This window comes from Symbioplanes lichenis (assembly GCF_030709675.1).
Lineage (GTDB): Bacteria > Actinomycetota > Actinomycetes > Mycobacteriales > Micromonosporaceae > Actinoplanes > Actinoplanes lichenis.
Window position 1 is genome coordinate 288,137 of the sequence record NZ_JAUZQD010000002.1, and the last position, 226,018, is coordinate 514,154.

215 protein-coding genes, 4 pseudogenes and 2 riboswitches (2 of these 221 cut by a window edge) are annotated in these 226,018 nt (G+C 73.0%); of the genes and pseudogenes, 98 read left to right on the forward strand and 121 right to left on the reverse strand.

The genetic code is table 11. The features are described 5' to 3' along the window. From RAN62_RS05175 to RAN62_RS05185, 3 genes are all read left to right on the forward strand, one after another. Positions 1-399, forward strand: the final stretch of a protein-coding gene (locus tag RAN62_RS05175; protein ID WP_305783301.1) for a tyrosine-type recombinase/integrase. It extends 576 nt beyond the left edge of the window; the window shows 399 of its 975 coding nt (coding positions 577-975); its start codon lies off the left edge, out of view; the stop codon is at positions 397-399. Between the two features lie 59 nt (positions 400-458). Then, a complete protein-coding gene (locus RAN62_RS05180; protein ID WP_305783302.1) occupies positions 459-1,295 on the forward strand; it encodes an undecaprenyl-diphosphate phosphatase in 837 nt (278 codons plus the stop codon). A 76-nt stretch (positions 1,296-1,371) separates the two neighbouring features. After that, the gene (locus RAN62_RS05185; RefSeq protein ID WP_305783303.1) at positions 1,372-2,586 is read left to right on the forward strand and encodes a cytochrome P450; all 1,215 of its coding nucleotides are present in this window, start codon (positions 1,372-1,374) and stop codon (positions 2,584-2,586) included. Between the two features lie 8 nt (positions 2,587-2,594). Here the strand turns inward: RAN62_RS05185 and RAN62_RS05190 are convergent, their stop codons facing one another. From RAN62_RS05190 to RAN62_RS05210, 5 genes are all read right to left on the reverse strand, one after another. Next, positions 2,595-3,005: a M15 family metallopeptidase domain-containing protein gene (locus RAN62_RS05190; RefSeq protein WP_305783304.1), complete on the reverse strand. Its 411-nt coding sequence runs from the start codon at positions 3,003-3,005 to the stop codon at positions 2,595-2,597. Between the two features lie 53 nt (positions 3,006-3,058). Then, a complete protein-coding gene (locus tag RAN62_RS05195) occupies positions 3,059-6,070 on the reverse strand; it encodes an AfsR/SARP family transcriptional regulator (RefSeq protein WP_305783305.1) in 3,012 nt (1,003 codons plus the stop codon). A 166-nt stretch (positions 6,071-6,236) separates the two neighbouring features. Further along, complete coding sequence (locus RAN62_RS05200; RefSeq protein ID WP_305783306.1) at positions 6,237-7,211, reverse strand: HEAT repeat domain-containing protein; 975 nt, start codon at positions 7,209-7,211, stop codon at positions 6,237-6,239. Then, positions 7,198-7,737, reverse strand: coding sequence for a HEAT repeat domain-containing protein (locus RAN62_RS05205; protein ID WP_305783307.1), 540 nt, complete (start codon positions 7,735-7,737; stop codon positions 7,198-7,200). Before RAN62_RS05205 ends, RAN62_RS05200 begins: the two co-directional genes overlap by 14 nt. Positions 7,738-7,781: 44 nt before the next feature. After that, a complete protein-coding gene (locus RAN62_RS05210) occupies positions 7,782-8,522 on the reverse strand; it encodes a maleylpyruvate isomerase family mycothiol-dependent enzyme (RefSeq protein WP_305783308.1) in 741 nt (246 codons plus the stop codon). A 176-nt stretch (positions 8,523-8,698) separates the two neighbouring features. Here RAN62_RS05210 and RAN62_RS05215 point away from each other — a divergent pair, with 176 nt between their 5' ends. Further along, positions 8,699-9,211 (forward strand): hypothetical protein, encoded by a 513-nt coding sequence (locus tag RAN62_RS05215; RefSeq protein ID WP_305783309.1) that lies wholly within the window; start codon positions 8,699-8,701, stop codon positions 9,209-9,211. Positions 9,212-9,295: 84 nt separating this feature from the next. Here the strand turns inward: RAN62_RS05215 and RAN62_RS05220 are convergent, their stop codons facing one another. Further along, complete coding sequence (locus RAN62_RS05220; RefSeq protein WP_305783310.1) at positions 9,296-9,505, reverse strand: hypothetical protein; 210 nt, start codon at positions 9,503-9,505, stop codon at positions 9,296-9,298. 87 nt (positions 9,506-9,592) lie between these two features. Between RAN62_RS05220 and RAN62_RS05225 the strand changes: the two genes are divergently transcribed. Then, positions 9,593-10,204: a hypothetical protein gene (locus tag RAN62_RS05225; RefSeq protein ID WP_305783311.1), complete on the forward strand. Its 612-nt coding sequence runs from the start codon at positions 9,593-9,595 to the stop codon at positions 10,202-10,204. A 40-nt stretch (positions 10,205-10,244) separates the two neighbouring features. Here the strand turns inward: RAN62_RS05225 and RAN62_RS05230 are convergent, their stop codons facing one another. Then, positions 10,245-10,445 carry an endonuclease domain-containing protein gene (locus RAN62_RS05230; protein WP_305783312.1) on the reverse strand — a complete coding sequence of 67 codons (201 nt, stop codon included), beginning with the start codon at positions 10,443-10,445 and terminating at the stop codon, positions 10,245-10,247. Positions 10,446-10,601: 156 nt separating this feature from the next. Between RAN62_RS05230 and RAN62_RS05235 the strand changes: the two genes are divergently transcribed. Together RAN62_RS05235 and RAN62_RS05240 are read left to right on the forward strand one after the other, a co-directional pair. Beyond that, entirely contained in the window at positions 10,602-11,327 is a 726-nt protein-coding gene (locus tag RAN62_RS05235; protein WP_305783313.1) for a Stf0 family sulfotransferase, read from the forward strand. After that, positions 11,282-11,941 (forward strand): class I SAM-dependent methyltransferase, encoded by a 660-nt coding sequence (locus tag RAN62_RS05240; RefSeq protein ID WP_438874469.1) that lies wholly within the window; start codon positions 11,282-11,284, stop codon positions 11,939-11,941. Before RAN62_RS05235 ends, RAN62_RS05240 begins: the two co-directional genes overlap by 46 nt. Here the strand turns inward: RAN62_RS05240 and RAN62_RS05245 are convergent. From RAN62_RS05245 to RAN62_RS05255, 3 genes are read right to left on the reverse strand one after another with little or no spacing between them, the layout of a single operon-like run. Then, positions 11,922-12,449 (reverse strand): hypothetical protein, encoded by a 528-nt coding sequence (locus tag RAN62_RS05245; protein ID WP_305783315.1) that lies wholly within the window; start codon positions 12,447-12,449, stop codon positions 11,922-11,924. The two genes, RAN62_RS05240 and RAN62_RS05245, sit on opposite strands and share 20 nt — an antisense overlap. 37 nt (positions 12,450-12,486) lie before the next feature. Continuing rightward, complete coding sequence (locus tag RAN62_RS05250) at positions 12,487-13,224, reverse strand: hypothetical protein (RefSeq protein ID WP_305783316.1); 738 nt, start codon at positions 13,222-13,224, stop codon at positions 12,487-12,489. Next, positions 13,221-13,925: an ABC transporter ATP-binding protein gene (locus RAN62_RS05255; protein ID WP_305783317.1), complete on the reverse strand. Its 705-nt coding sequence runs from the start codon at positions 13,923-13,925 to the stop codon at positions 13,221-13,223. The genes RAN62_RS05250 and RAN62_RS05255 overlap by 4 nt, the downstream gene beginning before the upstream one ends. A 99-nt stretch (positions 13,926-14,024) precedes the next feature. Here RAN62_RS05255 and RAN62_RS05260 point away from each other — a divergent pair. Continuing rightward, positions 14,025-14,801: pseudogene (locus tag RAN62_RS05260) on the forward strand (sensor histidine kinase); the annotation flags it as partial. Between the two features lie 81 nt (positions 14,802-14,882). Continuing rightward, positions 14,883-15,387, forward strand: a pseudogene (locus RAN62_RS05265) (response regulator transcription factor). On the opposite strand, the gene RAN62_RS05270 reads toward RAN62_RS05265, so the two are convergent. Next, the gene (locus tag RAN62_RS05270; RefSeq protein WP_369077140.1) at positions 15,374-16,180 is read right to left on the reverse strand and encodes an AraC family transcriptional regulator; all 807 of its coding nucleotides are present in this window, start codon (positions 16,178-16,180) and stop codon (positions 15,374-15,376) included. The pseudogene RAN62_RS05265 and the gene RAN62_RS05270 overlap by 14 nt on opposite strands. A 17-nt stretch (positions 16,181-16,197) precedes the next feature. Here RAN62_RS05270 and RAN62_RS05275 point away from each other — a divergent pair, with 17 nt between their 5' ends. Further along, positions 16,198-16,692: a VOC family protein gene (locus RAN62_RS05275; RefSeq protein WP_305783318.1), complete on the forward strand. Its 495-nt coding sequence runs from the start codon at positions 16,198-16,200 to the stop codon at positions 16,690-16,692. A 191-nt stretch (positions 16,693-16,883) separates the two neighbouring features. Here RAN62_RS05275 and RAN62_RS05280 read toward each other — a convergent pair whose 3' ends face one another. Further along, the gene (locus RAN62_RS05280; protein ID WP_305783319.1) at positions 16,884-17,684 is read right to left on the reverse strand and encodes a dihydrodipicolinate synthase family protein; all 801 of its coding nucleotides are present in this window, start codon (positions 17,682-17,684) and stop codon (positions 16,884-16,886) included. A gap of 72 nt (positions 17,685-17,756) precedes the next feature. Here RAN62_RS05280 and RAN62_RS05285 point away from each other — a divergent pair, with 72 nt between their 5' ends. Next, on the forward strand, positions 17,757-18,638 hold the full coding sequence (locus tag RAN62_RS05285) for a LysR family transcriptional regulator (protein ID WP_305783320.1): 882 nt from the start codon (positions 17,757-17,759) through the stop codon (positions 18,636-18,638). On the opposite strand, the gene mycP is transcribed toward RAN62_RS05285, so the two are convergent. Further along, a complete protein-coding gene (mycP, locus tag RAN62_RS05290; RefSeq protein ID WP_305783321.1) occupies positions 18,614-19,831 on the reverse strand; it encodes a type VII secretion-associated serine protease mycosin in 1,218 nt (405 codons plus the stop codon). The genes RAN62_RS05285 and mycP overlap by 25 nt on opposite strands. A 14-nt stretch (positions 19,832-19,845) precedes the next feature. Then, positions 19,846-19,993, forward strand: a riboswitch (cobalamin riboswitch). A gap of 37 nt (positions 19,994-20,030) precedes the next feature. Between mycP and RAN62_RS05295 the strand changes: the two genes are divergently transcribed. The 6 genes from RAN62_RS05295 to RAN62_RS05320 all read left to right on the forward strand — a co-directional run bounded on the left by RAN62_RS05295 (position 20,031) and on the right by RAN62_RS05320 (position 25,350). Further along, entirely contained in the window at positions 20,031-20,234 is a 204-nt protein-coding gene (locus tag RAN62_RS05295; protein WP_305783322.1) for a CbtB domain-containing protein, read from the forward strand. Then, positions 20,225-20,998 (forward strand): CbtA family protein, encoded by a 774-nt coding sequence (locus RAN62_RS05300; protein WP_305783323.1) that lies wholly within the window; start codon positions 20,225-20,227, stop codon positions 20,996-20,998. Before RAN62_RS05295 ends, RAN62_RS05300 begins: the two co-directional genes overlap by 10 nt. Further along, positions 20,995-21,549: a histidine phosphatase family protein gene (locus RAN62_RS05305; protein ID WP_305783324.1), complete on the forward strand. Its 555-nt coding sequence runs from the start codon at positions 20,995-20,997 to the stop codon at positions 21,547-21,549. Before RAN62_RS05300 ends, RAN62_RS05305 begins: the two co-directional genes overlap by 4 nt. A 139-nt stretch (positions 21,550-21,688) precedes the next feature. After that, positions 21,689-22,225 (forward strand): hypothetical protein, encoded by a 537-nt coding sequence (locus RAN62_RS05310; protein ID WP_305783325.1) that lies wholly within the window; start codon positions 21,689-21,691, stop codon positions 22,223-22,225. Between the two features lie 152 nt (positions 22,226-22,377). Next, positions 22,378-24,027 carry an LTA synthase family protein gene (locus RAN62_RS05315; RefSeq protein WP_305783326.1) on the forward strand — a complete coding sequence of 550 codons (1,650 nt, stop codon included), beginning with the start codon at positions 22,378-22,380 and terminating at the stop codon, positions 24,025-24,027. 132 nt (positions 24,028-24,159) lie between these two features. Continuing rightward, positions 24,160-25,350 carry a GNAT family N-acetyltransferase gene (locus tag RAN62_RS05320; protein WP_305783327.1) on the forward strand — a complete coding sequence of 397 codons (1,191 nt, stop codon included), beginning with the start codon at positions 24,160-24,162 and terminating at the stop codon, positions 25,348-25,350. 409 nt (positions 25,351-25,759) lie between these two features. Here RAN62_RS05320 and RAN62_RS05325 read toward each other — a convergent pair whose 3' ends face one another. Both RAN62_RS05325 and RAN62_RS05330 read right to left on the reverse strand, forming a co-directional pair. Next, positions 25,760-26,563 carry a lysophospholipid acyltransferase family protein gene (locus tag RAN62_RS05325; protein ID WP_305783703.1) on the reverse strand — a complete coding sequence of 268 codons (804 nt, stop codon included), beginning with the start codon at positions 26,561-26,563 and terminating at the stop codon, positions 25,760-25,762. A 142-nt stretch (positions 26,564-26,705) separates the two neighbouring features. After that, complete coding sequence (locus RAN62_RS05330; protein WP_305783328.1) at positions 26,706-27,491, reverse strand: hypothetical protein; 786 nt, start codon at positions 27,489-27,491, stop codon at positions 26,706-26,708. A gap of 640 nt (positions 27,492-28,131) precedes the next feature. Between RAN62_RS05330 and RAN62_RS05335 the strand changes: the two genes are divergently transcribed. Continuing rightward, positions 28,132-29,085, forward strand: a complete 954-nt coding sequence (locus RAN62_RS05335) for a tyrosine-type recombinase/integrase (protein WP_305783329.1) — start codon at positions 28,132-28,134, stop codon at positions 29,083-29,085. Here the strand turns inward: RAN62_RS05335 and RAN62_RS05340 are convergent. The 3 genes from RAN62_RS05340 to RAN62_RS05350 form a co-directional block, all read right to left on the reverse strand. After that, complete coding sequence (locus RAN62_RS05340; protein ID WP_305783330.1) at positions 29,082-29,903, reverse strand: alpha/beta fold hydrolase; 822 nt, start codon at positions 29,901-29,903, stop codon at positions 29,082-29,084. The two genes, RAN62_RS05335 and RAN62_RS05340, sit on opposite strands and share 4 nt — an antisense overlap. A gap of 68 nt (positions 29,904-29,971) precedes the next feature. Further along, positions 29,972-30,391 (reverse strand): organic hydroperoxide resistance protein, encoded by a 420-nt coding sequence (locus RAN62_RS05345; protein ID WP_305783704.1) that lies wholly within the window; start codon positions 30,389-30,391, stop codon positions 29,972-29,974. Between the two features lie 16 nt (positions 30,392-30,407). Next, positions 30,408-30,836, reverse strand: a complete 429-nt coding sequence (locus tag RAN62_RS05350; protein ID WP_305783331.1) for a MarR family winged helix-turn-helix transcriptional regulator — start codon at positions 30,834-30,836, stop codon at positions 30,408-30,410. An 81-nt stretch (positions 30,837-30,917) separates the two neighbouring features. On the opposite strand from RAN62_RS05350, the gene RAN62_RS05355 reads away from it, so the two are divergent. Beyond that, positions 30,918-31,406 carry a GNAT family N-acetyltransferase gene (locus RAN62_RS05355; protein ID WP_305783332.1) on the forward strand — a complete coding sequence of 163 codons (489 nt, stop codon included), beginning with the start codon at positions 30,918-30,920 and terminating at the stop codon, positions 31,404-31,406. Here RAN62_RS05355 and RAN62_RS05360 read toward each other — a convergent pair. Next, positions 31,388-32,182, reverse strand: a complete 795-nt coding sequence (locus tag RAN62_RS05360; protein ID WP_305783333.1) for an endonuclease/exonuclease/phosphatase family protein — start codon at positions 32,180-32,182, stop codon at positions 31,388-31,390. The two genes, RAN62_RS05355 and RAN62_RS05360, sit on opposite strands and share 19 nt — an antisense overlap. A gap of 130 nt (positions 32,183-32,312) precedes the next feature. Here RAN62_RS05360 and RAN62_RS05365 point away from each other — a divergent pair, with 130 nt between their 5' ends. Beyond that, on the forward strand, positions 32,313-32,783 hold the full coding sequence (locus tag RAN62_RS05365) for a heme-degrading domain-containing protein (RefSeq protein WP_305783334.1): 471 nt from the start codon (positions 32,313-32,315) through the stop codon (positions 32,781-32,783). Positions 32,784-32,864: 81 nt separating this feature from the next. Here RAN62_RS05365 and RAN62_RS05370 read toward each other — a convergent pair whose 3' ends face one another. The 4 genes from RAN62_RS05370 to RAN62_RS05385 are packed head-to-tail and all read right to left on the reverse strand — an operon-like array spanning position 32,865 to position 36,884. Continuing rightward, positions 32,865-33,215, reverse strand: a complete 351-nt coding sequence (locus RAN62_RS05370; RefSeq protein WP_305783335.1) for a DUF6204 family protein — start codon at positions 33,213-33,215, stop codon at positions 32,865-32,867. A 44-nt stretch (positions 33,216-33,259) separates the two neighbouring features. Then, a complete protein-coding gene (locus RAN62_RS05375; RefSeq protein WP_305783336.1) occupies positions 33,260-33,838 on the reverse strand; it encodes a class I SAM-dependent methyltransferase in 579 nt (192 codons plus the stop codon). Continuing rightward, positions 33,835-34,416, reverse strand: a complete 582-nt coding sequence (locus tag RAN62_RS05380; protein WP_305783337.1) for a LuxR family transcriptional regulator — start codon at positions 34,414-34,416, stop codon at positions 33,835-33,837. The genes RAN62_RS05375 and RAN62_RS05380 overlap by 4 nt, the downstream gene beginning before the upstream one ends. Continuing rightward, entirely contained in the window at positions 34,413-36,884 is a 2,472-nt protein-coding gene (locus tag RAN62_RS05385) for a LuxR C-terminal-related transcriptional regulator (RefSeq protein ID WP_305783338.1), read from the reverse strand. Before RAN62_RS05385 ends, RAN62_RS05380 begins: the two co-directional genes overlap by 4 nt. 200 nt (positions 36,885-37,084) lie before the next feature. On the opposite strand from RAN62_RS05385, the gene RAN62_RS05390 reads away from it, so the two are divergent. Genes RAN62_RS05390 through RAN62_RS05410 form a run of 5 tightly spaced genes read left to right on the forward strand, consistent with a single transcriptional unit; the run spans position 37,085 to position 42,769 of the window. Further along, positions 37,085-38,578 (forward strand): dynamin family protein, encoded by a 1,494-nt coding sequence (locus RAN62_RS05390; protein ID WP_305783339.1) that lies wholly within the window; start codon positions 37,085-37,087, stop codon positions 38,576-38,578. 28 nt (positions 38,579-38,606) lie between these two features. Continuing rightward, the gene (locus tag RAN62_RS05395; protein ID WP_305783340.1) at positions 38,607-40,460 is read left to right on the forward strand and encodes a dynamin family protein; all 1,854 of its coding nucleotides are present in this window, start codon (positions 38,607-38,609) and stop codon (positions 40,458-40,460) included. Continuing rightward, the gene (locus tag RAN62_RS05400) at positions 40,457-41,014 is read left to right on the forward strand and encodes a hypothetical protein (RefSeq protein ID WP_305783341.1); all 558 of its coding nucleotides are present in this window, start codon (positions 40,457-40,459) and stop codon (positions 41,012-41,014) included. Before RAN62_RS05395 ends, RAN62_RS05400 begins: the two co-directional genes overlap by 4 nt. 16 nt (positions 41,015-41,030) lie before the next feature. Further along, positions 41,031-42,398 carry an MFS transporter gene (locus RAN62_RS05405; protein WP_305783342.1) on the forward strand — a complete coding sequence of 456 codons (1,368 nt, stop codon included), beginning with the start codon at positions 41,031-41,033 and terminating at the stop codon, positions 42,396-42,398. An 11-nt stretch (positions 42,399-42,409) separates the two neighbouring features. Beyond that, the gene (locus tag RAN62_RS05410) at positions 42,410-42,769 is read left to right on the forward strand and encodes a GntR family transcriptional regulator (RefSeq protein ID WP_305783343.1); all 360 of its coding nucleotides are present in this window, start codon (positions 42,410-42,412) and stop codon (positions 42,767-42,769) included. 6 nt (positions 42,770-42,775) lie between these two features. Here the strand turns inward: RAN62_RS05410 and RAN62_RS05415 are convergent, their stop codons facing one another. Then, entirely contained in the window at positions 42,776-42,910 is a 135-nt protein-coding gene (locus tag RAN62_RS05415; RefSeq protein WP_305783344.1) for a hypothetical protein, read from the reverse strand. 104 nt (positions 42,911-43,014) lie between these two features. On the opposite strand from RAN62_RS05415, the gene RAN62_RS05420 reads away from it, so the two are divergent. Further along, positions 43,015-43,656 (forward strand): GNAT family N-acetyltransferase, encoded by a 642-nt coding sequence (locus RAN62_RS05420; RefSeq protein WP_305783345.1) that lies wholly within the window; start codon positions 43,015-43,017, stop codon positions 43,654-43,656. Here the strand turns inward: RAN62_RS05420 and RAN62_RS05425 are convergent. The 4 genes from RAN62_RS05425 to RAN62_RS05440 form a co-directional block, all read right to left on the reverse strand. Then, a complete protein-coding gene (locus RAN62_RS05425) occupies positions 43,646-44,464 on the reverse strand; it encodes an ABC transporter permease (protein WP_305783346.1) in 819 nt (272 codons plus the stop codon). The two genes, RAN62_RS05420 and RAN62_RS05425, sit on opposite strands and share 11 nt — an antisense overlap. After that, on the reverse strand, positions 44,461-45,252 hold the full coding sequence (locus RAN62_RS05430; RefSeq protein WP_305783347.1) for a class I SAM-dependent methyltransferase: 792 nt from the start codon (positions 45,250-45,252) through the stop codon (positions 44,461-44,463). The genes RAN62_RS05425 and RAN62_RS05430 overlap by 4 nt, the downstream gene beginning before the upstream one ends. Beyond that, positions 45,249-46,262, reverse strand: a complete 1,014-nt coding sequence (locus RAN62_RS05435) for an ABC transporter substrate-binding protein (RefSeq protein WP_305783348.1) — start codon at positions 46,260-46,262, stop codon at positions 45,249-45,251. Before RAN62_RS05435 ends, RAN62_RS05430 begins: the two co-directional genes overlap by 4 nt. Positions 46,263-46,396: 134 nt before the next feature. Next, positions 46,397-47,392: a phosphotransferase gene (locus RAN62_RS05440; protein WP_305783349.1), complete on the reverse strand. Its 996-nt coding sequence runs from the start codon at positions 47,390-47,392 to the stop codon at positions 46,397-46,399. A gap of 54 nt (positions 47,393-47,446) precedes the next feature. Here RAN62_RS05440 and RAN62_RS05445 point away from each other — a divergent pair, with 54 nt between their 5' ends. The 3 genes from RAN62_RS05445 (at position 47,447) to RAN62_RS05455 (ending at position 52,133) form a co-directional block, all read left to right on the forward strand. Further along, positions 47,447-50,152 carry a PAS domain-containing hybrid sensor histidine kinase/response regulator gene (locus RAN62_RS05445; protein WP_305783350.1) on the forward strand — a complete coding sequence of 902 codons (2,706 nt, stop codon included), beginning with the start codon at positions 47,447-47,449 and terminating at the stop codon, positions 50,150-50,152. Between the two features lie 57 nt (positions 50,153-50,209). Continuing rightward, the gene (locus RAN62_RS05450; RefSeq protein WP_369077141.1) at positions 50,210-51,448 is read left to right on the forward strand and encodes a coiled-coil domain-containing protein; all 1,239 of its coding nucleotides are present in this window, start codon (positions 50,210-50,212) and stop codon (positions 51,446-51,448) included. A 346-nt stretch (positions 51,449-51,794) separates the two neighbouring features. Continuing rightward, a complete protein-coding gene (locus RAN62_RS05455; RefSeq protein WP_305783351.1) occupies positions 51,795-52,133 on the forward strand; it encodes an RNA polymerase-binding protein RbpA in 339 nt (112 codons plus the stop codon). A gap of 220 nt (positions 52,134-52,353) precedes the next feature. On the opposite strand, the gene RAN62_RS05460 is transcribed toward RAN62_RS05455, so the two are convergent. The 9 genes from RAN62_RS05460 to kdd form a co-directional block, all read right to left on the reverse strand. Further along, a complete protein-coding gene (locus tag RAN62_RS05460; RefSeq protein WP_305783352.1) occupies positions 52,354-52,884 on the reverse strand; it encodes an FxsA family protein in 531 nt (176 codons plus the stop codon). Positions 52,885-52,963: 79 nt separating this feature from the next. Further along, complete coding sequence (locus tag RAN62_RS05465) at positions 52,964-53,773, reverse strand: polyprenol monophosphomannose synthase (protein WP_305783353.1); 810 nt, start codon at positions 53,771-53,773, stop codon at positions 52,964-52,966. Beyond that, entirely contained in the window at positions 53,770-55,413 is a 1,644-nt protein-coding gene (gene lnt, locus RAN62_RS05470; RefSeq protein ID WP_438874473.1) for an apolipoprotein N-acyltransferase, read from the reverse strand. The genes RAN62_RS05465 and lnt overlap by 4 nt, the downstream gene beginning before the upstream one ends. Positions 55,414-56,233: 820 nt before the next feature. After that, positions 56,234-57,487 (reverse strand): glutamate mutase L, encoded by a 1,254-nt coding sequence (locus RAN62_RS05475; RefSeq protein WP_305783707.1) that lies wholly within the window; start codon positions 57,485-57,487, stop codon positions 56,234-56,236. Positions 57,488-57,701: 214 nt separating this feature from the next. Further along, positions 57,702-58,067 (reverse strand): 3-aminobutyryl-CoA ammonia lyase, encoded by a 366-nt coding sequence (kal, locus tag RAN62_RS05480; RefSeq protein WP_305783354.1) that lies wholly within the window; start codon positions 58,065-58,067, stop codon positions 57,702-57,704. Continuing rightward, positions 58,064-58,801 (reverse strand): lysine 5,6-aminomutase subunit beta, encoded by a 738-nt coding sequence (gene kamE / locus RAN62_RS05485; protein ID WP_305783355.1) that lies wholly within the window; start codon positions 58,799-58,801, stop codon positions 58,064-58,066. Before kamE ends, kal begins: the two co-directional genes overlap by 4 nt. After that, on the reverse strand, positions 58,798-60,333 hold the full coding sequence (gene kamD, locus RAN62_RS05490; protein WP_305783356.1) for a lysine 5,6-aminomutase subunit alpha: 1,536 nt from the start codon (positions 60,331-60,333) through the stop codon (positions 58,798-58,800). Before kamD ends, kamE begins: the two co-directional genes overlap by 4 nt. Positions 60,334-60,339: 6 nt before the next feature. Beyond that, a complete protein-coding gene (locus RAN62_RS05495; protein WP_305783357.1) occupies positions 60,340-61,863 on the reverse strand; it encodes an amidohydrolase in 1,524 nt (507 codons plus the stop codon). 5 nt (positions 61,864-61,868) lie between these two features. Continuing rightward, positions 61,869-62,882, reverse strand: a complete 1,014-nt coding sequence (gene kdd, locus RAN62_RS05500; RefSeq protein WP_305783708.1) for an L-erythro-3,5-diaminohexanoate dehydrogenase — start codon at positions 62,880-62,882, stop codon at positions 61,869-61,871. Between the two features lie 129 nt (positions 62,883-63,011). Here kdd and RAN62_RS05505 point away from each other — a divergent pair, with 129 nt between their 5' ends. After that, positions 63,012-64,379, forward strand: a complete 1,368-nt coding sequence (locus RAN62_RS05505) for a KamA family radical SAM protein (protein WP_305783358.1) — start codon at positions 63,012-63,014, stop codon at positions 64,377-64,379. A gap of 64 nt (positions 64,380-64,443) precedes the next feature. Here RAN62_RS05505 and RAN62_RS05510 read toward each other — a convergent pair whose 3' ends face one another. Both RAN62_RS05510 and RAN62_RS05515 read right to left on the reverse strand, forming a co-directional pair. Beyond that, on the reverse strand, positions 64,444-64,635 hold the full coding sequence (locus tag RAN62_RS05510) for a CsbD family protein (RefSeq protein ID WP_305783359.1): 192 nt from the start codon (positions 64,633-64,635) through the stop codon (positions 64,444-64,446). A gap of 298 nt (positions 64,636-64,933) precedes the next feature. Then, positions 64,934-65,668: an alpha/beta hydrolase family protein gene (locus tag RAN62_RS05515; protein WP_305783360.1), complete on the reverse strand. Its 735-nt coding sequence runs from the start codon at positions 65,666-65,668 to the stop codon at positions 64,934-64,936. A gap of 209 nt (positions 65,669-65,877) precedes the next feature. Between RAN62_RS05515 and RAN62_RS05520 the strand changes: the two genes are divergently transcribed. Together RAN62_RS05520 and RAN62_RS05525 are read left to right on the forward strand one after the other, a co-directional pair. Beyond that, on the forward strand, positions 65,878-66,555 hold the full coding sequence (locus RAN62_RS05520) for a response regulator (RefSeq protein WP_305783361.1): 678 nt from the start codon (positions 65,878-65,880) through the stop codon (positions 66,553-66,555). Positions 66,556-66,697: 142 nt separating this feature from the next. After that, entirely contained in the window at positions 66,698-66,874 is a 177-nt protein-coding gene (locus tag RAN62_RS05525; RefSeq protein ID WP_305783362.1) for a hypothetical protein, read from the forward strand. Between the two features lie 103 nt (positions 66,875-66,977). Here RAN62_RS05525 and RAN62_RS05530 read toward each other — a convergent pair whose 3' ends face one another. The 3 genes from RAN62_RS05530 to RAN62_RS05540 form a co-directional block, all read right to left on the reverse strand. Next, positions 66,978-67,427 (reverse strand): Lrp/AsnC family transcriptional regulator, encoded by a 450-nt coding sequence (locus RAN62_RS05530; RefSeq protein WP_305783363.1) that lies wholly within the window; start codon positions 67,425-67,427, stop codon positions 66,978-66,980. A gap of 117 nt (positions 67,428-67,544) precedes the next feature. Then, positions 67,545-68,681: an acyl-CoA dehydrogenase family protein gene (locus RAN62_RS05535; RefSeq protein WP_305783364.1), complete on the reverse strand. Its 1,137-nt coding sequence runs from the start codon at positions 68,679-68,681 to the stop codon at positions 67,545-67,547. Between the two features lie 31 nt (positions 68,682-68,712). Further along, a complete protein-coding gene (locus tag RAN62_RS05540) occupies positions 68,713-69,645 on the reverse strand; it encodes a 5'-3' exonuclease (protein WP_305783365.1) in 933 nt (310 codons plus the stop codon). Positions 69,646-69,697: 52 nt separating this feature from the next. Between RAN62_RS05540 and RAN62_RS05545 the strand changes: the two genes are divergently transcribed. Then, positions 69,698-70,381, forward strand: coding sequence for a DUF1775 domain-containing protein (locus RAN62_RS05545; protein ID WP_305783366.1), 684 nt, complete (start codon positions 69,698-69,700; stop codon positions 70,379-70,381). A gap of 153 nt (positions 70,382-70,534) precedes the next feature. Continuing rightward, positions 70,535-72,502: a glycerophosphodiester phosphodiesterase family protein gene (locus RAN62_RS05550; protein ID WP_305783367.1), complete on the forward strand. Its 1,968-nt coding sequence runs from the start codon at positions 70,535-70,537 to the stop codon at positions 72,500-72,502. Here the strand turns inward: RAN62_RS05550 and RAN62_RS05555 are convergent. After that, on the reverse strand, positions 72,499-73,167 hold the full coding sequence (locus RAN62_RS05555; RefSeq protein ID WP_305783368.1) for a GNAT family N-acetyltransferase: 669 nt from the start codon (positions 73,165-73,167) through the stop codon (positions 72,499-72,501). The genes RAN62_RS05550 and RAN62_RS05555 overlap by 4 nt on opposite strands. Positions 73,168-73,177: 10 nt before the next feature. After that, entirely contained in the window at positions 73,178-74,044 is an 867-nt protein-coding gene (locus RAN62_RS05560; RefSeq protein ID WP_305783369.1) for a 2-deoxy-5-keto-D-gluconate 6-phosphate aldolase domain-containing protein, read from the reverse strand. Positions 74,045-74,126: 82 nt separating this feature from the next. On the opposite strand from RAN62_RS05560, the pseudogene RAN62_RS05565 reads away from it, so the two are divergent. Beyond that, positions 74,127-74,468: pseudogene (locus tag RAN62_RS05565) on the forward strand (NUDIX domain-containing protein); the annotation flags it as partial. Positions 74,469-74,501: 33 nt separating this feature from the next. On the opposite strand, the gene RAN62_RS05570 reads toward RAN62_RS05565, so the two are convergent. The 5 genes from RAN62_RS05570 to RAN62_RS05590 form a co-directional block, all read right to left on the reverse strand. Then, positions 74,502-75,155 (reverse strand): DedA family protein, encoded by a 654-nt coding sequence (locus RAN62_RS05570; RefSeq protein WP_305783370.1) that lies wholly within the window; start codon positions 75,153-75,155, stop codon positions 74,502-74,504. Positions 75,156-75,203: 48 nt separating this feature from the next. Continuing rightward, positions 75,204-77,606, reverse strand: a complete 2,403-nt coding sequence (locus RAN62_RS05575; protein WP_305783371.1) for a glycogen/starch/alpha-glucan phosphorylase — start codon at positions 77,604-77,606, stop codon at positions 75,204-75,206. 79 nt (positions 77,607-77,685) lie between these two features. After that, positions 77,686-78,144: a DUF5666 domain-containing protein gene (locus RAN62_RS05580; RefSeq protein WP_305783372.1), complete on the reverse strand. Its 459-nt coding sequence runs from the start codon at positions 78,142-78,144 to the stop codon at positions 77,686-77,688. Positions 78,145-78,213: 69 nt separating this feature from the next. Next, positions 78,214-80,136, reverse strand: coding sequence for an ATP-binding protein (locus RAN62_RS05585; RefSeq protein ID WP_305783373.1), 1,923 nt, complete (start codon positions 80,134-80,136; stop codon positions 78,214-78,216). Positions 80,137-80,139: 3 nt separating this feature from the next. Beyond that, on the reverse strand, positions 80,140-81,396 hold the full coding sequence (locus RAN62_RS05590; protein WP_305783374.1) for a sensor histidine kinase: 1,257 nt from the start codon (positions 81,394-81,396) through the stop codon (positions 80,140-80,142). Between the two features lie 290 nt (positions 81,397-81,686). Between RAN62_RS05590 and RAN62_RS05595 the strand changes: the two genes are divergently transcribed. Together RAN62_RS05595 and RAN62_RS05600 are read left to right on the forward strand one after the other, a co-directional pair. Then, complete coding sequence (locus tag RAN62_RS05595; protein ID WP_438874470.1) at positions 81,687-82,313, forward strand: DUF6230 family protein; 627 nt, start codon at positions 81,687-81,689, stop codon at positions 82,311-82,313. 226 nt (positions 82,314-82,539) lie between these two features. Continuing rightward, positions 82,540-84,066 (forward strand): DUF6114 domain-containing protein, encoded by a 1,527-nt coding sequence (locus RAN62_RS05600; RefSeq protein WP_305783375.1) that lies wholly within the window; start codon positions 82,540-82,542, stop codon positions 84,064-84,066. A 120-nt stretch (positions 84,067-84,186) separates the two neighbouring features. Here RAN62_RS05600 and RAN62_RS05605 read toward each other — a convergent pair whose 3' ends face one another. The 4 genes from RAN62_RS05605 to RAN62_RS05620 form a co-directional block, all read right to left on the reverse strand. Then, the gene (locus RAN62_RS05605) at positions 84,187-84,462 is read right to left on the reverse strand and encodes a hypothetical protein (protein WP_305783376.1); all 276 of its coding nucleotides are present in this window, start codon (positions 84,460-84,462) and stop codon (positions 84,187-84,189) included. Between the two features lie 356 nt (positions 84,463-84,818). Beyond that, positions 84,819-85,310, reverse strand: coding sequence for a hypothetical protein (locus RAN62_RS05610; RefSeq protein WP_305783377.1), 492 nt, complete (start codon positions 85,308-85,310; stop codon positions 84,819-84,821). Then, entirely contained in the window at positions 85,307-86,095 is a 789-nt protein-coding gene (locus tag RAN62_RS05615) for a mechanosensitive ion channel family protein (protein ID WP_305783378.1), read from the reverse strand. The genes RAN62_RS05610 and RAN62_RS05615 overlap by 4 nt, the downstream gene beginning before the upstream one ends. 21 nt (positions 86,096-86,116) lie before the next feature. Then, the gene (locus RAN62_RS05620; RefSeq protein ID WP_305783379.1) at positions 86,117-86,941 is read right to left on the reverse strand and encodes a glutamate-cysteine ligase family protein; all 825 of its coding nucleotides are present in this window, start codon (positions 86,939-86,941) and stop codon (positions 86,117-86,119) included. Positions 86,942-87,039: 98 nt separating this feature from the next. Between RAN62_RS05620 and RAN62_RS05625 the strand changes: the two genes are divergently transcribed. From RAN62_RS05625 to RAN62_RS05640, 4 genes are read left to right on the forward strand one after another with little or no spacing between them, the layout of a single operon-like run. Beyond that, complete coding sequence (locus RAN62_RS05625) at positions 87,040-88,731, forward strand: ABC transporter substrate-binding protein (RefSeq protein WP_305783380.1); 1,692 nt, start codon at positions 87,040-87,042, stop codon at positions 88,729-88,731. Further along, entirely contained in the window at positions 88,728-89,618 is an 891-nt protein-coding gene (locus RAN62_RS05630; protein ID WP_305783381.1) for an ABC transporter permease, read from the forward strand. Before RAN62_RS05625 ends, RAN62_RS05630 begins: the two co-directional genes overlap by 4 nt. A 52-nt stretch (positions 89,619-89,670) precedes the next feature. Next, on the forward strand, positions 89,671-90,660 hold the full coding sequence (locus RAN62_RS05635; protein WP_305783382.1) for an ABC transporter permease: 990 nt from the start codon (positions 89,671-89,673) through the stop codon (positions 90,658-90,660). Next, entirely contained in the window at positions 90,657-92,222 is a 1,566-nt protein-coding gene (locus tag RAN62_RS05640; RefSeq protein WP_305783383.1) for a dipeptide ABC transporter ATP-binding protein, read from the forward strand. The genes RAN62_RS05635 and RAN62_RS05640 overlap by 4 nt, the downstream gene beginning before the upstream one ends. Here the strand turns inward: RAN62_RS05640 and RAN62_RS05645 are convergent. Together RAN62_RS05645 and RAN62_RS05650 are read right to left on the reverse strand one after the other, a co-directional pair. Then, positions 92,207-93,766, reverse strand: coding sequence for a serine hydrolase domain-containing protein (locus tag RAN62_RS05645; protein WP_305783384.1), 1,560 nt, complete (start codon positions 93,764-93,766; stop codon positions 92,207-92,209). The genes RAN62_RS05640 and RAN62_RS05645 overlap by 16 nt on opposite strands. A gap of 94 nt (positions 93,767-93,860) precedes the next feature. Continuing rightward, positions 93,861-94,103 (reverse strand): hypothetical protein, encoded by a 243-nt coding sequence (locus tag RAN62_RS05650; RefSeq protein ID WP_305783385.1) that lies wholly within the window; start codon positions 94,101-94,103, stop codon positions 93,861-93,863. 77 nt (positions 94,104-94,180) lie between these two features. Between RAN62_RS05650 and RAN62_RS05655 the strand changes: the two genes are divergently transcribed. Continuing rightward, the gene (locus RAN62_RS05655) at positions 94,181-94,570 is read left to right on the forward strand and encodes a DnaJ family domain-containing protein (protein ID WP_305783386.1); all 390 of its coding nucleotides are present in this window, start codon (positions 94,181-94,183) and stop codon (positions 94,568-94,570) included. Positions 94,571-96,379: 1,809 nt separating this feature from the next. On the opposite strand, the gene RAN62_RS05660 is transcribed toward RAN62_RS05655, so the two are convergent. Genes RAN62_RS05660 through RAN62_RS05685 form a run of 6 tightly spaced genes read right to left on the reverse strand, consistent with a single transcriptional unit; the run spans position 96,380 to position 102,936 of the window. Beyond that, the gene (locus tag RAN62_RS05660; RefSeq protein WP_305783387.1) at positions 96,380-97,003 is read right to left on the reverse strand and encodes an AAA family ATPase; all 624 of its coding nucleotides are present in this window, start codon (positions 97,001-97,003) and stop codon (positions 96,380-96,382) included. A 14-nt stretch (positions 97,004-97,017) separates the two neighbouring features. Beyond that, a complete protein-coding gene (locus RAN62_RS05665; protein WP_305783388.1) occupies positions 97,018-98,664 on the reverse strand; it encodes a serine/threonine-protein kinase in 1,647 nt (548 codons plus the stop codon). Positions 98,665-98,694: 30 nt separating this feature from the next. Then, positions 98,695-99,111 carry a hypothetical protein gene (locus tag RAN62_RS05670; protein WP_305783389.1) on the reverse strand — a complete coding sequence of 139 codons (417 nt, stop codon included), beginning with the start codon at positions 99,109-99,111 and terminating at the stop codon, positions 98,695-98,697. Positions 99,112-99,114: 3 nt separating this feature from the next. Then, positions 99,115-101,367, reverse strand: a complete 2,253-nt coding sequence (locus tag RAN62_RS05675; protein ID WP_305783390.1) for a molybdopterin oxidoreductase family protein — start codon at positions 101,365-101,367, stop codon at positions 99,115-99,117. Positions 101,368-101,377: 10 nt separating this feature from the next. Further along, a complete protein-coding gene (locus RAN62_RS05680; protein WP_305783710.1) occupies positions 101,378-101,989 on the reverse strand; it encodes a TIGR03086 family metal-binding protein in 612 nt (203 codons plus the stop codon). Continuing rightward, the gene (locus RAN62_RS05685; protein ID WP_305783391.1) at positions 101,986-102,936 is read right to left on the reverse strand and encodes a DUF6461 domain-containing protein; all 951 of its coding nucleotides are present in this window, start codon (positions 102,934-102,936) and stop codon (positions 101,986-101,988) included. The genes RAN62_RS05680 and RAN62_RS05685 overlap by 4 nt, the downstream gene beginning before the upstream one ends. Positions 102,937-102,993: 57 nt before the next feature. Here RAN62_RS05685 and RAN62_RS05690 point away from each other — a divergent pair, with 57 nt between their 5' ends. The 3 genes from RAN62_RS05690 (at position 102,994) to RAN62_RS05700 (ending at position 105,014) form a co-directional block, all read left to right on the forward strand. Continuing rightward, the gene (locus RAN62_RS05690; protein WP_305783392.1) at positions 102,994-103,458 is read left to right on the forward strand and encodes a MarR family winged helix-turn-helix transcriptional regulator; all 465 of its coding nucleotides are present in this window, start codon (positions 102,994-102,996) and stop codon (positions 103,456-103,458) included. Beyond that, entirely contained in the window at positions 103,455-104,684 is a 1,230-nt protein-coding gene (locus RAN62_RS05695) for an MFS transporter (RefSeq protein ID WP_305783393.1), read from the forward strand. The genes RAN62_RS05690 and RAN62_RS05695 overlap by 4 nt, the downstream gene beginning before the upstream one ends. Before the next feature lie 105 nt (positions 104,685-104,789). Next, the gene (locus tag RAN62_RS05700) at positions 104,790-105,014 is read left to right on the forward strand and encodes a hypothetical protein (RefSeq protein ID WP_305783394.1); all 225 of its coding nucleotides are present in this window, start codon (positions 104,790-104,792) and stop codon (positions 105,012-105,014) included. A 210-nt stretch (positions 105,015-105,224) separates the two neighbouring features. Here the strand turns inward: RAN62_RS05700 and RAN62_RS05705 are convergent, their stop codons facing one another. The 9 genes from RAN62_RS05705 to RAN62_RS05745 all read right to left on the reverse strand — a co-directional run bounded on the left by RAN62_RS05705 (position 105,225) and on the right by RAN62_RS05745 (position 112,765). Next, entirely contained in the window at positions 105,225-106,139 is a 915-nt protein-coding gene (locus tag RAN62_RS05705) for a sulfite exporter TauE/SafE family protein (protein ID WP_305783395.1), read from the reverse strand. After that, entirely contained in the window at positions 106,132-106,995 is an 864-nt protein-coding gene (locus RAN62_RS05710; RefSeq protein WP_305783396.1) for a TauD/TfdA dioxygenase family protein, read from the reverse strand. Before RAN62_RS05710 ends, RAN62_RS05705 begins: the two co-directional genes overlap by 8 nt. After that, entirely contained in the window at positions 106,992-107,735 is a 744-nt protein-coding gene (locus RAN62_RS05715; RefSeq protein ID WP_305783397.1) for an ABC transporter ATP-binding protein, read from the reverse strand. Before RAN62_RS05715 ends, RAN62_RS05710 begins: the two co-directional genes overlap by 4 nt. Then, positions 107,719-108,741, reverse strand: coding sequence for a taurine ABC transporter substrate-binding protein (locus tag RAN62_RS05720; protein WP_305783398.1), 1,023 nt, complete (start codon positions 108,739-108,741; stop codon positions 107,719-107,721). The genes RAN62_RS05715 and RAN62_RS05720 overlap by 17 nt, the downstream gene beginning before the upstream one ends. Before the next feature lie 9 nt (positions 108,742-108,750). Then, complete coding sequence (locus RAN62_RS05725) at positions 108,751-109,614, reverse strand: ABC transporter permease (protein ID WP_305783399.1); 864 nt, start codon at positions 109,612-109,614, stop codon at positions 108,751-108,753. Between the two features lie 231 nt (positions 109,615-109,845). Then, positions 109,846-110,148, reverse strand: coding sequence for a hypothetical protein (locus RAN62_RS05730; protein WP_305783400.1), 303 nt, complete (start codon positions 110,146-110,148; stop codon positions 109,846-109,848). Positions 110,149-110,290: 142 nt separating this feature from the next. After that, the gene (locus RAN62_RS05735) at positions 110,291-111,121 is read right to left on the reverse strand and encodes a MetQ/NlpA family ABC transporter substrate-binding protein (RefSeq protein WP_305783401.1); all 831 of its coding nucleotides are present in this window, start codon (positions 111,119-111,121) and stop codon (positions 110,291-110,293) included. Between the two features lie 22 nt (positions 111,122-111,143). Further along, positions 111,144-111,800, reverse strand: coding sequence for a methionine ABC transporter permease (locus RAN62_RS05740; RefSeq protein WP_305783402.1), 657 nt, complete (start codon positions 111,798-111,800; stop codon positions 111,144-111,146). Then, positions 111,797-112,765 (reverse strand): methionine ABC transporter ATP-binding protein, encoded by a 969-nt coding sequence (locus RAN62_RS05745; RefSeq protein WP_305783403.1) that lies wholly within the window; start codon positions 112,763-112,765, stop codon positions 111,797-111,799. Before RAN62_RS05745 ends, RAN62_RS05740 begins: the two co-directional genes overlap by 4 nt. 135 nt (positions 112,766-112,900) lie before the next feature. Here RAN62_RS05745 and RAN62_RS05750 point away from each other — a divergent pair, with 135 nt between their 5' ends. Together RAN62_RS05750 and RAN62_RS05755 are read left to right on the forward strand one after the other, a co-directional pair. Beyond that, entirely contained in the window at positions 112,901-114,193 is a 1,293-nt protein-coding gene (locus tag RAN62_RS05750; RefSeq protein WP_305783404.1) for a M20/M25/M40 family metallo-hydrolase, read from the forward strand. Positions 114,194-114,216: 23 nt separating this feature from the next. Continuing rightward, positions 114,217-114,332: riboswitch (SAM riboswitch) on the forward strand. Positions 114,333-114,386: 54 nt separating this feature from the next. Beyond that, positions 114,387-115,589, forward strand: a complete 1,203-nt coding sequence (locus RAN62_RS05755) for an aminotransferase class V-fold PLP-dependent enzyme (RefSeq protein ID WP_438874474.1) — start codon at positions 114,387-114,389, stop codon at positions 115,587-115,589. On the opposite strand, the gene RAN62_RS05760 is transcribed toward RAN62_RS05755, so the two are convergent. Further along, the gene (locus tag RAN62_RS05760) at positions 115,576-116,964 is read right to left on the reverse strand and encodes a S8 family serine peptidase (RefSeq protein ID WP_305783406.1); all 1,389 of its coding nucleotides are present in this window, start codon (positions 116,962-116,964) and stop codon (positions 115,576-115,578) included. The two genes, RAN62_RS05755 and RAN62_RS05760, sit on opposite strands and share 14 nt — an antisense overlap. A gap of 101 nt (positions 116,965-117,065) precedes the next feature. Here RAN62_RS05760 and RAN62_RS05765 point away from each other — a divergent pair, with 101 nt between their 5' ends. The 6 genes and pseudogenes from RAN62_RS05765 (at position 117,066) to RAN62_RS05785 (ending at position 119,511) form a co-directional block, all read left to right on the forward strand. Next, on the forward strand, positions 117,066-117,413 hold the full coding sequence (locus RAN62_RS05765) for a UBP-type zinc finger domain-containing protein (RefSeq protein WP_305783407.1): 348 nt from the start codon (positions 117,066-117,068) through the stop codon (positions 117,411-117,413). Positions 117,414-117,619: 206 nt separating this feature from the next. Then, positions 117,620-117,712, forward strand: a pseudogene (locus tag RAN62_RS41485) (WYL domain-containing protein); the annotation flags it as partial. Continuing rightward, positions 117,707-118,075 (forward strand): WCX domain-containing protein, encoded by a 369-nt coding sequence (locus RAN62_RS05770; RefSeq protein ID WP_498371875.1) that lies wholly within the window; start codon positions 117,707-117,709, stop codon positions 118,073-118,075. The pseudogene RAN62_RS41485 and the gene RAN62_RS05770, both read left to right, overlap by 6 nt. A 97-nt stretch (positions 118,076-118,172) precedes the next feature. Next, positions 118,173-118,397, forward strand: coding sequence for a PspC domain-containing protein (locus tag RAN62_RS05775; RefSeq protein WP_305783409.1), 225 nt, complete (start codon positions 118,173-118,175; stop codon positions 118,395-118,397). A gap of 83 nt (positions 118,398-118,480) precedes the next feature. Further along, complete coding sequence (locus tag RAN62_RS05780) at positions 118,481-118,903, forward strand: MerR family transcriptional regulator (protein ID WP_305783410.1); 423 nt, start codon at positions 118,481-118,483, stop codon at positions 118,901-118,903. Beyond that, positions 118,900-119,511 carry a cation efflux transmembrane domain-containing protein gene (locus RAN62_RS05785; RefSeq protein WP_305783411.1) on the forward strand — a complete coding sequence of 204 codons (612 nt, stop codon included), beginning with the start codon at positions 118,900-118,902 and terminating at the stop codon, positions 119,509-119,511. Before RAN62_RS05780 ends, RAN62_RS05785 begins: the two co-directional genes overlap by 4 nt. Positions 119,512-119,516: 5 nt before the next feature. Here RAN62_RS05785 and RAN62_RS05790 read toward each other — a convergent pair whose 3' ends face one another. Further along, the gene (locus tag RAN62_RS05790) at positions 119,517-120,380 is read right to left on the reverse strand and encodes an SDR family oxidoreductase (RefSeq protein ID WP_369077142.1); all 864 of its coding nucleotides are present in this window, start codon (positions 120,378-120,380) and stop codon (positions 119,517-119,519) included. A 72-nt stretch (positions 120,381-120,452) separates the two neighbouring features. Here RAN62_RS05790 and RAN62_RS05795 point away from each other — a divergent pair, with 72 nt between their 5' ends. Continuing rightward, a complete protein-coding gene (locus RAN62_RS05795; RefSeq protein ID WP_305783413.1) occupies positions 120,453-121,304 on the forward strand; it encodes a LysR family transcriptional regulator in 852 nt (283 codons plus the stop codon). A 13-nt stretch (positions 121,305-121,317) separates the two neighbouring features. Here RAN62_RS05795 and RAN62_RS05800 read toward each other — a convergent pair whose 3' ends face one another. Then, on the reverse strand, positions 121,318-121,650 hold the full coding sequence (locus tag RAN62_RS05800; RefSeq protein WP_305783414.1) for an STAS domain-containing protein: 333 nt from the start codon (positions 121,648-121,650) through the stop codon (positions 121,318-121,320). A gap of 93 nt (positions 121,651-121,743) precedes the next feature. Between RAN62_RS05800 and RAN62_RS05805 the strand changes: the two genes are divergently transcribed. Next, complete coding sequence (locus tag RAN62_RS05805; RefSeq protein ID WP_305783415.1) at positions 121,744-122,724, forward strand: alcohol dehydrogenase catalytic domain-containing protein; 981 nt, start codon at positions 121,744-121,746, stop codon at positions 122,722-122,724. A 38-nt stretch (positions 122,725-122,762) separates the two neighbouring features. Next, entirely contained in the window at positions 122,763-123,182 is a 420-nt protein-coding gene (locus RAN62_RS05810; RefSeq protein WP_305783416.1) for a MarR family winged helix-turn-helix transcriptional regulator, read from the forward strand. Positions 123,183-123,266: 84 nt separating this feature from the next. Here RAN62_RS05810 and ftsH read toward each other — a convergent pair whose 3' ends face one another. The 4 genes from ftsH to RAN62_RS05830 all read right to left on the reverse strand — a co-directional run bounded on the left by ftsH (position 123,267) and on the right by RAN62_RS05830 (position 128,601). Continuing rightward, the gene (gene ftsH / locus RAN62_RS05815; RefSeq protein WP_305783417.1) at positions 123,267-125,252 is read right to left on the reverse strand and encodes an ATP-dependent zinc metalloprotease FtsH; all 1,986 of its coding nucleotides are present in this window, start codon (positions 125,250-125,252) and stop codon (positions 123,267-123,269) included. 60 nt (positions 125,253-125,312) lie between these two features. Beyond that, positions 125,313-126,104 (reverse strand): cyclase family protein, encoded by a 792-nt coding sequence (locus tag RAN62_RS05820; RefSeq protein WP_305783418.1) that lies wholly within the window; start codon positions 126,102-126,104, stop codon positions 125,313-125,315. Between the two features lie 112 nt (positions 126,105-126,216). Continuing rightward, a complete protein-coding gene (locus tag RAN62_RS05825) occupies positions 126,217-127,659 on the reverse strand; it encodes a serine/threonine-protein kinase (RefSeq protein WP_305783419.1) in 1,443 nt (480 codons plus the stop codon). Positions 127,660-127,731: 72 nt separating this feature from the next. After that, a complete protein-coding gene (locus RAN62_RS05830) occupies positions 127,732-128,601 on the reverse strand; it encodes an alpha/beta fold hydrolase (protein WP_305783420.1) in 870 nt (289 codons plus the stop codon). A 117-nt stretch (positions 128,602-128,718) separates the two neighbouring features. Between RAN62_RS05830 and RAN62_RS05835 the strand changes: the two genes are divergently transcribed. Next, complete coding sequence (locus tag RAN62_RS05835) at positions 128,719-130,650, forward strand: S53 family peptidase (RefSeq protein ID WP_305783421.1); 1,932 nt, start codon at positions 128,719-128,721, stop codon at positions 130,648-130,650. A 70-nt stretch (positions 130,651-130,720) separates the two neighbouring features. Then, positions 130,721-131,128, forward strand: coding sequence for a Clp protease N-terminal domain-containing protein (locus RAN62_RS05840; protein WP_305783422.1), 408 nt, complete (start codon positions 130,721-130,723; stop codon positions 131,126-131,128). A gap of 129 nt (positions 131,129-131,257) precedes the next feature. Here RAN62_RS05840 and RAN62_RS05845 read toward each other — a convergent pair whose 3' ends face one another. Next, positions 131,258-131,791, reverse strand: coding sequence for a 2'-5' RNA ligase family protein (locus RAN62_RS05845; protein WP_305783423.1), 534 nt, complete (start codon positions 131,789-131,791; stop codon positions 131,258-131,260). A gap of 1,390 nt (positions 131,792-133,181) precedes the next feature. Between RAN62_RS05845 and RAN62_RS05850 the strand changes: the two genes are divergently transcribed. Further along, complete coding sequence (locus RAN62_RS05850; RefSeq protein ID WP_305783424.1) at positions 133,182-133,622, forward strand: hypothetical protein; 441 nt, start codon at positions 133,182-133,184, stop codon at positions 133,620-133,622. Here the strand turns inward: RAN62_RS05850 and RAN62_RS05855 are convergent. Next, entirely contained in the window at positions 133,572-134,129 is a 558-nt protein-coding gene (locus RAN62_RS05855; RefSeq protein WP_305783425.1) for an HD domain-containing protein, read from the reverse strand. The genes RAN62_RS05850 and RAN62_RS05855 overlap by 51 nt on opposite strands. A gap of 226 nt (positions 134,130-134,355) precedes the next feature. On the opposite strand from RAN62_RS05855, the gene RAN62_RS05860 reads away from it, so the two are divergent. Both RAN62_RS05860 and RAN62_RS05865 read left to right on the forward strand, forming a co-directional pair. After that, positions 134,356-134,607, forward strand: a complete 252-nt coding sequence (locus RAN62_RS05860; RefSeq protein ID WP_305783426.1) for a hypothetical protein — start codon at positions 134,356-134,358, stop codon at positions 134,605-134,607. Positions 134,608-134,625: 18 nt separating this feature from the next. Continuing rightward, positions 134,626-135,507: an LLM class F420-dependent oxidoreductase gene (locus tag RAN62_RS05865; protein WP_305783427.1), complete on the forward strand. Its 882-nt coding sequence runs from the start codon at positions 134,626-134,628 to the stop codon at positions 135,505-135,507. On the opposite strand, the gene RAN62_RS05870 is transcribed toward RAN62_RS05865, so the two are convergent. Then, positions 135,488-136,630, reverse strand: coding sequence for an acyltransferase family protein (locus tag RAN62_RS05870; protein ID WP_369077143.1), 1,143 nt, complete (start codon positions 136,628-136,630; stop codon positions 135,488-135,490). The genes RAN62_RS05865 and RAN62_RS05870 overlap by 20 nt on opposite strands. Positions 136,631-136,750: 120 nt before the next feature. Between RAN62_RS05870 and RAN62_RS05875 the strand changes: the two genes are divergently transcribed. From RAN62_RS05875 to RAN62_RS05885, 3 genes are read left to right on the forward strand one after another with little or no spacing between them, the layout of a single operon-like run. Then, positions 136,751-137,800, forward strand: a complete 1,050-nt coding sequence (locus RAN62_RS05875; RefSeq protein WP_305783428.1) for an ArsR/SmtB family transcription factor — start codon at positions 136,751-136,753, stop codon at positions 137,798-137,800. 11 nt (positions 137,801-137,811) lie between these two features. Further along, the gene (locus RAN62_RS05880; protein WP_305783429.1) at positions 137,812-139,389 is read left to right on the forward strand and encodes an ABC transporter transmembrane domain-containing protein; all 1,578 of its coding nucleotides are present in this window, start codon (positions 137,812-137,814) and stop codon (positions 139,387-139,389) included. Beyond that, the gene (locus RAN62_RS05885; RefSeq protein ID WP_305783430.1) at positions 139,386-141,212 is read left to right on the forward strand and encodes an ABC transporter ATP-binding protein; all 1,827 of its coding nucleotides are present in this window, start codon (positions 139,386-139,388) and stop codon (positions 141,210-141,212) included. Before RAN62_RS05880 ends, RAN62_RS05885 begins: the two co-directional genes overlap by 4 nt. On the opposite strand, the gene RAN62_RS05890 is transcribed toward RAN62_RS05885, so the two are convergent. Further along, positions 141,209-142,099, reverse strand: coding sequence for an ATP-grasp domain-containing protein (locus RAN62_RS05890; RefSeq protein WP_305783431.1), 891 nt, complete (start codon positions 142,097-142,099; stop codon positions 141,209-141,211). The genes RAN62_RS05885 and RAN62_RS05890 overlap by 4 nt on opposite strands. A gap of 64 nt (positions 142,100-142,163) precedes the next feature. Here RAN62_RS05890 and RAN62_RS05895 point away from each other — a divergent pair, with 64 nt between their 5' ends. Next, positions 142,164-142,874, forward strand: a complete 711-nt coding sequence (locus RAN62_RS05895) for an SDR family NAD(P)-dependent oxidoreductase (protein WP_305783432.1) — start codon at positions 142,164-142,166, stop codon at positions 142,872-142,874. A 51-nt stretch (positions 142,875-142,925) separates the two neighbouring features. Next, the gene (locus RAN62_RS05900) at positions 142,926-143,090 is read left to right on the forward strand and encodes a hypothetical protein (protein WP_305783433.1); all 165 of its coding nucleotides are present in this window, start codon (positions 142,926-142,928) and stop codon (positions 143,088-143,090) included. Here RAN62_RS05900 and RAN62_RS05905 read toward each other — a convergent pair. The 3 genes from RAN62_RS05905 to RAN62_RS05915 all read right to left on the reverse strand — a co-directional run bounded on the left by RAN62_RS05905 (position 143,062) and on the right by RAN62_RS05915 (position 147,392). Further along, positions 143,062-144,642: a hypothetical protein gene (locus tag RAN62_RS05905; protein WP_305783434.1), complete on the reverse strand. Its 1,581-nt coding sequence runs from the start codon at positions 144,640-144,642 to the stop codon at positions 143,062-143,064. The two genes, RAN62_RS05900 and RAN62_RS05905, sit on opposite strands and share 29 nt — an antisense overlap. Before the next feature lie 36 nt (positions 144,643-144,678). Next, the gene (locus RAN62_RS05910; RefSeq protein WP_305783435.1) at positions 144,679-146,112 is read right to left on the reverse strand and encodes a S8 family serine peptidase; all 1,434 of its coding nucleotides are present in this window, start codon (positions 146,110-146,112) and stop codon (positions 144,679-144,681) included. A gap of 230 nt (positions 146,113-146,342) precedes the next feature. Further along, positions 146,343-147,392, reverse strand: coding sequence for an aldo/keto reductase (locus RAN62_RS05915; RefSeq protein ID WP_305783436.1), 1,050 nt, complete (start codon positions 147,390-147,392; stop codon positions 146,343-146,345). Between the two features lie 132 nt (positions 147,393-147,524). Between RAN62_RS05915 and RAN62_RS05920 the strand changes: the two genes are divergently transcribed. Further along, the gene (locus tag RAN62_RS05920; RefSeq protein ID WP_305783437.1) at positions 147,525-148,868 is read left to right on the forward strand and encodes a DUF1996 domain-containing protein; all 1,344 of its coding nucleotides are present in this window, start codon (positions 147,525-147,527) and stop codon (positions 148,866-148,868) included. Here RAN62_RS05920 and RAN62_RS05925 read toward each other — a convergent pair. After that, the gene (locus RAN62_RS05925; RefSeq protein ID WP_305783438.1) at positions 148,865-149,761 is read right to left on the reverse strand and encodes a LysR family transcriptional regulator; all 897 of its coding nucleotides are present in this window, start codon (positions 149,759-149,761) and stop codon (positions 148,865-148,867) included. The two genes, RAN62_RS05920 and RAN62_RS05925, sit on opposite strands and share 4 nt — an antisense overlap. A gap of 83 nt (positions 149,762-149,844) precedes the next feature. On the opposite strand from RAN62_RS05925, the gene RAN62_RS05930 reads away from it, so the two are divergent. Together RAN62_RS05930 and RAN62_RS05935 are read left to right on the forward strand one after the other, a co-directional pair. Continuing rightward, a complete protein-coding gene (locus RAN62_RS05930) occupies positions 149,845-150,729 on the forward strand; it encodes a DMT family transporter (protein ID WP_305783439.1) in 885 nt (294 codons plus the stop codon). 105 nt (positions 150,730-150,834) lie between these two features. Then, complete coding sequence (locus tag RAN62_RS05935; protein ID WP_305783440.1) at positions 150,835-151,974, forward strand: hypothetical protein; 1,140 nt, start codon at positions 150,835-150,837, stop codon at positions 151,972-151,974. Positions 151,975-152,329: 355 nt separating this feature from the next. Here the strand turns inward: RAN62_RS05935 and RAN62_RS05940 are convergent, their stop codons facing one another. From RAN62_RS05940 to RAN62_RS05960, 5 genes are all read right to left on the reverse strand, one after another. Further along, positions 152,330-152,833 carry a ricin-type beta-trefoil lectin domain protein gene (locus RAN62_RS05940; protein ID WP_305783441.1) on the reverse strand — a complete coding sequence of 168 codons (504 nt, stop codon included), beginning with the start codon at positions 152,831-152,833 and terminating at the stop codon, positions 152,330-152,332. Between the two features lie 84 nt (positions 152,834-152,917). Then, positions 152,918-153,517 (reverse strand): sugar O-acetyltransferase, encoded by a 600-nt coding sequence (locus tag RAN62_RS05945; protein ID WP_305783442.1) that lies wholly within the window; start codon positions 153,515-153,517, stop codon positions 152,918-152,920. Positions 153,518-153,534: 17 nt separating this feature from the next. Further along, positions 153,535-154,086, reverse strand: a complete 552-nt coding sequence (locus RAN62_RS05950) for a DUF1707 SHOCT-like domain-containing protein (RefSeq protein WP_305783443.1) — start codon at positions 154,084-154,086, stop codon at positions 153,535-153,537. After that, positions 154,083-155,324: a saccharopine dehydrogenase family protein gene (locus RAN62_RS05955; RefSeq protein WP_305783444.1), complete on the reverse strand. Its 1,242-nt coding sequence runs from the start codon at positions 155,322-155,324 to the stop codon at positions 154,083-154,085. The genes RAN62_RS05950 and RAN62_RS05955 overlap by 4 nt, the downstream gene beginning before the upstream one ends. A 658-nt stretch (positions 155,325-155,982) precedes the next feature. Beyond that, a complete protein-coding gene (locus tag RAN62_RS05960; RefSeq protein ID WP_305783445.1) occupies positions 155,983-157,872 on the reverse strand; it encodes an APC family permease in 1,890 nt (629 codons plus the stop codon). A 434-nt stretch (positions 157,873-158,306) separates the two neighbouring features. Here RAN62_RS05960 and RAN62_RS05965 point away from each other — a divergent pair, with 434 nt between their 5' ends. Next, positions 158,307-159,836 carry a diaminopimelate decarboxylase family protein gene (locus RAN62_RS05965; protein ID WP_305783446.1) on the forward strand — a complete coding sequence of 510 codons (1,530 nt, stop codon included), beginning with the start codon at positions 158,307-158,309 and terminating at the stop codon, positions 159,834-159,836. Between the two features lie 197 nt (positions 159,837-160,033). Here the strand turns inward: RAN62_RS05965 and RAN62_RS05970 are convergent, their stop codons facing one another. Further along, positions 160,034-163,129, reverse strand: a complete 3,096-nt coding sequence (locus RAN62_RS05970) for an ATP-binding protein (protein WP_305783447.1) — start codon at positions 163,127-163,129, stop codon at positions 160,034-160,036. A 70-nt stretch (positions 163,130-163,199) separates the two neighbouring features. Here RAN62_RS05970 and RAN62_RS05975 point away from each other — a divergent pair, with 70 nt between their 5' ends. Continuing rightward, the gene (locus RAN62_RS05975; RefSeq protein WP_305783448.1) at positions 163,200-164,075 is read left to right on the forward strand and encodes an alpha/beta fold hydrolase; all 876 of its coding nucleotides are present in this window, start codon (positions 163,200-163,202) and stop codon (positions 164,073-164,075) included. 6 nt (positions 164,076-164,081) lie between these two features. Here RAN62_RS05975 and RAN62_RS05980 read toward each other — a convergent pair whose 3' ends face one another. The 7 genes from RAN62_RS05980 to RAN62_RS06010 all read right to left on the reverse strand — a co-directional run bounded on the left by RAN62_RS05980 (position 164,082) and on the right by RAN62_RS06010 (position 172,387). Continuing rightward, positions 164,082-164,696, reverse strand: coding sequence for a TetR/AcrR family transcriptional regulator (locus RAN62_RS05980; protein WP_369077144.1), 615 nt, complete (start codon positions 164,694-164,696; stop codon positions 164,082-164,084). Between the two features lie 45 nt (positions 164,697-164,741). After that, positions 164,742-166,322: an MFS transporter gene (locus RAN62_RS05985; protein WP_305783449.1), complete on the reverse strand. Its 1,581-nt coding sequence runs from the start codon at positions 166,320-166,322 to the stop codon at positions 164,742-164,744. 635 nt (positions 166,323-166,957) lie between these two features. Beyond that, entirely contained in the window at positions 166,958-167,815 is an 858-nt protein-coding gene (locus RAN62_RS05990; RefSeq protein ID WP_305783450.1) for a carbohydrate ABC transporter permease, read from the reverse strand. Next, on the reverse strand, positions 167,815-168,759 hold the full coding sequence (locus RAN62_RS05995) for a carbohydrate ABC transporter permease (RefSeq protein ID WP_305783451.1): 945 nt from the start codon (positions 168,757-168,759) through the stop codon (positions 167,815-167,817). Before RAN62_RS05995 ends, RAN62_RS05990 begins: the two co-directional genes overlap by 1 nt. Next, positions 168,759-170,072 carry an ABC transporter substrate-binding protein gene (locus RAN62_RS06000; protein WP_305783452.1) on the reverse strand — a complete coding sequence of 438 codons (1,314 nt, stop codon included), beginning with the start codon at positions 170,070-170,072 and terminating at the stop codon, positions 168,759-168,761. The genes RAN62_RS05995 and RAN62_RS06000 overlap by 1 nt, the downstream gene beginning before the upstream one ends. Positions 170,073-170,548: 476 nt before the next feature. Further along, positions 170,549-171,436: an SIS domain-containing protein gene (locus RAN62_RS06005; RefSeq protein WP_305783453.1), complete on the reverse strand. Its 888-nt coding sequence runs from the start codon at positions 171,434-171,436 to the stop codon at positions 170,549-170,551. A 681-nt stretch (positions 171,437-172,117) separates the two neighbouring features. Further along, positions 172,118-172,387 (reverse strand): DUF2277 domain-containing protein, encoded by a 270-nt coding sequence (locus RAN62_RS06010; protein ID WP_305783454.1) that lies wholly within the window; start codon positions 172,385-172,387, stop codon positions 172,118-172,120. Positions 172,388-172,538: 151 nt separating this feature from the next. On the opposite strand from RAN62_RS06010, the gene RAN62_RS06015 reads away from it, so the two are divergent. Next, positions 172,539-174,293, forward strand: a complete 1,755-nt coding sequence (locus RAN62_RS06015; protein WP_438874475.1) for a phospholipid carrier-dependent glycosyltransferase — start codon at positions 172,539-172,541, stop codon at positions 174,291-174,293. A gap of 479 nt (positions 174,294-174,772) precedes the next feature. Next, positions 174,773-175,348, forward strand: coding sequence for a maleylpyruvate isomerase N-terminal domain-containing protein (locus tag RAN62_RS06020; protein WP_438874476.1), 576 nt, complete (start codon positions 174,773-174,775; stop codon positions 175,346-175,348). 152 nt (positions 175,349-175,500) lie between these two features. On the opposite strand, the gene RAN62_RS06025 is transcribed toward RAN62_RS06020, so the two are convergent. From RAN62_RS06025 to RAN62_RS06035, 3 genes are all read right to left on the reverse strand, one after another. Further along, the gene (locus tag RAN62_RS06025; RefSeq protein WP_305783456.1) at positions 175,501-175,806 is read right to left on the reverse strand and encodes a hypothetical protein; all 306 of its coding nucleotides are present in this window, start codon (positions 175,804-175,806) and stop codon (positions 175,501-175,503) included. A 44-nt stretch (positions 175,807-175,850) separates the two neighbouring features. Further along, positions 175,851-176,615 carry an RNA polymerase sigma factor SigF gene (locus tag RAN62_RS06030; protein WP_305783457.1) on the reverse strand — a complete coding sequence of 255 codons (765 nt, stop codon included), beginning with the start codon at positions 176,613-176,615 and terminating at the stop codon, positions 175,851-175,853. Positions 176,616-176,919: 304 nt separating this feature from the next. After that, positions 176,920-177,297 carry a DUF427 domain-containing protein gene (locus RAN62_RS06035; protein WP_305783458.1) on the reverse strand — a complete coding sequence of 126 codons (378 nt, stop codon included), beginning with the start codon at positions 177,295-177,297 and terminating at the stop codon, positions 176,920-176,922. 138 nt (positions 177,298-177,435) lie between these two features. Here RAN62_RS06035 and RAN62_RS06040 point away from each other — a divergent pair, with 138 nt between their 5' ends. Further along, entirely contained in the window at positions 177,436-177,894 is a 459-nt protein-coding gene (locus RAN62_RS06040; protein ID WP_305783459.1) for an aminoacyl-tRNA deacylase, read from the forward strand. A gap of 218 nt (positions 177,895-178,112) precedes the next feature. Here RAN62_RS06040 and RAN62_RS06045 read toward each other — a convergent pair whose 3' ends face one another. Beyond that, on the reverse strand, positions 178,113-178,535 hold the full coding sequence (locus RAN62_RS06045) for a hypothetical protein (RefSeq protein ID WP_305783460.1): 423 nt from the start codon (positions 178,533-178,535) through the stop codon (positions 178,113-178,115). Between the two features lie 28 nt (positions 178,536-178,563). After that, positions 178,564-179,499 carry a DeoR/GlpR family DNA-binding transcription regulator gene (locus RAN62_RS06050; protein WP_305783461.1) on the reverse strand — a complete coding sequence of 312 codons (936 nt, stop codon included), beginning with the start codon at positions 179,497-179,499 and terminating at the stop codon, positions 178,564-178,566. 431 nt (positions 179,500-179,930) lie between these two features. Here RAN62_RS06050 and RAN62_RS06055 point away from each other — a divergent pair, with 431 nt between their 5' ends. The 3 genes from RAN62_RS06055 (at position 179,931) to RAN62_RS06065 (ending at position 185,787) form a co-directional block, all read left to right on the forward strand. Then, complete coding sequence (locus tag RAN62_RS06055) at positions 179,931-181,223, forward strand: alpha-glucosidase/alpha-galactosidase (RefSeq protein ID WP_305783462.1); 1,293 nt, start codon at positions 179,931-179,933, stop codon at positions 181,221-181,223. A gap of 731 nt (positions 181,224-181,954) precedes the next feature. Beyond that, the gene (locus RAN62_RS06060) at positions 181,955-182,971 is read left to right on the forward strand and encodes a glycoside hydrolase family 43 protein (RefSeq protein WP_305783463.1); all 1,017 of its coding nucleotides are present in this window, start codon (positions 181,955-181,957) and stop codon (positions 182,969-182,971) included. Next, the gene (locus tag RAN62_RS06065; RefSeq protein WP_305783464.1) at positions 182,968-185,787 is read left to right on the forward strand and encodes an MGH1-like glycoside hydrolase domain-containing protein; all 2,820 of its coding nucleotides are present in this window, start codon (positions 182,968-182,970) and stop codon (positions 185,785-185,787) included. The genes RAN62_RS06060 and RAN62_RS06065 overlap by 4 nt, the downstream gene beginning before the upstream one ends. On the opposite strand, the gene RAN62_RS06070 is transcribed toward RAN62_RS06065, so the two are convergent. Then, positions 185,765-186,502 carry a hypothetical protein gene (locus RAN62_RS06070; protein WP_305783465.1) on the reverse strand — a complete coding sequence of 246 codons (738 nt, stop codon included), beginning with the start codon at positions 186,500-186,502 and terminating at the stop codon, positions 185,765-185,767. The two genes, RAN62_RS06065 and RAN62_RS06070, sit on opposite strands and share 23 nt — an antisense overlap. Before the next feature lie 84 nt (positions 186,503-186,586). Between RAN62_RS06070 and RAN62_RS06075 the strand changes: the two genes are divergently transcribed. Both RAN62_RS06075 and RAN62_RS06080 read left to right on the forward strand, forming a co-directional pair. Continuing rightward, positions 186,587-186,952, forward strand: coding sequence for an ArsR/SmtB family transcription factor (locus tag RAN62_RS06075; protein ID WP_305783466.1), 366 nt, complete (start codon positions 186,587-186,589; stop codon positions 186,950-186,952). Further along, a complete protein-coding gene (locus RAN62_RS06080) occupies positions 186,949-187,581 on the forward strand; it encodes an SRPBCC family protein (protein WP_305783467.1) in 633 nt (210 codons plus the stop codon). The genes RAN62_RS06075 and RAN62_RS06080 overlap by 4 nt, the downstream gene beginning before the upstream one ends. A 127-nt stretch (positions 187,582-187,708) precedes the next feature. Here RAN62_RS06080 and RAN62_RS06085 read toward each other — a convergent pair whose 3' ends face one another. From RAN62_RS06085 to RAN62_RS06100, 4 genes are all read right to left on the reverse strand, one after another. Further along, positions 187,709-188,452 carry a YcnI family protein gene (locus RAN62_RS06085; protein WP_305783468.1) on the reverse strand — a complete coding sequence of 248 codons (744 nt, stop codon included), beginning with the start codon at positions 188,450-188,452 and terminating at the stop codon, positions 187,709-187,711. 84 nt (positions 188,453-188,536) lie between these two features. Then, the gene (locus RAN62_RS06090; RefSeq protein ID WP_369077147.1) at positions 188,537-189,865 is read right to left on the reverse strand and encodes a sensor histidine kinase; all 1,329 of its coding nucleotides are present in this window, start codon (positions 189,863-189,865) and stop codon (positions 188,537-188,539) included. 40 nt (positions 189,866-189,905) lie between these two features. Beyond that, complete coding sequence (locus tag RAN62_RS06095; RefSeq protein WP_305783470.1) at positions 189,906-190,574, reverse strand: response regulator transcription factor; 669 nt, start codon at positions 190,572-190,574, stop codon at positions 189,906-189,908. A gap of 4 nt (positions 190,575-190,578) precedes the next feature. After that, a complete protein-coding gene (locus RAN62_RS06100) occupies positions 190,579-191,136 on the reverse strand; it encodes a TetR/AcrR family transcriptional regulator (protein ID WP_305783471.1) in 558 nt (185 codons plus the stop codon). Positions 191,137-191,220: 84 nt separating this feature from the next. Here RAN62_RS06100 and RAN62_RS06105 point away from each other — a divergent pair, with 84 nt between their 5' ends. The 4 genes from RAN62_RS06105 to RAN62_RS06120 all read left to right on the forward strand — a co-directional run bounded on the left by RAN62_RS06105 (position 191,221) and on the right by RAN62_RS06120 (position 194,827). Further along, positions 191,221-191,907 (forward strand): SDR family oxidoreductase, encoded by a 687-nt coding sequence (locus tag RAN62_RS06105; RefSeq protein ID WP_305783472.1) that lies wholly within the window; start codon positions 191,221-191,223, stop codon positions 191,905-191,907. Positions 191,908-191,989: 82 nt separating this feature from the next. After that, complete coding sequence (locus tag RAN62_RS06110) at positions 191,990-193,084, forward strand: LolA family protein (RefSeq protein WP_305783473.1); 1,095 nt, start codon at positions 191,990-191,992, stop codon at positions 193,082-193,084. After that, complete coding sequence (locus tag RAN62_RS06115) at positions 193,081-194,007, forward strand: ABC transporter ATP-binding protein (protein WP_305783474.1); 927 nt, start codon at positions 193,081-193,083, stop codon at positions 194,005-194,007. Before RAN62_RS06110 ends, RAN62_RS06115 begins: the two co-directional genes overlap by 4 nt. Further along, on the forward strand, positions 194,000-194,827 hold the full coding sequence (locus RAN62_RS06120) for an ABC transporter permease (protein WP_305783475.1): 828 nt from the start codon (positions 194,000-194,002) through the stop codon (positions 194,825-194,827). Before RAN62_RS06115 ends, RAN62_RS06120 begins: the two co-directional genes overlap by 8 nt. On the opposite strand, the gene RAN62_RS06125 is transcribed toward RAN62_RS06120, so the two are convergent. Both RAN62_RS06125 and RAN62_RS06130 read right to left on the reverse strand, forming a co-directional pair. Beyond that, positions 194,824-195,897, reverse strand: a complete 1,074-nt coding sequence (locus RAN62_RS06125) for an NAD(P)/FAD-dependent oxidoreductase (RefSeq protein ID WP_305783476.1) — start codon at positions 195,895-195,897, stop codon at positions 194,824-194,826. The two genes, RAN62_RS06120 and RAN62_RS06125, sit on opposite strands and share 4 nt — an antisense overlap. Before the next feature lie 207 nt (positions 195,898-196,104). Beyond that, positions 196,105-196,569, reverse strand: coding sequence for a MarR family winged helix-turn-helix transcriptional regulator (locus RAN62_RS06130; protein WP_305783477.1), 465 nt, complete (start codon positions 196,567-196,569; stop codon positions 196,105-196,107). A 146-nt stretch (positions 196,570-196,715) separates the two neighbouring features. On the opposite strand from RAN62_RS06130, the gene RAN62_RS06135 reads away from it, so the two are divergent. The 3 genes from RAN62_RS06135 to RAN62_RS06145 all read left to right on the forward strand — a co-directional run bounded on the left by RAN62_RS06135 (position 196,716) and on the right by RAN62_RS06145 (position 200,141). Then, positions 196,716-197,546, forward strand: a complete 831-nt coding sequence (locus RAN62_RS06135; protein ID WP_305783478.1) for an NAD(P)H-binding protein — start codon at positions 196,716-196,718, stop codon at positions 197,544-197,546. Positions 197,547-198,047: 501 nt separating this feature from the next. Then, entirely contained in the window at positions 198,048-199,283 is a 1,236-nt protein-coding gene (locus RAN62_RS06140) for an EAL and HDOD domain-containing protein (RefSeq protein ID WP_305783479.1), read from the forward strand. A gap of 18 nt (positions 199,284-199,301) precedes the next feature. Next, positions 199,302-200,141: a glutathione S-transferase C-terminal domain-containing protein gene (locus RAN62_RS06145; RefSeq protein WP_305783480.1), complete on the forward strand. Its 840-nt coding sequence runs from the start codon at positions 199,302-199,304 to the stop codon at positions 200,139-200,141. Here RAN62_RS06145 and RAN62_RS06150 read toward each other — a convergent pair. After that, positions 200,089-200,502 carry an RNA polymerase sigma factor gene (locus RAN62_RS06150; RefSeq protein ID WP_305783481.1) on the reverse strand — a complete coding sequence of 138 codons (414 nt, stop codon included), beginning with the start codon at positions 200,500-200,502 and terminating at the stop codon, positions 200,089-200,091. The genes RAN62_RS06145 and RAN62_RS06150 overlap by 53 nt on opposite strands. Before the next feature lie 72 nt (positions 200,503-200,574). On the opposite strand from RAN62_RS06150, the gene RAN62_RS06155 reads away from it, so the two are divergent. The 3 genes from RAN62_RS06155 (at position 200,575) to RAN62_RS06165 (ending at position 206,650) form a co-directional block, all read left to right on the forward strand. Beyond that, a complete protein-coding gene (locus RAN62_RS06155) occupies positions 200,575-201,963 on the forward strand; it encodes an FAD-dependent monooxygenase (protein ID WP_305783482.1) in 1,389 nt (462 codons plus the stop codon). 182 nt (positions 201,964-202,145) lie between these two features. Further along, positions 202,146-204,974: a PQQ-dependent sugar dehydrogenase gene (locus RAN62_RS06160; RefSeq protein ID WP_305783483.1), complete on the forward strand. Its 2,829-nt coding sequence runs from the start codon at positions 202,146-202,148 to the stop codon at positions 204,972-204,974. Then, positions 204,971-206,650, forward strand: coding sequence for a ThuA domain-containing protein (locus RAN62_RS06165; protein WP_305783484.1), 1,680 nt, complete (start codon positions 204,971-204,973; stop codon positions 206,648-206,650). Before RAN62_RS06160 ends, RAN62_RS06165 begins: the two co-directional genes overlap by 4 nt. Positions 206,651-206,763: 113 nt before the next feature. Here RAN62_RS06165 and RAN62_RS06170 read toward each other — a convergent pair whose 3' ends face one another. Next, the gene (locus RAN62_RS06170; protein WP_305783485.1) at positions 206,764-207,771 is read right to left on the reverse strand and encodes a 3-oxoacyl-ACP synthase III family protein; all 1,008 of its coding nucleotides are present in this window, start codon (positions 207,769-207,771) and stop codon (positions 206,764-206,766) included. Between the two features lie 318 nt (positions 207,772-208,089). Here RAN62_RS06170 and RAN62_RS06175 point away from each other — a divergent pair, with 318 nt between their 5' ends. Continuing rightward, the gene (locus tag RAN62_RS06175; protein WP_305783486.1) at positions 208,090-208,353 is read left to right on the forward strand and encodes a hypothetical protein; all 264 of its coding nucleotides are present in this window, start codon (positions 208,090-208,092) and stop codon (positions 208,351-208,353) included. Positions 208,354-208,934: 581 nt separating this feature from the next. On the opposite strand, the gene RAN62_RS06180 is transcribed toward RAN62_RS06175, so the two are convergent. Further along, entirely contained in the window at positions 208,935-209,561 is a 627-nt protein-coding gene (locus RAN62_RS06180; RefSeq protein WP_305783487.1) for a polysaccharide deacetylase family protein, read from the reverse strand. A 385-nt stretch (positions 209,562-209,946) separates the two neighbouring features. Here RAN62_RS06180 and RAN62_RS06185 point away from each other — a divergent pair, with 385 nt between their 5' ends. Beyond that, a complete protein-coding gene (locus RAN62_RS06185) occupies positions 209,947-210,912 on the forward strand; it encodes an alpha/beta fold hydrolase (RefSeq protein ID WP_305783488.1) in 966 nt (321 codons plus the stop codon). Between the two features lie 333 nt (positions 210,913-211,245). Here the strand turns inward: RAN62_RS06185 and infA are convergent, their stop codons facing one another. From infA to RAN62_RS06200, 3 genes are all read right to left on the reverse strand, one after another. Continuing rightward, positions 211,246-211,470: a translation initiation factor IF-1 gene (gene infA, locus RAN62_RS06190; protein WP_305783489.1), complete on the reverse strand. Its 225-nt coding sequence runs from the start codon at positions 211,468-211,470 to the stop codon at positions 211,246-211,248. Then, complete coding sequence (locus tag RAN62_RS06195; protein WP_305783490.1) at positions 211,470-212,204, reverse strand: GNAT family N-acetyltransferase; 735 nt, start codon at positions 212,202-212,204, stop codon at positions 211,470-211,472. The genes infA and RAN62_RS06195 overlap by 1 nt, the downstream gene beginning before the upstream one ends. 552 nt (positions 212,205-212,756) lie before the next feature. Beyond that, positions 212,757-213,590 (reverse strand): glycosyltransferase family 2 protein, encoded by an 834-nt coding sequence (locus RAN62_RS06200; protein ID WP_305783491.1) that lies wholly within the window; start codon positions 213,588-213,590, stop codon positions 212,757-212,759. A 98-nt stretch (positions 213,591-213,688) separates the two neighbouring features. On the opposite strand from RAN62_RS06200, the gene RAN62_RS06205 reads away from it, so the two are divergent. Continuing rightward, a complete protein-coding gene (locus tag RAN62_RS06205; protein ID WP_305783492.1) occupies positions 213,689-213,976 on the forward strand; it encodes a hypothetical protein in 288 nt (95 codons plus the stop codon). Between the two features lie 121 nt (positions 213,977-214,097). Here the strand turns inward: RAN62_RS06205 and RAN62_RS06210 are convergent, their stop codons facing one another. Then, complete coding sequence (locus tag RAN62_RS06210) at positions 214,098-216,965, reverse strand: M36 family metallopeptidase (RefSeq protein WP_305783493.1); 2,868 nt, start codon at positions 216,963-216,965, stop codon at positions 214,098-214,100. 126 nt (positions 216,966-217,091) lie between these two features. Between RAN62_RS06210 and RAN62_RS06215 the strand changes: the two genes are divergently transcribed. Genes RAN62_RS06215 through RAN62_RS06225 form a run of 3 tightly spaced genes read left to right on the forward strand, consistent with a single transcriptional unit; the run spans position 217,092 to position 220,910 of the window. Next, entirely contained in the window at positions 217,092-218,537 is a 1,446-nt protein-coding gene (locus tag RAN62_RS06215) for an FAD-linked oxidase C-terminal domain-containing protein (RefSeq protein WP_305783494.1), read from the forward strand. A 19-nt stretch (positions 218,538-218,556) separates the two neighbouring features. Continuing rightward, a complete protein-coding gene (locus RAN62_RS06220) occupies positions 218,557-219,687 on the forward strand; it encodes an FAD-binding oxidoreductase (RefSeq protein WP_305783495.1) in 1,131 nt (376 codons plus the stop codon). Continuing rightward, on the forward strand, positions 219,687-220,910 hold the full coding sequence (locus RAN62_RS06225) for a (Fe-S)-binding protein (RefSeq protein WP_305783496.1): 1,224 nt from the start codon (positions 219,687-219,689) through the stop codon (positions 220,908-220,910). The genes RAN62_RS06220 and RAN62_RS06225 overlap by 1 nt, the downstream gene beginning before the upstream one ends. Here the strand turns inward: RAN62_RS06225 and RAN62_RS06230 are convergent, their stop codons facing one another. Further along, positions 220,911-221,336 (reverse strand): MarR family winged helix-turn-helix transcriptional regulator, encoded by a 426-nt coding sequence (locus tag RAN62_RS06230; RefSeq protein WP_305783497.1) that lies wholly within the window; start codon positions 221,334-221,336, stop codon positions 220,911-220,913. A 38-nt stretch (positions 221,337-221,374) separates the two neighbouring features. On the opposite strand from RAN62_RS06230, the gene RAN62_RS06235 reads away from it, so the two are divergent. Continuing rightward, positions 221,375-222,238 carry an aldo/keto reductase gene (locus RAN62_RS06235; protein WP_305783498.1) on the forward strand — a complete coding sequence of 288 codons (864 nt, stop codon included), beginning with the start codon at positions 221,375-221,377 and terminating at the stop codon, positions 222,236-222,238. Between the two features lie 7 nt (positions 222,239-222,245). Here the strand turns inward: RAN62_RS06235 and RAN62_RS06240 are convergent, their stop codons facing one another. Then, positions 222,246-223,229, reverse strand: a complete 984-nt coding sequence (locus RAN62_RS06240; protein WP_305783499.1) for an aldo/keto reductase — start codon at positions 223,227-223,229, stop codon at positions 222,246-222,248. 60 nt (positions 223,230-223,289) lie between these two features. After that, entirely contained in the window at positions 223,290-224,174 is an 885-nt protein-coding gene (locus RAN62_RS06245) for an ArsR family transcriptional regulator (RefSeq protein WP_305783500.1), read from the reverse strand. A gap of 31 nt (positions 224,175-224,205) precedes the next feature. Here RAN62_RS06245 and RAN62_RS06250 point away from each other — a divergent pair, with 31 nt between their 5' ends. After that, positions 224,206-225,273 (forward strand): MFS transporter, encoded by a 1,068-nt coding sequence (locus RAN62_RS06250; RefSeq protein WP_305783501.1) that lies wholly within the window; start codon positions 224,206-224,208, stop codon positions 225,271-225,273. On the opposite strand, the gene RAN62_RS06255 is transcribed toward RAN62_RS06250, so the two are convergent. After that, entirely contained in the window at positions 225,225-225,770 is a 546-nt protein-coding gene (locus tag RAN62_RS06255; protein WP_305783502.1) for a hypothetical protein, read from the reverse strand. The genes RAN62_RS06250 and RAN62_RS06255 overlap by 49 nt on opposite strands. 68 nt (positions 225,771-225,838) lie before the next feature. Between RAN62_RS06255 and RAN62_RS06260 the strand changes: the two genes are divergently transcribed. Beyond that, positions 225,839-226,018: the 5' portion of a TetR/AcrR family transcriptional regulator gene (locus RAN62_RS06260; protein WP_305783503.1), read on the forward strand. 396 nt of this gene lie beyond the right edge of the window; the window shows 180 of its 576 coding nt (coding positions 1-180); the start codon lies at positions 225,839-225,841; the stop codon falls past the right edge of the window.

A 226,018-nucleotide genomic window follows, 5' to 3' on the forward strand; every position in this document is an offset into this window, starting at 1 on the left:
GCGCGACGGCGGGCGCTGACCCCGGACGCGGCGGCGGCGCTGGACGCGTACCTGGAGGAGAGAGCCGCCGCCGAGGGCACCCGGCCGGACCGGCTCGACGGACCGCTGCTGGTCACCGCGGGCGGGGGGCGCCTGGACCGGCACGCGGTCTTCCGGCTCGTGCGGCGCCTGGCCCGCGCGGCCGGCATCCCCGGCTGGGAGAAGCTGTCGCCGCACTCGCTGCGCCACGCCTTCGCCACGACCGCGCGCGCCGAGGGGGTCGCCCTGGAGGACGTGCAGGACGCCATGGGCCACGCCGACCCGCGCACCACCCGCCGCTACGACCGTGACCGTTACAACCTGGATCGTGACCCTTCGTACACACTTGCGGCGGCCCGGACCCGGCGCAGCGCGACCTAGGCGACCCCCTATTCTCGACCCGGGTCAGGGCACGACGATCACGGGACGCGAGGCGTGGGTTGAACATCTTCGAAGCGGTACTGCTCGGCGCGGTGGAAGGATTCACCGAGTTCCTGCCGATCTCCAGCACCGGGCACCTGACCATCCTGGAGAAGCTGCTCGGCTATCGGATCGACGACCCGGACATCACCGCGTTCACCGCGATCATCCAGTCCGGCGCCGTCCTGGCCACGCTGATCTTCCTGCGCAAGGACATCGCCCGCATCGTCCCGGCCTGGCTCAAGGGCGTGTTCAACAAGGCGCACCGCGACAACGCCGACTACCGCTTCGGCTGGGCGGTGATCCTCGGCTCGATCCCGATCGGCATCGTCGGCCTGCTCTTCCAGGACGACATCGAGACCACGCTGCGCAGCCTGTGGTTCGTCGCCGGCGCGCTGATCCTCTACAGCTTCGTCATGTGGTTCGCCGACCACGCCGCCACCGGCGTGCGGCACGCCGAGGACGTCACCTGGAAGGACACCCTGATCATCGGTACGGCCCAGTGCCTGGCCCTGATCCCCGGCGTGTCCCGCTCCGGCGCCACCATGACCGCCGGCCTGCTGCGTGACTTCGACCGCGTGACCGTCACCAAGCTGTCGTTCTTCCTCAGCGTCCCGGCCCTGTTCGGCGCGTCGGTGCTGCAGACCGCCACCGAGTACGACAACATCGCCGGCGGCGTCGGCTGGGCCCCCACGATCGTGGCCACCGTGGTCAGCTTCGTCGTCGGCTGGCTCGCCGTCTCGTGGCTGCTCAAGTTCATCGCCAAGCACTCGTACTCGATCTTCATCGGCTACCGCCTCGTGCTCGGCAGCGTGCTCATGGTCCTGCTCGCCACGAACGTCATCGAACCCAAATAAATCGACGTTTGTTGTTCTATGCCCCCTCGGCGGTTAGCGTAGCGTTACGTCGCGCTCACGCCGAGGGGGTTTCTGCATGCTCGACCGCCTCCCGCTGTTCCCGTTCCGCAGCCCCGCCGGCGACCCGTTCACCCCCGTCGGCGCCGAGCAGCTGCGCGCCCTCGACGGGCCGGTGACCCGAGTGCGGCTGCCCGCCGGCGGCTGGACCTGGCTGGTCACCCGGCACGAGGACGTCAAACAGATGCTGCGCTCCGACGCGTTCAGCGCCGACATGTACCGGCCCGGCTTCCCGCTGCTGCGCCCCCTGCCCCCGCAGAGCCCCGAGGGCCGGCGCGGCGGCTTCATCCGCATGGACGGCCCCGCCCACCTGCGGCTGCGCCGCATGCTCACCGCCGAATTCATGATCAAGAACGTGCGGCGCCTCGAACCCCTGATCACCCGGACCGTGGACGACGCCCTCGACCGGCTCGCCGCCGGCCCGCGCCCGGCCGACCTGGTCGCCGAGTACGCCCTGCCGGTCCCGTCGCTGGTCATCTGCCACCTGCTCGGCGTCCCCCACGCCGACCACGACTTCTTCCAGCGCCACAGCCGGATCCTCACCGACCGCGCCGCCGCCCCCGCCCCACTGCGCGACGCCATCACCGCCCTGCGCGTCTACCTGGGCACCCTCATCGAGACCAAGCGCACCAGCGGCCGCCCCGGCGACGACCTGCTCGGCCGGCTGGTCAGCGACCGCGTGCGCACCGGCGAGCTGGAGATCGGCGAACTCATCGGCATGGCCCTGCTCCTGCTGGTCGCGGGGCACGAGACCACCGCCAACATGATCGGCCTGTCGGTGCTGCTCCTGCTGCAACGCCCCGAGCAGTGGCAGCGGCTGCGCACCGCCCGCGAGGCCGGCCTCGACGCGCTGGTCGACGAGCTGCTGCGCTACCTCACCGTCGTGCGCACCGGCATCCCCCGCCAGGCCGTGCGCGACACCACCGTCGGCGGCCGCCGCATCGCCGCCGGCGACCCCGTCACCGCCCTGCTCTCCCTGGCCAACCGCGACCCCGCCGTCTTCGACCACCCGGGCGACTTCGACCCCTACCGCGACGCCCGCCAGCACCTCGCCTTCGGCCACGGCGTCCACCAGTGCATCGGCCAGCCCCTGGCCCGCGCCGAACTGCGCATCGCCCTGTCCCGCCTCGCCCACCGCCTGCCCGGCCTGCGCCTGGCCACCGACCCGGCGAGCCTGCGGACCCGCGACACCGCCATCGTCCACGGCCTCGCGGAGCTGCCCGTCACCTGGTGACCGGGGGGTCACGGGAGCGGGCCGTACTTGGCGTGGGGGGCCCGCACGGCATAGGCCCAGACCTGGTCGCCATAGGACCAGCGCCACCAGCAGGGAGTCCAGGGGACCAGACCGGCTCCGGTCAGAGCCTCGGCGAGCTGGGGCAGGTCGGGCAGGGTGGCGTCGCCGCGGACCGCGGTCAGGTCGACCGTGCCGCCGGTGGCGTGGGTCGCGGCGGTGCTGTGACCGGCCACGACGACCAGGCGTACGTCGCGGGGCAGGGCGCTCTGGGCGACGACGAGGCGTTCGACGACACCGAAGCGGAGCCGGGCCGGGGCGGTCACGCGCAGCGGGGCGGTCGTGGCCACGTCGACGAGGCGGTCGCCGGACTCGCGGACCTCGACGGCGGCGACGCGCGGGTCGGACGGCGGCACGGGCATGCGGGACACCCCGGCAGGGTCACCGGGGCGTCTGCAAAAACCCTGCAGCCCGGCTACAACGCCGGCAGCGGCAGGCCGGTGAGCTCGGTGTACTCGCGGGACCCGTACGCGCGGAAGGTGTCGATCGCCTCGGTGCGCGCCCGGCCGGCGCCCGCGTGATCACCGCGCGCCGCCGCCAGCTCGGCAAGGTCACGCACGGTCCGCGCCCAGAACAGGGTGGCGCCCTGGGCCTGGAAGATCCGCGCCGCCGCGGTCAGGGCGGCGCCGGCCTCGTCCAGGTTACCGACGGCCAGATCGAGCTCGCCGAGGGTGCGCAGAGCCATGGCCTCGGCCCACTTGTCGCGTTCGGCGCGGTGCTCGGCCAGCGCCTGCTCCAAGGGCGGGCGGGCCTCGGCCAGGCGCCCGGAACGCACCCACACCTTGGCCAGCGCCCGGCGGCAGAACGCGGTCAGCTTCGCGTCGCCGAGCTCCGCACAGATCGACAGCGCCTGCCGCAGCACGTCCTCGGCTTCGGCGTACCGGCCCTGCGCGCGGTGGGCGAGCGCGATCGAGCGCAGCGCGAGCGCCTGCCCGCGGACAGCCCCGGCCCGCCGGTACGCGGCCAGCGACGAGGCCAGCGCGGTGTCGGCGGCCGCCACGTCACCGCGCTCGAGATGCACCGAGCCGATGAGCCGGGCGACGTGGCCCACGGCCCGGTCGTCGCCCAGCCGCGCGGCGAGCCCGGCCGCCTGGGCCAGGAAGTGCTCGGCCTCGGGCAGGTAGCCCTGTTCGCGGGCGGCCAGCCCGATCGCCGCGAGGGCGCTGGCCTGGCCGCGTTCGTCGCCGAGGTCGCGGAAGCGTTCCGCCGCCTCGGTCAGGTGCCGGCGCGCGGCCGGATAGTCGTCCTGCTCGTAGCGGACCTGACCCAGGCACGCCAGCAGCACCGCCTCGCCGTGCACGTCCCCGGCCCGCCGGACCGCGCCCAGCGCCGCCCGGTGCGCGCGCTCCCACAGATCAGGGACGCTGTGCAGCACGTACGTAGAACTGCACAGCACCGCGGCCAGAGCCAGCGCGTGCCGGTCGAGCCCGAACTCGGCGGCGCGTTCGACCGCCGGCACGAGCGAGGTCTGCTCCGCGTCGAGCCACCCGCGCGGGTCGGCCAGCGCCTCGGAGAGCGCGCCGGAATCGACATCGGCGGAGGCAAGGAGGAAGGGCGCGACGGGCAGGATCATGCCGGACGTGGCGTGGTCGGTGATGTGCTCGCTGAGCCGGTCGAGCACCGCGGACCACGCCCCCGCCACCCGGGCGGTCGCGGCGACGAGGATGTCGCGCGGCTCGAGCTGCTCGGCCTGCTCACGCGCGTAGATGCGCACGAGATCGTGCAGCCGGTAACGCACGTGCCCGGTCGCGTCGACGTACGTGTAGTCGACCAGGTGCGCGTCGACGAGGCCTTCGAGGATCCGCTCGGCCTCCACCACCGGCACATCGAGGGCGTACGCGAGCACCCACGACCGGAAGTCCGACAGGCCCAGCTGCCCGAGCAGGTGGATCGCCGTGCGGACCCGCGGGTCGAGCCCGGCGAAGCTGAGCCCGATGCTGACCCGCAGCCGCTGGTCGCCGGCGGACAACTCGTCGAGGCGGCGCCGTTCGTCGCGCAGCCGGTCGGCGAGCAGGCCGGCCGTCCACTGCCGCCGGGTGGCCAGGCGCGCACCTGCCACGCGGACGGCCAGGGGCAGGTTGCCGCACGCCGCCACGATCGCCGCGGCGGCCGCCGGGTCGGCGTCGATGCGCTCGGCGCCGGCGACCCGGGCCAGCAGGGCGGTCGCCTCGGCGGTGGGCAGCAGGTCCAGCTCCTGCAGGCGAGCGCCGTCGAGACCGGCGAGCCGGGCGCGCGAGGTCACCAGCACCGACGACGTGCCGCTGCCCGGCAGCAACGGCCGGACCTGCCGCTCGTCCGCGGCGTCGTCGAGCACGATCAGCATGCGCCGGGAGGCGAGCAGCGTGCGGTACGCGTCGACGCGCTCGCCCGTACCGTCGGGAACCGCCGCCTCGGGACGCAGCGCCCGCAGGAAACGCCCCAGGATCTCCGCCGGGGAGGCCGGGGTGTCGGTGTTGCCGCGCAGGTCGGCGTGCAGCTGACCGTCCGGATAGCCGCCGGCGACGCGATGCGCGACGTGCACGGCGAGCGCGGACTTGCCGACCCCGCCCGGCCCGAGCAGCGCCACCACCGCCGGCCCGGGCGCGGCCAGCCGGTCGCCGAGCTGCGCGACCAGGTCCGTACGCCCGGTGAAGTCGGCTGAGTCCGGCGGCAGCTGCGCCGGGATCAGCCCGCCCACCGCCGCCGGGGTGACGGTGTCACCGCGCAGCAGGGCGTCGTGCAGCGCGGTGAGCTCGGCCTCGGGCTCGATGCCCAGCTCCTCGACCAGCGTCTCGCGGCCGCGCCGATAGACCGCCAGAGCCTCCGCCGTACGCCCGGAGCGGTGCAGGGCCAGCATCAGCTGCCGCCGCACCGGCCCCCGCGTGGGGTGCGCGCCGACGAGCACGGTCAGCTCCCCGACCAGTTCCGCGGTGCGCCCCAGGGCCAGGTCGGCCTCCACCCGCGCCTCGGTGACGGCGAGCCGCTGCTCGTCGAGGCGGGCGGCCTCGGCGGCCAGCACCCGGCTGCGGACCCCGCCGAGCGCCGGCCCGTGCCACACCGCGTCGGCGGCCCGGAACGCGTCGGCCGCCTCCTGATGCCGCCCGGCCCCGGCCGCGGCCCGCCCCCGCGCGACCAGCCGCTCGAACTCGTCCCGGTCCAGGCGGGCGGACCCGAGCCGGATCAGGTAGCCGGGCGCGCGGGTCACCACGATCGCCGGCGGATCGTCGTGCAGGGCGCGGCGCAGCGCGGACACGTACGTCTGGATGAGCGCCCGCGCCGTGGCCGGCGGATCGTCGTCCCACAGGATGTCGACCAGCCGGTCGGCGGGCACCACCCGGCCCGCCTCGAGCAGCAGCGCGGCGAGCAGGGTGCGCACCTTGGTGCCCCCGACGCCCAGCGGCGTGCCGTCGTGCGCGACCCCGACCGGCCCGAGCAGCCGGAACTCCATCTACGGCCTCCGTCGGTGCCGGCCCTGTCGTCGCAGCGCACTGTACTGCCGGGCCGGGCCTACGGCGAAATTGCAGAGAAGGTCCAGCGTGGAGGAAGAGGCTGTGCGTTCACGGGGGCGGTGGGGCGGCCCGGCCGCCCCACCGTGGGCTCTCACCGTGACGTGCTCATGACGGCGAGCGGAGCAGGGCCGACGCGAGCGCGGCGACCACCCGGTCGGCGTCGCCGCTCAGCCGGCGCAGGATCCCGGCGGTGAGGTCGCCGGGCAGCTCGGCGAGGGCCTGGACGACCCGGATCCGTACCGGTGGGTCGGCGCTCAGTTCGGCGACGAGGGCGTTCAGGACCGGGTCCGCGTGGGTGCGGGCCAGGACGCCCAGTGTTTCGGCGGCGTCGATGTCGTTGGTGCCGCCGGCCACCATGGCGACCAGCACGGGCACGGCTTGCGGCTCGCCGCGCGCGCCCGCGGCGAGAGCAGCCGAGCAGCGTACGCCCGGATCGCCGTCGTGCAACGCCCGCGTGAGCGCCGCGGTCGCCGCCTCGCCGGGCAGCTCGGCGAGGGCGTGCACCGCGCGGCGGCGTACCCCCGGGTCCTCGGACTGGAGACCGTCCGTCAGGTGGGCGGCGCCGGTGCCCGCGCGGGCGAGGGCCCAGCGCAGGGCGCCCGCGACGTTCGGGTCGGTCTCGGTCAGCACCGCCCCGGCCAGCAGCTCCGCCGGCACGTCGGCGTCCGGGGTGAGGATCGCCTGTTGCCGGCGGGCGGCGTCCGGGGAGTCCAGGCCGTGCAGCAGCGCCACGATGCGCAGCACCTCCTCCCAGTCGCCGGGCGCCGACGCGTCGACAGTGCGCAGCCGATCGAGGAGCTCCTGCTCGCGGTGCAACCGGTCCTGCGTACGCCGGATGAGGTCGGCCACCAGCGTGGCCGGCGCGAACGCGGGGTCCTGCAGCGCGCGGGCGACCTCGCGCAGCGACAGTCCGAGCGAGCGCAGGCTCTCGACGTGGAAGATGCGGCTGATGTCCTCGCCCGTGTACTCGCGGTAGCCGCCGACCGTGCGCCCGGTGGGCCGCACCAGCCCGAGCGCGTCGTAGTGGCGCAGCATGCGGGTGCTCACACCCGAGCGCCGCGCCACTTCACCGATCAGCATGGTCCGGGTCCTCCAGCATCGCCAGGGTGGTCCGGGCATGCTCGGCCACGCGCCGCAGCGGCGTCTCGCTGACGTCGCCGAGTGCGACCAGGGCCTGGCTGAGACTGCGGCGCACGTCGCGGTCGCCGCGCCCGAGCTGGGTGAGCAGCTCCGCGGCGAGGGCGGCGCCCTCGTCGCCGGGGACCAGCACGACGGCCGTACGCCAGGCCGTGCGCGCCACCTCGTCGTCGGGGTCGCGCAGCAGCTCGCGGGTGATGCCGGGCCACGCCGCCCGGTCACCGATCTTGGACAGGGTGTGCAGGGCCTGGCTGCGCGCCTGAGGGTGCGGTGAGCGCAGTTCCGCCCGCAGCCGGGGCACGGTGACCTCGGGCGGCAGGCGGGTCAGCGCCCAGGTGAGCATGTCGCGCACGAAGAAGTCCGGTTCGGTGCCGCTCTGGGCGATCAGGTCGTCGGCCTGGGCGGGGTCGGCCCGGGTCCCGGCGGCCAGCGCCGCTTGCAGCCGGCCCGAGGCCGTGGTCGGTGTCATGCGAACCAGTCAAGACCTTGTCACTGTGTCAAGGTCAAGCCCGGTCAGGCGGGTTCCCAGGCCACCAGCTGCTCGAGTACGCGCCGGTCGCCGGTGAACTGCAGCGCGTCGAGCGGGATCCGGCCGTAGAACCACAGCACCAGCTCGTTCGGGGTGCCCTGCGCGGCGACCGTCGCCGGGGTGTCACCGGGCGAGGTGACCCGGGCCCCGGCGCCGGACAGCTCCAGCCGCCAGGCCCCGCCGTCGCCGGTGCGGTAGTCGACGGTCGCGGGCTCGTGCGGCCAGGCGATCGGCGTGGTGACGCAGGTGAGAAGGAATTCCTCGACCCCGTCGCGGGCCGCGGCGGCGGGCAGCGGCTGCGGGTCGCCGACGGCGAGCTGCGCGTCGTACGTGTGCACGGCCATCTGCTGCAGCTGGTGGCGGGCCACCCCGCCGGCGGTCCGGGGCGACCCGCTCCACCAGGTCCAGCACTCCCGGTCCGGGCCGGCCGCGCGCAGGGCGTCGCGCAGCCGGCGCACCGACTCGTCGAACCACGTCAGCAGCGCCTCCCGTTCGCGCGGCGCGGCCGGGAGGTCCACCGGTGCGGGACCGTCGGCCGGGCCCGCCGCCACGGTCGCCGCCCACCGGCGACGGCCCTCGCCCAGATGCACCACCAGGTCGAACAGTGTCCACTCGGGGCAGGACGGCACCTGGACACCGAGGTCGGGCGCCGCGGCGACGACGGCCCGGAAGACGGCCGCCCGCTCGTCGATCAAGGACACCAGCTCGGAGAAGTCAAGATTCACCCCGGCTGTCTACCAGCCCGGCGGGTGGAGGCGACAGCCGTTTTCCTGTCGCTGATCCGGCTGAACGGCCGGGGCACGCGGGTTTACGGTGAGTGGCCACGGGGGGGACCGCCCGAGCGCCGGGCGCCAGACGCGGAGGCGGCAGCAGTATCCGGTCACCGGCAAAGGAGCCCCTCATGACCGACCGCTTCGATCCGAACATCCCGCCGACCAAGGACCCGACCGACCCCTGCATCGAGGGCGACTTCACCAGCATCGTCGGCATCACCGACCGGCCCACGCTGGGCAAGTCGAATCTCGTCGTCAACCGGGACCAGCCCTTCGACATCACCGTCGAGTGGCACGTCTTCGGCAACCTCGTGCCGCTGTGGCTGACCGCCTTGTCGGCGCGCACACGCAACTGGGTCGTCACCGCCTACGCCGAGTCGCAGGGCCCCGGCGACGAGAAGACCCTCGGCAGCGTCAACGTGCCGATCGGCGGGCCGACGTTCTCGCTCGACGAGAAGTACTCGGCGAAACTGACAGTGCCGGCGAACATGCTGGCCGAGGAGAACCCCGGCGATCCCACGCAGTCCGGCACGTACAAGATCGTCGTGACGACGTTCCTGGACTCCGATCTAGGTGCCGTGGGCTACGACATGATGGGCTACGCCGAGGGCCCGATCATCAAGGTGGAGAGCCCGCTCTGAGCCTCCCGGCCGGCGGCCCGTGCCCCTTCGCGGGCGAGCCGCCGGTTCCCTCAGGCCGCCTACTCCTTCAGCCCGCTTTTTCCTTCAGGCCGCTTCGACGTCGTCCATGACCACGCCGCCGAGCGAGCCGGCGTGGCGGGCGGCGAAGTCCCCGCGGTCGATGACGGTGAGCCGGGGCCGGGCCTTGCCGACCACCACCCGCCGGCCGCACGCCTGCTCGGTGCAGACGAACAACACCTCGGCGGACGTCTCGGTCTCGGCGACCATCTCGTGCGCCGTTTCCTCGAATCGCATGGTCAACCTTCCTGTCGCGTTGACCGCAGGTACCCGCGCCGGTGCCCGCGAACCGCCTTCATCCGACCCATCCGAGGGGAGCCCACGGTGGACGAACCGATCCACACCCCCGCCGCGACCCAGGCCGCCCTGGCCGCGCTGGCCCAGGGGACCTGCGAATATCCCGGCTGCCGTACGCCGGTGACGGTCTTCGTCGGCGACCGCTACGAAGTGAACGTCGAGTACGCTCGCATCCGCGGAACCGACCCGGCCGGGCCACGCCACGACCCCGCCCTGCCGGCCGCCGACCGCGACGCGTTCGACAACCTGCTGCTGCTCTGCAGCCCCCACCGCCGCCTCGTCGACCGCGACGAGCAGGCCTACCCGGCCGGGCTGCTCGAGATCTGGGCGTCGCGCCCGCCCGGCAACAACCTGCGCGGCCTCACCGAGCGGCGCTTGGACTCCTTGCTCACCACGGCGTTCGCCACCGCCCGCGACCACGTCGACGAGGCTCTGGCGCGCCTGGAGAAGACCGACCCCGAGGCGGCGGACCTGCTGCGGCACCTGATGGACGACCAGCGCACCGAGCGCTACCGGTACGGCACCGACCCCCGGCTGGCCGCCACCCTGGCCCGCATCAGCGACCAGCTCGACCTCCTCACCCGACAGCCCCCGCCCGAGCCACGCCCGCCCCGCCCGAACATCGGCTGGCGCTCCTGAGCATCGGCACCCCGCCCACCGCGGCACGCGGCGGGCGGGGTCAGCGCGCGTGCTTCAGCAGATAGGCACGGACGGCCTCCAGCAGTCCGGGGCTTTCCTCAACCGCCCACGTGACTGAATTGCAGCGTCCGCAGAGGAGCTGCCGGACGACGCCGGTGCGGTGATCGTGGTCGACCGTCAGGCGCCGGGACTCGCCTCCGCTGCCGCGCCGCGTCCCCGGCTGCCGGCAGATGGCGCACACGCCATCGCAACATACGACGTCGTGTGGGGTACCACATAACTGTCATTATGGTGTGCGCCGGTTTTGTCCGGTTCCCGGATTACTGGATTACCGTTAATGGCAAACCGGTAATTAATGCGGTTGCGGGACCGGGGGAGGAGCGGTTGCCTTCCGGGCATGCCGTTCGACTCGTACTTCGTGTGCGCCACGCCGCGTACCGGAAGCTCGCTGCTGCTCGGATTGCTCGACTCGACAGGAGTGTGCGGTCGACCGCAGTCGTACTTCCGCGCGCCGGACGAAGCACTGTGGGCCGATCGGTGGCAGCTGACCCGCCCCTACCGCTACCCGGACTTCGTGCGGGCCGCCCGGGCCGCCGGCAGCACACCGAACGGGGTGTTCGGCGCCAAGCTGATGTGGGGCACGGTGGGCGAGGTCGTCGACCGGCTGGGCGACGACCTCGCGGTCGTCGCAGGCGAGTTCGGCCGTACGGGCTTCGTCTACCTGAAGCGGCACGACGTCCTGGCGCAGGCTGTCTCCTGGCTGCGCGCCGAGCAGACCGCTACGTGGTTCGTCGGCGGCCACGGTGAGATCAGTGGCAACGACGGCGGCACCGGGCGGGAACCCACCTTCGACGCGGACGCGATCCGGCGGTTTGTGGACACGATCGAGGAGCACAACGCCGCGTGGGAGCGGTGGTTCGCCGCCTGCGGCATCCGCCCGCACCGGGTGACGTACGAGGATCTCGAGCAGGACATGGTGGCGGTGACGCGCGGGATCGTAGACTTCCTCGGCGTCGGAGGGCCGGCGGCGGCGATTGTGGCCCGGCACCGGCGGCAGGCCGACGAGCTGAACCGCCGATGGATCGCGCGGTACCGGCGCGAAACCTCAGGAGAATCGTTCTGACAGAAGATTGGCTCGACGACACGCGCCGCTCGTACGACACCGTGGCGCAGAATTACGCCGACCTTGTCCGCGACGCCGCCGGCCGGGCGTCGTACCTGCGGGGTGCGCTCGACATGTTCGCGAGCCTGGCCGAGGGGCCGGTGGCCGACGTGGGCTGCGGGCCGGGGCACTTCACGGCGTACCTGGCCCGGGCGGGCGCCGACGCGTTCGGCATCGACCTGTCGCCCGGGATGATCGCGGTGGCGCGGCGGGAGCATCCGGGGCTGCGCTTCGAGGTGGGGTCGATGACGGCGCTCGAGCTGGGTGACGCTTCGGTGGGCGGGCTGCTGTCGTTCTTCGCGCTGATCCACGTGCCGGACGCCGGGGTGCCCGCGGTGCTGGCCGAGTTCCACCGGGTGGTGCGGCCCGGCGGGTTGGTGCTGGTGGGCTTTCACGCCGGGCAGGGCAGCCGGCTGAAGACCGAGGGGTACGGCGGGCATCCGATGCGGGTCCACGTGCACCGGCGTACGCCCGAGGTGGTCGGCGCCTGGCTGGAGGCGGCCGGATTCACCGTGGAGGCGCAATTGCGCGAGGGCACGGCCGCGTACCTCTTCGCTAGGCGTCCCGGCGGCTGAGCACGACGGCCGCCACCGCCAGCACCGCGATCGTCCACACCAGCGCGGGCCCGGTACGCAACGCATCGGGCAGCCAGCCGGCGCTGGCGGGCACGAGGGCGCGCAGCACCGGCCCGGCGATCATGTACCAGCCGGTCAGCAGGCCGGCACTCGCCGCCGGGTGACGGATCAGGCTGCTCACCCCGGTGGCCAGAAGAGCCGTCATGACCAGGTACGCCGCCGCGCCCGCCCGATCCGCGAGCAGTGCCGCCCCGGCGCTGACGGGGGTGGCGGCGAGGGTGACGGCGACAGCCCTGGCGGTCGCCGCGGTGCCCCGGCGGGGAACGGCCAGCAGCGTGGTCCGTACCTCGGTCGTCCCGGCGAGGGTGCCGAGGACGAGCAGGCCGGCCTGGGTGTGGTCGAGTTCGCGCAGCAGCCCGGCCGCGACCAGCGTGACAGCGGCCGTCAGCCACACCGCCGGCAAGGTGAGCAGCCGGCCGGTCTCGGCCCGCACCGCGGCGGTGATCACGCGTCACGCCGCACGAACAGAGCGCCCGCGGTGGCGTTCACGCGTCGCGCCGGACGAACAGGGTGCCCGCGGCGGCGAGGAGCACGGCGACCCAGGCGGTCATGATCAGGCCGGCGACGAGCGGCGGCGGGTGGACCGGGCTGTCCATGCCGTGCAGGAACATGTGCGCCCCGACGATGTCGGGCAGGTAGGCGGCTGCCGGGGTCAGCTTGGTGAGCAGGTAGGACACGGAGACCACCGAGCTGTTCACGAGGAAGAGCACGAGGGGGACGATGCCGCTGCGGGTGACGATCGTGAACGCGTACGCGAGCAAGGCCGTCAGTACCCAGAACAGGACCGCCCCGGCGCAGCGGCCCCAACCGGGAGCGGGGACGGCGGTGCCGTGCACGACGGCGGTGACCGCGAGGGTGAGGATCGTGGCGAGCACGCCCTGCCCCGCGACGACGAGCACCAGCGCGGCGGTTTTGACCCCCAGCAGCCGTACGCGCCGCGGGGTCGCCAGCAGCGTGGCGCTGACCTGCCGGGATCCGGTGTCGTCGCGGGCGCGCGTGTATTCGCTGCTGATCGTCACGACGCCGAGGACGGTGGCGCCGATCAGGGCGAGTCCGAGGTGTTGCAGTCCCAGGTCGGCGCGGTCGGTGACTGTGCCGTCGGCCAGCGCTCGGCGTACGGCGGGGGCGTTGAGCACCACCAGCAGCGGCCCGGCCAGCAGGCCGATGAGCAGGCCGGCCCAGGCGCCGGGCAGCCCGGCGAGCTTGCGCAGTTCGGCGCTCATGCGGCCCTACCGCCGGTGAGGGTGAGGAACGCGGCTTCGAGCGAGGCGTGCCCGGCGGTGACCTCGCCGAGGGTGCCCTGCGCGGCGATCCGGCCGTGGTCGATGACGACGACGTCGTCCACGGTGGCGGACAGCTCGGTCATGAGGTGGCTGGACAGCAGCACGGTGTCGCCCCGGGCGGCGCGGGCGCGCAGCAGTTCGCGCATCCACACGATGCCGGCGGGATCCAGTCCGTTGACCGGCTCGTCCAGGATCAGCGTGCCGGGATCCCCGAGCAGGGCGGCGGCGAGCCCGAGACGCCGGCCCTGCCCGAGTGACAGCCGCCGGGTGCGGGTGCGGGCGGCCGGGGCCAGGCCGGTCAGCTCGAGCACCTCGTCGACGCGGGCGCGGGGCAGGCCGTTGCTGAGCGCCAGCCAGTGCAGGTGCCCGCGGCACGTCCGCGCGGGATGGGCCCCGCTGCCGTCGAGCAGCGCGCCGACCCGGGTGAGCGGGCGCGGCAGGTCGGCGTAGCGGTGGCCGTGGATCCGGGCGTGGCCGGTCGGGGTACGGTCCAGGCCGAGCAGGATCCGCAGGGTGGTGGTCTTGCCGGCGCCGTTGGGGCCGAGGAAGCCGGTGACGCGGCCGGGGCGGGCCGTGAAGCTGACGTCGTGCAGGACCCGGGTGCGGCCCTTGGACTTGCTCAGGTGCTCGATGCTGATCACCCCCGCAGTCAACCGGCGCCCGGGGTGCGTGCGCGTCGGACCGGGATCCCGTTTCGGCGCGCGGTCTAGGACCTGGGTCGTAGCTCTACAGTCGAGGCCATGAATCCGCGGCCGCTGTGGCAGTCCCGCTCGGTTCCGGTCGCGGTCGCGGCGGCGGTGACCGCGGTGCTGCTGCTGTGTGCCACCGGCACGCCCGGATCCGGGGCCCGGTGGGTCGTGCCGCTGCTCGGCGGGGCCGCCGCGGCGGTGGCGGTGTGGGCGCTGCTGCGCCGCCGGGCCGAACGCGCCGCGTACGAGCAGCGCCTCACCGCCTGGGCCGCGACCGAGGCGGTCCTCGGCGAGCGGCTGCGCATCGCCCGGGACCTGCACGACCTGGTGTCGCACGGCCTGGGCCTGATCACCGTGCGGGCGGCGGCCACCCGCGGGCTGCCGCAGTCGCCGCAGGTGCGGGCCGCGTTCACCGACATCGAGGAGGCGAGCCGGCACGCCACCGACGAGCTGCGCCGGATGCTGGCGGTGCTGCGCGAGCGCGACACCGCCGCGCCGCTGGAGCCCCTCGACGATCTGAGCACGCTGCCGGCGATCGTGCGGGCCGCCCGGCGCGGCGGGGTCCGGCCGCGGCTGAGCGCGGTGCCGCCCGGCGTGCAGGTCGCCGTGTGCGCGGTGGTCCGTGAGGGGCTGGCCAACGCCGCCCGGCACGCGGGCCCGGTGCCCGTCGACGTGCGGGTGCACCGCGAGGACGACCAGGTGGTGGTCACGGTCGCCGACGAGGGTCCGGCCCCGGGTCGGCCTGCGGCGGCGCCGGGTACGGGTTCACGGCCTGGCCGGGCTGCGCGAGCGCGTCGGCAGCCTCGGCGGCACAATGGCGGCCGGCCCGACGGGTACGGGCTATCTGCTCACCGCCCGGATCCCGGCGTGAACGTTCCGGGTCCCGGGCGGCCCGGCCCGGATGCCGGCGTGACGCGGGTGCTGCTGGCCGACGATCAGCCGTTGCTGCGCCGCAGCCTGGCCACGATCATCGCCGCGGAGCCGGACCTGGTCGTGCTGGGTGAGGCCGGCGACGGGGCCGAGGCGGTGCTGCACGCGCGGGCGGCGCGGCCGGATGTCGTGCTCATGGACGTGCGGATGCTCGCGGCCCGAGGACCTTCTCGACGCGATCCGGCGTACCGCCCGGGGTGAGGCTTTGTTCGCCCCGGCCATCCTCACCCGCCTGGTGGCGCACTATGTGGCGGCGCCGCGCCCGGCGGTGTCGGTGCGTCTGGCCGGGCTGACGCCGCGTGAGCGGGAGGTGCTGCAGCTGATCGGGGCGGGCCTGTCCAACGACGAGATCGCGGCCGCGCTGGTCATCGCCGCGAAGACGGTGAAGACCCACATCACGCATCTGCTGGCCAAGCTGGCGGCCCGTGACCGGGCCCAGCTGGTGATCGCCGCGTACGACGCCGGTCTGGTCAGGCCCCGCTGACCTGGCCGCGGTAGCCGCCCAGGGTCAGGCCCAGCACGGTGCGGAACTCGTTGGCCAGGTGGGCGTGGTCGCTGTAGCCCAGGTCGGCGGCGATGTCGGCGAGGGTGACGGTGGTGTCGGCGCGCAGCCGGGCGGCCGCTTCCTGCAGCCGGCGGCGGCGGATCATGGCCAGCGGGGGCAGGCCGACGTAGCGGGCGGCGAGGCGTTGCAGTGTGCGCGGGGACATGGCGAGGCGGGTGGCGGCGTCCTCGACCGTGCGGATGCCGGGGTCGGTGTCGATCAGCTCGGCCATCTCGTTGGCCAGCAGCGCCTCCCGCGACGGCGGCGGCACAGTGGTCTCCAGCCAGGCCGTGAAGGCGCCCACCGCCCGGGCGTGCCTGTCTCCGTCGCCGGTCATCGCCTCCGCCACGGCTTTGACCAGGTCCGGCTCGTCCACGGGGGCGGAGGCGTCGCGCAGGGCCGCCGGGTCCGCGGTGACGTGCGGGACCGCGGCCGGGCGCAGCAGGGCGCCGACGGCCCAGCCGGTGCCGGTCAGGTCGCGGTGCGAGGCGCGGGTCGCCGGGCCGGCCAGTGACACCGCCGTGCCCTCGACGACCAGGTTGCAGGCGGGGAACGCGATGAGGTGCTGGCGGGAGGTGCGTCCGGGCTGCAGGCGCCACTCGGGGATCCAGAACCAGCGGACCAGGTGCGCCACGGTGGCCGGGGCGGGCAGCCGGGCGAAGGTCGGCAGCCGCGCCGGATAGAGCACCCCGGCCGGCTGTCGCGAATCTTCAAGCCCGTGCGGTCCGCCCATACCTAGCATCCTTGCTCATGGCAGAGGACATCACGCCCGCCGACGGCGAGCACACCACGAACGGCACTCCGCACGGCGCGTCCAGCATCACCCCGTTCCTGGCGATCCCGGACGCGCGCGGGGCGATCGGCTTCTACCGCGACGTGTTCGGCGCGCGGGTGGTCGACGTGACGGAGATGGGCGGGATCGTGGCGCACGCTGTGCTTGACTTCGGCGCGGGGTTGCTGCAGGTGGGTGAGCCGATGCCCGACTACGGGCTGATTCCGGCGCCGGCGGGGGAGCAGGACTGTTATTCGCTGGGGCTGTACTGCCCGGACGTGGACACGGTGGTCGAGCGGGCGGTGGCGGCGGGCGCGGTGGTGCGCGAGGCGCCGGCGACGTTCGTGTCGGGGGACCGGTTCGCGAGCATCCGCGACCCGTACGGCGTCCGCTGGTCGGTCATGACCCGCGTCGAGGACCTGTCGGAGCAGGAGAGCGCCCGCCGCGTCGCCGAGTGGGCCGCCGCCCAGTGAGCGAACGCGCAACCCGCGCATGAGCGGCCTGTCCGCGACGTGCACCGCCCGCCACCCGCCGCGGTGAGCGAACGCGCAACCCGCGCATGAGCGGCCTGTCCGCGACGTGCACCGCCCGCCACCCGCGGCTGTGAGCGAACGCGCATCGCGCGCATGAGCGATCTGCTCGCCTCGCGCGGCCGGGGTGCTCGTCACGCCGCGGCGGTGAGCAGGGGCAGCCGGACGTGCGGGGACGGGATGCGGCCGTCGGCGTGCAGGGCGGCCTTCACGCCGACGGGGTTCGGGTGCGCGAACAGCTGCAGCGCCAGCCGGGTGAGCCGGTGCCCGAGCCCCCGCGCCCGCGGCACGTCCCCGCGCGCCCACGCGTCGGCGAGCGACACGAACGCGGCGGTCTCCACGTGCGCGGACGCCACGATGCCGCCGGCCGCGCCGAGGGCGAGCATGGCCGGCAGGTACGGGTCGTCGCCGCCGAGGATCGCGAAGCCGGGCGGCGGGTCGGCCAGCAGCGCCACGGTCTCCGCGTCGATGCCGCCCGGGGCGAGCTTCATCCCGGTGACCCCGGGCAGCGCGGCCAGGCGGTGCACGGTCGCGGCGGACAACGGCTGCGCGGTCCGATACGGCACGTGGTAGATCAGCACCGGCACCGGGCTGCGGGCGGCGAGCTGCGCGAAGTACGCGACCACGCCGTCCTCGCCCGGCCGCACGAACGGGGGCACCACACTCAGCACCGCCGCCGATCCGGGCACGGCCTCGCCGGCGCCCACGATCAGCGGGGCGTCGCGGTCGCGGCAGACGCGCGTGAGCACGTCGAGCACCCCGGCGCGTTCGGCCGCGCTCAGCGACGACGGCCCGCCCGTGGTACCCAGGGCGACGAGCCCGCGCGCCCCGCCGTCGAGCACCTCGTGCGCCAGGCGCCGCAGCACCTCGGGCTGCACCGCGCCCGCGTCGTCGAAGGGCGTGATCATCGGCACGTACACACCGTCGAAGGTCATGCCGCCCAGCCTGCGCGCCCGTCCAGCATCAGGTCCAGTTCCGGTTCGTACGCCCGGCCGTAAGCTGACCTGATGCTCGACGCGTCCCGGCTGCGGCTGCTGCACGACCTGTCCCGTCTCGGCACGATCGCCGCCGTGGCGCGCCTGCGCACGTACACCCCGTCGGCGGTGTCGCAGCAGCTGGCCGCCCTGGAACGCGAGGCCGGTGCCGCCCTGCTCACCCGTACCGGCCGCACGGTGACCCTCACCGCCGCCGGACGGGCCCTGGCCGGCCACGCGGCCACGGTCCTGGCCGCCCTGGACGAGGCCGAAGCCGCCCTGGCCGCGCTGCGCGAGGGCCTGACCGGGCCGCTGCGCATCGGGGCGTACCCGTCGGCGGTGCGCACCCTGCTGCCCGCCGCCCTGGTCGACCTCGCCCGCGACCACCCCGGCCTGGACCTGACCGTCACCGAACTGGATCCCGTCGCCGTGCCCGCGGCCCTGGCCGACCGCACCCTGGACGTCGGCCTGATCCAGGACTACGACGTCGCCCCCGGCATCCCCGACCCGGCGCTGGGATCCCGGCCCCTGCTCGACGAGACCATCCACCTGGCCGGCGCCCCCACTTTGGCCGCGGCCGCCGGCGCCCCGTGGATCCTCGCCACGCCCGGCACCCTGTGCCACACCGCGACCCTGCACCTGTGCCGTTCCGCCGGTTTCGAGCCCCGCGCCCGCCACCACGCCGACGACTTCGCCACCGTCCTCGCCCTGGTCGCCGCCGGCCAGGGCGTCTCCGTCGTCCCGCACCTCGCCACCGCCGGCGCCCCGCCCGGCGTGACCCTCACCCCGCTGCCGGCCCGCCGCCGCACCCGCATCGCCTACCGCCGCGGCACCGCCGGCCACCCCGCCGTCGCCGCCTGCGTCACCGCCCTGCAAGCCGCAGCCGCCGCCTACCTTCCCCAGGACCGGCCGTAACCATCGCGCTGCAACGCCGGGTCATCGATCGGCGGGCGCCACTCCCGGCGTCGCCCGTGCCGGACCGCGGCGGCGCCGGCGGCCACGAGCAGCAGCACACCTGCCCCGCCCGCGGCCACGACCAGCGACTGGTCGCGGGCCTGGGTGCGGGCGGCGGCCCCGGCGGCGGGCGGGAAGAGCAGCGCGGGGCGGGGCGCGGGACTTGCTTGCGCGGCGAGGGTTTCGGTGAGGGCCCGGTACGGGTTGAGCACGCCGGTTCCGTACGCGTCGGATCGGGCACCGCCCGGCGCCGGGTCCGCGGTGGCCTGGATGCGACGGGTCACCTGGGCCGGGGTCAGCGTGGGGAACCGCTGCCGGATCAGCGCGGCGGTCGCGGCCACGAACGGGGTCGCGAAGCTCGTGCCCTGACCGGTGGTCTGCCCGCGCCCGGGCACCGCGATCGTGACGCCGACACCGGGCGCGGTCACGTCCACATAGTCACCGCGCTGCGAGAAGCCGGCGAGGACCCCGTCCGGGCCCAGGGCGCCGACACCCAGCACCCCCGGGTACGCGGCCGGGAACGGCGGCGGCCCGTCGGCGCCCTGGTTGCCCGCGGCGGCCACCACGACCACGCCGGCGTTCAGAGCGTCCTGGACGGCGGCGCGGATGCGGGGGTCGTCGCGGGTCGTCACCAGTGAAAGATTGATCACATCGGCATCGCCGCCGCCGGGTGACGCCGCCCATGCGATCGCCGCCGCGAAGGTGCCCGGCCCGGCCGGGTCGCCGCCGTCGCCGGTGCGCTCGCTGACCCGTACGGGCACGATCGTCGCCCCCGGCGCCAGCCCCCGCAGCCCGGCGCCGGCGCGGGCGGCCGCGGCGATGACGCTCGCCACCGCGGTGCCGTGCCCGATGCAGTCCTGCCGGCCGTCGGGGTGCCCGTGCAGGAAGTCGCGGCCGCGGTCGACGTGCCCGGCGAGCTGCGGATTCGCCGCGTCCACGCCGGAGTCGACCACGGCGACGCGCACGCCCGCGCCGGTGGCGAAACCGGCCAGGCGCTCCGGGGCGTACAGCAGATCCTCGGCCGGGCGGGCGGGCAGATCCGCCGCGGCAGCCGGCGGTCGCGGGCAGACGAACGCGTGCGCCGGGGCGACCGGGACCAGCACGCCCGCCGCGGCCACGACGGCCCCTCCCAGCACGGATCGACACACGCGCATACCTGGATGGTAGCGATTGACCGCCCGGGACGCGCCCGGCTAGGTTGAGGGCAACCAACTGCGGCTGGCGAGGGAAACCGGTGCAAGTCCGGTGCGGTCGCGCCACTGTGAACGGGCCCTGGGCCCGTGAGTCAGGACACTCGCCCGTCGCAGGCCTTTCGACCGGGACGCGTCATCCCGCAAGGAGCTCTGATCCGCCGTGGCCAAGATCCAGGCCGTCCGTCCGCTCGACCCGCCCGCCGTCTCCCCGCGCACGCTGGTGATCGCCGCCGCCGTGGTCGCCGGGCTGCTGCTGCTGGCCTACCTGGTGGCCTTCGACCAGGGCGCCGTCTCGCGCAGCGGCATGTTCCTGCACGAGCTCATGCACGACGGCCGGCACCTGCTGGGCGTCCCATGCCACTGACCGCCCGCAAGGTCACCTTCGGGCAGCTGCTGCTGCGCGGGCTGCTGGCGGGCCTGATCGCCGGGCTGTTCGCCGGCACCTTCGCCTACTTCCTCGGTGAGCCCAAGGTCGACGCGGCCATCGCCATCGAGGAGGCCCAGGCCGGCGCGGGCGAGCCCGCCGGGCACAGCCACGACGACGAGGAGGCCCTGGTCTCCCGCGACAGGCAGAAGGGCGGCCTGTTCCTGGCCACCGGCCTCTACGGCGTGGCCATGGGCGGCCTGCTCGCCACCGCCTACACCGTCCTGCGCCGCCGGCTGCGCACCACCGACGACGCCCGGGCCGCGCTCGGGCTCGCCGGGGCCGCCCTGGCCGGGCTGGTGCTGGTGCCCTTCGTCAAATATCCGCCCAACCCGCCCGCGGTCGGCGACCCGTCGACCATCGACCAGCGCACGATCAGCTATCTGTCCATCGTGGTGATCGGCCTGGTCGCCGTGTGGGCAGGCGTGCTCGCCTTCCGCTCGCTGCGCCCCGGCGCCGCCGAAGTGGCCCGCCTGGCCACCGGCGCCGGCGCGTTCCTGCTCGTCGTGCTGGTCGGCTATGTGCTGCTGCCCACCATCGACGAGGTGCCGGAGACGTTCCCGCCGTCGCTGCTCTACAGCTTCCGGCTGACGTCGCTGGGCACCCAGGTCACCCTGTGGCTGACGCTCGGGCTCGCCTTCGCGGCGCTGCTGGCGCGGCTGAGCACCCCGGCCGTGCGGGAACCCGAGCCCGTGGCGGTGTGAGCGGCACCCTTCGCCTGCTGGCCAGCGCACCCACCCGCGCCCTGCGGGAGGCCCGCTTCGGCGGCGACGACGATCTGGACGAGGGCGGTCGCGCGGCCGCCCTCGCCCTGTCCGCCTTCGGCCGCGACGCCCTGTGGGTGTGTGCGCCCTCCCGCGCCGCCCGGGAGACCGCCCAGGCCCTCGGCCGCTCGGCCCTGACCGAGAAGGCCCTGGCCGACCCCGGCTTCGGCGCCTGGACCGGACGCACCCTGACCGAGATCGCCCAGGACGACCCCACCGGCCTGCAGCACTGGCTCAGCGACCCGGCGGCGGCCCCGCACGGCGGCGAGCCGCTTTCCGAGGTACGCGACCGCGCCGCGGCCTGGATGGACGCCATGTCCACCGAGCGGGTCGTCGCCGTGGCCCACCCGATCGTCGTACGCGCGCTGCTCGTCCACGCCCTCGGGCTGCCCGGCGACCGCATGTGGGGACTCGACGTGGCACCGCTGTCGGTGACCCGGCTCACGTACCGGCTCGGGCGCTGGAACCTGCACTTCCCCCCGGCCGCCTGACCCGCCTTTCCCTTCCCTCGCTTCGCCGGCGCCTCCTTCTCCTTCCCTCCCTCGCTTCGCCGGCGCCGCTTTCTCCTCGCGGCGCGGGCGAGCCGGCGGGCCAGGGCCGCGAACCGGCGAATGTGGGAAGCTTTCGCCCATGACGACGCCGCAGCCGCCCGAGCAGCCCGCACCGCTCTTCTCGCCGCAGCAGGCGTGGCCTGCCCCCGCCGCCGGCGCGCCCGCCACCGGCACCGACCCGGTCGTGGCACCCGCGGGCCCCCTCGGTACCCCCGTCACCGACCCGGCCGAGCCCCGGCCCCGCCGCAAACTCAGCCCGCTGCTGCTCGCCGCCACCGCCGGAGCCCTCGCCGGCGCCCTGGTCGTCGGCGCCGTCTGGCTCGGCACCGCCCTCGACGCCGACGGCAGCGCCCCCTCGGCCGACAACGACGCCCGGGCCGCCTGCGACATCTTCGACCGGGTGCCCGACACCTGGCAGCAGGAGACCTTCACCCAGGCCAACACCGCCCGCCTGCAGGCCGGCATCGCCTTGGCCGTCGCCGCCGCCGAGGACGACGCCCGCTACCGCGCCCTCGCCGCCGAGGCCCAGCGCGCCCAGCAGGCCCTCGTCGGCCTGCAGCTCGACGGCATCGCCACCCAGGTCCGCGCCGCCCGCTCCCGGTGCGACGACCTCTGAGCCCACCGGCCGCCTGTTCCCGGCGGCCCCGGGGCGCACCCGCTGTGACGCATCCCTCCGGCCGGACCCGGCGCTGAACCGGCCGGGGCCGACAGGCGTGTACTCCACGTCCGGGGTTACGCTCCGTCCCCGACGTCCGGAAGGCCGCCACCTTGTCCCGTCTGCGCCGCATCACCGCCCGGGCCGCCACCGCCCTCGCCGCCCTGCTCGTGTTCCTCGCACTCGTCGTCCCTGATCAGGTGACCCGGATGCCCCCGGGAACACCCTGGTGGCCGGCGGTCGTGCGAGTGCCGATCGAGGCGATCGCGGTGCTCACGGTCCTGCTCGTCCTGCCCCGCCGGGCACGCACCGTCACCGCCACGGTGCTCGGCGCCCTGCTCGGCGTGCTCACCGTCCTGAAAATCATCGACATCGGCTTCTTCGCCGTGCTGTCCCGCGCCTTCGACCCGGTGCTCGACTGGCCACTGTTCGCCGACGGCTACCGTTTCGTGCGCGACTCGTCCGGCCCCGGCGGGCTCATCGGCGCGCTCGCCGGCGTGATCGTGCTCGCGGTGGGCGTACTCGCAGGCTCGGTCCTCGCCGTCAGGCGCCTCGCGACCGTGACCGCGCGGCACCGCACCGCCGCCCGCGCCGGCCTCGCGTCCGCCGCCGTCGCCTGGCTCCTGCTCGCCCTGGCCGGCACCTCCTTCGCCCCCGGCGTCCACGTCGCCTCCGACAGCATGGCCACCCTCACCCGCGACAGCGTCCTCAGCGTCCCCGCCGCCCTGCGCGACCGCCGCGAGTTCGACCGCGAAGTCGACGACGACGCCTACCAGACCACCCCGCCCACCTCCCTGCTCACCGCCCTGCGCGGCAAGGACGTCGTCTTCGCCGTCGTCGAGAGCTACGGCCGCTCCGCCGTGCAGGACCCCACCCTCTCCGGCCCCGTCACCACCGCGCTGTCCGCCGGCACCAAGTCACTGACGGCCGCCGGCTTCACCGCCCGCAGCGGCTTCCTCACCTCACCGACCGCCGGCGGCGGCAGCTGGCTCGCCCACTCCACCTTCCAGTCCGGCGTCTGGATCGACAACGAACAGCGCTACCGCGGCCTGGTCTCCGGCGACCGCCTCACCCTCACCGGCGCCCTCGCCAAGACCGGCGCCTGGCGCACCGTCGGCGTCGAACCCGGCGTCACCTACGCCTGGCCCGAAGGCTCCTTCTACGGCTACCAGCAGGTCTACGACTCCCACACCCTCGGCTACGCCGGCCCCGTCTTCGGCTGGGCCCCCGTACCCGACCAGTTCACCCTCAAGACCTTCACCGACCGCGAGTACGCCGTCCCCGGCCGCGGCCCCCTCGCCGCCGAGATCACCTTCGTCTCCAGCCACACCCCCTGGGCCCCCCAGCCCGTCCTCGAAGACTGGAACAAACTCGGCGACGGCTCCCTCTACACCCAGCAGCACGCCGCCGGCCGCAGCGCCACCGACGTCTGGAAAGACCCCGCCCAGGTACGCGAGGCCTACTCCCAGTCCATCGTCTACACCCTCGACAGCCTCGTCTCCTGGGTCACCACCTACGGCAACGACAACCTCGTCCTCGTCGTCTACGGCGACCACCAGCCCGCCCCGATCGTCGTCGGCGACAACGCCAGCCGCGACGTGCCCGTCAGCATCATCACCCACGACCAGTCAGTCCTCGACCGCGTCGCCGGCTGGGGCTGGACCGACGGCCTGCAACCCGCCCCGGCCGCACCCGTCTGGCCCATGAACGACTTCCGCGACAAGTTCCTGACCGCCTTCGGCCCCACCGGCACGCACCGCTGAGCCTGCTCCTTCTCCCGCTCCGGTCTTTCCGCGCCTTCTGCGCGGCCTTTCGCGGTCTCCCTCGGCCTCGGGCGTGTCGCGGTTTCCTCGGCGCCCGGGCGTGTCGCGGGCGACGCTGGCAGGATGCTCGGGGTGACCTACCAGGTGCGGCCGCTCGGGCCGGAGGACAAGCAGCAGGCATGGGACCTCGGCAGCCTCACCTTCGGCTACCACCAGCAACCCATGCCCGACGACTGGAGCGCCACCGGCCCCGGCCGCCGCCAGCACGGCGTCTTCGACCCGCACGGCCGCCTGGTCGCCAAGGCCCTCGACCGCGACCAGGCCCACTGGTTCGGCGGCCGCCTCGTCCCCGCCGCCGGCATCGCCGGCGTCGCCACCGCCCCCGACCAGCGCGGCCACGGCCACGGCCGGCGCGTCCTCACCCACCTGCTGGCCGACGCCCGCGACCGCGGCGCCGCCATCAGCACCCTGTTCGACACCACCCCCGCCCCGTACCGGGCCCTCGGCTGGGAAGAGATCGGCGCCCTCACCTACTTCCGCGCCGCCACCCGCACCCTGGCCGCCGTCCGCCCCGACCCCACCACCACCCTGCGCCCGGCCACCGAAGCCGACCTCCCCGCCGTCCACGACCTCTACCACCGCATCGCCCGCGACAGCACCGGCATGATGGACCGCACCGGCCCCACCTTCGACACCGACCCCGCCAAGCAGCTCGCCGACCACCACGGCTACACCGTCGCCACCGACGCCACCGGCACCCTCACCGGCTACGCCACCTGGGACCGCGGCCCCGGCTACGACGCCACCGGCACCCTCACCGTCGACGACCTCACCGGACTCACCGCCGCCGCCACCCGCACCCTGCTCGCCATGCTCGGCACCTGGGCCAGCGTCGCCCCGACCACCCTGCTGCGCCTCGGCCCCGCCGACCCCGCCTGGTCCCTGATCGCCCGCGCCGACGCCCACCCCCACACGAGCCAGCCCTGGATGCTGCGCATCATCGACGCCCCCGCCGCGATCGCCGCCCGCGGCTGGCCCGCCCACCTGACCGCCGAGCTCGACCTCGACCTCGTCGACGACGTCTGCGCATGGCACCACGGCCCCCACCGGCTCACCCTCACCGCCGGCACCGCCCGCCTCGACCCCGGCGGCACCGGCGCCATCCAGCTCACCCCACGCGGCCTCGCCGCCTGGTACGCCGGCGCCACCACCCCCGACCAGCTGCGCCGCGCCGGCTTCCTCACCGGCGGCAACCCCACCACCGACGCTGTCCTCCACGCCGCCACCGCCGGCCCCGCCCCGACCCTGCACGACTACTTCTGACCCACCCGCGAGCGGCTGCTCAACCACGTCTCATGTACGGCCGCTCGACAGCGTCTCTGGGGCGGCCTTACCAGCGCGGCAGAGGCGCAGATCACGACTTCGACAGAGCCGCGCTCGATGACGAGGCCCGAGCAGCCAAGGCGACCGCTCGAGCGCGGACCGCAAGTGGCCGACCGGCCGTGCGCGGACCGCGGATGGCGGCCGGCCGTGGTCGGCTACTCGAACGCCGAATCATCGGGCGCAGCCGTCGGACCGAACGCCATGTCCTCCGGTAACGGCTTGGGGGAGGGCTGCAAGGAAACGCGGCTCACCCACCACCGGCGCAGCCGTCGGGTCGAACGCCGAGTCGTCGCTCCGTGGCCGTCGGGTCGAACGCCGAGCTGTCGCGCGCGGCCGTCGGGTCGAACGTTCAGTTGTCGCGCGTGGCCGTGGGGGAGGGACGCCGCACCCGCGAGATGTCCACCGGGCGGGTGCCGTCGACGAACCGGGGCAGCTCCAGCTCCCCGCCCCGCAACGGCACCAGCGTGTCCGTCACCGCCTGCACGATCCGGTCCGTCGCCCGCATCGCCCGCGCACCCGCCGACCCCTCGAGCCCCGACAAGTCCACCGGCTCACCGAAACACACCCACACCACCGGCCGGCGCCACATCGCGCGCAGCACCGAACGCACCAGGCGGCGCGGCGAGTCGTAGGGGAGCACCGCATGGGCGCCCCACTGCGCCACCGGCACCACCGGCGCACCCGACATCGCCGCCATCCGGGCCACCCCGGTCTTGCCCCGCTCCGGCCACATCCACGGATCCAGCCCGATCCGCCCCTCCGGGTAGACCAGCACCATCGCCCCGCCCCGCAACGCCGCCCCCGCCGCCGGCAACGCCTCCGCCACCCGTGCCGTGTGCCGATCCACCCGCAGATGCCCCGCCGCCCGCATCGCCCACCCGGCCACCGGCGCATCGAACAACCCCGCCGTCGCCATGAACCGCGGCGCGATCCCCACCCGGCTGCACGCGTAGGTCATCACAATCGGATCCACCGGACTCACATGGTTGGCCGCCAGAATCACCGGCCCGCCCCGCAACCCCTCCGGCACCGACCCCGACACCCGCACCCGGCAGATCAACGGCACGATCACCCGCGACACCAGCAGCAGCCACCGCCACACCACCGGCACCCGCCACCGCGTGCTTTCCAGCGTCCCCACCAGCGTCTCCATCGGCCCGCCCGTCTCCCAGGACCCGCCATGATGACACGCCCGATCATGCCCACCGGTCCACGGCCCGGGCCGCACGGTGATCTTCACGACGCACTGTCTGCGCACGATCGGGTCGCCGGCCCGCACCGGCGGGGGAGAGCCGTCACCCGGCGTCGCGCAACTCCTGCAACCGCGCCTCGATCTCCGCCAGCTCCGCCCGCAACTTCTCCGCCTGCTGCTCCGCCTCCGCCCGCTCCGCCGCCACGATCTGCTCCACCGCCTCCTGCACCCCGGGCACGTCCACCAGCGCCACCATGCGCATCGCCTCGGCCGGCCTGATCACATAGGGCTTCGCCAGCGCCTTCGCACCCTGGTTGGCCGCCACCGTCCACTCACCGTCGGTGTAGGCGAGAGTCACCGTCAGCCCGGGCGGAGGCTTCGGCTTCGCCGTCTTGCCCGGAGCCTTGCGCGGCGCGGGCGCCACCTGCCCACCGGCCGCACCCGTCGACCCCGCCGCCCCACCCGACCCACCGGCCGAGCCCGTCGCCCCGCCGGTCGCACCCGTTGCGCCCGTCGCGCGGCCGTCGGCCGGGGCGGGCCTCGGCGGGGCAGCCTTCACAGGGGGAGGGGAGTCCAGCACGAACTCCGGCTCCACCCGGGCCGGCACCTCGGGCGCCGGGGGAGCAGCCACTTTCTTCACCCCGCCCTTCGGCGGCACCCGCAGATCGGCCGGCGCGAACGGCAACTCGTCCTTGCCGAACCGCACCACCACCCACTCGTCCGACTCGGCCGGATCCGTCAGCCCCACCACCTGCCCGATCTGACCCGCGATCTGGCCCGCCGCCTCGGTGAACATCACCCGCGGCTTGCGCCCGGCCGCCAGCTGCTCCTTGATCGCCGCCAGCTCGTCGACGCCCAGACCCCGCACCTCAGTGCCCGCCGCTGCCATCTCCACCCCTCTCGAACACGTGTTCCAACGCCGTCAGTTCTACCAGCAGGCCCCGACAAAAATGCCCCGACCCACCGGCGTCGCGCCGTTCTCATGACAGATGACACGGCCCCGGCATGACGAAGATCCTGCCGCAGACCACACCGGACAGACGAGCCGGACCCCGGGCCGCGCCTCGGTGGCCACGGCGGCGACTGGCATCTCGGCAGCAAGCGAGGAACAGCGAGGCGCAGGGAAGGAGGAGCGAGGACGGGCGCCAGCCGCGGCGCGGGCTGAGGGGCTGGCGGGCGGGGCAAATCCGACCACTTCCGTCTGGTCGATAATCTACATTATGTCAAGTAATGCGCTCAGAAGGCTCCCCGAGCACGGGAAAGGGCACGCGCCGCCGAGGAGCGACCAGAAACGAGCACGCTCAAGCCAAGATCCACCCCGAGCGCCAAGAGCCTCCAGATCGGCCCAGAGCCCCAGAACCACACAACGGCGCGGCAAGACAACGTCAGCACCCGCCGAAAGCAGGAGCCGGCGTGCAAGGCGACACGGAAAGCCGAGGAAGCACCCCGAAGACCAGTCGAGACCGGCCACGATCCCCGACCACGCACACCCCTCGCCCGACCCGGGCAAATGCTGCATAATATCCCTTATGCATGACAAAAGCGATGTCCGCGAGCTGGTCGAGGAGTTCCTGGCCGCCCGAGCGGTGCGCAAGCCGTCCGAGCACACCCTCATGGCGTACCGCAGGGATCTGCAGGCCGTGCTCACCCACCTGGACCCGGACGGCGTCGTAACGCTGAGCAACCTCTCCCCGCGCGCGCTCCGGGCGGCTTTTGCCGGTTTCGCGGCGGGCCGGGCCCCCTCCTCCGTCTCGCGCGCGTGGTCGAGCTGGAACTCGTTCTTCGGCTTCCTGGTGACCGAGGGCATCGTGGCGGGCAATCCGATGCCGGCGGTGGGCAAGCCGCGTTTCCTGCAGCCCTCCCCCAAGCCGTTGCGCGGTGAGGACACCCCTGAGCAGCTGCTCGAAGCGGTGAACCGGGCGGACGAGCGGCAGCGTGACCCGTGGCCGGAGCGCGACGTGGCGGTGCTGGCGCTGGCGTTGTGTGCGGGGCTGCGGCTGTCGGAGATGCTGGCGCTGCGGGCGGGCTCGGTGCTGGGGCGCGCCGGTGAGCGGCGGCTGGAGGTGGCGGGCAAGGGCGGGCGGCCGCGTGCGGTGCCGGTGGAGCCGGAGCTGGATGCGGTGGTGGAGCGTTACTTGCGGTCGCGGCAGGTGCGGTTCGGGCGCGTACGCCCGGATGATGCTTTGCTGGTGGATCGTCAGGGTGCTCCCCTGCGCCGGGGTGGGCTGCAGTATCTGGTGCAGTCGTGTTACCGGCGGGCGGGGGTCAACGATCGGGTGCCGCGGGGTGCGCAGTTGCATGCGTTGCGTCATACGTTTGCGACGCGGCTGGCGGAGGACGGGGCGAACGCGTCGGAGATCATGCGGTTGCTGGGGCATGCGTCGTTGTCGACGTCGCAGGGCTACATCGAGGTGACGGCGGCGCAGCAGCGCGCGGCCGTACAGGCGAACCGTACGAACCGCGCGCTGGGGAAACTGCTCTAGTTGTTGAGGAAGGCGAGCAGGGCTTCGTTGAACTCGACGGGGTGGCTGGCGTTGATGCCGTGGGGTCCGTCCTTGATGACGACGAGCTGGGCGCCGGGGATGGTGTCGGCGGTGCGTTTGCCGCTGTTCTCGAGGGGGACGACGGCGTCGCTGTCGCCGTGGATGACCAGGGTGGGGATGGTGATCTTGGCGAGGTCGCCGCGGAAGTCGGTGAGGGCGAAGGCGGCGACGCAGTCGAGGGTGCCCTTGGGGCTGGCGAGGTGGGCGAGTTCCTGGGCGTAGCGGACCTGGGAGTCGCTGACTTTCGACGACCGGCCGGCCTTGAAGAAGTTCTCGGCGAAGCCGTCGACGAAGGCGATGCGGTCGGCGGTGATGCCTTCCTGGAACTGTTTGACGGTGTCGTCGTCGAGGGCGCCGTCGGGGTTGTCGTCGCTGGAGTAGAGGTAGGGCGGGACGGCGGCGGCGAAGACGGCGCGGCTGATGCGGGTGGTGCCGTAGGTGCCGAGGTAGCGGGCGACCTCTCCCCCGCCCATGGAGAAGCCGACGAGGGTGACGCCGGTGAGGTCGAGATGCTGCAGGAGGGCGTCGAGGTCGGCGGCGAAGGTGTCGTAGTCGTAGCCGTCCCAGGGCTGGCTGCTCTGGCCGAAGCCGCGGCGGTCGTAGGTGATGACGCGTTTGCCGTCGGCGATGAGGGCGGGGACCTGGTTCTCCCAGCTGCGGCCGGAGAGGGGCCAGCCGTGGATGAGGACGACGGGGTCGCCGGTGCCGAAGTCTTCGTAGTGGAGTTCGACGTCGTTGGTCACGCTCAGGGTGGGCATGGGTGTTCCTTTCCCGGCTCTGATCAGGGGAAACGAATGTTGATCAGGGCCGGGAAAGGAATTGGTGCTCAGGCGAGGGTGAGGGTGACGTCGATGTTGCCGCGGGTGGCGTTGCTGTAGGGGCAGACGTGGTGGGCGGCGTCGAGCAGGTCGCGGGCGGTGGCTTCGTCGACGCTGGGGAGCTCGGCCTCGATGGCGACGACGAGGCCGAAGCCGCCCTGGCCGTTGTCGCCGATGCCGACGTCGACGGTGATGGCGGTGTCGGTGAGCTCGATCTTGCGGGAGCGGGCGACGGCCTTGAGGGCGCCGTGGAAGCAGGCGGCGTAGCCGGCGGCGAAGAGCTGCTCGGGGTTGGTGTGGGCGCCGCCGGGTCCGCCCATCTCCTTGGGGACGGACAGGTCGAGGTCGAGGACGCCGTCGCTGGAGCGGCTGTGTCCTGCGCGGCCGTCGCCGGTGGCGGTGGCGGAGGCGGTGTAGGCGGGCGTGATGGCCATGGTGTTCTCCTCAGGTGGTGGCGCTGGTGCGCAGTTTGCCGAGCAGGGTGTGCAGGGTGGTGAATTCGTCCGGGGTGAGGTCGAGGGTGCAGCCGAGGCGGGTGGGGAGGTCGGCGAGGCGGTCGGCGAGGAGCATGCCTTTGGGGCTGAGCTCGGTCCAGACCTTGCGCTGGTCGCTCTCGCCGCGGCCGCGCAGGGTGAGGCCGCGCTGGTCGAGGCGGCGCAGCAGGGGTGAGAGGGTGCCGCTGTCGAGGCCGAGGATCTTGCCGAGGGCGCCGACGGTGAGGGTGCCGTGCTCGGCGATGACGCGCAGGGCGAGGAACTGGGGGTAGGTGAGGTCTTCGGCGTCGAGGGCGGGCCGGTAGAGGGCGGTCATGGCCCGGGAGGCGGCGTAGAGCTCGAAGCAGATCATGCCGTCGAGGCCGGTGGTCTCACGCATGCCGAGAACAGTAGTGCCCAATTTAATTGGGCACAATTGAGTTGCGCACAATGTGGTTGCGGGCACATCTAGGATCGTGCCGTGGTGAGTTTCGTGGTGCTGCCCGTTCCGGCGATGCGGGCGATGATCGACGGTGATCTGGTGAAAGCGAGCGCGGCGGCGGGCTGCCCGCTGTCCCCCTGGCTGATGAGTGAGTCGTGGCTGTGGGCGATCCGCGCCGAGCAGGTCGAGCAGGATCCGGCGGCCGGCGAGTGGGTGGCGCGGGCGGCGGTCGAGGGCGGGCAGGTGGTCGGGCACGCGGGCTTCCATGGGCCGCCGGACGCCGAGGGGCGCGTCGAGGTGGGCTACACGACCGATCCGGCTTTCCGGCGGCGCGGGCTGGGCCGGGCGATGCTGGGCGAGCTGATCCGCCGGGCTTCCGGCGATTCCCGCGTACGCATCGTGCGCGCGAGCATCTCCCCGGACAACGCCGCCTCCCTCGCGACCGTCGCGCCGTTCGGGTTCGAGCGGGTGGGCGAGCAGTGGGACGAGGAGGACGGGCTGGAGACCCTCTACGAGTTGAGGGTGTGAGCCTGGCCGAGGTGCACGACCAGGGGCCGGTGGTCGGAGACGTCGACGGCCGGGGTGCGTACCTGCAGGACGGTGCCCAGGGCGTCGCCGCCGCGCGGGTCGGCGAGGATGTGGTCGAGCTGGGCCTTGGGCGCGGGGCTGGGATAGGTGGGGCTGGCCTTGGCCAGGGCGCGCCAGCCGGTGAAGGCGCGGACGGGTCCGACGGGCATGTTGAGGTCGCCGAGCAGCACGCGCGGGGCGGGCAGGGCGCGCAGGGCGCGGACGGCGTGGCGCAGCTGGCGCAGGTTCCAGCCGGGGACGAACGACAGGTGGGTGTTGGCGACGGTCATGGGCCCGGCCGGGGAGTCGATGACGGCGGCGATCATGACGCGGGGCTCGTCCTTGAGCAGCAGCAGCTTGCGGTCGGGGACCCAGACGGGTGAGCGGATCGGGGCGCCGGGCAGCTGGGTGATCTGCCAGCGCAGCACGGGCCAGCGGCTGACCAGGGCGATGCCGTAGAGGGGGTTGAGGTTGTCGTCCTCGGAGTGCCAGGGTTTCCAGGTCTCCCCCGGCGTGCCGACCACGGCGGCGGCGAAGCGGTGGGCGGGGGCGCCCAGGGCGTCGGCGGCGATGGCGGTCAGGTCGAGCAGGCCGCTGCGGGGCTGGGCGCGGTCGACCTCCTGCAGCCCGAGGACGTCCGCGTCGAGGTCGGCGACGGCGGCGGCGATACGCTCGGCGTGGACGACGCCGTCGGACAGCGAGCGGCCGTGCAGGAGATTGAAGGTACCCAGGCGCACGGCAATGACCTTAGCGCCGTGGGAGGAGGAGGGCTCGTGTTCAAGGCTGTGTGCTGTCTGCTGAGCGTGTTGACGATGATCGGTGCCGCGGGGATCTGGTTGCGGCGCCGGCGTGGTCTATAAAGTTCTCATGACTGAAGATGATCTCGTCGCGCGGCTCGAGGAGCAGGAGCGGCGGCTGACGTTCCGCCGGTTCGACAACGCGGACGCCTGGCATCTGGGCAGCCTGCTGGTGGATCTGGCCACGGGCCGGGACCTGGCGATCGCGGTGGACATCCGGCGGGGCCCGCAGCAGCTGTTCCACGCCGCGCTGCCGGGCAGCACCGCCGACAACGACCATTGGATCGCGCGCAAGGTGCGGGTGGTGGAGCGCTTCGCGGCGTCGTCCTACCTGGTGGGGCGGCGGCTGGCGGCCAAGGGCGAGCAGCTCGACGCGAAGTACGGCGTGGATCCGGCCGACTTCGCCGCGCACGGGGGCGCCTTCCCCGTACGCGTGGAGGGGGTGGGGGTCGTCGGCGTGGTGACCGTGTCGGGTCTCCCCCAGGCCGACGACCACGCGCTGGTCGTCGAGGCGATCGAGAGTTTTCTCAGCGAGAGCTGAGCCGCCGCCGGGCGGCAGCGAAAGCTGAACGCCCGGGCGGCGGCAAAAGGCGGCGGCAAAAGGCGGCAGCGAAAAGGCGGCTCAGCCGGCAGCCAGGCGCCGGCCGCGTTTGCCCAGCGGCACCTCGGACAGGTCGGTGGTCTGGGTGGTGAGGTTCTTGTACGCGTACCCGCGCGCCTCGAGCCACGTCACCGCGGCGGCCCGCGCGGCGGCGGTGACGGCCGGGATGCCCTCCTCGTCGGCGGCGGTCCCCGCGTAGCGGAAGGTGAAGAACGGCCGCGCCGCGATGTCGTAGGTGATGGTGCCGTGCTCGGTGAAGGCGGCGTCGGTCACCTGGTGCTTGTCGGCGTCGGCGAGCAGGGCGGTGCGCTGCTCGGCGGTGAGCGCGTCGAAGGCGCCCTTGACGGTGACTCGGATCGTGCGGCTGCTCATGTGGGCTCACGCTAGGGCCCGCGGGGGCGCCGGGGCCACCGATTTCAGGTGCGTGTGGCGTGCAGCAGCAGCCCGGGCATGGTGAGGTCGCGGGCGACGACCTCGGCGGGCTGCACCCGGGCGCCGGCCCACCACGGTGCGGCGGCACAGCGCTGCAGATATTTCGGGGTGAGTCCCCAGCCCCGGCCCGCGTCGGCGGCGACGGCCAGCACGAGCAGCAGTCCGCCGGGGACGGTCAGCTGCGGCAGCCGGGCCACGTAGTCGCGGGCCGCGGTGTCGTCCGTGCGGGCGAGGTTGTGCAGCAGCCCGCAGTCGATGACCGTGTCGAAGGCGGGCAGGTCGATGCGGGTGGCGTCGCCCACCTCGAACCGGGCGCTGAGCCCGGTGGCCTTGGCGCGGGCGGCCTCGACGGCCACGGGTGAGATGTCGATGCCGGTGACCTGGTGGCCGTGGCGGGCCAGGGCGATCGCGAGCTCGCCGGTGCCGCAGCCGAGGTCCAGGACGCGGGGTCCGCGGACGGTGTTGTCGAGCAGCGCGGCGAGGGCCGGTTGCGGGCCGCCGATCTCCCACGGCGCCTGGCCGCTGCGGTGGAGCTGGTCGAAGTCGTGGCCTGCCGCGGTCATGTGGGCCCGCCGGTGGGCAGGCTGCCGGGGCCGCGCTGGCGCAGGTAGGCCAGGACGGCTTCGCGGGTGGTGCGCACCCCGAACAGGGCGCGGGCCTCGGCGATGCGCCGGTTGGCGGTGCGCAGGGACAGGAACTCGGCGGCCGCGGCGGCGGCGATGGTGTCGCCGGCGGCGAGGCGGTCGAGCAGGGCGCGTTGCTCGGCGACCAGCGGGACGACGGGGGTGTCGCCGTCGTGCAGGGGGGTGGCCGGGGGTGCGGGCGGGGCGGTGGTGCCGGTGTGGACCGGGCCGAGCCGGCTGAGGTCGTCGACCAGGGCCCGGCCGACGGGGGTGGTGGTGTCGCAGACGGCGACGATGCCGGCGCCGCGGGCGGCGGCGAGCATGGCCAGCTGCAGGGTGTCGTGGTCGCCGATGCGCCCGTGCAGGACCAGGCGGTCGCCGGTGACGTCCCAGGCCGGGTCGGGCAGGGCGAAGCCCTCGCGCAGGGTCCAGCCGTCGCGGGCGTAGCGGCGCAGGACGGTGTCGGCGTCGGAGGTGGTGGACACGACGTGGCGGGGGGCGTCAGTCTGTCGGTTCACCGGCGATCCTCACGGTCGTCTCGGGCGGCGGGGACCTCGGCGTCTCCGGATGGGCGGGCCCGGCCCGGCGCGGCCGGGGCCGGGTCGAGCTGGGTGAGGGCCAGGGCGGCGGCCTCGGTGCGGGTGCGGGCGCCGAGCTTACGCATCCCGGCGCGGATGTGCGTGTCGACCGTCTCGGTGGAGATGCCCAGCTGCCCGGCGATGCGGCGGGTGGGTTCCCCGGCGGCGACCAGGCGCAGCACGTCGAGTTCGCGGCGGGTGAGGCTGCTGCCGGAGCGGGGGCTGCGCCGGTCGCGCTGGATGTGGTGGCGGCGCAGCCCGCGGCGGGCCCGGCCGGCCAGCACGACCAGCCCGGCGGTGTCGGCGAGCTGCTCGGCGGCCAGCAGCGCGTCGACGGCCCGCTGGGGGTCGGTGTCGAGCAGGCCGGCGGCCAGCAGGCAGCGGATGCGTTCGCGCAGGACGCTGCCGTCCCAGGTGTCGGCGGCGGCGGTGAAGCCGGTGCCGGTGGCCCAGGCGGTGACGGTGCCGGCGGCGGCCGGGGGCAGGCTCGCGGCGGCGGCGGCGGGGGCGGGTGTCCCGGCGTCGTAGGCGGCCCAGTACGAGGTGATCTCCCCGAGCCCGGCGAGCAGTCCCGCTCCGGGGGCCGGGCCGGGGTCGGCGGCCCGGTCGGGTTGCCCGTCGAGCCAGGCGGCCTCGCGGGCCACCCAGGCGGCGGCGGGATGGGTGGTGGCGCCGGCGAGCCGGGCGCGGGCGGCGGCGAGCAGCCCGGTGTCGGCCTCGGCCAGGGCGGTGGCGGCCAGGGCGTAGCCGCGGGCGTCGTCGGGCAGGGACCGGTCGCTCAGGTTGCCGCTGCGCCGCACCACGTCGTCGGGGGCGGAGGCGTGCAGCAGCTCGGCCCAGTCGGCGACGGCCAGGAAGCGGGTCTGCCAGCTGTACGCGAGGGCCTCGCCGGCGGCCGACGCGGCGGTGCGCGCCACGGCGGCGGCCTCGGCCGGGCGGGCGTCGGCGAGCAGATGTTCCACGAGCAGCCAGGCACTCCACCGCCCGGTCAGCGGGTCGGCCGCACCGGCTGCGGCGGTGAGGGCGGATTCCCAGCCGGGCACCCGGTGGGCGGCGCGGACGGCGGCGAGCGCGGCGGCCACCCCGGGTGGCGGGCTGCCGTGCCGGGCGGCGATCTTCTCCGCGGTGTCCAGGGCCAGGGCCGGGTCGGTGGCCAGGTCGGCGAGCAGCAGGATGCGGTCGCGGGCGGCGGCGACCCCGGCGGCGGCCGCGTCGGGCACCGGCCGCACGGCGTCGCGGGCCCCGGCGGGGTCGCCGGCCTGCAGCAGGGCCTCGCCGCGCAGCACGTCGGCCTCGACCCCGAGCGGTGCGGGGGTGGTGAGCACGCGGGCGGCGGCGTGGGGACGGCCGGCGGCCAGCAGCGCGTCGGCGGCGGCGAGGCGCACCCGCGGGTCCGGGCGTACGCCGGGCAGCTCGCAGGCGAACAGCAGCAGCTCGCCGCGCTCGGTGCCGCCGGCGCGGTCGGCGGCGGCCAGGGCGGCCCGGTAGGCGCCGTCGGTGTCGCCGGCGGCGGCCAGGTGCCGGGCGGCCTCGAAGCCGGTGGTCAGGGTGGCGAGGGCCTTGTGCAGCTCGAGCCGGGAGTCGCCGTCGAGCAGCCCGGCGGCGGTCTCGGCGATGTAGGCCGACACGGGCACGAGGCCGTCGCCGGCGTCGGTGACCAGCCCGGCCTCGCGCAGCACGGCGGCGCCCGCTCCGAGCAGGGCCTCGGGGGCGGGCCGGCCGAGCAGCCCGAGCGCGGCCAGGGCGGTGCGGGCGGCGCGGGGCAGGTCGGCCAGGGCGGTCGCGATCGCGTAGGCCACCTGGTCGATGTCGCCGGCGGGGGCGGCGCCGCGGCCGGTGCCGGCGTCGCGGGCCAGGGCGACCACGGCGAGGGGGTTGCCGCCGGCGCGGGCGGTGACCGCGGCCAGCTCGGCGTCGCCCAGGTGCGCCGCGGTGCGCCGGGCCAGGGCGGTCGCCTCGCCGGGGGTGAGGGCGGGCACGTCGAGCCAGGCGGTGGCGGCCGCGCGCAGCGCCTCGACGGTGGCGCCGGGAAGCCGGTGCGGGGTGCGCAGGGCGGCGACGACGCGGACGTGGGCGGCCAGGTGCGGCAGGGCGGCCAGGGTGGCCGGGTCGGCGTGCTGCAGGTCGTCGAGCACCAGCAGCCCGCCGCGCACCCGCGAGCGCACGGCCTCGGCCAGCAGCGGCACGTCGTGGGCGGGCAGGCGGGCCTTCACCGCCCGCGACAGCGCCAGGGCGGGCACGGTGGCGAGCATGGCCAGGCCGCCGCCGGCGAACACCGGCCCGGCGGCGGCGCCGGCGATCGCCTGCAGCAGCGTGCTGCGCCCGGCGCCGGGCGCGCCGGTGAGCACGACGAGCCCGGGTCGGCGCAGGTGTGCCGCTGCCAGACCGGCCAGGTCCCGCTGTGCCACACACGCCCCCATTCCGCCGCAGCCCCCAGCGGCGTCCGGCTCTGGCACGAACACGGGAGTCGCGCGAGCACCCGGGTCCGTAGTCTTCTCCCTGCGGCGGGCGATCCGGTCTGCCCGCGAACGGGAAGAGGAGCGCCCTTGTCCGGTACGACGGCCGCAGTGGACACATTCTCGCCGAATGTGTGCTCGGCTGACGAGTCATGACCGTCGGTCCCCTGACCGCCCGGGTCGCGACGCTGTGTGACGACGCCCTCGCCCGGGTCGGCCCGCAGGCCGGTGAACAGGTGCGATACGTCCATCGGCGGTTGTCGGAGCCGTTGCGGGTGGCCGTCGCGGGCCGGTTGAAAGCCGGAAAGTCGACACTCGTCAACGCGTTGATCGGGCGGCGGGTGGCCCCGACGGCCGCCGGGGAGTGCACCCGGATCGTCACGCGCTTCCGCTACGGCAGCGCCGACCGGGTCGATGTGGTGCTGCGCGACGGCACCCGCACGAGCCTGCCGCTGGGCGAGGACGGCATGCTCCCGCAACGCCTCGGCGTGCCGGGGGCCCGGATCGCGTACCTGGACGTGTCCCTGACCAGTGAGCAGCTGCGCGACCTGACCGTGGTGGACACCCCGGGCCTGTCCTCGGCCGACGAGCAGGTGTCGGCGCGCGCGTCCGCGGCGATCGCGCACAGCCCGTTCGGCAGCGACATCGACGCCGACTCCTCCGCCGAGGTCGCCGCGGCCGAGGCCGTGGTCTACGTGTTCACCCAGGCGGTGCGGGCCGACGACGTACGCGCCCTGGACGCGTTCCGGCAGTCCTCCGCCCGGCTGGCGTCCAGCCCGATCAACGCGCTCGGCGTGTTCGGCAAGGTCGACACCCTGGTCGCCGGGGCCGGCGACCCGTGGCCGGTGGCCGGGCCACTGGCCGCCGAGCAGGCGCGGCTGCTGGCCCGTACCGTGTCGGAGGTGGTCCCCGTGGTCGGCCTGCTGGCCGAGACCGCCCAGACCGGCCGCCTCACCGCCGCCGACGTCGCCGCGCTGCGCGAGCTCGCCACCCTCGACGCCGCGCAGCTGCGGGTGCTGCTCGCCTCGGTCGACCTGTTCCGCAGCCGGCCCGCCCCGGTCGGCGCCGCTCAGCGCGAACGGCTGCTGAGCCTGCTCGACCTCTACGGCATCGGCTACTGCCTGGCCCAGCTGGCCGCCGAGCCCGGCCTCAGCGGCGGCGAGCTGGTGCGCCGGCTCGTCCCGGCCGCCGGGTTCCCGCGCCTGCAGGCCACCGTGCGTGACGTGCTGCGCTGGCGCGCCGACGCGATCAAGGCCGGCTGGGCCCTGGCCCGCCTCGAACGCGTCGCCGGGCACGCCGGCGACCGCCGCGACCGCGACGAGCTGCGCGACCTGGTCGAGAAGCTGCTGCGCGAGCCCGCCTACCATCGGCTGCGGCTGCTGGAGGCCGCGCAGCGCGTGGCCACCGGCACCGTGCGCCTGCCCGAGCAGTGGGAGACCGAGCTGATGCGCCTGGCCACCTCCGACGACGCCCGCTGGATCCTGCGCCTGCCCGAGGCGGGCCCGGCCGAGCTGCACACCGCCGCCGTCGAGGCCGCCAACCGGTGGCGCGTCTACGCCGTCGCCGGCGCCGGCCCCGCCCAGTCCCGGATCGCCCAGGTCGCCCAGCGCGGCTTCCACCTGCTGGCCCAGGCGGCGGCCCGATGAACCGGCCGACACGCCAGGAGACGGCCCGATGACCGCACCCCGCGATCTGCAGAGCGCCCTGACCCGCACGGTCGACGACGTCCTGGCCTTCGTGCGCACGCACGACCCCGACGCCGGCGCCGAGCTGGCCGAGCTGCGCCGCCGCCGGCTGACCCGCCCGTCGGTCGTGGTCGTCGGCGAGACCAAACGCGGCAAGAGCAGCCTGGTCAACGCCCTGCTCGGCGTGCCTGGCCTGTCCCCGGTCGACGCCGCCGTGGCCACCGCCACCTACCTGCACTTCTCCCCCGGGCCCGCGCTCGGCGCCCGGGCGTACGTGCCGGGCGGCGGCGACCCGGTCGAGCTGGACGCGCGGCAGCTGGCCGCGTGGGCGACCGGCCGGGCGCTGCCCGCCGACGGGCGCGGCCCCCGCCGCATCGAGGTCACCCACCCCGCACCCCTGCTGCAGTACGTGACCCTGCTCGACACCCCCGGCGTCGGCGGCCTGGACCCGGCGCACACCGCCGTCGCCCTCGACGCGGTCGAGCGTGCCACGGCCCTGCTGTTCGTGGCCGACGCGTCGGCGCCGCTGTCGCAGCCCGAGCTGCAGTTCCTGGCCCGCGCCGGGGAACGCGTCGACCTGGTGGTCTTCGCCCTGAGCAAGGTCGACGCCTATCCGGGCTGGCGGCGCATCGCCGAGGACAACCGGGCCCTGCTGCGCGCCCACGCCCCCCGCTTCGCCGCCGCGCCGTGGTTCCCGGTGTCGGCCCGCCTCGCCGAGCAGGCCCTGAGCCTGCCGCCGGCCGAGCAGGCGCCCCTGGTGGAGGCGTCACACATCGCCGCCCTGCAGCACGCCCTGGTCGAGCTGGCCGGGCACGGCCACCAGCTGCAGCTGGCCAACGTGCTGCGCGCCGCCCGCGCCGAGCTGGGCCGCCTCGAGCAGGCCGCCCGCTCCCGGGTCGACGCCGCCGAGGCCGACCCGGCCGGCACCGCCCGCGCCCGCGCCGAGCGCAGCGCCCTGGCCGCCCGCAAGCGCACCGAGTCGCGGCAGTGGGCGCTGCTGCTCAACACCGAGACCCAGCGCGCCCGGGTCGAGGCCGTCGGGCAGCTGCGCACCCGCATCAGTGCCCTGCAGCAGGACTTCGCCGGGCGCATCGAGTCGCGGCGCGGCGCCGAGCTGGCCGCCCTGCCCGACGAGCTCGACACCGAGCTGCACGCCCTGGCCGTCACCGCCTCCGAGGACCTGCGCGACACGTTCCGCCAGATCGGCGAGCGGGTCCTCGCGCAGGTGTTCGACGCCGGCGAGCTCGACGGGCTGCTCACCCGGCTCAACGCCACCCTGCGGCACAGCCTGGACACCCGCGCCCCGCGCGACGGCTCCGGCGATAACATGCTCATCGCCCTGTCCGCCGGCGGGATCGCCGTCATGGCCGGGCGCGGGGTGCTGTTCGGCGCCTCGGTCGCCGGGGTGGGCGGCGCCGTGTTCGGCGGGCTGCTCATCCCCGTCGCCGGGCTCGGGCTCGGCCTGGCCGCCGGCGGCTACGTGCTCTACCGCCGCCGGGTGCAGACCGACCGGCAGCAGGCCCGCACCTGGCTGCGTGACGTGCTCGCCGAGGCCCGGGCCGCGCTGACCGACGAGATTTCCTTCCGCTTCACCGACCTGCAGTACGCCCTCGGTGTCGCCGTCGACGACGCGGTCGAGCGCCGGCTGCGCGACCTCGACGCGCACATCGCCGAGATCGACGCGGCCGCCGCCACCGACGCCGCCGGCCGGCAGAAGCGCCGCGCCGCGGCCACCGCCGAGCTGCAGCGGCTGCGCGACAAGGCCCGGCAGGCCGACGACGTCCTCACCCGGGCCCGCGCACTGGCGCCCGCGTCCGCCCCGATCCCCCAGGAGATGAGATGAGCGACGAACACGGCTGGGCGCACTTCGACCCCGACGACGGCGGCGACGACGGCTTCGCGATCCACCACGACCCGGACCCGGCCGCCGACGACCCCGGGCACCTGGAGCACGACGCGGGCTACGACGACGCCTACGAGCTGCCCGAGCACGACCTCACCCCGGTCGAGCACCACGATCCCGGCGCGTGGGAGGAGCCGGCACCCGAGCCGGAGATCCACCACGACATCGTCGACGTCACCGGCGCGCACAGCCTCGGCCCGGTCGGCGCCGACCCCGACGCCACCGCCGACCCCGACGCCGGCGAGACGGTGTTCCCGCCGCTGGTCGACGTCGGCGCGCTGCCCGAGCCCGTCGACGGCTGGCCGTGGATCGACACCGGCAGCCTCGGCACCGTCACCCCCATCGACGCCGCGCCGGCCCCGGTCGCCGCGCACGAGCTGGCCGAGTACGCCGCCGAGGAGCTGCCCCCGGCCGCCGACCCGTGGGCCGCCCTCACCCAGTCCGAGGACCCCGCCGCCGCGGCACTGGCCCGCTGGTGGCACCCCGAGGCGTGAATGGGATCATGCCGCGGTGACCGCCCCCACGCAGCCGCACAGCACCCGCCGCGAGCGCACCGGCTGGTACTTCTACGACTGGGCCTGCTCCGCCTACTCCACCACCGTGGTGACGGTGTTCCTCGGCCCGTTCCTGACCACCGTCACCGAGCAGGCCGCCGGCTGCGCGCTCGGCGCCGACGAGTGCACCGGCCGGGTCCACCCGCTGGGGCTCAGCATCGCCGCGGGCTCCTTCTTCCCGTACATGGTGTCGCTGTCGGTGCTGCTGACCGTGCTGGTGCTGCCGGTCATGGGCGCGATCGCCGACCGCACGCCCCGGCGCAAGCCGCTGCTGGCCGCCACCGCCTTCACCGGCGCCGCCGCCACCGTGGCGTTCGCGTTCGTCACCGGCGAGCGCTACCTGCTGGGCGGCATCCTGCTGGTGATCTCCAACGTGGCCCTGGGCGCGTCGGTGGTCGTCTACAACTCGTTCCTGCCCCGCCTGGCCGGCCCCGACGAACGCGACAAGGTGTCCAGCCGCGGCTGGGCCCTGGGCTACCTGGGCGGCGGGCTGCTGCTGGCGTTGAACCTTCTCGCCGTCACCCTGTTCAGCGTCGACGGCGACGACCAGCGCACCCTGGACCTGGCCCGCTGGAGCATCGTGTCGGCCGGCGTGTGGTGGGCGCTGTTCACCCTCGTCCCGCTGCGTGCCCTGCGCGAGCACCCGCCGGCCGCGCTGGAGCAGCAGCGCGGCAACGTGCTGACCGACGGGTTCCGCCAGCTCGGGCACACCCTGCGCGGGCTGCGGGCGTACCCGCTGACCTTGTTCTTCCTCGCCGCGTTCCTGGTCTACAACGACGGCATCCAGACCGTCATCAGCCTGGCCAGCCAGTACGGCACCGAGGAGCTGCACCTGGGCCAGTCGGTGCTGATCGTCACGATCCTCATCGTGCAGTTCCTCGCCTTCGCCGGCGCCCTGCTGCTCGGCGCGCTCGCCGGGCGCATCGGCGCGAAGCGGACCGTGCTGCTGGCCCTGGCCGCCTGGCTGGGCGTCATCCTCGCCGCGTTCTGGCTGCCCGAGCGGGCCGCGCTGCCCTTCATGGCCCTGGGCGCCGCGATCGGGCTGGTCATGGGCGGCAGCCAGGCGCTGAGCCGCTCCATGTACGCGCAGCTGATCCCGGCCGGGCGTGAGGGCGAGTACTACGGCTTCTACGAGATCAGCGACAAGGGCACCAGCTGGCTCGGCCCGCTGGCGTTCGGCCTGGTGTACCAGCTGACCAACAGCTACCGCATCGGGCTCGTGTCGCTGGTGGTGTTCTTCGTCGCCGGTGGCATCCTGCTGGCAGCGGTCCCGCTGCGCCGGGCGATCGTGGCCGCCGGGAACACCCCGCCCACGCTGACCTGACGGGACCTGCCATGGACATCAGCATCGACGCCGGTTCGGCCGTGCCCCCGTACGAGCAGGTCCGCCTGCGCATCGCCGAACTCGCCGCCACCGGGCACCTGGCCGCGGGCAGCCGCCTGCCGCCGGTGCGCCGGCTCGCCGCCACGCTCGGGCTGGCTGTCAACACGGTCGCCCGCGCCTACCGCGAGCTCGAGCAGGCCGGCCTGGTCGAGACCCACGGCCGCGCGGGCACGGTGGTCACCGCCGCTGCCGCCGGGGTCCCGGCCGCGGCCCGCACCGCCGCCGACGAGTACGCCCGGAGCACCCGAGCCCTCGGCCTGACCCCCGACGCCGCCCTCGACCTGGTCCGCGCCGCCCTCGACCGGAGCTGAAACGGCTCAGCAGCCCTGCCGGATGCGGCAGACGGTCTGGTCGGTGCGGTGCTCGAACCGCTCGGTGTTGTGGTGCGCCCACAGCAGCAGGAGCACGAGCAGCGGGCCCAGCGTTCCGTACGTCACGATGCGCTTGATCATCCCCGGATTATGCGCTCGCGCCCGGGCGTCGCGGGCCGCAATACTGCCGGCCATGACCGCGTACGAGGATCAGGACGACCTCGACCCCATGCGGGGCCGCTGACATGCTCACCGACCTGTGGCCGCTGTTCGGCCTGACCGTCACCACCGAGCGGCTGCAGTTGCGGCTGCCCCGCGAGCAGGAGCTGGCCGCGCTCGCCGAGCTGGCCGGCGCCGGCGTGCACCACCCGCACGAACGCCCGTTCCTGACCCCGTGGACCGACGGCACCCCCGCCGACCGGGCCCGCGCGGTGCTGCAAGGCCACTGGCACGCCCTGGCCTCGTGGCGTGCGGACGCGTGGGGGCTGCGGCTGGGGGTGTTCCACGACGATCAGCCGCTGGGCCTGGTCAACCTGGGCGCCCGCGACTTCGCCGTGGTGCGCGAGGTGACGACGTGGTCGTGGCTCGGCCTGGCGTACCAGGGGAAGGGTTTCGGCACCGAGGCCCGCGCCGGGCTGCTCACCCTGGCCTTCGACCACCTCGGCGCCACCGCGGCCCGTTCCGAGGTCTTCCGCGACAACCACGCCTCGCAGGCCGTGTCGCGCAAACTCGGCTATGAGCGTGATGGCATCTCCGTCGACGCCCGCCAGGGCGAGGCGCTGGTCTCCGACCGGCTGCGCCTGACCGCCGCCGGGTGGCGGTCCCGTCCCCGCCCCGCCGCGGCCGTCACCGGCCTGGACGCGTGCCGGTCGTGGTTCATCCCGTGATCGCGCGCGCCCAGGGCAGCACGAGGCGTTCGACCGCGGCGATCAGGTAGAACAAGGCGACGCTGAGCAGCGCCAGCAGCACGATCGCCGCGAACGCGAGGGGCGTGTCGGCCGAGGTGCTGGACAGGGCGATCACCGAGCCCAGGCCCACGTCCGGATTGTTGATCTCGGCGACGACCGCGCCGATGACCGACAGGGACACCGCGACTTTCAGGCCGACGAAGATCTGGGGCAGGGCCCAGGGCAGGCGCACCCGCACGTACGTCTGCCAGCGTGACGCCGCGAGCGAGCGCGACAGTTCGGTCAGTTCGACCGGGGTGGCGGTGAGCCCGGCGGCGGAGGCGAGCACGACGGGGAAGAACGAGATCAGCACCACCAGGACGATCTTGGGCTGGGCGCCGAAGCCGAGCCAGACCACCAGCAGCGGGGCGATGGCGACCTTGGGTACGGCGTTGAGGGCGACCAGCAGCGGCAGCAGGGCCCGTTCGACGGCTCGCCACGTGGTGAGCGTGACGGCGAGCAGGATCCCGGCGACGGCGGCGATCGCGAACCCGGCCACCGTCTCGAGCAGGGTCCAGCCCAGCGAGGTCGTCAGGTAGCCGGGCTCGCGCCGGTAGGCGGCGACGATGTCCGGTGGTGAGGGCAGGAAGAACGCCCGGATGCTCAGCGCCTCGGTGGCCCCCCACCAGACGGCGACCACGGCCACGGCGGCCAAAGCCGGGGAGAGCAGGTCCGCCCATCGGGTGCCGGCCGCCTCGGGGGCCGCCACCCGGTCCCGTTCGACGGGCGGGTCCTTGAGGGTGGTCATGGCCGCCGGCCGAGCACCGAGTGCACGACGTGCCCGCGCACGACCACGCGCGGGTCGTGCATGAGGGCGGCGACCCGGTCGAGGTCGGCGTCGCCGAGCCCGGCGGCGCGCAGCCCGGCCCGCTGCTGGGCGATGTTGACCGCGTTGAGCAGCGCCCCGGCCGTGCCGCCGGGCCACGACCGGGCGTGCACCAGCGTGTCGACCCCGGTGAGCCCGGCCTCGAGCATCGCGGCGTGCACGCGCAGCGCCCAGTACGGGTCGTTGCCCAGCGCCGGCAGCACGGTGTCGATCAGCGCGGCGTAGTAGCGGTCGTAGGCCTGCTTGTCGGCCACAGTGGGCGCGGCGAGGACGGCGTCGCGGTAGCTGCCGGTGGCGAACTCCTCCAGCAGCAGCACCCCGCCGGGGGCCAGGGCGGCGGCGAGCCGGGGCAGGATCTCCTCACGCTGCGGCAGGTGGGTGAGCAGGAACCGGGCGTGCACGAGGTCCCAGCCGCCGCCGGGCAGCGCCTCGGTGACCAGGTCGTGGCGCAGCACCCGGTAGCCGGCGTCGCCGCGCAGGTGCCGCACGTTGAGGTCGGTGGCCAGCACGGCGGCGCCGCGGGCGGCCAGCCACGCGGCGATGCTGCCGCCGCCGGCGCCCAGCTCGAGGCAGCGCCGCCCGCTCAGGTCGCCCAGCGCGGCCAGCCGGGCGGTGGTCACCTCGTCGAACATGTCCGCCAGGTGCCGGTGCCGGTCGGTGGCCTCCGGGTCGTCGTTGTCGAACGCGTAGGTGCCCGGCGCCGCGCTCATGCGCCCGGCGCCAGGCTGAAGTCGGCGACCTGCTCGGCGGTCAGCCCGGCGGGGAACAGCCCGCCCTGCACCAGGACCTCGATGGTGCGGGTGACGCGCTGCTTGTCCATCGCGCCGAGCGGCTGCCCGGCCGGCGGGGTCGTGTAGGGGGCCATGAGGGTCACCTCGCCCTTGGCGGCGGCGACGGCGGAGGCCGGGTTGCGCCGGTGCACCAGCTCGGCGGCCTCGTCGGGGTGCGCGGTGGCGTACTCCAGGCCCTTGAGGGCGGCGTCGCGGAACCGCTTGACCAGCTCCGGTTCCTGCGCGGCGCGCTGGGCGGTGGTGATCAGCGCGTTGCCGTAGAGGTCGGGCAGCAGGTCGCCGTAGGGCAGGACGGTCATGGGCTTGCCGGCGGCCTTCTCGATGCCGGGGCGCCCGATGAGGAACGTGCTGAGCGCGTCCACCCGCCCGGCGGCCAGCAGCGCCGGGACCTGCGGGGGTGCGGCGTTGACCCAGCTCACGGTCTTCGGGTCGAGGCCGGCGGCTTTCGCGTACGCGGGGAAGAGCAGCTGGTTGACCGACCCGGTGGCCGCGCCGAGCGTCTTGCCGGCGAGGTCCTTCGGCGTGCGGATCGGCCCGCCCTGCGGAGCGATGATCGACACCAGGGTGCGCTGGTGCAGGATCGCGAAGGCCCGGAAGTCGCGGTACTTGTCCTGCCCGGCCAGGATGATCCCGCCGACCAGGTCGAGGTCGATGAAGTCGGCCTGCCCGGCGGCGAGGGTCTTGAGGTTCTCCCCGGTGGCGGCGCCGAGCTTGATGTCGACGTCGAGTCCCGCGTCGGCGAAGTAGCCCTTCTCCTGGGCGATCCAGGCGAAGGCGTCGCGCCCGGCGGCACCGAACGCGGTCAGGTAGGTGATCTTCGTGGCGCCGCCGGCCGATGCCGCGGTGCCGGGGTCGTCGTCGGTGTCGCCGCAGGCGCTCACGCTCAGCGCGAGGACGAGGATCAGCAGGAAGGTGCGTGCCCGGCCCATGAGGGCCTCCCGTGCGAGTCGGCAAGATCCAGACATCGAAGTCTACCGATCAAACGCCCACTGTGGAGTCCCGTATCCGACACGGCCCCCGGCGCGCCGCACGCCTTCCTCAGCCTGCCCGGGCTGGTTGCTGCTCAGGCGAGGGCCTCGCGGGCCCAGCGGGCGACCACGGCCAGCACCGGCGCCCGCCCGGCGAAGGTCGCCGCGAGATCGCGGCTGTCGTAGGCGCCGCGGCGCGGGGCCAGGCTCGCGGCGCGCAGCATCCGCGGGGCCAGCCACGTGTACTTGGCGGCGCCGGTCAGCTTGACCGCCCGGACCACGGTGCCGGCGTCGACCGTGCCGCCCAGCCCGCGCCGGTACTCGCGCACCACCGTATCGAGGACGTCGTCGAGCAGGCCGATGTCGACCAGCCCGTCGAAGAACGTGTCCAGCGCCAGGTTGGCGACGTCCTCGCCGAGGGCGCCGGGCCCGCAGAACGCCCAGTCCAGCAGCACCGGCCCGCGCGCGGCGCCGATGAGGTTCATGGGCCACAGGTCGTGGTGGCACAGGGTGCGGGGCAGCGTGTCGGCGGCGGCCAGCAGCGCGGTCCGGCTTTCCCAGAGGGTACGCAGCCCCGCACGCAACGGCTCCGGCCACGCGGCCACGGCGACCGGATGCTCCCAGTCCGGCGTCGTCGCGACGCCCTGCGCGCTCGTGTAGTCGCGCAGCCAGTCCCGGGCCAGCCAGGGGTGCCCGGGCGGGCGGCCGAGCCAGCGGGCGTGAGCGAGCCCGGTGCGGTACGCGATGTCGCCCAGCCCGGCCACCCCGAGTGCCGTACCCGGGGTGCCGGTCACGTCCTCCAGCCACAGCGCGACGGTCCCGTCAGCGCGCTCCTCGACCTCCAGCAGGGCCGGGGCGTGGATCCCGGCGCCGGCCCAGGCGGATCCGGCCAGGCCGGTCTCGTACGCGTACCGCTCGCGCAGCCAGTAGTTCCAGTGCCCGGGCTCGACCGACGCCTGGAAGTGCGCGGGTGCCCCGGTGCGGCCCGGGGTGAGCACCTTGAGCACCGCGCTGCCCCCGCCCGGCCCGGTGGTGCGCCAGATCCCGCCGGTGACCCCGTTCGACGTGTTGTGCACCAGCTGTTCGCCCACGGCCGGTGATCGTAGCGGCTAAGCGCCGGGGCGATCGCGGCCGAACAGCACTTCATGGCGCAGCAGTGGGCCCTGGCCGGCAACATCGTCATCGGGTGCGCGTACGCGGCGATCACCATGGCGATCCTGGGGCCGGTGGTCCGCGCGGGACAGCTGCGCACCAACCGGCTCGCCGTCGCCACGTCGATGATCTTCTTCAGTTGCGCGGTGGGGCACGCCCTGCACGCGGCGATGTACTGGCGGGCCGCGTACGAGACCGCCGCCATGCCCGGGATGCGGCACGCCGGCGACGGCTGGCCGTTGTGGCCCAGCGCGGCGTGGGACGTGCTGACCGCCGCGGTCGGCGTCTACTACTGGAGCCTGCGCCGCGGCTACAAGGTGCTGCTGGGCGGGTCGGGGGCGCTGTTCGAGGACACCGCCGAGCGGCGGCGGCGCCTGGACATCGACCTGCGCGAGCAGGCCGAGGCGGAGCGCGACGCGCAGGCGGCGATGGTGCGGGCGGTCATCACCAACAGCCAGTCCGCGATCTACGTGAAGGACCTCGACGGCCGCTATCTGCTGGCCAACGAGACGATCCAGCGGGCGTTCGGGCGTACGGAGGACGAGATCCTGGGCCGCACGGACGCCGACCTGTATCCGGCGATGGCGCCGGTGTGGCAGGCCAACGACCGGCGCGCGCAGGCCGGGCCGATCCACGTCGACGAGCGGCTCGACGTGGGCGGCGAGGTCCGGCTGTACGAGTCGAACAAGTTCCCCCTGTACGACGCCGACGGCACCCTGTACGCGGTGTGCGGCGTGTCGCTGGACGTCACCGACCTGCGCCGGGCGACCGAGACGGCGGAGGCGGCCCGGGACGAGGCCCTCGCCCAGTCGCGGGTCAAGAGCGAGTTCCTGGCCACGATGAGCCACGAGATCCGGACGCCGATGAACGGGGTGCTGGGCCTGGCGTCGCTGCTGATGGGCACCGAGCTGGACGCGTCGCAGCGCCGCTACGCCGCGGGGATCCACTCGGCGGGCAACGCGCTGCTGGGCGTGATCAACGACATCCTCGACTTCTCGAAGGTCGAGGCGGGCAAGATCGTGCTGGATCCGGCCGACTTCGACCCGGGGGCGCTGCTGGCCGAGGTGGCCGCGCTGGTGGCCCCGGCGGCGGAGGGCAAGGACCTGACGGTGGTCACCCGCCGCGGGCCGCGGCTGCCGGCGTCGGTACGCGGTGACGGCGGCCGGGTGCGCCAGGTGCTGCTGAATCTGGCCGGCAACGCGGTCAAGTTCACCGGCCGGGGCAGCGTGACCCTGCGCGCCGACCTGCTCGAGCAGGCGGGCGGCGGGCCGGTGGTGCGTTTCGAGGTCACCGACACGGGCATCGGGATCGCGCCCGGTGACGCCGGGCGGCTGTTCGAGCCGTTCACGCAGGCCGACGCGTCGACCACCCGCACGTACGGGGGCACCGGGCTGGGCCTGGCGATCAGCCGGCAGCTGACCGAGGTGATGGGCGGCTCGATCGGCGTGGACAGCGAGCCGGGCCAGGGCTCGACGTTCTGGTGCGTGATCCCGTTCGAGGCGGCCGCCGGTGACGTGGCGCAGCCGGCGCCGGACCCGGCCGGGCTGCGGGTGCTGCTGGCCTGCGCGGCGGGCGAGCGGCTGCGCCTGGAGGCCGACCTGCGGCGCTGGGGGTTCACCGCGACCGGGGTGGACACGGGCCCGGCGGCGATGCTGGCGCTGCGCGACGCGGCGCTGCTGGGCCGCCCGTACGATCTGCTGCTGCTGGACGCCGACCCGGGTGACGTGGACACCGAGGGCCTGGCCCGGGCGGTGGCCGCCGACGAGGCGATCCCGGCCGTGCACGTGGTGGTGCTCAACGAGGCGCCGCCGCCGGGCGCGCTGTCGCAGGTGACCTATCTGCCCACGCCGGTGCACCGTTCGGCGCTGTTCGACCTGCTCGCCCAGTGCTCGGCGGCGCCGGCCCGCACGCCCGGCGGGGCGCCCGCGGCGGCCGCGCCCGGTTCGCGGGGCACGGTGCTGCTGGTGGAGGACAACGACATCAACCAGATGGTCGCCGTCGGGGTGCTGACCAGCCTCGGGTACGCCGCCGACGTCGCCGGTGACGGGCTGCGCGCGTGCGAGATGGCCGCCGCCGGGCGCTACGACGCGATCCTGATGGACTGCCGGATGCCGCGCATGGACGGGTTCACCGCCACGGCCCGGCTGCGCGAGCGGGAGGCCGCCGGGGCGCCCCGCACGCCGATCATCGCGATGACGGCCAGCGCCCTGATGGCCGACCGGGAGCGGTGCCTGGCGGCGGGCATGGACGACTACCTGTCCAAGCCGGTGAACCCGGGCGAGCTGGAACGCGCCCTGCTCAAGTGGATCCCGGGCGCCCCGGCCCGGATCCGGGAGCCCGCACCCGCCGACGCCGGTGATCCGGTCCGGGCCCGGCTCGACGAGCTGGCCGGGGATCGCACGCCGCCGGAGCTGGCGCTGGTCGACCGGCTGGTGACCTCGTTCCTGTCGCGGGCGCCGCGGCATCTGGCGGCGCTGCGCGCGGCGGCGGCGGAGGGCCGGGCCGGGGCGGTGGAGGAGCAGGCGCACACGTTCAAGGGGGCGGCGGGCAACATCGGCGCCGAGGCGGTGGCGCGGCTGTGCGCGCGGGTGGAGGACGACGCCCGGGCGGGCCGCCTGCCGGAGGCGGTGCTGCTGGACGGTCTCGAAGTGGCGATCGAGCAGGTCGAGCAGCGGCTGCGCGCGGTTCTTGCCCGCTGAATGCCCGGGCGGCGTGCTGGCGTGAGTTCGGGGCCGGGCGCGGCTAGTCTCGGCGCGATGGCTGACGACGATGGTTCCTCTGCTGTGCGCCTGCCCGCCCAGGGCGGTGCGGTGTCCCCCGGCGGGCTCGAGACGGTCGGGGCGGTGGCGGTCGACGAGCACGGCCGGATGGTGGAGACCCGCCCGTGCGCGCATTGCGGGCGTCCGGTGCCGCAGCGGGCGTCGGCGGGCCGGCCGTTCCGCTACTGCCGTGACAACGACGGCGAGTGCCAGCGCGCGTCGCGCAACGTGCGGATGCGGCACCGTTCGTCGCCGGGCCTGGCCGGTGAGGTGGCCCGCACGTGGGAGGTCGTGGACCGCCTCGATCAGCTGGTCGGCACGCTGAGCGAGGCCCTGCACGCGGAGATGTCCCCGGCCGGGGTGGAGCGGCAGGTCGCGGAGGTGCGGGCGGAGACCTCGCGGCTGGTCGCGGCCGCGCACACCGACCGCGACGAGGCGCGCCGCGAGGCCGACCGGGCGCGGGAGACGGCCGCGGCGGCCGGGCAGGACGCGGTGGTGGCCCGCGCGGACCGGGACGAAGCCCGTCAGCAGGCGCAGGCGGCGCACCGGCTGGCCGAGACGGCGGCGGCCGACACCCGGCGGGCGGTGGCGGCCCGCGACGAGGCGCAGGCCGCGGCGAGTGCGGCGGGTGCCCTGCGGGTGCAGGCCGAGACCGACCGCGACGCGGCCCGCCAGGAGAGCGAGGCGCTGCGGCGCGCCCTGGAGACGTCGCGGCAGGAGACGGCTTCCGTACGCGCGGAGCTGGCCGCCGCTGCCCGTGAGCTCGAGCAGTCCCGCGCCGAGGTGCGGCAGGTGCGCTCCGGCGCCGAACGTGACGCGCAGCGGGCGGCCGCCGAGCTGGAGCGCGCCGAGGCCGCCCGGTCGGCAGCCGAGAGCGAGCGCGACACCGCACGCTCTGAACGTGACGAGGCCCGCACCGCCGCCGTCGCCTCCTCCTCCGCCGCGGCCGAGGCGACCAGTGCCGTGCAGGAAGCCCGCGCAGAGCTGGCGCAGGTGCGCGAGAGCGCCCGGGCGGAGGCTGACCGGTCGGCGGCGGCACGGGCCGAGGCGGCGCGCCGGCAGGCCGAGGCGGAACGGGCCGCCGCCGACGCGCAGCGCTTGGCGGCCGAGGTGGAGGCGTTGCGGGCAACTGTGGCGCAGGCCCGATCGGACGCGGACGCCGCGCACACCCGGGTGGCGCAGTTGTCGGCGCAGGTCGGTGATCTGGCGTCGGCGCTGGCGGCCAGGAGCGGCTGACGGGTTCCCCGCACGTCGGCCTTTACGTCACGGGCGGGCCGGGCGCAAGAGGCCGAGGCAGCGGGATCGGGCCGGGCGCGGTAGCGTTGAGCCTGGTGGTGACGGCACGGGCGGGCGGGGGACTTGGGCGTGATGTCGGGCGTCGCGATATCCGAAGATCTCGCAATATCCCGTAAAGTGGACCAAGGTCCACGTCAGGACCGGGCGGAGACGGCCGATAGGGGACCCTGCCGGTTACGCTCGAAGCGTTAACACCGCCGACACACGGCGGTCGCCTGGAATCTCGCGGCCGTCCGTTTCGTTACACCAACGGCAATGAGCACCACGAGCGAGGGGATAGCCGATCATGGGCGAACGCATGCTGCGCGGCAGCCGTCTTGGCGCAGTCAGCTACGAGTCCGACCGCAACACGGAGCTGGCGCCCCGGCAGACCCGCGAGTACCTGTGCGTGAAGGGTCACCAGTTCGAGGTGCCGTTCGCCGTCGACGCCGAGGTGCCGATCACCTGGGAGTGCAAGTTCGACGGCAGCGTCGCGCGACTGGTCGACGGCAGCGAGCCGGAGCAGAAGAAGGCGAAGCCGCCGCGCACCCACTGGGACATGCTGCTGGAGCGCCGCTCGATCTCCGAGCTGGAGGACATCCTCAACGAGCGCCTGCAGGAGGTCCGCACCCGCCGGGGCCGCTGACCGCACGTGCACGACAGCGCCGTCCCGCCCCTCACCGGGCGGGGCGGCGTTTCGCTGTGCCCGGCCCGCTCCCCGCGCGCCGGTAGTCCCCTTGCCCCGGCGCGCGGCACAGCCTCGACCGTGCCGGCCTCCCCGTCCCGTTCACGCGGGGCTCTGACGCCGCAGCCCGCGGGAGGTCAGCGCGCCGAGCCGCGCCGGCCCTCGCGTCCGGCCTGCGGGGTCAGCGGATGATCTCGCCCTCGACGACCTCGCCGGGCGTGATCTCACCGGCCGGGGCGCGGGTGGCCGGGCCCGGGGTGCCGGGAGCCGGATCGTCGACGGGGTCGGCCTGGTGGACGCGGACGTGGCGGGGGCCGAACAGGTCGCCGGCCACGGCGGAGCCGACGCGGCGCTCGGTGTAGCGGGCCACGCCGCGCCGGGCGAGCAGCCGCCCGGGCGGGAGGACGAGCAGCAGGCCGAGGACGGCGGAGACGAAGCCGGGGATCGCCAGCAGCAGGGCGCCGGCGAGGCCGACGAGGGAGTTGCTGACCTGGGCGCCGGGCGGGCGGCCGGCCTGGGCGGCGTCGCGGAAGGCGCGCCAGCCCTTGATGCCCTCGCGGCGCAGCAGGGCCAGGCCGGTGATGCTGGTGGCGAGCAGCAGCAGGATCGCCCAGAAGCCGCCGAGGGCGTGGACGACGCCGACGAACACGGTGATCTCGATGACGGCCAGGGCCAGCAGGGCCACCGGCAGCAGGGCCAGTCCTCGTCGCATGGTTGCTCATCCTCCCCGGGGCGCGGCACACGCCGGGCGTGTCACGCCGTGGCTTCCAGCATGACACGCCCGCGCATGATCACGGCCAGGTGGAGGGCTGCCGCGGCTTGCGGCCGAGCTTGGCCATCAGGGCGTCCTTGCGGGCGGTGGCCCCCCACACGGTGACCCTGAGCAGCTGTTCCTTGAAGATGTTGCCGCTCATCTTGGACACGCCGTGTTCGCGCTCGGTGAACGTGATGGGCACCTCGGCCATGCGGAACCCGCCGCGGTAGGCGCGCCAGGCGAGCTCGACCTGGAACGAATAGCCCTGCGAGGCGACGGTGGCCACGTCGATGGCGTCGAGCACGGCCATCCGGTACGCCCGGTAGCCGCCGGTGGCGTCGCGGAACGGCATGCCGAGGGCCATGCGGATGTAGATGTTGCCGCCGCGTGAGAGCAGCAGCCGGCGCAGCGGCCAGTTGTGCACGCTGCCGCCGGGGATGTAGCGGGTGCCCAGGACCGCGTCGGTGTCCTTGAGGGCGTCGAGCAGCTTGGGCAGCTCCTCGGGGGCGTGCGAGCCGTCGGCGTCCATCTCCACGACGGCGTCGTAGCCCTTGTCCTTGGCCCAGGCGAACCCGGCGACATAGGCGGCGCCGAGGCCTTCCTTGCCGGCGCGGTGCAGCACGAAGATGTGGTCGTCGGCGGCGGACAGCTCGTCGGCGATGGCGCCGGTGCCGTCTGGGGAGTTGTCGTCGGCGATGAGGATGTCGACGTCGGGGGTGGCCGCGCGCACGCGGGCGGTGATCAGCCGGACGTTGTCCGCCTCGTTGTAGGTGGGGACGACCACGAGGACGCGTCCGACCCCCGGGTATCCCTCCGAGCCCGCTGACGTCGGGTTCGCGTCGCTCACCGTTCCTCCGTACCGTTCCCTGAAGTGGCCGTTGCGGCGTGCGGGCGGCTGCCGGGGCTGCGGCGGCGGCGTCGCAGGGGTGCCGCCGCCACGAGGGCGAGCAGGGCGCACGCGACCGCCGCCAGCTCCGGCCAGTGTCCGAGCCGAGTCGCCAGCGTACGCGGTCCCCCCACGCGCATGTCACGCAGGACCACGGCCCCGACATTGAAGCCGGTCGCGGCGTGGACGGTGCCGTCCGTACCGGCAAAAGCGGACACGCCGACCGTCGACACCATCAGCGCCTCGCGGCCGTGCTCGACGGCCCGCAGCTGCACCATGGCCAGCTGCTGGCGCGCCTCGGCCTCGTTGAAGGTGGCGTTGTTGGTCTGCACGGCGAGGATCTGCGCCCCGCCGGTGACCGTGTCACGCACGATGTCGTCGTAGGCGACCTCGAAGCAGATGACATCGCCGACCGTGGCGGCCGGGGTGCGGATGACGCCGGGGTGGTCGCCGGCGAGCATGTTCTGCACCAGGTCGACCTTGTCGGTGACGATCCGCGCGATCGGGCGCAGCGGCATGTACTCGGCGAAGGGCACCGGGTGCCGCTTGTAGTACTTCTGCGCCAGATCCGGCCCGGTCACCGGCTGCCACAGCAGGCCCGCGTTGTAGATCTCGCCCGGCGTGTCGGTGCGCACCACCGTGCCGACCAGGATCGGCACCCCGATCGCGTTCGCCGCCGACGAGATCAGCTGCGCCGCGTCGGCGTTGCGCAGCGGGTCGATGTCGCTGGAGTTCTCCGGCCACACCACCAGCTCCGGCCGCTTCGCCACCCCGGCGGCGACGTCCGCCGCCAGCTTGATCGTGGCGTTGACATGATTCTCGAGTACGGCCGCCCGCTGCGCGTTGAAGTCCAGGCCCAGCCGCGGCACGTTGCCCTGCACGATCGCCACGGTGCTCGTCTCCCGGGCCGGGGCGGCGGTGGGCACCAGGGCCGGCCCGGCGACCAGGACAGCGACCGCCACGGCGAACCCCGCCGCCGCGGGCAGGCTCTCCCGCCGCCGCCAGTCGCGCCACGCCAGCGCCGCCAGCGCACCCCCGGCCGCCCCGACCGCGAAGGTCACCAGCGGCGCGCCCCCGGCCACGGCCAGATGCAGCGCCGGGGCGTCACCCTGGCTGAACGCCAGCCGCCCCCACGGGAACCCGCCGAACGGCGCCCGGTCGCGGGCCGCCTCCTGCGCGGTCCACAGCAGCCCGGCCAGCAGCGGCCACAACGCCCGCCACCGGTCGGTCAGCGGGCTCAGCCACGCCGTGGCCAGCCCCAGCAGCCCCAGATAGGCGGCCTGCGCCACCGACAGCAGGATCCACGGCAGCCAGCCCGCGGCGATGCGTGTCCAGTCCAGCAGCGGCACGAACAGGATCAGCCCGGCCACGAACCCGATCCCGAACCCGGCGCGCAGCCGCCGCCGGTGCGTGGCCGCCGCCAGCAGCGCGACCCCGGCGGGGGCGAGCCACCACAGCCCGTACGGCGGCAGGGCCAGCAGCAGCGCCACCCCGGCCAGCGCCCCCAGCGGCAGCGCCGCCCTCAACGGCAGCGGGCGGGGGCCGGCGGGCCCGGGGCTCGCCGCCACGGGCTCGGGGCCGGCGGCGGGCTCGAGTGTCACGGAACTCACCCGCGCGAGGCTACTCGGCGCCGGTCACGAAACAGTCGCCGCGCCCGCATCGCCCGCCCGCGCCGCCGGGCCATCGGGACGCGGGCCGGTGCGCACGAGGGCAGTGATCCTGCGCGCAGAGGCAGCCCGCTCGCCGGCCCCGGGCGGACAAACCGCCTTGCGTGGGGTACGCGCGTTTCGTGCCCGCGCGGTTTGCGCGTTCGCTCAAGTCGCCCCGCGTGGGGTGCGCGCATCTCGTGCCCGCAAGTCGCTCCGCGTAGGGTGCGCGCATCTCGTGCCTGCGCGGTTTGCGCGTTCGCTCACGAGCTGGCGGTATGGGAGGGCACCCGGGCTGGCCGCGCGGGGACGGGCGCGGCATGCGGCAGGGCCCGGCCGCGCGAAGACGGGCGGGGAAGGTGCCGGGACGGAAATCGGGGCGTGACCGTGGTGGTCACGCCCCGATTGCTCCCAGAGATCCCCTCCGGGCCGGACGGCCAGGCGGGCGGCGCGAGACCTTCGGACCGGCCCGGCACGAGCCGGCTGCCCGTGTCGTGCCGTTGTCTACTGGTCTCGCCGCCCGCTTGGCCGGGCCGGGAAGCACGCGGCCGGTCCGCGCCGCTCCGCCGACCCCCACCCCCTGGACCTGGCGTACGCGGCGGCTCGTTCGGGTCTGCCGTGCGTGGCCAGTGAGCGAAGGAACGAAGCGAACAACAACCGCTTCCCGGAAAAGGACCCGTCGACGGTACGTCCTCACCCTCCCGCCCTGTCAACCGGCGCCCCCGTCCCCGGGCGTGTCGTTTCCCGGGCGTGTCACCCGCACGGCACGCGCGCGTCACCCGGGCGACGCCTGATCCGGGTACAGCCCGCGCACCAGCCCCCGCGCCGCCACCGGATGCTCGGCGGCGAGCAGACCGGCCGCGGCCAGCACATAGTCGGCGTCGATCACCCGCCGCGCCGCGCGGGGCAGCGCCCACCCGCCGGCCGTGTCGCCCAGCACGGCGTCCAGGACCGGGCCGCCGCCGCCGTGGCGCAGCACGCCACCGGATCCCACGATCAGGCGTACGTCGCGCAGGTCGCGTCCCCCCGTGCGGGGCTGTCCCGGCCCGGCCGAGTGCCCCCGCGCGTGCCGCCGCACCGCGATCACCGCGGCCGCCGCCGCCAGCCCCACCGCCGCACCACCCGACGGCGGCGAAATGTCCCATTTCTCGGTGGTGGCGGCGGCCCGGGTGCCGGCCGCGGACGCGTTCACGCCCAGGTCGCCCTCCACGGTCCGCGCCCGCCACCACGCCCCGGCCACGTCGCGGCGCGGCCCGGTCGCCAGCTCCGCGTCCGGCAGCAACGCCGAGTACACGTCCGTCGTCGCCCCGCCCACGTCCACCACCAGAACCCCGCACCCGGCATGATCGGCGAGCAGCTCCACCCCGGCGAGCACCGCGTCGGGGGTCGCCGCGCGCACCAGCGACGCGAACCGCCGCCCCCGCGACAGCTTCTTCCCGCCGATCACATGGGCCAGGAACACCTCCCGGATCGCCGCCCGCGCCGGCCCCGGATCGAGCACCCCGATGCGCGGCAGCACGTTGGCGGTCACCGTCGCCGCAGGCAGCCGCCCGGTGACGTACCCGGCCGCCGCGCTGTTGCCGGCCGCGACGACCGGCACCCGGATCCGGGCGGCGGCCAGCCGGTCCGCGTTGTGCCGCAGGGTGTCCTCGTCCCCGCCGTCGGTGCCCCCGACGAGCAGGATCACGTCCGGGCCCGCCGCCCGCAGCGCCCGCACCCCGGCCCCGTCGAGGCGGCCCGCGTGCACGTGGACCACCTGCGCCCCGGCGGACAGCCCGACCCGGTGCCCGGCCTCGGCGGTCACGAGGGGCTCGTAGCCGACCACGGCCAGCCGCAGCCCGCCGCCCGCCGACGAGCACACGTACACCTGGTCGGTGCCGGAACCGCCGACCGCGGTGACCGCCGCGTCCAGGCCGTGCAGCACGTCGGTCGCGGCCGTGGTCGGCACCTCGGCCCGCGCGAGCAGCCGCCCGTCCCCGGACACCCGGCACGCCTTGGTGTACGTGGACCCGACATCCACGCAGACGATCACCGCGCCCCGCCCCGCCCGCGCGCCGCCGCGCAAGAGCAAACCGCGCGAGAAGAGGGCGCGCGGGAGCAAACCGCGCGAGAGGAGGCCGCGCGGCCGCGAGCTGCGCAAGAGGAAACCAGGCGTGAGGAAGCCGCGCGGGAGGAACAAAAAGCCGCGCGAGAGGAAGTCGCCCGGAACCGAGTCGCGCAAGAGGAAGAAGCGCGGGGGAACGTCATGCCGGCGGGGGCACGACGACGGTCCCGGTCGCGGTCACCGCCACGATCGGCGTCTCCAGGACCGCCGCCCGCGAGCCCTCCCCGCCCCGGCACACCACCGCCGCCGTGAACTCGATCCGCCGCGACCGGGTGCCCATCCGCACCACCCGAGCGGTCACCTCGAGCACGTCCCCGGCCCGCACGGGCGCCCGGAACTGCACGTCGGAGTACGACGCGAACAGCCCCTCGTCCCCGTCCAACTGAATGCACACGTCCGTCGCCACGTCACCGAACAGGCCGAGCGCGTACGCCCCGTCGACCAGATTGCCGGCGTAGTGCGCGTGCGCGTACGGCACGTACCGCCGGTGCGTCACCGTGATCACGATCGGTCTCCTCCGAGCAGGGCGTGCACCAGGTACGAGGCGACCTCGCGGGGCGTGGTGCCGCGCCCGAAGATCCGGTCGACGCCGAGCTCGGCGCTCATCAGCTCGTCGAAACGCGGCCCGCCGACCACCAGCAGCGGCCGCCGGTGCGCCGGCAGCGCCTCCCGGAACGCCGCCGCCATCGCCCGCGTGTTGTGCAGGTGCGCGTCGCGCTGGGTCACCACCTGCGACACCAGCACCGCGTCGGCCTTCTGGTCGACGGCGGTCTGCACCAGATCCGGCACGGACACCTGCGCGCCCATGTTCGTCACCGCCAGCTCCCGGTAGTACTCCAGGCCCTTCTCCCCCGCCACCCCCTTGACGTTGAGGATGGCGTCGATGCCGACGGTGTGCGCGTCGGTGCCGATGCACGCCCCGACCACCGACAACCGGCGCCGCAGTTTGCGTTTGACGATCGCGTTGACGTCCTTGGCGCTCAGCAGCGGGTAGTCGCGCTCGGCCACCTGCACGGTGCTCGTGTCGACCAGGTGACTCACCCGCCCGTACACGACGAAGAACGTGAACGCCTCACCCATCGCCTTGGCGTGCACCAGCATCGCCGGGTCCAGGCCCATCTTCGCGGCCAGCTGGATCGCCGCGCCCTCGGCCCGCTTGTCGTGCGGCAGCGGCAGCGTGAACGACACCTGCACCATGCCGTCGCCGGTGGTGTCGCCGTAGGGGCGCACGATGCTCACGCCGCCTCCACCGGGTTGAAGTAGTCGGGCGCGTGCGCGGCCACCCCGTCCAGGCCCTTGCCCCGGTCGGCGGGCCGTTTCATGATCCCGAACGTGCCGGAGGCGATCGCGTCGAGCAGCGACCTGTCCGCGATCTGCCCGAGCAGCTCGACCGCCTCGCCCAGAACCTGATGCGCGCGCTGCTGGATGAACCCGCCCGGCGCCGGCACGAAGTCCTCGTGCAGCTTCCCGGCCCCCTCCAGCACGTAGCGCACATTTTGCAGGGCGATGTCCCGGTCCGACAGCCACGGCGTCACCACCGCCTCGGTCATCATGCCCACCAGCAGGATCCCCTGACCGGTCAGCACCCCGGCCAGGTTGAAGAACCCGTCGAGCAGATTGCCCCGGAACACGTCCCCGGTCATGTGCTTGGTCGGCGGCATCCACTTCAACGGCGCGTCCGGGAACAACTCGCGCGCCAGCAGCGCGTGCGCCAGCTCCAGCCGGAACGACTCCGGCAGCTCCGGGTTGATCTCGAACGCGTGCCCGAGCCCCAGCTGCCAGTCCGCCAGCCCCGCCTCGTGCGCGAAGAACTCGTTGAGCAGCTGCGACACCGTCACCGTGTGCGCCGCCTCGACCGCGTCGGCCGTGGTCAGATAGTTGTCCTCACCGGTGTTGATGACGATCCCGGCCCGGGCGTGGATCTGCCGCGAGAACCGCTGATCCACGAACGTGCGCACCGGGTTGATGTCCCGGAACAAGATCCCGTACATCGAGTCGTTGAGCATCATGTCCAGGCGCTCCATGCCCGCCAGCACCGCCATCTCCGGCATGCACAACCCCGACGCGTAATTCGTCAGCCGCACATAGCGGCCGAGCTCCCTCGACGTGTCGTCCAGCGCCGCGCGCATCAGCCGGAAATTCTCCTGCGTGGCATACGTGCCGGCGAACCCCTCGGTGGTCGCGCCCTCAGGCACATAGTCCAGCAGCGACTGCCCGGTCGAACGGATCACCGCGATCACATCCGCCCCGGCCCGCGCCGCCGCCTGCGCCTGCGGAATGTCCTCATGGATGTCGCCGGTCGCCACGATCAGATAGATCCACGGCCGGCGCGGCGCGTCCCCCCACCGGCGGATCAGCCGCTCCCGCTCGGCCCGCCGCCGATCCACCAGCCGCAACCCGCCACGCACCGCCCGCGCCGCCGCCCGCCGCGCCGCCGCCGGACGCTCCGGAATCCGGAACGACACCGCCCCGGCCGCCGCCTTCTGCGCCAGCACCGTCACATCGTCCAGGCCCTCACGCAGCAACGCGTCGAACACCGGCACCGCCACCCCGTGCGCCAGCCCCACGTCGGCGACCACCGCGTCGGCCAGCCGGTTCACCCACGGAATGCCGTCGGAATCCGCCCCCGCCACCCCGGCCAGGCGCAGCACCGCCCGCTCCACCGACACCGTCGTGTGCGAGCGGGCCAGGTCCACCACCGGCTGCCCCGCCCGCGCCGCGAGCGCCCGCGCCCGCGCCACCACGGCGGGGTCCAGCCCCAGCTTGCCCATCCACCCCTACCCTTCGAAGATCGTCTCACCGTCGAGAACCGTGCGCCGGCACACCGGCCGCTGCGGCACCACCCCGTCCACGTCCGCCAGCAACGCCGGCAACCCGTCCACCACCCCCGACGGCGTCTCCCACACCGCGAACACCGCCCGCGCCCCCGGAACCAGCACCCCCGCGTCCTCGGCCCGCGCCGCCCGCCACCCGCCGCGCGTCGACGCCCCGAACGCCGAACGCACACTCATCCGGTACGCCGGGTTGCGCGGCGCCGCCGCGGCCACCACCGCCGCCCACGGATCCAGCGGCGTCACCGGCGAGTCCGACCCGAACGCCAGCGGCACCCCGGTCGCGTACATCGCCCCGATCGGATTAGTCGCCCAAGCCCGCTTTACGCCCAGCCGCTGCGCGTACATCCGGTCCTTGCCGCCCCACAACGCGTCGAACACCGGCTGCACCGACGCCACCACCCCGAACTCCACCATCCGGGCGATCATCGCCTTGTCCGCCAGCTCCACGTGCTCGATGCGATGCCGGCCCTGCCGCAACCGGTCCACCCCGATCTGCGCCGCCGCCACCGCGAACCCGTCCAGCACCGCCGCGATCGCCGCGTCCCCGATCGCGTGGAACCCGCCCTGCACCCCCGCCTCGGCACACCCCACCAGATGCGCGCCCACCTGCTCGGCGCTCAGGAACGCCTCCCCACAGCCCGGACCGTCCTCGTACGCGTGACGCACCCACGCCGTCCGCGACCCCAGCGCCCCGTCGGCATACAGGTCACCACCCGCCCCGGCCGCCCCCAGCTCCCGCGCCTTGCCCGCCGCACCCAGCTCACCCCAGTAGCCGTACACCTGCGGCAGCCCCTGCCCCGACAGCGCCAGCACCGACTGGAAATCCGCCTCGCTGGACGTGCCCGGCCCGCCGCACTCGTGCACCGCCGCCACCCCCCGCGACGCGGCCAGCTGCAACGCCGTCCGCTGCGCCCGCGTGCGCTGCGCGGCCGACAACGACCCCAGAGCCACCGCCCGCACGGCGTGATGGTCCTCCTCGCGCACCCAGCCCTGCCCCGCGTCCAGCCGCGGGCACGCCGCCAGCATCGACGACGACACCAGCGCCGAATGCACCGACGCCTGCGACAGATACACCCGCCTGCCCCCGGCCGCCCGCTCCAGCTCCGCCGCCCCCGGCACCGACTGATCCGCCCACGTCGACTCGTCCCAGCCGTGCCCGTGCACCACCGCGTCCACCGGCCGCGACCCCGCGAACCGCGCCACCGCCGCCAGCAACTCCGCCGCCGACCGCACCCCCGACAGATCCAGCCCGCCCGCCACCAGACCCGTGTCCGTGGCATGCACATGCGCGTCCACGAACGCCGGCGTCACCAGCAACCCGCCCAGATCCACCGTGCGATCCGCCGCCGGCGCCCGCGCCGCCTCCCCCAGCCACACGATCCGCCCGCCCGACACCAGCATCGCCGTCGCCCGCGGATCCGCCGCCGAATAGAACCGCCCGTTCGCCCACAGCACCGAGGTAGTCATGACCGTCAGTCTGCCGAAACCCGCGCCTCGAACAACGCCCGCACTCCCGGCGCCGACCGCAGCACCTCCACCGCGAACGCCGCGTGCCCCGGCACGAACCCGTTACCCACCAGCATCGTCACGTCCGCCGCCAATCCTTCCGCCCCCAGCGCCGCAGCCGCGAAACTGGTGGCCATCGAGAAGAAGATCACCGTGCCCTTGTCCTTGGTGGCAAGAATGGCACCGTGCTCGCAGCCCGGCACGTCCACGCAGACAACGGTGACATCTGCTTGGTTCTCGATGACATCTGTCATAGCAACCGCGTCCCGGGCGTCAGCGATCGCGATCCGATCCGCGACACCGGCTCGCGCCAGCGCGTCCCGCTCCGACTCGCTCACCACCACCGCCGTCGTACGCGCCCCCGCCCGCTTCGCCGCCGCCAGCGCCAGTGACCCGCTCTTGCCCGCCCCGCCGAGCACCGTGACATCGGGAGCGTCATAACCCCGCACCACCCGATCCGTCAGCGCCGGCGCCCCGCACACGTCGAACACCGCCAAAGCCAGCTCCGGCGCCAAGTCCTCCGGCAGCACCGCCACCGCCGACCGCCCGAACAGAATCGCGTGCCCGTCCGCCGGCACCTGCTCACTCAAGCCGTCCCAGCCCCGCAACGCATCCGTGATCACCAGCGGCGTCAGCGTCAGCGACACCAGCGTCGCCACCCGATCACCCGGCTTCACCTCCAGCGGCGACGCCGGGCCCACCTCGTCGACCACGCCGATCAGCATCCCGCCCGACCCGGTCACCGGATTGTGCATCTTCCCGCGCGTACCCACGATCTGCAGGACCTCGGCCCGCACCGCCGCACCGTCCCCGCCGTGCTTCTCCCGCAACTGCCGGAAACTCGCCGCGTCCAGGTTCAGGCGCTCCACCCGCACCCGCACCTCGTCCGCCCCCAGCACCGGCGACGCGTCCAGGCGCCACGCCGCCTGCGGCAGCACCCCCACCGGCTCCACCACCCGGCTTAGCCCCACACCCGAGATCTCCACGACAAACAATCTGTCAGACCGCCGTCAAACCGTAAATCCTTTCGACGAACTGTTTTCCCGCCGCAGATCCTCCGCTACCGTCGGACTCGATCACGGCACTCGGTTTCCCAGTGGAGGCACACGGTGACCCAGACGACGGACGCACCCGCCCTCGGCGGCCAGCCCTACGACTACCACCGCCGCCCCCTCACCGAACCCGACTGGACCCGCCTCCCCGGCTGGCGCGACGTCACCCCCGCCGAATGGGAAAACGCCCAATGGCAGCGCGCCCACTGCATCAAGAACATCAAGCAGCTCCACGCCGTCCTCGGCGACCTGCTCGACGACACCTTCTACGCCGACCTGGCCACCGACCAGCAACGCCTGGCAACCATGTCCATGCTGGTCCCACCCCAGATGCTCAACACCATGGCGCCCACCGCCCAGCCCGACACCACGAGCTTCTACGCCGACCCCATCCGCCGCTACATGATCCCCGTCGCCACCGACCGCCACCTCGACTGGCCCAGCCACCCCCACGCCACCCGCGACAGCCTCCACGAACATGACATGTGGGTCGCCGAAGGCCTCACCCACCGCTACCCCACCAAAGTCCTCGCCGAACTCCTCAGCACCTGCCCGCAATACTGCGGCCACTGCACCCGCATGGACCTCGTCGGCAACAGCACACCCCTGATCTCCAAGCTGCGCTTCGTCGAAAAACCCGCCGACCGCTACGCGGCCCACCTCGACTACCTGCGCACCCACCCCGGCGTACGCGACGTCGTCGTCTCCGGCGGCGACGTCGCCAACGTGCCCTGGAAACAACTCGAGACCTACCTCATGGGACTGCTCTCCGTCCCCACCGTCCGCGACATCCGCCTCGCCACCAAAGCCCTCGCCGGACTCCCCCAGCACTGGCTCCAGCCCGACGTCCTCGACGGCATGCGCCGCGTCGCCGGCACCGCCCGCGCCCACGGCGTCAACCTCGCCGTCCACACCCACGTCAACCACGCCAACAGCCTCACCCCGCTCGTCGCGAAAGCCACCAGCGCCCTCCTCGACGCCGGCGTCCGCGACGTCCGCAACCAAGGCGTCCTCATGCGCGGCGTCAACGCCCGCACCGAAGACCTGCTCGACCTCTGCTTCGCCCTCCAAGGAGAAGCCGGCATCACCCCGTACTACTTCTACATGTGCGACATGATCCCCCACGCCGAACACTGGCGAGTCCCCGTCTGGTACGCCCAGCAACTCCAGCACGACATCATGGGCTACCTCCCCGGCTACGCCACCCCGCGCATCGTCTGCGACGTCCCCTACGTCGGCAAACGCTGGGTCCACATGGTCGCCGAGTACGACCGCGAGCACGGCATCTCCTACTGGACCAAGAACTACCGCACCAGCATCGAGGCCACCGACCCCGAAGCCCTCACCAAGCTCTACGCCTACTACGACCCGATCGACACCCTGCCCCGCGCCGGCCAGGACTGGTGGCGCAACCAGGCCGCCTGAGACCCTCGCACAGGCAAAGGCCCCGGACTCCGTACGCGGAATCCGGGGCCTTTGTCGTCAAAGCTCAGCTGAACGCGTCGCGCACGTTGCGGCCCGCGTCCTTCACGTGCTCCCCGGCCTGCCGGGTCTTCGCCGCCGACTCCTGCCGCTGGCCCTCGGCGATCAGCCGCTCGTCGTCCCGCATGTCGCCGACGCTCTGCTTCGCCTTGCCGGCCAGCTCGTCGGCCTTGTTCTTGACCTTGTCGGTGAAGCTCATCGCGTCCTCCTCGGCCCGAAAACAAAATGCCCTTTGTCGGGGAAATTAGTGCCCGAAGGGCGCGTCTTCAAAACAACTCCCACCCGCCGCGCACACCCCCTAAGGCATCCTAGGATCCTGAGATGTAGGTCTGAGCCGCCAGAGATCAATCGAGGACGCGGTCGGTGCACCGCGACTGGTGTTGGCTCGGCTTGCGTGCCGCCTGACCCACGAGGGAGGACAGCCCGGTCACCGTCACTCGGCCGGCGACCGGGCACCGTCACTTGGCCGGCGACCGGGCACAGGAGCGGGGCGGCGTCTACCCCTCGACGAGGTGCCGGCGGAAGAACGCCACGTTGGCGTCCACCTCGAAGCGCGGCAGCTCACCATGCTTGCCCGGGTTGGCGTGCAACGTCTTCTCCGCTGAGCCGAACGCCTCGAACAACGCCAGCCCGTCGGCTCGCGGAATCCGCTCGTCGTCCCACTGCATCAAGAACTGCACCGGCACCGAGATCCGCGCCGCGTGCTCCGTGTTCGCCGCACCACCGCCCAGACCGAGGACCGCCGCCCGCACCCGGGGCTCGGCCGCCACGAACGGCACGCCCAGCCCGCAGCCCAGCGACACCCCGAAGTAGCCGACCGGACCCGTACCGACATGGTCGAGAGCCTGCACCGCGTCCAGGACGGACCGCCACTCCCCCACCGTCCGCGCCGCCACCAGCTCGTGGAAGCCGGCCATCAACAAGGCGAAGTCCTCCCCCGCCTCCACCCTTGCCTGCAGCTCGGTGGCCCGCCGGTCGAAGTGCTCGTCCGTCGGCCGGTCGCCATGCCCGGGCGCGTCCGCCACCACCACCGACCAGCCGGCGTCGAGGACGAACCGCCGCGCCCGCGCGACCATGCCGGGCGCCTTCTTGTGCTGTCCCCCGCCGTGGCCCATGAGAATCAACGGCCCCGCAGCCGGGGTCGCCGGCGTCCACAGGACACACGGGACGTCGCCGAGGGAGAAAAGCTGTTCACGGACACCGCCGGACACGGTGTCATCGGAGAAGTGCATGCTGCGCCTTTCGGGATGCCTCTGCGGGCGCTCCCTCAGACCGTCTGCGGGAGGGAGCCCCGACCTGTCACTGCGTTGATCGGTCTCACCTCCTCGGGTCGTCGCTGCCGCAGGAACGTATCACGCCGCACACCCGCAATGGCTTCCTAGGATCCTGACCTGGAAGGGTCACCGCGTCCAGGGGCGGGAGATGCTGCACAATCGGCGCCGTGAGCCGCATCCTCGTCGTGGACGACGACGACCAGCTACGGCGGGCGCTGCGGATCAACCTGAGCGCCCGCAAGTACGACGTGCAGACCGCCGCGGACGGCACCGAGGCGCTGGCCACCGCCGGGCACACGCCGCCCGACCTGGCCATCGTCGACCTGGGCCTGCCCGACATGGACGGCGTCGACGTCGTCCGCGGCCTGCGCGGCTGGACCGCCGTACCCATCATCGTGCTCTCCGCCCGCGACGCCCAGGCCAGCAAGGTCGAAGCCCTCGACGCCGGCGCCGACGACTACGTCACCAAGCCCTTCGGCATGGACGAGCTCCTCGCCCGCATCCGCGCCGCCCTGCGCCGCGCCACCCCGCAGCCCGAGTCCGCCACCATCACCACGGGCGACTTCACCGTCGACCTCGCCGCCAAGCGCCTCACCACGGCGACCGGCCAGGACGTCCGCCTCACCCCGATCGAATGGCACATGCTCGAGGTCCTCGCCCGCCACCCCGACAAGCTCGTCGCCCAGAAGCAGCTCCTGCGCGAGGTCTGGGGTCCCGCCTACGAGAACGAAACCGGCTACCTCCGCGTCCACCTCGCCAACCTGCGCCGCAAGCTCGAGCCCGACCCCAGCCGCCCGCGCTACCTCATCACCGAGCCCGGCATCGGCTACCGCTTCACCCCATAGTCCTCACGCCCGGGGCCCGCCGGCCGATTGCTCCGCGCATGCACCCCCACGATCGGCCCTCCCCCGCCCTGCACCTGGTACCGCCACCCGCCCCCGCCCCGCGCCGGGTCAGCCCCCGCGCCCGGGCGTGCTGATCCTGGGCGTGGCGTCCGTCGTCTTCAGCTTCCTGGCCGCCGGGCTGGTGCTGGGCCTCGCCGGCTTCCTGATCAGCGCTCCCACCGGCCGCGGCTCCCGGGGCCCGATGCTCACCGGCCGCATCCTGTGCGTCGTCGGCAGCATCATCTCGACAGCCGTCCTGGGCCTCCACCTCGGCACCTGACCTCGCGGCGGGAACGCGACGGACCGGTCACCGTGCCTACGGCATCCTAGGAGGCTAGTTCGGGTCCGTCCGACGGTGGATCAGCCGGGCGGGAAGGCGGCGGCTACTCGGTGGGGATGCGGGGCGGCCTGCCCTCGTACGGAGTGCTGAGCACCACCGTCGTCCGGGTGGTGACGTTGGCGGCGGTGCGGATCTCCTGGAGCAGGCGCTCGAGGTCGGCCGGGCTGGCGACGCGGACCAGCAGCAGGTAGAAGTCCTCGCCGGCCACGGAGTAGCAGGAGTCGATCTCCGACAGGTGGGCCAGGCGCTCGGGCGCGTCGTCGGGCTGCGACGGGTCGAACGGGCGAATAGCCACGAAGGCGGTCAGCGGCAGCTCAAGGGCCTCGTAGGAGACCTTCGCCGTGTAGCCGTTGATCACGCCGCGCTGCTCGAGGCGCCGGACGCGCTGGTGGACGGCGGAGACGCTGAGGCCCACGCGGTCGGCCAGGTCGGTGTAGGACAGGCGGCCGTCCGCGGTGAGGGCCGCCACGATCGCCCTGTCGATCTCTTCCACCGCGCCAAGATACCGGTACGCCCCGCGCCGCACCGAATGCGTTTCCCCGCGTCCGGGTGACGACACCCCGCACAGGCGGAGCGACGCCAACGGGACGCGGGGCGAGATCGGGGACGGTCAGTGCAGGGAGCGGGCGATCACCATCCGCTGGATCTGGTTGGTGCCCTCGACGATCTGCAGCACCTTCGCCTCCCGGAACCACCGCTCCACCGGATGGTCGCTCACGTACCCCGCCCCGCCGAGCACCTGCACCGCGTCCGTCGTCACCTTCATCGCCGTGTCGGTGGCGAAGAGCTTGGCCTTGGCCGCTTCCGCCGAGTACGGCCGGCCGGCATCCTTGAGCCGGGCGGCCGCCAGCGTGAGGGCCCGGGCCGCGGAGACCTGGGTGGCCATGTCGGCGAGCGTGAACCCGAGGCCCTGGAAGTCGCCGATCGGGCGGCCGAACTGCGTGCGCTCCCGGGCGTACGCGGCGGCGTGGTCGAGCGCCGCCTGCGCGAGCCCGACCGCGCACGCGGCGATGCCCAGCCGACCGGCGTCGAGGGCGCGCATGGCGATGCGGAAGCCGGTGCCCTCCTCGCCGACCAGGCAGTCCGCGCTGATCCGGGCGCCGTCGAGCACCACCTGCGCGGGCGCCGACGAGCGGAGACCCATGAGCCGTTCGGGCGGCTGGGGCTGGACGCCGGGGTTGGCCGCGTCGGCGTAGAGGCAGGAGATGCCGGTCGCGCCCGGTCCCCCCGTACGGCAGAAGATGTTGTAGAAGTCGGCCCGGCCCGCGTGCGTGATCCACGCCTTGGTGCCCGTGACGACATAGTCGTCGCCGTCGCGGACCGCGCGCGTGGTCAGGGCCGCCGCGTCGCTGCCGCCCTGCGGCTCGGAGAGGCAGTAGGCGCCCAGCAGGTCGCCGCCGAGCAGGTCGGGCAGGGTCTTGCGCTGGCGCTCGCTGCCGAACTCGGCGATCGGGAAGCACGACAGCGTGTGCACGCTCACCGCTTCGCCGATCGCCAGCCACGAGCCGGCGAGGATCTCGAGGACCTGAAGATAGACCTCGTACGGCTGCCCGGCGCCCCCGTCGGCCTCCGGGTAGGGCAGCCCGAGCAGCCCGGCCCGGCCGAGTGTGCGCAGCACCTCCCTCGGGAACTCGCCGCGTTGCTCGTAGTCGTCGGCCCGGGGCTTCAGCTCCCCGGCCGCGATCTCGCGGGTGAGCTCGAGCAGGTCGCAGGCCTCGTCGGATGGCAGCAGCCGGTGCACTGTCATGCCGCGAGCTTAACGTTCGTTAGGTTTCCAGTCAGCCCCCCGTCGGCCCGCCGAGGCCCGCCAGCGCGTCGACCAGGCGTTTCGCCGACCCGGCGAGGTTCCATCGGTCGGCCAGCGCGAGCAGGGCATCCGGATCGCGCGGCGCGGCCGGCAGCCCAGGGTCGAAGCCGGGCAACGGCACGTCGAGGGCCACCTTGCACACCGGCAGGGCCGCGGCCAGGTAGTCCCGGGCGGCGAGCAGCTTGGTGCGCACCCCGGGCGCGAACCCCGACGCCGGGTCGTCCAGCGCCGCCACGATCTGCTCGACGCCGCCGTAACGCTCGATCAGCCGCGCCGCCGTCTTCTCCCCCACCCCGGGCACCCCGGGGAGGCCGTCGCTGGGGTCGCCGCGCATCGCCGCGAAGTCCGCGTACCACCGGGCGGGCACGCCGTATTTGCTGCGCACCAGGGCGTCGTCGGCGTCCTCGAGCTTGGCCACGCCCCGGCCGCAATAGAGCAGCCGGGTGCCGCGCTCGTCGTCGACCAGCTGGAACAGGTCGCGGTCGCCGGAGACCACCTCGACCGGCGCCGGCTGGGTCGCGGCCAGGGTGCCCAGCACGTCGTCGGCCTCGTAGCCCTTGACCCCGAACGCCGGGATGCCGACCGCCTCGAGGACCTCCAGCAGCACCGGGATCTGCGGCACCAGCGTGGCCGGCACCTCCTCGACGTCGCCGTGGGCCACGCGATGCTTCTTGTAGGAGGGCACGAGCGCCACCCGCCACGCCGGGCGCCAGTCGGCGTCGAGCGCGCACACCAGCCGGCCCGGCCGCCGGGTGCGCACGAGCTGGGCGATCATGTCCAGGAACCCGCGCACGGCATTAACCGGCTCGCCCGCCTTGGTCCGCGCGGCGGACTCGGGGATGCCGTGGAAGGCACGAAAGTAGAGGCTGGGCGCGTCGACGGCCAGCAGAGGTCGCTCGGTCACGCGGATGACCCTAGCGGCCCCCACCGACAAAACCGGGTGAGAGAGTGGGCGCGTGCCGAACAAGCTGAGGATCATCACCATCGGGGTCGTCGCCGGGCTGGGCGTGCTCGCGCTCGCCGGGCCGGCCGCCGCCCACGTCGAGGTCGAGGCGGACAAGGACACGGCGGGCGCCACCGACGTCACGCTCACCTTCCACGGCGAGGCCGAGAGCGGCGACGCCGGCATCAAGAGCGAGCGGGTCGTGCTGCCCGAGGGCATCGCGCCGGGCGACGTCACGCTGGTCAAGGCGCCGGCGGGCTGGACGTTCACGCCGGGCGGCGACGGGTTCACGGTCGGCGGCAAGGCGCTGAAGGTGGGCGCGGACGCCGAGTGGTCGGTGAAGATCGCGAAGCTGCCCGACGGCGAGACGCGGCTGTCGTTCAAGACCCTGGAGACGTACGGCGACGGCGAGGTGTCGCGCTGGATCGAGATCCAGGAGGAGGGCAAGGACGAGCCCGACAACCCCGCCCCGCTAGTAGTCTTGAAACCGGGGGCCCCCACCTCCGCCACGCCGAGCGCAACAGCCAGCCCGGCCCCGAGTGTCGCGCCGAGCCTCGCGCCGAGCTCGCAGGCCGTTGTCGTTGCCGAGCCCAGCGGGGACGAGGACGACGACGGCCCGGCGACATGGTGGATCTGGGTCCTGGTCGCCGTCGTGCTCCTCGGTTTCGTGGCAACCCGCGTCCGCAAGAAGAACTGAGCGGCGACCCGCGTCCCCAAGAAGAACTGAGCGGCGACCCGCGTCCGCAAGAAGAACTGAGCGGCGCGCCGCGGCGGAAGCACGAACCACCGAGTGGAGCGAATTCGCCTCTCGTTCACGTCCGTCGATGCCACGCCCCGCTAGGTTCCGGGCATGGCATCGAGACGTTTCACTGCCGCGCTGGCCACGGCGGCCGTCGTCCTGGCGACGGTGGCCGCCACGCCCGCCGCTGCGGCCGTACCCGGGAAAGAATTTGATCTGCAGGCCCACCGCGGCGGCCTCGCGCTGCGGCCGGAGAACACCCTCGCCTCCTTCGGCAACGCCCTGCGCCTGGGCGTCAGCACGCTCGAGCTCGACGTGCAGATCACCCAGGACGGCGCCGCGGTCGTCACGCACGATCGCAAGGTCGACGCGCGGAAGTGCGGGACCGCGTACGCCGGGCGTTTCGTCAAGGACCTGACCCTCGCGCAGGTCCGGAGCATGGACTGCGGTGCGCAGCTGGCCGGCTTCCCGGCGCAGGTCGCGGTGCCGGGAGCGCGCATGCCGCTGCTGTCCGAGGTCTTCGACCTGATTCACACGTACGCAGCCACCGGCGTCAAGCTGAACGTCGAGACCAAGGTGGAGGCCGGCGCCCCGCAGGAGACCGCGCCGCGCGAGCAGTTCGTGCGTGTCGTCGCCGCCGAGGTGCGCAAGGCCGGGCTGCTGCGCCAGGTCACGATCCAGAGCTTCGACTGGGGCGCCCTGAAACTGATGCGCCGCGTGGAGCCGCGCCTGCCCGTCGTCGCCCTGACCAACCGCGACTTCCTGCAGACCGGGCAGCCCGGCGCCTCTCCGTGGCTCGGCGGGCTCGACATCGACGACTTCGGCGGCGACCCGATCGCGGCGATCCGGTCGTTCGGCGCGGACGCGTTCTCCCCGGTGTACGGGTGGCCGCGTGCGACGGGCGGCTACGACCCGTACGTGACGAAGGCCATGGTCCGCCGCGCCCACCGCGCGGGGATCGAGGTCATCCCGTGGACCGTCGACGACCCGGCCGTGATGCGCGACATGATCGGCCTGGGCGTGGACGGGCTGATCACCGACTGTCCGGACGTGCTGCGCGGCGTGCTCGCGTCTTTGAAGAAGGAACTCCCGAAGGCGTACCCGTCGCCGTTCGACATCCAGGCCCACCGCGGCGGCCGGGCCACCCGCCCCGAGAACACCCTCGCCGCCTTCCGCAACGCCCTCGCCAACCGCGACGTGTCGACCCTCGAGATGGACACCGGCGTGACGAAGGACGGCGTGCTGGTCGTCACGCACGACCGGACCATCGACCCCGGCCACTGCATCGACACGGGCAGCGCCGTCTATGTCGGCCGGCTCATCCACGACCTCACGCTCGCCCAGCTCAAGACGATCGACTGCGGCACGAGGACCGGCCTGCCCGGCCAGGTCCCGGTGCCGGGTGAGCGGATCCCCACGCTGGACGAGGTGTTCGCGGCGGTGCGCGCCTCCGGGCGTACGGACATCAGGCTCAACATCGAGACGAAGCTCAGCCCGCTGACGCCCGCGGACACGGCCGGCTACGCCACGTTCACAAGCAAGCTGACCCGGGCCATCACGGCGGCCGGCTTCGAGCGCCGCGCCACGATCCAGTCCTTCGACTGGCGCACGATCCGCCGGGCCCGCACGATCGCCCCGCGCATCGCGACGGTCGCCCTGATCTGGCAGTACGGCCCGGAGGAGTGCAAGTCCCTCGCCGACGAGTGTTCCCTCGCGGCGGTCTGGGGCGACCCGAGCGTCAAGAGCCCCTGGACCGGCGGCCTCGACTGGTGGAAGTTCCGCGACGTCGGCAAGCTGGTCCGCGCGGCCGGCGCCTCGACCGTCTCGGCCAACTGGCAGGTCCACGACCCCGCGCAACCGGTTGCCCCGGACCCCGACTGGTACCTGCGGCAGAGCCCCGACTACTACTTCGGCCCGCCCGTCCCGGTCCTCCAGCGCCGCGACCACCTGAAGGTCGTCCCCTACACGGTCGACGACGAGCACATCCTGCAACGCGTCATCGACCTGGGCATGGACGGCGTCATCACCGACGACCAGGACCTCGCCGTCCTGGTCGCCCGCCGCAACGGCCTGCGCTAGCGGGGAGTCACCCCGGAGAAATTCACCGGCGTACGCACGGCGAACCCCAGACGCTCGTAGAGCCTGATCGCGGCGGTGTTGTCGCCGGCGACGTGCAGGAACGGCCGCTCGCCGTCCGCCCGGATGCCGTCGGTGACCGCCGCGATCAGGCGCGTCGCCAGCCCCTCGCCCCGGAAGGCCGGGTCGGTGCAGACCGCGCTGATCTCGACCCATCCGGGCACGTGCATCCGGCGTCCCGCCATGGCGGCCAGCACCCCGTCGCGCCGGAAGCCGCGGTAGCCGCCGAGCTCGACCGTGCGGGCCAGCAGCGGGCCGGGCCGGGTGCGTTCGCGCAGGTCGAGCATCTCGGGCACGTCGGCCGCCCCGAGCTCGACCGAGCCGGGCGCGGGCGCCCCGCGACAGTCCGGGCCGACCAGCTGGAAGCCGGGCAGCTCGTCGCCCTCCCAGCCGTCCGGCACCTTGAGCCCGGGCGCGGCCACGATGACCCGCTCGCCGGGCTCGACCAGCTTCCGCAGGTCGTCCCAGGCGGCGGCGTCGCCCGGGTCGTCCAGGGCCGCGAACGGGCTGACCTCCGGGTCGAACCGGGCCGCCCGCCCGTGCCGGCGGCCGAAACGTTCCTGCGGGCCGGTGAGCGCGGCCCAGACCGGGTTGTCGAGAGGATCCACTCCGGAAATCTTAGATGCGCCAGTGCTCGGCGAAGCCGAGGAACCGTGTGGCGATCGCCTCAGCCGACGGCGCCTCGCCGCGCAGGACGTCCTCCCAGATGCTGCGCCCGATCGCGAACCCCACGAAGCCCTCCGTGGCGCTCGCCACCTCCAGCCAGTGGTGGAGCCGGTCGGCCGGCGCGTCGCGCCCGAGCACGACGAGATCGGCCTGCTGCTTGGCGGCCTGCGCCGCGACCTCCCGGGCCGCCTCGCGGGTCTCGAGCCCCTCGACCTTCCAGATCCGGGGCGTCACCCCGTGCTCCTGGTTGTCGGCGATGACCCGCGTCACGAGCTCCGGGCGGACATCACGGTCATAGGCGTACGCGTCCAGGGCCCGCTCGTCGCCGGCGGGCGGGACGAGCAGCTCGTACAGGAGCGGCACTTGGATCTTGCGCAGCTGCTCGGTGACGTCGGCGAGCAGGTCGAACTGCTGCTCCCGCTGCCCGACCGGCAGACCGGGGTTGTCCCGCACGAGCACCTTGGCGTAGTCCGGCCGGATCGCCTCGACGTGCTCGATCCACTGGCTGCCGTACTGCGTGCTGAACCACTCCTGCCCACTGGCCTCGACCGGCACCGCGAGCACGACGCTTCCCCGCGCCGCCTCGATAACCCCTTGCCCGTACTCCTCGTCGACGAGGACTCCGGCCCGCCCGGCCCCGAGCCGCGGCGCGGCCAGCCGCAGCCCCTCGAAGATCAGCCGCTTGGCATCCCGCATGGCCTGCGCCTGCTCGGGGGTCGGCTCGTCGCCCTCCACCCCGAACAGCGTCCGCCCGAACGAGTCCCGGTGATCCATGGCCATGAGGAACAGCGGATCGGTCTGTGTCGGCTCCCACGTCATGACCATGGGATAACCCGCGAGCCCGCCGCTCAGACCGACTCGTGCGTCACACCCCGGCGCCCGTCGTGCCACGATTCCGGCCATGATTCGGATTGTCATCGGGGCACTGGTTCGCGAAGGTCAGGTCCTGCTCGTCCACCGGAGTCCGGACCGCCCTGTCCACCCGGACGTGTGGGACCTGGCCGGCGGCCACATGGAGCCGGGCGAGACCGAGCTCGCCGCGCTCGCCCGGGAGCTGGACGAGGAGCTGGACGTGCGGATCGAGCCCGGGTCGGCGACCCCGCTGTGCCGGCTGCGGGTGGACTCCGTGCGCTTCAGCGCCTGGCTGGTCGAGGACTGGGAGGGGACACCGGTGAACGCCGCCCCCGAGGAGCACGACGAGATCCGCTGGTTCCGGCCCGGGGAGGTGCCTCCGCTCGCCCACGAACCCGTCCGGGCCGCGCTGCGGGAAGCGACCCTAGTCCTCCGGCGTAGGGCGGCGGGTGCCGTAGAGGGTGCCGGCCGGCTCGGGGCGGCGACGGCGGCGGACGCGGCTGACGACGAACCAGGCCGCGGCGATGACGCAGAAGGCGATGACCACGTACTGGTAGGTGCCGACCCAGCCCTCGATGCGCGACCAGTTCTCGCCCAGGCCGTAGCCGAGCAGGATGAAGACGGTATTCCAGATCAGGCTGCCCGCGGCGGTGCAGAGCAGGAACGTGCTCATGCGCATGCGTTCGAGGCCGGCCGGGATGGAGATCAGGCTGCGGAAGACGGGGATGAAGCGGCCGAAGAAGACCGCCTTGACGCCGTGCTTGACGAACCAGGCCTCGGTGCGATCGATGTCGGACACCTTGACCAGCGGCAGCTTGGCGGCGACGGCCCGGATGCGGTCGCGGCCCAGGGCGACGCCCACGTAGTAGAGAGCGACCGCGCCCACCACCGAGCCCAGCGTCGTCCAGAAGATCGCGCTCCCCAGCGACAGCGAGCCCTGGCTGGCCGTGAAGCCGGCCAGCGGCAGGATGACCTCGCTCGGGATCGGCGGGAACAGATTTTCCAGGGCGACGGCCAGGCCTGCCCCGGGCCCGCCGAGCCGTTCGACGAGATCGGTGACGAGGTCGGTGACGGACATGGCCGCGACCGTAGCGGGCGGGCCTGGGACGGCGATGAACGCTTGCGGTCAGTTTGCTGAGAGCGGGTCGACGTGCCAGATCTCGCGGCGGTAGTCGGCGACCGTGCGGTCGGCGGAGAAGAAGCCGCTGCGGGCGGTGGTGAGGATCGAGCGGCGGGTCCAGTCGTCGCGGTGGGTCCAGGCCCGGGCGACCTCGTCCTGGCAGTCCACGTACGCGCGGTAGTCGGCCATCGTCAGGTACTCGTCGTGGTGGAGCAGGTCGTCGGCGATCTCGCGCAGCGACCCGGCCGCCACCGAGGCCACGAAGTCGACGGCGGCGCGCAGTTCCTCGTCCCGGTCGTAGTAGTCGCGGGGCCGGTAGCCCTTCTCGCGCAGCGCCGTCACGCCGGGGACGTCGAGGCCGAACAGGAAGAAGTTGTCCGCCCCGACGCGGTCGCGGATCTCGACGTTGGCGCCGTCGAGGGTGCCGATGGTCAGGGCGCCGTTGAGGGCCAGCTTCATGTTGCTGGTCCCGGAGGCCTCCTTGCCCGCGAGGGAGATCTGCTCGGACAGGTCGGCGGCGGGGATGATCAGCTCGGCGCGCGAGACGTTGTAGTCGGGCAGGAAGACCATTCTCACGTACGCGGACAGGGTCTTGTCGCTGTTGACCACGTCGGCGACGGCGTTGGCGAGCCGCATCACGCGCTTGGCCGCGGTGTAGCTCGGGGCCGCCTTGCCGCCGAAGACGATCGAGCGGGGCACCAGGTCGCCGGTGCGGCCGGCACGGATGCGGTTGATCAGCGTGATGACGTGCAGGACCCGCAGCAGCTGCCGCTTGTACTCGTGGAACCGCTTGATCATGACGTCGGCCATGGCCTCGGGATCCAGCGCGACGCCGGTGGCGGCCCGCGCATAACGGGCCAGGTCACGGCGGTTGGCCCGTTTGATCTCACGCCAGCGGTCCTGGAAGCGGGCGTCCCCGGCGACCTCGGCCAGCCCGGCCAGCCGATCGAGATCGGTCAGCCACTCGTCCCCGCCGAGCTGCTCGCTGATCAGGGCGCTGAGCCGCGGGTTGGCGATGAGCAGGAAGCGCCGCGGCGATACGCCGTTGGTGACGGTGCGGAACCGCTCCGGCCACAGCTCCGCGAACCCGCGCAGCGTCGTCTCGCGCAGCAACCGCGAGTGCAGCTCGGCGACGCCGTTGACCGCGGTGCTGCCGACGACGGCGAGGTGCGCCATGCGGACGCGGCGCTCGGGCTCCTCCTGGATGAGCGAGAGCTCGCGCAACTTGCCCACATCGCCCGGGTAGCGCGTGGCCACCTCGTCGAGGAACTGCTGGTTGATCCGATAGATGATCTCCAGGTGCCGGGGCAGCAGCCGCTCCAGCAGCGCGACCGGCCAGGTCTCGAGGGCCTCCGGCAAGAGCGTGTGACAGGTGTACGCGAACACCTCGCGCGTGATCCGCCACGCCCTGTCCCAGCCGAGCTTCTCCTCGTCGGCCAGCATCCGCATCAGCTCGGGGATCGCCAGCACAGGGTGCGTGTCGTTGAGCTGGATCGCGACCTTGGCACCGAAGTCGTCCCAGCCGGTGTTGCGCAGCCGGTAGCGCCGGACGATGTCGCGCAGCGAGCACGTCACCAGGAAGTGCTGTTGCTTGAGCCGCAGCTCGCGACCCATGGCCGTGCTGTCGTCGGGGTAGAGCACCTTGCTGATGTTCTCGGAGCGGACGATCGTGTCGACGGCCTCGCCGTACTGGCCGGCGCCGAAGCGGGACAGGTCGAACGCGGCCCGGCTGGCCCTGGCCCGCCAGAGCCGGATCAGGTTGACCGTCCCGGTGCCGTAGCCGGGGACCAGCATGTGGCTGGGCTCGCCGAGCACGTACTCGCCGGGCTGCCACACCCCGTCGGTCACGGTGCCGTAGAAGCCGACGCTCACCTGGTCGTCGGGGTTGGGGAACTCCCACGGGTTGCCGTGGAAGGCCCAGTCGTCGGGCCGCTCGACCTGCGCGCCGCCCTGGAACTCCTGCTTGAAGATGCCGAAGTCGTAGCGGATGCCGTAGCCGGCCGCGGGCACGTCGCCGGTGGCCAGGGCGTCCAGGATGCACGCGGCCAGCCGCCCGAGCCCGCCGTTGCCCAGCCCCGGCTCGACGTCCAGCCCCTCCAGCTCGCCCAGGTCGAAGCCGAGCCGTTCGAGCGCCTGCGCGGCGAGGTCCCGCGTACCGGAATAGAGCAGGTTCTGCGGCAGCTGCCGGCCCAGCATGTACTCGGCCGACAAGTAGTAGACGAACCGCGGGTTCGCCGCGTAGTGCCGGGCGGCGGTCGCGGTGAACCGCTCGACGAGCCGGTCGCGCACGGTGATCGCGAGGGCCTGGTAGATGTCCTGGGCGCTCGCCGACTCGCGCGTGGTGCCGCGCTGGTGGCTGAGGTTGCGCAGCAGGTCCCGCTCGAACGCGGCGACGTCGGAGTCCGTCACGCCGCCAGTATCGACCCGCCGGTGAAACGCCGCGCGCCTCGGTCATGAACACGACGTGGCGCCGGGCCCGGTGACCTGATCAGTCGTCGTCGCCCGGCTCGGCCGACGGCGACGGCGAGGGCGAGGGCGAGGGGGCCGGGGCCGGTGTGACCACGGGCGCCGGCTCGGCGGCCTTGCCCTTGGCCGCGAGCACCACGGCGGTCCACGTCGTCCCGTCGCCCCGCCCGGCCACCTCGACGCGGTAGCCCACGGCGATGTCGGCGAGGGTCGCCTTGTGCCCGTTGACGCGCAGCTTGGTCGTCGTCGTGACGGCCACGGTGACGGTCTGGCGGCGGACGTTCTTGGTGCCGCCCTTGGCATAGAGGGTGAGGGTCGTGGCGTCGACCGCGGTGACCGTGCCCGCGGCGGCGAAGACGGTGGTGGCGGCGTGCTTCTTCTTGGCCACGGCCGGCGGCGCGGCGGAGGCGGAGGTGGCCACCGTCACGGTGGGCAGGGCGACACCGGCGGCCAGAACGGCAGCGAGGACGAGACGACGCATGAGCTCTCCTTGATCTTCGGAGTTCCCAGCGTCGGGCCGGCGGAGTGCGAAACGGGTGCGGCGCGGGAGTCAGCCGGTGGCGACGGGGGCCGGCACGGCGGTCAGCGGCAGCGTGATCGTGAACGTGCTGCCCGTACCCAGGGTGGAGGCCGCCCGGACCTCGCCGCCGTGCTCGCTCACGATCGTCCGCACGATCGCCAGCCCCAGGCCCGGGCCCTGCACCGCCTGGTCCATGGCGTTGGCGCCCCGATGGAACGGCGTGAACAGGCCGGCCAGGTCGCCCGCCGGGATCCCGATGCCGGTGTCGGTCACGGTCAGCGTCGCGGTGTCGCCCGTCACCGTGACGCGGTAGCTGACGCTGCCGCCCGGGCCCGTGAACTTGAGCGCGTTGTCGAGCAGGTTGCGCAGCGCCCGTTCGAGGCGGCGGCCATCACCCTTGACCCAGGCGGCTGCGGCTTCACCCGAAAAGCCTATTTCCCGCGTACGCGCCTGAGCGGCGTACTCCGCGTGCAGGCCCCCCGCCACGGCGGCCAGATCCACCGGGGCGGCCGCCTCCCCGGGTGTGCCGGAGGCGTCGAGCAGCAGCAGGTCCGCGACCGTGGCCTGCAGCCGGTGGGCGTTGCGGAGGATCGCCGTGACGCCGCGCTCCTGCAGCGGGCTCAGCGCGCCGCCGTCGCCGTCCGCGAGCATCTCCGTGTAGCCGAGGATGCTGGTCAGCGGCGTGCGCAGCTCGTGGGTGACCGTGGCGACGAAGGCGTCCTTGCGCTCGTCGAGCACGCGCAGGTCGCGGATCAGCCGGTTCTGCCGGTCGTGCAGGCGCTGCAGCCGGGCGGCGTGGTCGATCTCGCGGGCCAGGGCGGCGAGCAGCCGGCGCTCGTCGTCGGCCCAGTGCGGCCGGTCGCGCCGCACCACGTAGAGCAGGCCGGGCGGGCAGTCGGCGTCGCCGGCCAGCGCCACGGCGATCGCGCCCACCTGGTGCGGGACGTCGCGGGGCACGCCCGGCTCGCCCGCGACGACATCCTGGACGGTACGCGCGGACAGCGCCGCCGCCCGCGCCGGCCACGTGACGTCGGCGACCTGGTCGTCGCCGAGCACGATGCGCCCGTGCACGGCGTCCGCGTGCAGGGCCTCGCCGATCATCGCGGCGACCCGGCGGGCGGTGGCGCCGGGGTGCATGTGCTCGCGCAGCTCCAGGGCCACGGCCTGGCGCAGGTCCGTGCGCAGCAGCCGGGCGGCGTCGGCGGCGTGCAGGCGCTCGGTCTCGGCGGCGAGGTGGTTGAGCGTGCCGATCAGCGTCCGGATCTCCGCCGGCCCGGACGGGACGGCCCGCGCGGACAGCTCGCCCCCGGCCAGCCGGCGCAGGGTGAGCCGGACGTGGTCCAGGGGCGCGAGGACGTACCGGTAGCCCCAGAAACCCAGGCCCAGCGCGCCGAGCAGCAGCACGCCGCCGGCGCCCGCGAAGAGCAGCTGGGTCAGGCGGGACTCGCGGCGGTCGGCGGCGGCGGTCGCGTGCTGCCGGGCGCGGATGGCGGCGTCCACGGCGGCGTTGGCCCGCCGGATCCGGTCGAACAGGTCCTTGCCCTGCTGGGGCACCGGGTCGGCGGCGCCCCCGACGACGATCACGTTGCCGTAGGCGGAGAGCCAGCGGGCGGCCGCGGCGCGCTCCTCGTCCAGCAGGCGCAGCACGTCCGGGTCGGTGGTGGCGGCGGCGACGGCGGCGAAGGCCTCGAACGCGCCGGCGCGGCCCTGCTCGTACGGGTCGAGGAAGTCCTGGTGCCCGGTGAGCTGGAAGCCGCGCACGCCGGTCTCCGCGTCCGTCAGGTGCTGCAGCACCGCGATGTTGGCGTCGCGGGCCGCCTCGGCGCGGGCCGCGCGGGCGGTGTGCCGGGTCTGCAGCCGGTCGGTGACGACGCCCTGGGCCACGGCGAACGCCGCGAAGAGCACGAGCAGCAGCACGCACCCGGCCGGAACGCGGCGCTGCAACGTGCCCATCGCTCAGGCCTCCGGGAGGGTGAACGCGACGGTGGTGCCCCCGCCGGGCGCGGCCTCGGCCCAGATCCGGCCGCCGTGCCGCTCGACGATGCGCCGGCAGGTCGACAGGCCCACCCCGAAGCCGGCCGTACGGTTGTCGACCTGGGTGAACATCTCGAACACCCGGTCCCGGTCGGCGCCGGGGATGCCGATGCCGTTGTCGGTGACAGTGATCAGCCACGCGCCGCTGCGACGCTGCGCGGCGACGCGGACGCGGGCGGGCTCGTCCGGGCGCCGGTACTTGACCGCGTTGCCGATCAAATTCTGCATCAGCTGGCGCAGCAGGACCGGGTCGCCGGCCAGGTGCGGCAGGCCCGGGGCGACGGTCACGGCCGTGCCCGAGGACCCGATGACGTCGCGCAGGTCCATCAGCGCCTGCTCCGCGACCTCGCACAGATCGGCTTCCGTACGGCGGCAGGGCGAGCTGCCTGCGCGGGCGTACTGCAGCAGCGCGTCGATCAGCCCCTGCGACCGGGCGACGGCGCGCGCCCCGGCGGTGATCCACTGCTGGGCCTGCTCGTCGAGGACGGCGCCGTACTCGTCGCCGAGCAGCTCGAGGTAGCCCCCGACGACGGCGAGGGGCGCGGCGAGGTCGTGGCTGACGACCCCGGCGAAGTGCTCCAGCTCGGTGTTGGAGCGGAGCAGCTCGGCGTTGGTGGCGGCGAGGTCGGTGTGCGCCTGCTCGAGCGCGTGGTGCTGGGCCTCCGCGGAGACGAGAAGCTCGCCGTTGATCCGGGCCTGCCGGCGGCGCTCGAAGAGGGCGAGGATCACCTGGGCGAGGTCCTGGAGCCGGTCGATCTGCGCCGGCGTGAGGTCGCGCGGCTCGGCGTCGAACACGCACAGGCTGCCCAGCGCGTGGCCCTGCGGCGTGACGAGCGGCGCCGAGGCGTAGAAGCGGACGTCGGCCAGCAGCCCGGTGACCCACGGATTGGTGGCGAACATGGGGTGCTCACGCGCGTCGCGCACCCACACGAAGTCGCCGTGCAGGAAGTGCACCGCGCACATGGAGTCGGTCCGGGCCGAGTCGCCGCCCGCGAAGCCGGTGGTGGTCAGCTGGCACTGCCGGTTCTCGTCGATGAGGTTGAGCGTGGCGGTCGGCACCCCCGCCACGGCGGCCGCGACCCGGACGACGGCTTCGAGCTCGTCGCCGGCGGGCTGGTCGAGCAGCTGGTACTCGTGCAGGGCCCGCAGCCGTGCCCGCTCCCCCACCAGCTCGCTCACATGTTCCGGTTCGGCAGGTTACGCCCCGATCTGAACGTCCGTTCCTGGACGGCAGCTGAAGGTCGTTATCGATTCGTTACCAACGCTGACGGCGCTCACGTGTGGTGACGGTCACACGCCCGGAACCGGTATCGCCGCGCGTGGATGTGACCGTCAGTGAGCGATCTTGGAAATGGCACGTTACCGGCCAGTAGCCGTGCCCCTTGTTCGCTACCGGCGAGTAGGAGCAACATTTCCCGCACGTTACCGGCCGGCCCCCTCGCGCGGCCGATCGCTCACAGGAGGATGCGGTGAAGGAAGCGCAGGGCGGCCAGGAGTACGGTCGCACCAACTGGCGTCGCTTCATGATCTGGACGGCGGTCCCGGGCGCCGCGGTGGCCGCACTGGTCGTCGGCATGGCCAACGGGGCGTTCGCCGCCTCGTTCTCCGTGTCCGGCCAGTCGTTCAAGATCTCGGCCGACGAGCTCGACGGCGAGGGCTTCTCGCAGTACGGCGGCACGGTCAAGAAGGTCGACGGCACCGAGATCCCGGTCGCCATCTCGGGCATCGCGGACGGCAAGCTGACCAACCTCTGCCAGTCGGTCAAGATCCCCGGCGCCCCGGTCAGCCTCACCATCCGGGCCGGCCGCGAGGACGGCAAGCCGGCCAAGGCGACCAACCTGCTCATCGGCGTCAGCGAGCTCAGCGGCGACGCGACGTTCACCGACATCAACATCGGCCAGGACGCCTCCACCCTCAAGGCGGGCGGCCCGGACGCGCACGGCCAGACCGGCATGTTCGGCCAGGAGGCCGAGCACGTGACCATCGCCGGCCTGCGCCAGACCGCCGTGTCCACCACGGCCGGCTCGTTCACCCTCAACGGCCTCAACCTGAAGGTCAACGTCGCCGCCGACGGCAAGCCCGCCGAGTGCTTCTGACCCAGTTCCCCCGGGCCCGCGGACGTCCAAAGGGCCTGTCCTGCCGATCACGACGGCCTGCGGCGGCCCCAGCTTCCGCCTCGCCGCGCGGCGCGAACGGCCGCATACAACACCGGTATGCGACCGCCCGCCCCCCTTGCGACGCGAAACCTGGACCTCGCCTCGGCGACGCCGCGACCGACAGGACAGGCCCTCCGCAGGCCCGTTCCCTGCTCTGGAGGGGCACGTGGCTCCACTGATCACCGCGGCGGGCTTCCGTCACTGGCGGCGCACCCGGCCGTTCTGGGGCGGGCTGCTGCTCCTGCTGGCCGGCCTCGAGATGTTCCTCAGCGCCAACCAGTCGCTGGGCGACCTCGAGGTGCACTTCGGACCGCAGGGCTTCCTGTCCTACCTGCTGCCGGCGCTGCTGCTGCTCTGCGGCATCCTGACCTGGGTCTCCCCCGGCCAGCGCCTCTTCTACGGCATCATCGGCCTGCTCACCGCCGTGTACTCGCTGGTCGGCCTCAACTTCGGCGGGTTCGTCCTCGGCCTGCTGCTCGGCATCACCGGCGGGGCCCTCGTGCTGGCCTGGTCGCCCCCGCGGCGGGTATCGCCCGCACCGCCCTCCACCGCCCCTTCCCCTGCTCCCGACGACACCGTGCCGCTCTCCCCGGCCACGCCTTCGGTCCCGGCGGCCGAGCTGCCCTACGGGGCGCCGCCCGACCCGGACACCGGCATCGTCCCGGGCTTCCGCGACAACGACACCCAGTCCTTCCCCCCGGCCCCCGACGACCCCGGGCCGCGCGGTGACGTGACCAGGAAGGCACTGGTCATCACGCTCGTCCCCCTGGTGGCCGGCGGCCTCGTGGTCGCCGGCGGCCGCGTCCCCGCGCGCGCCGCCGAGTGCCCGGAAGGCCTGCCGTCCCGCTCGACCACCGCCAAGACCACCCAGCCGTCTCCGCCCCCGTCGACGAAGCCGTCGCCGTCCGCGAAGAAGCCGTCCCCGAAGCCCTCCGCCTCCCGCTCCGCACCCGCCTCCGCGTCGCCCACTCCCAGCAAGACCACCAGCGACGACCCCGGCGACCCCCTCGGCAACATAGTCGGCGGCATCGGCGACCTCCTCGACCCCCTCCTGCCCGATCCCCCGTCCCAGTCCCCGTCGTCGTCCGCGTCCCCGTCGCGGTCGCCGTCCCCGTCGTCGTCCCCCACGGCGACCCCGTCCGCCACCCGTCCCCCTACCAGCGCGAGCCCGTCCCCCAGCCGGTCAGCGCAGCGCTCCCCCAGCGCGACACCTTCCCCCTCGGCCGGCGACGACATCCCCTGCCTCGGCCCCCGGGTGCACAAGAAAGCCGCCCCCGGCGACGTCCCCCAGGTCTCACTGCGCGGCGGCACCCTCGAAACGGCGTCGCTGACCATGTACAACTCGACCTACGTCGGCGTCGCCGACCTCCCCACCGCCGAAGGCATCCTCAAGGCACTCCGCTTCGACATGGACAAGGCCGTCAACAAGCCCTTCACGCTGACCATCCCCGAGGCCGGCGGCCGCACCACCCTGATCGAGAGCAACGAGCTCACCACCGACGGCCACGTCCGCTTCTACACCCCGAAGTTCCAGGGCAAGCTCTTCGGCCTGATCCCGGTCACCTTCACCCCGGACCAGCCGCCGCCCCTGACCCTCCCGGTCCTGTGGTTCACCGACGTGACGATCAACCTGGCCTTCGTCCGCTGCGACACCCTGACCGCCGACCCGCTCGAACTTTCCGGAAAGGCTTGAGGCAAGGGACGGACGCACCGCAATCATCCTTCGTGGCTCGCCACATGTACCGGCTTGCCAAGCTTCGACCGGCTGACTGATGGCCTCGGCCTTGCTTCGTTCGCTCTCTTCACCCAGGATTCATCGCTGGGTGTAGTGAGCGATCCCGAGCAGTACGAAAAGCGCGGGTGCGAAAGCTCCCCCGCCGCCAAGGATGGAAGTCGGGATGTCTGCCGCACTGGCGCGCACCAGAAGGCCGGCGATTCCCCCGACGATGATGGCGAACTGCACCATGAGCACCACAGCCGCCCATTTGCCCATCCTCGACATGCCGGAGTTCTCCTCTGACGAGGAGCGGCTCGAGTCCACTGCGGAACTCACCGTTGACGAGTCAACCCCGTCATGCCGTGCGCTCATGCCGCTCCCTTCAACGAGCCGTGGACTTAGAGACGTATGGGATGAGTTCCCGATGACCGCTGGACGCTACTGGCCATCGCGGCACTTACGAGGAGAACTGGCCCTTGGTACGATCCTGATGCTCCGCCCGACGGTTGATGAGCGACATGGCCCGCACGGCCGGGCCGACGGCGGGCCGACGCGGCTCGGCGATTCGACTTCTACGACGCGTGGGAGGCGGCGCAGCAGACCGTTGCCCGGGCGGCGGCTGAGCGGGTCAAGCACGAACAGCCGGTGGCTCTCACCGGCTTCGAGGTGAGGCGAATCGTGGGCGTCCCCGCCGGCCGGCGCCGTCGCGCGACAGATGCCGGCTCGGCTCAGCCGGCCAGGAGGGCGACAGCCTCGTCGAGGGTGGCCACGAACTCGGCCGGGTCCACCGGCGCCACGAACACGTCGGGCTGGGCCGGTTGCCGGATGCGGCCGGTGATCACCAGCTGGTCGCCGAGCCAGGCGTAGGTTTCCACGTTGTCCAGGATTTCGTCCCAGTGACGCAGCAGCCAGAAGCGCTGGGCGAACCCGGTGTCGTTGGCGCTCAGGCAGTCGAACACCTCGGCGGGTGACCGCCCGGGAAACGGGCAGGCCGGGACTGCTCGCTGCCGGACCAGGTCGGCGGCGGAGCGCAGCTGGGGCACCAGCGTCGGCACGTAGGCGGCGTTGTCGTGGCAGGTGAGCCTTCGGCCGTCCGCCCAGACGTCCACCTCGCGCACGCTGGTCGCCTCGGTCGCGCCCGCTTCCACGACGTAGGCGGGCGGGCCGCCCACCTCGATCGCGAAGGTGGCCCGCCGGCCGAAGGCCGCGTGTCCCGTCACTCCTCGTCCTTGGCGGGCGCCGACGTAGGCCGGGTGGTGTCGTCTCCGGAAACCGCGACGGAGGGGCCGGTGGAAGGGGAAGCGGAAGCGACGGCACCGGTCGCCGCCCCGACCTGGTCGGCCAGGTGCAGGTCGGCGTCGTCAGGCGACGACGGGGAGGAAGGGGAGTCAGGAGCCGGGCCCACAGCCGAGGCCAGCAGCACATTGTTCGGGATGTTGAGCGGCCCGTCGTCGGTTTCGAGGACCGTGTAGAGCAGCCCCGCCGACACGACCACCCCCTCCAGCGGCCCGTTGATCGCGCCCGACATGACGCGGATGCGGATGCCCGGCACGTAGGGGCGCGAGAACAGCAGCACCAGCCCGGCGAACAGGTTGCTCAGGACCGGCTGGGCGGCCAGGCCCAGGATCACGCCGGTGACCGCGCCGCCGAGCAGCAGGTTGCGGACGCCCAGGCCGACCAGGTCGAGGACCGAGAACAAGGCGATCAGGTAGCCGCCGAGCAGCACGATCAACCGCAGCGGAGTGGCGGCCACCTCGCCGGCGCGGGCCACGCTGATGCGGTGCACCTCGCGCGACGCGGTGCGGCTGGCGGCGATGCCGAAGAAGGCCACGAGCACAGCGCACCCGTACGCGATCAGCCGCTCGCGCATCGACGCCGAGCTCACGCCGCCGACTTCGAGCCCGGTGATCAGGGCGGCCAGGGCGAGCAGCCCGTAGACGACCGTGCGGCGGAAGTCCGGCCGCACATGATTGTCGAGAGCCCGCCAGTCCCCGCCGCGCCACATGCCCGTGACTGTAGCGAATGATCAAGCGGAGGCGAGCACGTCGTCGGCCGGACAGCGGGCCCGCATCACGTACCGGTCGAGGAAGCCGGCCACCGCGTCGCGGGTGTCGCGGGCCACCCCTTGCCGGGCCAGCCCTTCATACGCGGCGACGAAGCACAGCCGTGCCGCCCGCGCCAGGAGAGGATCGCTGAGCCCGTCGCGCGCGGCCCGCTCCCAGAGCCCCGGCTGATCGCGCAGCGGCTCCACGGCCCCCAGCGCCTGCACGGCGGCCCGCGGCTCGTCGAGCAGTGCGCTGATCACCGCGACCGGGACCTGCCAGCCGTCGCCGGGCTGTGCGTCGGCCACGTCGATCGCCAGGTGCCCGCGCGCGCTGACCGGGAAGTGCGCCGAGCCGAGGTGCGCCGCGACATCGGCGGCGGCGGGCAGGACGCGGGACGCCTGACGCCGGGAACGCCAGCCGGTGGGCCGGCCGTCGCGCAGCGGGGAGTTGGCGAACGCGGCGGCGAGCACCGGGGCGACCGCATGGGCGAGGGCCCACCGGCGGGGCAGCCCGAGCAGGCCGCGCTCGTCGAGCCCCGCTTCCAGGTGCACCCGGACGCCACCGGTGAGAGTGCCCGGGACGAGGGCGAGGTCGGCCGTCATGCGGGTCAGCGCCACGGCGACACCCGGAGACGGCGGTCCGCTGAGGACAACCGGCCCGGACGGGCGTACCTCGAGGAAGCCGTGGCGAAGCGGCACCCGGCCGGCGGCGAGCCGCTGGGCCGGCACGAGGTCGACCTCGGCGCCGATGAATCCCGGCCGGGCGGGGGTGAGCGCACCGGAGGCGACGAGCGCGGAGGTCCTCATGGCGCCACAGCCTACTCAATCGATAGGAATTATGGGTAGCGTCACACCGGTGATCGACAGGCTTGCATTGCCTATCAAGCCTATGGAAAATGTGCGCCATGCGTACCGCTCTTCCTCTCACCCTCTCCGCCGTGCTGCTGGCCGGGGCCCTCGCGGGCTGCCAGGCCGGCAGCGACGACGACACCTCCGCCGGCGCCGCGTTCGACCCGGCGACCTGTCAGGGCGGCACGCTGTCGGTGCTCAACCAGGGCGGCATCACGCACCTGGACCCGGCGCGGCTCTACACCTCCGGCGGCGGCAACATCCCGTCGCTGCTCTTCCGCACGCTGACCACCCGCAACCGCCTCGAGGGCGAGGCCGGCACGAAGCCCGCGCCCGACCTGGCCACCGATCTGGGCAAGCCGTCGGACGGCGCGAAGACGTGGACGTACAAGCTGCGGGACAACATCTTCTTCGAGGACGGCACGCCGATCACGGCGGCCGACGTGAAGTACGGCATCGAGCGCTCGTTCGCGCCCGAACTGCCCGGCGGCGCGCCCTACCTGCGCGACTGGCTGGTCGGCGCGGCCGGTTACCAGGGGCCCTACAAGCAGCCCGGCGGCATCAAGGCCATCGAGACGCCCGACGCCAGGACGATCGTCTTCAAGCTGCGCAAGCCCGAGGGCGACTTCCCCTACCTGGCCACGGCCACGCAGTTCGCGCCCGTGCCCAAGGCCAAGGACACCGGCACGGAGTACGAGAAGCATCCGATCTCCTCCGGCCCGTACCAGGTCGAGAGCTACGACCCCAAGAAGAGCCTCGTGCTCGTCCGCAACCCGCACTGGAAGCGCGACGCCGACGAGCTGCGCTACGCCTGCCCCGACCGCATCGAGGTCACCGCGGGCCTCGACTCGGCCGTCATCAACCAGCGGCTCGTCGCCGGGGCGGGACAGGACGCCGACGCGGTCACCACGGACGCGGTCGTCGGCCCCGAGCAGCTCGCCCAGCTGGGCCCGGGCGGCCAGCTCGAGAAGCGGGTCGCACGCGGCGAGTTCCCGTCGACCACCTATCTCGCCTTCAACACCAAGAAGGCTCCCTTCGACGACGTGAAGGTGCGGCAGGCCCTCTCGTACGCGATCAATCGCACCTCGGTCGTGAACGCCCTCGGCGGCAGTGCCGTCGCCGGCCCCTCGACCACCTTCCTGCCCCCGCAGAAGGCGCTGGGCTATCAGCAGTACGACTATTTCCCGGCGGGCGAGAACGGCGACCCGGCCAAGGCCAAGGAGCTGCTGGGTCAGGGCGGACTGACCATCGAGCTCGCCCACGAGAACGACGACGCCAACGGCCTCGGGCCGAAGGTCGCCGCCGCCGTGCAGGAGGCGTTCAAGCAGGCCGGTGTCACCGTCACGCTCAACGCGATCGACAGTAGTACCTACCGCGACGTCACGGGCAAGCCCAGCACCCAGCCCGGGCTGTCGCTGCAGAGCTGGGGCGCCGACTGGCCGTCCGGCGGGCCGTTCCTCATCCCGATCTTCGACGGCCGCCAGATCATCACCGCGGGCGGCAACTTCAACCTCGCCCAGTACGACGACCCGGCCGTCAACGCCGAGATCGACGCGATCCAGGCCCTGACCGACCCGGCCCAGGCCCAGCAGCGCTGGGGTGCCCTCGACGCCAAGCTCGGACAGCTCGCGCTGACGATCCCGCTGACCCACGAGAAGGACGTCTACCTCTTCGGCAAGAACGTCAAGAACGCCGTGCCGGACGGCTGGCGCGGCACCTACGATCTGGCCCGAATTTCCGTCAAGTGATCACTCTTCGCCGCCTGCTCGGCGACCGCGCCTTCCTCACGGGCGCGGTCGCCGCCGCGGTCATGGTCCTCGTCGCCCTGACCGCGCCCCTGCTCACGGCCCTCGCCGGGCAGGACCCCACGACCTATCACAACGACCTGCTCGACTCGGCCCGCGGCGGCGTCCCCACCGGCGCGCTCGGCGGGCTCAGCGGCGAGCACTGGCTCGGCGTCGAACCGGGCACCGGCCGCGACCTGTTCGCCCGCGTGGTCCACGGCGCCCGCGTCTCGCTCGGCGTCGCCTTCTCCGCCTTGGTGCTGCAACTGCTGCTGGGCGTCGGCATCGGCGTCGCGGCGGGCCTCGGCGGCCGGTACGCCGACGCGGTCCTCAGCCGTCTCACCGACCTGACCCTGGCCTTCCCCGGCCTGGTGCTCGCGATCGCGCTGCTGGCCGTGGTGCCGCAGTCGTGGCCGCGGCCCGTGCTGCTGGCCGTGGTCATCGCCCTGCTGGGCTGGGCCGGCACCGCCCGCATCACGCGCGCCGAGACACTGTCGCTCAAGACCCGGGACTACGTCGCCGCGGCGCGCGTGTCCGGGGCGAGCCCGCTGCGGGTGGCCCGGCGCGAGATCCTGCCCGGCCTGGCCGCGCCCGTGCTCACGTACGCCGCCCTGGTCCTGCCCGGCAACATGATCAGCGAGGCGGGCCTGTCGTTCCTGGGTGTCGGCGTGCGCCCGCCGACTCCGTCCTGGGGGCAGATGCTGTCCACGGCGACGACGTGGTTCCGCGCCGACCCGCTCTACGTCTTCATCCCCGGCGGGCTGCTCTTCGTCACGTTGCTCGCCTTCGTCCTGGTCGCCAACGGCGTGCGCCGCGTGCTCGACCCCCGGCAGAGCGAGGTGCTGCGATGATCGCCCACGGCGTGCGCCGGGTGCTCAATATCCGGCCGAGCGAGGTGCTGCGGTGATCGGCCTGTTGCTGCGCCGCGTCGCCGGGGCCGTGCTGGTGCTGCTCGCCCTCTCCGCCATCGTGTACGCCCTCTTCTACCTCGCCCCGCGCGACCCGGCCGTGCTCACCTGCGGCAAGGGCTGCACCCCCGAGCGCCTCGCCGACGTGCGCGCCGCGATGGGCCTCGACGAGTCGGCACTCACCCAGTACTGGCACTTCCTCGAAGGGCTGGTCACCGGCCGCGACTACCCGGCCGGCCCCGACGTGCGGCACTGCCCGGCGCCCTGCCTCGGCTACTCCTTCGAGACCGACCAGCCCGTGACCGCCCTGCTCGCCGACCGCCTGCCCGTCTCCGCCTCGCTCGCCCTCGGCGCCGAGACCCTGTCGGTGGCTGTGGGCATCGGCGCCGGCTCGCTCGCCGGGCTGCGCCGCTTCCGCTTCCTCGATCCGCTGGTCAACGGCCTGGTCCTCGCGGGCTACGCCGTCCCCGTCTTCCTGGTCGGCCTGTTCCTGCTGCTGCTCTTCTGCGTCCGGCTGCAGTGGCTGCCCTTCCCGCAGTACGTCGCGTTCACCACCGATCCCCTGCAATGGGCGCAGAACCTGATCCTGCCCTGGATCGCGCTGGCCGTGATCCTGTCCGCCACCTACGCCCGGCTCACCCGGGCCGGCCTCGAACAGGCGCTCGGCGAGGACTACGTGCGCACAGCCCGGGCGTACGGCTTCCCGGAGCGCCGCATCCTGCGCAGCCGGGCCCTGCGCGGCGCCCTCGTCCCGCTGGTGACGCTGACCGCCATGGACCTCGCCTCCCTCATGGCCAGCGCCGTGCTGACCGAGACCATGTTCGGCCTGCCCGGGGTCGGCCAGCTCCTGGTCGGGGCGGTCAACCAGATCGACCTTCCGGTGGTCGTCGGCGTCATCCTGCTCACCGGCTTCCTGGTGGTCGTGGCCAACGCCGTCGCCGACCTCCTCTACGCCGCCGTCGACCCGAGAGTGCAGCTCACATGACCCTGTTGTCGGTCCGCGACCTGCGGATCAGGTTCGGCGCCACGACGGCCGTCGACGGGCTCTCCTTCGACCTCGACGAGGGCGGGGCGCTCGGCATCGTCGGCGAGTCGGGCTCGGGCAAGAGCGCCACCGCCCTCGCCCTGCTCGGCCTGCACACCGGGGCGACGGTGGACGGCACGCTGGAGTTCGCGGGCAAGCCGATCACGCCGGCGCTGCGGGGCGCGGAGATCGCCATGGTGTTCCAGGAACCGCTGACCGCCCTGAGCCCGTTCCACACCATCGGGCACCAGATCGCCGAGGTCTACCGGCTGCACACCGGCGCTTCGCGGAAGGCCGCGCGGGCCCGGGCCGTCGAGGTGCTCCGGCAGGTGCACATCGCCGATGCCGAGCGGCGGGCGGACGCGTACCCCCATCAGTTCTCCGGCGGGATGCGCCAGCGCGCGCTGATCGCCATGGCGCTCGCCTGCCGGCCGCGCCTGATCGTCGCGGACGAGCCGACCACGGCCCTCGACGTGACGGTCCAGGCCCAGATCCTCGACCTGCTCGACGAGGTACGCACCACCACCGGTACGGCCCTGCTGCTGATCAGCCACGATCTCGGCGTCGTCGCGGGCGCCACGGACGACGTCGTCGTGATGCGCCGCGGCGTGGCGGTCGAATCCGGGCGTACGGACGACGTGCTCGTGTCCCCGCAGGCCGGCTACACGAAGGCCTTGCTCGCCGCCGTGCCCCGCCCCTCGTCACGACGCGAGATCACGGGCGCGCCGCTGCTCCGGGTGGAGAACGTCCGGCGGCACTTCCGGCAGCGCGGCTTCCGCTCACCGCCCGTCCGCGCGGTCGACGGCATCAGCCTCGACGTGCGCGAGGGCGAGACGCTCGGCATCGTGGGCGAGAGCGGCACGGGCAAGACCACGCTCGCCCGGATGATGGTCGGCCTCGTCCCGCCCTCGTCGGGCCGCATCACGCTCGGCGGCAAGGACATCAAGCAGCGGCGGGGCCGCTCGGTGCAGATGGTGTTCCAGGACCCGATGTCGTCGCTCAACCCGCGGCGGACCGTGGGCGAGAGCATCGCCGACCCGCTGCGGCTGCAGGGCCACGCGACGCCGCGCGAGGAGGCCACGCGGCTGCTCGAACGGGTCGGCCTCGGCGCCGGCCGGTACGACCGCTATCCGCACCAGCTCTCCGGCGGCATGCGGCAGCGGGTCGGCATCGCCCGGGCGCTGGCCCCGGCGCCGCGCCTGATCGTGTGCGACGAGCCGGTCTCCTCGCTGGACGTCACCACGCAGGCGCAGGTGCTGGCGCTGCTCGAGGACGTGCGCCGCGAGCGGGGTCTGACCATGGTCTTCGTGACGCACGACCTGGCGGTGCTGCGGCAGATCGCCGACCGGGTCGCGGTCATGCAGTCCGGCCAGGTGGTGGAGCTGGGCGAGGTCGCCGACGTGTACGAGCAGCCGCAGCACCCGTACACGAAGGAGCTCCTCGCCGCGATCCCCGTGACCGACCCGGTGGAGGCCCGCCGGTTGCGTGCCGACCGGCGGGCCCTCGCTCAGCGCGCGGGGTAGGGCAGGGTGCCGGGCCTCGGGAGCTTGCCGGAGGAGCGGGCCGCCAGAGTCGCCGGGCCGCGCACGTAGAGGCGGCCGCCGTAACGGAACCAGGCGATGCCGCCGTCGGCGTCGCGCCCGAAGATCGCCCGGATGTGCTGCTCGGAGCCGTCCGGGTAGAGCACCAGCACGTGGTCGCGGCGGTAGAACACCAGCCGCAGCGCCTCGACGCCGCCGCTGCTGACCACGAGCTGCCCGTCGCCCGGGGCGATGTCCAGGGTGACGGCGGCCTCCTCGCCCTGGAAGCCGATCTGCCGCGCGGTGTAGCTGCCGGCGTAGGGGGCCAGCTCGCGGGCGGGCAGCGACCGCGGGACGGCCGGCAGGTTGTGCAGGCCCAGGAAGCGGTCCAGCGCCCAGTCGTCGGCGAAGAGGTCGAGCGTCAGCAGCGGGCCGGTCTCCGAGTTGGTCAGCACGGTCAGGGCGAAGTCGCGCTCCGGGACGATCAGGAACCCGGAGTGCTGCCCGTCCCAGTCGCCGCCGTGCTGGAACACCTTGGGACCCTCGGCCGTCGGGCGGATCATCCAGGTCACGCCGAAGCCGTCGATCTCGACATAGAGCGTGCCGCCCGGACCCGGGCGCGAGCGCATCGCCCGCAGCGACCGCTCGGTCAGCAGCCGCCGCCCGCCGCCGGGCACCCGGCCGTCCCCGAGATGGAAGCCGGCCCACCGCAGCTGGTCCCGGGCACTCGAGATCAGGCCGCCGGCCGGGTTGATGCTGCGTGGGATGTCGAACGCCGCCGGTACGGGCACGAGCTCGCCCGTGGCGTCCGGCAGGTGCGGCACGGCCACGGTGGCGCCGGGCAGCTCGCCGAGGGTGAACGCCGACGTGTCCAGGCGCAGCGGGGCGAGGAGCAGATCGTGGACCGCCCGCTCGTACGTGGTGCCGGTGACGGCCTCGATCACGCGCCCGGCCAGGCTGAGCGCGGCGTTGTTGTAGTGCATGACCTGGCCCGGCGGCGTCAGCTGGGGCAGCCGCGCCATGCCCTCGACATAGCGGGCCAGCGCCGCGTCGTCCGAGCCCGTGTCGAGGAAGAAGTCGCCGAGCCAGCCGGCGCTGTGGTTCAGGATCTGGCGTACGGTGACCCGCTCGGACGCCCGCTCGTCGGCGACCCGGAAATCGGGCAGGTAGTGGCGCACCCGGCGATCGAGGTCGATCCTGCCCCGCTCGACGAGCCGCATGACCGCGGTGCCGGTGAAGGTCTTGCTGGTGGACGCGACCCGAAAGACGGTGTCCGCGTCGACCGGCGCCGGGTCGGCGATGTTCGTGACGCCGAGCCCGAAGGCGTGATCGGTGCCGCGGTAACGCACCCCGACGGCCACGCCCGGGATGTCGTAGGCGGCCATGCGGGCCTCGATGAAGGCGACGAGATCGCGGACGGCGGCGGGCCGGCTGAGGCTCTTCCCGCGCGCGGACGCACTGGTGGTGTGGGCGGCGGCGAGTGGGCCGGCGGCCGCCGCGACGGCGGCGGCACGCAGGACGGTGCGACGGGACGTGGTGCCGGACATGGGACCCCCCGAGCTCGTTACGGCCGTGTAACGCGCCCACCCTATCGGCATCGGCCGATCTCTGGGAGGGGCGAGCCGTACGCGCGGGGGGGTGTCAGGCCGCGCGCCGGGCCCGGCGGTAGCCCATCGCCTCGAAGTCGTCCGCCACCCGGCCCAGGGCCTTGTCCCGGTCCGACTGTCGCTCGTAGACCCGCTCCGACGAGCGGATGATCTCCCCGGCCAGCGTGATGACGATGCTGATCCGGGTGTCCCCGCGCGGGGAGATGGTCACGCACTCGACCCGCCGGACGAGCCCGCGCCAGCGGCCCCGGGTGAGTTCAACGACGCGTTCGCTCACGGATATCCCCTCGTAACAACGATCGGCTAGCGAGCACCGTAGGCGTCAAAGCCGATTTCCGAAACTAGACTCGCGGTGTGGCAACCTGGTACGAGTCGCACATCGACCGCAAGATCCGCGAGGCGCAGGAGCAAGGCCAGTTCGACGACCTCCCCGGCGCCGGCAAGCCCCTGAGCGACCACGGCCAGGAGTACGACGAGGACTGGTGGGTGCGCGACTGGCTGCGCCGCGAGGGCGCCACGGCCGGCGCCCTGCCCCCGACCCTCGCCCTGCGCCGCGAGCGCGAGGACCTCCGCGAAACCATCGACCGCCGGCACTCCGAGGCCGAGGTCCGCGAGTACGTCGCCAACCTCAACGAGCAACTCCGCAAGGCCCGCGCCGGCCTCCTCGACGGCCCGCCCGTGCTCCTGCCCCCGCTCGACCCCGACGAGGTCGTCAAGGGCTGGCGCGCCCGCCGCCAGTCGTAGCGGCCCCCTCCTGGTCCCGCGCCTCGCACCATGAACCGTCCCCGCCGGCCGATCTGTCTCCGCATTCTTCGCCGCTCCCAGCGCTTATAAATGACGACTCGCTCCTTGTCCGACGGCGACAGGTCACTGGGTACGCCTTTCGCCTCGCCCGCAGCGAACCAGCGCGTTCGTTTGCGCCACCCACATGCATTCACAGCGCAATAGATATCCACATGGTGACGGCGACCACTTTCACGCGATCGGCACGCCAGATCGTCATTTGGACGCGACTTCCGGGGGCGGACGGGAGCACAATCTTCGGCATGGGACAGCTGGCACTATTCAGCCGGGCGCAGCTGGCCGGGATGCGCGATCGTACCCGGTCGCGGCGCTGGTGCCCGCAGCGTGAGCAGTTCCGCCGCGAGCACCAGGAGCGGCGAGACCGGGGCAAGTTCCGGCTGCACACCCGTCGGCAGGCCGAGCAGCGGGCGCACCACGAGGGCTACTGGGCGCCAGGAGCGAGCGGATCCGGCGCAGTGCTGCCTGCCCCACCGGTGTGCCCTCGACCCCGGCCGGTCCCCGCCCCGCGTCCTGCCGCGCCGCTCGCCCCGGCCACACCCGGGCCCGCCGCGCCGCAGCCCACCACGTCTTTCGCCGCGCCGGCCGCACAGCCCGCCGCGCCGCCCACCCCGGCCACACCCGAGCCGACCGTCCCGCAGCCCACCGCGCCGCATGCCCAAGCAACCTCCCAACCCGCGCCGCCACCTGACCCGGCCGCGGCGCAGCCCACCGCGCGGCTCACCCCGGCCGCGCCGCAGCCCAGAGCGCCTCTCACCCGGGCCGCGCCGAAGCACCACGGCCGTCCACGCTTCGCCGCCAGCCGTTTCTGCCTCATCACCGATCGCTCACGTCTCGCCATCAGCCGCCTCGACCTCGACGCCAATCACTCACGCTTCACAACCGGCCGTTTCCACGTCACCGCAAACCACTCACGCCCGGCACCTGGCGATTTCCACTGTGACGTCGATCGCGCACACCTCATCACCAACAGTCCCCGTTTCACCGGCGGCCATTTCTCTCACTTGCCCGCCACGGTAACAGCGCAACCCGCACATTTGCGCAGCCTGTTACCGGGGTTGCTTCTGCGGGCCTCTTCGGGCTCTGGCGCACACTTCGTGAAGCGTCTTGATCGGTTCGCAGGTACGTCGCCTTGCCGGAGTCTCCGCTTACGTGTCCTGGTTGGCTTCGGCCGGTCCCCACTCGTGCGTGGCAGTGCAGGCAATGGCCAGGCCGGGTCCGGGCGGAAGTCGCACAACGTGCCGTCGAAAGGGAATGCGGCGGCGCCGATGTCTCGGGTGAAGAGCTGCCTCCGCCTATGCCGACGCCCGGTCCCGGCGGATCACCGCCGACTTCGTGCGCTGCTGACGAAGGAGGCGATCTCGACTGGTCGGCCTGCCCCCGGCCATCGGCGTGTCGTTCACCGTCCGCCGACATCGCGAAGGCACTCGGGACGACAACTTCGAGCAGGCAGGGCAGAGGACCACCACCTCACCACGCACGACGGCCGTGAGGAGCACAACGGTGCTGGAGTGCACCTCTTCGATCTCGATGGTGGCGAGGTGAGGAAGGAGTTGCCCGACGGCGTCACACAGCCGGACAACGACTCATCGTCCGACGCCCAACACACGATCCGCGCCGGAGGCCCGTTCAAACGCACGAAGCCACCGAGTGCAGGAGGCGTCCGAAGGGACCTCCTGAGATGTCGTGCCTTCTCCCTCGCATGACGATGGCGTTCTCCGTCGTGGCATGAACGCGTCGTGCCCGGCGGGGTCAGGCGAGGAGGGCTTCGACGGCGTCGGCGAGGGTGGGGAGGGGGTGGCGGGCGTCGAGTTCGAGGGTGGCGCCTCGGCGCAGGAGGGGTTCGACGGTGTGCAGGTTGGCCTCGATCTCGGCGCGGTCGCGGGCGGTTTTGCCGTAGGGGTTGCCGGGGCGGCGAGCGACGCGGGCGAGGATGACGTCGAGGGGGGCGCTCAGCAGGACCACGTGGTCGAAGCGGTCGTAGAAGCGGCCCTGATTGGCGACTGTGCCCGACACGATGAGGTTGGTGCGGTCCGCGGACAGGGCGGCCGGGCGGGGCTCGTCGCCAGCGTCCGCCTCGCCACCGCCACCGTCCGCCCCGCCGCCGCCGACCGCCCCGCCACCGCCATCGTCGCCTCGGTCATCATGCCCATCCGCAGGATGGTCCGCCTCGTCGCCGACACCGTTTGCCACGACACGGACGGCGTGCGCGCGGTCGGCGAGGAGGGCGGTCATGCGGGGTTCGTCCCAGTCGCCGTTCGGGAGGACCCAGCCGCCGTAATCAGTGTCGATGGTGGTGTGGCCGCGGCGGGCGAGTTCGTTAAGCAGGGTGGTCTTCCCTGTGCCAGACATTCCGGTCAGCAGTACGCGGGTCACATCGGCGACTGTAGTCAGGGCTTGGGGCGGAAGCTGGCGAAGATGAGCTGGAGGTCGGCGCGGGCGTCGGACCAGTCGCTGTCGGCGGTTTCGAACCAGAAGCCGTAGGCCTGGTGGTTGCTGGTCACGACGCCGCGGTTGTTGACGTGGCGGCGGCTGGCGGAGCCGTTGAAGGTGAATTCCCAGTCGGCGGCCTTGCGGAAGTACGTGACCTCCTTGATGTGGATCTCCTTGTAGCCCGGGAAGTCGCCGGCGGCGCGGCGGGCGTCGCGTTTGCCCTCCCAGTCGGCGACCGGGTCCCACTGGGGCTTGGTGGTCTGGTCGATGCCGATGGTGCGGCCGTCGCCCCGGAAGTAGACCATGCCGTCCTCGTCGATGGAGTGCTTCCAGCCGGCGGGGACGTAGACCTTGAAGCCGGTCGGGTCGGTCCAGTCGCGCCAGCCGGCCGGCTTCGGGGGCAACGCTCCCGCGGCCGGCGACGACGGAGCCCGGGAGGTGGCAGCCGGGGACGACGGCGCGGCGGAGGAAGGAGCGGCGGACGAGGGAGCCGCGGAGGGGGCAGCGGACGAGGGCGCTGCGGACGGAGTGACCGACGGGGTGGAAGCCTGCGACGGGGCCGAGACGGGCGGCGGCGGGGAGACGACGCGACGCTCGTCGGGGCGGGTGGCCCAGACCGCCACGCCCCCGGCGAGCAGGGCGGCGAGCGTCGCGCCCGTCACCGCGTACCGCCGGCGCAAGCGGTGGGGCCGCGACCCGGCGGCGGCAGGCGGGGTGCCGGCAGCGGCGGCAGGCGGGGTGCCGGCAGCGGCGGCAGGCGGGGTGCCGGCACCGGACGAGGCGGCAGGCGAGGCGGCGTCCAGCAGGCGGCGGCGGGTCTCGGCGGCGCCGATGCGCTGGGCGGGGTCCTTGACCAGCAGGCCGTCGAGGACCGGCTGCAGCACGCCGGCGCGGGTGGCCGGGTCCGGCTCCTCGGTGGCGAGGGCGGTGAGCGTGGCCATGGCGTTGGCCCGCTTGTACGGCGGCCGGCCCTCCACCGCGGCATAGAGCGTCGCGCCCAGCGACCACAGGTCCGACGCCTCGAGCGCCTTGCCGTCCTTGGCGCGTTCGGGCGACATGTAGCTGGGCGAGCCGAGCACGGGCTCGTGGCTCGTGGTGATGACGGAGTCGCCCTCGATCGACGCGATGCCGAAGTCGGTGAGTACCACCCGGCCGTCGTCGCCGAGCAGCACGTTGGCCGGCTTGACGTCGCGGTGCCGGACGCCGGCGCGGTGGGCGGCCTCCAGCGCGTCGAGCACCTCGAGGCCCAGCACGGCGACGTCGTGCGGGTCGAGCGGACCGTCGTCGCGGATCGCCTCCTGCAGCGAGCGCGACGGCACGTATTCCATGACGATCCACGCGCGCCCGTCGTCCTCGATGACGTCGTAGACCTGGGCGACGTTCGGATGGCTGAGCTGCGCGGCGGCGCGCGCCTCCTGCACGGTGCGCCGATGGACCGAGTCCCGCTCCCCCTCGACCAGGTCAGGCGGCAGCAGGATCTCCTTGACGGCGACGTCCCGTTGCAGGATCTCGTCGCGGGCCACCCATACCCGGCCCATGCCACCGGCTCCGAGCGTCTCTCCCAGCCGGTAGCGTCCGGCGACCTCGACGGGTCCCGCAGTCATAGCGGCCGATATACCCCGCCGGCGGCGTTTCTAGTCGGCGACGACGAGCGCTTGCGGGGCGGCCTGTTTCATCCGGGTCCGCAGCCACGCGAGCTGCACCGACGTCTCCCCCTCGGCCCGGGCGACCACCCCGGCGAGCCGTTCGTCACGGGCCCCCTGGGCGGCCTGCCCCACGAGCGTCCAGCACAGATCGCACTCGGCGGCCATCAGATAGAGGTCGTGCAGGTCCCGCAGCAGCTCCTCCCGCGGCCCGCCGAACCGGGCGGCCGGCTCGGCGGCCGTCACCACGGCCAGCATCCCCGCGTGGTTGTCACATACAGCTGCCTGCTGCTCGCACATGAAGAAGACGTCCGGCTCGTCGCGATGCGCGGCCCCGACCTGCCGGAACGCATCGGCCAGCGCCACCTGCGCCCGGTACAGCAGCCCCACATAGCGTTCCAGCTGCACGGCTCAGCCCTCCTTCGTGACCCGGACGGCCGCCACCTTGAACAGCGGCTGCCGCGACACCGGATCCCACGCGGTGATCGTCAGCTCGTTGGCCGCCTGCTCAGCGTAGTGAAACGGCACGAAAACCACTCTCTCCCGTACGCCCGTCAGCCGCGCCACCACCCGCACGGCCCCGCGCGGCGACTCCACGCGCACCTGGTCACCGTCGGCGATGCCCCGCTCCGCCGCGTCGGCCGGATGGAGCTCGACCCACGCGAAAGGTGCCGCGTCGTCGAGCTCCGGCACCCGTCCCGTCTTCGTCCGGGTGTGGAACTGCGTGATCGTCCGCCCGGTGACCAGGTGCAGCGGATACTCGTCGGACGGCACCTCGGGCGCCGGCCGCCAGTGCGCGCCGAGCAGGAACGCCCGCCCGCCGGGGTTCTTGGCGCGGTACTGCTCGGCCGTGTTCTCGGCCCCGGTCGAGAGATCCTGCCCGTACGTCTCGCAGTGATCGGGATCGGTCGCGAACACGCCGTCGGAGTAGAGCCGTTCGCCACCCCACTGGATGCCGCCGCGCTCGAGGTCCGCGTACGTGATGGAGGTGTAGTCGCACGGGCGCCCGGCCGAACACCGTTGCCAGGCCTCGTACGCCTCCTCGGGTCCCTGCCACGGGATCAGCGGCCCGCCGTCGCGGTCCCGGAAGTCCATGCGCCGCGCATAGTCCAAGAAGATGGCGAGGTCGGAGCGCGCCTCCCCGGGCGGTTCGACGGCCTTGCGGGTCAGGTGGACCGTCCGGTCGGCGTTGGTGAACGTGCCCGTCTTCTCGCCCCACGCCGCGGCGGGCAGGACCACGTCGGCGTACTCGGCGGTCTCGGTCCGGAAGATGTCCTGCACGACGACGAAGAGCTCCGGCTTCGCCAGGACGCGCCGGATCCGCGCCAGATCGGGCAGCGAGACGGCCGGATTCGTGGCGCTGATCCACAGCAGCCGGATCGAGCCCTGCTCCGCGTACCGCCAGATCTGCATCGCGTGCGTCGGCGGCGACCAGTGCGGGATCCGCGCGGTGCCGACGTTCCAGAGGCGGGCCAGCTCGGCGACGTGCCGGGGGTTCTCCCAGTTGCGGAAGCCGGGCAGGTCGCCGTCGGCCCCGGCCTCCCGGGTGTTCTCCGCGGTGGGCTGCCCGTTCATCTGCAGCACGCCCGCGCCCGGCCGCCCGATCATGCCGCGCACCAGGTGCAGGTTGTTGACCGCGCACGCCGCCGCCGTCGCTTGGTGCGACTGGTAGAAACCCTGCAGCACGGTCGACAGCAACCGCTGCGACCCCCCGAGCAGATCGGCGGCGCGCTCCAGGTCGGCCGGCTTCAGGCCGCAGATCTCCGCGACCTTCCCCAGCGGGTACGCGTCCACGACCGCCCGCAGCTCGTCGAACCCCAGCGTGTGCGCCGCCACGAACCCCTCGTCGGCCCCGCCCCGCTCGATGATCAGCCGCAGCAGCCCGTTGACCAGGGCGAGGTTGGTCCCCGGCCGGAGCGCCAGGTGCACGTCCGCCTCGCGGGTGACCGGGGTGTCGCGCGGGTCCACGGCCAGCATGGCGGGCGGGTTCACGCCCCGCCGCCGGTCGAGCATCCGCATCCAGAGCACGGCCTGCGTCTCCGCCACGTTGTGCCCCCACAACGCCAGCGCGTCACAGTGGTCCACGTCGGTGTAGGAGCCCGGCTGCCCGTCGGCGCCGAAGCTGAGCTTGAGGGCGGCGGCCGCGGTGGCCGTACACAATCGGGTGTTGCCGTCCATGTGCGGTGTGCCCAGGCCGGCCTTGCCCAGGACGCCGAGCGTGTAGTACTCCTCGAGGAGCAGCTGCCCGCTGGTGTAGAAGCCGAACCGCCCCCATCCGCCGGGCCCGTCGAGCAGCTCCCGCGAGCGCCGGACGATCCGGCCCATCGCCGTCTCCCAGTCGCTCTCCACCAGCCGGTCGCCGCTGCGCACGAGCGGCCGGGTCAGCCGGTCGGAGCTCGCCGTGGCCCGCCAGCCGTAGACGTCCTTGGGATCGAGCCGGCCCCGGTTGACCCGGTCGCCGGCCCGCCCCCGCACCCCGGTGATCCGCCCGTCCCGCACCCCGATGTCGAACGCGTCGCCGTTGGAGTGCAGCACCGACGCCGACGGCACCCAGGAGTCCGCCTCCGGGTCGCCGCCCGTGTCCACCCGGACGGGCCACTGCTCCCCCGGCCCGTAGGGCGTTCTCGCACCCCACGGGTCCCGCACACGCGCCGCATCAGCCACGGACGCGCGCCTACCCCCGCCCGGCCGTCCGAAACTCCCGGCCCGTCAGGCACACGAGCTGCTCGCCCGGGTCGTCACTCGTGGTGGGTACGGGCGGCGCGACGATGCCGAGGCCGTCCCAGCGCCCGACGTTCGCCCTCGCATAGGCCAGCGACCGCTCGACCGCCGCCGGGTCGAACGTCTCGTCCTGACCGGTGGCCCGGGCGAGATCCCAGCCGTGGACGGTCAGGTCGACGAGCATCTGGTCGGCGTACTCGGTCAATGGCGCCTCCCCGAACGAGAACCGCGCCGTCCCCGCCAGGTCCGCCGTCTCCCACGCCGCGCGGGACTTCGCCGCGGCCCGCTCCCAGGCGCCGACGGGATCGGAGCCGACCAGGTCGCCGTCGTAGCGGTCCCCCACCTGTTCCATGCTCTCGCGCGCCAGGATGTGCGGCGCCCACGAATGCTCGCTCACGAGATGATTGACCAGGTCCCGAACCGTCCACTCGCTGCACGGTGTGGGGGCGTCCCACGTGCGCGACGTCCGGCCCGGGACCGCCCTGCCACACCGGCGCCACCAGCGACCGTCCTGAGCCGTGATCCGACCCGCCCCGGCGCCGGCCTGCTGGAGCGGGACAACTATTGGTGGTGACCGGTCAGGGTCGCGAGGACTGCGTCGGGGTCGTGGCCCGGGCGCAGCGCGGCGCGGAGGGCGACCGTCGGGTCGGGGTCGAGGAAGCCGCGCAGGGCGGTGGTGAACGCGCCGTAGCGCGCCGGCTCGGCGAGCCAGGTCAGCACCTGCCGGCCGAGCGGTGAGTCCGGCGTGATCGCGGTGGCGGTGCCGTCGAGGACCGCGTCGAGCCCGGGCGCGCCGGTCAGGCCGAGGTCGGACGCGAGGCGGCGCAGGTGGTCGGCGGCGATCGCGCGGCGGAGCTCCGGGGTGGCCTTGGCGGCGGCCTTGAGCAGCGGGGCCGTGCGCAGGCCCCGGCTCAGCAGGTCGCCGGGGCGCACGCCGCCGACGAACCACGGCTCGAGGCGGGCCGACAGGCGGGGCCGGGTCAGGGCGTCGGCGGGGACGCGGGCGTTGGTGAGGCGCTGCGCGAGGACCAGGGACTTGGCCTCGGGGTCGCGCCATGTCTCGTCGTCCTCGCCGGCCGGCTCGCGCAGCCCGAGGGCCTGCATGAGGTGGCGAAGCAGCTCCGGCTCGGCGCCCCAGGTCAGCTCCGGCGACGGGTAGGACGGGTCGAACGCGACCGTGGTGACACCGTCGCGGGCGTACGTGAACCGGGGCGCCGCCGACGCGTCCCGGAACACCGAGACCGCCTCCGTGCCCGCGGACACCGCTTCGAGGAGCACGTGGTCGCCGCCGGTGCCGCCGTCGGGGTCGACCACGAGCGTCCAGCGGCCGGCGCTCAGCGCGGCGGCGTACCCGGGGGAATTGTCTCTGACCTGGACCGTGCCGGGCAGCGCGCCCATCCGGGTCAGCGCCTCCTCGGCGCTGACGTCCTTGATGAAGGTCACGCCGAAGCGGGCGCCGAGGTCGGCGACGCGGCCGCGGGCGTAGTCGAGGTCGTCCACCACAGGAAGCACGACGGCGATTGTAGGGCCCCCTCGCCGCAAATATATAAGTGCTGTTACTTTCTCGGCATGGACCTCCTCGACAGCAACCACTGGTCCGACGTCCACCGCCTGCTCGCCGATCTCGACCGTGACATCGCCGGGCTCTACACGGAGGCCGGCATCCACGGCATCCGTACGCGGTTCGTCGGCCCGCTGATCGCGATCGGCCGCTTCGGCCCGCTGACCATCCGCGAGCTCGCCGACCGCCGCAACGTCAGCCACTCGGCCATGAGCCAGACCGTCACGGCGATGCGCCAGGCCGGGCTGGTCGAGACCGAGCCGGGGCCCGACGCGCGCACCCGGCTGGTGCAGCTGACCGCCCGCGCCCGCGACGCCGTGCCGTTCATGGAGGCGGAGTGGCGGGCGACCGAGGCGACCACCCGCCAGCTCGACGAGGAGCTGCCCTACTCGCTGACCCAGGTCGTCGCCGACATCCGGGCCGCGCTCGAGCGCAAGTCGTTCGTCGCGCGACTGCAGGACAACTTCGCGTGAGGGCCCTCGTCGATCTGCGCCCGCTGCGCGAGAGCCCGCCGTTCCGCCGGCTGTGGCTGGGCACGACCGCCTCCGGCTTCGGCGGGCAGATGAGCATGTTCGCGGTGCTCTACTACGTCTGGGAGAGCACCCGGGACGCCGCGACCGTCGGGCTCGTGGGGCTCGCGGGGGGCGTACCCGTCATCGTGCTGGCGCTGGCCGGCACCGCCTTCCTGGACCACGTCGACCGCAAGCGCCTGGCCCTGGCCTGCTCCGGGGTCCAGATCGTGGTCACGTCCGCGATGGCTGCGGTGGCGTTCACCGGCCACGGCGGCGTGCCCGCGATGCTCGCCCTCGTCGCCGTCAACGCGGCGTGCGGCGCGCTCGGCGCCCCCGCCCGCCGCACGTTCCTGCCCGCGCTGCTGACCGGCGACCGCCTCGCCGCCGGGCTCGCCCTGCAACACCTGTCGTTCCAGCTCGCGATGCTCACCGGCCCCGCGCTGGCCGGCCTGCTCACCGCGGCGGCCGGGGTGGCCTGGTGCTTCGTCGTCGACGCGGTGACGTTCGTCGCGGCCCTCGCGGGACTCCGCGGCCTGCCCGGCGGGGTCGCGCCCGGCGGCGGCCGTCCCGGTCCGGCGGCGGTCCTGGCCGGCATCAGGTACGCCGTGAGCACGCCCGAAGTCCGCGGCGCCCTCCTCGCCGACCTCGCCGCCACCCTGCTGTCCATGCCGGTCGCGTTGTTCCCGGTCCTCAACGCCGAGCGCTTCGACGGCCGCCCCGACGTCCTCGGGCTGTTCACCTCGGCCCTCGCCGTCGGAGGCGTGGTGGCGTCCGCGTTCTCGGGCCTCGCCAGCCGCGCGGGCCGCGCCGGCATCGTCATGCTGGCCGGCGGCGCGATCTGGGCCGTGACCCTGGGCGCGGCCGGTCTCGTGCCGGCCCTGCCCGCCGTCCTGGCCCTGATCGCCGTCGCCGGAGCGGCCGACACGTGGTCGGTCGTCGCCCGCGGCACCGTGGTCCAGACCGTGACCCCGGAGTCCTTCCGCGGCCGGGTCGCCGCCCTCGAACACGTCGTCGGCGTCGCCGGCCCCGACCTGGGCAACGTCCGCGCCGGCCTGGTCGCCTCGGCCACCTCCGCGGGCGCGTCCCTGGCGATCGGCGGCGCGGCCGCTCTCGTGGCGACGGGCCTGATCGCGCTGGGCACCCCGGCCCTGCGGCGCTTCCGCACGCTCGCGGCCGCCGAACGCTGATCGACCGGCCGGGCGCGTCGGGCATCGGACAGCACAGCGGGAGCGGCGGGGCCATCATGCCGGGATGCGCGCAGTCCTCTCCCGGCTGGGCAGCCGCCCGGGCGGTTGGCCCTGGCCCTGACCGCCGCCGGGATCCGCGCGGCGGTCCTCGACGCTGCCGGGACGGTGTGGACCCTCGAAGTGGTCAGGGACCTGAGCCGCCCGCCGGACGACGGGGCCGCCACCGTGCTCGCCACGCTGAGCCTGCTGAAGTGGGTCGCGGTGGCGGTCGCGGTGGGCGCCGTCCCGCTGCGCCTCGGCGAGAGGTGGCGCCGGCGCTCGCGGCGGTGACGAGGACCAGGGCGGCGATCGGCGGCGGGCCCAGGCGCAGCAGGAGCACCCCTCCGGGCCCGGCCGCGTCGAACAGCGGACGGGCGGTCGCCCCGCCGGTCCGCGCACTCACGACCGAGCCCAGCACGAGCATGGAGGACCGCTCCACACCGGCACCGTACGGGCGCCGGCGTGGCCGGTGGTGCGCGGACGCACCACCGGGATCGCAGGTCAGCGGGCGGCGGGCTCCGCGGCCGCTGCGATGATCCGCTTGTCCTCGTCGCGGTTGCGGCGGTACTGCTGGACGGAGTACGCCAGCGCCGCCGCCCACACGAGGTAGATCACGGCGTAGACGGTGTAGCGGACCGGGTCGGACGCGTCGATCCAGTCGCTGCGGAGCAGGGTGCGGACGTTGGTGAGGATGATGACGCCGCCGACCGCGGCGCCGAGGACGCGGGGCGGGACGTGGCGGACCAGCCAGGCGGCGATCGGGGCGGCGACGATGCCGCCGGCGAGGAGGGCGAGGACCCAGCCGGCGTCGACGCCCTCGCCGCCGAGGCCGACGAGGAAGCCGAGGCTGGCCGCCACGGCGACGAGGAACTCGCTGGTGTCGATCGAGCCGATGGTCTTGCGGGGTTCGAGGCGGCCGCTGGCGAGGATGGCCGGGGTGCCGACCGGGCCCCAGCCTCCGCCGCCGCTGGCGTCCACGAAACCGGCGACGATGCCCAGCGGCGCGAGGAAGCGGGCGTACAGGGGCTTGCCGAGGTTGCCCTTGGGGAGGCCCTGGAAGGTGAAGCGCAGGAAGACGTAGAGGCCCAGGGCGAGCAGGATCAGGGACATCAGCGGGGCCGCGGCCTCGGTGGACAGGCTGGACAGGAAGGTCGCGCCGGCGAAGGCGCCGAGCGCGCCGGGGACGCCGATCTTGAGAACGACGCGCCAGTCGACGTTGCCGAAGCGCCAGTGCGAGAGGCCGCTGACCAGGGTGGTGCCGATCTCGGCCAGGTGCACGGTGGCGGAGGCGGCGGCCGGGTTGGTGCCGATGGCCAGCAGCAGGGTGGTGGAGGTGACGCCGTAGGCCATGCCGAGGCTGCCGTCGACCAGCTGGGCGCCGAGCCCGACCAGGGCCAGCAGAATCAATTTACGCATGGCGGGGCCCCTGGGGGATGTCGCCGCGGAGCGTGATGCGGTGCATGACGCGCCGGTCCGTACCGTAGTCGCGGTTGGCGTAGTGGGCCGTGCTGCGGTTGTCCCACATCGCCACGTCGCCCAGCCGCCACCGGTGCCGCACGATGTGCTCCGGTTTGGTCAGATGCGCGTACAAGAGGCTCAGGATGGCGTCGCTCTCGAAGGCGGAAACCCCCTCGATGTGCGAGGTGAAGCCCGGGTTGACGAAGAGCCCGCGCCGCCCGGTCTCGGGGTGCACCCGGACGACGGGGTGCGACACCGGGTCGAGGCGGGTGACGATCTCGCCGTCCCACTCGTTGCCCTGCCCGCCCCGGCGCTGCGCCAGGTAGTACCCGAACTCGCGGGTCCCGTCGTGCACGGCGGTCAGACCGTCGACCAGCGTACGGACGGCGGGCGCCAGGGACTCGTACGCCAGCTGGCTGTCCGCCCAGTTGGTGTCGCCGCCGGTCGGGGGCAGCGTGACCGCGCGCAGGATCGTCCCGAGCGGGGGCCGGCGCATGAACGTCACATCCGTGTGCCACACGTCGGCGAAGCCGTTGTCGGTGCTGTCGAGGGCGTACACCTCGGGGTGGGCCGCGTCGACGCCGCCGATCACCGGGTGCGAGGCCGTCAGCTCACCGATGCGCCGGCCGAGGTCGACCTGGCTGTCGTCGTCGAGGCGCTGGTCGCGGAAGAACAGCACCTTGCGGTCCACGAGGGCGGCCCGCACGGCGGCGATCTCCGCGTCGGTGGCGGCGGCCAGGTCGAGGCCGTGGACGATCGACCCGAAGTGCCGGCCGAGCGGTTCGAGGGTGAGGCCGACTGCGGTGGACGTCATACCGGGAGCTCCTCAAAGGCGGATCGGACAGTGGCTCGCAACGCGGCGAACTCGGGCAGGGCGCGCAGCCGGGACGGGCTCACGCCGGTCCGGGGCAGGTTCACCGGCAGGTCGAGGGCGACGCGGCCGGGGCGGGCGGTCAGGACCACGACGCGGCTGCCGAGGAAGACGGCCTCCTCGACGCTGTGGGTGACGAAGACGCACGTACGGCCGGTGCGCGCCGACACCTCACGCAGGTCCTCCTGCAGGCGCTCGCGGGTCAGCGCGTCCAGGGCGGCGAACGGCTCGTCGAGCAGGAGCAGCGGGTTGTCGACGGCGAGCGCCCGCGCGATGGCGACCCGCTGCTGCTGGCCGCCGGAGATCTGCCACGTGCGCCGGTGGGCCACGTCGTGCAGCCCCACCGACTCGAGCAGCTCGCCGACGCGGTCGGTGGGCAGGCCCGCGTACTTGAGGGCGAGCGCGACGTTGCCGCCCACCGTGCGCCACGGGAAGAGCCGGGGCTGCTGGAAGACGAGCCCCGCGCCGCGCCCGGGCACGGGAGGCTCCCCCGCCGTCCGGATCGTCCCGCGAGTCGGCTGCTCGAACCCGGCGATCAGGCGCAGCAGCGTGCTCTTGCCGCACCCGGAGGCGCCCACCAGGACCAGGAACTCACCCGGGGGTACGACGAGATCGACGGGACCGACAGCGGTGACGTCGCCGTAGGAGTGCTGGACGCCGGCCAGCTCAATGGCTGAGGACATCGGGCAGCCCCTTGACGTAGACGGACTTCTGCACGGTGGCCAGGTCGGGAACGGCGTCGATCTTCTGCTGGTCCTTCAGGAACTGCGCGGCGCTGACCAGGTTCTCCGCGAGCTTGCCGACCTTGGCCTCGGTGCCGAGCCACTCGTCGGAGGCGAGGTCGGCGGGCTTGAGGAAGACGCCCTGGCTGAGCTGGTGCTCGGCGTCCGCCGGGCTGATGTTGAGCTCCTGGCCGACGGCCTTCGCGGCGGCGGCCCGGTCGGTGGCGATGAGGTCGAGCGCCTGCGCCTCCACCTTGCGCCACGCGTCGACCGCCTCGGGGTGCGCCTGCGCGAAGGCCGTGGACACGACGCCGAGGTCGAGGGTGGGCTTGCCGGCCGTGGCGAGCTGCCGGCTGGCGATGAGGACCTTGCCGGTCTTGCGCAGATCGTCCAGCGAGGGCAGCCACGAGTACGCGGCGTCGAGGTCACCGCGCGTCCACGCCGCCAGGATGTCCTGCGGCTCGAGGTCCACGACGGTGACCTCGGACTCCTTGACGCCGGCCTGATCGAGCGCGGCCAGCAGGCTGTAGTGGGCGGTCGACGCGAACGGCACGCCGATCTTCTTGCCCCGCAGCCCGGCCACGTCGGCGACGCCCGAGCCGTTGCGGGCCACCAGCGCCTCGTTGTCGCCGGCGACGTCGAGGACGAAGGCGACCTGGTACGGAATGTTCAGCGGCGCCGACAACCCGCGCGCCACCGGGCTCGACCCGATCGCCGCGATGTCGACGCTCTTCGCCACGAACGCCGTGTTGATGCTCGCGCCGGAGTCGAACTTGGTCCACGTGATCTTGTAGTCGGGCAGCGCCTTCTCGAGGAGTCCCTGGTTCTTCACGATCAGGTCCCCGCTCGGGAAGGCCTGGTACGCGAGCCGGATCGTCTTGGCCTCCGCTTTGTTCGTGCCGGAGGCGGCGCCGTTCCCGCAGCCCGCGAGGGCGAGCAGCAGGGCGGCGGCAATCAGCTTCTTCATGAACATCCTCTAACTCCGGCCGCGCCACGGGATCAGCCGGTTTTCGGCGGTCCGCAGCAGGGCGTCGATGAGCAGGCCGGACAGGCCGATGGCGAAGAGACCGAGCACGACCACGTCGGTCTGCGAGTAGCGCTGGGCGTCGCGGATCATGCCGCCGATCCCCGGCACGCCGTTGATGGTCTCGGCGGCGACCACCGAGGAGTACGCCACCCCGACCGCCAGCCGCACGCCGGTGCCGATCTCGGGCAGCGCGCTGGGCAGCACCACGTCGCGCACGGTGGCCCAGCGGCTCGCTCCCAGGGCGCGCGCGGCCTCGATCAGCCCGGCGGGCGCGGAGAGCACGGCCGCGGCGGTGGCGACGGCGACGGGCGGCAGCGCGGCGATCGACAGCAGCCACAGCTTGGGCGTCTCGTCGATGCCGAACCAGATGATGAAGAGGCTGAAGTACGCCAGCGGGGGGAGCGCCCGCACGAACGTGACCACCGGCTCGACGACGATCCGCAGCACCGTGACCGTGCCCATGAGCAGGCCCAGCACCAGCCCGCCGGCGACGCCGATCACCGATCCGACGAGGATCCGCCGCAGGCTCACCCCGAGGTGCTCGATCAGCAGATGCCCGCTGTAGCCGCGGATCCCGTCGTGCGTGGTGGAGGTGACGATCAGCTGGTGCCAGACGGCGGCCGGCGAGGGGATGAAGGCCGGATTACGCGTCGTGCGGGCCGCGATCTCCCAGAGCACGTAGAGCACGAGCAGCGCGCCGATCCGCAGCAGCACCCGCCGCCGCCGGCCGCCGGTCGCCCCGGGCCCGCGCGGGCCGGTGGCCGGGGGCGCCGGGGCAACAGCCGGGTCCACGGTGGACAAGGGAACGGTCACGGAACCTCCACGAGAGAGTCACGCTCGGTCCCCATTTCCTACCTTGCCGATAGGTCGCATGGCAACTCCCGGGCGTGGTCCTCCCGCCTGCTGGACCGTGCGCGAAACCGGCAGCTCAGGCGATCCTTCGCATTGACGCCGGGCTCGCCGACCACAGGAGAAGGTCGCCGATCAAGCACGCGGAAACGCCCGCGGCCTCAGGCCACGGGCGTTCCGGTACTTCGGACTACGTCAGTTCTCGCAGTCGGCGTCGCCGCCGTTGCCGCCCTCGCCGCCGTCGCCGCCGGTGACGGCGCTGATCACGCCGCCGAGGAGGCCGCCGTCGTGGTCGCCGAGGCCGAGGGCGTGACCGCCGTTGCCCCCGTCGCCACCGTCGCCGCCGTCGCAGTCGAAGTAGTCGTTGTCCTGGACCACGATGTTGTCGTCACCATAGATGCCGTCGCCGTGGCCGCCGGCCATGGCCGGGGTACCGAAGGCGAAGACGGCCGCGGCCGACGCCGCGGAGAGAACCAGGACGGTCTTCAGAGACTTCATGTGATTGATCGGCCCTTCACGAAACGAGTGTGCTTACTCGGTCATGATCAACCTAGGGCGCGATTCGCGGCTTTCCGGCGATTTGGACGAACTTTTCGACCGTTTCGTCCGGTAATTCGCCCGAGCGGGTCAACTTCTCCGGTCAGAACGCGGCGAGGACGGATCCCTGGTACTTGTCCTCGATGAACTTCTTGACCTCGGGCGAGTGCAGGAGCGTCTCCAGCTTCGTGACCCGCGGGTCGTTCTCGTCGCCGGTGCGGACGACGACCAGGTTGGCGTACGGGTTGTCCTTGCCGTCCTCCAGCGCCAGCGCGTCCTTCGCGGGGCTGAGCCCGGTCTCGATCGCGTAGTTGCCGTTGATCACCGACGCCGCCGTGTCCTCGAGGCTGCGCGGCAGCTGGGCGGCCTCGAGGGCGGAGAACTTGAGGTTCTTCGGGTTGCCCGTGATGTCCTTCTCGGTGGCCTTGACGCCCACGCCCTCCTTGAGCGTGATGAGCCCGTTCTTGGCGAGCAGGTTGAGCGCGCGGCCCGAGTTGGACGGGTCGTTGGGCACCGCGATCGTGCCGCCGTCGGGCACCTCGGCGAGGCTCTTGACCTTCTTGGAGTAGAGGCCGAGCGGCTCGATGTGGACCGGCTTGAGCGGCGTGAACTTGTAGCCCTTGGACGCGACTTCCTCCTCCAGGTACGGGATGTGCTGGAAGTAGTTCGCGTCGAGCTGCTTCTCCTGCAGGGCCACGTTGGGCTGGATGTAGTCGTTGAACTCGACGATGTCCAGCTTCAGGCCCTCCTTCGCCGCGAGGTTGTCGGCGACGTACTTGAGGATCTCGCCGTGCGGCACGGGGCTCACGCCGACCTTGAGGGTGTCGCTCGCGGAGGAGGAGCCCGAGCCGGAGTCGCCCCCGCAGCCGGCGGTGAGCCCGAGCACGAGCCCGGCGGCGGCGACGATGGCGGCGAATGAGGAGCGGCGGCGCATGAGAGGTGCCTTTCTGGACGGATTACCGGTGGGAAAGCCGGCGGACGAGGACGTCGCCGAGCATCTGGACGAGTTGGACGAGGACGACCAGCACGACGACCGTGGCGATCATGACCTCGGTCTCGAAGCGCTGGTAGCCGTAGCGGATGGCCAGGTCGCCGAGCCCGCCGCCGCCGACCACGCCGGCCATGGCGGAGTAGCCGACGAGCGCGATCACGGTGACGGTCAGGCCGGCGACGAGCCCCGAGCGGGCCTCGCGCAGCAGGACCTTGCCGACGATCTGGGCCCGGGACGAGCCCATGGCCACGGCGGCGGCCACCACGTCGGCGGGCACCTCCCGCAGCGCGGTCTCGACCAGCCGGGCGTAGAACGGGATGGCCCCGATGGCCAGCGGCACGATCGCGGCGGTGGTGCCGATGGTCGTGCCGACCAGCGCGCGGGTGAACGGGATGACCGCGACCAGCAGGATGATGAACGGCAGCGACCGGCCGACGTTGACGATCAGGCCGAGCAGCGCGTTGACCGGCCGGGCCGGCAGCAGCCCGCCGCGGTCGGTGAGCACGAGCAGCACGCCGATCAGCAGCCCGCCGACCACGGTGACCAGCGTGGCGACGCCGACCATCCAGAGGGTCTCCTTGAGCCCTTCCCAGAGCAGCTCGGTGAGTTCCCCGAACGTCATGCCGCCACCCCCGCACCCCGGGCGCGCAGGAAGTCGGCGGCCTCGGCGCGCTTGCCGGAGACCGCGAGCCGCAGCCGCCCGGCGCGACCGGTGGCCAGGGTCTCCACGCCGCCGTCGATCAGGCGCACGTCGATGCCGAGTTCACGGGCCAGCGCCGACAGCAGTGGCGCGTCGGCCGCCTCGCCGCTGACCAGCACGTCGAGCACTTCCTCGCCGTCGCGCACCGGCGCCTGCGAGGGCGGGAAGAGGCCGCGGGCCAGCTCGGACTCCGGCCGGGCCAGCAGCTCGGTCACCGGCCCGGACTCGACGAACCGGCCGTCGCGCATCACGGCCGCCGAGTGGCAGATCCGCTTGACGACCTCCATCTCGTGCGTGATGAGCAGGATGGTCAGGCCGAGCCGGCGGTTGAGGTCGAGCAGCAGGTCGAGGACCGAGCGGGTGGTCTCCGGGTCGAGCGCCGAGGTGGCCTCGTCGGAGAGCAGCACCTTGGGGTCCGCGGCGAGCGCGCGGGCGATGCCGACGCGCTGCTTCTGCCCGCCGGACAACTGCGCCGGGTACGCCCCCGCGCGGTCCGCCAGCCCGACCAGCTCCAGCAGCTCGGCGACCCGCCGGGCGCGCTCGGCCCGGGGCACGCCGGCCACCTCGAGGGCGTACGCGACGTTGCCGGCCGCCGTCCGCGAGGCGAGCAGGGCGAAGTGCTGGTGCACCATGCCCAGCCGCCGGCGCTGCTCGCGCAGCCGGCGCTCGCCGAGGCCGGTCAGCTCGACCCCGTCCACCTCGACGGTGCCCGCGTCGGGGCGCTCGAGCAGGTTGACGCAGCGCAGCAGGGTGCTCTTGCCGGCGCCGCTGCGCCCGAGCACGCCGAAGATCTCGCCGGGCCGCACCCGCAGGTCCACCCCGTCGACGGCGACGACCTCCCGCCGCCGCGCGCGGTACGTCTTACGAAGTCCCTCGATCCGTATCACAATTGTTAAAATCCTATTAACTAGGTAGGCATTGCGTGCCCGAGACCGTAACCCGCCGGTCATGCCCACCGCGCGCAGATGTAATCACCGTCACGCGGCGGCTCCACCGGCGACACCGTCTGCTACACGTCGGCGATGGAGCATCCCGAGGACGAAGTGGTCGCGCTGACGAGCGAACTGATCACCATCGACACCACCAACCCCGGCACGTACGGGGGTCCGGGGCCCGAGCGCGCCGCCGCGGAGTGGGTGGCGGCCCGGCTGTCCGAGGCCGGCTACGACCCGGAGTACGTCGAGTCCGGCGCCCCGGGCCGGGGCAACGTGATCGCGCGGCTGCCCGGCGCCGACCCGTCCCGGGGCGCGCTGCTCATCCACGGCCACCTCGACGTCGTGCCCGCCGACCCCGCCGAGTGGACGGTCCACCCGTTCGGCGGGGAGGTCCGCGACGGCTTCGTGTGGGGACGCGGCGCCGTCGACATGAAGGGCATGCTCGCCATGACCCTGGCCGTCGCGCGGCACTTCAAGCGCGCGGGCGTCGTACCGGGAAGGGATCTGATCTTCGCTTTCCTGGCCGACGAGGAAGCCGGCGGGGTCGTCGGCGCCCAGTGGCTCGTCACGCACCGCCCCGGCCTGTTCGCGGGCGCGACCGAGGCGATCAGCGAGGTCGGCGGGTTCTCCGTGCAGCTCGGCGACGGGCCCCGGGCGTACCTGGTGGAGACGGCCGAGAAGGGGTCGATGTGGCTGCGGCTGGCCGCCCGCGGCACGAGCGGGCACGGCTCCCTGCTGCACACCGACAATCCGATCGCGACGCTGGCCCGGGCGCTCGACCGGCTGGACCGGCACCGCTTCCCGGTCGTGCTGACCGATCCGGTGCGCTCGTTCCTGACCCTGTCCGGAGTTCCCTTCGACGAGCGCGATCCCGAGGCGGCGCTGGAGCACCTCGGGCACCTGCGGCGGCTGATCGAGCCGACGCTGCGCGACACCGCGACCGCGACCATCGTCTCGGCGGGCACGAAGTCGAACGTGGTGCCGTCGGTCGCCCGGGCCGAGCTCGACGGGCGGACGCTGCCCGGGCGCGACGAGGAGTTCCGCGCCGAGCTGGGCCGCGTGCTCGGCCCCGGGATCGAGGTCGAGTGGGACAGCCTGCCCGCCGTGGCGACCACGTTCGACGGGGACCTCGTCGCGGCGATCGGCGCCGCCGTGGACGCCGAGGATCCGGGCGCGCGGCTGCTGCCGTACATGCTGGCGGCCGGGACCGACGCCAAGGCGTTCGCGCGGCTCGGGATCCGGCACTTCGGCTTCGCGCCGCTGCGACTGCCACCCGAGCTGGACTTCACCGCGCTGTTCCACGGGGTCGACGAGCGGGTGCCGGTCTCCGCCCTGCGATTCGGGACACGTGTGCTCGATCGCCTCTTGCGCACGGCCTGACGGGTTCTGCTACCGTCGATCCCGGTCATGAGTGCCAGCGCGTAGCCCCGGCTTGCTGGCCGGCAACCCTTCCTCCGCGATGGGGTGCCCCGGGTGAGGACCAGGCTCGTGCCGGACCCGGTGCGGGCAAGCGCGGACCTCCACGGGTGGGGTCCCCTACCCCCGGGAGAAGACTGTGACCTCAGCTCTCACCATCGTCGGCGACGATCTCAAGGCCGAGCTGCCGGACGGTGAAGTCGTCCGCTTCGCGCATCTGGACTACGCGGCGTCGGCGCCCTGTTGTCGCGCCGCCGCCGACGCGGTGGCGGCCGTCCTGCCGCTCTCGGGCAGCGTCCACCGCGGCACCGGAGCCCGCTCGACCGCCTCGACCGCCGCCTACGAGCAGGCCCGGGCCCGGGTCGCCGAGTTCGTCGGCGCCCGCCCCGGCGACCACGTCGTCTTCACCCGCAACACCACCGACGCCCTCAATCTGCTGGCCCGCGCGCTGCCCGAGGGCACCACGACCGTCGTCTTCGCCGGCGAGCACCACGCCAACCTGCTCCCCTGGCCCCAGCAACTGCGCCTGCCCGTGACCGGCGACCCCGTGGCCGCCGCCGAAGCCGCTCTCCGGTCGATCGACGGCCCCGCCGTCCTGACCGTGACCGGCGCGAGCAACGTGACCGGTGAGGTGTGGCCGCTGCGGGAGCTGGCCGCGGTGGCGCACGCGCACGGCGCCCGCTTCGTCGTCGACGCCGCCCAGCTCGCCCCGCACGCGCCGATCGCCCTCGACGACCTCGGCGCCGACTACATCGCCTTCTCCGGGCACAAGCTGTACGCGCCCTTCGGGGCGGGCGTCCTGGCCGGGCGCGGCGACTGGCTCGACGCGGCCGAGCCCTACCTGGCGGGCGGCGGCGCGAGCGCGGCGGTCGGCGACACCGCGGGCGAGGTCGTCTGGACCACCGGCCCGGCCCGGCACGAGGGCGGCACCCCCAACCTGCCCGGCGCGGTCGCCCTCGGCGCGGCCTGCCACGCCCTGCTGCACGCCGACCGCGCCGCCCTGCACGACCGCGAGCAGGAGCTCCTCGCCCGCCTGCGCGCCGGGCTCGCGGCCGTGCCGGGCGTGACCGAGGTCAGCACGTTCGGCCCGGACAGCCCGCGGGTGGGCATCGTCTCGCTGGCCGTGCCCGGCCGCGACCCGGGTGCGATCGCGGCGGCCCTGGACGAGCGCTACGCGATCGGCGTGCGCGCCGGCCAGTTCTGCGCGCACCCGCTGACCCGGCACCTGAGCGGCAGCGCCGCCAGCGCGACGTGCGACGACGTGTCCACCGGCCTGCTGCGGATCAGCTTCGGGCTCGGCACCCGCGACGAGGACGTGGACCGGCTGGTCACCGCCCTGGGCGAGCTCACCCGACCTTGATGGTGCTGGTCACGCGGACCTCGGTGCCGTCGGCGGCGGTCCCCCGCACGGTCAGCTTGCCGGAGGCGGCCGACTGCACCGGGCGGACCAGGCGGATCCCGGCCCCGGCCCGGCTGACCTTGGCCCGGCCGAGCGCCACCGTCTTGCTGATGAAGACGTTCCGGCGCGCGTAGCGGTAGGTCTCGAGCACCGTGACGGTGGTGCCCGGCTTGAACCCGGCCACCCGCACGGTGATCGAGGCCCGCCTGGCCACGGCGAGGGTCGAGAGGGTCACGGTCGGGACCTCGTCCGACACCAGCGCGTACGGGTCCACGACGCCCGCCCCGAAGGCGGCGTCCACGCCCGGGTCGCCCGCGTCGTCGGCCGTCGCGGCGAGCGCCTGCCGGGTCTGCACGACCGTGGCGCCCGCGTGCGACGCCCGGTAGAGCGCCACGGACGCGGAGACCACGGGCGCGGCCATCGAGGTGCCGGACTTGGCGACGTACCCGCCGGTGAGCGCGTCGAGGCCGAGGATGTCACTGCCCGGGGCCGCGATGTCGGCGACGCCGCTGGTGTTGGAGTAGGGCGCCAGGCCGCCGTCGGGCTCGGTGGCGGCCACCGCGATCGTGCCCGGCGAGGAAGCCGGCCACAGCGCCTGGTTGCTCTGGTCGCCGTTGTTGCCCACGGCGGCCACCACGACGACGTTCTTGGCGGTGGCGTAGGCGACGGCCTGGTCGTAGACCGCGTTGTACGCCCCGGCGGCCGACACATTGATCACCGTGGCGCCGTGGTCGGCGGCGTAGACGATGCCGTTGGCGATGGCGGTCGACGTGCCGGTGCCCCGGGCGTCCATCACGCGTACGGGCAGGATCGGCAGCCCCGACGCGATGCTCGCCACACCCTTGCCGTTGTTCGTGGCGGCCGCGGCGATCCCGGCGACGTGCGTGCCGTGGCCCTCGGGGTCGGTGCAGCCGTTCCCGCCGCTCACGAAGTCCCGGCCCAGGTCGCAGCGCACCTGCCCGGGCGCGAAGTCCTCGTGCGCCGCGTCCACGCCGGTGTCGACGATCGCGATCAGCTGCCCGGTCAGGTCGACCGAGGGCAGGCTGTCGGCGCGGAGGCGGTCCAGCGACCATTGGTACGAGCGATCCGGGTCATCCGGCGTCGCGGCCACCGTGGCGGTCGTCTCGACGACGTGGCCGACACTGCCCGGCAGGCTGTCCGCGAGGCGGCGCTCCTCGGCCGCCGTACGCGCGCTGACCTCGACGAACGTCGGCCGCCCGGCCTGGTCCACGACGCGCGCGACAGTGGTGACCGCGGCGCCGTCCGCCGCGCAGGCGGGAGCGCCCCACAGCCCCGAGGCCGCCACCAGCGGCACCAGCCACCACTTGCTCACCATGCGACCCCTCCCCCGGCAATGTGTTCGCAGGGGAACCATCGGCGTCACACCGCGCCTCCCTGAGAGGTCGCCGGAGAGCAAGTCGGGTAAGACTGGGCGGCATGACAGATGAATCGACCGTCCGGACCGAGGTGCCGCCGTCGGGCCCGGGCTGCGCCGAGTGCCTGGAGCTCGGCGGCTGGTGGTTCCACCTGCGGCGCTGCGCGCAGTGCGGGCACATCGGCTGCTGCGACACCTCGCCCGCCCAGCACGCCACCGCCCACTGGAAGGCCACCGGCCACCCGGTGATCCAGTCCTTCGAGCCCGGCGAGGACTGGTACTGGGACTTCGCCACGCAGGAGTCGGGCTCCGGCCCGGAGCTGGCGCCGCCCACGCACCGCCCGCTCGACCAGACCGTGCCCGGCCCCGCCGGCTCCGTCCCCGCCGACTGGAAGACCAAGCTCCACTAGGCGGCGCGTCCCGGGGTCGAAGGCGGGCGTCCGCCTTCGACCCCTTGGCTTCGTGGTGGGCGGCTGCACGACGTCGAGGTCGTCCCCGAACTCGGTGGCGAGCCGTTGATACACGGCTTCGGTGTCGCCGGCGAGGAACTCCACGACGGCGCTGTGATTGGCGCCCCCGCGAGGGGTGTCGACGCTGATGAACGCAGGTACAGCCCCACGGCGTGGTGGCGCATCGCGGCGCGCTCTACCTGACCGGTTTCGACGTCGACCGGCAAGCGCCACGAACGTTCCGCCTGGAGCGGATGACCGGCTTGCACGTGCGGCCGGTCACCTTCGCCGCACCGGCCGGAAGCGATCCTGTCGCGCAGGTCGTCGGCGCCCTTTCCGCAGCACCGGGGCGACATGAGGTGTCCGTGATCGTCGACGCGGACCTGGCGTACGTGCAGACCCGGATACCGGACACCCTGGCCTCGATGACACCGGTCCCCGACGCCGGTGAAGGCGGGGCCTGGCTGCGCATCTTCCTGCGCGCCGAACGCCTCGAGTGGGTCGCCGGCGCCCTGGCCGCCCTGGATCGTCCTTTCGTCATCGAGCAGCCGCCGGCCCTCCGCGACGTGGTGCACGATCGGGGACGGCGCCTCATGGAGAACGCCGCCCGCCGGAACCCTTGACTTAGGGGTCCTTTCCGGGCGACACCTGATGCCCGCCGGGGTCCCGCCGAGCCACTCTTGAACGGTCAGCACGGCACTCCGGCGAAGGGCACCGACCATGGCCACCACGTTCTCCGACTCGATGACCCGCCAGGGCCTCACCCGCCCCCGCCAGGGCCGCGTCCTGGCCGGCGTCTGCGCCGGGCTGGCGCGCCGCTTCGGCATCGACCCCTGGCTCTTCCGGGCGCTGTTCGTCCTCGTCCTGCTGGTGATCCCGGGCAGCCAGCTGCTCGTCTACCCGCTGCTGTGGTTCCTGATGCCGGCCGAGCGCCCGGCCTTCTGACGCCGTCGATCGTCGAGCCCCCGGCCCTCCGCCGGGGGCTCACCCTTGCATCCGATACCGGGGTACGGGCTTACCGTCGAGGCATGACGAGCCTACGAAGCGGCCAGGTCGCCGCGCGGGCGGGCGTGAACCCGCAGACCGTGCGCTACTACGAGCGCCGGGGGCTGCTGGCCGAGCCGGCGCGGACGCTGGGCGGGCACCGGCTCTACCCGGAGTCGGCGGTCACCGTGCTCCGGGTGATCAAGGCGGCGCAGCGGCTCGGCTTCACGCTCGACGAGATCGCCGACCTGCTCGAGACGCACCGCGACGGCATGGCCGGCCGCGCCCGCGCCAAGCTCACCGAGGTCGAGACCACGATCGCCGACCTGGAGGTCATCGCCGCGACCCTGCGCGCGGCCGTGGCGGCGGGCTGCGACGACCTGGTGGCGGGCACCGGCCATTCCGCGTGCCCGATCCCGTTCACCGAATCCGCTCCCACGCCCGACGGGCGGGTCTGCTGCCGATGACCGTCGCGGAGACCCGCCGCGCGGTGCTGACCCGGCGCGTCCGGCTGCTCGTGGCGGCCACCATCGCCTACAACGTCGTCGAGGCCGTCGTCGCGCTGGCCGCCGGGTCGGTCGCCGGCTCCCCCGCGCTGATCGGCTTCGGCCTCGACTCGGTCATCGAGGTCTCGTCGGCCGCCGCGGTCGCCTGGCAGTTCAGCGGCCCGGACCCCGAGGCCCGCGAACGAACCGCGCTCCGCGTCATCGCGCTGTCGTTCTTCGCGCTCGCGGCCTATGTGACCGTCGAGTCCACCCGCGCTCTGCTCACCGGCGCCGAGCCCGGCCACTCCCCGGTGGGCCTGACGCTCGCCGCGGTGTCGCTCGCCGTCATGCCCGTCCTGTCCGGCCTGCAACGCCGCGCCGGCCGCGAGCTGGGCTCCCGCACCGCGGTCGCCGACGCGAAGCAGACGCTTCTGTGCACGTACCTGTCGGCGGTCTTGCTCGTGGGTCTGGCTCTCAACAGCCTGGCCGGCTGGACCTGGGCCGACCCGCTCGCCGCCCTCGTCATCGCCGCCGTCGCCGTCCGCGAGGGCCGCGAGGCCTGGCGCGGCGACGCGTGCGCCTGCCGCTGACCGGGCTATCCGGTGAAGAACTCCCGGCGCCACGCCTCGTAGCCGGTGTCGTCCTGTCCGCGGGCGCGGCCGAGGTTCTCGGAGTCGCGGCCGACGCGCCGGCGCAGGCGGCCGGTGCGGTCGGTGGCGGCGTCGAAGACGGCCGCGGCCACCTCCTCCTCGGTGGCGCGGTAGCCGGGAGGCGGCGTGGTGCTGTAGGAGCCCAGGGTCGCCTGGACGAGCGGCTGGTACGCCTCCGGCGTCGGCAGGCTCTCGAAGCGGGCGTAGGTGGTGGCGAAGAACTCGGTCCCGGGTACGAATCCGGGCTCCACCACCGTGACGCCGACGTTGCGGGCGGCCAGCTCGTGGGTGAGCGCCTCGGAGAGGTTGTAGAGGGCACCCTTGCTGGCGCTGTAGACCGCCTGGAACGGCATGGGCACGGTCGCGGTGCCCGAGGACACGTTGACGATCCGGCCCCCGCCCTGGCGGGTGAAGACGGGCAACGCCGCGCGGATGACGCGCATGGGCCCGTACACGTTGGTGTCGAAGACCTCCTCGATCGCCGCCATGGGTGTGGTCTCGAAGACCGAGAACAATCCGATGCCCGCGTTGTTGACGACGACGTCGAGCCGGCCGAACCGCTCGGTCGCCGTGGCGACGGCCGCGGCGACCGAGTTCTCGTCCCGCACGTCGGCGGCGCACAGCTGCAGCCGCTCGGAGCGTTCGCCGGACCAGCGGGCGGGGTCACGCAGCGTCGCGACCACGTTCCAGCGCTCGGACAAGAACCTGGTCACGGCGCGGCGTCCGAATCCGGACGAACACCCTGTTATGAGAACGGTGGAGGTCATGACATCCTTGTCAGATCGATGGTCCTCGTGCCTTTCCAGCATGGACCCCTCGCCGGGGCGGCGTCCAAGGCCCGTTGATCATGGCGCCATGACCTCGACGCATAGGAAGTTCCGGTGTCCGAACTCGACCTGCGGCTCCTGCGCTACTTCGCCACGGTTGCCGAGGAAGGCAGCTTCACCCGGGCCGCCGCACGACTCATGATCACGCAGCCGGCGTTGTCCCGGGCCGTCCGGTCCCTCGAACGCACCGTCGGCGCCGACCTGCTCCTGCGCCGGCCGCGCTCGCTCGAGCTGACCGCGGCCGGGCTCAGCCTCCTGGCATCGGCCCATGACCTCGAACGACGCGCACACGCCGCCGTCCGCGACGCGCAGGCCGCGGGCCGGCCCCGCCTCGTCGTCAGCGTCCACGTCTGCGACATCGCCCTGGCCGCCGGTCTCTGCGACTTCGACCGGACCGTCGAGTTCGTCACCGACGACACCCGGAACCAGCCCGCCGGATTACGCGCGGCCGACCACAACGTGGCTCTGCTCCGCGACCACGGACCCGAGTCCGGCATCGCGCAGCGCCTGCTGCTGACCGAGCCGCGCACCGTCGTCCTGCCGAGCCACCACCGCCTGGCCCAGCGTGAGGTCATCGCCCTCGACGAGCTGCGCGACGACCCGATCCCCGTCTGGGGGACCATGACCGGCGCGGAGGACGCCCACTGGACCGGCGCCGCCGTCGACGGTCACGCCCGGCGCCGCGGGCCCGTGGTGAGCACCCCGGCCGAGATCCTCACCGTGGTGCGCCTGGGGCGGGCCGTGGCGTACTACCCGGCCTCGGCGGCCCCGCCGGGCACCACCCTGCCCGGCCTCGTCGCCCGCGCTGTCGAGGGCATCTCCCCCTCCCGGCTGACCGTCGCCTGGCGCGAGGCCGACGCCTCGCCCGTGGTGGGCTCGTTCGTCGCGAGGCTGCCGGCCCGGTGACGCCCGCGGCCGGTCAGGGCTCCTTGGGCAACCCGAAGACGTCGGCGAGGCCGGTCACGTGGATCGCCTTGCGGACCGGCTGCGACGGGTTGGTCAGGGTCAGCGTGACCCCGGCGGCCGCGGCCGTGTTGCGCGCGCTGACCAGGGCGCCGAGGGCATAGGAGTCGATGAAGCCCAGGTCGCTGACGTCGACGTGCAGATAGCGGCAGCCGGCGCCCTGGGCGGCGGCGGCGAGGCTGTCCCGCACCTCGTCGGCGCTGTCGAGGTCGAGCTCGCCGGAGAGGGAGGCGAGCAGCAGGCCGTCCGTGGTGACCGGCTCGTAGGCGACGGCGGTTGTACCAGACATCTGACGAGGATAGCCGCGATCTTCCCCGCCGTCGCGCCACGCGAGGGGGACGCGGGCCGAAGATCCTTGATTAACTCATGTATTGTCTCAAGCATGATCGATGCGACAGCGACCCGGGTCCGCCTCACGTCCCCCGGTGGACCCGAGGTGCTCGTGACCGAGACGGCTCCGGTGCCGGCGCCCGGCCCGGGTCAGGTGCTGATCCGGGCCGAGGCCGCCGGCGTCGCCTTCCACGACGTCACCACCCGCCGCGGGCTGAACCCCGGCCGGCTGCCCGGCGTGCTCGGGTTCGACGTGGTCGGTCACGTGCTCGCGCGGGGCCCGCAAGTGACGGGGTTCGCCGTGGGAGACCGGGTCGGTGCCCTGATCGGGACGGGCGGTTACGCCACGCATGTGCTCGCGCCCGCCGCCCGGGTCGTCCCGATGCCGGAGGGGCCGGACGCCGCCGTCCTCGACGCCCTGCTGCTCAACTACCTGACCGCGTGGCAGATGTTCCATCACGTCGCCCGGCCTCGCCCCGGGCAGCCGGTGCTCGTGCTCGGGGCCGCCGGGGGCGTGGGCTCGGCCCTGACCCAGATCGCCCGCGCGGCCGGGGTCGAGGTCTACGGCACGTCGAGCCCGGCGCGCCGCGAGCGGGTGGCATCGCTCGGAGCGACGTGGGTGCCGGGCGCCGGAGCGGTCCCCGCACCGGTGGCGGCGACCTTCGACCCCGTCGGCGGCCCCTCCCTGGCGGTGTCCCGGCGGGCGACGGCGCGTGACGGCATGGTCGTCTCCTACGGCTTCAGCTTCGCGACCGGCGCCGGGCACTCGAGGGCAGGCGCCATGACCCGCACGCTCGCGGCCGTCGCCCGCGCCAAGCTGACGCCCGGCCCCCGGCTGGCCGTCCACACCGTGCTGACGGCGGTGGACAAGGACCCGGAGCGGTTCCGGGCGGACATCGCGGCGCTGCTCGACCTGCTGGCCGAGGGGAAGATCGCGCCCGAGGTGACGACGCTCCCGCTGACCGAGGCGCCGGAGGCGCACCGGCGGCTCGAAGGCCGGGAAGTCCGGGGCAAGCTGGTCCTGATCCCCTGACCCGGGGCGCGCCGGGGCCACCGGGCTATTGTCGGGTGGTGGCGGACGAGATCGCGGTGGCCCTGCTCGGGCAGGTGATGACGCTGTCGGGGCAGGTGACCGAGCGGATGCGGGCCGGGCTCGAGCGGCTCGGCCTCACCGAGTCCCTGGCCAACCTGGTCTGGCTGCTGCGCCCGGACACCGATCCGCTGCCCCTGCGCAAGATCGCGGGCCTGCTGCACTGTGATCCGTCCAATGTCACCCTGCTCAGCGCGAAGCTCGAGGAGCGCGGGCTCGCCGAGCGCCGGCCGCACCCCGGCGACGGCCGGGTCCGCACGCTGGTCCTGACGCCGGACGGCCGGCGGGTCCGCGAGCAGCTGATCGAGCTCGTCGCCCGGCACTCGCCGCTGGCCGGGCTCGACGAGAGCGAGCAGAAGCAGCTGCACGCCCTCCTCGACAAGGCCCTCGCCGGCGCCTAGCGCGGCGCAGGCGGTCCGGCGCGGCGCGGCGCAGGCAGGCCGGCGCGGCGCAGGCAGGCCGGCGCGGCGCAGGCAGGCCGGCACCTAGCGCGGCGTGGGCAGGCCGGCCGCCGGTTCGGTGCCGGGGATCTCGCCGCGGGCCACGGCGCCCGGGGCGGCGGCGCGGGGCAGACCGGCGGCGGCGTACGCGTCGTCCTCGTCGAGGGTTTCGGCCTCCAGGAGCTTCTCGGCCAGGGCGGACAGCTGGTCGCGGTGGTCGCGGAGCAGGCGCAGGGCCGAGGCGTAGCACTCCTCGACGATCGAGCGGACCTCCGCGTCGACGAGCTCCTTGGTCGCCGGGGCGACGCCGTCGAGGCCGAGCGGGGACTCGCTGCCGGGCGGGGGCAGCACGGTCACCGGCCCGATCGCGGCGGACATGCCCCAGCGGCCGACCATCTGGCGGGCGATGCTGCTGACCTGGTCGAGGTCGCTCTCGGCGCCGGTGGTCATGTCGCCGAAGACGACCTCCTCCGCCGCCCGGCCGCCGAGGGCCCCGATGATGCGGCCGCGCAGATAGTCGGCCGAGTAGCCGTAGCGGTCGGTGGCGGGGCTCTGGAAGGTGACGCCGAGGGCCTGGCCGCGCGGGATGATCGAGATCTTGCGGACCGGGTCGGCGCCGGGCGTGAGCATGCCGAGCAGGGCATGACCGGACTCGTGGTAGGCGGTGCGGCGGCGCTCCTCGGGGGTGAGCATGATGCCGCGGACCGTGCCGAGGACGATCTTCTCCAGGGCGTCGCTGAAGTCGGCCGGGGCCACCCGCTCGTGTTTGCGCCGGGCGGCCAGCAGCGCGGCCTCGTTGACGAGGTTCTTGAGGTCGGCGCCGACCATGCCCGGGGTGGCGGCGGCCAGGCTGCCCAGGTCGGCGCCGGCGTCGAGCGGCACGCCCCGGGTGTGCACCTCGAGGATCTTGCGCCGGCCGGCCAGGTCGGGCGGGCTGACCGTGACCCGCCGGTCGAAGCGGCCCGGGCGCAGCAGGGCCTGGTCGAGGATCTCGGGGCGGTTGGTGGCGGCGAGCACGACGACGCCCTCGCTGCCGGTGAAGCCGTCCATCTCGGTGAGGATCTGGTTGAGCGTCTGCTCGCGCTCGTCGTTGCCGCCCAGCGACTGCGCGCCGCCGCGGGCGCGCCCGATGGCGTCCAGCTCGTCGATGAAGATGATCGCCGGGGCGACCTTCTTGGCCTGGTCGAACAGGTCGCGGACCCGGCTGGCGCCGACACCCACGATCATCTCGATGAACTCGGAGGCCGACATCGAGAAGAACGGCACCTTGGCCTCCCCGGCGACGGCCCGGGCGAGCAGCGTCTTGCCGGTGCCGGGCGGGCCGGACAGCAGGACGCCGTGCGGGATCTGGGCGCCGAGCTTGCGGTAGCGCTCCGGCTCGCGCAGGAAGTCGACGATCTCGGTGACCTCCTGCTCCACCTCCTCGATGCCCGCCACGTCCGCGAACGTGGTCCGCGTGCCCTCCTCGGGCTGATAGAGCTTGGCCCGCGACCGGCCGAAGCCGCCGATCCCGCCGCCCGCCGCCCCGGCGCTGCGCCGCAGGAACCAGATCAGCAGGCCGACGAGCAGCAGCGTCGGGCCGAAGCCGACGAGCAGCTGCTGCCACACCGGGGCGGGCGCGTCGGGCAGGTTGGCGTTGACCTGGACGCCGTTGGCCTGCAGCTTGGCGAAGAGGTTGTCCGCGGCGAACGACGGGCGCTGCGTGGTGAACCGCTCGACCTGCTCGGCCTTGTCCTCGCCCTCGGGCTGATAGGGCGTCTGCTCGCGGAACGTGCCCTCGATGGTGTCGGCGGTCGAGGTGACGTCCTTGATGTTGTTGCCGTCGACCTGGCTCAGGAAGAACGTGTAGGACACCGAGGTGCGCTCGGGCGGCCGCAGGATGAACGACGAGACGATCCAGTTGACCGCCAGCAGGGCCAGCATGAGCACGGCGAAGCGCACCCACGTGGGCCGCCGGGGCGGCGTCGGCCCGGAGCCGCCCGGGTGACCCTCCACTTTCCACGGCGGCCGCGCGGGCCCGTTGTTCGTCATGCCGGGAAAGCTACTCCCGGCCGGGGGCCCGGCGCCGCCAACGTGACGAGCGAGACTCTGTCACCACACCGCGAAGACCCGGGCCTGCCCGCCCGAGCCGCGGTCGAACGGCAGGAGCCCCACCACCACGGTCGCCCCGCGCCGGGGCAGGGTGCCGAGGTTGGCCAGGTTCTCCAGCCCGTAACGGTCGGCGCCGGTGAGGGTCAGGTGCACCGGGAAGTCCTCGGACCGGCCCGGGTCGATGCTCAGCGTGTCCACGCCCAGGCTGCGGATGCGGCGCTTCTCGAGCAGCCACTCGCACGCGTCCGCGCCGAACCCGGGGAAGTGCAGCACCCCGGCGGCGTCGGTGCCCCGGTAGGCGGCGGGGGAACCGGACCGGGTGCCCCACCCCGAGTGCATGAGCACGGCCGCGTCGCGCGGGATCCGGCCGTACCGGCGCTCGTGGTCCTTGAGATCGCCCACGGTGACCTCGGCGTCCGGGTCGTGGGCCGCCTTGCCGGCGATGTCCACCACCACGGCCGGCGTGATCAGCTCGTCGAGCCGCAGCTGGGTCGACAGCCGCCCGCCGGGCGTGAAGTGCCCGGGCGCGTCGACGTGGGTGCCGGTGTGCTCGATCAGCACCCACTCCTGCATGTAGTACCCGTCGTCCTCGATCGTGGTGTACGTGCGCCGCCGCGCTTCCTCCCCGGCGGCGAACGCCGGGAACGCGGGTGCCACCGGGTACGTGAGATCCCGCAGCCCACGTCGGCTGCCGGTCAGGGCGGTCGCGGCCGGCGCGGCCTGTGCCGGCTCGCTGCCCCACACCGGGTACGCCGCCGCGGCCAGCCCGGCCAGCGCCGCTCGCCGGGACAACCGGGCCGGTTCCTGTCGCAGACACTGCTCGGTACACATCGACGTGCCCCCTCGCTGCAGGTGACCTTTGTCGGAGGTCACCACACCCGAGCGCCGGGCGCAAGCACCCCGGTCAGGCGGCGCCGCGGTCGACCAGGCTGAAGGCGATGTCGTTCGGCCCGTCGCCGGCCTGCTCGACGTAGACCTCACGGTCGCGCTCGTTCCACTGCACGATGCCGTACGCCTCGTTGACGATCGCGTAGGTCGGCCGCCCCCGCTCGTCGAGATGCTCGTTGCGGCTGAGGCTGAAGAGCGTGGCCTTCGTGACATTGCAGCCGGTCTCCACCAGGCTCGACGAGCCCTGCGGATCGAGCCGGACGCCGAGGCACCGCGGCTCGCCCCGGTAGTCCGCCACCCCCGACCGGATCAGGTGGTCGACGCCGCTGGGCACGAGTGTGAAGACCGACTCGGGCGTGGTGCCGCCGCCGGGCTTGGCGCGCTCACCCGTGGGCAGCTCGAGGTCGCGGTCGATGTCCGCCATGTGCAGCAGGATCCTCCGGTCGCCGTTGAGCATGTCCTCCTGCGTGGTCGGCCGGGTGGCGGCCACCGGCGGCGCCTCATTCCCGGAGGAGGACGACGAAGCGTAGCTCAGCGCGATGATGCCGCCCCCGGCCGCGAGCCCGAGCAGCAGCACCGCGGCGGCGATGGCCCAGCGGCGGCTTCTCCGGGGCGCGGGAACAATGGCGGCCGGGGCGCGCTCGACCGCCAGCAGCGCGTCGAGCACCTCCCGCGCGGTCGGCCGCTCCGCCGGTTCCTTGGCCAGGGCCCGCTCGACCAGCGCCCGCAACGGCCCGTCGAGCCCGCTCAGGTCCGGCGGCTGCGTCAGGATCCGCATGGCCGTCGCGGGCGGGGACTCGGCCGCGAACGGCGTCCGGCCGGTGGCCGCATAGGCGACCACAGCGCCCCACGCGAAAATGTCGGCCGGGAAACTCACGGTCGCGACGTGCGCCGGGTCGAAGCGTTCAGGCGCCATGTACGCGACCGTGCCGACCATCTGATCCGTACGCGTATGGGCGCTCGTGGCCTCCAGCGGCCGCGCGATGCCAAAGTCGATGACCTTCACGCCGCCGGGTGCCACGAGCACGTTGGACGGCTTGAGATCGCGGTGGATGACCCCGGCGCCGTGGATCGCGGTGAGCGCCGTGGCGATGCCGACGGCCACCCCGTGCAGCGCCGCGCCCCGCAACGGCCCCCGCTCGCGGATCACGGCGGCGAGGCTGGGCCCCTCGACGTACTCGACGACCAGGTACGGCGGGTCGTGGTCGGGATCCGCGCCGAGCACCTCGGCGGTGGAGAAGGGCGGCACTTGCTGCGCCCGGCGCACCTCGCTGCGGAACCGGCCGCGGAACTCGGGCTCGGCGGCGTACTCGCTGCGCACCACCTTGATCGCGACCGGCCGCTCGTCGGCGCCCCGGCCCAGATAGACGACGCCCATGCCGCCCTCGCCGAGCCGCCCGAGCAGCTCGTAGCCGCCCAGCCGGTCGGGGTCGCCGGGGCGCAGCGGCAAGCTCGTCATGACCCGCGACGCTACCGGGTCCCCGCCACCGCCCGGCGCTCAGGATCTTCCGGCGCCGCGACGTCCGGGCGATCAGGCCCGGGCGGCGTTGGCGGCGATGGCGTCGGCCAGCTCGGGCCACAGCTCGCGGGGCAGGTCGTGACCCATGCCCGGCACGACGAGCAGCTCGGCGCCCGGGATCGCGGCCGCCGTGGCCCGGCCGCCGTCCACGCCGATGAGCGGGTCGTCGGCGCCGTGAATGACCAGGGTCGGCGCGGTGATCGCCCCGAGGGCCGGGGTGCGGTCGGGTGAGGCGAGGATGGCGGCGTACTGGCGGAGGGTGCCCAGCGGCCGGTAGGACCGGTCGTACTTGGCCGTGGCCCGCCGCAGCCGTTCCTCCTCGTCCACCGGGTAGCCGGGCGAGCCGATCACCTGCGACCCGGCGATGCTCGCGGCGATGGCCTCCTCGCGGCTGCCGACGGGCGGGCGGCCGAGGACCGCCGCGGCCTCCGGGGTCGGGCGGCCGACGGTGCGGTCGCCGGTCATCGACATGATCGAGCAGAGGCTGGCGACCCGCTCCGGGAAGTCGATCGTGAGCTGCTGGGCGATCATGCCGCCGAGCGAGGCCCCGGCGACGTGCACCCGGTCGAGGCCCAGCTCCTTGATCAGCCCGGCGGCGTCGGCGGCCAGGTCCGCGATCCGGTACGGCGCCGTCGCCGCGTCGCCCGCCATGATCGCGCGCAGGTCGGGCAGCGGTGCGGAGTCGAGCGACGTGGACAGCCCGGCGTCCCGGTTGTCGAAGGCGATCACGTGGAAGCCGCGCGCCCCGAGCTCGGCCCGGAAGCCCTCGGGCCAGTCGATCAGCTGGGCGCCCAGGCCCATGATGAGCAGCAGCGGCCGCCCGTCCCGGTCGCCCGAGGTCTCGTACGCCAGCTCGATGCCGTTGGTTGTCGCGACGGGCACGCCGTCCCCTTCCCTCACGCAGCACTGTCGATGGGAAGTCTGCCAGGTCTTGACCGCGACCCATCGACAGGAGTTGGCTGCCTGGTACAGCCAACTTGGCGACGGGAGACACGGACCATGAGAAAACGGGTGATCGCGGCGCTCGCCGTGAGCACTGTGGTGCTGGGGGCGGCCACTCCCCTGCCGGCCTTCGCCGCCGACGGGCACGGGCGGCACACGCTGAGCGGCAGCAAGCCCCGCTGGCTGGGCGCGGCCCGGGACGCCGGTGCCCCCAAGGCCGCGGAGACGATCAGTTTCGGTCTGCTGCTCACGATGCGCGACGAGGCCGGGGCGCAGTCCACCCTGGCGCGGCTGTCCGACCCGGACAGTGCGAGCTACGGCAAGTGGCTGACCGGCGAGCAGTTCCGCGCCCGTCACGCCCCGGCGGCCTCGGACGTGCGCGCGGTCACGTCCTGGCTGGAAGGACAGGGCCTGCGCCTGCGCGGCACCGTGGCCGGCGGACTCTACGTCGAGGCGAGCGGCACGACGGCACAGGTGGACAAGACGTTCGGGACGACGGTGCGCGATTACACGTACCAGGGAAAGACCGTGCACGCGAACAGCACCGACCTGTCACTGCCCGCGGACGCGCCGGCGGTCATCTCCGGCATCGTCGGCATCGACCAGGGCTCGGCGCTCAAGGAGCCCGGCGCCACGCTGCCCCCGCCCGGGGACGGCTTCCGCGCGGCGACGCCCTGCTCCGCCTCCTACGGTCAGAAGATCGCCACCACTCTCCCCAAGGCGCCCGACGGCCGCAAAGCACCCTACGTGACCTGCGGTTACACCCCCAGGCAATACCAGTCCGCGTACGGGATCAGCAGCGCGGTCAAGCAGGGGCACGACGGCCGCGGGGTGACCGTGGCCGTCACCGACGCGTACGCCTCGCCGACGATCGTGAACGACGTCCAGCGCTACAGCCGGGACCACGGCCTGCCCGCCCTCAAGCGCGGCCAGTTCCGCCAGATCACGCCCGCCGCCGACGGATACGGCTACGTCGAGGAGTGCGACGCCGCCGGCTGGTACGGCGAGGAGACGCTCGACATCGAGGCCGTGCACGGCATGGCGCCCGGCGCGAACATCGTCTACGTCGGCGGCAGCGACTGCGTCACCGGACTCGACGAGGCGTGGGCCGAGACGATCGACAACCACGTGGCGGACATCATCACCAACTCGTGGGGCAGCGGCACCGACGACGTCGAGCTGCTCGGCGCGGAGGCCGTCCGCTTCTACGAGCAGTTCTCGCTCGAGGCCGCCCTGACCGGCATCACGGTCGACTTCTCCAGCGGTGACAGCGGCGACCAGACCGCCGGCGGCACCGACCTCGCGTCGAAATCGGTCAGCTTCCCGTCCGACCTGCCCTACGTGACCAGCGTCGGCGGCACGAGCGTCGGCATCAACGCGCAGGGCAAACGCACCTGGGAGTACGGCTGGCAGAGCGCGTACCAGACGCTGACGAACGGGGCGTGGGGCCCGTCGGCGTACAGCTCCGGCGGAGGCGGCGGCACGAGCGTCCTCTTCGCGCAGCCCTGGTACCAGAAGGGCAAGGTGCCCGCGTCCGTGGCCACGTACTTCAGCGCCGCACCGGCCCGCGCCACCCCGGACATCGCCATGCCCGGCGACCCGAACACCGGCTTCCGCGTCGGCCAGACCCAGCACTTCCCCGACGGCACCTACTACGACGAGTACCGCATCGGCGGCACCAGCCTCGCCTCCCCGCTGCTGGCCGGCGTGCAGGCGATCGCGAACCAGAAGGCGCACCACGCCCTGGGCTTCGTCAACCCGCTCTACTACCGGGCCCTGGGCACCCCGGCGCTCAGCGACGTGAAGGCGCCGCGCAAGCCGGTCTACCAGGCGCGGGCCAACTATGTGAACTCCGTCGACGCGTCCGAGGGGCGCACGTACATCCTGCAGCAGGTCGACGTCCAGACCACCACCATCCACACCACCCCCGGCTGGGACGCCGAGACCGGCGTCGGCACGCCCGGCCCGAAGTTCCTGTCCCTCCGCTGAGGCCGCTCGCGCCGCGTCCGGCCTTCCGGGGCCGGGCGCGGCTCGCTACCGTGCGAGGCAGGAGGCCGTCATGACCGTGCCCATCGAGGCCCCGCTCGCCCACCTCTCCCCCGCCGCCCAGCGCGCGCTCGTCCTGGCCCGCGCGGCCGCCGAGTCCCGCAACAGCCCGGTCGTCGACCGCGACCATCTCATGACCACGCTGCTGCGGGTGCGCAGCGGCCTGGCGGCGCGGGTGGCGGCTTCGCTGGGGGCCCGGACCCCTGATCTCGTACGCCACGAGGCCCGCCCGCCGTCCCACATCCCCTTCACCCCGGCCCTCCGCCAGGCGATCACCGACGCCGGAGCAGCCGCCCAGCAACGGGGCGCCGGCAGCATCGGCACCGTCCACCTCCTGCTCGGCGTCCTCCGCGGCGGCCCGCTCGCCGGCCTCACTCACGAAGCCGTCGAGGCCGCACTCACCGGCCGCCGGGGGCAGTGACCGGCACGGCGACCGACGCGGCCCGGGAGCGGTCGCCGTGAGACGGAGCAGGCCGACCATGGGCACCACCGCCACGGCGGCACCGGCCTGGAGCATCCGCCGCCGGCTCACCAAAGACATCGCCATACTTCACTGCAGCGCCGCAACGCCCACCCTGTTCTGCCCGCCGGGAATCTCCACCACGTACGCCCGCTCCGCCCGCGCCGCGATCGGCAGCCCGAACCCCTCCACGACGCGGGCCACCCGCTCCCGATCGGCCACCCCCACGGCCAGCGTGCAGTGCGGCAGCAACACATCGGCCCGGTAGTAGTCCCCGATGCCCCGCACCAGCGGCTCCAGTACCCGGTCGGCCGCCCGGTGCAGCCCGAGGAGCCGCTCCGACGGAACCACCCCGAGGAAAGCCACCGCCTCGTCGGTCAGAAAGAACCCGAGCGGCGCCAGCGGCAACGGCAGCCCCGCCACCGACCCGAGCACCGGGGCCAGCGCGTCGGCCACCGCCTCCGGATCGCCGTCCGCATAGACCGAGAAGCTCACATGCGGGTGATAGTCCGTCCCCGGAATCCCGCCCAGCGACTGAATCCCCGCCGCATCGAGCGCCGCCCAGATCTCCCGCACCCGCCGCTCGGCCTCGTCATCCAGAAACAACTCGATCGCGTACGGCATGAGCCCTCCCCCTCGTCCGGAACCGCGCACCGGCCCCCACCGGCCACCATGATCCGTCCGCCCGGCCCGTTCCGCGATCCGTTATTTCGCCGCCGCCGGGCCTCCGCCTCCGCGCAGGCGCAGCACTTCCGAGCCGCGACTCCACCCGACACCGGTGGACATCAGCCGACCGTGCCAATGCGACGCGTGTTGTTTGTGCCGCCCAATTGCATTCGTCAACCATTTCGGGCGCATTTAGTGACCGTGGTTACTTCTGTGCCGGATCGTCTTTTCGATGCGACATGGCGGGGTGGGCGGGAGGACAATTTTCGGCATGGGACAGCTGGGGTTGTTCAGCCGGGCGCAGGTGGCCGGGATGCGTGATCGCACCCGGTCGCGGCGCTGGTGCCCGGAGCGTGAGCAGTTCCGGCGCGAGCACCAGGTGCGGCGCGACTGGGGCAAGTTCCGGATGCACACCCGGCGGCTGGCTGCGCTGCGGGCTCGCCGGGAGGGCTTCTGGGCGCCCGGCGCGGGTGGGCTTGGCGGAGTTCTTCCCGCTGAGCCGGTGCGCCCCCAGCCCCGGCCTGCTCCCGCACCGCAACCCGCCGCACGGCCCGCTCCCGCGCCGCGACCTGCCGCACGAGCCGCTCCCCCGCCGCAACCCGCCGCACGGCCCGCTCCCACACCGCAACCCGCCGCACGGCCCACTCCCGCGCCGCACCCTGCCGCACGGGCCGCTGCGGCGCCACAGCCGGTTGCGCCGGTCACTTCGATTCCGAAGCGGACGGCCACATCGCCGGTCCGGCCTGCGCGCGCCGAGCCATTCGCGCCGGCGCCAATTGCTTCCACCTCGCCACCGGCCGCTTCTCCCCCACCGCCGGCCGCTTTTCCCTCGCCGCCATCACGTCTCGCCTCCCCGCAGTGCGGTTCGGGGCTGGGCGGCCACACGGTGCAGCGGCATCTCACTCGCGTCGCCGTGCGCGACCAGCGCTCGGCTGCGGCTGCGTTGCCGGTGGCTTCCGGCTTGTCGACGGCCGCTTTCACCGTGTCGCGAGCAGTTTCGCTTCGCCGTGTGCCAATTGCATCGTGCCGCCCGCAAGTACCCACGCATGGCCGTCGCGTGGAAAGCTCGGGCCGGCCGTCGACAGTGCGGATGGCCCCGGCGAGCGGGATCGCGTGTGGCTCACCGACGAAGCCGGCGAGGACGGCGAGGACGGCGAGAGCGGCGAGGACGGCGAGGACGGCGAGAGCGGCTCGCGCGCTTTCGCCGGGCTCGCAGCCGTCACCGGCTCTCGTGATTACCACCGGGCATCGCGGCCCCCGACCGCCGATCGGCCCCACCGGAACAGGCTGGCCCGGTCGACCGGGTGGGCGCGGGTCACATCTCGGGGTGGCGTCTCGTCCAGGGGGCATGAAACGTGTGATTCTTGCGGTGCTGGCCGGGCTGGGCGCCGCGGTGGGCGTGTGGGCGGCGGGCTTTCCCACGTCGTTCTACGGGGACTTTCCGGTGCCGGGCTGGCGGTGGGTGGCGCTGCTCGGGCCGTACAACGAGCATCTGGTCCGGGATGTCGGTGCCTTCTACCTCGGGCTGACCGCGCTCACCGTGGCGGCGTGGCGACGGCCGTCGGCTGATCTGGTGCGGGCCACCGGGGCGGCGTGGCTGACCTTCAGTGCCGTGCACTTCGTGTGGCACGTGCTGCATCTGGGCGTCTTCTCCACCGCGCAGGCCGTGGGGAACGTGGTCGCGCTGGCCGTACCCCTGGTCTTGCCTGTCCTGCTCTTGATCCCGCGGAGAAGGGAGTCAGACCGCCGCGGTGAGGAGGCGCTCGACGCGGTCGGCCACCGCCAGTAGGTAGGGGCCGCGCAGGTGGTCGACCTTGGCGTTCCAGGAGCCGGGGCCGTGGCGCAGGAGCATTTCGTCGTGGCGGGCGGCCGCGGTGACGCGTTCGCCCGTCGGGCCCACGGTCTGGTCGGCGTAGGTGAGGGCGTCGGAGAGCGCGTCCTCGTCGAAACGGTAGACGGCCAGGCGCTCGGCGAGGCCGCGGGCGGCGGCGACGAAGCGGGCGCCGGAGTGGTGGGCGACCATCGCGGCGACCGACAGCGGCCAGCCGCGGCCGGCGAGGTGGTCGGCGCCGTCGAGGGGGTGGAAGCCGCTGCCGGCGATCGGGGCGGCGTAGCCGATGTCGTGGAGCCAGGCGGCGGCCACGAGGACGTCGGGGTCGAGGTCGAGGCGCACGGCCAGCTCGCCGGCGCGCTCGGCGACCCCGGCGGTGTGGCGCCAGCGGTTGCCCATGGCGCCGATCAGCCCGTACGCGGTCTCGCGCGCCGCCGTGACGAACGCATCCGTCCGAACCGTCATGGTCGAATCGTGGTCCTCGCAGGTGAACAGCCGCTTAACGAGGCTTGTCCCGGGCCTGAATGCGGCCGGGGGCCAGACCATTTCCTCCGAACGGCCGGAAACGGACATACGATCTTCTTTTTCCCGTCGCCGAGTGCATATGCACGTGCAGCAGAGCTTGCATCTGCTTGCCAACGTGATGATGCTGGGTGCTGCATCACGCAGCGTCACCAGGGGTGGAGGACGAATGGAACGCAATCGGGGCCCGCTCGGGCCGGTCAGCAGTTTCCCGGAGACGGACTACCGGTTCGGCGTCGGCACGCTGCGCATGCGCGTCGAGCGCATCGACTGGCAGCGGCCCCTGCGCTACGACGACGAGACCTGGTACGAGGTGGTGGGCATGGAGGTCACCGCCGACGGGCGCGACGTCGGGCGCCGCCAGACTCTCGTGCGCGCGCGCAGCCTGGCCGCGCTGCGTGGCAACACGCCACGCCACTGACACGGTACGTTGACGATCATGAGCGTACGTTTCGGATTGTTCGTCCCGCAGGGCTGGAAGATGGACCTGGTCGAGATCGCCGACCCGGTCGAGCAGTACGAGGCGATGACCGCGGTCGCCCGCCTCGCCGACGCGGGCCCGTGGGACTCCGTCTGGGTCTACGACCACTTCCACACGGTCCCCGAGCCGACGATGAACTCGGTCTTCGAGGCGTGGACGGTCAGCGCCACCCTGGCCCGCGACACCACCCGGGTCAACATCGGCCAGATGGTCGGCTGCAACGGCTACCGCCAGCCCTCCCTCTACGCCAAGATCGCGTCCACCGTCGACGTGGCCAGCAACGGCCGGCTCTACGCGGGGCTCGGGGCCGGCTGGTACGAGCACGAGTGGAAGGCGTACGGCTACGAGTGGAAGGACGTCCCCCAGCGGATGGGCGAGTTCCGCGAGGCCGTGCAGATCGTGCACAAGATGTGGACCGAGGACCGGCCGGTGTTCGAGGGCCGGCACTACCGCATCGACGGCCCGATCAACGAGCCCAAGGGCGTGCGCAAGCCGCACCCGTCGTTCTGGCTGGGCGGCGGCGGCGAGAAGGTGACGCTCAAGCTCGTCGCCCAGTACGCCAACGGCTGCAACGTCGGCAACGGCGACCCGGAGATCATCCGCCACAAGCTCGGCGTGCTGAAGAACCACTGCGACGCCGCGGGCCGCGACTACGCGAGCATCGCCAAGTCGACCAGCCTCGAGCTCGACCTGTCGTGGTCGTCCGCGCAGACGATCGCCAAGGTGGAGCAGCTGGCCGAGGCCGGCGCCGACTACGTGATCGTGTACGTGCCCCGCGTCGCGTACGACCACGAGCCCGCGCAGCGCCTCGCCGCGGAGGTCATCCCGCAGTTCGCGTGAGCTGCCTCCGGGCGGCGACCGCCGGTGCCGCGTGCCGGGCGCGCGGCACCGGCCACGGGCGCAGCCGGGGCGTACGCCGGGCCGCCAGGTCCTCCACCCAGCCCAGCCCGAGCACCGCCGCGACCAGCAGGCTCAGCGCGATCACCGAGAAGACCAGGTAGATCGCCACGCCTTGGCGCAGCCCCCACAGCTCGAGCCGGTCGCCGATCAGGATCGCCACGGTGATGGCGACGTTGTGCCACAGATAGATGGTCACCGCGCGGTTGTTGAGCGCGGCCACCAGCCGCCTGACCAGCGGCATCCGGGTCAGCCAGGCCATCGGCGGGCTCACCCGCAGCAGCGCCAGCACGAAGCCCATCGAGTAGACGGCGTGCGCGAGCGGGAACGGCACGAGGTCCAGCCCCCACGGCCCCGGGTGGGAGACCACCCAGAAGAGCCCGAAAACCATGCACACCCCGGCGAGTACGCCCACCAGCGCGGGCCGCATCCGCCGCAGGTCCCCGTCGCGGTGCGCGAACCCGAGCGCCCAGCACGGCAGGAAGGTCAGCACGTACCCGGCCGTGCTGACCGCCGCGTTCCCGGTGACCAGCGGCTCGTTGTGCAGCAGGGCCAGCGCGACCAGCGGCAGCACGATCGTCAGCACACGCTGCCGGCGATAGAGACGCAGCAGCAGGGGCGAGAGCAGGACGAACCAGAGGTACGCGGCCAGGTACCACAGCACGCCGGCGCCCTCGGCCGCCACGTCGCCGCCGCCGTGGCTGGCGGGCGGCTGGGCCAGCGGCACGGCCCACAGCAGCAGGGAGGGCCACGCCGGCCGGTGCACCCAGTCGGTGACGAGCATGAGGGGCACCAGGATCAGGCCCATGACCCAGAGAGCGGGCAGGAGTCGGCGGACGCGGCCCTTGATGACCGTACGGCCGGCCGAGCGCCCGAGCGAGCTCGCCATGAGCGAACCGCCCAGGGCGAACATCACGCCCATCGACGGGAAGACCAGGGCGAGCACGGCGTAGTGGAAGGCGTGGTACGCCACGACCCGAACGATGGCAACGGCACGCAGAGTATCGAAATACCCGTCACGGCCCGGGGCTTTCGCGGCTGGCACGCTCGTCACCAGCACCTCCACATGATCGACACAGTTTCACCAAACTCACCGAAGGTAATCGATCATGGGAGCGCGCCGGTCGGCCGAACGGGTGGAACCGCCACGCGGAAAGGTCAGCCCGCCCGGGGCTACGCTCGCCCGGTGATCCGCATCCACCTCGGCGACGCGACGATCGACCGCACCCGGATCGCGATCAGCCCGCTGCTGGAGCTCACCCACGGCCTCGAGCTCCTGCACCGCCACCGCGACCGCCCGCAGGCCCCCTGGCCGTACACGGAATGGGCCGCCCACGCCCGCGAGGTGCTGCGCACGGTCCCGGCCACCGCGCCGCTGCGGATCTACGCCCAGCTGTACGGAACCGAGCACGGCCGTCCCACGCCCGACGTGTTCACACCGGTGCCGACCGGACCCCGTCCCACTCTCGGCGACCAGCTCGACGAGCTCCGGCGGACCCCGCCCGCGCTCGTGGCGGCGCAGCTCGCCAAGCACTACCCCGAGGGCGTGCCGGAGTTCCTCCTCCCGTACCGCGACGACCCCGCCCGGGCGTTCGGCCGGCTCGCCGACGCGCTGGAGACCTTCGCCGGGCTCGCCCTCGCGCCGCACTGGCCGGCGATGCGGGCCGCGCTGGACGAGGAGGTGCTGCTGCGGGCCCGCACCCTCGCGGCCGCCGGGCCCGAGGAGCTGCTGACCGGCGTACGCGGCCCGGCGCAGTGGGACCACCCGGTGCTCTCGCTGCCCAAGCGCCGCGAGTCGGTGCTGAACGCCCGGGACAAGCGGCTGCTCCTCGTGCCGGTCCTCCTGCTCGACGATCAGATGACCGTGTCCACCGACCACCCCGAGATCGTCATGGTCTCCTACCAGTCCCGCGGCGCAGCCGTCCTGGCCGCCCGGCCCGCCGCCGCCCGCCCGCCGCGCGACCGCCTCGCCCAGCTGATCGGCCCCGGCCGCGCCGCCGTCCTGCGCGCCCTCGCCGGACCGGCCACCACCACCGGCCTCGCCGCCACCCTCGGCCTCGCCCCGAGCACCGTGTCCGAGCACCTCACCGCCCTGCTCGCCGCCGGCACCATCACCCGGACCCGCTCCGGCCGCCACGTCGTCTACGCCCACTCCCCCGCGGGCGCGACGCTGGCCGCCCTCTTCGACGATTCGGCCCCGGCCGAAGTGTGGGCCTCCGCCCCCGCCGTTCCCTAACGTCCGGGTCCATGCGACCCCTGCCCACCCCCGCCTCGCGAGGCCGCCGTTCCCCGGCGGCCCTGGCCTCGCGTTCTTTCCCCCCGGCCGAGCCGCGCCGTCGCTCCCTGCTGGTCGCCGTGGTGCGCCGCCGCGGGCGGGCGCTGGCCCTGGCCGCCACGGCCGCCACCGGTCATCAGATCGGCGAGGCCCTGGTCCCGCCGGCCATCGGCCTGGCCGTGGACCACGCGGTCGACGGCGGCCCGCCCGCCTCGATCCTGCTCGCCGTGGGCGGCGTCCTGGCCCTCTTCACCCTGCTGGCCACCGGCGGCGGCACCAACTTCTGGCAGCTCACCGCGGCGACCACCCGGGAGGCCCACCATCTCCGGGTACGGACGGCCGCCCGCATCCTCGCCGACCCGTCCGCCGGGGCCGGCCGCCGCCCCGGTGATCTCGCCACGGTCCTGGTCACCGACGCCAAGGCCGCCGCGGAGGTCCTGCGCGCGATGGTGCTGCTGGTCTCGGGCGGCGCCGGCCTGCTCGTGACGGTCGCCGTCCTGGTGCGGGCCGACCCGTGGCTGGGCCTGGGCATCACCGCCGGCGCCCCGCTGCTCACCCTGGCCGTGCACCGGATCGGCCCCTGGCTCGAGCACCGGATCGCCGCCGGCCGCCGCAGCGCCGGCCTGGCCGCGGCCCTCGCCGCCGAGCTGGTCCACGCGATCCGCCCGCTGCGCGGCTTCGGGGGCGTGCCCGAGGCCGTCCGCCGCTACCGCCACGCCAGCCGCACGTCCCTGGAGGCGGCCCTGCGCGGCGCCACCGCCTCCGCCGCCGCCGAGGCCGCCGGAGCCCTGGCCACCGGCCTGGTCCTGACCGCGACGGCCGCCGCAGCCGCCGCCCTGACCGTCACCGGCCGCATCAGCGCCGGCGACCTGGTCACCGTGGTGGCCATGGCCTCGTTCGCCGGAGAGCCGGTCGACCGCCTCGCCGCGGGCATCAAGACCCTCGCCGTGGCCCGGGCCGGCGCCGCTCGCATCGCCACCCTCCTGGACCAGTCGCCGCCCGCCCCCTCCGCTCCCTCCGCTGCCGTCGCCGTACGTCCCGGGGAAATGCTCGGCGTCGTAGCCAACGATCCAGCCGTCGCCGGCGCCATCACCGTCTCCGGCGCGGTGCTTGTGGAGCCTCATGCGGTGCACCTGCTCGGCCGGACACTGGAGGAGGTGCTGGACACCGGGCGCGCCATCGATCCCGAGGTGACCGCCCGCGCCGTCGCCGCCGCGCAGGCCGGGGACGTGACCCGGGCGATCGCCGACGGGGGCGCCAACCTGTCCGGCGGTCAACGGCAACGCCTGGCGCTCGCCGCCCGCCCGGCGGTGCTGGTCCTGCGGGATCCACTCACCGCCGTCGACGCCGTGACCGAGGACGCGGCAGCGGCGGGCCTCGCGGCGCTGCGCCGGGCCGACGGCGGCGCCACGGTCGTCATCACCACGTCGCCGGCCCTGCTCGCGCGCTGCGACCGGGTCACCTATCTCGACGGATCCCGGCCCCCGGTCGACGGGATCCACGACGACCTCTCCCGGGATCCCGGCTACGCGGCGGCGGTGCTCCGATGACGGGCCGGAGCGGCGTCGAGAGGGAGGCCGGCGCGGCGGGAACGGGCGGTGCCACGGGACTGCCTGTCGCCGGCGGGCGGCAGAGTTTGCGGATCCTGGGGGCGGCTGTCCGGATCCATCGCCGGCAGGCTGCGATCGCTCTCCTGTGGACAATGGTGGCGGCCGGTGGGGCGGTCGGCGGGCCGCTGCTGCTCGGGCGGTTGGTGGACGCCGGGCGCGGCGGGGGTGCGTACCCGTGGGGGCTGGTCGTGGCGATCGGGGTCGTGGTCCTGGTCGCGGCGGCCGGCGCGGCGCTGAGCCTGCGGGCCACCGAGCGGCTCGGCGTCACCGTGACCGCCGACCTGCGGGAGCGGGTCGTCGAGCGGACGCTCACCCTGCGCCCGGCCACGCTGGAGAGCGCCGGCAGCGGGGAGGTGGCGTCGCGCGTCACCGAGGATCTGGAGAACTTCGTCGCCGCCGTGCCCCTGGTGGCGGAGGTGCTGCGAGCGGCCGTGACCGTGGTGCTGTCCGCGGCGGGGTTCCTCGCTCTCGACTGGCGGCTGGCGCTGGCGTTCCTCGTGGTCTTCCCCGTGTACGCGGTCAGTCTGCGCGCCTATCTCCCGCGCGCCGCCCGCCTCTACGCCGGGGAGCGCCGGCTCGCCGCCGAACGGGGGCGGGTGCTGCTCGCGTCGTTGCACGGGCGGGCGACGGTCCACGCGTACGGGATGGCGGGCCTGCAGACGCGCCGGGTGGCCGCGGCCTCGGACGACACCGTCATCGCGGCGCTCCGGGCGGCCCGCAGCCATCTGTGGTTCAGCAAGAGCATGAACGCGGCGGAGGCGATCGGGCTGTCGGCCGTGCTTCTCGCCGGGTACTGGCTGGTTCGGGCGGACATTGTCACCGTCGGGGCCGTGACGGGCGCCGCGCTGCTGTTCCATCGGCTGTTCACGCCGCTGGGGACGCTGCTGCTGTCGTTCGACGACGTGCAGCGGGCGCAGGCATCGCTCGCGCGCACGGCCGGCGTGCTGCTGGTGCCGCCGCCCGAGCCGGGTGCGCGGCGCAGCGCCCCGGCGTCGGTCACCGTCACCGTGCGGGGCCTGCATCACGCGTACGGGACCGGGCCCGGCGTGCTGCGCGGCGTCGACCTGACCGTCCCGCCCGGCACCTCGCTCGCCCTCGTGGGCAGCAGCGGCGCCGGCAAGACAACCCTGGCCAACCTGCTGGCCGGCACCTTCCCGCCGAGCGCCGGCCAGGTGATCCTGAGCGGGGCCGGTGGGGATGTCGCGGTCACCGATCTGGATCCCGGCGTGCTGCGTGACTGGGTCGGCGTCGTCGCCCAGGAGACGCACGTGTTCACCGGTTCCCTGCGCGATGACCTGACGTACGCGGCTCCCGGCTGCGACGACGATCGGATCCTGCGCGCGCTGACGGCGGTCCGGGCCGACGGGTGGGTGCATGCACTTCCCGGCGGATGGGACACCCCGGTCGGCGCCGGCGCCCACGCGCTGACCGCCGCGCAGGTGCAGCAACTCGCCCTCGCCCGGATGCTGTTGCGCGATCCGCCGGTGGTCGTGCTGGACGAGGCCACGGCGGAGGCGGGCAGCGCGGGCGCTCGCGTGCTCGAATCAGCGGCCGCCGCCCTGATCCGGGGCCGCACGGCGGTCGTCGTCGCGCACCGGCTGACCCAGGCCCGCGCCTGCGACCGGATCGCCGTCCTGGACGACGGGCGGATCACCGAGATCGGGACGCACGACGAGCTGCTCGCGCGCGGGGGCGCGTACGCCACGCTGTGGGCCGCCTGGAAAGCACCCGGCGTAAGCGCCACCCGCGAGCAGAGGACCTAGCGGAGCCGGTCGCGCACGGCCCGGACGAAGATGTCCACGGTGCCGGGCAGGACGTCGAGGGCGTACCCGGGCTCGGACACCTCGACCTCGATCACCGTGCCCGCGGCGATGTCGATCCGGGCGTACAGGGGCAGCTTGGCGTCCGGGCCGAAGCCCCGGGCCACGGCGATGTCCGCCACCGCCGCCACCGCCCGCCGGCCCAGCGCGATCTCGTCCTCGTCCGGCGCGCCGCGGGTGATGGTGCTGGTGTAGGTGCCGCCGACGTACGCTCCGCCGGGCAGCAGGATCGGCCCCTTGTGGAAGGCTCCCGCGTAGTCGCCGTTGAAGAAGAACAGGCCGTGCTCCCCTGCCTCGGTCACCGCGTCGAGGGCCGGCTGGACCATCGCGGTCTTGCCGGCCGCCACGATGCGCCGGGCCAGCTCGGCCGCCGCCGGGTCGCCCGCCGTGAACAGGCCCGTGTCGCGGGACCCGGCGGACACCGAGGGCTTGACCACGACCCGGCCGGTGCCGTGCTCGCGCAGCGCGGCCTCGGCGGAGGCGGCCGTGGCGCAGAAGGCCGTGGGCACCACCGGCACGCCCGCCGCGGCGAAGTCGTCGAGGTAGCGCTTGTCGATGTTCCAGCGGATCAGCTCGGGCGCGTTGAGCACCCGCGTCACCGCCGCGACCCGGTCCAGCCACGCCATGAACTCCGCGTAGCGCACCGAATAGTCCCACGGCGTCCGGATGACGACCAGGTCGAAGCCCGCCCAGTCCACGGCCGCGTCGTGCCAGATGACGACCTTCGCGTCGTGGCCGTCGCGTCGCAGCGCCTCCGCGAGCGTGCCGGTGTCCGGCTCGGGTCCGCGCAGGCCGGCCGGGTCCGTGGTAACTAGTCCAATCCGGTTCATCCCCTTACCGTAACCGACGGGGTAGGATTCCAACCGCATCGTTGGGGTTGGAGATGGAGCGGACATGTCAGTCGCATTGGTCACCGGCGGGAACAGCGGCATCGGATACCAGATCGCCCAGCAGCTGCTCGGGCACGGCGTCACCTTGTGGATCGGGGCGCGCGACCTCGTGAAGGGAGAGCAGGCAGCACGGGAGCTCGGTCCGGCCGCCCGGGCCGTCCAGCTCGACGTGACGGATCCGGCGTCGATCGCCGCCGCCGCGGAACGCATCGGCGAGCTCGACATCCTCGTCAACAACGCGGGGATCAACCCCGGCGGCGGGGACGTCGCGGGCACCACGATCGATCAACTGCGGCTGGCGTACGAGACCAATGTCTTCGGTCTCATCGCGGTTACGCAGGCCTTCCTGCCCGCACTGGAACGATCGGCGCACCCGCGCGTCGTCAACGTCTCCAGCGGCACCGGGTCACTGACCTGGAGCAGCGGCCCCAATCCGCAGTTCGCCTGGGAGCGGCCCCAGGGCGGCGGCCTCGCCTACCGCAGCTCCAAGACCGCGGTCAACGCCGTCACCCTCCTGACCGCGCAGGCCCTCGGCGACCGCGTCAAGGTCAACGCCCTCGCCCCGGGCCTGCGCCGCACGAACCTCGTCCCCGGCATGACCGTCGGCGGCGACCCGGCCGAAGCCGCGGCGGGCGCCGTCCGCCTCGCCCTCCTGCCCGACGACGGCCCCACCGGCGCCCTCTGGTCCTGGGACGGCACCCGCGCGCCCTGGTAGCCGGGACCCGGTGCCGGTCAGGACCGCCGGACGCGCTCGCGGCCCGCGTTCGTGCCGCTCTTTCCCCTCGGCGGCGGCTTCACCGACCTGAGCGGTGCGGGCCTGTCCGCCGTCGCCGACCGGCACGGCGCCACGGTGCAGCGGATCGCCCTGGGCGCCGTGCCGATCGTCCTCAGGCCCGTGGACCTCAGCGCGTGTAGCGGTACGCCCGGGTGACGGTCTGCTCGAACGTGCTGCCCGCGCTGTCGGCCGCCCGGATGCGAGTGGCCACCCAGCCGCTGCCCTTCGGATAGCGGACGGTCGCCGACGACTGGGCGATCGGCGCCCGGACCCAGCTCTTGCCGTCGTCGAAGGACACCTCGAACGTCAGGCTGCGCAGGGAGACCGCCGCCCCGGCGTTACCGGCCGGGGCGAGCGGGATGCGGTCCACGCTGCCCGCCCGGGCCGTGTCGGTGGCGTCCAGGTGCGGCTGGTAGCCGACCGCGAACACCGGCAGGTTCACGACGCCGTCGGCGAAACCGGAGGTCCACGAGAGGACCGTACGGGAGGTGGCGGTGTCGTTCTCAACACGGTAGCGGGCGGGCTCGGCCGGAAGCCCCTCCGCGTCCGCCCCGCCGGCGTCCGTGGCGATCAGCTCGTCGCCGCGGTAGAGGCGGGTGGTGACGTCCTGGCTCTGGTCGTAACCGGAGTGCCCGGCGCCGTCGCCCGCCCACGGGACGTTCATCGCCATCCGGTCCCGGTAGCGCTGGAACCATGCGATGCGGCCCTCGAACGTCATGGCCTGCGGGGGCGCGCCCCACGTCTCGGCGAGCCTCTGCCCGGGCCGATAGGTGCGCGCCGGAGCGTGCAGGACATTGCCGTCGATGCCGCCCCACTCGTTGGCGTGGCCGATGTTGGCGCCCGCGATCCAGCGCAGGCCCGGCTCCCCGCTCAGATAGCTGGTCCGCACGCCGGGAGCCGTGACGAACGGCGCGCCGGTGACGACGTAGTTGCCGTCCGCGTCGGTGGCCTCGTGCCAGTGGTTCGCCACGGTGCCGGCGCCGCGGCCCCGGAAGGTTTCCGTGACCGCCGCGAAGTCCTTCTTCGTGAACGCCCGGGCATAGCCGCCGAGCAGTTCCTCGCCCGGCATCGGGTCCGCGACGAAGTAGGCGTACGGGCTGCGCTCGTGGTCCTCACCACTGTCGCGTCGCAGCCACACGCTGCTGACATAGCCGGTCAGGCCCGCGCCGCCGCCGCCGTCGGAACGGCCGATACGCAGATCGGCGAAGCTGGGCGCCGACGCGCTGTATCCCCAGCCCGCGCCGGACACCCCGGCGTCGGCGACCCTGGTCTCGGCGTCCGGCTCGGGCACGCTCTGCGCGACCGGGACGGTGTCGCGGGCGTCGAAGACCAGCGTGGTGTCCTTCGTGACGTCGAGCACGGGCTGGAAGACGATGCTCACGCCGTCGCCGGAGGTCAGGTAGGAGCCGGCGGTGAAGCGGCCCCTGGGCAGCCGCAGTGTCACGGTCCCGGAGGCGTCCCACGGCATCCAGAAGTCGCCGCCGTCGCCCGGGGTGTAGATCTGGGTGAAGTAGTCGGCGGCCGGCGCGCCGTCGAGCCCGATGTGCTTGATCGTGAGCTGGTAGCGCTCCGGCTCCTTCTCGACGGCGACGGGGGTGACGACCCGGCTGGTCCCGCTCGTGGCGACCAGATGTCCCTGGTGGACGCCGACCGGCAGGGCGCGGGTGTCCGCCGTGACGCGCACCTGCGCGGTGCCCCCGGCCGGCACCTCGACCGTGTCGGTGCTGAGGCTGAAGGCGGGGGACTACGGGAGCGCCAGATCGAGAGTGACCGCGGCGGGGCCGAGGTTGCGGTAGGTGACGGTCCTGGTCAGGGCGGTGTCGTCGTCGTGCGGCCACAGCTGCGTACCGTAGGAGAGCGATCCCGGCTCGGAGACCAGGCTCTGCCGCAGCGCGCGGGCCACGTCGACGCGTCCGGCGCCGATCTCGGCCGGGGCGCCCGGGGTGCGTTCGGCGGAGCCGGTCAGGGCGGCCTTGAGCTGAGCGCCGGTCCAGTCGGGGTGGCGCTGCGCGAGCAGGATCGCGGCCCCGGCGACGTGCGGTGTGGCCATCGAGGTGCCGTCGGACGCGACGTAGGAGTCCGGGAACGCCGCGTCGGGCGGGCCCAGCTCCGTGCCGGTCGCGCGGGCGGCGACGATGCCCACGCCGGGTGCGGCGATGTCGGGCTTCAAGGCACCGTCCCCCGTACGCAACCCGCGGCTGGAGAAGCGCGCAACGGTGTCGTCCCGGTCCACGGCGGCGACCGTCAGGGCGGCGTCCGCGCTGCCCGGCGACCCGATCGTCCCGGCCCCGGGGCCCTCGTTGCCCGCGGCGACCACGAACAGGGCGCCGGTCTGCGCGCTGAGCGTGGCGACGGCTTCCTCGAGGGGGTCGATCGACGCGGTGTCGGTGCCGCCGAGGCTCATGTTGATGACCTTGGCGTGCTGCTCGGCGGCGGCCCACTGCATGCCGGCGAGGATCGCGGAGTCGTCGCAGCCGGCGTCCTCGCACACCTTGCCGGACAGGATCCGGGCCTCCGGCGCGACGCCCTTGTACCTGCCGCCCGACGCGGTGCCGTCGCCGGCGATCGTGGAGGCGACGTGCGTCCCATGGCCGACGTTGTCGGTCTCGCCCTCGGTGAACGACTTGGCCGTGACCCGGCCGGCGAGGTCGGGGTGGGTCGCGTCGACCCCGGTGTCGAGCACGGCGACGCTCATGCCCGCGCCCGTGAGCCCGGCCTGCCACGCCGCCGGGGCCCCGATCTGCGGGACGCTGCGGTCGAGCACCGGCTGCCGCTTGCCGTCGAGCCACACGGTCTGCACGCCGCCGGCCTTGAGCGCCGGCCACACCGCCGGCGTGTCCTTCTTCGGGGCCTTGAGGGCCACGGACCGCAGGGCGGCCAGGTCGCGGGTCGGCTCGGCACCCTTGGCCCGCACGGAGCTCCTCACCCCGGGCAGCCCCGCGGCGGTCGCCGAGCGCACGATCAGCGGCACGTCGGCGCGCCGGGCGTCGTCGTAGCCGAGCCGGATCAGCTCGGTGACGTCGAACAGGCGCTGGTCGACCTTCTTGGTCCGCACGAGTGCGGCGGCGTCGGAGGGGATCACCCGCAAGTGCCCGCCGGCCGCCGAGGTGGCGAACGTCAGGTGCTCGCGGCCGGGGCCGGGCTGCACGGCGGCGGTCAGGGCCTGCGGGGAGGTCACCCGCACCCGGTCGCCGGTCGCCGGTCACGAGCGTCACCTCGTACGCCGGACCGGCCGCGGGCCCGGCCCCGGCCGCCGGAGCGGCCTCGGCCCGGTCCGGCAGGGCGATCGCGCAGGGGCTGAGTACCGCCACCACGGCGGCCACCGCCAGCCGCCGTCTGGCATCGAACTTCGTCATGCCCCTACGACCGCATCACCCCGCCGGAAAGTTGCATCGGGCGGAGAGCTGCTCAGAGATGCGGGCCGAGCAGGGACAGGTCCGCCGGGGAGAGCCGGTCGCTGGAGGTCGCGGCCTGGTGCCAGTACGGGTAGAGCAGCGGCAACGCACTCACCTTGTCCAGCCGCTCCCGCTCCTCCGCGGACAGCGACAGCTCAGCGGCGGCGAGGTTGTCGGCGAGCTGCTCGTCCGTGCGCGCCCCGATCACGAGCGACGCGACGGCGGGGCGCCCGAGCAGCCAGGCGAGCGCCACCTGAGCCGCGGAGACGCCGTGCGCCTGACCGATCGCGACCAGCTCCTCCACGGTGTCGTACAGCTGCTCCTGGTCGCGCACCGGCGGCTCGTTCCAGTCGGTGAGCTGGCGCGACCCGGCCGGCGGCTCCTGGCCCCGGCGGTACTTGCCGGAGAGCAGGCCACCGGCGAGCGGGCTCCACACCAGGACGCCGAGGCCCTGGTCGACGGCGGCCGGGATGAGCTCGTACTCGGCGTCGCGGGCCTGCAGGGAGTAGTAGATCTGCTCGCTGACGAAGCGCGGCGTGCCCGTACGGTCGGCGGTGCCCAGCGCCTTGAGCAGCTGCCAGCCGGAGTAGTTGGACGCGCCGACGTAGCGCACCTTGCCCTGCTTGACGAGCAGGTCGAGGGCCTCGAGGGTCTCCTCGACCGGGGTGTGGCCGTCCCACTCGTGGACCTGGTAGAGGTCGATGTGATCGGTGCGCAGGCGGCGCAGGCTTGCCTCCGCGCCGCGGATGATGTGGTGCCGCGACAGGCCGGCGTCGTTGGGGCCGGCGCCCATGCTCATGCGCACCTTGGTGGCGAGCAGCACGTCCTCGCGGCGGCCCTCGAGCACCTCGCCGATGATCTCCTCGGAGAGCCCGTCGGAATAGACGTCGGCGGTGTCGATGAGGTTGATGCCCGCGTCGATCGCGCGGTCGACCTGGCGCCGGGCCTCGGCGACATCGGTGCTGCCGACGTTGGCGAAGTTGCCCTTGCCACCGAAGGTCATGGTGCCCATGGTGAGGACGGAGACTCTGAGGCCGGAGCGGCCGAGCTGGCGATATTCCATGACCTCAACCTATGCCCACGATCGGGTTCCGGAACCCAGGTCGGCTCTTCGGCCGATACTTCATCGAACTTCGTCCATAGCTTGGGAAAAGGCCGACACTGAGGGTTCCCCGATCCCCGCGGAGGAATCCCCATGAAGAAACTGCCCGCCTTCCTGGCGGCACTCCTGGCCACGGCCGGAGCTGTCGCCGTCACCACCGGGCCCGCCGAGGCCGCCACGGTCACCGTGCAGGCCGAGTCGTTCGCGGCGCAGTCCGGCGCCGTCGTCGAGGCGACCGCCGACACCGGCGGCGGCCAGAACGTCTCCTACCTCGCCGCCGGCGACTGGCTGCGCTACGACGGCGTCGACCTCGGCGCCGCCGGCACCCTCAGCCTCCAGGCCCGCATCGCGTCGGCCGCCGGCTCGGGCGCGGTCGAGCTGCGTACCGGCTCGGTCACCGGCCCGCTGCTGGCCAGCTTCCCGGTGTCCCCGACCGGCGGCTGGCAGACCTGGGTCACGCGTACGGCCACCGCGGCCAGTCACCCCACCGGCAAGCAGACCGTCTTCGCGGTGCTGCAGAGCACCGGTGGCGGCGACTTCGTCAACCTGAACTGGTTCAAGTTCGGCGACGGCGCCAGTGACTCGGCCGGTTGGGTGCTGATGGACCAGGCCCGGTGGAACGCCCAGCTCGCGGCCTACCGCGCGCTGCCGACCCACCCCGCACCCCCCGATGCCGTACGCGTCTCCGAGTTCAACGCGGCGTGCACGTACAGCCACTCGAAGCCCGACGACCCGATCGTCTTCCCGAACATGCCGGGCGCGTCGCACATGCACTCTTTCCTCGGCAACAAGTCGGCGAACGCCGCCACGACCACGCAGTCGCTGCTGGCCAACGCGGGGACGAGTTGCGCGCCGTCGACCGACCTGTCGGCGTACTGGATCCCGACCCTGTACGAGAACGGCCGCGCGGTCGAGCCGTCCGGGGTGACCGTCTACTACGGCTCGCGGCTGCCCGACCCGACCGCGACCGTCCCGTTCCCGCAGGGCTTCCGGATGATCGCCGGCGACGCGCGGTTGCAGGTGCCCACGCCGAAGGGCTCGGTGAACCAGTTCTTCTGCGCCGGGCCGGGCGGCGAGATCGGGCGCAGCGCGGACGGGAACTGGCCGGTGTGCGCGCCGACGGCGGACCTGGTGTTCCAGCTCGTCTTCCCGGACTGCTGGGACGGCGTGCACCTGGACAGCCCCGACCACAAGTCGCACGTCGCGTACACGTACACCGGGACCTGCGGCGGCGACTACCCGGTGGCCATCCCGAACATCTCGTTCGTGATCGCGTACCGGACCAGCGGGTCGGCGGCGGGCTTCGAGCTGGCCTCCAAGATGGCGTCGTCGATGCACGGCGACGTGTTCCTGGCCTGGCAGGACGCCGCGCTCGGCCAGCGCGTCAAGGACTGCGTGGTCCAGCGCGCGAAGTGCAACACGGCAGGCGGGTTCTAGGCATTCCGGCCGGTGGCGCAGGCTTGGAGCAATTCCAGGGCCTTCGCCACCGGCGGGTTCCGCGCCACGGCGTTCTGGACCACCGCATGCACCGCCCGTACGGGGGTGGGCGCGATCAGCCGGACCACGGCGACCCCGTCGGGCAGGCCGGCCGCGCCGAGCCGGGGCAGCACGGTGATCCCGATGCCCGCGTCGACGAAGGCGATCGCCGTCGGATAGTCGTGCGCCTCGACCCGGAACGACGGGTGGAAGCCGGCCGACTCGCACGCGTCGAGCAGGTTCCGCCGGCACCAGCCCCGGGCGAAGTCGTTGTCGATCCAGCGTTCCGCCGCGAGGCTCGCCAGCTCCACCTCGGTGCGGCCGGCGAGCTCGTGGGAGCGGGGCACGACGGCCACGTACGGGTCGTCGTGCAGGTGGTGGGCGCGGGCGGAACGCGTACCCCGGAAGTCGGGCGGGGCGACCACGACCTGGAGGTCGGGCAGCCGGCCCGGCCCCGCGCCCGGCTCGTCGCGCAGCTCGAGGTCGAGCCGCAGGTCGGGGAAGGCCGCGAGCAGCCCGCGGGCGACGGCCGGCATCCAGGCCGCGCCGACCGACGGGAAGTAGGCGATCGACAGCGAGCCGGTGCGCCCGGCGCGCAGATCGGCGACCAGCGCCTCGACGTCGCCGAGGCTCGCGAGCACGCCGTCGACCTGCTGCGCGAGGGCGAGCCCGACGGCGGTCGGCTCGACGCCGCGGCCACTGCGGGCCAGCAGGACCAGGCCGGTCTCGCGTTGCAGCGCCGTCACGTGCTGACTGATCGCGGACGGCGTGTAGCCGAGGGCCGCGGCCGCCGCGTGGACGGACCCGCCCGCCACGACGGCCCGGAAGACGCGCAGCCGGTGCAGATCGAGCATGCCGACGACCGTACAGCTGGACTTAACAATTCCCAAGAACAAGTTGCTTGTGCTAACGCCTCGTCCCGGCCAGAGTCGGCGGGGTGAACCAACGCTCCCTCCCCCTGCTCGCCGCCGTTGTGACCATGCTGCTCTGGGCGTCGGCCTTCATCGTGATCCGCTCGGTGGGCCCGCACATCAGCCCCGGCGCCCTGGCGCTCGGCCGCCTGCTGACCGGCACGATCGCCCTGGGCGCGGTCGCGCTGGCCCGGCGGCGGCCGATCCCGCGCGGCCGGCCGTTGCTGCTGGTCCTCGGGTACGGCGGGCTGTGGTTCGGCATCTACGCGGTCCTGGTCAACGCGGCCGAACGGCACCTCGACGCCGGGACGACCGCGCTGGTGGTCAACCTGGGTCCGATCCTCATCGCCGTGCTGGCCGGGCTGTTCCTGGGCGAGGGCTTCCCCCGGCCGCTGCTGGCCGGGCTCGCGGTCGCCTTCGCCGGCGTGGCGATCATCGCGGCGGCCACGTCGACCGGGCGCCACGACACCGCCGGGGTGCTCTTCGCGCTGGGCGCCGCGGCCCTCTACGCCGTCGGCGTCCTGCTGCAGAAGCAGGCCCTGGCGACGGTCGACCCGTTCACCGCCACGTGGCTGGGCTGTGCGGCCGGCGCGGCGGCGTGCCTGCCGTTCGCCGGGGACCTGGTGCACGACCTCGGCTCGGCGTCCGGGGGCACCGTGGCGGGCATGGTCTACCTGGGCCTGTTCCCGACCGCGATCGCGTTCGCCACCTGGGCGTACGCGCTGCGGCGCATGGACGCGGGCCGGTTGAGCGTGTCGTCGTACCTGGTCCCGGTGTTCACCGTGGTGCTGTCCTGGCTGGTGCTCGGGGAGGTGCCGACGGCGCTGGCGCTGGCCGGCGGGGCCCTGTGCCTCGCCGGGGTGGCGGTCACCCGCCTGCCCGCACGCGCCCCGGAAAGAGTCAGATCTTGAACAGTGACTCCCCGTGAGACATCGACTCCGGTACTCTCCGGCCCCTGAGTTCATGACGGTGCTACTTAGAGCACTGTCAATGCACAAGGTCGTTCAGGAGGCGGGATGAGCACGGGTGACGAGTCGAGGACCGTGACCACCCGTTACATCTGGATACCGCACGGTGGCAGCGGCGGCTGGCTGCTCGTGCACCGCAGCATCGCCGGCAGCGTGCCGGGCGGCGACGGCGGGCGCAGCTCCGAGGAGTTCTGGGTCACCGGCGAGATCGCCCCCGAGGACGCCACCGACGTGCTCAAGGACTCCGGCGACGCGTGGCGGCCGATGGTGCTGGGCGAGCCGGTCAACTTCCTGCTCTGGCCGTACGTGCTGACCGCCGTCACCGGCCGTCAGCTGCGCCGCGTCCGCGAGCAGGTCCTGCTCACCCCGATCCGCCCGCTCGCCGACATCCGCGTCCAGGTCACCGAGACCCCGGACGGCCCCGTGGTCGCCGCGCCCGCCCTGGTGACCGTGGCCGACGACCCGTACGCGCCGCGGACCGCCGACCTCGCCCTCGACGACGGCTGGGAAACCGGCGGCCTCGACCCGGCCCGCCGGCGCGAGGTGCTCCTGGCCGCCCTCGAACGCCGCGTCGAGCTGCCCCTCGCGAGCCCGGCCGGCGTGGTCCACATCAACCGCTTCGCCGGCTCCGGCGAGCAACCACCGCTGGAGCGGCGCGGGGTCCGGGACGCGGTGGCGGCGGTGCTGGCCGACCCGGCCGACCCGGGCCCGCGCGAGCGCCTCGTCGACGAACTGGCCGGCCACGGCTGGAGCTGCACCTCCGAGCCGCTCGTCCTGCGCGGCATGCCCAAGCCGGCCTTCCTCGACCGCATCGCCCTCTTCCTGGTCCGCCGGGGCGACCGGGCGTCCTACCGGTTCGTGGCGCCGCCCGCCGTGGCCGAGCTGATCGCCCAGGACGACGAGCTGGCCGGCGAGCTCGCCGCCTTCCTGGCGCCGCTCGACCCGGCCCTGCGCCCGGCCGACGTGACGTTCCTGGAGCTGCTCCCGGGCATGTGGGACGTTCCCCGCGAGCGGGCGATGGCCCTGGCCCCGCCCGCCTGGGACGAGATCATCGCCCTCCCCGGCGGCGGCCCGGTCCCGATCGGCAAGCCGCCGGTGCTCGACATCCGGCACGTCGAGCTCTTCGACAGTCAAGGCCTGCCGAGCGGCACGTTCGACGTGTCCGCCATGCCGGTCCAGCGGTATTGAGCGCTACGCCGCGCTCGAGGTCGCCGGCGACCGGCTCCTCGCCGAACTCCTTCGTCCACTCGCCGCTCTGGTTCACCGGCACCGGCTCCACCGTCGAGCAGCGCTACGCCACCGGCCCCCTCGTCGCCGGTCACTGGCTCCCGTCCGCCCCGGGCGCCGGCGGCCCTTCCCCGGCCGCAGGCCAGGCCGCCGTCCTCTCAGGCCCGGCGTCGCGCGGTGGCCGGGCGGTCCTGTCCGGCACCCGAACCGCTCTTCCGGGCCCGCCCCAAGGGCCTCTACGCCCAGATCGCCCGAGCCCTCTGCTGGACCGGCTGACCCTGTCCCGTGACGCGTCTTGGGTGGTCACCCTCGCTGATCAGTTCTTCCACTCCCAGTACTGGGTCTCTCTTCCCGCGCACGGCTCCGTGGTGACCAGCCAGCCGCGGGCCCCGTCTTCTCCCGCCCTGGTCAGGCACAGGCCGGGATAGGCCAAGCTGTCGAAGTACGGCCGATTGTTCGCGTACCGGACGGTCCAGACCAGATCGATATAGGAACCGCACTGGGCGCCGAAGGCCTGCCGGCCGTTGCCGTGCGCCTGCAGACAGATGTTGAAGCCTTGATTTCCATTGTTCCCGGAGATCCGATACGTGTCGGGATCGGCGCCGACATGCTGGAAGTAGAGCCATTGATAGCGCCAGTCGCCAGTGCAACCGGAGAACACTCTGAAGCCGTACTGGTTCGAGTAGTCCAGGCAACCACCAGCGCCGTTCCCGACGTACCAGTAGCCGGTGTCCGCGTGTGCGGGCGTCGCACCGACGGCGATGAGCGTGACCATCCCGGCGAGTGCGGCAAGCGTCCTGCCGAATCTCGATTTCCTCATGACTCATCTCCCTGGGCTCGGAGTGTGGAAATGAGCGCCGAAGCTATCGCCGCGGTCTATACGCGGACCTACACAAGACCTCCCTCAATGCGCGGGAACGTACCCCGTCCGGTCCGCGTCGGTGATCTCGCGCAGCACCCGGGCCGGGTTCCCGGCGGCGACCACACCGGCGGGCACATCCCGCGTGACAACGCTCCCCGCCCCGACCACCGCCCCGTCCCCGATGGTCACGCCGGGCAGAATCGTCACGCCGCCGCCGATCCAGACCCCGTCCCCGATGGTGATCGGCAGCGCGCGGCAGGCGCCCCCGATCCGCTCGGCCCGGTCCAAGGCGTGGTTCGACGTGTAGAGCCCCACCTTCGGCCCCAGCAGCACGTCATCACCGATCGTGATGGGCGCGCCGTCGAGCATCACGCAGTCGAAGTTGGCGAAGAAGCGCGCGCCGACGCGGATGTTCGCCCCGAACTCGCACCGGAACGTCGGCTCGAGATGCGCACCCTCCCCCGCCGATCCGAGCACGGCGCGCAGCAGCCGTTCGCGCTCGGCCGGCGACTGCCCGAACGCCGCGTTGTACGCGTTCGTCGCCAGCACCGCCCGGTGCCGCGCGTCGATCAGCTCGGCGGTCAGGTCGTCGTACATCGCGCCGGTGGCCATGTGCGCGAACTGCTCGGTGAGGCTGGGCACTCGGTCTCCCTGGATGATCATCTCCGTCGCAGGAAATGGTACGGGTGACGCACGACCAGGTTGCCGGCCACCTGCCGGCCGCTGACCACGAAGTGCGGGCCCTCCCCGCGGATCACCGGCACGCGCACCCGCCCCGAGCCGGCCACCAGCTCGACCGCGTCCACGTCGGCCGAGGCGCCGGGCGGCAGGACCAGAACGGTCGAGCCCATGTACACGGCCAGCTCGACGCGCACCTCGCGCCACGGGATGACGGCCTCGCTGAAGTCGAGACGGACGGCGCCCGCCTTGGCGTTGACCTGCAGGTGGTGCGGGACGAGCCAGCGGCCCTTGCGGCGCAGGGTGGCGGCCGTCGTGGTGAGGGGCAGGAACTCGGGAGCGTCGGTGGTGACCGGCGGGCCGGGCAGATCGGCGAGCAGCCCGGCGAGGTCCCCGTACGTGCGCGCCTCCTGCACGCGGGCGTGCCGGTCGTCGTACTCGTCGAGGGTGATGCGTCCCTCCTCGAGGGCCGCGCGCAGCCGCTCGGCCGCGTCGGACCGGTCCTGGTGCGAGATCCGCCAGCCGTCGCTCATCCGGCCACTGTAGAACTGATGTCCACGCCCCGGGCGCGCAGCCGGGCGACCAGCGCGTCGCCGATCCCGGTGGACGGGGTCAGCACGCCGCCCTCGCTCGGCGGCAGGGCGTCGCGGTCGAGGGCGAGCGCGAGCGCCGACTCGCCCATCAGCACGGCGGTGGCCGCGTACCCGGGATCGCCTGTCATCCGGAACCGCGCCCGGAAGCGCTTCCCGGTCGTGGTCGTCGTGAAGATGTCCATGGTGAAATGCCCGGCGCGCCGGGTGCGCTCGGACGGTCCGTCGCCCGGTTTCGGCAGGACGCGGTCGAGCACCGCGCGCGTGGGCGCCAGCGCGAGCCCGGCGAAGAGCCCGGTGAGACCGAGCTTCACCCCCTTCGCGAGTACGGGCGACAGCGCCGACGTTCCCGTGCTGATCGTTTCGCGATAGCGGAACTCCCGCCCGTACGCGTAATCGCGCAAGGCATTGCTCCGCCGCACGATGCGCGTGTTGTAGCTGGCCATGAAGAACGGGCCGAGCGTGCCGCGCAGTCCCGGGCTCACCTCGCCGGCGGGCACGGTGACCAGGTCGGGCTGTCGGCCGAAGTCCGGCTCCGCCGCTCGGTCGGGCGTCAGCGAGTACGGGCTGGCCGCCACCCGCCGCGCGTCCCGGTCCCGCCGCACGGTGTCGATCTGGTGCCGCATGGTGTCGATCGTGCCGCCGCTGGGCGCCCCCTTGAGCCGCGTCACCACCAGCGTCGTGTCCGTGAGCTGCCCGGCGCCCGCCTCGGCCACCGCCGCGTGCAGAACGTGCACGCCGATGTCCGACGGGACGGAGTCGAAACCGCACGAATGAACAATCCGCGCACCCGTACGCTGAGCGATTGCGTGGTTCTCATCAATGCTCTGCCGCACGAAGAGCACCTCGCCGGCCAGGTCGACATAGTCGGTCCCGGCGGCCGCGCACGCCGCGACGAGGGCCCGGCCATATTTCGCGTACGGACCCACGGTCGTCGCCACCACGCGCGTGCTCGCGGCCAGATCGGCCAGCGCCCGCCCGTCGGCCGCATCGGCGACCACGACCGGCCAGTCGACGCCGTGGCGCGCGCGCAGCCGATCACGCACCGCCGCCAGCCGCTCGCCGGAGCGCCCCGCCAGCGCCACCCGCACTCCCGCGGGCGCGTATTCGGCCAGATGCTCCGCAACGAGCGCCCCGGCAAATCCGCTGGCCCCGTACACCACGACGTCGTAATCGGTCATGCCCACGAATTCTGCCCGCAAAAGCCGCCATCCGCGCGGCTCGCCCCGCACGAACGCACAACCGCCCGCACCCACCACGATCCGCCGCGGGGCGCGCGACCGGCGCACACACCGCACGCTGACGCGCACGCACAACCACTGCACGCACCGCACGCACCCATGCGGACGCGGACGCACAAGGTTGCACGCACCACATGCACCGCACGCACCGCACGCTGACGCGGACGCGCAATCCCCGCACGCACTGCACGTGGACGCGGACGCGCAACGTTGCACGCACCGCAAGCACCGCAGGCACCGCACGCGGACGCTGACGCTGACGCGGACGCGGACGCGGACGCTGACGCTGACGCGGACGCGGACGCGGACGCGGACGCGCAACTGTTGCACGCGCCGCGCGCACGGCACGCAACGCCCGCACGGCACGCCGGCGCGGACGCACGACCGTTCGCCTGACTCAGCCCACGTGGATATGCGGCGGAGCATGCGGCGCAGTCGATGTGGTGTGGCCGGCCGGATGAATCAGCCCACGTGGCGCGGCCAGTCGCCCGGCTCAGCCCACGCAAACGTGCGGCCGGGCGACGCGGCTCAGCCCACGTGGATGTGCGGCCGGGCGACGCGGCTCAGCCCACGTGGATGTGCGGCCGGGCGACGCGGCTCAGCCCACGTGGATGTGCGGTCGCCGGCGCCGGTCGTGCTCGGCCTGGCGCACCATCTCCCGTGTCACCGGCGCGACCTCTCCCTGTCCGAAGAACAGATAGCGCAGGAAGTTCGCCGCCGGATTGCCCTCGGTCCACTCGAAGTAGATGTGCGGCCGCCGCCCCGTCAGGTCGCGAATGTGCAGCAGCGTCGCCGCCAGCGCGCTCGGCACGGACGAGCTCTCCACGGTCAGCACCCGATACCGGTGGTGCAGCACCTCGCCGTGCAGCCGCAGCTCGGTCTCGAAGTCGGACGCGTCGCGCACCGTCACCTCGACGAAGATCAGGTCGCGGTCGTCGGCGAGGTCGTTGTCCGCGATGATCTGCGCGATCTTGTCGCTGTACTCGCGGGCGTCGCGCCGGTCAGGTTCGTTCGCGATCAAACGAACATTGCGCCGTGCACATTCGCTCAAGAACTGCGCCGCGACCTCGTCCGTCTCGATGCCCGTCACCCGCAGCTCGAACGCCCGGAACAGCCGCGACAGCAACGAGATCACCAGGATCGCGCCGATGAAGCAGGCGGCGATGCGCACACCGTCGGGCCGTTCGAAGACATTGACCACCGTGGTGTACGCGAACACGACCGCGATGATCCCGAACCCCCACACCCGGGCCCGTTGCCCCCGGCGGTGAGCTGACAGTGTCACCGCAACCGCCGCGGAGGTCATCAGGACGAGCACGCCCGTCGCATAGGCACCGCCCTGCGCGTCCACGTCCGCCCGGAAGATGACCGTGATCAGGAAGGCCGTCAGCGTGAAGACCAGCACCAGCGGCCGCACCGCCCGGGCCCACCCCGGCGCCATGCCGAACTTGGGCAGGTACCGGGGCACGAGGTTGAGCAGCCCGGCCATGGCGGACGCCCCGGCGAACCACAGGATCGCGATCGTCGACACGTCGTACACCGTGCCGAAGGCCGCACCCAGGTTCTCGTGCGCGAGATAGGCCAGTGCCCGCCCGTTCGCCTGCCCGCCGTCCTCGAACTCCTGCTGCGGGATGAGCACGGTCGTCACCACGCTGCTGCTGAGCAGGAAAACGCTCATGATGACGGCAGCCGTGGTGAGCAACCGCTTCGTGCCCCGTACCCGCTCCGGTAAACCGCCCTTGACCTGCGGCATCACGGCCACGCCGGTCTCGAAGCCGGACAGCCCGAGCGCCAGCTTCGGAAAAACGAGCAGAGCGACGGCGACCATCATGAGCGGATCGCCGTGCTGGGTGGTCAGGGCCGTGGTCCAGTCGCCGACCTGCGACGGGTGCGTGACGACGCGGAAGAGCCCCTGGGCGACCACCACCACGTTGAGGGCGAGATAGACGCCGACCAGGCCGACAGCGATGCCGATCGCCTCGGTGAACCCTTTGAGGAAAACGCCGCCGAGCAGCGCGATCAGCACCAGCGTGACGATGACTTCGTGCCCCTGCAGGGCGGCCGGCCAATACGGATTCTCATCGATGTGCGCCGTCGCGTCGGCCGCGGACAGCGTGATCGTGATGATGAAGTCCGTCGCCGCGAAGCCGAGCAGGGCGAGAACGAACAGCTTGCCCTTCCAGAACGACAAAAGCTTCATCAGCATGGCGATCGAACCCTCGCCGTGCGGGCTGTCCGCCGCCACCCGCCGATAGACCGGCAGCGCCCCGAGCAGCGTCACCAGCACGAGCACCAGCGTCGCCACCGGAGACAGCACGCCGGCGGCCAGCGCCGCGATGCCGGGCTGATAGCCGAGCGTGGAAAAGTAGTCCACGCCGGTCAGGCACATGACCTTCCACCATGAGTGCGGCTTCTCCCCGCTCTCGGCATGCGGCCCCTGATGCTGGCCGGCCTGGTCGTTGAGGCCCTTCAGGAGCCATTCGCTCATCACCACGGGCCTGCGTCGTTCCTCTCGCTTCCCAGCACTCGGCCGGAGGTCCAGCAACCGGCCGTACATTGCCGCCACCGGCTGAGCGTTCGGCCACTCGGCCGAACGTTCCAGCAACCGGCCGCACGTTCCGGCAGGCGGCTGAGCGTTCAGCCAGCGACTGAGCGTTCTGCAACCCGCCGAGCGTTCCGGCCCTCGGCCGGACGATCCGGCACTCGACCGAACCTCCCGGCAAGCGGCAGAGCGTTCAGCAACCCGCCGAGCGTTCCGGCCCTCGGCCGGACGATCCGGCACTCGGCTGAAATAGTGGCGCGCCGTGATCGGCGACGCTCGTCCGCAGGCGTTAAGAACGCGTAGAGATTTCCCGTACGAGCCGTCAAAGTCCCGTATCCACCCCTGTCCGGGGCCGTTCCAGGCGCCCGACCATTCGAGGCATGACCCTCGCCGAACTGCTGCCGACGTTCCGCGCCTCGCTGCGCCCCCGCCTCGACCCCGCCGTCTGGCCGGCCACCGCCCGCTGGGGTGGCCACGGCGACCTGCTGATCGGCGGCGTGCGCGCCACGGCGCTCGCGGCCACGTACGGCACACCCGTGCACGTGCTCGACGAAGTCGACGTCCGTTCGCGCTGCGCCGAGTACCTGGCGGCGTTCGGCCGGCGCGGCGTCTCGTACAGCGCCAAAGCGGGCCTGACCAGCGGCGAGGCCCGCTGGATGGCCCAAGCCGGCCTCGGCTGTTACATCGGCTCGGCGGCCGACCTGCGCACCGCCCTCCTGGCGGGCCTCCGCCCCGCGCGCCTGGTCCTGCACGGCACGGCCAAATCCCTGCAAGACCTCGACGCCGCGTACGACTCCGGCGCCGCCGTGGTCGTCGGCACGCCCGCCGAACTGGAGTCCGTCGCCGCGCGCGCACCTCTCGGACAGCGCGTGCACCTGCGGGTGACGCCGGCCGCCGCCGGACGTAGCCGTCACCGCTATGGCTTCCGGCTCGGCACGGCCGCCGCCCTCGACGCGGTGGCCACCGTGCTGACCAGCCGCAACCTGCGCCTGGCCGGGCTCGACTGCTCCCTCGGCCACCAGCTGAGCCGCTTCCAGGCCTACGAATCGTGCGTCCGAGAGGCCGTGGCCTTCTGCGCGGTCGCGCGCGCCCGCACCGGCGCCGATGTCCATTCGCTCAACCTGGGCGGCGGCCACGCCGTCGCCTACAGCGGGCACGACAGCGCCTTCGCCGTCGCCGCCTTCGCCCGCCGCATCCGTACGGTCCTCCGCCTCGCCGCCGACCGGCACGCCGTCCCCGAACCGGCCCTCACCGTCTCCCCCGGCCGGGCGCTCGTCGCCCGGGCCGGCGTCACGATCCACCGAGTCGCCGAGGTCACGCAGCTCCCCGACGGCCGCCTGACGGTGACCCTCGACGGCGCCGTCCCCGACTGCACCACGACCGCCGACTGCGCCGGCCGGCACACCGCCGAACTGGCCGGCCGCGTCTCCACCGCCCCGATGCGTCTCGCCATGATCACCGCAGCGGCCGCCCCCACGCCCCGGCGAGCCCGCCGCGCCGCGGCCTCCCCCCACCGTCCGACCTCACCCGACCAACCGATCTCGCCCGACCGTGCGAACTCAGCCGACCAGCAGAACTCCCCCCACCGCGCGAACTCACCCGACCAGCCGGCCTCGGCCCACCGTGCGAACTCAGCCGACCGGCCGACCTCGGCCCTGACAGCAGTCGCACCAGGGCGGGCGTCCGGCGGAGCCACCGGCCGTTTGGCTGCCAACGTGCTGGTTCCAGCCATGGAACTCCCCGCCGACGTCACCGTGGGCGACATCCTCGTGGTGGCGGGCACGGGCGCGTACCACCACCGCCCTGACCCCTTCGCCGGCCGCCCGCCGGTCGTCGGAGTGGCCGACGGCCTGGCCCGCACCCACATCCGCCGCGACACCGTCGACGACCTCCTCCGCCGAGTCGTCTGACCGACACCGCTCACGCAAACGCGCAAGGAAGTCGTCAACCGACCCACCCGAAACGCGCAGACCAACCACCAAAGCTCGCGCAAACGCACGAGGACGCCGCACGGTCGACCCGCAGAAGCGCGCGGTCCAGTCAGCGAAGCTCGCGCGAACGCTCGAACACGTCGCCGGCCGACGACCCGCTCGAACGAGAAGTCCGGTCAGCGATGCTCGTTCAAACGCGCGAGGATGTCGTCCACCGGCCCGAAGGAGAGCACCCCGCTCGCCGCCCCCGCCAGCTGACCGGCAGCGGGCAGCAACGCCTCGTGCAGACGCGCGCACGCGGCCCGGTCCTTCAGCGCGACCGCGGCCCGCGCCAGCAACGCCAGCCGGGCTTCCAGCAGCAGATCGTGCGGCGACTCGGGCACGGCGTGCAGCGCAGCCGCCGCCTCGGCCGTGCGCCCCGCCCGGACCAGCAGCCACGGCCGAGCCCACGGCGCATAAGGCCCGAGCGCGACGCCCAACGGGTCCTCCCCGAGCGCGAAATCCAGCGAGTCCACTCCGAGCGCGACATCCGGAGAGCCGACCCCACGCGGCACGGCCAACGACATCACTCCACGCGCGACGTCCAGCGAGTCCGACCCGCGCGGCCGTTGCATCTCGCCCGCACGAGGCGACCCACCGAGTGCCAGCCGCGTCAGCGCCTCGAGCCCCTCCGAAACCCCCGGCATGCCACCGGTTGCCAACCGCGCGAAAGCCTCTCGATAAAGCGCTTCGGCATCCCCGCCACTTACCGCCACGGCCAGAGCCCGCGCCAGCCCCGTGAACGTCCCGACGGCCGGCAACTCGTACTCGTCGGCCAGCCGGTCGGCAGCGTCCGCGTGCTCGGCCGCCGCCACGAAATCTCCGAACGCGCACGCCGACTGCATCCGGATCAGATGTCCGAGCACCTCGAACGTCACCAGCCCATGCCGCCCGGCGACCGAGACCAGCGAGGCCCCGATGGCGTCCCGCTCACCGGCCAGCCCCGAACGCGCACAACCGTGCATGAAACGAGCATTCAGCGCGAGCACCACCAACCCCGGATCCCCGGCCGCCCGCGCCAGCCGCTCCGCCGAAGCCGCCGCCCGCCGCCCCCGGTCGCCGACCTCCCCCCGCAACTCCAGTGCGAGCACGCACAACAGCCGGGCCCGAAGCGCACCCTCCGTCCCCGGCAACGCCCCCTCGACCGCAGCGACGATCCGCGCCGACAGCTCCTCGTCGTCATTGCGCGGCCACACCGCCGGAACGTCGAATCCGGCCAGCGCCTCCGCCACCAGCGACGGATCCCCGGCGGCGGCCTCAACTGCTCTGACCCGCAACGCCCGGCTCTCCCCGAGCTGCCCCAGCACCGCGAGCGCCCGGCCCAGCCCGACCAGCGCGGCGACCCGGGAAGCCGGCGACGACGCCCCGGCAACCGCTTGCCGCCACAAGCGCGCCGCCTCGTGCGGGTTGTTCCGACTCTCCGCCGACGCCGCGCCCGCGGCGGCATGCGCGGTCGCGCGAACGGCATGCGCGGATCCGGCCCGGCCGTAGTGGTGCGCGAGCAGGGCATGGTCTCCGGGACGTGCGCGTTCGATCACCACGGCCGCCTCGGCGTGCCACCTTTGCCGGCGCAGCTCAGACAGATCGTCGTACAGCGTGTCGCGTACGAGAATGTGGGTGAAGCGCAAGCCGCCCGCCTCGGTGAGGAAGCCCGCGCCGAGCGCCACGTCGACCGCGTCGAGCACATCCCCGGCCAACGCGGCGAGCATGTCGGGGTCAACGTCCCGGCCCAGCACAGCTGCCCGGCGCAGCATGTCCTGCGCGAATTCCGGCAGCCGCGCCAGCCGATACCGGATCACGTCCCGCACCCCGTCGGGAATGCGCTCGCCGGTGTCCACGAGCCGCGCCAGCTCGCGTACGAAGAAGGGGTTTCCGCCGCTACGCCGGTGGATGTCGCGTACGGCATCGGTGTCCACCGCCGGACCGGCCACCGCCGTGACCAGGGCACCGACGTCTCCCTCGCCCAGGCCGCCCAGCCGGATCCGCACCGGCTCGGCCTTCGCCCAGCGCGCCAGCATCCCGGCCGCCGCCGGCCCCACCTCCCCGGGCCGGTACGTGGCGACGATCAGCGCCGTTGCGCGTTCGATCACAACGCTCAGCGCCTCGAGCCCATCGCCGTCCGCGTGATGCACGTCATCGGCGACCACGAGCAGCGGACCGCCGCCGGCCTCCGGCAGCACGGGCCACAGCATCGGCGCGCCCTCGTGCTCGGGCCCGCGCGCCCACACCGACGGCCACCCGAGCCGCCGCACGGCCTCCTCGGCGAACGCGCTCTTGCCCGCGCCGGCCTCCCCCGTCACGAGCACCACCCCCGCGCGGCCCCTCTGCTGCACCTCGGCGGCGGCAGCCTGCACGACGGCGAGCTCATCCTCCCGCCCCACGAACACGCGCCCGGATCCCCGAGCGGCCCCGGACACGCGCCCGGATCCCCCAGCAACCCTGGACACACGCCCGGGCTCGGGCCCCTGAGCGGCCACGACCCGCGGACGATCAGCATCGAGCGCGGGATCCTGAACGAGCATGGCGGTCTCCAACTCGCGCAGCCGTGGACCCGGATCGACGCCCAGCTCATCCACCAGCGTCTTCCGCGCCTCCCGCAGGCTCTCCAGCGCCTCGCCCTGCCGCCCCGACCGATAGAGCGCCCGCGCCAGCAGATGCCACGCGTCCTCCCGCAGCGGCCGCTCGGCCACGTGCGCGCGCAGCCCGGGTACCGCCTCCGCCGCCCGGTCCAGCCCTACCAGCGCCGCACCCCGCCGTTCCACGGCAAGCATCCTGAGCTCGTCCAACCGCTCACTCTCCGCGCGGGCCCAGGCCGTTTCCGAGAATTCCTCGTACGCGGCCCCGCGCCACAAAGCCAGCGCCGCGTCCACCCGCTCCAGCACCTCGCCGGCCGTCCCGCTGCCCGCCCGGCCGACCAGCTCCTCGAACTCCGCCGCGTCGAGCGTGGCCGGCGGCTCGACCAGCAGGGCGTACCCGGGTGCGCGCGTGACCAGCACCGACGGCGCCTGTCGCGGCGCCCGGCCCGGCTCGAGGACCCGGCGCAGGTCCGCGACGAACGTCCGCAGCGCGGCGACAGCCCCGTCCGGCGGCGTCTGCCACAGGTCCATGACCAGCCGGTCGACCGAGACGACCCGCCCCCGCGCCACGAGCAGCCGCCCAAGCAGCGCCCGCTGCAGCTTCCCGCCCAGGGCCGCGTCCGACACGGCGATCGGGCCGAGCACCTGGAACCTCACGGGATCCCATCGTAGGCGCCACTCATCCCGCACTGACCCGGCACTCATCCCGCCGCGCGAGGGTGGATCCATGACCACGTTCGCTGACTTCGACCAGCTCACCGTGCCCGTCGCCGAGGGCGTGTCCCTGCGGGCGGCGGTGGGCGGCACCGGCACGCCGATCGTCCTGCTGCACGGCTTCCCGCAGACCCACCTGATGTGGCGGCACGTCGCCGCCGATCTGGCCGCCGACCACACCGTCATCTGCCCGGACCTGCGCGGTTACGGCGCCAGCAGCAAACCCCACAGCCCCGACGGTACGGCCTACGCGAAGCGCACGATGGCCGCCGACGTCGTGGCCCTCGCCCGTGGCCTGGGGCACGACCGGTTCGCCCTGGCGGGACACGACCGGGGCGCCCTGGTCGCCTTCCGCGCGGGGCTCGACCATCCGGACGCCATCAGTCACCTGGCGCTGCTCGACACCGTCCCGACGCTGGACATGTGGAGCGTGCTGCACGGGGTGGACGCGGCCGTGGCGTTCCACCTCTACCTGATGGCGCAGCCGGCCGGGCTCCCCGAGCAGCTCATCGCCGGGGCGCCGGACGCCTTCTTCGCGTACTTCCTCGACATCTGGACCCGCCGCCCGGAGGCGATCCCGGCGGAGGTCCGGGCCGAGTACCTGCGGGCGTCCCGGGAGGCCGTCCCGTCGATCGTGGCCGACTACCGCGCCTCGGCGACGATCGACGTCGCCGACGACACCGCCGCCCGGGACGCCGGGGCGAAGCTGACGATGCCGGTCACCGTGCTCGCGCAGGACTGGGGCGCCGTACTCGGCTACGACGCCTCGGCCGTGTGGCGGGCGTGGGCGCCGGACGTGACGCTGGAGACGGTCACGTGCGGGCACTTCATGGCCGAGGAGGATCCCGCCGCGGTCAGCAAGGCCCTCAGGACCCTGCTGACCCGCTGAGACCCGTCAGGCGGCCGCGCCCCGCAGGATCAGGTCGACCAGCGCCTCGGCGTACCCCTCGCGCTTGACCCGGGGGTTGAAGTTGAAGACGTTCTGGGCCATCGACGGCGCCGTGAGCAGCAGCAGCGTCAGCTCGAGATCCAGGTCGGGCCGCAGCTCGCCGTTGTCGACGCCGCGCTGCAGGACCTCGCGCATCACCTTGCGGCGCGGCTCGAGGATCGCCTGGTAGACGGCGTGCATCTCCGGGTTGCGGACCGCCTGCGGGATGAGGCAGGCGGCGGCCTTGCTGTAGTGCTCGCTCTTCTTGGTGTGCGGCGGGGCGACCAGCGCGATCAGGTCCTCGCGCACCGAGATGCCGGCGGGGGCCGGGGGCGGGCCCTTCATCCGGGCCGCGGCGTCGATCAGCAGGGCCTCCTTGTTGGGCCACCGCCGGTAGATCGTCGCCTTGCCCACCCCCGCGCGCGCCGCGACCGCCTCCATCGAGATCGCGTCCGCGCTCTGGCCCTCGCTCAGCAACGTGATCAGCGCCTCGATGATGGCGTCGTCGGCGCGCGCGTCGCGGGGCCGCCCCAGGGACTTGCGCCCCGGGTCGGCTCCCGCGTCCACGCCGGCCGTCGTCATACGCTCCATTGTCACCGAGCCTTTACGCGACGGCCACGCGGGGCGTCACGAGTTGATCAACTCCACACCCTGCTCCTCGGCGAGGCCCTCCGCCGAGGTGGGCGCCGGCGCGGTGGCGGGCCGGCGACCGGGCAGCCAGAGCAGCGCGACCAGGGCTCCGAGCAGGGCGACCACGACACCACCGGCCGCCGACCAGTGCAGCGCCGTCATGAAGGCGTCGTCGGCCTGGGAGATCAGCCCCGAGCCGGCGGCCCCGGCCTGCTCTGCGACACCGTACGCCCCGGAGATCGACTCCCGGGCCGCCTCGCGAGCGGCGTCGGGGAGAGCCGCGGTCGCGTCCTCGACGTCGCCGCGGTACACCGAGGAGAGGACGGCACCGAGCACGGCCACGCCGAGGGCGCCGCCGACCTGCCGGACGGTGTTGCTGACGGCCGATCCGACGCCGGCCTTCTCCCGGGGGACGGCGGCCATGATCGACTCGGTCGCCGGGGGCATGACGTTGGCCATGCCGACGCCCATGACGAAGAACAGCGCGCCGACGATCCAGATGGGCGTGCCCGCGCCGACGAGGATCCAGCCCGCGAGGCCCACGGTGACCAGGAGCAGACCTACGACGCTGACGGCCTTGGGTCCGTACCGCTTGACCATGGCCGCGCTGCGCGGCGCGAACACCAGCTGGCCGACCGCGAACGGCACGAACAGCGCGCCGGAGGCCAGCGGGCCGTAGCCCCGGACCAGCTGCAGGTAGAACGCGCTGAAGAACATCGCGCCCATGCTGGCGAAGAAGATCAGGCCGACCATGCCGGTCGACGCCGAGAACTGCGCGTTCTTGAACAAACGAACATCCAGCGACGGGTAAGCCGTGCGCAGTTCGTACAACACGAACCCGACGAGGACGATCACCGCGACGGCCAGCGAGCCCCACGCCTGCCAGCGGCCGAAGCCGTCCTCACCGCCGGTGATCACGCCGTAGGTCAGCAGCGACAGCCCGACCACGGACATGAGCACGCCCGGGATGTCGATGCGGCCCGGCCTGGGGTCCTTCGACTCGGGGACGAGCACCAGCAGCAGCACGATGCCCGCGATGACGACGGGGACATTGATCAGGAAGACCGAGCCCCACCAGAAGCGCTCGAGCAGCACACCGCCCACGACCGGCCCGATCGCGGCGGCCAGCCCGACGGCGCCGGCCCAGATGCCGATGGCCCGGGGCCGTTCCTGCGGCGTGAACACGTTCGCGATGATCGACAGCGTCGCCGGCATGACGGCGGCCGCCCCGAGCCCCATCAGGGCGCGCGCGCCGATGAGCTGGCCGGGGCTCTGCGCGTACGCGGACAGCAGCGAAGCCACGCCGAAGACCGCAAGCCCGGTGATCAGGGTGACCCGGCGTCCGAGCTGGTCGGCCAGGATGCCGGCGGTGAAGAGCAGACCCGCAAAGACCAGGGTGTACGAGTTGATGGCCCACTCGAGCTGGCTCTGGCTCGCGCCCAGCCCGCTGCCGGGGTCGGCGATGGTGCGCATGGCGACGTTCAGGACCGTGTTGTCCAGAACCACCACGAGCAGGCTGATGACGAGGACGCCGAGAATCGCCCAGCGCCGGGGATGCCCCGTGTGCGTTTCGTCCATGGAAGTGCTCTCCCGAGCTCGCGTCAGTTACGATACGGCACAGTTCCGTATCGCGTCCCACCGTAGGCCGTCCTCTTCCGATACGAAACCGTCTCGTATCGAATGTGGCGACGGTCACGTGCCCTCGCTGCCCTCACCACCGGGCCTCGAACTGTCCGGCCGACCCCGTGCAGCTTCCTCTCCGCGTCTATGACCGCCCGCTGCCGCCCGCCGCGCCGCGCGCCGCCCACCGCCGCACCACCCACCGCGCCGCGCGCCGCTCACCGCCGCTCCACCCACCGCGCAGTGCACCGCTCACCGCCCCAGCCCCACCACGCGGCGCATCGCTCATCGCCGCACCACAGTCACCGCACGGCGCATATCCAGCGCGATCCGCGTCGCTTCGGGCCGTGCTGCGCGTTCGCTCACTTCGCTCACGGGCGAGATGAGCGCCACGCGCACCAGCCGGACACGAAGCAGCCGGCCGGGATCACCTCCCGACCGGCCACGAACGCCCGTAACCACGCCAACCGCCCTGCGCCTGGTGAACTCGGCACCCTGGTGACCTCAGCCCACGAGTCCGGCCGGCGACACAGAGCCGCCGCCCCGGCAGACAGCTCGTCGAAGCGGGGCCCGCCGACACCGCCCGCGAGCACTCAGCCCTTCAACCCCGTGAACGTCATCGTCGCGATGAACCGGCGCTGCGCCACGAGAAAGGCGACGATCAACGGGAGCGTCGCGATCACGTTGCCGGCCATCAGCTGGGACCACTCCGTGCGCCGGGTGCCCTGGAAGCTGGCCAGCCCCACCTGCAGCGTGAACTTCGTGTCGTCCGAGATGGCGATCAGCGGCCACAACAGATCGTTCCAGCTCGACAGCAACGTGAAGACAGCCAGCGTCGCCAGCGCCGGCCGGGCCAGCGGCAGCACCACGCTCACGAAGGTGCGCAACGCCCCGCAGCCGTCCAGCCGCGCGGCCTCCTCCAGCTCGACGGGCAGCCCGAGAAAGAACTGGCGCATGAGGAAGATGCCGAACGCCGAGGCCAGCCACGGGACGAAGGCCGCCGCCAGAGTGTCGACGATGCCGAGCTGGGCGAACATCAGGTACGTCGGGATCATGAGCAGCTGCATCGGGATCATCACCGTGGCGACGATGGCGACGAAGGCGAGACCCCGCCCGGCGAACTTGAGACGGGCGAAGCCGTACCCCGCCAGGGAGCAGAGGATCAGATGGGAGATGACGGCAACAGCTGAAACGAGCACCGTGTTGCCGAACCACAGCAAGATGTGCGACTCGCTCAGCAGCTTGGTGTAGCCATCGAAGTGCAGTCCCGACGGGATGAACTTCGGCGGGAACCGGTTGATCTCCGACTCGCTCATGAACGATGTGAGCACCATCTGCACAAGTGGCAACACGAAGATGAGCGCGAGCGGCATCAGCAACAGGTGCCACGGGCTGAACGGCAGGCGCCACGAGCGGGCGGGCGCCGTACGGGTCCCGGAAGACGTTGTCATCAGAAGGCCTCCGATCCCGAGCGCCGGCTGTACCAGAAGACGCTGAGCGTGAGCACCATCGTCACCGCGAAGAGCAGGTAGGCGAGCGCGGCCCCGTACCCCAGGCGCTGGGTCTGGAACGCCAGCTCGTAGATGTAGTAGACGACGGTCTGCGTGCTGTTCATCGGGCCGCCGCGCGTCGTCGTGTAGATCAGGTCGAAGAGCTGCATCGCCGTGATGGTCTGCCAGATCGCGGTGAACACTGTCACCGGACGCAGTTCCGGCAGCGTGATGTGCCAGAAGACGCGCAGCTTCGACGCACCGTCCACGGTGGCCGCCTCGACCAGCTCGTGCGGGATGTCCTGCAGCGCGGCGAGGTAGATGACCGCGCAGAAGCCGACCTCACCCCACAACGCGATGACGCAGATGACCAGCAGCGCCTGCCCCGGACTCTCGAGGAACCCCTGCGCGGGCAGTCCGAGCCGCCGCAACACCTCGTTGGCGGCGCCGAACTGCGGGTTGAAGACGTAGCCGGCGAGGATGCCCGTGGCGGCGGCGGACGCCACGTACGGAACGAAGATGCACGTTCGATAGAAACCGATCAGCCGGATCTTCTGGTTCAGCGCGATCGCGATGAGCAGACCGAGCATGATCGATCCGGGTACGAACAAAACAGTCAGCAGCAACGTGTGCTGCGCGGCGGCCGCGGCGTCGGGATCCTGGGCGATGCGCTGATAGTTGTCCCAGCCCAGCGGCTTCGCCGGCGCGATGCCGTTCCATCTGGTGCGCGAGATGAAGAACGCCCACACGGCCGGGAAGATCGACAGGCCGACCACCAGAACCGTCGCCGGAGCCGCGAAACCCCAGCCAGTGAGGGTGCGGCGCAGGGCTCGGCCGCGGCGGCGGGCCGCGGGGGCGGTGCCCTTCGGCGGAGTACGGGGGGTCGCGGCGAAGGTGATCGTCATTACTCCTCCAGCACCCCGGCCGACTTGCTCGCCGCCTCGTCGAGAGCCTCTTTGGGCTGCTTGGCGCCCTGCAGCACCTGCGCGATCGCGTCGCCGACATTGCGGCTCATCGTCTCGTACCCGGCGACGGTCGGCCGGGCCTGCTTGGCGTTCGCGAGGTTGTCGAAGAACTTCTGCCCGCCCGGATACTCTTTGACGTACTCAGCGAACTGCGGCGTGTCCTTCTCACTCGTGCGCAGCGGCAGGTTGCCGACGGCGAGGTTCCACTTCGCGTCCGTCCCGGCGCTGGTCAGCCACTTGATGAACTCGCGGGCCGCCCCGGCGCGATTGGCGTCGTCGTGGTCGAAGAGCACCCAGAGATCCGGCCCGGAGACCGTCTGATGGTCGCCGTTCACGCCCGGGAGCGCCGTCACGCCGTACTCGAGCTTGGCTTGTTTGATCTCGAGCAGCGACCAGGGACCGGACAGCATCATCGCGATGTGACCGCTGTTGAACAGGCCGGGGTACTTCTCGTCGGTCTGGTCGAGGTACATGGACTTGTCGTCGACCGCGATCGCGCGCAGCGTCTCGAGCGCCTTGACGCCGGCGTCGGAGTTGAACGCCGGCTTCTTGCCGTCGAGGATCTGGCCGCCGTTCTGCCACAGCAACGGCCACAGGTGCCAGGTCGTGTCCTCACTGCCGGAGACTGAGTACGTCGTTCCGTACGTGTTCGTGGCCGGATCGGTCAGCTTCTTCGCCGCCGCCCGGAAGTCGTCCCACGACCAGTCATCCGTCGGATAGGCAACGCCCTTCGCGTCGAACAGCTTCTTGTTGTAGATGAGCGCCAAGTTGTCCACAAGCGCCGGAACGCCGATGACTTTCCCGTCGGCTGTCGCTGTCACCCGGGCGGCTTCCGGCATCTCGTCCCACTTGAACGAGGCGTCCGCGACATAGTCGGTCAGATCCTGCGTACGGCCGCTCGCGCCGAGTTCGCCCGCCCAGCTCCCGAACGCGTACGAGATGTCGGGGTAACTGCCCCCGGCGAAGCCGGCCGAGAGCTTGGTCAGCAGGTCGTCGGTGGTCGGAGCGCCGGTGGACGTCTTGATCGTGACGTTGGGGTGGGCGGCGTGGTACTCGGCCGCCAGCCCCTCGGCCACCTTCTCGGCGTCCTCCGTCTGCCCCGTCCACCAGGTGAGAGTCACCGCGGCGGACGGGTCGAAGCCCTCCGCCGCGTCCTTGCCGTCCCCGCCTGTGCCACTCATGCTGCAGGCCGACAGCGTCACCATCGCGCTCGCGGCGGCCGCCAGGGCCGTGCGGCGCAGCGATCTGGTCACTTTCGTTTTCGTCACCGGAGAACCTCGATCCTTCGCAGGGACGGACCGGCCCGGGCTGCCGCGAGCCGATCGCGGGGTGCCCGGCGCTGTGCCGGGCTGGGTGCGCAGGGTGCCGAGCGGGGTGCGCGCGGCCGGCACGGTGCCGGGTCATTCGCGGACCGCTCGGCCGGAGTGCCGGACGGGGGTGTTGTCCGGCGCGGGCCGGGGGCGTGACCGCCCGGCGGGCTTGCTCGGGCGGGGTGCACCTGGACGTTCACTCAGGCGGAGTGCGACCTGCGCGTTCGCTCAGGCGGAGTGCGACCTGCGCGTTCGCTCAGGCGGGGTGCGACCTGGACGTTCGCTCAGGCGGGGTGCGACCTGGACGTTCGCTCAGGCGGGGTGCGACCTGCGCGTTCGCTCAGGCGGGGTGCGGCCGCCCGGCGGGACTGCGCGGGCGGGGTTGCGGCCGTCCGGCGCCGGGCCGGGCGGCGCGCGGGTCAGACCGGCTCGGTGAGCACCACCGAGCGGGTGAGCAGGCGGGGGTGGTCGGGGTCCAGGCCGCGGTGCGCGGCGAGGGCCAGGGCGAAACGCTGGGCGAGCACCAGCTGCGCGAGCGGGTCACGCTCGTCGCGATACGTGGTCGCACCGGCCGCGCGGCCGGTGTCGTCGAGGTCGGCGGGCACGCCGCCGAAGGAGAACACCAGGCTCTTGCTGCCTGCGACGGCGACGGGTCCGTGCCGGAAGTCCTTCGCCGGGTACGACTCGGAGTACGCCTGCGCCGCCTCGCGAACCTTGAGCGCCGCCTCGTGCGCGAGCCCGACGGTCCAGCCGGTTCCGAGGAACACAAGGTGCTCGATGCCCGCCGGGTCGGCCGGCAGTGGCGCCTCGAGCGCAGCGCGCCCGTCGGCGGCCACGTGCGTCACGTCCTCACCGAAGGCCGCCCGCGCGAGCAGAAGAACAGTGGTCGGAAAGCGCGTTTGCACAACACTCCGCTCATCGGCGAAGTCGAGCAGAATCCGCGCATCGGAGAGCTCGTCGATCGGCATCCCGTCAACGGCAGTGATCGCAACGCGCCGAGTGCCGGCCGGAACCTGCTGAAGCGCCTCGAGCACCTCGGTGGACGTCCCGGAACGACTGACGGCGACAACCCGGTCATAGCGCCGGCGCGGGCGGTACTCGGAGGCGCACACCGCGTCGGTCTCGCCGAGCCCGGCGCCCTCCCGCAGCTCGGCCATGGCCTGCGCGACGAACCAGGACGTCCCGCAACCGATGATCAGCACCCGCTCCCCGGGAGCCGCAACCTCCGCACGAACCTCGTCGGCAAGCGGCAGCGCCTCCTCCCACACGGCAGGCTGGCTGGCAATTTCCGCTGACGTGTCGTTCATGTTCGAGGATTATGCTCGTTTGTTTTTGTTTAACAAGATCCAAACACCAAACGAGCAATCCGCGCTGCACGTTTAGTTTCGGATCAACAGCCGACCATTCAGTTCCGAACCAAGTCTCGTCACCTCCGGGCAGGCCGCCACGTCCCCGACCGAGAGCGGTCGTCCCCCGCCCTCGACCCTCGACGGCCTTGCCACCAAGTCCGCGCACATGGCATTGCGCGCGACCGCTCACTCGCGCAGCCACGCACACCCACGCGCAGGCTCACTAAGGCGGCGAAGCAGAGCGCAGCGGCTCAGCTGAGATCAACCCGCGCGCGGCGGCCCGATACCAGGTAGGGCGCAGCGGCTCAGCTCGGGCCGAACAGCCCGAGGCCGGCAAGGCGTAGCGGCTCAACTCAGGCCGACCTGCGCGAGGCCGACGGAGCGGTGCGGCGCGCTTGGGCACCTACCGGCTGGGTGGCGCGGGCACCATCTCTAGCGATGCGCGTTCGCTCATTCGCTCTTGTTCGTCCGGACTGCGATATGGCGCGGTCAGGACGCCCGCGGTCGACCTGCATGCCGTCAGGAGGCGCGCGGTCAAGCTGCATGCCGTCTGGACGCGCGCGGTCGAGCTGCATGCGGTCCGGAGGCGCACGGTCGAGCTGCGTGCGATCAGGAGGGCTGCGGTCGCGAAGCGTGCGGTCAGGAGGCGTAGCGCTCGCGGGCGCGTTCGCGGGCTTTGGCGGCCTCGATCTCGCGGTCCTTCGGGGGCGCCGTGGTGACCAGCTCGGCGAGCAGGACCGCGGTGGCCTCGGCGACGGCGGCGACCGCTTTGTCGTAGGCCGCCTGGTTACGCTGGGACGGCTTGGTCGTGCCGCCGACCTTGCGGACGTATTGGAGGGCGGCGGCCTGCACCTCGTCCGGGGTGGCGGGCGGCTCGAAGTTGTGCAGCTGACGGATGTTCCGGCACATGGGGGTGAGCTTAATCCGTCCCGCGCGCGTACCTAGGGACGTGCCGCAGACGATTCAGGACACCCCGGGTAGGTTCGCGCCCGTGAGCGACACCGCAGCCATTGCCACGTCACCGGCGACGACGTCGCGGCGGCGGTGGCTCGTACCGCTGATGGTGGTGATCCTTCTCGGTCAGATGGCGACGGCCATGATCGTCACGGCGGTGCAGCAGACCCCGACGATCGACGAGCCCGTGTACGTGGGGACCGCCGTCACCTACATCGAACAGCACAGCCTGCGCTACAACCCGGAGCACCCGCCGCTCGGCAAATTGATCATGGCGGCGGGGCTGATTTTCGCGCATCCACAGCTCGACCCCGCGTTCCGTGGCAACCAGTCGGACCTGGGCCGTCACGTGCTGTACGAGGCGGGCAATGACCCGTACGAGCTGATGTTCCTGGCTCGTCTGCCGTTGATCCTCCTCACGTTGCTCTTCGGGCTGGTCGTGTTCGCGTTCGCCCGCGACCTCACGAATACGCTGGGTGGCCTGCTCGCGCTCACTCTGTACGCCTTCTCGCCCGACATCATCACGCACGGCTCGCTCGCCACGCTGGACGTACCGGCGATCGGGTTTCTCCTCACAGCGGTCTGGCTGACCTGGCGTGCCCGCACCGCTCGCCTCTGGCTCTATCTCCCCTTGGCCGGAGTGGCCCTGGGCGCGGCGCTCGCCACGCGCATGAGCGTTCTGCCCGCAGTGCCGGTGATTCTGCTGCTCGCTGCCTGGGCCATTGTCCGAACGCGCAAACCGCGCACCCCGAAACGAACATCCGACGACCCCGCGACGCCCCAAGAAGGCGAACCCGCGACACCCCACAAAGGCGATCCAGCGGCTCCCCTCGGACCAGCGTCCGCCGGCACCGACACCCCCGCTGCGGCTTCAAAGCCCGGGTCAGCTCCGAATCAGCCGAAACGCGCATCCGGACAACCCATGCTGCGCACTCTCGCGGAAGCATCGGCGGCGGCGCTCGGCGTGGCAGCTGTGGCGATCGGTGTCGTCTGGCTGACGTACCTGATCGTGGATCCGCGCCTGAGCTTCCTCGAGCCGCTCGGACTGCCGAAGATCCACGGTCTGCGGGCGGTGCTCGTGGACCTCCTGCCGTTCCCCGAGCCGTACCGCGACGGCATGCGCATCCAGTTCGGCTTCGAGGACTCGCTGTTCAGCGGCTTCCTGTTCGGCCGGCTCTACGAGGGCTCCCTCTGGTACTACCTGCCCGCCGCCCTGCTGGTGAAGACCCCGCTCGCCATGCTGGTCCTGTGGCTCGGGGCGACCGTCGCCATGATCAGCGTGCCCCGGCTGCGCCCCGCGATCCCGTACGTCCTGGTGCTCCCCGCCCTGCTCCTGGCCATCGCGATGACCGGCGCCCGCGACTTCGGCACCCGCTACGCGATCTTCATGCCCATCTTCCTCGCCGTCGCCGCGGCCGGCCTCGTCCTGATCCGCCGGCGCTGGGTCCCCGCCGCGGCGGGCGGGCTCGCAGTGCTCGTGGCGCTCAGTTCGCTCAGCACGTTCCCGTACTACCTGCCGTACTCGAACGAGGCCTTCGGGGGTACCGCCCGCACTCACCTCAACCTCCACGACTCGAACGTCGACTGGGGCCAGGACCTCGGCCGCCTCGCCGACCACCTCCGCACCGCCTACCCGGGCGAGCCGGTCTGGCTGATCTACAAGGGCGCCGGCTTGCCTTCCGCGTACGGCATCCAGGCCCGCAATCCCCTGGAAGTCCCGGCCGACGATGTCCACGGCCTGCTCGTGGTCTCGGACAGTTCTGTGGCCAAGGCCACCGGCCGCCTCGCCGCGCTCCTGGCCACGAGCGGCGACCCCATCGATCAAGTCGGCTACTCCATCAGCATCTACCGCCGCCCGTGACCGCCCGGGCCGCTCGCCGCTCGCCGCTCGCCGCTCAAACACCACCATCAGCAGAAGATCGCGGCGCGGACAGCGCCAGAGACAGCGGCACGTTAGCTACGAACTCGCAGTGGCGACGAGCGGTGCGGCAGCAGCAGCGACGGGGCTGCAGCGGCAGCAACGGCGCACGGCGCAGCAGGCAAAGCCCAAGCGGCAGGCGGCAAGCGGCACAATAGCGACGATCGGCAGCGGTAGCGGCACAAAGTGACGGCGGTAGCGGCACAAAGTGACGGCGGCAGGCGGCGGCAGGCGGCGAGCTTCGCGAGGCGGCGGGCGAACCAATCAGCGGCTGGAGTGACGACGGCAGCGGGCGCGAGCGGCGTAAGCGAGCGGCGTGCAAGGCCTCGACGGAACAGGCGCTCGCCAAGCGACCGCGCGTCCACGCCTCCGCCCGGCACGAATGACCGCCATGGACAGCAAGAATGACCGCCATGGAGACGGTGAACGGCCGGCACGTCAGCGCGGCGGTGGACGAAATGGTGCGGGTGCTCACCCCGCACGTGGCCCGCGGCTGGACCGTGCCGGCCAGCACCCTCGACTGGAGTTGCTGGACCACGGCGGCGCACGTGGCCCACGACCTGCTGGCATACGCGGGCCAGCTCGCCGGCCGCCCCGGCGCCGCCTATCTACCGTTCGACCTCGTGATCCGCCCGGACACCCCGCCCGCCCAGCTCCTCCACGTGGTCGCAGCATGCGGCCGCCTCCTGTGCGACGCACTGGCCACGGCCCCGCCGACGACCCGCGCCTGGCACTGGGGCCCGACCGACCCGTCCGGCTTCGCGGCCCTGGGCACGAACGAAGCGCTCCTCCACACCTGGGACATCACCCAAGGCCTGGCCATCCCGTGGCGCCCGCCGTCGAACCTCTGCGAACTCGTCCTGGCCCGCCTCTTCCCGAACGCCCCCACAGCCGGCCCGGCCGAAGCCCTGCTGTGGTGCACGGGGCGCGTCGCCCTGCCCGGCCGCCCCCGCCTGACGTCCTGGGTCCTGAAGGCCGCGCTCGACCAGTCGCCGTGAAGCCGCCAATTACCCATCCGCGGCGAGCCGTTCACCCGTGCAGCGGTCCGCGCGACATAGAACGCCAGCCGGACGCGATCCACAGCCGCGACCCGAAAAAGTCAAGGCCGGGGCCCGCTTTAGCGCAACGGACGGCAGCCGAAGCGCCCGGCTCAGCCCAGCGACCGCCGATCGGACGCCACGTACGAGGCAACAGCCGTCAACGCGGACACCGTCAGCACCGAAGGCCAGGACCCGATCCGCTTGGCCAGAGGATGCGACAGCCCGAAAGCCCCGACATACGTGACGGCCAGCGCCGCAGTCACCGCCGGGCTCGTGTTCCGGGCCCACTCCCGCCCCGCCAGCACGCCGCCGGCCGCGAGCACTGCCCCGCCGAGCGGCCGGTTGCCGGTGCGCCGGGCAAGCTGCCACCCGCCGATGAGTGAGCCGGCCGTGATCGCCGCGGTAGGAAGTCGCATGGCCCGACCCTACGCCGCTGCCCCTTGACACCCACGAGCGGCGCTCAGCCAGCGGAAAGCTCCGTCCGCAGCTTCGCCAGAGCCTTGGTGATCAGACGCGACACGTGCATCTGGGAAACGCCGATCTTGGCGGCGATCTCGGACTGGGTCAGGTTGCCGAAGAAGCGCAGCGACAGGATCGTGCGCTCGCGCTCCTCCAGGGTCTGAAGGGCGGGGCCGAGGGCGATCCGGAGCTCGGCCAGCTCCATCTCGTGGTCGGTCTCGCCGAGGGTGTCGCCGAGGGAGGTGCTGCCGTCCTCGGTCACCGGGGTGGAGAGGCTGCGGGCCGAGTAGGCGCGGGCGCCCTCCAGGCCCTCGAGGACGTCCTCCTCGGTGACGTTGAGGTGGGCCGCGATGTCGGCGACCGTCGGCGAGCGGCCCAGGCTCTGGGTGAGGGCGTTGCTCGCCTCGGAGATGGAGAGGCGCAGCTCCTGCATGCGCCGGGGCACGCGGACCGACCAGGTGCGGTCGCGGAAGTGCCGGCGGATCTCGCCCAGGACCGTCGGGACCGCGAACCCGGCGAACTCCACGCCGCGGGTCGGGTCGAAGCGGTCGATCGCCTTGATGAGGCCCAGCGTCGCCGTCTGGAGCAGGTCGTCGTCGGGCTCGCCGCGACCCGTGTAGCGATGGGCCAGGTGGTGCGCCAGGGGCAACCACATCCGGATGGCCTCGTCGCGCAACGCCGCACGCCGGGGTCCCTCGGGGGCGGCCGCAAGGTCGCGGAGCAGCTCGGAAGCCGTTTCGGGAACCCGTGTGGTCGTGATCGTCATGTTCCATCCTCTCGCCGAAGCCGCCATTGACTACCCGGCGCCTCCGAGCTTAAACGACGCAGGAACCGACGCAACTCGTTCGAGCCCGGGCGTGTCGATTCGACGGCTCGCCGGAGGCCCGACGAGCCGGAAAGTCACCGGAAAAATGGCCGCCCACCTGGGGCAACGCGCATCGCAGCAGGGCGGCTGGCCCCAGCGGGCCGAAAGCCGCGCACCGCCACGGAAAGGGAGAATCAGCGGCGAGCCCCGGAACCGGACCCGCCGTCAGAACGGACGACGGGCCGGGAACCGGACGATCAGACGCTCAGTCCTCGACGACGATCGAATCGACGCGGTCGGGATAGAAGGCGACGTGGTCCTTGATCTGCGCCACCGCGTCGTAGGGCTGCTCGTAGACCCAGATCGCGTCGGCCGAGCGCTCGCCGCCGGCCGGGATCGAGTAGTAGGACGCGTCACCCTTGTAGGGGCAGTAGGTCGACGTCGTGGTCTTCTCGACGAGGGACTTGTCGACGTCGTCGAACGGGATGTACTGCGCGGCGGGGTACGTCGACTCCTGCAGCGTGAGGGCGTTGCGGCTGTCGGCGACGACCTTGCCGGCGACCGTGACGACGACCCGCTTGCCGGTCGGCGTGACGGTGATGGGGTGGTCGGGGCCCGGGTGGAGCCGCGGCTTCTCGGCCATGGCGAACCTCCTCCAGCGCCGTGTCTTTCACGGCTTGCCGCAACTATCCTCCGGGTGCGGACTTCGGGGCCAACCCGCGGACTGTGACGCTCGGCTCGTCTTCGATCTCCCCGTCGCGGGCCCGGATATCGTGATCGCATGTCTGCCGCCACCGACGCCGCTGCCGCTCTCGGGATCGCTCACAAGGTGCTGCGGCACGGGCCGGCCGGGAGCGTGGCCGAGGCCGCCGCCGCCCAGGGCGTCGAGGTGCGAGACCTGGTCAAGAGCCTGGTCGTACGCCGCGCGTCCGGCGACTATCTCTTCGTGCTCGTCCCGGGTGACCGGCAGATCTCCTGGCCCAAGCTCCGGGCGTTGCTCGGGGTCAACCGGCTCTCCATGCCCGACGCGGCGACGGCCAAGGAGGTCACCGGCTACGAGCGGGGCACGATCACGCCCTTCGGGTCCCTGCGCCCGTGGCCCGTCGTCGCCGACGAGCGCACCAGCGGCCGCACCATCAACCTCGGCGCCGGCGAGCGCGGCGTCGGTCTGCAGGTGGACGCCGACGAGGCAGTCGTGTCCCTGGGCGGCACCTTCGCCGACGTCACCGACGAGGCCTGACCCCGAGCCCGACAAGGCCGGCCACCGAGTCCGACGAGACCTGACAGCGAGCCCGGCGAGACCCGACAGCGAGCCCGGCGAGGCCCGCTACCGAGTCCGACGAGACCTGACAGCGAGCCCGCGAGGCCTGCCGCCGATCTCCACCCCGGCCCGCCCGACGTCACGCCCGGGACAGTGACACTCCACTCCGAAGGTGTACCGGACACCACACCCGCGGCTCACTTCATGCAGCGCACGGAGACCACTACCGGCGTACGCTCGGCAACGTCGCCCCGCACGAAGGCGAGCCCGATCTCGGCCGTGCGCGCGTCGTCCCGTGGGTTCGCACCCTCCAGGCAGGGCGGCAGCCCACCGGTCGTCTGACGCCCGGACACGTCGTCGGTCCACTCGGCGATCGCGAACGGATATGTGGCCACGTCCCGGTTGCGAACCCCGTTGGCCGGCAGGAAACGCAGCTGGTTGCCGGTGGTGCTCGACCAGATGATCGTGCCCCGGTGCAGATCCGGCCGCACCTCGTGGTCGTCCCGGAACGCCGGCGTCAGCGCGGCCCCGGCCACGGCGCCTACCGTGACGAGACCCACCACGCGCGCCCACCGCGGTAGCCGCCGCACGCGCTCATCGACGGAACTCACCATCGCCATGGCCTCAGGGTAAGCCCGTTCCGCCAGTTCACCCGCCCTGACCGGCGGCATCCGGCACGCTCACGACGTCGTCGAAGGCGGGCCGGCGGGCCGCTCCCCCGGGCGCCGACGGTGAGACCGGGCTCACCGGCCCGGAGTCCCAGTCGTCCTCGTCCTCCAGCGTCTCGACCGGGAACTCCTCGCTCGTCTCCGGACCCGTCACGACGACCTCCAAGCCGGCCTGCCGCAGCGCACCGACCTGCGCCGGATCGGCCTCGTCGTCCGTCACGAGCTGCCCCACGTCACTCAGCGAGCAGATCCGGGCCAGGCACACCTTGTCCAATTTGGAGCTGTCGGCGACCACGATCACACGGTCGGCACGCCGGATCATCTGAGCGTTCGTGTTCGCCTCGATCTCGTCGTGGGTCGTGAGGCCGCCCCGGGCGCTGATGCCGTCCACACCGACCACGGCGACCTGCATGTTGAGCCCGGCGAGCGCCTGGTCGGCGATCGGACCCACCAGCTCGTACGACTGCGTCCGCGACACGCCACCCGTCATGATCAATTTGAGCCGGGGCCGCAGCGCCAGCTCCGCCGCGATGTTGAGCGCGTTGGTCACCACGGTCAGATCGACCCGCTGGGCGAGCAGCCGCGACAGCAGATGCGTCGTGGTACCCCCGGTCAGCCCGAGCGTCAAGGGCCCGCGCGGCAGCTGCGCGGCGACGTGACGGGCGATGCGCGCCTTGGCCTCACGCCGCTGGCCGACCCGGTACCGTACGGGCAGCTCGTAAGCGACCTCGACCGCAACCGCACCGCCGTGCGTGCGCGACACCAGCCGCTGGTCCTCAAGAGTCTGCAGATCCCGGCGAATCGTGGCCGCGGACACGCCGAACTCCTTGGCCAGCACCCCGGCATCGACCGACCCCTTCCGAGCGATCTGCTCAAGAATCGACGAAACCCGGTCGGCCCGGCGCAACGTGCTCATTGACAACCCTTCCCATGTACGTCCACCCGGCCCGCCCCACGCGACCACGCGACTCGAACGATCGTGCAGCCCACCGGCCTGCGGTCGGACACGGACGACGTTCGGACCACGCAACCCGCGCAGCCCACGGAGGCATGAACAACAAACCGCAAGCCCCCGGCCGTACGGACGAAGAGGCCCGACGATCCCGAACCTCCCCGGCCGTACGGACGGGGAGCCCGACGATCCCGAACCGTCCCGCCAACCCAAGCCCGCCGTCATAGGAGTGAGCCCGCTGGCCGGCCCGCCATCCGAGCGAGCCCGCTGGCCTGGCCCACCATCCGAGTGAGCCCGCCCGCCGGATTGATCAAACGCGCAGTGAGAATAGTTCGTTTGCAAGCGAATCACCAAGAATCCTTGCGCGCTTGTGGATAACCGCCAACAATCCCGCCATGACAGTGATCGCGTTCCTCGGCGCGGGCAGCGTCGTCTTCACCCGGGAGCTGCTCGCCGACATCCTCTCCTTCGACGAGCTGCGCGGCGTCACGCTCGCCCTGCACGACATCGACGCCGAGCGGCTGGAGACGGCCGAGGCGATCGCCCGGCGCACGGCCGACCAGCTGGGCGCCAAGCCGGAGATCACCACCAGCCTCGACCGGCGCGCGGTGCTCGACGGCGCCGACTTCGTCATCAACGCCATCCAGGTCGGCATGCACGCGGCCACCGTGCGCGACTTCGAGATCCCGGCCCGCTACGGCCTACGCCAGACGATCGCGGACACGCTCGGTGTCGGCGGCATCTTCCGGGCCCTGCGCACCTTCCCGGTGCTCGAGGCGATCGCCCGCGACATGCGCGAGTTGTGCCCGGACGCGTGGCTGCTCAACTACACGAACCCGATGGCCATGAACATCGGCTACCTCGCCGCCGTGGCGCCGGACGTCAAGGCGGTCGGCCTGTGCCACTCCGTCTTCTGGACCGTGCACGATCTGTGCGAGCTGGTCGGCGTGCCCCTGGAGGAAGTCGACTATCGCGCCGCGGGGGTGAACCACCAGGCGTGGCTGCTGCGCTGGGAGCACCGAGGCGAGAGTCTCTATCCGCGGCTGGACGCCAAGCTGGCCGACGATCCGGAACTGCGCAGGCGTGTGCGCATGGACATGTACGCGCGGCTCGGCTACTTCCCGACCGAGACGAGCGAGCACTCCAGCGAGTACGTCCCCTGGTACCTGCACCACGACAGCGAGATCGATCGTCTGCGCATCCCGGTCGGTGACTATTTGCGCATCAGCGCCGACAACGTCACCGAGTACCACGCCACCCGCACCGCGGTCCTCGCCGGCGAGCCGCTCGACGTCAGCCGCGACGCCACGGAGTACGCGCCGCAGGTCATCCACAGCATCACCACCGGCACGCTGCGCACGATCCACGCCAACGTCGCCAACACCGGGTTGATCAGCAACCTCCCCCAGGGGTACGCCGTCGAGGTCCCGTGCGTCGTCGACTCCCTCGGCGTCCGCCCCGAGCACGTGGGCGACCTGCCCCTGCAGTGCGCAGCGCTCAATCGCTCATTCGTCACCGTCGGCGAACTGACCGTTCGCGCAGCCGTCACCGGCGACAAGCGCATGATCCGCCAAGCCGCAATGAGCGACCCGAACACCGCCGCCACCCTCACCCTCGACCAGATCTGGTCCCTGTGCGACGACCTCACCGAAGCCCACCGCGACCTCCTGCCCGAAAGCCTCCGCTGACGGAAGCAACCACCGCCCGCCCGACCCACCACGCCGGCCTCTCGGACCGCCCGAATCACCCCCGCAGCATCCGCAGCACGCCGACCCGTCACTTCCATCGCACCGGCCCACGCCGTCCTCTCGCACCCGCTGACTTGGCGGCCCCCCACGCCGCCCTTCGCGCTGCCCGCTGCACCCGCGAGCACGTGGCGACGAACCCGCGTCTCCGGCGCTGCAAGCGATGCGGCCCACCAGCACGCACCCACCACGACGTGGTCCATATAGCACCAGCCCACGCGACGCGGTCCGCCAACCGCCAAGCCCGCCACGAAAACGCGGCGCGCCACCGCCGACCGCCCGTGCGAAGACCCGCCCCGCCACTCGCCCATCACGAAACGGTCGGGAACCATCGAGAACGGCCGGCCGGACAGAATCGTTCTTTCCGGCCGGTTCGCTGTGCGGCGCGGTTCCCGATCGCGCGCAACTCCTCCCGGACGACCGGACTCTGGCCACCACCGACCACCCGGCGACCCGCGGCCAAGGAGGTGCGTTCAGCGGACGCGCCGCCCGCCAACCACCATGGCACGATGAGCGAACGGCCACCGCCGCGCCCGGCGCCCGAAAGTCGGACCCGCCTCAAAGATCACTCTCGACCTGCCGATACGTGCCACGAACGACATCTTGCCGAAAACCTTTTCGTCCGCCAGGCTGACACCTCCAGACATTGACAGAGGTCCATGAATGGAGGAGTTGTGCGCATACTCCGCAGCGCCGCGGCGGCTGTCCTGCTCGGCACGGTGGCGATCGCCGCGCCGGCCGCCGCCGCCAACCCGATCGTCACCAGCATCTACACGGCCGACCCGGCGCCGCTTGTCGTCGGCGACACCATGTACATCTACGCCGGGCGCGACGAGGCCCCGAGCGGAACGAGCAATTTCCGCATGCGCGAATGGCACGTTCTGTCATCCAGCGACGCGGCGACCTGGACCCAGCACGGCGCCCGCGCGAGCATCGCCACCTTCCCCTGGGCCGGCGCGGACGCGTGGGCGAGCGAGGTCGAGCCCCGCAACGGCCGCTACTACTGGTACACCTCGGTCAACGGCAACGGCCCCGGCTGGATGAACATCGGCGTCGCGGTCGGCGACAGCCCGCTCGGCCCGTTCACCGACGCCAAGGGTGGCCCGATCATCAGCGACAGCACCCCCAACTCGTCGGCGCTCAACATCGACCCGACCGTCTTCGTGGACGACGACGGGCAGGCCTACCTCTACTGGGGCGGCTACTGGGCGCCGCGCGCGGTCCGGCTGGCGAGCAACATGATCGACACGGTCGGCTCGGTCGTCACCCCGCAGGGGCTCACGAACTTCTGGGAAGCGCCCTGGATGTTCAAACGCAACGGCCTCTACTACATGATGTACGCCGCCAACGACACCAGTGGCTGTGTCACCGACTCCGCCTACGCCTGCCAGCGGTACGCCACGGCCACGAACCCGCTCGGCCCCTGGACTCACCGGGGCATCGTGCTCGGACGTGTGTCCTCCACCACGAACCACGCCGGCGCCGTCGAGTTCCACGGCCAGTGGTACCTCGTCTACCACACCGCGAACGCCCCCGGCGGCGGCAACTTCCGGCGCTCGGTCGCCGTCGACCGCATGTACTTCAACGCCGACGGCACCATCCAGCGCGTCACCCCCACCACCGCCGGTCCCCCGCCGAACCCGGCTCCGCCCGCCGCGCAAGAGGCGCACCACCGGGCGTACGCGTCATGAGGCGCCCGATCGCAGCCTGCGCAGCTGCCCTGCTCATCACCGCGGCCCTGCCCCCGGCCGCGGCGCAAGCGAGCCAGCCCATCGGCTACCCCACCTTCACCGGCGGCACGATCCCCGCCCCGCCCGTCGCCTACAGCACCGGCAGCACCATGCAAGCCATCTACGACGCGGAAAGCAGCGGCACCGACTTCTGGATGGACCGCCTCCTCGCCCGCACCGGCAACGACCCCGCGGGCACCCTCCTCATGACGCGCGGCCGCGGCGCGTTCATGTACACCCACACCCCTTCAGTCATCGGCTTCGGCGGCAACGCGGCCTACTGGGACAACATCAGCAGCCAGAACGCGTACGCCGTCACGGCCTCGACCGGCACCTTCACCGAGCAGCCCGCCCAGCGCCGGCAGACGCCGAGCCACTGGCGCAGCGTCCACACCAACGGCTCCCTCCGCCTCGACGTCACGAAATTCATCACCCACAACAACGTCCTCGTCACCAACCTGGCCGTCGTCAACTCGGGCACCAGCGCGGCGACACTGCAATTGCGAGCGGTTTCCCCGTACACGACGACCGGCACCGGAACCGAACTCACCGGCACCCGGGCGGCGAAGAACAACCTGACAACCCTCTACCCCCGTTTCTCCGGCGACGGCTTCACCGCGTCCAGCGGCGCCCTCACCCGAACCGTGACCGTAGGCGCCGGGCAGACCGTGACGACCAAGGTGCAACTCGGATTCGTCACCACCGAACTGCCGCAGTCGCTGACCGAGTACAACGCCTATCGCGCGCAGACCCCCACCGCCGCCTTCGCCACCCACGTCCGCGAGTACAACCGGTGGTGGGCGCAGAACATCCCCTATCTCGACGTTCCTGATCCCGCGATCAAGAAGAACATCTACTACCGCTGGTGGCTGATGCGCTTCAACCATCTCGACGTCGACATCCCGGGCCAGGACTACCAGTTCCCGCAGTCGATCGAGGGCGTCACCGGCTACAACAACGCGATCGCGCTGACCCAGCCGATGCACCTCGACGACCTGAAATACCTGCGCAGCCCCGAATACGCGTACGGGAACTATCTCGCGGTCGGGCAGTCCTCGGGCGGCGGCCGGTTCATGGACAACCCGGGCGACCCGGAGAACTGGTCCAACTCGTACACGCAGTACATCGCCGAGGCGGCCCTGCGCGCCTATCAGATCCACGGCGGGCAGCCCGCGATGCTGCCGAACTTCGCGCGCTATGCCGAGGGCGACGCCAAGGACCAGCTCGCGACCTACGACACCAACAACAACGGCGTCATCGAGTACGACTGGGGCGCCATGACCGGCAACGACGCCGACGCGGTGTCCTTCGACTGGCGCGCCGGCAACCTCGACCGGACCGAGACGGCCTACGTGTGGTCCGCCGCGAACGCCGCCCGCGACTTCTACGCGTTGCAGGGCAACACGGCCAAGGCCACCGAGATGCAGACCCTGGCCGACCGCATCCGTACGGGCGTCGTCTCCACGCTCTGGAATCCGAGCCGCCGCCTGCTGGAGCACAAACACGTCGCCACGAACACGCACGTGCCGTGGAAGGAGATCAACAACTACTACCCGTACGCCGTGGGCCTGATGCCGAACACCGCGGAGTACCGGGAAGCGTTGCGCCTGTTCGCCGACCCCGCCGAGTACCCGATCTTCCCCTTCTACACCGCGAACCAGCGCGACAAGGCGGCGGCCGCGGCGGCCGGATTCCCGGGCAGCAACAACTTCTCGACCATCAACTCGACGGTGCAGTTCCGGCTCTACTCCTCGGTGCTGCGCAACTATCCGAACTCCTGGATGGACGCCGAGGACTACAAGAAGCTGCTCTACTGGAACGCTTGGGCGCAATACGTCGGCGGCGACACCCGCTGGCCCGACGCGAACGAGTTCTGGGCCGACTGGAACGGCAGCGGCATCACCTATCGTTCCTGGATCCACCACAACATTCTGGGCAGCAGCAACTGGACCGTCATCGAGGACGTGGCCGGCCTGCGACCCCGCACCGACGCGCAGATCGAGCTGTCCCCGATCGACATCGGCTGGACCCATTTCGCCGTCAACAACCTGCGCTACCGCAACGCGGACCTCTCCGTCGTCTGGGACGATCCGGCCGACGGCGTCACCCGCTATCCCGGTGTCCCGCAGGGCTATTCGATCTATCTCGACGGCACCCGCGTCGCGACCGCCGATCGCCTCACCCGCCTCATTTACAACCCCGCCACCGGTACGGTCACCTTTCCTTCCGGCACCGGCACGGCGACTTTCACCGCGGCGTTCCCCGGCCTGCAGGCCCCGCAGAACGTGACACAAACCAGCGCCCGGATGGTCGACGTGTTCGCCAAAGCCGGCGTGAACCTGTCCTCCACGACGCCGAACCTCGCCCAAGGTGCGACCACGAGCGCTTCCTACACCACCACAGGCACGAGTACGGCCGCCGCGGCCGACGGGCTGCCGACCGACGCGCCACTGTGGGGCAGCTACGGCAGCCCCAATGCCACTGAGTGGTATGAGGTCAGCTTCGGCACGACCACCCGTACCCTCGGCGAAGCCCGCCTGTTCTTCCGCAACGACCGGGCCGCCAACCGCTACCGTCCCCCGTCGGCGTACACCGTGCAGTACTGGAACGGTACGGCCTGGGTGCCCACCGCGAGTCAGGTGAAGACGCCGGCCGTCCCGCAGTCCAACTACAACCGTGTGACCTTCACCCCGGTGGCCACCACTCGCCTCCGCATCGACTTCACCCAGCCCACCGGCACCGCGAAGACAGGGCTCACCGAGGTGCAGCTGTATTGACGGTCAGGGCGGCGCCGGTCAGGGTCAGGTACCAGGGCGAATCCGTGAACCCCGGCCCGGTCTCCTCGCCGATGTAGGCGTCGAGGTGGCGCTCGCCGCCGCGGCCGGGGGTGAACTCGTCGGTCACCTGCCAGGCGGCCGCCCGCAGCCGGGCGCAGACCTCGGCGGCCGGCGCGGACCCGTCGTCGGCGTGGCCGCACGTGGCGATGCGGAAGCGGGTGCCGGCCGCGAGCACCCCGGGGTCGGCCGCCGCGGAGACGAAGGGGCGCAGGGCCCGCCCGGCCGTGTCGCGCGGCGCGGTGTCCAGCCAGAAGCCGACGTCGTACGACCAGTTGAGGTACCGGCCGCTCGCCGTGCGGCCGGTACCCTCCTCCTCCACCGCCGCCACGAAGGACGACGGATAGTCGCCCAGGTCGGCGTCGCCGTGCGCGCAGCTGATCGTGCGGCAGCCGGTCACGGTCTCGCTGTCGCCGTCATGGAACTTCTCGACCGCGGTGTAGTAGACGGTCACCTCCCACCCCGCGGACGCCGAGGCGCTCGCCGCGCGGGACAAGGTTCCCGAGCTCACGGAGGCGGCAGCGGGCGATGTCACGGAGGGCGAGGACGCGGGAAGCGGCGTAGGCAACGGCGCCACCGAAGCCGGCGGGCCCGGCGACTCGCACGCACCGAGCACAGCCACAGCCGCCACGAGCAGGGCCGGCAGCCGTCTGTTCATGGCCTTCACCCTGCCAGGTGACCGCGTCACCCGACGCCGACTTAAGTGCTGGCTTATATAAGTGTCAGCTGATAGCGTACGCCCGTGCACGCGTTCGATGTGCTCGGCGACCCGGTGCGCCGCCGCATCCTGGAGCTGCTCGCCGACGGTGAGCAGGCCTCGGGGGCGATCACCGACGTCGTCCGGGCGGAGTTCGGGATCTCCCAGCCGGCCGTGTCCCAGCATCTGCGGGTGCTGCGGGACAACGGCTTCGCGACCGTGCGGCCGGACGGCGCACGGCGGCTCTACGCGGTGGACGACACCGCGTTGCGCGAGGCCGACGCCTGGCTGGCGAGATTCCGGCGTTTCTGGACGCCGCACCTGGACGCCCTGGCCACGGAGGTGGCCCGGGGCAAGCGCCGGCGCCGGCTGGGCGCCGGGACCGAACCCGACCCGGGAGATCCCGCATGATTTTCGCGACGCACGAGATGAGCACCGTCCGCCGCACCGTCGGCGACCGCACGCTCGAGGCCGGCCAGGCCCGGGTGCAGACCATCAGCCAGGTGTACGACACCGATGTCGAGGACCTGTGGGAGGCCGTGACGACCGCCGAGCGGATCGCCCGCTGGTTCCTGCCGGTCAGCGGCGACCTGGCCGAAGGCGGCAAGTACGCCATCGAAGGCAACGCCAGCGGCACGATCACGAGCTGCGACCGCCCGCGCGGCTTCGCGGCGACGTGGGAGTTCAACGGGCAGGTGAGCTGGATCGAGGTCCGGCTGACGGCCGAGCCGGACGGCCGCTCGCGCTTCGAGCTGGAGCACGTGGCGCACGTGGACGACGAGTTCTGGGACCAGTACGGGCCCGGCGCCACCGGCATCGGCTGGGACCTGTCGCTGCTCGGGCTCGGGATGCACCTCAAGGAGCCGGGCTCGGCGATCGACCCGCGCGAGTCCGAAGCGTGGACACTGTCGGCCGAGGGGAAGGCCTATCTGCGCACCCTCGCCGACGCGTGGGCCGAGGCGGCGATCGCCCACGGCCAGGACGCGACCGAGGCCCGCGCCGCCGCCGACCGCTCGTACGCCTTCTACACCGGCGGCTGACCGCGCCGATCCATCCGGGCCGGACGCACGAAAAGGTCAGAGAAGTGCCACGCCGATCGACCTGCGAAGGACGATCGGCGTGGCACGGCACGGCACGGCACGAGAGCGAAGACGGAACCCGGAAGAGCTACTTGCTGTCGGGCGACGAGGGCGAAGCAGCCGGAGCGCCGGCGGCGGCGCGGCGGTAGGCGAGCAGCCCGAGCACCAGCCCCGCCAGCCCGAGCACGATCCCGGCGATCCCGGTCCAGCTCGTGCCGCTGTCGTCCTCCGCCGACGCCGACGCGCTCGCGGCCGGGGCGGCGGAGGCGGCGGCCGCGGTGTCGGCACCCTCGGCGGCGGCCTTGGCCAGCTTGAGGACGGGCGCCGGCTTCTCGGGCTCGGTGCCGTCGGTGGTGGGCTCGTCGATCCAGCGGACGATCGTGCCGTCGGAGTAGGTCTGCAGGGCCTTGAAGACGACCTGGTCGGTCTCGGGCATCGGGCCGAGCGAGACGTCGAACTCCTGGAACTGGCCCGGCTTGACCGCCGCGTCACCGACCGCCGTCCACGTGATCTTGCTGACGGCCTCGCTGATCTGAGCGCCGTGGGCCTCGATCGGCTTCGCCAGCTTGGCCTTCTCGGCCACGGCGGTCCAGCCCGGGAGCGGCTTGAGCGACACCGAGGCGAACGGCGTGTCCGTGGGCAGGTTGACCTCGAGCTTGGTGGTGTTCGCGTCGTCGATCTCGTTCGGCACCCGGAAGGTGACCTTGGCGTAGCCGCCCTGGGTGGCCTCGCCGGGGTTGACGGTCACGTGCGCGGACGCGGGCACGGCGAGGGCGAGGGTGAACAGGGCCGCCAGGCCACCGACCACGCCCGTACGCTTCAGCAGGGACATCTCCGGCCTTCCGAATCGGGGGGACACCCGGCAGCCGAGCCGGGCACGTCCGTTAGTCGACCGCCGCCGGCGAAAAGTTCCCGGCTAATGCGAAGCAACAGGCAGGCGCACCTCGGCCCGCAGCCCCGGCGGCGGCACGGTCCCCCGCAGCGTGACCGTCCCCCGATGCCGCCGCACCAGCTCCCGCACGATGGCCAGCCCCAGCCCCGAGCCCCCCGCGTCCCGCGCCCGCGCGTCGTCGAGCCGCGTGAACCGGTCGAACACCCGCTCCCGGTCGGCCGCCGGAATGCCCGGGCCGTCGTCGGTCACCGCGATGATCCGGTACGCCCCCTCGCCCGTCACCTCGAGCCGCACCGCCGACGCCGCGTGCCGTACGGCGTTGTCGAGCAGGTTCGCCACCACCCGCGCCAGCGCGTCGCGGTCGCCGAGCACGCGCTGCGGCACGGCGGGCCGCTCGAACTCGACCGCCGGATAGCGCCCGGCCACCTCGGCGAGCAGCTGACCGAGCTCGACCTCCTCGCGCGCGGGCGTGAGCGGCCGGGTGGAAGCGTCGTCCGCGCGTGCGAGCAGCAGCAGGTCGTCGACCAGCCGGCTCAGCCGTTCGACGTCGGTGAGCAGGTCCCCGGTCAGCGCCGGCCAGTCGGTCGCCGCGGGCGGGAGCACCTGGGCGACCTCGAGCTCGGTGCGCATGTTGGTCAGCGGGCTGCGCAGCTCGTGAGCCGCGTCGGCGACGAACGCGCGCTGGCGGGCCCGGGCGGCGTCGAGCCGGTGCAGCATGTCGTTGAGCGTGACGGCGAGGGCGTGGATCTCGTCGCGGGAGTCCGGCTCGGGCAGGCGCCCGGGGCGCGTACCCCCGGTGATCTCCTCGGCGCCCGCCCGCAGCGCCTCGACCGGGCGCAGGGCCGCGCCCGACACGCGCCACGACACCAGCGCGAGCAGCGCGATCAGGGGCGGGAAGGTCGCCAGCAGGGCGACGCGGAGCAGGTGGACGCTCTGGGTGAGGTCGTCGGTCGGGCGCGCGACGAGGACGGTGACGCGGGCGTCGGGCGGTCCGGCGCGCACGGCGACCACGCGGACGCGGCCGTCGAGACCGATGCGGGGGCCGGGGATGTCCGTGCCCTCACGGTCGGTGAGCGCTGTCATCTCGCGCGGGTAGAGGATGGGCACGAGCCGGTCGGCGCCCGCGGACACGCTGAGGACTCTTCCGGCGGCGTCGACCACCTGGACGCGTACGGAAGGAGCGGCCGGCACCGGGTCGGACAGTGAGCGGGCGTCGACCAGCTTGGCCACCGCGTCGGCCGTGTCGAGCGCCTCGTCGGTCGCCGTGCGCAGCAGCGCGAAGTGCATGGTGACGACCAGCACGACGCCGCCGCCCGCGAGCCCGACGACCAGCGTGATCAGGGAGACCAGCAGCAGCCGCGCCCGCAGGGTGAGGCGGCGCAGCCAGCGCACCTCAGGCCCCGGCCGGGGCGGCCAGCCGGTAGCCCGCCCCGCGCACGGTCTCCAGGCGGTCGCGGCCGATCTTGCGGCGCAGATAGCCCGCGTACACCTCGACGGCGTTGGCCGCGGTCTGCTCGGCGGCGTCCCAGACGTGGTCGAGCAGCTCGGTCTTGGAGACCACCTCGCCCGGGCGGCGGATGAGGTATTCGAGCATCGCGTACTCGCGGGCGGTCAAGGTGACCTCGTCACCCGAGACCGTCACCTTGCGCTGGGCCGGATCCAGCTCGATGTCGCCGTGCCGCAGCACGGCCGGGCGCCGCGGCGTGCCCCGGCGCAGGAGCGCGCGCAGGCGGGCGAGCAGGACGACGTACGAGAAAGGCTTCGTCAGATAGTCGTCGGCCCCGCAGTCGAGACCGTCAGCCTGGTCGTACTCGCCGTCCTTGGCCGAGAGCATGAGCACGGGCAGCCATTTGCGCTCGGCCCGCAGCTGCCGCACGACCCGGTAGCCGGACAGCCGGGGCAGCATGACGTCGAGGATCATCGCGTCGTAGTCGCCGTGGCGGGCCTTGTCGAGCCCGTCCTGCCCGTCGAGCGCGACGTCGACCGCGAAGCCCTCGGCCTGCAGTCCCCGCCGCAGCGCCGCCGCCAGCCGTTCCTCGTCCTCCACCACAAGCACGCGCACCCCCCTACCTTGGCACGTGGGTACCACCACCCCGCAGCCCGTCCATGACGATGTCGAGCAGGTGCCGGGACCGGTTGACGAAGTCGTCGTCGGGCAGCCGCCACAGGAAACCGACGAGCAGCAGCACCTCGTCGGCGGTCACGTCGGGGCGCAGCTCGCCCCGCGCCTGCCCGGCCTCCAGCAGCAGGGTGATCGCCTCGGCGGTGCGGTCGTAGTACTCGCCGGACAGCTCGGCCCGGGTCGCCGCGTGCACGGCCTCGGCGACGCCGTGCTTGATCCGCCCGTACGCGGCCAGCCGGTCGAACCACCGCCGCAGCGCCACCAGCGGCGGGTGCGCCCGCAGCAGCGCGGGCGCGGCCCCGATCACTTCCTCGACGTCGTCGCGGTAAGCGGCCAGCAGCAGCGACTCGCGCGTCGGGAAGTGCCGGTAGAGCGTGCCCTGCCCCACGCCGGCGCGCTTGGCGATCGACTGCAATGTGGCGTCGCTGGACTCCTTGAGCGCCGCGCGGGCGACGTCCAGCAGGTGGGCGCGGTTGTGTTCGGCGTCTCGGCGCGGGCTCACGGTTCCCCCTTGGCTATCCGGACACATGTCCGTTACGGTTGCCGTCGAAGCGGACACGTGTCCGCCACTCTAGCGGGAGGCACCATGAGCAAGGTCATCGCCGTCACGGGCGCGTCCGCCGGCATCGGAGCGGCCATCGCGCTGCGGCTGGCCCGGGCCGGTCACCAGCTCGTCCTGGGCGCCCGGCGGGAGGATCGCCTCGAGCAGCTGGCGAGCCGGATGACAGCTGTCGCGTACCGGAGGACAGACGTCCGCGTGCGCAGCGACCTGGACGCCCTCGTGGCCTTGGCCCGCGAGCGCTTCGGCCGCCTCGACGTCCTCGTCGGCAACGCCGGCGTCGCCACCGTCGCGCCCCTCGACGACCTGGCCGTGGAGACCTGGGAGGACATGATCGACATCAACATCAAGGGATTCCTGTACGGCGTGAGCGCCGCCCTCCCCGTCTTCCGCGCGCAGGGCTCGGGGCACTTCGTGACCGTCGTGTCCACCTCCGGCCTCAAGATCACCCCGGGTCAGGCCGTCTACGCGGGCACCAAGAACGCCGTCCGCACGATGTCCGAGGGCCTGCGTCAGGAAGTGGGTCCGGACATCCGCGTGACCGCCGTCTCCCCCGGCTACGTGGCCACCGATTTCGCGGGGGCCTCGGTCGGTGCCAAGCCCGACTGGTCCCTCGACCCGGACGCCATCGCCCGGGCCGTCGCCTACGCCGTCGACCAGCCGGCCGGCGTCGACGTCAACGAGATCGTCATCCGCCCGACGGCTCAGGACTGAGACCCCTAAGGGGCTTTCTCAGCCTCGTCACAGGCGGTTGCTTGCAGGATGGTCTCCAGAATCACCGACGAGGGGGAAAGTCATGAGCGTGTTCACGTCGAGGCCGGCGCTGCGCTGGCTGGTGCCGGCCGCGGCGGCCGTGGTCGTCGTCGGGGGCGGGGCGGCCGCGGGGACCATCGCGGCGAGTGCCGACCCCACGCTGCCGGACATCACCGCGGCGCAGCTGCTGACCGATGTGCAGAACGCGAAGGTGGACGGCATGTCCGGCACCGTCGTGCAGACCGCCGACCTGGGGTTGCCGGCGCTGCCCGGGCTCAGTGGCGGCGAGGGCGGCGCCGACCTGATGAACCTGGTGGCGGGCAGCAACACCGCCCGGGTCTGGTACGCCGGGGAGGACAAGGCGCGGGTCGCCCTGCAGAGCACGCTGGGCGAGACCGACGTCATCCGCAACGGGCAGGACGTGTGGATCTGGCGCAGCGCGCAGAACGAGGCCGGGCACTTCGCCCTTCCGGCCGACAAGGGTTCGCGGACACCGGAGGCGCTGCCGTCGGGCGTTCCGTCGACGCCCGCCGACGCGGCCGACGCCGCGCTCAAGGCGGTGGACGCGACGACCGCGGTCACCACGACCGGGGCGGCGAAGGTGGCGGGCCGCGACGCGTACGAGCTGGTGCTCACGCCGCGCGACACCGCCTCGCTGGTCGGGCAGGTCCGCCTGGCCATCGACGGGGAGAAGAAGGTGCCGCTGGGCGTGGACGTCTACGCCAAGGGGGCCGACGATCCGGCCGTGCGCATCGCGTTCCAGCAGGTCAGCTTTGACGTCCCGGACGCCGAGCAGTTCACCTTCAACCCGCCGCCCGGCGCCAAGGTGACCGAGTCCGGCGCCAAGGACGTCGAGAAGGCGGCCGAGGAGCACGAGAAGGCAGCCGAGCAGGCCGCCAAGGAGGCGCCCGAGGGCTCGAAGGTCGTCGGCCAGGGCTGGACGTCCGTCTTCGTCGCCAAGGTGCCGGTCAACGACCAGGTCACCGCGGTCACGGAGACCCTGCCGAAGGTCAGCGGCACCTGGGGCAGCGGCCGGCTGCTGTCGAGCGCCCTGTTCAGCGCGCTGCTGACCGACGACGGCCGGGTGCTGGTCGGCGCAGTCGCCCCGGAGAAGCTGTACGAGGTCGCAGGAAAGTGACCGACCTCGCGGTCGCCTCACACGGGCTGACCAAGCGGTTCGGCAGCCAGGTCGCGGTGGACACCGTCGGCCTGGCTGTTCCGCGCGGGGCGGTCTACGGCTTCCTGGGACCCAACGGGTCGGGCAAGACCACCACGATCCGCATGCTGCTCGGCCTGATCACGCCCACCTCCGGTACGCACGAGCTGCTGGGCGTGCCGATGCCGGCGGGCGCGGCGACGGTGTTGCCCCGGGTGGGCGCGCTGGTCGAAGGGCCGGGCTTTCATCCGTACCTGTCGGGGCGGGACAATCTGCGCCGGCTCGACGCGGCCGACCGTACGGCTCCGGGCCGGACCTCGGCCGCGCGCATCGGCGCCGCGCTGGACCGGGTCGGGCTGACGGGCGCGGCGGGCAAGCGCTACCGGACGTACTCGCTGGGGATGAAGCAGCGGCTCGCGCTGGCCGCGGCCCTGCTCGTCCCGCGCGACCTGCTGATCCTCGACGAGCCGACCAACGGCCTCGACCCGCAGGGCACCCGCGAGGTGCGCACGCTGATCGGCCAGCTCGCCGCCGAGGGCGCCACGGTTCTGCTGAGTACGCATCTGCTGGCCGAGGTCGAGCAGGTGTGCACGCAGGTCGGGGTCATGAGCCGCGGCCGGCTCGTCGCCCAGGAACAGCTCGGCAAACTCCGGGCCGACGCCGAGCCCCGGGCCCGGGTGCTGACCGACCGGCCCGGTGACGCGGCGGACGTGCTGCGCCGGACCGGACTGGACGAGGTCGTGGTGTCCGCCGCCGAGGCGTCCGGCCGGCTCGGCACCGTGCCCCCGGAGAAGGTCGTGGCGGAGCTGGTGCACGACGGCGTACCGTTGCGGGGTTTCTCGGTCGAGACGCCGCGCCTGGAGGACGTGTTCGTGCAGCTGACCGGGAAGGGTTTCGATGTCTGACCTCTCGGTCCGCTTCCTGCGCTCGGAGCTGGGCCTGATCGCCCGCCGCCGGCGCAATCAGGCGGGTCTCGCCGCCCTGGCCGCCGTGCCGATCATCGTCGCCGTCGCCATGCGCCTGGCCGCGCCCTCCTCTTCCTCCCCGTCCGGCGGCCCGGACTTCTTCTCGCAGATCACCGGCAACGGCTTCTTCGTGGCGCTGGCCGGCCTGGGCGTGGAGCTGACGCTCTTCCTGCCGATCGCGATCGCCATGCTCGCGGGCGACGCCGTGGCCGGCGAGGCGCAGCAGGGCACGTTGCGCTATCTGCTGACGGTCCCGGTCGGGCGCATCCGCCTGCTGGCCGTCAAGTACGCGGGCATCCTCTTCGGCGCGTTCCTGGCCCCGCTGGTCGTGGCGGCGTCGGGGCTGATCTCGGGCCTGATCCTCTTCGGCGGCGGGGCGATCACCACGCTGTCGGGCTCGCAGATCGGCTTCGGCTCGGGGCTGCTGCGCCTGCTCGCCATCTGCCTCTATCTGGGTGCGTGCCTGGCCGCGCTCGGCGCCGTCGGGCTCTTCGTCTCCACGCTGACCGAGCAGCCGCTGGGCGCCACGGTGGCCCTGGCGATGCTGACCGTGGCGAGCTTCGTGCTGGGACAGATCCCGCAGCTCGACTGGCTGCACCCGTACCTGCTGACCCAGCACTGGCGGGACTTCGGCGAGCTGCTGCGGGACCCGGTGTCCCTGGACGGGCTGGGGCCGGGGCTGCTGACGGCCGGGGCGTACATCGTCATCTTCCTGCCGGCGGCGTGGGCCCGCTTCGCCGGGCGTGATGTGACCAGTTAGCGCTGGAAACGCCGGGCGTACTGGGCGGTGAAGAGGTCTTTGCCCTTGCGCTCCTGGACCGTCTCTACGGAGACCGGGCCTGATATCTGGCCTGCGCCGCCTTGGGTGCCGAGCGGGATGAGCATCCGGGGCGGCGACAGCGGGTGCACGGCCTCGGGGCGCTCGCCGGTCAGCTGCGCCCTGAGGTTGGTCACGACGGTCTGGGCCTGCTGCTGGGCGTAGCTGGCCATCTTCGGGTCCGGGAGGTCGGCGATGTCGCCGAGGGCGTAGACGTGGTCGTGGCCCCGGACGGTGAGACGCTCGGTCACCGGGACCGTGCCGCGCTCGGTGAGGGTCGTGAGCTTGCCGTCGGCCAGGTAGCCGGTGTTGATGCTGACACCGTTCGCCCGGAACCAGATGTCCGCCGTGATCACGTCGCCGGCGCCCGTGGCGACCCGGAACTCGCCGTGGTGGCCCGGCTCCGGCAGCCCGGTGACGGTCGTGCCGAGCCGCAGCTCGATGCCGGCCCGGCCGAGCTGGGCGAGCAGGTCGTCGCGCACCTCGGGCAGCAGGAAGCCGGGCAGCACCTCCGCGTTGCGGTCGACGACGACCACGTGCTTGTCCGGCCAGACCTCCTTGATCTCGGCCGCCAGCTCCAGGCCGACCGGCCCGGCCCCCACGATGAGTACGCGGCCCGCGGCGGCCAGATGCTCGTGCGTGGCTCGCAGATCGTCGAGGGCCTCGGCGGAGCTGGTGACGCCGGCGCGAGGCTTGGCGGGATAGGTGTAGCCGGAGCCCGTGGCCAGCACCAGGTAGTCCGCGTCGACACGGCGCCCGTCGGCGAGCTCGACGCCGCGCGGGTCCACGGAGACGGCGGCGCCGCGGACGAAGTGGCCGCGGGACAGGAGCGTGGCGAAGGGGAAGAAGATCCGGGGCGCGAAGTCGGGGCGGGTCAGGGCGCGGAGCGAGCCGGCCGCGTTGACGAAGGCGTCGCGCGGGTCGATGAGGACGACGTCGGCTGTGTCGTCCAGCTCGCGGGCGACGAGCGAACCGCCGTATCCCCCGCCGATCACCGCAATGGTCCGGCCCATGGTGCACTCCTTTGTTAGTTCGGTGGCCGAACGGTATTAGTTTGGCTGCCGAACTACAAGAGGCCTGAGGGGGTTAGTTCGGTCACCGAAGCTTGTCGCCGCGGGCCGCGTCGCCGTCCGCCGTCCGCAGTGCCACCGCCCGCGCCGCCACGCACTGTCGCCGCCGACCTGCGCGTCCCCGCCGGCGGCTCATGGCGAGCCGGCGCGTCAGGCGTCGGCGGGGTCGATCTCCATGAAGATGGCGGAGACGTTGTTGTCCTGGGCGACGCGGGCGAGCAGGCCGGTGAGCGTCTCGAGCTCCGCCGGGGTGAGCGAGGCCGGGAACTGCTCGATCTGCCGCTTCGTCCGCGTGTAGAACCCGTCGGCCACCTCGCGGCCGTGCTCGGTGAGGGCGACGCTGACCGCGCGGGAGTCGTGGAAGTCCGCCTCGCGCCGGACCAGCCCGTCCCGCTCCAGGTTGTTGACCAGCCCGGTGACGGTCGACTTGGCCAGGCCGAGCACCACGCTCAGGTCACCCATCCCGAACGGCTGCGCCCGCAGGCAGCAGAGGAGCTGCCCCTGCTGCGACGAGATGCCGAACTCGCGGCTGTTCTCGGCGTAGGCCCCGTTCACCAGGAAGGCGGCCCGGACCAGCGCGGTCGAGAGCCCGATGCGGCCACCTTTCACACTCACGCGGCCAGCCTACCGCCGCGGCGCGGGGACTCCCTCGGCCGGAAGGGAACCCCGACGGGCAGCGAAGATGCCCTCGGCCGGAGAAAAGAGTGGAGGAGGTGAAGGTCACGGGGCGGGAGAGGGCCGGCGCGGATAGCGTCGTGGGCATGAGGATTGCGCTGACGGGCGGGTCGGGCTACATCGGGTCCGCGGTGATCGCGGAGCTGGTGCGGGCCGGGCACCAGGTGACCGCGCTGGTGCGTTCGGGGGCGTCCGCGGACCGGGTCGCCGGGCTCGGGGCGCTGCCGGTCGTGGGCGACCTCTTCGAGCCGGCGTGGGTGGCCGAGCAGTTCGCGGGGGCGGATGCCGTGGCTCATCTGGCGGCGACCGGGGACGCGACCACGGCGCAGCTCGACCGGAGTGTGGTGGCCGCGGCGAAGGAGGCCGGCCTGCCGTATGTGCACACGAGCGGCATCTGGCTCTGGGGCGACAATCCGGCGATCACCGAGGAGTCGCCGGTGCAGCCGCCGGAGCTGACGGCCTGGCGGATCCCGGTCGAGGAGACCGTGCTGACCTCCGGGCTGGTGGTGACCATCGTCGCGCCGGGCATCGTCCACGGCCACGGCGGCGGCAGTGTGGCCGGCAGCTTCGCGGCGGCGCGCACACCCGGCGGCAAGGTGCCCCTGGTGGGCGACGGCTCCCAGCACTGGACGACCGTGCACGTCGACGATCTCGCGGTGCTCTACCGGATCGTGCTCGAGCGGGGCGAGGGCCTCGGTTACGTGATCGCCGCCTCGGGCCACAACCCCACGGTCCGCGAGCTCGGCGAAGCCGTGGGCGACGTCCAACCGGAAACCCCCGACGAATCCCGCCGGCGCCTGGGCGCCCCCTTCGCCGACGCCCTCCTCCTCGACCAGCAGGCCGCCGGCACCAAGGCCCGCACCCTCGGCTGGACCCCGGCCCGCCCCACCATGCTCGACGACCTCCGCCGCCCCTGACCCCGGCGGCCGACCGCATCGGGCCGCCGAACCCCGCCCCACGCAGCCGGCCCCGATCACGCGAGCCGCCCATTCGAGCCCCGCGCAGCAGTCGCCGGCCACGCGATCCACGCACACCCAACCCCGGCCACGCCCACCCCGCCCCGGGCCAGACCAGCCGCGCACACCTCACCCCGACCACGGCCAGCCGCACGCACCTCACCCCGGGCCACGCCAGCCACGCGCACCTGACGCCGGTCGCGCGAGCCACGAGATCGCTCCGACGTTCGGCGCTGCTCAGCGTGCGGACCGCGGGGGTTGACTTTTGTTTTGGGGAGCTTGGATCACGCACGTGGCCCGGTGGGGCTCCGCGCCCTGGACGCGTCAGCGGCCAGCGGAGTCGCGCCGGGCACCTCGGCGTGAGCGACGGTCTGAACGCCCCACCCCGCTACGACATCGTTCTTATGAATTTGATCTTCCAAAACCTTCATATGCCACCACCCGCCTCCGATATGACCCGGTGTGAACCCCAACCTGCCGCCCCCGGGCACTCAGCTCGTGCACGTCGGCCGGCAGCCGATCTTCGACGAGACCGGCGATGTCGTCGCCTACGAGCTGCTGTTCCGCGGCAGCATGGACGCCGTCGAGGCCGGCCGGCGCGACACCTACGCGACCAGTCAGGTGATCGTGAACGCGTTCACCGAGTTCGGCATCGACGAGGTCGTCGGCGATCGGACGTGCTTCATCAACATGACGCGCGAGTTCCTGACCGGTGAGCTGGTGCTGCCGTTCGGGCCCGAGCACGTGGTCCTCGAGGTCCTCGAGACCGTCGACGTGGACGACGACGTCATCGCGGGTGTCGCCGCGCTGGTCGAGCAGGGGTACCGGATCGCGCTGGACGACTTCGTGTGGGGGTCGGGGCACGAGCGGCTGCTGCCGCTGGCCTCGTTCGTGAAGCTGGACCTGCTCGGCGGTGATCTCACGCACCTTGACGAGATCGTCGAGGCGTGCCGCGCCTACCCCGACATCAAGATCGTCGCGGAGGGGCTCGAGACGGGTGAGCACGTCGCGCTGAGCAACAAATACGGCTTCGAGCTGCGCCAGGGGTACGTCCTCAGCCGCCCGCAGGTCCTCACGGCGGCCAGCCTCACCCCGTCGAAGCTGCGCCGGCTCGAGCTGCTCGGCGCGCTCAGCGCCAAGGACGCCGACCTGGACAAGGTCCTCAAAATCATCGCGGGTGACCCGGCGCTGACCATGCGCGTGCTGCGGGCCAGCAATTCGGCCGCCGTGGGCGCGACCAGCCGCGTGTCGTCCGTACGCCAGGCCGTCGTCATGCTCGGCCTCGCCCACATCCGGCAGTGGGCCATGCTCATGGTCGTCGACGACGTCGCCGAGGCCACCGAGACGCAGATGGCCGACGCCCTCACCCGCGCCCGCCTGTGCGAGAACGTCGCCTCGGCCTTCGGCGCCACCCCGGACGCGGCGTTCATGGCCGGGCTGATCACCGCGGTGGCGCAGATGCTCGGCATGAGCCCGGCCTCGATGGCCCACCAGCTGCCGCTCACCCCGGAGATCGAGTCGGCGCTGGAGCGCGGCGCGGGACCGCTCGGGCAGGTGCTGCGGGTCGTCAACGCCTACGAACGCGGGGATCTCAGCGAGGTCGCCGCCGCCTACGCCGGACACGACCTGTCCGGCACGGTGGTGGCCGCGATGCGCTGGTCCGCCAAGGCCGTGGCGGCGACCCAGGGCGCCGCCTGAATTTGTAGGCTTCGAAACATGAGCGCCTTCGCCAGTCCGGTCGACGTCGTCACCCACGGCGAGTACGTCCCGGGTGACATCGTCACCTTCCCCGGCCGCGTCACAGAGGCGACGGCCGGGCGCTACCACCTTTACGGCGGCTGGTTCTGCCCGTGGTGGCACCGCACCGCGATCACCCGGGCGCTGGCCGGCCTGGAGGACATCGTCACCATGTCCATCGTCGACGGCGAGCGCGACGGCCGCGGCTGGGCGTTCCGCGAGCAGTACGGCCCCGATCCGGTCAACGGCTTCACGCTGCTGCGCCAGGCGTACGAGGCGACGCAGCCCGGCTTCCGCGGCCACGTCTCCGTCCCGGCGTTGTGGGACCGGGAGACCGGCAAGCTGGTCAGCAACGACCCGAAGGCGATCGGCCTCGACTTCGCCACCGCCTTTCACGACGTGGCGACGCCGCTGATCGACACCTACCCCGAGGACCTGCGCGCCGGCATCGAGGAGCTCGACACCTGGATCGGCCCGGCGGTCAACCGCGGCACCGGACCGGCCCGCACGTCCGGCACGGCCCGCGAAACGCTGCTCGAAGCCTTCGAACGCCTCGACGCCCGGCTGTCCGGCTCCCGCCACCTGCTCGGCGATCGGCTGACCGAGGCCGACATCCGCCTCTGGGTGACCCTGGTCCGCTACGACGTCGGCGCCAACGCCCGCCGCGAGATCAATCCGGGCCTGCACGTCTACCCGCACTTGTGGGCGTACGCCCGCGATCTCTACACGATCCCGGCCTTCCACGAGACGACCGACTTCGCCGCCTTCAGCAATCCGGGCGCCGAGCTGCCCGACTGGTCGGCGCCCGCAGACCGCTGATCCTCGCGCTGAGGAAAGCCCGTTCCGCTGCGTCGTCCGTCAACTGCAGAGCTTCCCGGTACGCCGAGAGCGCCTCGCTGTCCCGCCCGGTCCGGCGCAGGAAGTCGGCCCGGGCCGCGCTCAGGTAGGCGTAGGTGGCCAGCGCCGGCTCGTCGCGCAACGGGTCGAGCGCGTCGAGTCCGGCGGCCGGCCCGTCGCGCAGGCCGATCGCCACCGCCCGGTTCAGGTCCACGACCGGGTTCGGCCACAGGCTGCGCAGCACGTCGTAGAGCCCGCAGATCTCGGCCCAGTCGGTCGCCGCGAGGCTCGGGGCCTCGGCGTGGACGGCGGCGATCGCGGCCTGGACCGCGTACCGATGCAAGGGCCTGCCAGCCAGACCGGATCGACAATTCGCTGGACCGGTTCCGCCGGGGCTTGTAACTTCCAGCTCCCTATGACTTCTGAGACTGACGTGATCATCGCCGGCTGCGGGCCGGTCGGGGCGATGCTGGCCGCTGAGCTGCGGCTGCATGACGTACGGGTGCTGGTGCTCGACCAGCAGACCGAGCCCGTCTCGTACGCGCGGATCGTCGGCCTGCACATCCGCAGCCTCGAGCTGATGGCGATGCGCGGGCTGCTCGACCGGGTGCTGGCCCATGGACGGCGGCGGCCGGCCGGGGCGTATTTCGCCGGCATCGACAAGCCCGCCCCCGGGGACATTGATACCGCGTACGCCTATTTGCTGGGCATTCCGCAGCCGGTGCTCGTACAGGTGCTGGAAGAGCACGCCGTCGCGCAGGGTGCGTACGTCCGGCGGGGTTGCACGGTGACCGGCGTCGAGCAGGACGACGACGGGGTGACGGTGGAGCTGGCCGGTGGGGAGCGGCTGCGGTCGCGCTGGGCGGTCGGGTGCGACGGCGGCCACAGTACGGTGCGGAAGCTGCTCGGGATCGGCTTCCCCGGTGAGCCCGCGCGCAACGAGACGCTCATGGGCGAGATGGCGGTGGACGAGCCACCGGGCGGCGAGGTGGACCGGCGGATCAATGTCCGTCCGGTGGGCGGCGGGTTCTATCGGGTGATCGTTCCCGCCGGGGCGACCGTGACGGCGACGCTCGATGACTTCCGGCACCAGTTGCGCGCGCTCGCGGGGACGGACTTCGGCGTGCACTCGGCGCGGTGGACGTCCCGGTTCGGCGATGCCACGCGACTTGCCTCGGCCTACCGCGCGGGCCGGGTGCTGCTGGCCGGTGACGCGGCCCACGTCCACCCGCCGACCGGCGGCCAGGGTCTCAACCTCGGCCTGCAGGACGCCGTCAACCTCGGCTGGAAACTGGCGGCTCAGGTGCGGGGCTGGGCTCCTCCGACACTGCTCGACACGTACGAGACCGAGCGCCGGCCGGTCGCCGCGGACGTCCTCGACAACACGCGCGCGCAGGTGGCGCTGCAGTCCGGCGAGCCCGGCGCGCGCGCCATGCTCCGGCTCCTCACGGAGCTGATGGACATCGAGGAGGTCAACCGCCGGCTGCTCGGCAAGATCACAGCCATCGACATCCGGTACGACCTCGGGTCGTCTCGTGATCTCGTCGGCCGGCGGCTGCCCGAAGTCGCCGTGCGGGGAGGCACCTTGTACAGCCTGCTGCACCGCGGTCGTGGACTCCTGCTGGACCGCACCGGAAGTCTTTCGTGTGATAGCTGGCCGGACCGGGTCGATCTGCTCTCCGACCCGTCAGCGGCTCTGGAGGCGCCGGCCGTCCTGCTCCGCCCCGACGGTCACGTGGCCTGGGCCGGGGACGACCAGCGCGAACTCGACGTCCATCTGTCGCGCTGGTTCGGTCCCGCCTGATCCGATGCCCTTTTGTCGTCATGGATGAAAGTCGATGCAGATCAGGCAGAAGTATGGGCAGTCGCGGCGGAAGTAACTAGCGTTTTCTCACTGTTACATGGCGGTTACGAGCGCCGCGGGCCGTCCCCGGGCCGGCGTCGCTCGCCTGGCAACTCCCCCACGTCAGGAAGGGACGGACCCCCATGGTCGCCAGACATCGAGGCATGTCCAGGTTTCGATCTCGTGCGGCGGTGACCGTGCTGGCGGCCGGCCTGCTGGTCGCCGTCGCGAGCCCGGCGCGGGCCCACGACATCGACCCGGACGACTACCAGCAGGTGACGCTGGCCAAGGGCGTCGGCGAGGTCGGTGAACCGATGGCCCTGGCCGTCCTGCCCGACCGGTCGGTGCTGCACACGGCCCGCAACGGCACCCTGCGGCGTACGGACGCGAACGGCACCACCACCGTCATCGGCACACTCCCCGTCTACGGTCACGACGAGGAGGGCCTGCAGGGCGTCGGCGTCGACCCGGGCTTCAGCAGCAACCGGCAGATCTATCTGTACTACGCCCCGCCGCTGTCCACCCCGTCCGGTGACGCCCCGGCCACCGGCTCGGACTGGTCCGCGTGGCAGGGCGTGAACCGGCTCTCCCGGTTCACGCTGAACGCCGACTTCACCCTCGACGCCGGCAGCAAAGTCGACGTCCTCGACGTGCCGGCCGACCGTGGCCTGTGCTGTCACGTCGGCGGCGACATCGACTTCGACGCCGCGGGCAACCTCTACCTGTCCACCGGCGACGACTCCAACCCGTTCGACTCCGCCGGCTTCTCGCCGCTCGACGAGCGCACCAACCGCAACCCCGCGTACGACGCGCAGCGCAGCGCCGGCAACACCAACGACCTCCGCGGCAAGGTGTTGCGGATCAAAGTGAACGCCGACGGGTCGTACTCGATCCCGAGCGGCAACCTCTTCGCCCCGGGCACGGCGAGGACCCGCCCCGAAATCTACGCGATGGGCTTTCGCAACCCGTTCCGGATGAGCGTCGACAAGGCCACCGGCGTCGTCTACCTCGGCGACTACGGGCCCGACGCCGGCGCCACCGACGCCAACCGCGGCCCCGGCGGCCAGGTCGAGTTCAACCGGATCACCAGCCCGGGCAACTACGGGTGGCCGTACTGCACAGGCTCCAACACGAGCACCGAGACGTACAACGAGTGGAACTTCGCCACCAACAGCACGGGGCCGAAGTTCGACTGTGCGGGCGGCCCCACGAACAACTCGTTCCGCAACACCGGCGCGAGCAAGCTGCCCCCGGCCCGCCCGGCCTGGATCAAGTACGGCGGCGACAGCGGCACCCCGCCCGAGTTCGGCGGCGGCTCCGAGTCCCCGATGGCCGGACCGGTCTACCGCTTCGACGCCACGTCGGACTCGCCCACGAAATTCCCGGCCGACCTGGACGGGCACTTCTTCGCCGGCGAGCTCGGCCGCGGCTGGATCAAGCCGATCCACCTCGGCGCGGACGGCTCGGCCGGCGAGATCTCGTCGTTACCGTGGGCCGGCAAACAGGTGATGGACATGGCCTTCGGGCCGGACGGCGCCCTGTACGTGCTCGACTACGGCACCGGCTACTTCAACGGCGACGCCAACTCGGCGCTCTACCGCTTTGACTACCTGGCCGGCTCCAACCGGGCACCGACGGCCGTGGCGAGCGCGAACCGCACGTCCGGGCAGCCGCCGCTGACCGTCACCTTCTCCTCGGCGGGCTCCTCGGACCCCGAGGGTGGCGCGCTCACGTACCGCTGGGCGTTCGGGGACGGCAGCACCTCGACCGCGGCGAACCCCACGAAGACGTACGCCACCGATGGCACGTACTCCGCGACCCTGACCGTCACCGACGCCGAGGGCCTGACCGGCACCGCGAGCGTCTCGATCACCGTCGGCAACACCGCGCCGACGGTCCGGATCAACAGCCCGGCCAACGGATCGCTCTTCGCGTACGGCGACACGGTCCCCTTCTCGATCACCGTGACCGACCCGGAGGACACCTCCGTCGACTGCACGAAGGTCACGATGACGTACGTGCTGGGCCATGACAGCCACGGCCACCAGATCACCTCGAAGAACGGCTGCACCGGCTCGATCACGATCCCGGTCGACGGTGAGCACGACGCGGCGGCGAACATCTTCGCGGTCTTCGACGCCGAGTACACCGACGCGGGCGGGCTGACCACGCACACCCAGCACACCCTGCAGCCGCGGCACCGCCAGGCGGAGCACTACAAGACCTCCTCCGGCGTCGACCCGATCACCAAGACGCAGGCGGAAGGCGGCCGCACTGTCGGCAACATCGACAACGGCGACTGGATCGCCTTCGAGCCGTACCGGCTGGACGGCGCCACGTCGTTCACCGCCCGGGTGTCCTCCGGCGGAGCGGGCGGCACGCTGCAGGTCCGTACGGGCTCGCCGACCGGCACCGTCCTCGGCTCGGCGGCGGTCCCGGTGACCGGCGGCTGGGAGGTCTTCACGACCGTCACCGGCACGCTCACCGGCGCCCCGGCCACCACCGGCTCGCTGTACCTCACGTTCTCCGGCGCCACGGGCGGCGGCGCCCTGTTCGACCTGGATGCCTTCACATTCCACGGGTCCGGCTCGGGCACCGGGCCGATCCACGGCCTGGCGGGCAAGTGCCTCGACGTCGCGGGCGGCGCCTCCGCCGACGGCACGAAGGTCCAGCTCTACACCTGCAACGGCAGCGCCGCGCAAACCTGGACGGTCACGCCCGGCAGCACGGTCAAAGCGCTCGGCAAGTGCTTGGACGTGGCCGGCGGCGCCACTGCCAACGGCACGAAGACCCAGCTCTACACGTGCAACGGCTCCGCGGCCCAGGTGTGGTCGGCTCAGGCCGACGGGACAGTACGCAACCCGCAGTCGGGGCGCTGCCTCGACGTGTCCGAGAACAGTTCCGCCGACGGCCGACAGGTCCACATCTGGGACTGCCTGGGCGCGGCCAACCAGAAGTGGGTGCTCCCATGATCGGTAAGCTGCTCGCCGCTCTGTTACTGGCTCCCGTACCGGCGGTGGCCGCGGACGACCCGTACGACGTGCTGGTGTTCTCGCGGACCGCCGGGTTCCGGCACGACTCGATCGCCGCGGGCACGACCGCGATCCGCGAGCTGGGCGCGGCCAACGGGTTCTCCGTGACCGCCACCGAGGACCCGGCCGTCTTCAGCACCGCAGGGCTCGCGAACTACGAGGCCGTCGTCTTCCTCAACACCACCGGCGACGTGCTGAACGCGACGCAGCAGACCGCCTTCGAGAGCTACATCCGCGGCGGCCACGGGTACGTGGGCGTGCACGCCGCCGCCGACACCGAGTACGACTGGCCCTTCTACGGCGAGCTCGTCGGCGCCTGGTTCGCCTCGCACCCGGCGATCCAGCCGGCCGACGTGGTGGTCGAGGACCGGGCGCACCCGGCGACCGCGCATCTGCCGGGGCGGTGGCACCGGACGGACGAGTGGTACAACTACCGCACCAACGCCCGCTCGACGGCACACGTCCTGGCCACCCTGGACGAGAGCTCGTACAGCGGCGGCGGGATGGGCGCCGACCACCCGCACGCCTGGTGCAAGACGTACAGCGGTGGTCGCTCGTTCTACACCGGCGGCGGCCACACCGTCGAGTCGTACGCCGACCCGGCCTTCCGCACCCATCTGCTCGGCGGCATCCGGTACGCGGCCGGCCGGGCCGACGCCGACTGCCGCCCCGAGAGCGGTTACTCGAAGCTCTACGACGGTGCCACGACCGGCTGGTCCCAGGCCGGGCCGGGCAGCTTCACCAACACCGACGCGACCCTCACCTCCACTGGTGGCATGGGCTTGTTCTGGTACAGCACGAAGCAGTTCACCAACTACTCGCTGAAGCTGGACTGGAAGACGGCCGGCGACGACAACTCCGGCGTGTTCCTCGGTTTCCCCCCGTCCGGCGACCCGTGGTCCGCGGTGAACAACGGCTACGAGGTGCAGATCGACGCCACGGACGCCGCCGACCGCACCACCGGCGCCGTCTACACGTTCCAGTCGGCCGACCTCGCCGCCCGCGACGCCGCCCTGAACCCGCCCGGCGAATGGAACACCTACGAGCTGCTCGTCGAGGGCGAGCACCTGCAGGTCCTCCTCAACGGCACAAAGATCAACGACTTCACCGACACCGATCCGGTACGTTCCCTCGCCGGGCACATCGGGCTGCAGAACCACGGCGACGGGGACGACGTGTCGTTCCGCAACGTACGCGTCAAGGAACTGGATGGCACCACGCCGCCACCGGGCCCGCGCACCGGACCGGTCCGGGGGCTGGCGAACAAGTGCCTCGACGTGGCCGGCGGCGCCACCGCCGACGGCACCAAGATCCAGCTCTACACCTGCAACAACACCGGGGCACAGACCTGGACCGTGACGCCGGGCAGCACCGTCAAGGCGCTGGGCAAGTGCCTGGACGTCGCCGGCGGCGGCACCGCCAACGGCACGAAGGTGCAGCTCTACACCTGCAACGGCAGCGCGGCGCAGAACTGGTCGGCCCAGCCCGACGGCACCGTACGCAACCCGCAGTCCGGCCGCTGCCTCGACGTGTCGCAGAACAGCTCCGCCGACGGCCGGCAGATCCACATCTGGGACTGCCTGGGCGCCGCCAACCAGAAGTGGGTCCTCCCCTAGCGGGTACTCGTCGCCGTCGTCGTGCCCGAACTGCCGCTCGACGACGGCGACCCTGACCGGCGCCCGCGAATCCTGCTCCCGGGCTTTGTTCGGGCCCGCGTCCGTCGAAGCTCCTAGGAGCGGGGCCCGTACCAGCGCATCAGGGTGGCACCGACGGACATGCCGCCGCCGAAGCCGGCCATCAGGACCAGGTCGCCGTCGGTGAGGGCGCCCGCGCGGGCGGCGGCGTCGAGCGCGACCGCCGCCGACCCGCTGCCCGTGTTGCCGAACTTGTCCAGCACCAGATGCGTCCGCGCCGACGTCAGCCCGGCCGCGGCGACCAGTTCGTCGATCATCACGCCGTTGGCCTGGTGCGGGACGAAGTGCGCGACTTCCTCGGGGGCGTACCCGGTGCGGGTCAGGAGTTTGTGCAGCACCGGCGGGACGCCCTCGACCACGAAGTCGCGGACGCCCCGGCCGTTCATCCGGAAGAAGTGGTCGCCGTCCGCCACGGTCTGCGCCGACGCGGGGAGACGGCTGCCGCCGGCCTTGACGTGGATCAGCTCGTGGGCGTCGCCGCGGGTGACGAGCTCGACGTCGAGGATGCCGTACGGGTCCGGGACCGCACCGACCACGGCCGCGCCCGCGCCGTCACCGAAGAGGATGGCCGTACGGCGGTCGTCGAAGTCGAGGATCCGCGAGTAGACGTCGGCCCCGATGACCAGCACCTTGGTCGCCGGGTCGGCGGCGACGATCGCGCGGGCCAGGGAGAGGCCGAAGACGAAGCCGGCGCAGACCACGTTGATGTCGAAGGCGGCCGCGCACCCGGCGCCCAGCGCGTGCTGCACCAGCGCCGCGGTCGGCGGCTGCGGGGAGTCGCCGGTCGAGGTGGCCACGATGATGTGACCGAGGTCGCCCGCCCTGAGCCCGGCGTGCTCGAGCGCGGCGGCACCGGCCCGGATCGCCAGGTCGGAGGTCGCCTGATCAGGGGCGGCGAAGCGACGAGCCTCGATCTTGGTCTTCCGGGTGATCCACTCGGCGGTGGTGTCGGTCACCCGGTCGACGAGGGCCTCGTTCGTCACCTCGTGCTCGGGCACATACGAGCCCGTACCGAGGATCCCGGCGCGCGGTGTCGGCTGCATGCCCGCTGTGATCGGCGGCAGCCGCCCCGGCTTGAGAACTCAGCCCACTCCCCCGCGAACCAACGCCGTTCGCGACCCCACCCGGCCTGCTTCCCCGCAACCCGCCGCCGCCCACGACCCCGACCAACCTGCTCCCCCGCCGCCCGCGTTCCCGACCGACTCGAGCCCCGTCGGCGACTCGCTCCCCCGACCGGCCCGAGCTCCCACCCGACCCGAGCCACCGATCAGCTCGAGCCCCCGCCGCGATGGCTGATGCATCGACAGCTGCCCCCGGGCCCGGACGTGCGCCCGCCCGGCCCGTCGCCATAATCATTCACTGTGACCAATTGGGAGTACGCACGCCTGGAGTACCGCGCGGCCGGCACCTTCGGCTCCGACCGGTACATGGACTGGACCGCCACCTTCCACCACCCCGGCGGGGTGCTGCGCTGGGGCACCGACGAACGCTTCGACGACCTCCGCCACCTCAACCGCGCGGGCGCGGCCGGCTGGCAGGCCTACGACCGGGCGGCCATCCACGTCATCAACGAACCCCACCGCCTCCACGGCGTCACCTACTCCATGCGTCGCGAGGTCCCGTAAATCAGCTCCCCCTCACCCGCGCCCGGCACCTCAGCCGGGCGCCAAGCCGTCCCACGCCCTCGCCGGACGGCTGGTGACGCACGCGCCCAGCAACCCAACGGGCAGTAGCACACCGCGCCCAGCAACCCACCAGTCCCGCGCGTCGAAGCCCCAACAAACGCAAACGGTCGGACGCCACCAGCCCGGCCGGCCCGGCAAGGCGCGCCGGACAAGCCTCACATCGCGCCCCCGCCGCATTTCCCCGGGCAGGAGGCACCGCCGATCGACGCCACGCCACCACCCGCCGCTCTCCCCGCCCAGCGATAAATACCCCCGATAGCCACCAGGTGCCACACCCCTGACCCGCGACCAGCCATCCGCGGGACGTCGTGGCGACCAGCGCGCTAGGCACCACGGGCGTCACCCGGTAGCCACCAGGTGCCACACCCCTGACCCACGACCAGCCATCCGCGGGACGTCGCGGCGACCAGCGCGCTAGGCACCGCGAGCGTCACCCGACAGCCACCAGGTGCCACACCCCTGACCCACGACCAGCCATCCGCGGAACGTCGCGGCGACCAGCGCGCTAGGCACCGCGAGCGTCAGCGGACATAGTCCTCCAGCAGGGCTGGGGTGAGGCCGGCCTTGCGAATGGCGCGCAGGGCCGCGAGGAAGTCTTTGACGAAGGCCGGGCGGAAGTGCATCAGGATGATGTCGCCGGGCTGGACCTGCTTGCCTTCCTGGTAGCGGACCTTGCCCTTGTCGACCGTCTCGCGCCACATGAACGACGCCTTCATCCCGCAGTCCGCGGCCGCCCGGCGTGTGGTCGCGTCCTCCGAGCCGAACGGCGGGCGGAACAGCACCGGTCGCCGCCCGTACCACGCGGCCAGCTTGTCGGCGGAGCCGCAGATCTCGCGCTTCTGCACGGCATAGGGCTTGCCACGCAGGTCGGGATGACTGATGGTGTGCGCCTCCACGACTGCCCCGGCGTCGATGAGTGGCTTGAAGTAGTCGGGGTTGTCGCGGACGGCGTCGGTAGTCAGGAACAGCGTGACCGGCACGTTCGCGGTGCGCAGCAGGGCGGCGGCCTCGGGGCTCTTGGTGAAGCCGTCGTCGATGGTGAGGAAGGCGACCTTCTGCGTGGTCTCGATCCGGTGCAGGTAGGGCGCCGAGCCGTCGCGCGGCAGGCTGATCAGCACGGGCTCCGGTGCCGGACCGAACGTGGGCACGTCACTCTCCTTCCATCCGTGGTGCTGCGTGTCATTCCTGACCGGCGCCGGCCCTTTCTCCGGCACCGCTGCTGCTGACGGGCTCACCGCTGTCTCCGGTCCCGTGGACCGTCCCGGCTGCCGCGCGGCTGCATCGTGCGGGGCGGTGGCGCAGCCGGCGAGGACGGTCAGGGTGGTGGCCGCGGTCAGCCATCGGAAGATCGACACGAGGCGACATCGTGCCGATCACCGTGTCAGGTGGGCGTGAAGTCCATGATTCCTCGGTCGGCCGCGGGCGAACACCTACCAAAGTAGGTGCTCCTCACCTACTTTGGTGCCTGTCGGCCGGAGCCCCCGCGAGAGTCAATGGAGTCGTCACCCACGACGTCTCGCCAAGGAGCTCGCCATGACCCGGACCACCCGCCGCACGATTCTGCAAGGCACCGTCGCCGCCGGTGCGCTGACCGCCACCGGCCTCTCCACCTCCCACGCCGGCCGCGCCCGGGGCGCCCCCGTCACCACGATCGTGCTGGTCAACGGGGCCAACGGCGCAGCCGGCGGGGACGCGGAGCTGACCCTGCGCGGGCACCGGGTCGCCGGCGTGGAGATCCCCGGCCATGGCCCGGCCGACGGGCAGTTCCGCCGGGCCTACCAGGCGCCGCAAAACCTGGCCGCCCTCGCCACCGAGCCCTCCCCGATGGCCGGCGTCACGCTCGACGACTCCGTGGCGGCGTGCGTCGCCGTGGTCCGACGGGCCGCTCGCAACGGCCCGGTGCTCCTCTGGGGCGGCAGCCTGGGCGGCGCCACGGTCAGCCGCGTGGGCAACGAGATCCCCGAGCTGATCGACCGCGTCGTCTACAGCTCGGCGTTCTGCTGCGTTGACTTGCCGTCGGCCAACGCCTACCTCACCACGCCCGAGGCCAAGGACACGATGTTCGGGGCGCTCGCCGGGGCGATCGTCGCCGATCCGGCGGTCATCGGCGCGGTCCGCAGCAACTTCCGCACCGCCGACCCCAAGATCCTGGCCGCGCTGCACGAGGCGCTGCAGGAGGGCTCGCCCGAGCCGGAGTTCCTGGCGACGCTCAACGGCTTCCTGCCCGACGAGTCCGCCCAGACTCCCGACGGCGAAGCGCGCGGCCACGTCGCGACATGGGGCCGCATCCCGCGCACCTACATCCGTCACACCCGCGACCGCTGCATCCCGCCCGCCCTGCAGGATCGCATGATCGCCGAGGCCGACCGCCTGACGCCGGGCAACCGCTTCGACGTCCGCTCGATCCCGGCCACCCACGCCGCCGACCGAGCCGGCTGGGCCGCCACCGTGACGATCCTCGACGAGCTCGCCACGGCAGCCGCCCGGACCCACCGCTGACAACTGCCGCCGACACGGCGAACGGCGTCCCCACCCTCCGCCGCCCACGGTTGGCGCCTCCGTCGGCCACTGGCCAGCTGCTGACAACTGTCGCCGACACGGTGGGAGGCGTTCCCACCCACCACCGCCTGCGGTTGGCGCCTCCGTCGGCCGCCGGCCTGCGTCCGAATGTGTGCGGGCGCTGGAGTTTCAGCTGCATCGACGTGAACGGCGCCGGCCCGAGGCGCGGGGCGAACTGGGTGGGCTGCGCACCGCGTCGCATTGCCGGCACCGTCTTGCGTCACGATGCGAGGAAGAGTGGGAGGAGAGAGCGTGAAGGGGGCATGGGGAGGGCTAGTTGCGATACCGGAAGAGGATCCGTCCTCGGTTCAGGTCGTATTGGCTCAGCTCGACGAGCACGCGGTCGGACAGCAGGATCTTGATGTAGTTCTTGCGGATCTTGCCGCTGATGTGCGCCAGGACGACATGGCCGTTCGTCAGCTCGACTCGGAAGGTGGCATTGCGCAGGCACTCCACCACGATGCCCTCGACCGTGATGCCGTCGGTCGCCCCGGGCATCAGCGGAGCACCAGCTCGAGGGTGCTGCCGTGCCGGTGGGCTCCGGCTGCTTCGACGAGGGCGATGGCTGCGGTGTTGGTTTCGTCGACTTCTGCCGAGACTGACGCCACGCCACGCTCCTTGCTCGTTCGCAGCACCTCCGTCAGCATTGCGCGGGCGATGCCACGGCGGCGATGGCCGGCTCGGACGGCTAAGAGGCCGATCCGGGTGTGTCGCGGCAGCAACATCAGCCGGGTGAGACCTACATATCCCCCGGGCTCCGCGGCGACCACGTGCCGAGCCGGATCCAGCGGGCGGGACAGGACTGTCGCCGGCATGCGGTCCCAGCCGACGGACGACTCGATCTCAGCGTGCAGCGCACGGTTGAGGCGGCGCAACGGCCGTAACTCTGCGCTGCCGACGGGCAGCAGCGTCACACCGCGTGGCGCCGGAGCCGGTCGGGAGCCGGACGTCATGACGTACTCCCACTCCCGGCGGCGGGTGGTCAGCCCAGCCTGCTGCCAACGGGCGGTCAGATCGAGGTCGGCCTCGTCCACGACCGTGTGCACGGGCCGGGGCAGCGCGGCCAGCATGACCTCGGCGAGGCGCTCGAAGACCGGGTCGCGCCAGGCGTCGATGCTGAGGAAGAGGCGGCCGTCGGGCCGGGGCGACGCTTCACCCCGGCCGACCACCAAGTCGTCGTCGAGGGCATGCCACTGCCGCTCGCCTACCCGCACGATGACGAGTGTGTTCATCGGTGTCACCTTTCGAGAGATCCCCTCAAGGGACGCTCCCGGGCGGCACCTAGCGCAGACGCCCGACCGTGGCGGGGGTGGGGAGCACCCACTTCGCTACATCGTTCACGGTGCTCACCTCCTCGGGCCGGGCCTCGGTCGGCGATCACCGTACCGGCGCCGCCAGCCGCGGGTCCACCGGTTTGCCGGCACTCCGCGGCTCGATGAGCGCGAACCCGGGCGACGTCACCGGCGCCGAAGATGACCACGACATGAATCAGCGGCACGCCTTCGGGCTTTCGGGCCGCCTGCAGCCACCAGTGATGACGACGGAGCTGTCAGTGGCGACGGCGCCCCAGCGCCCCAGCGCCCCGGCACGGCAGCACGGCAGCACGGAACGGCAGCGCCCCGGCGCGGTGGCACGGCAGCACCGCGGCATGGCAGCACGGCAGCACGGCAGCACCGCGGCACGGCAGCACGGCAGCACCGCGGCACGGCAGCACGGCAGCACCGCGGCACGGCAGCACGGCAGCACGGCAGCACGGTGGCACCGCGGCACGGTGGCACGGCGGCTCAGGGGTCCATGGGGCGGACGCGGACTGTGCCGGCTCGGGCGCTGGCGGGGTGGAGGCGGTGCAGGAGGAGCAGGGGGTGGAAGGCCATGAGCATCAGGCGCGAGCTGAGCCAGGCTCGCTGGAAGGCCCAGGGGGCGGTGAGGTGCCGATGGGTACGGATGCCGCGCTCGGTGGTGAGCAGATAGTCGCGGAAGTCGCTCCGGCGGACCTGGATGCGGCGGCCCGAGGTGGTGGCCGCGAGTTCGGGGGCGTAGGCGATGTGGTGGCCGGCGGCGTAGAGGTGGATGCCGAGGTCCAGGTCCTCGTGCAGCGCCGGGTCGAGGCAGACGGCGGTGCGCACGGCGTGCCACGCGTCGGCGCGGACGGCCATGTTGGCGCCGTAGAGCCAGTCGAGGCCGTCCGGGGTGCGGGTGCAGATCCAGCGCAGCAGACGGTCGCCCGCGCCGACCAGCCGGGGCAACCGCATGTCGTAATAGTTGACCGGGCCGGTCGCGGCGGCCACCTCGGGGCGGGCGAACACCGCGTGCAGGCCCTCGACCCAGTGGGGCCCGACCCGGGTGTCGGCGTCGATGCGGCCGAGCACGTCGCCGGTCGCGGCGTCGAAGCCGGCTGTCCGCGCGTGCTGCACGCCCTGCCGTGGCTCCCGCACCAGCCGGACGCGGTCGGCGTAGGGCGCGAGCGCCGCCACGGTTCCGTCGGTCGAGTTGTTGTCCACCACCACGATCTCGTCAGCGGCGACGCTCTGGCCGAGGAGGGCGTCCAGGCATGGGCCGATCATCCCGGCCTCGTTGAAGACCGGAACCACCACGGACACCCGCAATCGACTCCCCACACCGTCCACAGTAGGCGGCTTACGGCCGCACCACTGTTCACCGGCTCGTCATCGGTCACGGGACGCGGACGGCGGGTCGCGGAAGGCAAGCTGACCCGGTGAATGTTTACGGCCTGCTCTTCGGCGGCTTGGCCCTGGCCTGGGGCGCCGTGCTGGCCTTCGTCGACCGGCCCGCCGCCGAGCACCTCAGAAGCGACCAGCCAGCTGCCGAGCAGCTCAGAAGCGACCGGTCCGTCGTCGAGCAGCTCAGAAGCGACCGGCCGAAGGCCCCCGCACCCAGAGCGTCAGCAGGACACCCGGCGCACCGGATCTGCGTCACCCTGCTGATCGCGTGCGCCGCAGTGACCGTCGTCGGCGTCGTCACCGCCGTGATCCGAGAGAGCTGAGCCCTGATCCAGGAGAACCGAGCCTCGATCCGAGAGAGCTGAGCCCTGATCCGAGAGCTGACCGGAAAGGGCCCGGCGGCCACGGCGAGGAATGCCGCGGCCGCCGGGGAGGAACGAGCGATCAGTTGGTGAAGACCTGGAACTCGGCGGCGACCGTGTTGGCCGCGGCCGGGGCGCCGGTCGTGCAGTCGGACAGGCTGCGGGGGTCGTTCTCCTGCTCGCCCGCGTACGCCGGGTTGCCGGTGCACTGGTTGGTGAGCACCCGGAGCTTGACGTGGGTCGCGTTGGCCGGGCGGACGGCGAACGACTTCATGATGAGGTTCGGGACCTTGGGCCGGAACGTGCTCGTCTCGAACGCGTTCGCCGGCGAGATGTACGCCGACCGGTAGCCCGCGTCCGAGGCACAGTCGGCGCCCGCCGCCGCGTTGCACGTCAGGATCTCGAACTGGCGGACGGTGCTGTACATGGACGCGGTCGTGGCGCCGGCGCCCGGGAACGAGCTGAGCTGGACCCGCGAGACCAGCTTGGCGGCCGTACCCGGAAGGTCGACCGTGACCTGCCGCCCGGCCGCACCACCGGTGGCCGTCCAGACCGTGCCCTCGGCGTCGTCGACCAGCCGGCCCAGGTTGGTGCCGTCACCCGAGACGGTGGCGCCGGCGGAGGCCGAGGCCAGGTTCGTGGTCATGACCGCGCCGATCTGGGTGGTGACGCCGGGGTGGATCGTCTGGGTGATGCGCTTGTGACCGAGGCCCGCGCCGACGGCCAGGAACTTGTACGTACCCGGGGCCAGCGTGAACGTGTCCGGCAGCTCGGTCGCCGGGTCGGTGTCGGCGATCGGCGTCGCCCCGAAGTCGTAGTCGCCGACGTAGAGGCGCACCGGCTTGCCCGCCCCGTCGCCGAGCGGCTTGAAAGTGACCTCGGAGTTCTCGACGTACGGGGAAGCGAAGCTCGCCACCGGATCGATGTCGGCCGGTCCGCTGGAGGCGCCGGCGCCCATGCCCCGGGCGGCGAACGCGTTCCACAGCAGGTCCTGGTTCGCCCCGTCGAAGCGCAGCGCGTCCGCGGTCAGCATGTTGTCGCGCATGTCGAGCATGCTGATCTGGCCGGTGGCCGCGAGCAGGAACGAGTCGAAGACGAGCTGAGCCCAGCGCCGGTTGCCGGGGCAGGAAGTCGCCGGTGTCGTACCCGCGGCGCAGCTCTCCTGGAGGGTCCGCGTGCCGGCGCCGTACCGGGCGAGGAAGGCCCGGCGGACGTCGAAGTTGGTGGCGCTCCAGATCTCGCCGTCGGAGTGCACCGCCGCGCCCCGGTCGTAGCCGAAGTCGGTGTAGTTGAGCGGGCTGTTGCTCATGTCGTAGTTGCGGATGCCCGTGGCGTTGTCGCCGGTGACGTACGCGCCCGTGACCGAGGCGGTGTTGCCCTTGGGCGTGTAGCCGCTCTCGTACAGGTACTCCATGGCGAGCAGGTCGGACCAGCTCTCGCCCATCGAGCCGCCCTGCTGCGAGCTGATGCCGTTGTCCGGGCCGGCGATCATGCGGTTGCTGATCGCGTGCGTGTACTCGTGGCCGATGACGGTCATGTCGTAGTCGCCGTCGACGCAGGGCGGGTAGCCGCTGCCCGCGAAGGGCTGCCACATGTACATGTTGGTGGTCGGCTGCATGCCGTCCGGCGGGGTGCTCTGGTTGGCGTTGTTGCGGGTGGTCGCGGTGGCCGCGCCCTGCTGCGCGTTGCCGCGCTCCGGGTCACCCCCCTTGCCGTACGGCAGCGTGTTGACCTTCTGCAGGTTCCACGTGGCCTCGGTGAAGCCCAGCTCGTACGACCAGTCGTGCATCCGGTTGTGCATGGCGAACAGGTTCGCGGTGGCCGCGTCGACGTCCGCCTGCTGCGGGGAGCTGAGCGTCGCCGGGTCGCACTTGCTGGTCGCCCACTGGTTGGTGAACGGGTACGTGTAGTGCCGGTCGGGTTTGGTGGCGGCCGGCGTCGCGGGCGAGCCGTCACCCCACAGCCGTACGGACTCGGCGGAGTTGCCCGTCGTGGTGAAGGTCGGCTGTCCCGTGGCGGCGTCGACGTCCCACGCGTTCCCGGTCGCCGGGTCGAGCACCTTGCGCGTGCAGTTCGCCGACGTCACGCACCAGGTCTGGCGGGTGTCGGCGCCGGAGGCGGCCGGCGTGGCCGGGAAGACCTGCCAGTGCGGGTCGTCCTCGGCGAAGTTGACCAGGTTCTCCCGCAGCAGCACCTTGCCGTCGATCGCGTCGACGTAGGTGGTGTAGCTCAGCGGGTGGTCGCTGTCCTCGGAGATCATGACCACCTGGTACGCGGCCCGGGGCGCGGCCCCCGGCATCGGTACGGCCACCAGCTTGACCCGCTGATCGGCCAGGTCGTTCTTCGCGATGCCCGCGTCGGCGAGCGCCCCGTCGAGGGCCTGCGCGGTGCTCAGCGTCGCCGCGGCGGGCGCCTCGGTGCGCGGGCTGAGTGACGATGTCACCCGGAGCACCTCGCCGCCCTTGACCGCGACGGCGACCAGGCCGTCATGGGCGGCGGGCAGGTCGCCGAACTTCTGCCGCAGCAGGACGACCGAACCCTCACCGACCGGCGAGGTGGTGACCGTCTCGAGCTCGTCGACGGCCGTCGAGGTGAGCGCGAAGAGAGCGGTGTTGCTCTTGAGATAGGCGCGCGCCACGGCGGCCGGGTCGCCCTTGAGGCCCTTGGCCAGTGCACCCTTGACGGGCGTCACCGAGGCGGGCGTGCCGAGGTTGTTCCAGCGGGTGACCTGGGCGGCGGTGGCGACCCGGGCGCGCTGCGCGACGCTGGGAGCTGCAGCACCGCGGTTGTCGACGAAGTCGTACTCGTGGCCCTCGTGCTCCCCGGCGAGCGGCGAGGGGGTGGGCGACGACGGGGTGGGCGGGGCGGCGCTCGCGCCCAGCGGCGCGGTGGCGATCATCGTGGTGGCGGCGAGGATTCCGGCGACGGCGACCCGTCTGCGTATCGGCACGCAAACCTCCTGAACGGCGGCTGGAGGATCTCCCCAGACGCGCAGAGAGTACGTGACCATCGACCGTCATAGATTAAGAACGTGTTGCGATATCGACGGAAGGCTGCGTCCGGGTTACTTTGAGCTATGTCGACGTTGGGGACGCTGGCCGCCACGCTGCGCGCGGTGCTCGGCGACGGGCAGGTGCTCACCGACCGGCAGGACCTCCGGACGTACGAGTGCGACGGCCTCGCCAACCACCGCGTCGTCCCCGGCATCGTGGTGCTGCCCCGCGACACCGCCGAATGCGCGCGTACGGTCCGGGAGTGCGTCGCGGCGGGCGTACCCTTCGTGGCGCGCGGCAGCGGCACCGGCCTGTCCGGCGGCGCCCTCCCCCGCGCCGACGGCGTGCTGATCGTGACCGCGCGCATGCGCCGGATCTTGGCCGTCGACGCCGCCGACGAGCGCGCGACCGTCGAGCCGGGCGTCATCAACCTGCAGGTCAGCAAGGCCGCGGCCGAGCACGGCTACTACTACGCGCCGGACCCGTCGAGCCAGCAGGTCTGCTCGATCGGCGGCAACGTCGCGGAGAACTCGGGCGGCGCGCACTGCCTCAAGTACGGCTTCACCACCCACCACGTGCTCGGCGCGGAGATCGTCACACCCGAGGGCGAGGTGGTCGAGCTGGGCGGTCCGGCTCCCGATCCGCCCGGGTACGACCTGTTGGGCGCGTTCGTCGGCGCGGAGGGCACACTCGGGATCGCCACGCGGGTCACGGTCCGGCTGACGCGGCTGCCGCAGTCCGTCCGTACGCTGCTCGCCGCCTTTCCCACCACCGCCGCAGCCGGCGCCGCGACCTCGGCCGTGATCGCCGCCGGGGTGATCCCCGCGGCCGTGGAGATGATGGACGCGCTCGCCGTGGAGGCCGCCGAGGCCGCCGTCGCGTGCGGCTACCCGGCCGGCGCCGGGGCGGTGCTGATCGTCGACCTGGACGGCCCGACGGCCGAGGTGGAGGCGCAGTTCGCGCAGGTCACCGCGCTGTTCGAGACGCACGGCGCGACCGAGCTGCGGGTGGCGGCCACCGAGGCGGAGCGGACGCTCTTCTGGCGGGGACGCAAGTCGGCGTTCGCCGCGGTCGGCCGGATCAGCCCGGACTACATCGTGCAGGACGGCGTCATCCCGCGCACCGCGCTGCCCGAGGTGCTGGCGCGCATCGGCGAGATCGCCGCCGGGCACGGGGTCCGGGTCGCCAACGTCTTCCACGCCGGGGACGGCAACCTGCACCCGCTCGTCCTGTTCGACGCGGCGAAACCGGGCGAGGACGAGCGAGCCGAGGAGGCCAGCGGCGCGATCATCGACCTGTGCATCGAGTACGGCGGCTCGATCACCGGCGAGCACGGGGTGGGCACGGACAAGGCGAAGTACATGCCGCGGATGTTCACCGCCGACGACCTGGACACGATGCAGCTGCTGCGGTGCGCCTTCGACCCGGCCGGGCTGGCCAACCCCGGCAAGATCTTCCCCGAGCCCCGCCTGTGCGGCGAGATCCCGCGCAAGCACCACGGCTCCGACGCGCCGACGGGACTCTACTGAGAAGAGGGGACTCTGCTGAATGGAGTGGGCTCCAGCGACCGAAGCGGACCATATCGACGGGGTCCCCGCCCGGTGGGTCGCCGCGCCCACGACCACCGCGGAGGCGGCCGCGGTCCTCGAACGGGCCGCGCGCGACAACCTCGCCGTCGGCATCCGCGGCGGCGGCACGAAGCTCGACTGGGGCCTCCCGCCGCGCCGGCTCGACCTTCTCGTGGACACGAAACGCCTGTCCGGGGTCCTCGAGCACGCGGCCGGGGATCTCATCGCGATCGTCCGGGCCGGCACCCGCCTCGACACGCTCGACTTCGGATCCCAGCACCTCGCCCTGGATCCGCTGCCGGGGGCCACGGTCGGCGGCACGGTCGCCCTCAACACGAGCGGGCCGCGGCGGCTGCTGCACGGCACCGCGCGCGACCTGCTCATCGGCATCACGGTGGTCCGGCCCGACGGCCGGGTCACCCGCTCGGGCGGCAAGGTCGTGAAGAACGTCGCCGGGTACGACCTCGGCAAGCTCTACACCGGCTCGTACGGAACCCTCGGGCTGATCACCGAGTGCGTCTTCCGCCTGCACCCGGTCGCCGGGGCGCGCGCGGTCGTCACCACGCCCGTGCCCCGCGCCGACCTGGGCGCCCTGCTCGCCACGATCCGCGCCGAACAGGTCGTGCCGTCCGCCGTCGAGCTGGACCGCCCGGACGACGGTCCCGTGACGGTCGCCGTGCTCGTGGAGGGCACCCCGGCGGGCGTCCACGACCGGGCCGCCCAGCTGGAGAAGGCGACCGGCGGCACCACGTCGGCCGACCCGCCGCCGTGGTGGGGCCGCTACCCGTGGCAGCCGGGCGAGACCGGGGTGAAGCTGACCGCGCCGCTGTCCCGCGTGCCCGCCCTCGCCGAGCCCGGCGTGCGTGGATCCGCCGGCACCGGCGTCCTGTACGCGCGACTGACCGGTGACATCCCGGCCCGGCTGGATCGGATCCGCGCGGCCGCGATCGCGGCCGGCGGGCACGCCGTCGTGCTGACCGCGCCGCCCGACGTCCGCGAGCGCGTCGACATGTGGGGTCCGGTGCCGGGGCTCGCGCTGATGCGACGGGTGAAGGACCGGTTCGACCCCGGGCATCGCTTCGCCCCGGGCCGTTTCGCGGGAGGGATCTGATGACGGAACTGCCGGATCTGCTCGGGGACTGCGTGCACTGCGGGTTCTGCCTGCCCAGCTGCCCGACGTACACACTGTGGGGTCTGGAGGCGGACAGCCCGCGCGGCCGGATCCATCTCATGGGCGCCCACCTGGACGGCGAGCCGCTCAGCCCCTCGATGGTCCAGCACTTCGACCAGTGCCTCGGCTGCATGTCGTGCGTGACCGCGTGCCCGTCCGGCGTCCAGTACGACCGGCTGATCGAGGAGACCCGCGCGACGGTCGAGCGGGAGGCCCCGCGCACCCCGGCGCAACGGGCGCTGCGGGCGGCCATTTTCGCCCTGTTCCCGTACCCGCGGCGGTTGAAGTTGCTCCGCGGCCCCCTGCGTGCCTGGCACGGCACGGGTCTCGCCCGCCGCCTCGGCCCCCGCCTGCCCGGCCTGCTCGCCACCCTGCAGTCGCTGGCCCCGGCGCCGCGCCGGATCCCACCGCCGCCGACGCTGATCCCCGCCCGCGGCCCGCGCCGGGCGGTGGTCGGCGTGCTCACCGGCTGCGTGCAGAGCGCCTTCTTCCCCGAGGTCAACGCCGCCACCATCCGGGTGCTCGCCGCCGAGGGCTGCGATGTGGTCGTGCCCCCGGCGCAAGGCTGCTGCGGCGCCCTCAGCGTCCACAACGGACGTACGGACGAAGCGCGCACGTTCGCCCGGCGCACGGTCGACACCTTCGCCCGCGCCGGTGTCGACGCTGTCATCGCCAATGCGGCCGGCTGCGGCTCCGCCATGAAGGACTACGAATCGCTGCTGCCCGACGCGTCGGCCTTCACCGGCCGGGTCCGCGACCTGTCGGAGTTCCTGGTCGAGCTGGGCCCGGTCGCCCCTCGCCACCCCCTGCCGGTGACCGTGGCCTACCACGACGCCTGCCATCTCGCGCACGCGCAGGGGATCCGCTCCCAGCCCCGGCAGCTGCTGGACGCGATCCCCATGCTGAAGGTGCGCGAGATCGCCGACCCTGAGATCTGCTGCGGCTCGGCCGGCATCTGGAACATCCTCAATCCGGTCCCCGCCGCCGAGCTGGGCGCCCGCAAGGCCGAGAACGTCCTGGCCACCGGCGCCGACCTGCTCGTGACGGCCAACCCCGGCTGCCTGATGCAGATCGCCGCCGCCGCCCGCCGCCTGGGCCGCGAGCTGCCCCTCGCCCACACCGCCACGGTCCTCGACGCCTCGATCCGCGGGACGCGGCTGTAGTCAGACCTTGAGCGTCTCCAGGATGTCGCGCAACGCCTCCTGCTGCGCGACGGTGAGCCGGCTGGTCAGGTGGCGTTCGACGGCCGCCGCGAGCAGGGGCCGGGTCCGCGTGATGACCTCGGCGCCCGCCTCCGCCACCGCCAGCTCCACGCCGTTGCGCAGGCGCGACCGGGTCAGATAGCCGCGCCCCTCCATCCGGGTGAGCAGGTGGGACAGCCGGGTGCGGTCCCAGCCGGTGGCGGCCGCGAGCGCGTTCTGCCGGATCGTCCCGCCGGAGGAGTGGAGCTGGACGAGCACGGTCATCTCCGGCTCGGACAGCTCGATGTCCTCCACCACGTCGGCGACGACGGCCGCGCGCACCAGCTCGCTCACCTGTTTCCAGAGCAGCCAGAGGCCAACTGTTGACATATCAACGCCGTCGCTCATACTGTTGATATTACAACACCCCACCTCCGGGAGGCACCATGCTGCACGCCGTCACCCGCATCGGCTACGGCGCGGCCCAGCTGCGCCGGCTCGACGACGACCGGGCCACCGCCGTGGCGCTCGTCCGCCGCGCCCTCGAGCTCGGCGTCGACCACATCGACACCGCCCTGTTCTACGGCTCGGCGAACGACGTGCTCCGGCAGGCGCTGCGCCCGGACGACAAGGTCCTCGTCGTCACCAAGGTCGGCGCCACCCCGGTCCCCGGCGGCCCGGTGCCGCTCCGGCTCGCGCAACGCCCCGGCGAGCTGCGCACCGACGTCGAGAACAACCTGCGCACCCTGGGCACCGACCGCCTCGACGTGGTCAACCTGCGCCGGCCCGACGGCGGCCCGACCGTCCGCGCCACCGGCGACCAGGTCGTGGACCTCGACGACCAGCTGGCCGTCCTGACCGCCCTGCGCGACGAGGGCAAGATCGGCGGCATCGGCCTCAGCGGCGTGACCCTCGACGGCCTCCGCCGAGCCCTCCCGGCCGGCATCGTCTGTGTCCAGAACGCCTACAGCCTGGTCGCCCGCGACGACGAGGAGTTGCTGCAGCTGTGCACCGCCGAGGACATCGCCTGGGTGCCGTTCTTCCCGCTGGGCGGCGCCTTCCCCGGCCTGCCCAAGGTCACCGACGAGCCGGCCGTGCACGCGGTGGCCGAGAAGCTCGGTGTCACCCCCAGCCAGGTGGGCCTGGCGTGGCTGCTCCACCACTCCCCCACCGTGCTCCTCATTCCCGGCACCGCCAGCATCGCCCACCTGGAGGCCAACCTCGCCGCCGCCACCATCCGCCTCGACGACGCGACGATGGCCGCCCTCGACGCGGTGCCTTCGCGGTCCTCCCAGATCACCCTGGGCTGACGGCCGTTCAGCGTTCGATCAGCTTCATCTGGGCGTCGGTGTGGTGGCCGCCCTCGGCCGCCGGCAGTGCGGTCAGCGCGGCGACCTGCTCGGCCGTGAGCTCGACGGCGTCGGCGGCCGTGTTCTCCTCGACCCGGCCGACCCGCTTGGTGCCGGGGATCGGCACGATGTCGTCGCCTTGGGCGAGCACCCACGCCAGGGCCACCTGGGCCGACGTGGCGCCGATGCGGTCGGCGACCCGTTGCACCTCGTCGGCGATGCGCAGGTTGCGCTGGAAGTTCTCGCCGGTGAAGCGCGGGTGGTTCTTGCGGAAGTCGCTGTCGTCGAGCTTCTCCAGGTCGGCGGGCGTCCGCAGGGCGCCGGTGAGGAAACCCCGGCCGAGCGGCGAGTAGGCGACCAGGCCGATGCCCAGCTCGCGCAGCACCGGCAGCAGCTCGTCCTGATCGCGCGTCCAGATGGAGTACTCCGACTGCAGCGCGGTGACCGGATGCACGGCGTGCGCGCGCCGGATCGTGTCCACCCAGGCCTCGGACAGCCCGATGTGGCGGATCTTGCCCTGCCGGACCAGCTCGGCGAGCACGCCCATCGTGTCCTCGATCGGCGTGTCCGGATCCACGCGGTGCTGGTAGTACAGGTCGATGTGGTCGGTGCCGAGCCGCTTGAGCGACCCGTCGACAGCGGTGCGGATGCTGTCGGGGCTGCTGTCGGGCCGGCCGGCGCCGCGCCCGGTGTGCGAGATGAGGCCGAACTTGGTGGCCAGCACCACCCGGTCCCGGCGACCCCGCAGGGCCCGGCCGACCAGCTCCTCGTTGACGTAGGGCCCGTAGACCTCCGCGGTGTCGATGAGCGTGACGCCGAGATCGACGGCCCGGTGAATCGTCCGGATCGACTCGTCGTCGTCGCTGCCGGCGCCGCTGTAGCCGTGCGACATGCCCATCGCCCCGAGCCCGATGCGGCCGACCTCGAGGTTGCCCAGTTTCGCTGTTCGCATGATGTCCTCTTTCGTCGTTTCGCTCATGCCCCGGTCCCGCCCATCCATGCATGGCCGGGCCTACCGGTCAGACCCCTCGATCAGGCGATCACCGAGGGCGCTGCGGCGGTAGAGGACGTGCCGGCCGTCCCGGATGCGCGTCACCAGGCCGCTGCCGTGCAGTATCCGCAGGTGCTGGGAGACCGCGCTCGGGGTCACCCGCAGGCGGCGGGCCAGCTCCACGGTGGGCAGTGCCTCGGCCAGCAGGAGCAGGAGCCTGGCCTTGGGCGGGCCGACGAGGGCGGCCATCACCTCGGGGCCGGGCGGAACGGTGGCCTGCCAGAGGGTCGCGATGCCCCGGGCCGGGTAGGCCAGCCACGGCCGCTCGGCCGAGCTCATCGGCGGGATCGCTTTGTAGGCGAAGATCGACGGAAGCAGCAGGAGACCATGTCCGGCGGCGGACACCCGGTATCGGCCGATCATCTGGTCGATGCGCAGCGCACCATCGGCCCAGCTGACATTCGGATGAAGGTCGGCGAAGAGCAGTCGCGCGCCGCCCGTGGCGAGCTGCCGCGCACGATAGGTCGTGTCGGCCTCCATCACCAGGCGCATCCGTGGCCAGCATTGCGCCATGGCGGCCGACCAGTAGCGTTCGAGCAGGTCGACGAGGTCGCTCAGGGTCGCGGCGCGCAGCACGGCGGGCACCGGACCCGGCGCGTGGGTCGCTGCGATGTCGCGCTCGACCAGATCGGGTGGCGTACGGCGTATCTCGTCGAACTGCTCGGCGGGCGGCGGCGCGAAAGTCGCCGGGCGCGGCGTGAGGAAGTCCGGCAGGGCGCGGCTGTTTCCCACCAGAGACAGCAACAGCTCCAGGTCATCCGGTTCGAGCGCGGCCAGGGCGGCCCGGCGCCACGGCAGGTGCAGCGCGTACCGGCCCGGGTCGCGCAGCGCCCACAGGCTGCACACCAGCTCCTGGACCGGTGATATCGCGAAACGGGTGTCCGCGAGATCCTCGGCGCTCAGCTCGCTGTTCCTGCTGGTCCCGCTCGGCGACCGGGTTCCGTACCGCCGGCTTCTGACCATCCTGCTGACGGTCACTTCCGGGGCCCTGCTGCTGGCCGCGGCGGCGCCCGCCCTGCCGCCGCTGATCGGCCTCAGCCTGATGATCGGCACCGCCACGGTGGTCGCGCCGATCATCGGTCCCATGGTGGCCGGCATGGTGCCGCCGGAGCGGCGCGGCGTCACGACCGGCCTCCTGCTCAGCGGTGGCACCGGTGGCATGCTGCTGTCCCGGACGTTCAGCGGCTACCTGGTGCACTGGTGGAGCTGGCGAGCCCCGTACGTGCTCTCCGCCGCCCTCCTGCTGATCTTCGCGGCCTGGCTGCACCGCGTCCTGCCGCGGGCCCCGGCAGCCACCCGCCCGTCCGTCGCCGGACTGCTCGCCGAGCCGGTACGCCTGCTGACCCGCGAGAGCGACCTGCGCCGGTCGTGCCTCTACCAGGCCGCGATCTTCGCCGGTTTCTCCGCCACCTGGACCTGCCTGGCCCTGCTGCTCACCGGTCCGGCCTACGGCTACGACCCCCGGGCCGTCGGGCTCCTGGCCCTGGTGAACGCCGCGACCATGCCGGCCACGCCGGTCGCCGGTCGCCTCATCGACCGGCACGGTCCCGACCTGGCCAACCTGGTGTGCGCGGCCGCCGTTGTCGCCAGCGCCGCCCTGCTGGCCACGGGCGCGCGCGGACACCTGGTGGGGCTGGTCGTCGGCACTCTCGTGCTCGACGTGGCAATGCAGTCCGGCATGGTCGCCAACCAGGTTCGCGTCTACGCGATCAGCGACAACGCCCGCAGCCGCCTCAACACCGCCTACATGACCTGCGCGTACATCGGCGGCGCCGTGGGTTCCTGGCTCGGTTTGCGGTGCTATCCGATCTTCGGCTGGCTCGGTGTCTGCGCCCTGGTCGGGGTGCTGGCGCTGATTCCGCTGGCACACGTCGCCCTGACCCGAGGCCTTCCCGGTCATTTCGGGACGGTGGCGGGGCGGGGGCGGCGGGGGTGGAGGGTGTAGCTGAAGGAGATCAGGAAGTCGATGATCACGGCGAAGCCCCAGACGCGCATCGGGGACCACAGGGCGCCGGTCGCCGCGTCGCCGACGAGCAGCGTGAAGATGCCCAGGACGGCGGCCGCCACCAAGTATGCAGCGAGGTGGCGGAGCCAGCCGCGGCGCTCGTGGGCGGCGTGCTCCCGGCCGTGCCTGGGCGGTGTGGTCGGTGCGGGACCACCGGCGAAGCGGTGGGCGAAGCGCTCGTCGGCCCAGCGGATCATGCGGTGGCCGCCGGCGACCGACACGCCCAGGTAGATGGCGGCCAGGGTGTGGGCGAGTCCGGCCTCGCCGCCGCGGCGCAGGTCGGCCGCCGACGCCGCGAGCAGCACCACGTCCACCAGGGGTACGCACACCAGCAGCACCGCCCCGGCCCGGCGCCACCGCAGCAGGTAGCGGGCGGCGAGGCCGGCCACGAGCAGCACCCAGAATCCGATCTCGCAGGCGACGATCACCGCGATCATGACCTACCCCCTCGTTTTCGCACAGTCGTGTGAAATCCTTGGTAACACAGTCGTGCGATAATCACCAGGTGCCCAAGGTTGTCGATCACGGAGCGCGGCGCCGGGAGCTGGCCGGAGCGGTGTGGCGAGTGCTCGCGCGCGACGGCGTCGCCGACGTCTCCATCCGGTCGGTGGCGGCCGAGTCCGGCTGGTCGTCCGGCGCGCTGCGGCACTACTTCGCCACCCGCGCCGAGCTGCTCGCCTTCGCC

Coding starts and splice junctions, on each gene's coding strand:
- RAN62_RS05790 (WP_369077142.1), bottom strand. CDS start 120,380: ATGCTGGAAAGGCACGAGGACCATCGATCTGACAAGGATGTCATGACC.
- RAN62_RS06120 (WP_305783475.1), top strand. CDS start 194,000: ATGTCTGACCTCTCGGTCCGCTTCCTGCGCTCGGAGCTGGGCCTGATC.
- RAN62_RS05200 (WP_305783306.1), bottom strand. CDS start 7,211: ATGCTGATCGGTGAAGTGGCGCGGCGCTCGGGTGTGAGCACCCGCATG.
- RAN62_RS05585 (WP_305783373.1), bottom strand. CDS start 80,136: ATGGGCACGTTGCAGCGCCGCGTTCCGGCCGGGTGCGTGCTGCTGCTC.
- RAN62_RS05775 (WP_305783409.1), top strand. CDS start 118,173: ATGGCCACCACGTTCTCCGACTCGATGACCCGCCAGGGCCTCACCCGC.
- RAN62_RS05450 (WP_369077141.1), top strand. CDS start 50,210: ATGGCTGACGACGATGGTTCCTCTGCTGTGCGCCTGCCCGCCCAGGGC.
- RAN62_RS05235 (WP_305783313.1), top strand. CDS start 10,602: ATGCCGTTCGACTCGTACTTCGTGTGCGCCACGCCGCGTACCGGAAGC.
- RAN62_RS06255 (WP_305783502.1), bottom strand. CDS start 225,770: ATGATCGCGGTGATCGTCGCCTGCGAGATCGGATTCTGGGTGCTGCTC.
- RAN62_RS06005 (WP_305783453.1), bottom strand. CDS start 171,436: ATGAACGACACGTCAGCGGAAATTGCCAGCCAGCCTGCCGTGTGGGAG.
- RAN62_RS05495 (WP_305783357.1), bottom strand. CDS start 61,863: ATGACTACCTCGGTGCTGTGGGCGAACGGGCGGTTCTATTCGGCGGCG.
- RAN62_RS05270 (WP_369077140.1), bottom strand. CDS start 16,180: ATGGGCGGACCGCACGGGCTTGAAGATTCGCGACAGCCGGCCGGGGTG.
- RAN62_RS05515 (WP_305783360.1), bottom strand. CDS start 65,668: ATGCACTTCTCCGATGACACCGTGTCCGGCGGTGTCCGTGAACAGCTT.
- RAN62_RS05300 (WP_305783323.1), top strand. CDS start 20,225: ATGCCACTGACCGCCCGCAAGGTCACCTTCGGGCAGCTGCTGCTGCGC.
- RAN62_RS06045 (WP_305783460.1), bottom strand. CDS start 178,535: ATGGCGATGGTGAGTTCCGTCGATGAGCGCGTGCGGCGGCTACCGCGG.
- RAN62_RS05760 (WP_305783406.1), bottom strand. CDS start 116,964: ATGGTGAGCAAGTGGTGGCTGGTGCCGCTGGTGGCGGCCTCGGGGCTG.
- RAN62_RS05915 (WP_305783436.1), bottom strand. CDS start 147,392: ATGGAATATCGCCAGCTCGGCCGCTCCGGCCTCAGAGTCTCCGTCCTC.
- RAN62_RS05805 (WP_305783415.1), top strand. CDS start 121,744: ATGATCGATGCGACAGCGACCCGGGTCCGCCTCACGTCCCCCGGTGGA.
- RAN62_RS05780 (WP_305783410.1), top strand. CDS start 118,481: ATGACGAGCCTACGAAGCGGCCAGGTCGCCGCGCGGGCGGGCGTGAAC.
- RAN62_RS05400 (WP_305783341.1), top strand. CDS start 40,457: ATGAGCGACGAACACGGCTGGGCGCACTTCGACCCCGACGACGGCGGC.
- RAN62_RS06085 (WP_305783468.1), bottom strand. CDS start 188,452: ATGTCCCTGCTGAAGCGTACGGGCGTGGTCGGTGGCCTGGCGGCCCTG.
- RAN62_RS05535 (WP_305783364.1), bottom strand. CDS start 68,681: ATGACAGTGCACCGGCTGCTGCCATCCGACGAGGCCTGCGACCTGCTC.
- RAN62_RS05880 (WP_305783429.1), top strand. CDS start 137,812: ATGCGACCCCTGCCCACCCCCGCCTCGCGAGGCCGCCGTTCCCCGGCG.
- RAN62_RS06070 (WP_305783465.1), bottom strand. CDS start 186,502: ATGAACAGACGGCTGCCGGCCCTGCTCGTGGCGGCTGTGGCTGTGCTC.
- RAN62_RS05550 (WP_305783367.1), top strand. CDS start 70,535: ATGGCATCGAGACGTTTCACTGCCGCGCTGGCCACGGCGGCCGTCGTC.
- RAN62_RS06040 (WP_305783459.1), top strand. CDS start 177,436: ATGTCTGCCGCCACCGACGCCGCTGCCGCTCTCGGGATCGCTCACAAG.
- RAN62_RS05190 (WP_305783304.1), bottom strand. CDS start 3,005: ATGCCCGTGCCGCCGTCCGACCCGCGCGTCGCCGCCGTCGAGGTCCGC.
- RAN62_RS05365 (WP_305783334.1), top strand. CDS start 32,313: ATGACTGAAGATGATCTCGTCGCGCGGCTCGAGGAGCAGGAGCGGCGG.
- RAN62_RS05825 (WP_305783419.1), bottom strand. CDS start 127,659: ATGACGAGCTTGCCGCTGCGCCCCGGCGACCCCGACCGGCTGGGCGGC.
- RAN62_RS06030 (WP_305783457.1), bottom strand. CDS start 176,615: ATGACGATCACGACCACACGGGTTCCCGAAACGGCTTCCGAGCTGCTC.
- RAN62_RS06145 (WP_305783480.1), top strand. CDS start 199,302: ATGAGCGCCTTCGCCAGTCCGGTCGACGTCGTCACCCACGGCGAGTAC.
- RAN62_RS05715 (WP_305783397.1), bottom strand. CDS start 107,735: ATGTCCTCAGCCATTGAGCTGGCCGGCGTCCAGCACTCCTACGGCGAC.
- RAN62_RS05940 (WP_305783441.1), bottom strand. CDS start 152,833: ATGAGGAAATCGAGATTCGGCAGGACGCTTGCCGCACTCGCCGGGATG.
- RAN62_RS05925 (WP_305783438.1), bottom strand. CDS start 149,761: ATGCTCGATCTGCACCGGCTGCGCGTCTTCCGGGCCGTCGTGGCGGGC.
- RAN62_RS05370 (WP_305783335.1), bottom strand. CDS start 33,215: ATGAGCAGCCGCACGATCCGAGTCACCGTCAAGGGCGCCTTCGACGCG.
- RAN62_RS05415 (WP_305783344.1), bottom strand. CDS start 42,910: ATGATCAAGCGCATCGTGACGTACGGAACGCTGGGCCCGCTGCTCGTG.
- mycP (WP_305783321.1), bottom strand. CDS start 19,831: ATGCGCGTGTGTCGATCCGTGCTGGGAGGGGCCGTCGTGGCCGCGGCG.
- RAN62_RS05350 (WP_305783331.1), bottom strand. CDS start 30,836: ATGCGTGAGACCACCGGCCTCGACGGCATGATCTGCTTCGAGCTCTAC.
- RAN62_RS06215 (WP_305783494.1), top strand. CDS start 217,092: ATGTCGACGTTGGGGACGCTGGCCGCCACGCTGCGCGCGGTGCTCGGC.
- infA (WP_305783489.1), bottom strand. CDS start 211,470: ATGCCCGGGGCGACCGACGGCATCACGGTCGAGGGCATCGTGGTGGAG.
- RAN62_RS05275 (WP_305783318.1), top strand. CDS start 16,198: ATGGCAGAGGACATCACGCCCGCCGACGGCGAGCACACCACGAACGGC.
- RAN62_RS06230 (WP_305783497.1), bottom strand. CDS start 221,336: ATGAGCGACGGCGTTGATATGTCAACAGTTGGCCTCTGGCTGCTCTGG.
- RAN62_RS05995 (WP_305783451.1), bottom strand. CDS start 168,759: ATGACGATCACCTTCGCCGCGACCCCCCGTACTCCGCCGAAGGGCACC.
- RAN62_RS06240 (WP_305783499.1), bottom strand. CDS start 223,229: ATGCGAACAGCGAAACTGGGCAACCTCGAGGTCGGCCGCATCGGGCTC.
- RAN62_RS05390 (WP_305783339.1), top strand. CDS start 37,085: ATGACCGTCGGTCCCCTGACCGCCCGGGTCGCGACGCTGTGTGACGAC.
- RAN62_RS05885 (WP_305783430.1), top strand. CDS start 139,386: ATGACGGGCCGGAGCGGCGTCGAGAGGGAGGCCGGCGCGGCGGGAACG.
- RAN62_RS06010 (WP_305783454.1), bottom strand. CDS start 172,387: ATGTGCCGGAACATCCGTCAGCTGCACAACTTCGAGCCGCCCGCCACC.
- RAN62_RS05990 (WP_305783450.1), bottom strand. CDS start 167,815: ATGACAACGTCTTCCGGGACCCGTACGGCGCCCGCCCGCTCGTGGCGC.
- RAN62_RS06050 (WP_305783461.1), bottom strand. CDS start 179,499: ATGAGCACGTTGCGCCGGGCCGACCGGGTTTCGTCGATTCTTGAGCAG.
- RAN62_RS05955 (WP_305783444.1), bottom strand. CDS start 155,324: ATGACCGATTACGACGTCGTGGTGTACGGGGCCAGCGGATTTGCCGGG.
- RAN62_RS05310 (WP_305783325.1), top strand. CDS start 21,689: ATGACGACGCCGCAGCCGCCCGAGCAGCCCGCACCGCTCTTCTCGCCG.
- RAN62_RS05710 (WP_305783396.1), bottom strand. CDS start 106,995: ATGACGTCCACCGCAGTCGGCCTCACCCTCGAACCGCTCGGCCGGCAC.
- RAN62_RS05220 (WP_305783310.1), bottom strand. CDS start 9,505: ATGCGATTCGAGGAAACGGCGCACGAGATGGTCGCCGAGACCGAGACG.
- RAN62_RS05425 (WP_305783346.1), bottom strand. CDS start 44,464: ATGACCACCCTCAAGGACCCGCCCGTCGAACGGGACCGGGTGGCGGCC.
- RAN62_RS06015 (WP_438874475.1), top strand. CDS start 172,539: ATGGTGGTGATCCTTCTCGGTCAGATGGCGACGGCCATGATCGTCACG.
- RAN62_RS05920 (WP_305783437.1), top strand. CDS start 147,525: ATGAAGAAACTGCCCGCCTTCCTGGCGGCACTCCTGGCCACGGCCGGA.
- RAN62_RS06080 (WP_305783467.1), top strand. CDS start 186,949: ATGATTTTCGCGACGCACGAGATGAGCACCGTCCGCCGCACCGTCGGC.
- RAN62_RS05800 (WP_305783414.1), bottom strand. CDS start 121,650: ATGTCTGGTACAACCGCCGTCGCCTACGAGCCGGTCACCACGGACGGC.
- RAN62_RS05720 (WP_305783398.1), bottom strand. CDS start 108,741: ATGAAGAAGCTGATTGCCGCCGCCCTGCTGCTCGCCCTCGCGGGCTGC.
- RAN62_RS06160 (WP_305783483.1), top strand. CDS start 202,146: ATGGTCGCCAGACATCGAGGCATGTCCAGGTTTCGATCTCGTGCGGCG.
- RAN62_RS05850 (WP_305783424.1), top strand. CDS start 133,182: ATGAAACGTGTGATTCTTGCGGTGCTGGCCGGGCTGGGCGCCGCGGTG.
- RAN62_RS05735 (WP_305783401.1), bottom strand. CDS start 111,121: ATGCGCCGCCGCTCCTCATTCGCCGCCATCGTCGCCGCCGCCGGGCTC.
- RAN62_RS05285 (WP_305783320.1), top strand. CDS start 17,757: ATGCTCGACGCGTCCCGGCTGCGGCTGCTGCACGACCTGTCCCGTCTC.
- RAN62_RS06220 (WP_305783495.1), top strand. CDS start 218,557: ATGGAGTGGGCTCCAGCGACCGAAGCGGACCATATCGACGGGGTCCCC.
- RAN62_RS05335 (WP_305783329.1), top strand. CDS start 28,132: ATGCATGACAAAAGCGATGTCCGCGAGCTGGTCGAGGAGTTCCTGGCC.
- RAN62_RS05950 (WP_305783443.1), bottom strand. CDS start 154,086: ATGAGCGACGGCTGGCGGATCTCGCACCAGGACCGGTCCGACGCGGCC.
- RAN62_RS05835 (WP_305783421.1), top strand. CDS start 128,719: ATGAGAAAACGGGTGATCGCGGCGCTCGCCGTGAGCACTGTGGTGCTG.
- RAN62_RS05690 (WP_305783392.1), top strand. CDS start 102,994: ATGGACCTCCTCGACAGCAACCACTGGTCCGACGTCCACCGCCTGCTC.
- RAN62_RS06155 (WP_305783482.1), top strand. CDS start 200,575: ATGACTTCTGAGACTGACGTGATCATCGCCGGCTGCGGGCCGGTCGGG.
- RAN62_RS05785 (WP_305783411.1), top strand. CDS start 118,900: ATGACCGTCGCGGAGACCCGCCGCGCGGTGCTGACCCGGCGCGTCCGG.
- RAN62_RS05895 (WP_305783432.1), top strand. CDS start 142,164: ATGTCAGTCGCATTGGTCACCGGCGGGAACAGCGGCATCGGATACCAG.
- RAN62_RS05980 (WP_369077144.1), bottom strand. CDS start 164,696: ATGACGACGGCCGGCGTGGACGCGGGAGCCGACCCGGGGCGCAAGTCC.
- RAN62_RS05860 (WP_305783426.1), top strand. CDS start 134,356: ATGGAACGCAATCGGGGCCCGCTCGGGCCGGTCAGCAGTTTCCCGGAG.
- RAN62_RS05840 (WP_305783422.1), top strand. CDS start 130,721: ATGACCGTGCCCATCGAGGCCCCGCTCGCCCACCTCTCCCCCGCCGCC.
- kamD (WP_305783356.1), bottom strand. CDS start 60,333: ATGGGCAAGCTGGGGCTGGACCCCGCCGTGGTGGCGCGGGCGCGGGCG.
- RAN62_RS05985 (WP_305783449.1), bottom strand. CDS start 166,322: ATGGACGAAACGCACACGGGGCATCCCCGGCGCTGGGCGATTCTCGGC.
- RAN62_RS05640 (WP_305783383.1), top strand. CDS start 90,657: ATGACCCTGTTGTCGGTCCGCGACCTGCGGATCAGGTTCGGCGCCACG.
- RAN62_RS05730 (WP_305783400.1), bottom strand. CDS start 110,148: ATGAAGTCTCTGAAGACCGTCCTGGTTCTCTCCGCGGCGTCGGCCGCG.
- RAN62_RS05770 (WP_498371875.1), top strand. CDS start 117,707: ATGACCGGCTTGCACGTGCGGCCGGTCACCTTCGCCGCACCGGCCGGA.
- RAN62_RS05240 (WP_438874469.1), top strand. CDS start 11,282: ATGGATCGCGCGGTACCGGCGCGAAACCTCAGGAGAATCGTTCTGACA.
- RAN62_RS06135 (WP_305783478.1), top strand. CDS start 196,716: ATGAGGATTGCGCTGACGGGCGGGTCGGGCTACATCGGGTCCGCGGTG.
- RAN62_RS05765 (WP_305783407.1), top strand. CDS start 117,066: ATGACAGATGAATCGACCGTCCGGACCGAGGTGCCGCCGTCGGGCCCG.
- RAN62_RS05580 (WP_305783372.1), bottom strand. CDS start 78,144: ATGCGTCGTCTCGTCCTCGCTGCCGTTCTGGCCGCCGGTGTCGCCCTG.
- RAN62_RS05510 (WP_305783359.1), bottom strand. CDS start 64,635: ATGAGCTTCACCGACAAGGTCAAGAACAAGGCCGACGAGCTGGCCGGC.
- RAN62_RS05665 (WP_305783388.1), bottom strand. CDS start 98,664: ATGACTGCGGGACCCGTCGAGGTCGCCGGACGCTACCGGCTGGGAGAG.
- RAN62_RS05740 (WP_305783402.1), bottom strand. CDS start 111,800: ATGACGTTCGGGGAACTCACCGAGCTGCTCTGGGAAGGGCTCAAGGAG.
- RAN62_RS05935 (WP_305783440.1), top strand. CDS start 150,835: ATGAGCACGGGTGACGAGTCGAGGACCGTGACCACCCGTTACATCTGG.
- RAN62_RS06025 (WP_305783456.1), bottom strand. CDS start 175,806: ATGCGACTTCCTACCGCGGCGATCACGGCCGGCTCACTCATCGGCGGG.
- RAN62_RS05855 (WP_305783425.1), bottom strand. CDS start 134,129: ATGACGGTTCGGACGGATGCGTTCGTCACGGCGGCGCGCGAGACCGCG.
- RAN62_RS06235 (WP_305783498.1), top strand. CDS start 221,375: ATGCTGCACGCCGTCACCCGCATCGGCTACGGCGCGGCCCAGCTGCGC.
- RAN62_RS05560 (WP_305783369.1), bottom strand. CDS start 74,044: ATGACGTGGGAGCCGACACAGACCGATCCGCTGTTCCTCATGGCCATG.
- RAN62_RS05965 (WP_305783446.1), top strand. CDS start 158,307: ATGACCCTCGCCGAACTGCTGCCGACGTTCCGCGCCTCGCTGCGCCCC.
- RAN62_RS06225 (WP_305783496.1), top strand. CDS start 219,687: ATGACGGAACTGCCGGATCTGCTCGGGGACTGCGTGCACTGCGGGTTC.
- RAN62_RS05410 (WP_305783343.1), top strand. CDS start 42,410: ATGGACATCAGCATCGACGCCGGTTCGGCCGTGCCCCCGTACGAGCAG.
- RAN62_RS06055 (WP_305783462.1), top strand. CDS start 179,931: ATGACAGTGATCGCGTTCCTCGGCGCGGGCAGCGTCGTCTTCACCCGG.
- RAN62_RS05625 (WP_305783380.1), top strand. CDS start 87,040: ATGCGTACCGCTCTTCCTCTCACCCTCTCCGCCGTGCTGCTGGCCGGG.
- RAN62_RS05890 (WP_305783431.1), bottom strand. CDS start 142,099: ATGAACCGGATTGGACTAGTTACCACGGACCCGGCCGGCCTGCGCGGA.
- ftsH (WP_305783417.1), bottom strand. CDS start 125,252: ATGACGAACAACGGGCCCGCGCGGCCGCCGTGGAAAGTGGAGGGTCAC.
- RAN62_RS05975 (WP_305783448.1), top strand. CDS start 163,200: ATGACCACGTTCGCTGACTTCGACCAGCTCACCGTGCCCGTCGCCGAG.
- RAN62_RS05865 (WP_305783427.1), top strand. CDS start 134,626: ATGAGCGTACGTTTCGGATTGTTCGTCCCGCAGGGCTGGAAGATGGAC.
- RAN62_RS06185 (WP_305783488.1), top strand. CDS start 209,947: ATGACCCGGACCACCCGCCGCACGATTCTGCAAGGCACCGTCGCCGCC.
- RAN62_RS05205 (WP_305783307.1), bottom strand. CDS start 7,737: ATGACACCGACCACGGCCTCGGGCCGGCTGCAAGCGGCGCTGGCCGCC.
- RAN62_RS06125 (WP_305783476.1), bottom strand. CDS start 195,897: ATGGGCCGGACCATTGCGGTGATCGGCGGGGGATACGGCGGTTCGCTC.
- RAN62_RS05445 (WP_305783350.1), top strand. CDS start 47,447: ATGGCGCAGCAGTGGGCCCTGGCCGGCAACATCGTCATCGGGTGCGCG.
- RAN62_RS05250 (WP_305783316.1), bottom strand. CDS start 13,224: ATGAGCGCCGAACTGCGCAAGCTCGCCGGGCTGCCCGGCGCCTGGGCC.
- RAN62_RS05430 (WP_305783347.1), bottom strand. CDS start 45,252: ATGAGCGCGGCGCCGGGCACCTACGCGTTCGACAACGACGACCCGGAG.
- RAN62_RS05645 (WP_305783384.1), bottom strand. CDS start 93,766: ATGTCCGGCACCACGTCCCGTCGCACCGTCCTGCGTGCCGCCGCCGTC.
- RAN62_RS05605 (WP_305783376.1), bottom strand. CDS start 84,462: ATGAGCGCACGGCATGACGGGGTTGACTCGTCAACGGTGAGTTCCGCA.
- RAN62_RS05195 (WP_305783305.1), bottom strand. CDS start 6,070: ATGGAGTTCCGGCTGCTCGGGCCGGTCGGGGTCGCGCACGACGGCACG.
- RAN62_RS06170 (WP_305783485.1), bottom strand. CDS start 207,771: ATGCAGCCGACACCGCGCGCCGGGATCCTCGGTACGGGCTCGTATGTG.
- RAN62_RS05620 (WP_305783379.1), bottom strand. CDS start 86,941: ATGAGGACCTCCGCGCTCGTCGCCTCCGGTGCGCTCACCCCCGCCCGG.
- RAN62_RS05340 (WP_305783330.1), bottom strand. CDS start 29,903: ATGCCCACCCTGAGCGTGACCAACGACGTCGAACTCCACTACGAAGAC.
- RAN62_RS06110 (WP_305783473.1), top strand. CDS start 191,990: ATGAGCGTGTTCACGTCGAGGCCGGCGCTGCGCTGGCTGGTGCCGGCC.
- RAN62_RS05705 (WP_305783395.1), bottom strand. CDS start 106,139: ATGCGTAAATTGATTCTGCTGGCCCTGGTCGGGCTCGGCGCCCAGCTG.
- RAN62_RS05455 (WP_305783351.1), top strand. CDS start 51,795: ATGGGCGAACGCATGCTGCGCGGCAGCCGTCTTGGCGCAGTCAGCTAC.
- RAN62_RS05375 (WP_305783336.1), bottom strand. CDS start 33,838: ATGACCGCGGCAGGCCACGACTTCGACCAGCTCCACCGCAGCGGCCAG.
- RAN62_RS06035 (WP_305783458.1), bottom strand. CDS start 177,297: ATGGCCGAGAAGCCGCGGCTCCACCCGGGCCCCGACCACCCCATCACC.
- RAN62_RS05435 (WP_305783348.1), bottom strand. CDS start 46,262: ATGGGCCGGGCACGCACCTTCCTGCTGATCCTCGTCCTCGCGCTGAGC.
- RAN62_RS06165 (WP_305783484.1), top strand. CDS start 204,971: ATGATCGGTAAGCTGCTCGCCGCTCTGTTACTGGCTCCCGTACCGGCG.
- RAN62_RS05215 (WP_305783309.1), top strand. CDS start 8,699: ATGACCGACCGCTTCGATCCGAACATCCCGCCGACCAAGGACCCGACC.
- RAN62_RS05185 (WP_305783303.1), top strand. CDS start 1,372: ATGCTCGACCGCCTCCCGCTGTTCCCGTTCCGCAGCCCCGCCGGCGAC.
- RAN62_RS05460 (WP_305783352.1), bottom strand. CDS start 52,884: ATGCGACGAGGACTGGCCCTGCTGCCGGTGGCCCTGCTGGCCCTGGCC.
- RAN62_RS05570 (WP_305783370.1), bottom strand. CDS start 75,155: ATGTCCGTCACCGACCTCGTCACCGATCTCGTCGAACGGCTCGGCGGG.
- RAN62_RS05960 (WP_305783445.1), bottom strand. CDS start 157,872: ATGAGCGAATGGCTCCTGAAGGGCCTCAACGACCAGGCCGGCCAGCAT.
- RAN62_RS06065 (WP_305783464.1), top strand. CDS start 182,968: ATGAGGCGCCCGATCGCAGCCTGCGCAGCTGCCCTGCTCATCACCGCG.
- RAN62_RS05280 (WP_305783319.1), bottom strand. CDS start 17,684: ATGACCTTCGACGGTGTGTACGTGCCGATGATCACGCCCTTCGACGAC.
- RAN62_RS06195 (WP_305783490.1), bottom strand. CDS start 212,204: ATGAACACACTCGTCATCGTGCGGGTAGGCGAGCGGCAGTGGCATGCC.
- RAN62_RS05420 (WP_305783345.1), top strand. CDS start 43,015: ATGCTCACCGACCTGTGGCCGCTGTTCGGCCTGACCGTCACCACCGAG.
- RAN62_RS05750 (WP_305783404.1), top strand. CDS start 112,901: ATGGAGCATCCCGAGGACGAAGTGGTCGCGCTGACGAGCGAACTGATC.
- RAN62_RS05330 (WP_305783328.1), bottom strand. CDS start 27,491: ATGGCAGCGGCGGGCACTGAGGTGCGGGGTCTGGGCGTCGACGAGCTG.
- RAN62_RS06105 (WP_305783472.1), top strand. CDS start 191,221: ATGAGCAAGGTCATCGCCGTCACGGGCGCGTCCGCCGGCATCGGAGCG.
- RAN62_RS05615 (WP_305783378.1), bottom strand. CDS start 86,095: ATGTGGCGCGGCGGGGACTGGCGGGCTCTCGACAATCATGTGCGGCCG.
- RAN62_RS05395 (WP_305783340.1), top strand. CDS start 38,607: ATGACCGCACCCCGCGATCTGCAGAGCGCCCTGACCCGCACGGTCGAC.
- RAN62_RS05325 (WP_305783703.1), bottom strand. CDS start 26,563: ATGGAGACGCTGGTGGGGACGCTGGAAAGCACGCGGTGGCGGGTGCCG.
- RAN62_RS05845 (WP_305783423.1), bottom strand. CDS start 131,791: ATGCCGTACGCGATCGAGTTGTTTCTGGATGACGAGGCCGAGCGGCGG.